This window comes from Georgenia deserti (assembly GCF_042680605.1).
Taxonomy (GTDB): domain Bacteria; phylum Actinomycetota; class Actinomycetes; order Actinomycetales; family Actinomycetaceae; genus Allobogoriella; species Allobogoriella deserti.
In genome coordinates, this window is the sequence record NZ_JBHUEE010000001.1 from 456,616 (window position 1) to 644,435 (window position 187,820).

172 protein-coding genes, 3 pseudogenes and 2 riboswitches (1 of these 177 running past the window's edge) are annotated in these 187,820 nt (G+C 71.9%); of the genes and pseudogenes, 103 read left to right on the forward strand and 72 right to left on the reverse strand.

Annotated features, from left to right (window positions below; genetic code table 11):
• Nucleotides 1-127, reverse strand: partial view of a PspC domain-containing protein gene (locus ACFSE6_RS02205; protein ID WP_388002061.1) — the 5' end (the start) only. It extends 1,427 nt beyond the left edge of the window; 127 of the gene's 1,554 nt are visible here — the first part of the coding sequence; the start codon lies at nucleotides 125-127; its stop codon lies beyond the left edge, outside the window.
• 130 nt (nucleotides 128-257) lie between these two features.
• Here ACFSE6_RS02205 and ACFSE6_RS02210 point away from each other — a divergent pair, with 130 nt between their 5' ends.
• The 10 genes from ACFSE6_RS02210 (at nucleotide 258) to sucD (ending at nucleotide 12,164) form a co-directional block, all read left to right on the forward strand.
• The gene (locus ACFSE6_RS02210) at nucleotides 258-1,481 is read left to right on the forward strand and encodes an ATP-binding protein (RefSeq protein WP_388002062.1); all 1,224 of its coding nucleotides are present in this window, start codon (nucleotides 258-260) and stop codon (nucleotides 1,479-1,481) included.
• Nucleotides 1,478-2,182, forward strand: coding sequence for a LuxR C-terminal-related transcriptional regulator (locus ACFSE6_RS02215; RefSeq protein ID WP_388002063.1), 705 nt, complete (start codon nucleotides 1,478-1,480; stop codon nucleotides 2,180-2,182). The genes ACFSE6_RS02210 and ACFSE6_RS02215 overlap by 4 nt, the downstream gene beginning before the upstream one ends.
• A gap of 89 nt (nucleotides 2,183-2,271) precedes the next feature.
• On the forward strand, nucleotides 2,272-2,613 hold the full coding sequence (locus ACFSE6_RS02220; RefSeq protein WP_388002064.1) for a hypothetical protein: 342 nt from the start codon (nucleotides 2,272-2,274) through the stop codon (nucleotides 2,611-2,613).
• A gap of 1 nt (nucleotide 2,614) precedes the next feature.
• Complete coding sequence (locus ACFSE6_RS02225; protein WP_388002065.1) at nucleotides 2,615-3,097, forward strand: DUF456 domain-containing protein; 483 nt, start codon at nucleotides 2,615-2,617, stop codon at nucleotides 3,095-3,097.
• A complete protein-coding gene (locus ACFSE6_RS02230; RefSeq protein ID WP_388002066.1) occupies nucleotides 3,094-3,930 on the forward strand; it encodes a putative RNA methyltransferase in 837 nt (278 codons plus the stop codon). The genes ACFSE6_RS02225 and ACFSE6_RS02230 overlap by 4 nt, the downstream gene beginning before the upstream one ends.
• Before the next feature lie 81 nt (nucleotides 3,931-4,011).
• The gene (locus ACFSE6_RS02235; protein WP_388002067.1) at nucleotides 4,012-4,830 is read left to right on the forward strand and encodes a hypothetical protein; all 819 of its coding nucleotides are present in this window, start codon (nucleotides 4,012-4,014) and stop codon (nucleotides 4,828-4,830) included.
• A gap of 104 nt (nucleotides 4,831-4,934) precedes the next feature.
• Entirely contained in the window at nucleotides 4,935-7,718 is a 2,784-nt protein-coding gene (locus tag ACFSE6_RS02240; RefSeq protein ID WP_388002068.1) for a UvrD-helicase domain-containing protein, read from the forward strand.
• A 139-nt stretch (nucleotides 7,719-7,857) separates the two neighbouring features.
• A complete protein-coding gene (locus ACFSE6_RS02245; RefSeq protein WP_388002069.1) occupies nucleotides 7,858-9,882 on the forward strand; it encodes an acyltransferase family protein in 2,025 nt (674 codons plus the stop codon).
• A gap of 167 nt (nucleotides 9,883-10,049) precedes the next feature.
• Nucleotides 10,050-11,216, forward strand: coding sequence for an ADP-forming succinate--CoA ligase subunit beta (sucC, locus tag ACFSE6_RS02250; RefSeq protein WP_388002070.1), 1,167 nt, complete (start codon nucleotides 10,050-10,052; stop codon nucleotides 11,214-11,216).
• A gap of 30 nt (nucleotides 11,217-11,246) precedes the next feature.
• Nucleotides 11,247-12,164: a succinate--CoA ligase subunit alpha gene (gene sucD / locus ACFSE6_RS02255; RefSeq protein ID WP_388002071.1), complete on the forward strand. Its 918-nt coding sequence runs from the start codon at nucleotides 11,247-11,249 to the stop codon at nucleotides 12,162-12,164.
• Between the two features lie 123 nt (nucleotides 12,165-12,287).
• Here sucD and ACFSE6_RS02260 read toward each other — a convergent pair whose 3' ends face one another.
• Together ACFSE6_RS02260 and ACFSE6_RS02265 are read right to left on the reverse strand one after the other, a co-directional pair.
• On the reverse strand, nucleotides 12,288-12,827 hold the full coding sequence (locus tag ACFSE6_RS02260) for a Clp protease N-terminal domain-containing protein (RefSeq protein WP_388002072.1): 540 nt from the start codon (nucleotides 12,825-12,827) through the stop codon (nucleotides 12,288-12,290).
• Nucleotides 12,828-12,919: 92 nt separating this feature from the next.
• Nucleotides 12,920-13,132 carry a helix-turn-helix domain-containing protein gene (locus tag ACFSE6_RS02265; RefSeq protein ID WP_388002073.1) on the reverse strand — a complete coding sequence of 71 codons (213 nt, stop codon included), beginning with the start codon at nucleotides 13,130-13,132 and terminating at the stop codon, nucleotides 12,920-12,922.
• A 184-nt stretch (nucleotides 13,133-13,316) separates the two neighbouring features.
• On the opposite strand from ACFSE6_RS02265, the gene ACFSE6_RS02270 reads away from it, so the two are divergent.
• On the forward strand, nucleotides 13,317-14,921 hold the full coding sequence (locus ACFSE6_RS02270; RefSeq protein ID WP_388002074.1) for a cell division protein PerM: 1,605 nt from the start codon (nucleotides 13,317-13,319) through the stop codon (nucleotides 14,919-14,921).
• Nucleotides 14,922-14,954: 33 nt separating this feature from the next.
• Here ACFSE6_RS02270 and ACFSE6_RS02275 read toward each other — a convergent pair whose 3' ends face one another.
• The gene (locus tag ACFSE6_RS02275; protein ID WP_388002075.1) at nucleotides 14,955-15,443 is read right to left on the reverse strand and encodes a hypothetical protein; all 489 of its coding nucleotides are present in this window, start codon (nucleotides 15,441-15,443) and stop codon (nucleotides 14,955-14,957) included.
• 38 nt (nucleotides 15,444-15,481) lie between these two features.
• On the opposite strand from ACFSE6_RS02275, the gene purN reads away from it, so the two are divergent.
• On the forward strand, nucleotides 15,482-16,132 hold the full coding sequence (gene purN, locus ACFSE6_RS02280) for a phosphoribosylglycinamide formyltransferase (protein WP_388002076.1): 651 nt from the start codon (nucleotides 15,482-15,484) through the stop codon (nucleotides 16,130-16,132).
• Nucleotides 16,133-16,143: 11 nt separating this feature from the next.
• Nucleotides 16,144-16,235: riboswitch (ZMP/ZTP riboswitch) on the forward strand.
• Between the two features lie 51 nt (nucleotides 16,236-16,286).
• A complete protein-coding gene (gene purH / locus ACFSE6_RS02285) occupies nucleotides 16,287-17,954 on the forward strand; it encodes a bifunctional phosphoribosylaminoimidazolecarboxamide formyltransferase/IMP cyclohydrolase (RefSeq protein ID WP_388002077.1) in 1,668 nt (555 codons plus the stop codon).
• A 63-nt stretch (nucleotides 17,955-18,017) separates the two neighbouring features.
• Here the strand turns inward: purH and ACFSE6_RS02290 are convergent, their stop codons facing one another.
• Nucleotides 18,018-19,280: an NAD(P)/FAD-dependent oxidoreductase gene (locus tag ACFSE6_RS02290; protein WP_388002078.1), complete on the reverse strand. Its 1,263-nt coding sequence runs from the start codon at nucleotides 19,278-19,280 to the stop codon at nucleotides 18,018-18,020.
• 23 nt (nucleotides 19,281-19,303) lie between these two features.
• Between ACFSE6_RS02290 and ACFSE6_RS02295 the strand changes: the two genes are divergently transcribed.
• The 8 genes from ACFSE6_RS02295 to ACFSE6_RS02330 all read left to right on the forward strand — a co-directional run bounded on the left by ACFSE6_RS02295 (nucleotide 19,304) and on the right by ACFSE6_RS02330 (nucleotide 27,806).
• Nucleotides 19,304-19,579: a DUF3017 domain-containing protein gene (locus ACFSE6_RS02295; protein ID WP_388002079.1), complete on the forward strand. Its 276-nt coding sequence runs from the start codon at nucleotides 19,304-19,306 to the stop codon at nucleotides 19,577-19,579.
• 88 nt (nucleotides 19,580-19,667) lie between these two features.
• Entirely contained in the window at nucleotides 19,668-21,887 is a 2,220-nt protein-coding gene (locus ACFSE6_RS02300) for an NADP-dependent isocitrate dehydrogenase (protein WP_388002080.1), read from the forward strand.
• A 75-nt stretch (nucleotides 21,888-21,962) separates the two neighbouring features.
• Entirely contained in the window at nucleotides 21,963-22,940 is a 978-nt protein-coding gene (locus ACFSE6_RS02305) for a malate dehydrogenase (protein ID WP_388002081.1), read from the forward strand.
• 120 nt (nucleotides 22,941-23,060) lie between these two features.
• Nucleotides 23,061-23,585 carry a GNAT family N-acetyltransferase gene (locus ACFSE6_RS02310; RefSeq protein WP_388002082.1) on the forward strand — a complete coding sequence of 175 codons (525 nt, stop codon included), beginning with the start codon at nucleotides 23,061-23,063 and terminating at the stop codon, nucleotides 23,583-23,585.
• Nucleotides 23,586-23,709: 124 nt separating this feature from the next.
• Nucleotides 23,710-23,797, forward strand: a riboswitch (ZMP/ZTP riboswitch).
• Nucleotides 23,798-23,845: 48 nt separating this feature from the next.
• Complete coding sequence (gene glyA, locus ACFSE6_RS02315) at nucleotides 23,846-25,135, forward strand: serine hydroxymethyltransferase (RefSeq protein WP_388002083.1); 1,290 nt, start codon at nucleotides 23,846-23,848, stop codon at nucleotides 25,133-25,135.
• Nucleotides 25,132-26,013: a bifunctional methylenetetrahydrofolate dehydrogenase/methenyltetrahydrofolate cyclohydrolase gene (locus ACFSE6_RS02320; protein ID WP_388002084.1), complete on the forward strand. Its 882-nt coding sequence runs from the start codon at nucleotides 25,132-25,134 to the stop codon at nucleotides 26,011-26,013. Before glyA ends, ACFSE6_RS02320 begins: the two co-directional genes overlap by 4 nt.
• A gap of 130 nt (nucleotides 26,014-26,143) precedes the next feature.
• Nucleotides 26,144-26,965, forward strand: coding sequence for an exodeoxyribonuclease III (locus tag ACFSE6_RS02325; RefSeq protein WP_388002085.1), 822 nt, complete (start codon nucleotides 26,144-26,146; stop codon nucleotides 26,963-26,965).
• Nucleotides 26,966-27,092: 127 nt separating this feature from the next.
• On the forward strand, nucleotides 27,093-27,806 hold the full coding sequence (locus tag ACFSE6_RS02330) for a PIG-L deacetylase family protein (protein ID WP_388002086.1): 714 nt from the start codon (nucleotides 27,093-27,095) through the stop codon (nucleotides 27,804-27,806).
• Nucleotides 27,807-27,840: 34 nt separating this feature from the next.
• On the opposite strand, the gene galK is transcribed toward ACFSE6_RS02330, so the two are convergent.
• Nucleotides 27,841-29,148: a galactokinase gene (gene galK, locus ACFSE6_RS02335; protein WP_388002087.1), complete on the reverse strand. Its 1,308-nt coding sequence runs from the start codon at nucleotides 29,146-29,148 to the stop codon at nucleotides 27,841-27,843.
• 199 nt (nucleotides 29,149-29,347) lie between these two features.
• On the opposite strand from galK, the gene ACFSE6_RS02340 reads away from it, so the two are divergent.
• The 12 genes from ACFSE6_RS02340 (at nucleotide 29,348) to ACFSE6_RS02395 (ending at nucleotide 42,263) form a co-directional block, all read left to right on the forward strand.
• Nucleotides 29,348-29,920 (forward strand): 2'-5' RNA ligase family protein, encoded by a 573-nt coding sequence (locus ACFSE6_RS02340; protein ID WP_388002088.1) that lies wholly within the window; start codon nucleotides 29,348-29,350, stop codon nucleotides 29,918-29,920.
• Nucleotides 29,921-30,012: 92 nt separating this feature from the next.
• Nucleotides 30,013-31,170, forward strand: a complete 1,158-nt coding sequence (locus tag ACFSE6_RS02345) for a YihY/virulence factor BrkB family protein (RefSeq protein ID WP_388002089.1) — start codon at nucleotides 30,013-30,015, stop codon at nucleotides 31,168-31,170.
• Nucleotides 31,171-31,246: 76 nt separating this feature from the next.
• A complete protein-coding gene (locus tag ACFSE6_RS02350) occupies nucleotides 31,247-32,356 on the forward strand; it encodes a mannose-1-phosphate guanylyltransferase (protein WP_388002090.1) in 1,110 nt (369 codons plus the stop codon).
• Between the two features lie 17 nt (nucleotides 32,357-32,373).
• Complete coding sequence (locus tag ACFSE6_RS02355) at nucleotides 32,374-33,603, forward strand: amidohydrolase (protein WP_388002091.1); 1,230 nt, start codon at nucleotides 32,374-32,376, stop codon at nucleotides 33,601-33,603.
• 187 nt (nucleotides 33,604-33,790) lie between these two features.
• Nucleotides 33,791-34,888: a BMP family lipoprotein gene (locus tag ACFSE6_RS02360; RefSeq protein WP_388002092.1), complete on the forward strand. Its 1,098-nt coding sequence runs from the start codon at nucleotides 33,791-33,793 to the stop codon at nucleotides 34,886-34,888.
• A 125-nt stretch (nucleotides 34,889-35,013) separates the two neighbouring features.
• Entirely contained in the window at nucleotides 35,014-36,606 is a 1,593-nt protein-coding gene (locus ACFSE6_RS02365) for an ABC transporter ATP-binding protein (protein ID WP_388002093.1), read from the forward strand.
• Between the two features lie 7 nt (nucleotides 36,607-36,613).
• Nucleotides 36,614-37,927, forward strand: coding sequence for an ABC transporter permease (locus ACFSE6_RS02370; protein WP_388002094.1), 1,314 nt, complete (start codon nucleotides 36,614-36,616; stop codon nucleotides 37,925-37,927).
• Nucleotides 37,924-39,198: an ABC transporter permease gene (locus ACFSE6_RS02375; RefSeq protein WP_388002095.1), complete on the forward strand. Its 1,275-nt coding sequence runs from the start codon at nucleotides 37,924-37,926 to the stop codon at nucleotides 39,196-39,198. Before ACFSE6_RS02370 ends, ACFSE6_RS02375 begins: the two co-directional genes overlap by 4 nt.
• Nucleotides 39,199-39,268: 70 nt before the next feature.
• Nucleotides 39,269-39,724 carry a cytidine deaminase gene (locus ACFSE6_RS02380; RefSeq protein WP_465254094.1) on the forward strand — a complete coding sequence of 152 codons (456 nt, stop codon included), beginning with the start codon at nucleotides 39,269-39,271 and terminating at the stop codon, nucleotides 39,722-39,724.
• Nucleotides 39,724-41,013, forward strand: a complete 1,290-nt coding sequence (locus tag ACFSE6_RS02385; RefSeq protein WP_388002096.1) for a thymidine phosphorylase — start codon at nucleotides 39,724-39,726, stop codon at nucleotides 41,011-41,013. The genes ACFSE6_RS02380 and ACFSE6_RS02385 overlap by 1 nt, the downstream gene beginning before the upstream one ends.
• 33 nt (nucleotides 41,014-41,046) lie before the next feature.
• Nucleotides 41,047-41,985: a hypothetical protein gene (locus tag ACFSE6_RS02390; protein ID WP_388002097.1), complete on the forward strand. Its 939-nt coding sequence runs from the start codon at nucleotides 41,047-41,049 to the stop codon at nucleotides 41,983-41,985.
• 14 nt (nucleotides 41,986-41,999) lie between these two features.
• On the forward strand, nucleotides 42,000-42,263 hold the full coding sequence (locus ACFSE6_RS02395) for a hypothetical protein (RefSeq protein WP_388002098.1): 264 nt from the start codon (nucleotides 42,000-42,002) through the stop codon (nucleotides 42,261-42,263).
• A gap of 10 nt (nucleotides 42,264-42,273) precedes the next feature.
• On the opposite strand, the gene ACFSE6_RS02400 is transcribed toward ACFSE6_RS02395, so the two are convergent.
• Together ACFSE6_RS02400 and ACFSE6_RS02405 are read right to left on the reverse strand one after the other, a co-directional pair.
• Nucleotides 42,274-44,001, reverse strand: a complete 1,728-nt coding sequence (locus ACFSE6_RS02400; RefSeq protein WP_388002099.1) for a phospho-sugar mutase — start codon at nucleotides 43,999-44,001, stop codon at nucleotides 42,274-42,276.
• A gap of 10 nt (nucleotides 44,002-44,011) precedes the next feature.
• A complete protein-coding gene (locus ACFSE6_RS02405; RefSeq protein WP_388002100.1) occupies nucleotides 44,012-44,878 on the reverse strand; it encodes a purine-nucleoside phosphorylase in 867 nt (288 codons plus the stop codon).
• A gap of 260 nt (nucleotides 44,879-45,138) precedes the next feature.
• On the opposite strand from ACFSE6_RS02405, the pseudogene ACFSE6_RS02410 reads away from it, so the two are divergent.
• The 9 genes and pseudogenes from ACFSE6_RS02410 (at nucleotide 45,139) to ACFSE6_RS02450 (ending at nucleotide 54,922) form a co-directional block, all read left to right on the forward strand.
• Nucleotides 45,139-46,085: pseudogene (locus ACFSE6_RS02410) on the forward strand (carbohydrate ABC transporter permease).
• Nucleotides 46,082-47,005 (forward strand): carbohydrate ABC transporter permease, encoded by a 924-nt coding sequence (locus ACFSE6_RS02415; RefSeq protein ID WP_388002101.1) that lies wholly within the window; start codon nucleotides 46,082-46,084, stop codon nucleotides 47,003-47,005. Before ACFSE6_RS02410 ends, ACFSE6_RS02415 begins: the two are co-directional and overlap by 4 nt.
• A 127-nt stretch (nucleotides 47,006-47,132) precedes the next feature.
• Nucleotides 47,133-48,524, forward strand: a complete 1,392-nt coding sequence (locus ACFSE6_RS02420; RefSeq protein ID WP_388002102.1) for an ABC transporter substrate-binding protein — start codon at nucleotides 47,133-47,135, stop codon at nucleotides 48,522-48,524.
• Nucleotides 48,521-49,321, forward strand: a complete 801-nt coding sequence (locus ACFSE6_RS02425) for a glycerophosphodiester phosphodiesterase (RefSeq protein ID WP_388002103.1) — start codon at nucleotides 48,521-48,523, stop codon at nucleotides 49,319-49,321. Before ACFSE6_RS02420 ends, ACFSE6_RS02425 begins: the two co-directional genes overlap by 4 nt.
• 50 nt (nucleotides 49,322-49,371) lie before the next feature.
• Complete coding sequence (locus ACFSE6_RS02430) at nucleotides 49,372-50,895, forward strand: NAD(P)H-quinone dehydrogenase (RefSeq protein WP_388002104.1); 1,524 nt, start codon at nucleotides 49,372-49,374, stop codon at nucleotides 50,893-50,895.
• Between the two features lie 111 nt (nucleotides 50,896-51,006).
• Nucleotides 51,007-52,098, forward strand: coding sequence for a succinyl-diaminopimelate desuccinylase (gene dapE / locus ACFSE6_RS02435; RefSeq protein WP_388002105.1), 1,092 nt, complete (start codon nucleotides 51,007-51,009; stop codon nucleotides 52,096-52,098).
• Nucleotides 52,099-52,194: 96 nt separating this feature from the next.
• Nucleotides 52,195-53,013 carry an LOG family protein gene (locus tag ACFSE6_RS02440; RefSeq protein WP_388002106.1) on the forward strand — a complete coding sequence of 273 codons (819 nt, stop codon included), beginning with the start codon at nucleotides 52,195-52,197 and terminating at the stop codon, nucleotides 53,011-53,013.
• Between the two features lie 93 nt (nucleotides 53,014-53,106).
• Complete coding sequence (locus tag ACFSE6_RS02445) at nucleotides 53,107-53,274, forward strand: DUF3117 domain-containing protein (protein WP_388002107.1); 168 nt, start codon at nucleotides 53,107-53,109, stop codon at nucleotides 53,272-53,274.
• Between the two features lie 70 nt (nucleotides 53,275-53,344).
• Nucleotides 53,345-54,922 (forward strand): leucyl aminopeptidase family protein, encoded by a 1,578-nt coding sequence (locus ACFSE6_RS02450; RefSeq protein WP_388002108.1) that lies wholly within the window; start codon nucleotides 53,345-53,347, stop codon nucleotides 54,920-54,922.
• A gap of 43 nt (nucleotides 54,923-54,965) precedes the next feature.
• Here the strand turns inward: ACFSE6_RS02450 and ACFSE6_RS02455 are convergent, their stop codons facing one another.
• Nucleotides 54,966-55,598, reverse strand: coding sequence for an O-methyltransferase (locus ACFSE6_RS02455; RefSeq protein ID WP_388002356.1), 633 nt, complete (start codon nucleotides 55,596-55,598; stop codon nucleotides 54,966-54,968).
• 172 nt (nucleotides 55,599-55,770) lie between these two features.
• On the opposite strand from ACFSE6_RS02455, the gene sigE reads away from it, so the two are divergent.
• The 4 genes from sigE to ACFSE6_RS02475 are packed head-to-tail and all read left to right on the forward strand — an operon-like array spanning nucleotide 55,771 to nucleotide 59,471.
• A complete protein-coding gene (gene sigE / locus ACFSE6_RS02460; protein WP_388002357.1) occupies nucleotides 55,771-56,370 on the forward strand; it encodes an RNA polymerase sigma factor SigE in 600 nt (199 codons plus the stop codon).
• Nucleotides 56,367-57,290 carry a hypothetical protein gene (locus ACFSE6_RS02465; RefSeq protein ID WP_388002109.1) on the forward strand — a complete coding sequence of 308 codons (924 nt, stop codon included), beginning with the start codon at nucleotides 56,367-56,369 and terminating at the stop codon, nucleotides 57,288-57,290. Before sigE ends, ACFSE6_RS02465 begins: the two co-directional genes overlap by 4 nt.
• A 24-nt stretch (nucleotides 57,291-57,314) precedes the next feature.
• Entirely contained in the window at nucleotides 57,315-58,814 is a 1,500-nt protein-coding gene (locus ACFSE6_RS02470) for a S1C family serine protease (protein ID WP_388002110.1), read from the forward strand.
• A gap of 42 nt (nucleotides 58,815-58,856) precedes the next feature.
• Complete coding sequence (locus ACFSE6_RS02475; RefSeq protein ID WP_388002111.1) at nucleotides 58,857-59,471, forward strand: twin-arginine translocase TatA/TatE family subunit; 615 nt, start codon at nucleotides 58,857-58,859, stop codon at nucleotides 59,469-59,471.
• Nucleotides 59,472-59,498: 27 nt separating this feature from the next.
• Here the strand turns inward: ACFSE6_RS02475 and ACFSE6_RS02480 are convergent, their stop codons facing one another.
• Nucleotides 59,499-60,359 (reverse strand): AraC family transcriptional regulator, encoded by an 861-nt coding sequence (locus ACFSE6_RS02480; protein ID WP_388002112.1) that lies wholly within the window; start codon nucleotides 60,357-60,359, stop codon nucleotides 59,499-59,501.
• Between the two features lie 27 nt (nucleotides 60,360-60,386).
• Here ACFSE6_RS02480 and ACFSE6_RS02485 point away from each other — a divergent pair, with 27 nt between their 5' ends.
• A complete protein-coding gene (locus ACFSE6_RS02485; RefSeq protein WP_388002113.1) occupies nucleotides 60,387-60,920 on the forward strand; it encodes a VOC family protein in 534 nt (177 codons plus the stop codon).
• 18 nt (nucleotides 60,921-60,938) lie between these two features.
• Here ACFSE6_RS02485 and ACFSE6_RS02490 read toward each other — a convergent pair whose 3' ends face one another.
• Complete coding sequence (locus tag ACFSE6_RS02490) at nucleotides 60,939-61,664, reverse strand: haloacid dehalogenase type II (RefSeq protein WP_388002114.1); 726 nt, start codon at nucleotides 61,662-61,664, stop codon at nucleotides 60,939-60,941.
• On the opposite strand from ACFSE6_RS02490, the gene ACFSE6_RS02495 reads away from it, so the two are divergent.
• On the forward strand, nucleotides 61,645-63,156 hold the full coding sequence (locus ACFSE6_RS02495) for a C45 family autoproteolytic acyltransferase/hydolase (RefSeq protein ID WP_388002115.1): 1,512 nt from the start codon (nucleotides 61,645-61,647) through the stop codon (nucleotides 63,154-63,156). The two genes, ACFSE6_RS02490 and ACFSE6_RS02495, sit on opposite strands and share 20 nt — an antisense overlap.
• Before the next feature lie 324 nt (nucleotides 63,157-63,480).
• Here the strand turns inward: ACFSE6_RS02495 and ACFSE6_RS02500 are convergent, their stop codons facing one another.
• The 3 genes from ACFSE6_RS02500 to ACFSE6_RS02510 are packed head-to-tail and all read right to left on the reverse strand — an operon-like array spanning nucleotide 63,481 to nucleotide 66,531.
• The gene (locus ACFSE6_RS02500; RefSeq protein WP_388002116.1) at nucleotides 63,481-64,611 is read right to left on the reverse strand and encodes an Mrp/NBP35 family ATP-binding protein; all 1,131 of its coding nucleotides are present in this window, start codon (nucleotides 64,609-64,611) and stop codon (nucleotides 63,481-63,483) included.
• Nucleotides 64,608-65,240, reverse strand: coding sequence for a DUF1003 domain-containing protein (locus ACFSE6_RS02505; protein ID WP_388002117.1), 633 nt, complete (start codon nucleotides 65,238-65,240; stop codon nucleotides 64,608-64,610). Before ACFSE6_RS02505 ends, ACFSE6_RS02500 begins: the two co-directional genes overlap by 4 nt.
• Nucleotides 65,233-66,531: a magnesium transporter MgtE N-terminal domain-containing protein gene (locus ACFSE6_RS02510; protein ID WP_465254110.1), complete on the reverse strand. Its 1,299-nt coding sequence runs from the start codon at nucleotides 66,529-66,531 to the stop codon at nucleotides 65,233-65,235. Before ACFSE6_RS02510 ends, ACFSE6_RS02505 begins: the two co-directional genes overlap by 8 nt.
• 117 nt (nucleotides 66,532-66,648) lie before the next feature.
• Here ACFSE6_RS02510 and ACFSE6_RS02515 point away from each other — a divergent pair, with 117 nt between their 5' ends.
• The 3 genes from ACFSE6_RS02515 to ACFSE6_RS02525 are packed head-to-tail and all read left to right on the forward strand — an operon-like array spanning nucleotide 66,649 to nucleotide 69,334.
• Nucleotides 66,649-67,512, forward strand: coding sequence for a general stress protein (locus ACFSE6_RS02515; protein ID WP_388002119.1), 864 nt, complete (start codon nucleotides 66,649-66,651; stop codon nucleotides 67,510-67,512).
• Nucleotides 67,509-68,360 (forward strand): sugar phosphate isomerase/epimerase family protein, encoded by an 852-nt coding sequence (locus tag ACFSE6_RS02520; RefSeq protein WP_388002120.1) that lies wholly within the window; start codon nucleotides 67,509-67,511, stop codon nucleotides 68,358-68,360. Before ACFSE6_RS02515 ends, ACFSE6_RS02520 begins: the two co-directional genes overlap by 4 nt.
• A 50-nt stretch (nucleotides 68,361-68,410) precedes the next feature.
• Complete coding sequence (locus ACFSE6_RS02525; RefSeq protein ID WP_388002121.1) at nucleotides 68,411-69,334, forward strand: NADP-dependent oxidoreductase; 924 nt, start codon at nucleotides 68,411-68,413, stop codon at nucleotides 69,332-69,334.
• Between the two features lie 10 nt (nucleotides 69,335-69,344).
• Here the strand turns inward: ACFSE6_RS02525 and ACFSE6_RS02530 are convergent, their stop codons facing one another.
• A complete protein-coding gene (locus ACFSE6_RS02530; RefSeq protein WP_465254095.1) occupies nucleotides 69,345-70,931 on the reverse strand; it encodes an aminopeptidase P family protein in 1,587 nt (528 codons plus the stop codon).
• A 71-nt stretch (nucleotides 70,932-71,002) separates the two neighbouring features.
• On the opposite strand from ACFSE6_RS02530, the gene ACFSE6_RS02535 reads away from it, so the two are divergent.
• The 3 genes from ACFSE6_RS02535 to ACFSE6_RS02545 all read left to right on the forward strand — a co-directional run bounded on the left by ACFSE6_RS02535 (nucleotide 71,003) and on the right by ACFSE6_RS02545 (nucleotide 73,790).
• A complete protein-coding gene (locus tag ACFSE6_RS02535; RefSeq protein ID WP_388002123.1) occupies nucleotides 71,003-71,860 on the forward strand; it encodes a PHP domain-containing protein in 858 nt (285 codons plus the stop codon).
• Entirely contained in the window at nucleotides 71,857-72,486 is a 630-nt protein-coding gene (locus ACFSE6_RS02540) for a MarC family protein (RefSeq protein WP_388002124.1), read from the forward strand. The genes ACFSE6_RS02535 and ACFSE6_RS02540 overlap by 4 nt, the downstream gene beginning before the upstream one ends.
• A gap of 71 nt (nucleotides 72,487-72,557) precedes the next feature.
• Nucleotides 72,558-73,790: an aminotransferase family protein gene (locus ACFSE6_RS02545; RefSeq protein WP_388002125.1), complete on the forward strand. Its 1,233-nt coding sequence runs from the start codon at nucleotides 72,558-72,560 to the stop codon at nucleotides 73,788-73,790.
• Between the two features lie 65 nt (nucleotides 73,791-73,855).
• On the opposite strand, the gene ACFSE6_RS02550 is transcribed toward ACFSE6_RS02545, so the two are convergent.
• Entirely contained in the window at nucleotides 73,856-75,460 is a 1,605-nt protein-coding gene (locus ACFSE6_RS02550) for a DEAD/DEAH box helicase (protein WP_388002126.1), read from the reverse strand.
• Nucleotides 75,461-75,756: 296 nt separating this feature from the next.
• On the reverse strand, nucleotides 75,757-75,975 hold the full coding sequence (locus ACFSE6_RS02555) for a DUF3107 domain-containing protein (RefSeq protein WP_388002127.1): 219 nt from the start codon (nucleotides 75,973-75,975) through the stop codon (nucleotides 75,757-75,759).
• Between the two features lie 239 nt (nucleotides 75,976-76,214).
• Here ACFSE6_RS02555 and ACFSE6_RS02560 point away from each other — a divergent pair, with 239 nt between their 5' ends.
• The 3 genes from ACFSE6_RS02560 to ACFSE6_RS02570 all read left to right on the forward strand — a co-directional run bounded on the left by ACFSE6_RS02560 (nucleotide 76,215) and on the right by ACFSE6_RS02570 (nucleotide 83,773).
• The gene (locus ACFSE6_RS02560; RefSeq protein ID WP_388002128.1) at nucleotides 76,215-77,054 is read left to right on the forward strand and encodes a DUF3152 domain-containing protein; all 840 of its coding nucleotides are present in this window, start codon (nucleotides 76,215-76,217) and stop codon (nucleotides 77,052-77,054) included.
• A 93-nt stretch (nucleotides 77,055-77,147) separates the two neighbouring features.
• A complete protein-coding gene (locus tag ACFSE6_RS02565; protein ID WP_388002129.1) occupies nucleotides 77,148-80,351 on the forward strand; it encodes an ATP-dependent helicase in 3,204 nt (1,067 codons plus the stop codon).
• Nucleotides 80,348-83,773: an ATP-dependent helicase gene (locus ACFSE6_RS02570; RefSeq protein ID WP_388002130.1), complete on the forward strand. Its 3,426-nt coding sequence runs from the start codon at nucleotides 80,348-80,350 to the stop codon at nucleotides 83,771-83,773. Before ACFSE6_RS02565 ends, ACFSE6_RS02570 begins: the two co-directional genes overlap by 4 nt.
• A gap of 97 nt (nucleotides 83,774-83,870) precedes the next feature.
• Here the strand turns inward: ACFSE6_RS02570 and ACFSE6_RS02575 are convergent, their stop codons facing one another.
• From ACFSE6_RS02575 to ACFSE6_RS02620, 10 genes are all read right to left on the reverse strand, one after another.
• The gene (locus tag ACFSE6_RS02575) at nucleotides 83,871-85,151 is read right to left on the reverse strand and encodes a phosphotransferase (protein WP_388002131.1); all 1,281 of its coding nucleotides are present in this window, start codon (nucleotides 85,149-85,151) and stop codon (nucleotides 83,871-83,873) included.
• 95 nt (nucleotides 85,152-85,246) lie between these two features.
• Nucleotides 85,247-85,987, reverse strand: a complete 741-nt coding sequence (locus ACFSE6_RS02580; RefSeq protein WP_388002132.1) for a FadR/GntR family transcriptional regulator — start codon at nucleotides 85,985-85,987, stop codon at nucleotides 85,247-85,249.
• 78 nt (nucleotides 85,988-86,065) lie between these two features.
• Nucleotides 86,066-87,244, reverse strand: coding sequence for a galactonate dehydratase (gene dgoD, locus ACFSE6_RS02585; protein ID WP_388002133.1), 1,179 nt, complete (start codon nucleotides 87,242-87,244; stop codon nucleotides 86,066-86,068).
• Nucleotides 87,237-88,031 carry an SDR family NAD(P)-dependent oxidoreductase gene (locus ACFSE6_RS02590; protein ID WP_388002134.1) on the reverse strand — a complete coding sequence of 265 codons (795 nt, stop codon included), beginning with the start codon at nucleotides 88,029-88,031 and terminating at the stop codon, nucleotides 87,237-87,239. The genes dgoD and ACFSE6_RS02590 overlap by 8 nt, the downstream gene beginning before the upstream one ends.
• Before the next feature lie 36 nt (nucleotides 88,032-88,067).
• The gene (locus ACFSE6_RS02595; RefSeq protein ID WP_388002135.1) at nucleotides 88,068-88,805 is read right to left on the reverse strand and encodes a TSUP family transporter; all 738 of its coding nucleotides are present in this window, start codon (nucleotides 88,803-88,805) and stop codon (nucleotides 88,068-88,070) included.
• Entirely contained in the window at nucleotides 88,802-90,247 is a 1,446-nt protein-coding gene (locus ACFSE6_RS02600) for an aldehyde dehydrogenase family protein (protein WP_388002136.1), read from the reverse strand. Before ACFSE6_RS02600 ends, ACFSE6_RS02595 begins: the two co-directional genes overlap by 4 nt.
• Nucleotides 90,234-92,306 (reverse strand): beta-galactosidase, encoded by a 2,073-nt coding sequence (locus tag ACFSE6_RS02605; RefSeq protein ID WP_388002137.1) that lies wholly within the window; start codon nucleotides 92,304-92,306, stop codon nucleotides 90,234-90,236. The genes ACFSE6_RS02600 and ACFSE6_RS02605 overlap by 14 nt, the downstream gene beginning before the upstream one ends.
• Before the next feature lie 62 nt (nucleotides 92,307-92,368).
• The gene (locus tag ACFSE6_RS02610) at nucleotides 92,369-93,277 is read right to left on the reverse strand and encodes a carbohydrate ABC transporter permease (protein ID WP_388002138.1); all 909 of its coding nucleotides are present in this window, start codon (nucleotides 93,275-93,277) and stop codon (nucleotides 92,369-92,371) included.
• A gap of 174 nt (nucleotides 93,278-93,451) precedes the next feature.
• Nucleotides 93,452-94,417, reverse strand: a complete 966-nt coding sequence (locus ACFSE6_RS02615) for a carbohydrate ABC transporter permease (RefSeq protein WP_388002139.1) — start codon at nucleotides 94,415-94,417, stop codon at nucleotides 93,452-93,454.
• Between the two features lie 9 nt (nucleotides 94,418-94,426).
• A complete protein-coding gene (locus tag ACFSE6_RS02620; protein ID WP_388002140.1) occupies nucleotides 94,427-95,764 on the reverse strand; it encodes an ABC transporter substrate-binding protein in 1,338 nt (445 codons plus the stop codon).
• A gap of 308 nt (nucleotides 95,765-96,072) precedes the next feature.
• Between ACFSE6_RS02620 and ACFSE6_RS02625 the strand changes: the two genes are divergently transcribed.
• Nucleotides 96,073-98,463, forward strand: coding sequence for a discoidin domain-containing protein (locus ACFSE6_RS02625; protein WP_388002141.1), 2,391 nt, complete (start codon nucleotides 96,073-96,075; stop codon nucleotides 98,461-98,463).
• Between the two features lie 76 nt (nucleotides 98,464-98,539).
• On the opposite strand, the gene ACFSE6_RS02630 is transcribed toward ACFSE6_RS02625, so the two are convergent.
• The gene (locus ACFSE6_RS02630) at nucleotides 98,540-100,066 is read right to left on the reverse strand and encodes an ABC transporter substrate-binding protein (RefSeq protein ID WP_388002142.1); all 1,527 of its coding nucleotides are present in this window, start codon (nucleotides 100,064-100,066) and stop codon (nucleotides 98,540-98,542) included.
• 245 nt (nucleotides 100,067-100,311) lie between these two features.
• Here ACFSE6_RS02630 and ACFSE6_RS02635 point away from each other — a divergent pair.
• Nucleotides 100,312-100,956, forward strand: a pseudogene (locus tag ACFSE6_RS02635) (ATPase, T2SS/T4P/T4SS family); the annotation flags it as partial.
• Nucleotides 100,957-101,142: 186 nt separating this feature from the next.
• Here the strand turns inward: ACFSE6_RS02635 and ACFSE6_RS02640 are convergent.
• From ACFSE6_RS02640 to ACFSE6_RS02705, 14 genes are all read right to left on the reverse strand, one after another.
• On the reverse strand, nucleotides 101,143-102,198 hold the full coding sequence (locus ACFSE6_RS02640) for a hypothetical protein (protein WP_388002143.1): 1,056 nt from the start codon (nucleotides 102,196-102,198) through the stop codon (nucleotides 101,143-101,145).
• On the reverse strand, nucleotides 102,195-102,698 hold the full coding sequence (locus ACFSE6_RS02645) for a hypothetical protein (protein ID WP_388002144.1): 504 nt from the start codon (nucleotides 102,696-102,698) through the stop codon (nucleotides 102,195-102,197). Before ACFSE6_RS02645 ends, ACFSE6_RS02640 begins: the two co-directional genes overlap by 4 nt.
• Entirely contained in the window at nucleotides 102,695-102,934 is a 240-nt protein-coding gene (locus ACFSE6_RS02650; RefSeq protein WP_388002145.1) for a hypothetical protein, read from the reverse strand. Before ACFSE6_RS02650 ends, ACFSE6_RS02645 begins: the two co-directional genes overlap by 4 nt.
• The gene (locus tag ACFSE6_RS02655) at nucleotides 102,931-103,287 is read right to left on the reverse strand and encodes a terminase (RefSeq protein ID WP_388002146.1); all 357 of its coding nucleotides are present in this window, start codon (nucleotides 103,285-103,287) and stop codon (nucleotides 102,931-102,933) included. The genes ACFSE6_RS02650 and ACFSE6_RS02655 overlap by 4 nt, the downstream gene beginning before the upstream one ends.
• 57 nt (nucleotides 103,288-103,344) lie before the next feature.
• On the reverse strand, nucleotides 103,345-104,412 hold the full coding sequence (locus ACFSE6_RS02660) for a hypothetical protein (protein WP_388002147.1): 1,068 nt from the start codon (nucleotides 104,410-104,412) through the stop codon (nucleotides 103,345-103,347).
• Nucleotides 104,413-104,752: 340 nt separating this feature from the next.
• A complete protein-coding gene (locus ACFSE6_RS02665; RefSeq protein WP_388002148.1) occupies nucleotides 104,753-104,968 on the reverse strand; it encodes a hypothetical protein in 216 nt (71 codons plus the stop codon).
• 152 nt (nucleotides 104,969-105,120) lie between these two features.
• A complete protein-coding gene (locus tag ACFSE6_RS02670; protein WP_388002149.1) occupies nucleotides 105,121-107,580 on the reverse strand; it encodes a phage/plasmid primase, P4 family in 2,460 nt (819 codons plus the stop codon).
• Nucleotides 107,577-107,726, reverse strand: coding sequence for a hypothetical protein (locus ACFSE6_RS02675; protein ID WP_388002150.1), 150 nt, complete (start codon nucleotides 107,724-107,726; stop codon nucleotides 107,577-107,579). The genes ACFSE6_RS02670 and ACFSE6_RS02675 overlap by 4 nt, the downstream gene beginning before the upstream one ends.
• The gene (locus ACFSE6_RS02680; RefSeq protein ID WP_388002151.1) at nucleotides 107,723-107,959 is read right to left on the reverse strand and encodes a hypothetical protein; all 237 of its coding nucleotides are present in this window, start codon (nucleotides 107,957-107,959) and stop codon (nucleotides 107,723-107,725) included. The genes ACFSE6_RS02675 and ACFSE6_RS02680 overlap by 4 nt, the downstream gene beginning before the upstream one ends.
• Before the next feature lie 647 nt (nucleotides 107,960-108,606).
• Nucleotides 108,607-108,864 (reverse strand): hypothetical protein, encoded by a 258-nt coding sequence (locus ACFSE6_RS02685; RefSeq protein ID WP_388002152.1) that lies wholly within the window; start codon nucleotides 108,862-108,864, stop codon nucleotides 108,607-108,609.
• A gap of 60 nt (nucleotides 108,865-108,924) precedes the next feature.
• Nucleotides 108,925-110,334 carry a recombinase family protein gene (locus ACFSE6_RS02690; protein ID WP_388002153.1) on the reverse strand — a complete coding sequence of 470 codons (1,410 nt, stop codon included), beginning with the start codon at nucleotides 110,332-110,334 and terminating at the stop codon, nucleotides 108,925-108,927.
• The gene (locus tag ACFSE6_RS02695; RefSeq protein ID WP_388002154.1) at nucleotides 110,331-111,782 is read right to left on the reverse strand and encodes a DNA translocase FtsK; all 1,452 of its coding nucleotides are present in this window, start codon (nucleotides 111,780-111,782) and stop codon (nucleotides 110,331-110,333) included. The genes ACFSE6_RS02690 and ACFSE6_RS02695 overlap by 4 nt, the downstream gene beginning before the upstream one ends.
• Nucleotides 111,779-112,060: a hypothetical protein gene (locus tag ACFSE6_RS02700; protein ID WP_388002155.1), complete on the reverse strand. Its 282-nt coding sequence runs from the start codon at nucleotides 112,058-112,060 to the stop codon at nucleotides 111,779-111,781. The genes ACFSE6_RS02695 and ACFSE6_RS02700 overlap by 4 nt, the downstream gene beginning before the upstream one ends.
• Before the next feature lie 2 nt (nucleotides 112,061-112,062).
• The gene (locus ACFSE6_RS02705) at nucleotides 112,063-112,263 is read right to left on the reverse strand and encodes a hypothetical protein (protein ID WP_388002156.1); all 201 of its coding nucleotides are present in this window, start codon (nucleotides 112,261-112,263) and stop codon (nucleotides 112,063-112,065) included.
• Between the two features lie 34 nt (nucleotides 112,264-112,297).
• Here ACFSE6_RS02705 and ACFSE6_RS02710 point away from each other — a divergent pair.
• The 7 genes and pseudogenes from ACFSE6_RS02710 to ACFSE6_RS02740 form a co-directional block, all read left to right on the forward strand.
• Nucleotides 112,298-112,927: pseudogene (locus ACFSE6_RS02710) on the forward strand (CpaF family protein); the annotation flags it as partial.
• Nucleotides 112,928-112,929: 2 nt separating this feature from the next.
• Nucleotides 112,930-113,790: a type II secretion system F family protein gene (locus tag ACFSE6_RS02715; protein ID WP_388002157.1), complete on the forward strand. Its 861-nt coding sequence runs from the start codon at nucleotides 112,930-112,932 to the stop codon at nucleotides 113,788-113,790.
• Nucleotides 113,787-114,719, forward strand: coding sequence for a type II secretion system F family protein (locus ACFSE6_RS02720; protein WP_388002158.1), 933 nt, complete (start codon nucleotides 113,787-113,789; stop codon nucleotides 114,717-114,719). The genes ACFSE6_RS02715 and ACFSE6_RS02720 overlap by 4 nt, the downstream gene beginning before the upstream one ends.
• A gap of 63 nt (nucleotides 114,720-114,782) precedes the next feature.
• Entirely contained in the window at nucleotides 114,783-114,980 is a 198-nt protein-coding gene (locus ACFSE6_RS02725; protein ID WP_388002159.1) for a hypothetical protein, read from the forward strand.
• A 59-nt stretch (nucleotides 114,981-115,039) separates the two neighbouring features.
• Nucleotides 115,040-115,417 (forward strand): TadE/TadG family type IV pilus assembly protein, encoded by a 378-nt coding sequence (locus ACFSE6_RS02730; protein ID WP_388002160.1) that lies wholly within the window; start codon nucleotides 115,040-115,042, stop codon nucleotides 115,415-115,417.
• Entirely contained in the window at nucleotides 115,414-115,875 is a 462-nt protein-coding gene (locus tag ACFSE6_RS02735; RefSeq protein ID WP_388002161.1) for a pilus assembly protein, read from the forward strand. The genes ACFSE6_RS02730 and ACFSE6_RS02735 overlap by 4 nt, the downstream gene beginning before the upstream one ends.
• Entirely contained in the window at nucleotides 115,872-116,339 is a 468-nt protein-coding gene (locus ACFSE6_RS02740) for a pilus assembly protein TadG-related protein (RefSeq protein WP_388002162.1), read from the forward strand. Before ACFSE6_RS02735 ends, ACFSE6_RS02740 begins: the two co-directional genes overlap by 4 nt.
• Before the next feature lie 45 nt (nucleotides 116,340-116,384).
• On the opposite strand, the gene ACFSE6_RS02745 is transcribed toward ACFSE6_RS02740, so the two are convergent.
• Complete coding sequence (locus tag ACFSE6_RS02745; RefSeq protein WP_388002163.1) at nucleotides 116,385-117,857, reverse strand: FAD-dependent monooxygenase; 1,473 nt, start codon at nucleotides 117,855-117,857, stop codon at nucleotides 116,385-116,387.
• Between the two features lie 149 nt (nucleotides 117,858-118,006).
• On the opposite strand from ACFSE6_RS02745, the gene ACFSE6_RS02750 reads away from it, so the two are divergent.
• Both ACFSE6_RS02750 and ACFSE6_RS02755 read left to right on the forward strand, forming a co-directional pair.
• Nucleotides 118,007-118,915 carry a hypothetical protein gene (locus ACFSE6_RS02750; RefSeq protein WP_388002164.1) on the forward strand — a complete coding sequence of 303 codons (909 nt, stop codon included), beginning with the start codon at nucleotides 118,007-118,009 and terminating at the stop codon, nucleotides 118,913-118,915.
• A complete protein-coding gene (locus tag ACFSE6_RS02755; RefSeq protein WP_388002165.1) occupies nucleotides 118,912-119,475 on the forward strand; it encodes a GNAT family N-acetyltransferase in 564 nt (187 codons plus the stop codon). Before ACFSE6_RS02750 ends, ACFSE6_RS02755 begins: the two co-directional genes overlap by 4 nt.
• Nucleotides 119,476-119,574: 99 nt before the next feature.
• Here the strand turns inward: ACFSE6_RS02755 and ACFSE6_RS02760 are convergent, their stop codons facing one another.
• Complete coding sequence (locus ACFSE6_RS02760; RefSeq protein ID WP_388002166.1) at nucleotides 119,575-120,114, reverse strand: CBU_0592 family membrane protein; 540 nt, start codon at nucleotides 120,112-120,114, stop codon at nucleotides 119,575-119,577.
• A 63-nt stretch (nucleotides 120,115-120,177) separates the two neighbouring features.
• Between ACFSE6_RS02760 and ACFSE6_RS02765 the strand changes: the two genes are divergently transcribed.
• From ACFSE6_RS02765 to ACFSE6_RS02790, 6 genes are all read left to right on the forward strand, one after another.
• Nucleotides 120,178-121,083, forward strand: a complete 906-nt coding sequence (locus tag ACFSE6_RS02765; RefSeq protein ID WP_388002167.1) for a LysR family transcriptional regulator — start codon at nucleotides 120,178-120,180, stop codon at nucleotides 121,081-121,083.
• A 55-nt stretch (nucleotides 121,084-121,138) separates the two neighbouring features.
• On the forward strand, nucleotides 121,139-122,356 hold the full coding sequence (locus ACFSE6_RS02770; protein WP_388002168.1) for a multidrug effflux MFS transporter: 1,218 nt from the start codon (nucleotides 121,139-121,141) through the stop codon (nucleotides 122,354-122,356).
• A gap of 211 nt (nucleotides 122,357-122,567) precedes the next feature.
• Nucleotides 122,568-123,689 (forward strand): peptide chain release factor 2, encoded by a 1,122-nt coding sequence (prfB, locus tag ACFSE6_RS02775; RefSeq protein ID WP_388002169.1) that lies wholly within the window; start codon nucleotides 122,568-122,570, stop codon nucleotides 123,687-123,689.
• Between the two features lie 105 nt (nucleotides 123,690-123,794).
• Nucleotides 123,795-124,484 carry a cell division ATP-binding protein FtsE gene (gene ftsE / locus ACFSE6_RS02780; protein ID WP_388002170.1) on the forward strand — a complete coding sequence of 230 codons (690 nt, stop codon included), beginning with the start codon at nucleotides 123,795-123,797 and terminating at the stop codon, nucleotides 124,482-124,484.
• A 12-nt stretch (nucleotides 124,485-124,496) separates the two neighbouring features.
• Nucleotides 124,497-125,411, forward strand: a complete 915-nt coding sequence (gene ftsX / locus ACFSE6_RS02785; RefSeq protein WP_388002171.1) for a permease-like cell division protein FtsX — start codon at nucleotides 124,497-124,499, stop codon at nucleotides 125,409-125,411.
• A gap of 11 nt (nucleotides 125,412-125,422) precedes the next feature.
• On the forward strand, nucleotides 125,423-126,814 hold the full coding sequence (locus ACFSE6_RS02790; protein WP_388002172.1) for a peptidoglycan DD-metalloendopeptidase family protein: 1,392 nt from the start codon (nucleotides 125,423-125,425) through the stop codon (nucleotides 126,812-126,814).
• A gap of 41 nt (nucleotides 126,815-126,855) precedes the next feature.
• On the opposite strand, the gene ACFSE6_RS02795 is transcribed toward ACFSE6_RS02790, so the two are convergent.
• Both ACFSE6_RS02795 and ACFSE6_RS02800 read right to left on the reverse strand, forming a co-directional pair.
• Nucleotides 126,856-127,245, reverse strand: coding sequence for an RNA-binding S4 domain-containing protein (locus ACFSE6_RS02795; protein ID WP_388002173.1), 390 nt, complete (start codon nucleotides 127,243-127,245; stop codon nucleotides 126,856-126,858).
• A gap of 60 nt (nucleotides 127,246-127,305) precedes the next feature.
• Nucleotides 127,306-130,926: an ATP-binding cassette domain-containing protein gene (locus tag ACFSE6_RS02800; RefSeq protein ID WP_388002358.1), complete on the reverse strand. Its 3,621-nt coding sequence runs from the start codon at nucleotides 130,924-130,926 to the stop codon at nucleotides 127,306-127,308.
• Between the two features lie 168 nt (nucleotides 130,927-131,094).
• Between ACFSE6_RS02800 and ACFSE6_RS02805 the strand changes: the two genes are divergently transcribed.
• Nucleotides 131,095-134,505, forward strand: a complete 3,411-nt coding sequence (locus ACFSE6_RS02805; RefSeq protein ID WP_388002174.1) for a phosphodiester glycosidase family protein — start codon at nucleotides 131,095-131,097, stop codon at nucleotides 134,503-134,505.
• Between the two features lie 65 nt (nucleotides 134,506-134,570).
• Here ACFSE6_RS02805 and ACFSE6_RS02810 read toward each other — a convergent pair whose 3' ends face one another.
• From ACFSE6_RS02810 to ACFSE6_RS02825, 4 genes are read right to left on the reverse strand one after another with little or no spacing between them, the layout of a single operon-like run.
• Nucleotides 134,571-135,905, reverse strand: a complete 1,335-nt coding sequence (locus ACFSE6_RS02810; protein WP_388002175.1) for an alpha-L-fucosidase — start codon at nucleotides 135,903-135,905, stop codon at nucleotides 134,571-134,573.
• Nucleotides 135,906-135,955: 50 nt separating this feature from the next.
• A complete protein-coding gene (locus tag ACFSE6_RS02815; protein WP_388002176.1) occupies nucleotides 135,956-136,804 on the reverse strand; it encodes a carbohydrate ABC transporter permease in 849 nt (282 codons plus the stop codon).
• On the reverse strand, nucleotides 136,794-137,720 hold the full coding sequence (locus ACFSE6_RS02820) for a carbohydrate ABC transporter permease (protein WP_388002177.1): 927 nt from the start codon (nucleotides 137,718-137,720) through the stop codon (nucleotides 136,794-136,796). The genes ACFSE6_RS02815 and ACFSE6_RS02820 overlap by 11 nt, the downstream gene beginning before the upstream one ends.
• Nucleotides 137,717-138,940 carry an ABC transporter substrate-binding protein gene (locus ACFSE6_RS02825; protein ID WP_388002178.1) on the reverse strand — a complete coding sequence of 408 codons (1,224 nt, stop codon included), beginning with the start codon at nucleotides 138,938-138,940 and terminating at the stop codon, nucleotides 137,717-137,719. The genes ACFSE6_RS02820 and ACFSE6_RS02825 overlap by 4 nt, the downstream gene beginning before the upstream one ends.
• Before the next feature lie 463 nt (nucleotides 138,941-139,403).
• Between ACFSE6_RS02825 and ACFSE6_RS02830 the strand changes: the two genes are divergently transcribed.
• Complete coding sequence (locus tag ACFSE6_RS02830) at nucleotides 139,404-140,111, forward strand: FadR/GntR family transcriptional regulator (RefSeq protein ID WP_388002179.1); 708 nt, start codon at nucleotides 139,404-139,406, stop codon at nucleotides 140,109-140,111.
• Here ACFSE6_RS02830 and ACFSE6_RS02835 read toward each other — a convergent pair.
• From ACFSE6_RS02835 to ACFSE6_RS02855, 5 genes are read right to left on the reverse strand one after another with little or no spacing between them, the layout of a single operon-like run.
• A complete protein-coding gene (locus ACFSE6_RS02835) occupies nucleotides 140,108-141,400 on the reverse strand; it encodes a DUF58 domain-containing protein (RefSeq protein ID WP_388002180.1) in 1,293 nt (430 codons plus the stop codon). The genes ACFSE6_RS02830 and ACFSE6_RS02835 overlap by 4 nt on opposite strands.
• Nucleotides 141,400-142,527 carry an AAA family ATPase gene (locus ACFSE6_RS02840; RefSeq protein WP_388002181.1) on the reverse strand — a complete coding sequence of 376 codons (1,128 nt, stop codon included), beginning with the start codon at nucleotides 142,525-142,527 and terminating at the stop codon, nucleotides 141,400-141,402. The genes ACFSE6_RS02835 and ACFSE6_RS02840 overlap by 1 nt, the downstream gene beginning before the upstream one ends.
• On the reverse strand, nucleotides 142,524-143,729 hold the full coding sequence (locus ACFSE6_RS02845) for a DUF4350 domain-containing protein (RefSeq protein ID WP_388002182.1): 1,206 nt from the start codon (nucleotides 143,727-143,729) through the stop codon (nucleotides 142,524-142,526). Before ACFSE6_RS02845 ends, ACFSE6_RS02840 begins: the two co-directional genes overlap by 4 nt.
• On the reverse strand, nucleotides 143,726-144,400 hold the full coding sequence (locus ACFSE6_RS02850; protein WP_388002183.1) for a DUF4129 domain-containing protein: 675 nt from the start codon (nucleotides 144,398-144,400) through the stop codon (nucleotides 143,726-143,728). The genes ACFSE6_RS02845 and ACFSE6_RS02850 overlap by 4 nt, the downstream gene beginning before the upstream one ends.
• Before the next feature lies 1 nt (nucleotide 144,401).
• Nucleotides 144,402-145,778 carry a DUF7847 domain-containing protein gene (locus tag ACFSE6_RS02855; RefSeq protein WP_388002184.1) on the reverse strand — a complete coding sequence of 459 codons (1,377 nt, stop codon included), beginning with the start codon at nucleotides 145,776-145,778 and terminating at the stop codon, nucleotides 144,402-144,404.
• A 112-nt stretch (nucleotides 145,779-145,890) separates the two neighbouring features.
• On the opposite strand from ACFSE6_RS02855, the gene mtrA reads away from it, so the two are divergent.
• The 11 genes from mtrA (at nucleotide 145,891) to ACFSE6_RS02910 (ending at nucleotide 159,986) form a co-directional block, all read left to right on the forward strand.
• On the forward strand, nucleotides 145,891-146,574 hold the full coding sequence (gene mtrA / locus ACFSE6_RS02860) for an MtrAB system response regulator MtrA (RefSeq protein WP_388002185.1): 684 nt from the start codon (nucleotides 145,891-145,893) through the stop codon (nucleotides 146,572-146,574).
• Complete coding sequence (gene mtrB / locus ACFSE6_RS02865) at nucleotides 146,571-148,334, forward strand: MtrAB system histidine kinase MtrB (RefSeq protein ID WP_388002186.1); 1,764 nt, start codon at nucleotides 146,571-146,573, stop codon at nucleotides 148,332-148,334. Before mtrA ends, mtrB begins: the two co-directional genes overlap by 4 nt.
• Nucleotides 148,331-150,037: an LpqB family beta-propeller domain-containing protein gene (locus tag ACFSE6_RS02870; protein WP_388002187.1), complete on the forward strand. Its 1,707-nt coding sequence runs from the start codon at nucleotides 148,331-148,333 to the stop codon at nucleotides 150,035-150,037. Before mtrB ends, ACFSE6_RS02870 begins: the two co-directional genes overlap by 4 nt.
• Before the next feature lie 90 nt (nucleotides 150,038-150,127).
• Complete coding sequence (locus ACFSE6_RS02875) at nucleotides 150,128-150,883, forward strand: ComF family protein (protein ID WP_388002188.1); 756 nt, start codon at nucleotides 150,128-150,130, stop codon at nucleotides 150,881-150,883.
• Between the two features lie 258 nt (nucleotides 150,884-151,141).
• Nucleotides 151,142-151,831 carry a ribosome hibernation-promoting factor, HPF/YfiA family gene (gene hpf / locus ACFSE6_RS02880; protein WP_388002189.1) on the forward strand — a complete coding sequence of 230 codons (690 nt, stop codon included), beginning with the start codon at nucleotides 151,142-151,144 and terminating at the stop codon, nucleotides 151,829-151,831.
• 106 nt (nucleotides 151,832-151,937) lie between these two features.
• Complete coding sequence (locus ACFSE6_RS02885) at nucleotides 151,938-152,771, forward strand: DUF72 domain-containing protein (RefSeq protein ID WP_388002190.1); 834 nt, start codon at nucleotides 151,938-151,940, stop codon at nucleotides 152,769-152,771.
• Nucleotides 152,771-153,400 carry a UdgX family uracil-DNA binding protein gene (locus ACFSE6_RS02890; RefSeq protein ID WP_388002191.1) on the forward strand — a complete coding sequence of 210 codons (630 nt, stop codon included), beginning with the start codon at nucleotides 152,771-152,773 and terminating at the stop codon, nucleotides 153,398-153,400. Before ACFSE6_RS02885 ends, ACFSE6_RS02890 begins: the two co-directional genes overlap by 1 nt.
• A gap of 81 nt (nucleotides 153,401-153,481) precedes the next feature.
• Complete coding sequence (locus ACFSE6_RS02895) at nucleotides 153,482-154,780, forward strand: winged helix-turn-helix domain-containing protein (protein WP_388002192.1); 1,299 nt, start codon at nucleotides 153,482-153,484, stop codon at nucleotides 154,778-154,780.
• A gap of 306 nt (nucleotides 154,781-155,086) precedes the next feature.
• A complete protein-coding gene (secA, locus tag ACFSE6_RS02900) occupies nucleotides 155,087-157,978 on the forward strand; it encodes a preprotein translocase subunit SecA (RefSeq protein WP_388002193.1) in 2,892 nt (963 codons plus the stop codon).
• Between the two features lie 183 nt (nucleotides 157,979-158,161).
• Nucleotides 158,162-159,340: an LLM class flavin-dependent oxidoreductase gene (locus tag ACFSE6_RS02905; RefSeq protein WP_388002194.1), complete on the forward strand. Its 1,179-nt coding sequence runs from the start codon at nucleotides 158,162-158,164 to the stop codon at nucleotides 159,338-159,340.
• Nucleotides 159,341-159,368: 28 nt separating this feature from the next.
• A complete protein-coding gene (locus tag ACFSE6_RS02910; protein ID WP_388002195.1) occupies nucleotides 159,369-159,986 on the forward strand; it encodes an FMN reductase in 618 nt (205 codons plus the stop codon).
• Here the strand turns inward: ACFSE6_RS02910 and ACFSE6_RS02915 are convergent, their stop codons facing one another.
• Nucleotides 159,987-160,490 (reverse strand): Rv3235 family protein, encoded by a 504-nt coding sequence (locus ACFSE6_RS02915; protein ID WP_388002196.1) that lies wholly within the window; start codon nucleotides 160,488-160,490, stop codon nucleotides 159,987-159,989.
• Nucleotides 160,487-161,380, reverse strand: a complete 894-nt coding sequence (locus ACFSE6_RS02920) for a LysM peptidoglycan-binding domain-containing protein (protein ID WP_388002197.1) — start codon at nucleotides 161,378-161,380, stop codon at nucleotides 160,487-160,489. Before ACFSE6_RS02920 ends, ACFSE6_RS02915 begins: the two co-directional genes overlap by 4 nt.
• Nucleotides 161,381-161,556: 176 nt before the next feature.
• Between ACFSE6_RS02920 and ACFSE6_RS02925 the strand changes: the two genes are divergently transcribed.
• Nucleotides 161,557-162,072 (forward strand): hypothetical protein, encoded by a 516-nt coding sequence (locus tag ACFSE6_RS02925; protein WP_388002198.1) that lies wholly within the window; start codon nucleotides 161,557-161,559, stop codon nucleotides 162,070-162,072.
• A 30-nt stretch (nucleotides 162,073-162,102) separates the two neighbouring features.
• Here the strand turns inward: ACFSE6_RS02925 and ACFSE6_RS02930 are convergent, their stop codons facing one another.
• The gene (locus ACFSE6_RS02930; protein ID WP_388002199.1) at nucleotides 162,103-162,318 is read right to left on the reverse strand and encodes a helix-turn-helix domain-containing protein; all 216 of its coding nucleotides are present in this window, start codon (nucleotides 162,316-162,318) and stop codon (nucleotides 162,103-162,105) included.
• Between the two features lie 117 nt (nucleotides 162,319-162,435).
• On the opposite strand from ACFSE6_RS02930, the gene ACFSE6_RS02935 reads away from it, so the two are divergent.
• The 3 genes from ACFSE6_RS02935 to ACFSE6_RS02945 are packed head-to-tail and all read left to right on the forward strand — an operon-like array spanning nucleotide 162,436 to nucleotide 165,050.
• Nucleotides 162,436-163,158 (forward strand): hypothetical protein, encoded by a 723-nt coding sequence (locus tag ACFSE6_RS02935; protein ID WP_388002200.1) that lies wholly within the window; start codon nucleotides 162,436-162,438, stop codon nucleotides 163,156-163,158.
• Nucleotides 163,155-164,552 carry an AAA family ATPase gene (locus ACFSE6_RS02940; RefSeq protein ID WP_388002201.1) on the forward strand — a complete coding sequence of 466 codons (1,398 nt, stop codon included), beginning with the start codon at nucleotides 163,155-163,157 and terminating at the stop codon, nucleotides 164,550-164,552. The genes ACFSE6_RS02935 and ACFSE6_RS02940 overlap by 4 nt, the downstream gene beginning before the upstream one ends.
• A gap of 36 nt (nucleotides 164,553-164,588) precedes the next feature.
• On the forward strand, nucleotides 164,589-165,050 hold the full coding sequence (locus ACFSE6_RS02945) for a DUF6912 family protein (protein ID WP_388002202.1): 462 nt from the start codon (nucleotides 164,589-164,591) through the stop codon (nucleotides 165,048-165,050).
• An 11-nt stretch (nucleotides 165,051-165,061) separates the two neighbouring features.
• On the opposite strand, the gene ACFSE6_RS02950 is transcribed toward ACFSE6_RS02945, so the two are convergent.
• The 4 genes from ACFSE6_RS02950 to hisN are packed head-to-tail and all read right to left on the reverse strand — an operon-like array spanning nucleotide 165,062 to nucleotide 170,634.
• Complete coding sequence (locus ACFSE6_RS02950) at nucleotides 165,062-168,130, reverse strand: AAA family ATPase (RefSeq protein WP_388002203.1); 3,069 nt, start codon at nucleotides 168,128-168,130, stop codon at nucleotides 165,062-165,064.
• Entirely contained in the window at nucleotides 168,130-169,332 is a 1,203-nt protein-coding gene (locus ACFSE6_RS02955) for an exonuclease SbcCD subunit D (protein ID WP_388002204.1), read from the reverse strand. The genes ACFSE6_RS02950 and ACFSE6_RS02955 overlap by 1 nt, the downstream gene beginning before the upstream one ends.
• 60 nt (nucleotides 169,333-169,392) lie before the next feature.
• Nucleotides 169,393-169,809, reverse strand: coding sequence for a DnaJ family domain-containing protein (locus ACFSE6_RS02960; protein WP_388002205.1), 417 nt, complete (start codon nucleotides 169,807-169,809; stop codon nucleotides 169,393-169,395).
• An 18-nt stretch (nucleotides 169,810-169,827) separates the two neighbouring features.
• Entirely contained in the window at nucleotides 169,828-170,634 is an 807-nt protein-coding gene (hisN, locus tag ACFSE6_RS02965) for a histidinol-phosphatase (RefSeq protein WP_388002206.1), read from the reverse strand.
• Between the two features lie 76 nt (nucleotides 170,635-170,710).
• Here hisN and ACFSE6_RS02970 point away from each other — a divergent pair, with 76 nt between their 5' ends.
• Nucleotides 170,711-171,631, forward strand: coding sequence for an alpha/beta fold hydrolase (locus ACFSE6_RS02970; RefSeq protein WP_388002207.1), 921 nt, complete (start codon nucleotides 170,711-170,713; stop codon nucleotides 171,629-171,631).
• On the opposite strand, the gene ACFSE6_RS02975 is transcribed toward ACFSE6_RS02970, so the two are convergent.
• On the reverse strand, nucleotides 171,565-172,854 hold the full coding sequence (locus ACFSE6_RS02975) for a glycosyltransferase family 4 protein (RefSeq protein ID WP_388002208.1): 1,290 nt from the start codon (nucleotides 172,852-172,854) through the stop codon (nucleotides 171,565-171,567). The two genes, ACFSE6_RS02970 and ACFSE6_RS02975, sit on opposite strands and share 67 nt — an antisense overlap.
• A gap of 414 nt (nucleotides 172,855-173,268) precedes the next feature.
• Between ACFSE6_RS02975 and ACFSE6_RS02980 the strand changes: the two genes are divergently transcribed.
• The 3 genes from ACFSE6_RS02980 to ACFSE6_RS02990 are packed head-to-tail and all read left to right on the forward strand — an operon-like array spanning nucleotide 173,269 to nucleotide 176,720.
• Nucleotides 173,269-174,261, forward strand: coding sequence for a hypothetical protein (locus ACFSE6_RS02980; RefSeq protein ID WP_388002209.1), 993 nt, complete (start codon nucleotides 173,269-173,271; stop codon nucleotides 174,259-174,261).
• Nucleotides 174,258-175,493 carry a glycosyltransferase gene (locus tag ACFSE6_RS02985; protein WP_388002210.1) on the forward strand — a complete coding sequence of 412 codons (1,236 nt, stop codon included), beginning with the start codon at nucleotides 174,258-174,260 and terminating at the stop codon, nucleotides 175,491-175,493. Before ACFSE6_RS02980 ends, ACFSE6_RS02985 begins: the two co-directional genes overlap by 4 nt.
• A 45-nt stretch (nucleotides 175,494-175,538) precedes the next feature.
• A complete protein-coding gene (locus tag ACFSE6_RS02990; RefSeq protein WP_388002211.1) occupies nucleotides 175,539-176,720 on the forward strand; it encodes an NAD(P)-dependent alcohol dehydrogenase in 1,182 nt (393 codons plus the stop codon).
• A 3-nt stretch (nucleotides 176,721-176,723) separates the two neighbouring features.
• Here the strand turns inward: ACFSE6_RS02990 and rsgA are convergent, their stop codons facing one another.
• The 3 genes from rsgA to ACFSE6_RS03005 are packed head-to-tail and all read right to left on the reverse strand — an operon-like array spanning nucleotide 176,724 to nucleotide 179,607.
• On the reverse strand, nucleotides 176,724-177,755 hold the full coding sequence (gene rsgA / locus ACFSE6_RS02995; protein WP_388002212.1) for a ribosome small subunit-dependent GTPase A: 1,032 nt from the start codon (nucleotides 177,753-177,755) through the stop codon (nucleotides 176,724-176,726).
• An 11-nt stretch (nucleotides 177,756-177,766) separates the two neighbouring features.
• Nucleotides 177,767-179,113 carry a 3-phosphoshikimate 1-carboxyvinyltransferase gene (gene aroA / locus ACFSE6_RS03000; RefSeq protein WP_388002213.1) on the reverse strand — a complete coding sequence of 449 codons (1,347 nt, stop codon included), beginning with the start codon at nucleotides 179,111-179,113 and terminating at the stop codon, nucleotides 177,767-177,769.
• Nucleotides 179,110-179,607, reverse strand: a complete 498-nt coding sequence (locus tag ACFSE6_RS03005; RefSeq protein ID WP_388002214.1) for a DoxX family membrane protein — start codon at nucleotides 179,605-179,607, stop codon at nucleotides 179,110-179,112. Before ACFSE6_RS03005 ends, aroA begins: the two co-directional genes overlap by 4 nt.
• 106 nt (nucleotides 179,608-179,713) lie before the next feature.
• Between ACFSE6_RS03005 and ACFSE6_RS03010 the strand changes: the two genes are divergently transcribed.
• On the forward strand, nucleotides 179,714-180,412 hold the full coding sequence (locus ACFSE6_RS03010) for a sigma-70 family RNA polymerase sigma factor (RefSeq protein ID WP_465254111.1): 699 nt from the start codon (nucleotides 179,714-179,716) through the stop codon (nucleotides 180,410-180,412).
• Nucleotides 180,409-180,747, forward strand: coding sequence for a mycothiol system anti-sigma-R factor (gene rsrA / locus ACFSE6_RS03015; protein WP_388002216.1), 339 nt, complete (start codon nucleotides 180,409-180,411; stop codon nucleotides 180,745-180,747). Before ACFSE6_RS03010 ends, rsrA begins: the two co-directional genes overlap by 4 nt.
• Here rsrA and ACFSE6_RS03020 read toward each other — a convergent pair.
• Nucleotides 180,682-181,545: a phosphatase PAP2 family protein gene (locus tag ACFSE6_RS03020; protein WP_388002217.1), complete on the reverse strand. Its 864-nt coding sequence runs from the start codon at nucleotides 181,543-181,545 to the stop codon at nucleotides 180,682-180,684. The two genes, rsrA and ACFSE6_RS03020, sit on opposite strands and share 66 nt — an antisense overlap.
• Before the next feature lie 196 nt (nucleotides 181,546-181,741).
• Here ACFSE6_RS03020 and ACFSE6_RS03025 point away from each other — a divergent pair, with 196 nt between their 5' ends.
• The 5 genes from ACFSE6_RS03025 (at nucleotide 181,742) to ACFSE6_RS03045 (ending at nucleotide 184,082) form a co-directional block, all read left to right on the forward strand.
• Entirely contained in the window at nucleotides 181,742-181,819 is a 78-nt protein-coding gene (locus ACFSE6_RS03025) for a 50S ribosomal protein bL37 (protein ID WP_388002359.1), read from the forward strand.
• A gap of 100 nt (nucleotides 181,820-181,919) precedes the next feature.
• Nucleotides 181,920-182,735, forward strand: coding sequence for a DUF4097 family beta strand repeat-containing protein (locus ACFSE6_RS03030; protein ID WP_388002218.1), 816 nt, complete (start codon nucleotides 181,920-181,922; stop codon nucleotides 182,733-182,735).
• The gene (locus ACFSE6_RS03035) at nucleotides 182,732-183,343 is read left to right on the forward strand and encodes a hypothetical protein (RefSeq protein ID WP_388002219.1); all 612 of its coding nucleotides are present in this window, start codon (nucleotides 182,732-182,734) and stop codon (nucleotides 183,341-183,343) included. The genes ACFSE6_RS03030 and ACFSE6_RS03035 overlap by 4 nt, the downstream gene beginning before the upstream one ends.
• Entirely contained in the window at nucleotides 183,340-183,639 is a 300-nt protein-coding gene (locus ACFSE6_RS03040; RefSeq protein WP_388002220.1) for a DUF6457 domain-containing protein, read from the forward strand. The genes ACFSE6_RS03035 and ACFSE6_RS03040 overlap by 4 nt, the downstream gene beginning before the upstream one ends.
• A complete protein-coding gene (locus ACFSE6_RS03045; protein WP_388002221.1) occupies nucleotides 183,636-184,082 on the forward strand; it encodes a molybdenum cofactor biosynthesis protein MoaE in 447 nt (148 codons plus the stop codon). Before ACFSE6_RS03040 ends, ACFSE6_RS03045 begins: the two co-directional genes overlap by 4 nt.
• A gap of 15 nt (nucleotides 184,083-184,097) precedes the next feature.
• Here the strand turns inward: ACFSE6_RS03045 and ACFSE6_RS03050 are convergent, their stop codons facing one another.
• From ACFSE6_RS03050 to ACFSE6_RS03065, 4 genes are all read right to left on the reverse strand, one after another.
• Nucleotides 184,098-184,742 carry a maleylpyruvate isomerase family mycothiol-dependent enzyme gene (locus tag ACFSE6_RS03050; RefSeq protein WP_388002222.1) on the reverse strand — a complete coding sequence of 215 codons (645 nt, stop codon included), beginning with the start codon at nucleotides 184,740-184,742 and terminating at the stop codon, nucleotides 184,098-184,100.
• Between the two features lies 1 nt (nucleotide 184,743).
• Nucleotides 184,744-185,220 (reverse strand): SRPBCC family protein, encoded by a 477-nt coding sequence (locus ACFSE6_RS03055; RefSeq protein ID WP_388002223.1) that lies wholly within the window; start codon nucleotides 185,218-185,220, stop codon nucleotides 184,744-184,746.
• 1 nt (nucleotide 185,221) lies between these two features.
• The gene (locus tag ACFSE6_RS03060; protein WP_388002224.1) at nucleotides 185,222-185,569 is read right to left on the reverse strand and encodes an ArsR/SmtB family transcription factor; all 348 of its coding nucleotides are present in this window, start codon (nucleotides 185,567-185,569) and stop codon (nucleotides 185,222-185,224) included.
• A 233-nt stretch (nucleotides 185,570-185,802) separates the two neighbouring features.
• The gene (locus tag ACFSE6_RS03065; protein WP_388002225.1) at nucleotides 185,803-186,507 is read right to left on the reverse strand and encodes a spermidine synthase; all 705 of its coding nucleotides are present in this window, start codon (nucleotides 186,505-186,507) and stop codon (nucleotides 185,803-185,805) included.
• A 39-nt stretch (nucleotides 186,508-186,546) separates the two neighbouring features.
• On the opposite strand from ACFSE6_RS03065, the gene ACFSE6_RS03070 reads away from it, so the two are divergent.
• A complete protein-coding gene (locus ACFSE6_RS03070) occupies nucleotides 186,547-187,320 on the forward strand; it encodes a hypothetical protein (protein WP_388002226.1) in 774 nt (257 codons plus the stop codon).
• A gap of 21 nt (nucleotides 187,321-187,341) precedes the next feature.
• Here the strand turns inward: ACFSE6_RS03070 and ACFSE6_RS03075 are convergent, their stop codons facing one another.
• On the reverse strand, nucleotides 187,342-187,656 hold the full coding sequence (locus ACFSE6_RS03075; RefSeq protein WP_388002227.1) for a MoaD/ThiS family protein: 315 nt from the start codon (nucleotides 187,654-187,656) through the stop codon (nucleotides 187,342-187,344).
• Nucleotides 187,657-187,820: the final 164 nt, after the last annotated feature.

Genomic DNA, 187,820 nt, shown 5'->3' on the forward strand with positions numbered 1-187,820 from the left:
CGAAGAACCCCGATGCCGGGGCCGACCGGTACGGCGCTGCGCCGTGCGGCGGCGCGGTACCGGGGGCGCCGCCGGCGCTCGGCGTCTGCCGGGGACCCTCGGGCCCCGTGCTGCCAGGTGTGCTCATGACATCCAGGGAACGCCACCGCGGCCGGCAGACACCATCGGGGAGCACCCTGGCCCGACCCTGAATCCGCCGCCCATGGCCCCTGGATTCCGGCTCCGGGCCCTCCGATGCCCGGGGTGCACGTGTGACGATGAGGCCCGTGAGCACCTCTGCCGCGCCGCCCACCGGGCGCCTGCCGTTGCGCCGCCCCCGCTCGGGCCGGCGCCTCGCCGGTGTGTGCGCGGGCGTGGCCGTGCACCTCGGCGTCGAGCGCAGATGGGTGCGTCTGGCCTGGTTCGTCAGCATCTTCGCGCTCGGGGCGGGCGCGCTGATGTACCTGTGGCTGTGGTTGACGGTCCCCGCCGGCGACCCGGCCGAGGCCGCCCGCCCCCCGGCACTCTCGCGCCTGACCCCGCGGTTGCGCGATACCCGCTCCGGCTCCGTCACCCGCGACGCCGTCCTCGCGGCGGTCCTTCTCCTGGCCGCTATCCAGCTCCTCATCTGGCGCAACAACGCAGACTCGGCCGTGCCGTGGCTCATGCCGGCGCTGCTCGTCGCCGCCGGTGCCGCGCTCGCCTGGGGGCAGCTCGCCTCCGCCAACCGGGGGGAGGCCACCCCCGGAAACGTCGTCGTCCGCGTCGGGGCCGGTGTCTTCCTCGCCGTTGTCGGAGCGCTGCTGGTGGTGGCCCCGGGTCGCACGGTGCCCGAGATGATCGAGGCCACGCTCGGTGGCCTGGCGATCCTGGCGGGGATCGCCGTCGTCCTCGCGCCGCTGCTGCTCAAACTCGTCCGCGATCTCGGGGCCGAGCGGGAGGCGCGGGCCCGTGAGTCCGAGCGTGCGGACATCGCCGCCCATCTGCACGATTCGGTCTTGCAGACGCTCGCGCTGATCCGGGCGCGCTCCCACGACGACGACGTCGCGCGCCTGGCTCGGTCTCAAGAGCGGGAACTGCGCGAGTGGCTCTACACCGACCGTCCCGCCCCGGGCACCTCGACGGCCGACGTCGTCCGCCGCGTCGCGGGCGAGGTGGAGGACATCCGCGGGGTGCCGATCGACGTCGTCACCGCCGGGGACGCCACGCCGGACGAGGAGACCGACGTCCTGGCCGCCGCGACCCGGGAGGCGCTGACGAACGCCGTGGCGCACGGCAGGCCGCCCGTCAGCCTGTACGTCGAGGTGACACCGGAGGCGACCGAGGTCTTCGTGCGGGACCGCGGCGAGGGCTTCGACCTCGACGCCGTCCCGGACGACCGGCACGGGGTGCGGCGCTCGATCATCGACCGCATGGAGCGGCACGGCGGCCGCGCGCGAGTACGGTCGACGTCGAACGGCACCGAGGTCCACCTGGTCATGCCACGAAAGGGACAACAGTGAGCGAGACGGACACCACGGCAGCCGGCCCGGCCGGCGGCGACGCGCCGATCCGGGTGCTCCTCGTCGACGACCACGCGATGGTCCGGTCCGGGGTGCGCACCGAACTGGCGCAGCATGCGCCCGATCTCGACATCGTCGGCGAGGCCGAGGACGTCGAGGGAGCGGTCGCGGCGGTGCAGGCACTGCGGCCCGACGTCGTCCTGCTCGACGTCCACCTGCCCGGGGGACAGGGCGGTGGGGGAGCCGAGGTCGTCTCGGCGTGTACCGCCCTGCTGCCCGTCACCCGCTTCCTCGCGTTGTCCGTCTCCGACGCGAGCGAGGACGTCGTCGCCGTCATTCGCGCCGGCGCGCGCGGCTACGTCACCAAAGCGATCAGCGCCCCGGATCTCGCCGGCGCGGTGCGCCGGGTGGCTGCCGGGGACGCGGCGTTCTCCCCACGCCTCGCCGGGTTCGTGCTCGACGCGTTCGGCACTGGTGTGGGTGACCTCGCCGTGCGCGACGACGAGCTGGACCGGCTCACCTCGCGCGAGCGGGAGGTGATGCGGCTCATCGCCCGCGGCTACACGTACAAGGAGGTCGCCGCGGAGCTGTTCATCTCGATCAAGACGGTCGAGACGCACGTCTCGGCGGTGCTGCGCAAGCTGCAGTTGTCCTCGCGGCACGAACTCACCCGCTGGGCCGCCGACCGCCGCCTGCTCTGACCGCGCGGGACACCCGGGCCTCGGGTGTCCGATGCGAGCTGTAGCCGGCTGTGGCCAGCGATCTACTACACGGCCCGTAGGCTGGTCGCATGGATATTCTCACCGGCCTCATCCTCGTCGTGCACATGATCGGCTGGGCCATCGTGCTCGGCGCGGCACTGACCAACATGCGCAACCCACGCCTGCCGGCGGGCGTGACCCACGGTGCGTTGACGGCGCTCATCGCGGGCATCCTCCTGGTCGGCCTCGCCGAGATGGGTGACGATCCGGTCAACCACGCCAAGATCGGCGTCAAGCTCGTCGTCGCGCTCCTCGTCACCGTCATGACGTTCTACGGGGCCAACAACGAGGAGAAGGTCACCCGCGGGTTCCTCGGTGGTCTCGCCGGCCTGGTCGTCGTGAACATCGCCGTCGCGGTGCTCTGGACCTGACATGTCCCCGCTCGCCGAACTCGTCGTCGGCGTCGTCGTGCTTGTGGGGCTGTTCGGCGCCGTCGTCCAGATCTACCCGGGCAGCCTCCTGGTGCTGGCCGCCGTCGTCACCTGGGCGGTGGTCACCGGCGGCACGGTCGGATGGACGGTGGCGATCGTCGCGGTCGTGGCCGTCGCGGCCGCCGGGATCGGCAAGTACCTCTACGCCGGGCGATACCTCAAGGCGGCCGGGGTGCCCAACCGCACCCTGCTCGTCGGCGGCGTGGTCGGCGTCGTCGGCTTCTTCGTCGTCCCGGTGATCGGCCTGCCGCTCGGCTTCGTCCTCGGCGTGTACCTGTCCGAGTGGCAGCGCCGCCGGCAGGCGAGCGAGGCGTGGCGGGCGACACTGGCTGCCCTGCGTGCCACGGGCTGGACCATCCTCATCGAGCTCGGCGGTGCGCTGCTCGCCACCGGGGCGTGGGTGATCGGGCTGCTGGTCACATGAGCACCGCGGCGTTGGCCGAGGTCGTCCCGGCCCTGGCCTGTCCGGTGTGCCGCGGCGAGGTGCGACTCGAGGGGGCGAGCCTGGTGTGCGAGCGCGGACACCGGTTCGACGTCGCCCGGCAGGGACACGTCACCCTGCTCGCGGGACGCCGTGTGTTCGGCGGTGACGACGCGGCACAGGTCGCCGCGCGCGAATCCTTCCTCGGCCGAGGCCACTACGACCGCCTCGCGGACGCTGTGGCCGATGCGGTCCGCGCCGCGCGTGGCGACGGACGCGGGCTGTGCGTCGACCTCGCGGGCGGTACCGGGTACTACCTCGCCGCGGTCGCCGAGCGCACGGGCCTGACCGGCCTCGTCATCGACGCCTCCACCGCCGCCCTCAAGCGCGCCGCGCGGGTGCACGAACGCGTCGCAGCGGTCGGGGCCGACGTGTGGCAGCGCCTGCCCCTGCGGGACGGCGCCGCGGACGTCGTGCTCTCGGTCTTCGGCCCCCGCAACGTCGGCGAGATCCGTCGCGTCCTAAGCCCGGGCGGAGTGTTCGTCGTCGCCTCCCCGACGCCGCGCCACCTGCACGAGCTGATCGAGCCATTGGGCATGATCCGCGTGGACCCCGACAAGGAGAACCGGCTCGCCGCCCAGCTCAGCGGGTTCGGCTCCGCGGGCACCCAGGACGTCGAGTACGCCGTGACGATGTCCCGTGCCGACGTCCGGGACGAGGTCCGCATGGGACCCAGCGCCCGCCACGTCGACGACGAGGCGCTGGACCGGCGGCTGGCCGAGCTGCCCGAAGCGCTCGACGTGACCGTCTCGGTGAGAGTCCGGACGCTGACATGACGCGGATGAGCACATGACCGATGTCACTTCCCCAGCACGCCCGGCTGCGGAACGGTAGCGCGCAGTCGACCTGGGGGAACGATGACACCGGACCGCGCCGAGGCGCCGACCGCACAGCCCACCCGTCCGACCCGCGCGATCTTGTTGCCGTTCGCGCTCGTCGCGGCCGCCGCGACGATGGTGCACATCCAGCTCCACGAGTACTCGCACGCCGCGGTCGCTCTCGCCCAGGTCGGGGAGGCGGAGGTTCGCGGTGCCGTCGTGTTCTCCCCGGACAAGCCCGATGCCCAGGAGGCGGTCGAGGCGATCACCGGGCCGGTGTTCTCGGTGGTCTCCGGTGTGGTGGCGCTCGCTCTCGCCCGCGGCCTGCACGGCGGCTACCTGCGGGCATTCCTGACGTGGTTCGGTCTCGTGGGGATCCAGAACCTGTGGGGGTACCTCATGATCGCGATGATCGCGCCGCTCGGTGACACCGCGGTCGCGTTCGGCATCTGGGGCGTGCCCACCGCGGTGCAGGTCGCCCTCGGGCTGGTCGGTGTGGCGGGCATGCTCGGTAACAGCTACCTGCTCGCCCGCGAGATCACCCGCTCGCTCTCGGCGCCGTCCGAGGTCCTGGCCGCGAGCGTGCTGACCTGGCTCCTCGCCACGGGCATCCTCGCCGTCGTCTACACGGCTGCCGCGTTCGGCGCCGGTGCCGACCCGGAGTACCTCGTCATCACCGTCGTCGGGCCGGCCACGGCCCTCGTGTTCGCACCGATGGCCATCTTCTTCTGGACGCGCACGCCGCACCGGCGGATGCCATGGGACGTCGGATCGGTGCGGACGGCGGCGATCCTCCTGGCCCTCGCGGTGGCGCTCGTGCTGGTGCATGCGCTTGCCGGCGTCCGCCTCGGGGGATGACCCGCCCGACCGGAACCACGGCCGGTCCGGTGCCCACGCCGCGGCGGTGAGGCTGTCCACACCACGCGCCTGACGTCGGTGGCGCCGCCTAGCATGGACGCACGATGCTCTCCCTGTTCGACAACCTCCCGCTCTCGGCCGGCTCCGGTGGCGGGGCACAGGCGCTGCCCGCCGTCGTCCCGCCGCGCGAGGAGGGCGGAGACGGACCCGGTCGCACGGACGCCGCCGAGTCCGCCACGGTCGAGCAGGACCCCGTCGCCCGGGCACGGCGCCGCGCCGCAGGCGCCTCGGGCGGCGGGGCGGACTCGGGCGCGGCGGACACGGACGCCGGCGAGGCGACGCGCGCACCGTCCGCCTACGGGATCGACCCGGACGCACTCCTCGAAGGGCTCAACCCGCAGCAGCGCGCCGCCGTCGAGCATCACGGCGGGCCGTTGCTCATCGTCGCCGGCGCGGGATCGGGTAAGACCCGGGTGCTCACCCACCGGATCGCACACCTGCTCGCCACCGGCCGGGCGCGGCCCGGGGAGATCCTCGCGATCACCTTCACGAACAAGGCGGCGGCCGAGATGCGTGAGCGTGTCACGGACCTCATCGGCCCGTCGGCTCAGCGGATGTGGGTGTCCACCTTCCACTCGGCGTGCGTGCGGATCCTGCGGCGCGAACACGACACCCTGGGCCTTCGCTCGAGCTTCTCGATCTACGACGCCGCCGATTCACAACGGCTGATGACCCTGGTGTGCCGTCAGCTCGACCTCGACCCCAAGCGGTACCCACCCAAGGCCTTCTCCCGGAAGGTCTCGGACCTGAAGAACGAGCTCATCGACCCCGACGCGTTCTCGGCCCAGGTCTCCGGGACGAACTCCTTCGACGCCAAGCTCGCCGAGGCCTACCGTCTCTACCAGGACCGCCTGCGCCAGGCCCACGCGCTGGACTTCGACGACCTCATCATGTCCACGGTCCACCTCCTGCAGGCGTTCCCGTCGGTGGCCGAGCACTACCGCCGCCGGTTCCGCCACGTCCTGGTCGACGAGTACCAGGACACCAACCACGCCCAGTACGTCCTGGTGCGTGAGCTGGCCGGTGGCGACAAGCGCGAGCGAGGAACGAGCGGAGTGCGAGGAGCCGCCGACGGACATGGAGTGGACCGGGACGAGGACGGCACGGTCGACGGTGCCGGTGCGGGCAGTGGCCTCGCGCCGGGCGAGCTGACGGTGGTCGGCGACGCCGACCAGTCCATCTACGCCTTCCGCGGCGCCACCATCCGCAACATCCTCGAGTTCGAGCAGGACTACCCGCAGGCCCGGACGATCCTGCTGGAGCAGAACTACCGCTCCACCCAGACGATCCTCGACGCCGCGAACGCCGTCATCTCCCGCAACCCGGGCCGCAAGGCCAAGAACCTGTGGACGGACGCCGGTGAGGGCCCCCGCATCGTCGGGTACGTGGCCGACTCCGAGCACGAGGAGGCGCGGTTCGTCGCGGAGGAGATCGACCGGCTGGGCGACGAGCGCGGCACCCGACCGGGTGACGTCGCCGTCTTCTACCGCACCAACGCCCAGTCGCGGTCGATGGAGGAGATGCTCGTCCGCGCAGGTCTGCCGTACCGCGTGGTGGGTGGCACCCGCTTCTACGAGCGCCGGGAGATCAAGGACGCGATCGCCTACCTGCGCGCGGTGACGAACCCGGACGATGCGGTCAACATCCGGCGCATCCTCAACGTGCCCAAACGAGGGCTGGGGGACAAGGCCGAATCGGTCCTGGTCGCGCACGCGGAGCGGCACCGCGTCTCGTTCGGGCAGGCGATCGCCGACGCGGCCGCCGAGGGGGCCGACCGCGACACCACGGCGGATGTGATCGGCCTGACCACCCGCGCGCGCACCCAGGTCAAGGCGTTCCACGGCCTGCTGACAGAGCTGCGGGACATGGAGACCTCGGGTGCCGCGCCCGCCGAGATCCTCGATGCCGCGCTCGACAGGTCCGGATACCTCGCCGAGCTGCGCGCCAGCGAGGACCCGCAGGACGCGACACGGGTGGAGAACCTGGCCGAGTTGCACGCGGTTGCCGATGAGTTCCGCGACGCCGACCCGGACGGTGGGCTCGCCGACTTCCTCGAGCGCGTCTCGCTGGTGGCCGACGCCGACCAGCTCCCGGACGACGACGGCGATACCGGTCAGATCACCCTGATGACCGTGCACACCGCCAAGGGGCTGGAGTTCCCGGTCGTCTTCGTCACCGGGATGGAGGACGGCACCTTCCCCCACCAGCGGTCGTTGACCGAGGAGGACGAGCTCTCCGAGGAGCGCCGGCTCGCCTACGTGGCGCTGACCCGTGCCCGGGAGCGCCTGTACATCTCCCGGGCCGCGGTCCGCACCGCGTTCGGTATGCCGCACGAGCTGCCCGCCTCCCGCTTCCTCGAGGACATCCCGGCAGACCTGGTCGAGTGGCGCCGTCGGGAATCGTCGATGGAGTCCCTGCGCGGATCGCGGCCCGGCATGGGTTCGCGCCCGGGCGGGTTCTCCCGTGGCAGCTACGCGAGCCGCCCCGGCGGCGGGTCCTTCGGTGGCTACGAGGATCCCGACGGCGGCCGGGTCATCGGTTCGGGGCGCCCCCCGGCACGCACCGGCAAGCTTGGCGCCCCCACCGACACCGCCGCGAGCCGCACCGCCGCCAGTCTCGGGAAGTCCGCGACGGCGCCGGCGGCGGCCGGCGGGAAGGCCGAGGGGTTCGGGCTGGACGTCGGGGACAAGGTCACCCACGACAGCTACGGGCTGGGCACCGTCGTCGCGCTGGAGGGCTCCGGGTCGTCCGCCGTGGCCAAGATCGACTTCGGCGGCGGCGGGGTCAAGCGACTGCTGCTGCGGTACTCGCCGGTCACCAAGCTCTGACCGGCAGCCGGCCGCCTGGCCCACCGGTCAGGTCACCGAGTGGCGCCGGTCTCGCCGCAGGTCAGCGCGCCTCCGCGGAAATGTCGGCGCCCCGGCCTAGCGTGTGCACAACGGTGGGGCGAGCCTGGAGGGCGCGGCTATGGTCACGCAGCAGCACGAGCGTCTCGACCGTGCTCGTGCCGGGGCGCCCACTCCGCCGATCCGTACCGCGAACACCGACGAGCGAGGCGGAGCCCGTGGCAGGAGGATCGAGGGGCTCGACGGCCTGCGAGCCCTCGCCGTCGCGGCGGTCCTGATCTTCCACCTGCGGCCCGAGACCCTGCCGGGCGGGTTTCTCGGCGTCGACGTCTTCTTCGTGGTCTCCGGCTTCCTCATCACCACGCTGCTGCTGCGCGAGCTCGCCACCGGGCGCGTGGATCTCGCCCGGTTCTGGCTCCGTCGCGCCCGCAGACTGCTCCCCGCAGTCGCTGCGGTGGTCCTCGTCTGCGTGCCGGCCGCCTGGCTGGTCAGCTCCGACCTGCTGGTAGGCATCGGCCGCCAGGTCGGCGGCGCCCTGACCTTCACCACCAACTGGCTCGAGATCGGTGCGGGCACGAGCTACTTCGACACCACGGCGCCACAAGTCTTCGCCCACTTCTGGTCGCTCGCCGTGGAGGAACAGTTCTACCTGCTCTGGCCGCTGCTCCTCGTGGCCCTCGTCGCCGCCACCGCGACGGCACGGACACGCGCTCGGATCGCCCTCGCCGCCGCCGTGGTCTCCGCCGCAGCCATGGCCGTGCTCCACACCCCGGGAGAGGACGCCACGCGCGTCTACTACGGTACCGACACCCACGCCTTCTCCCTGCTGGTCGGCGTCGCGCTGGCGTTCTGGTGGAGCCAGCCACGCGGCTTCCTCCGGTCGGCCTCGTGGCAGCGTTGGCGTGACCCCGCCGCCTTCGGTGCGCTCGCGGTCCTCGTGCTCCTCATGCTCGCACTGCACGAGTCGACGTCGCTCACCTTCCGGGGCGGGATCCTGCTCGCAGCTCTGCTCAGTGCCGTGCTCATCGCCGCGATCCTCGGCCGGCCCGGGATATTCCAGGGGCTGCTCCGTCTGCCCCCGATGGAGTGGGTCGGACAGCGCTCCTACGGGATCTACCTCTGGCACTGGCCGGTCATCGTCCTGCTGACGCTCGCGGTCCCGACCGGGCACGACTCCAGCGGCCACTGGATTCTGCGCGGGGTGGCCGTGGTCCTCACCCTGCTGGTCGCGGGCGCCTCGTACCGATGGCTGGAGACCCCGGTGCGCACGCACGGTTTCCGCGGGGCCCTCCGGCGGGTACGTCGGCATCTCGGCTCGCCGATCCCGGCCCGGCGGACGTCGACGCGCGTTCTCGCCGGCGGCGCGGCACTCCTCGTCGCCCTCACCGCCGTGGCCGTGGCGGTCGCTCCCGACCGCACGGCGACCCAGGCCCTCATCGAGGAGAACCAGGACCGGATCGACGCCGGTGAGGCCGTCCGCGACGAGCCCACCGAAGAGCCGCTCGACCAGGACTTCTCCATGCCGTCGGGTGAGGAGATCACCGCGTTCGGTGACTCGCTCGTCGTCACCAGTGCGGACGGGCTCGAGTACCACCTGCCCGGGATCATGATCGAGGCCGAGTCCAACCGGACCTGGGCCGACGCGCCCGGCGTGGTCCACCGCGCACTGGCGGCGGGAACGGTGCGTCGCGCCGTCGTCGTGCACTTCGGGACGAACGCCGGGATCACCGATCCCGCCCCCGTCCGCGACGTGCTCGACGCCCTGGGGCCGGACCGGATGGTGGTGTTGCTCAACGTCTACGGCGCCAGCCACTGGGTACCGGAGACCAACGCGGCCCTGGACCGGATCGCCGCCGACTACCCCAACGCGATCGTGGCCGACTGGCACGCCGCGGCGGACGAGCATCCCGACCTGCTCCAGGCGGACCGGATCCATCCCGGGATCGAGGGAGCCCACCTCTACGCCCAGGTCGTCCGGGACGCCTTCGCCGACCTCTCCGAGCGCATCACCGGCGAACCGGTCACCGCTGATGACGCGGACGGAGCGGGCGGCGAGCCGAGAACCGGCGGCCAGGGAGGGGCGGACGCTGCGGACACGACCGACGGCGCCGCGGAACGACCGGTCGAGCGACCCGGCGACGCCTGATCCCACCGGCCCGCACCCACCTCTCGCCGGTGCGGTGTCCGTATGCCGGAGCGGCGATCTCACCGCCTGGCCGACAGGAGGGCACGGGCCATGGCGCTGTAGGCTTTCCGGCGGATGTCTCGATGTCGAAACATCGTGAGTGAAAGCCAACGGAAGGACTTATCGGCGTGGACCTCTACGAGTACCAGGCTCGTGACGTCTTCGAGAAGCACGGCGTGCCCGTGCTCCGAGGTGCCGTCGCGACGACGCCGGCCGAGGCCAGGGCCGCGGCCGAGCAACTCGGCGGCGGGACCGTCGTCGTCAAGGCCCAGGTGAAGACCGGCGGCCGCGGCAAGGCCGGCGGCGTGAAGCTGGCGCACAACCCCGAGGAGGCCGAGGCGCACGCCGAGGCGATCCTCGGGATGGACATCAAGGGCCACACCGTCCACCGCGTCATGCTCGCGGAGGGCGCCGCCATCGCCGAGGAGTACTACTTCTCCGTCCTGCTCGACCGCGCCGAGCGTCGCTACCTCGCGATGGCCTCGGTCGAGGGCGGCATGGAGATCGAGCAGCTCGCCGTCGAACGCCCCGAGGCCCTGGCCCGGGTGAGCGTTGACCCGCTGGTCGGCATCGACTCCGCCAAGGCCGCCGAGATCGTCTCCACGGCCGGGTTCGCTCCGGAGGTCGCGGACGAGGTCGCCGCCGTCATCGAGAAGCTGTGGACCGTCTACCAGCAGGAGGACGCCACCCTCGTCGAGGTCAACCCGCTGGTCCGCACCGAGGACGGCGCGATCATCGCCCTCGACGCCAAGGTGACCCTGGACGACAACGCCGCCTTCCGGCACGAGGACCACGCCGCCCTGGAGGACAGGGCGGCCGCAGACCCGCTCGAGGCCAAGGCGAAGCAGCTCGACCTCAACTACGTCAAGCTCGACGGCCAGGTCGGCATCATCGGCAACGGCGCGGGTCTGGTCATGTCGACCCTCGACGTCGTCGCGTACGCGGGCGAGCAGTACGGCACCAAGCCGGCGAACTTCCTCGACATCGGCGGAGGCGCGAACGCCCAGGTCATGGCGAACGGCCTGGACGTCATCCTCGGCGACGACCAGGTCAGGTCGGTGTTCGTCAACGTCTTCGGTGGCATCACCGCCTGCGACGAGGTGGCCAGCGGCATCGTCAAGGCGCTGGAGATCCTCGGGGACGCCGCCACCAAGCCGCTCGTGGTCCGTCTCGACGGCAACAACGTCGAGGAAGGCCGGGCGATCCTCGCCGACGCGAACCACCCGCTGGTGACCGTCGTGCCCACGATGGACGAGGCCGCGGCCAAGGCCGCCGAGCTCGCCGCCGCGAACTGACGCACCAGCAGAGACGGAGCTTCTTCACTCATGTCCATCCTTCTCAACGCCTCCTCCAAGGTCATCGTCCAGGGCATGACCGGTTCGATGGGGCAGATCCACACCTCGCGGATGCTCAACTCGGGCACCCAGATCGTCGGCGGCGTCAATCCCCGTAAGGCCGGAACGTCCGTCGACTTCGACGTCACCCCGATCGGACCCGGCGCCGAGAGCCGGCAGGCCGGTACCGTCTCCGTCCCGGTCTTCGGGTCCGTCGCCGAGGCCCGTGAGGCCACCGGCGCGGACGTCTCAGTCATCTTCGTCCCGCCGGCCTTCACCAAGGCGGCCGTGATCGAGGCCGTCGACGCCGGCATCCCGCTCGTCGTCATCATCACCGAAGGTGTGCCGGTCGCCGACACCGCGGAGTTCTTCGCCTACGCGCAGCAGAAGGGCACGCGCCTCATCGGCCCGAACTGCCCCGGCATCATCACGCCCGGCCAGTCGAACGTGGGCATCACCCCGGCGGACATCACCGGCCCGGGCCGCATCGGTCTGGTCTCCAAGTCCGGCACGCTGACCTACCAGATGATGTACGAGCTGTCCGACATCGGGTTCTCCACCTGCATCGGCATCGGCGGCGACCCGGTCATCGGCACCACGCACATCGACGCGTTGCAGGCGTTCCAGGACGACCCGGAGACCGATCTGATCGTGATGATCGGCGAGATCGGCGGCGACGCCGAGGAGCGCGCGGCGGAGTTCATCAAGGCCAACGTCACCAAGCCCGTCGTCGGCTATGTCGCGGGCTTCACCGCGCCGGAGGGAAAGACGATGGGCCACGCCGGAGCCATCGTCTCCGGCTCCTCGGGGACCGCCGAGGCCAAGAAGGTGGCACTCGAGGCCGCCGGTGTCACCGTCGGCAAGACCCCGTCCGAGACCGCACGGCTCGCGCAGTCGTTGCTGTCCTGATCTGCCGGCGGTCGGCGCACGGCGTCGGCCAGCCGAGCCACCACATCGGCGGCCGTCCCGGACCGGGACGGCCGCCGACGTCGTTGGCGTCGGCGCGAAGGCCCGAGACAGGCGGTGGGGCGGTCATGCCGCCCCGGGCTCGGCCTCGAGCGCGCCGCGGACGTGGTCCTCGCCCACGTCGGCACGGAGCGCGTCGGAGGCCGGCCCCCCGGCGCGGAGCACGCCGAGCAGGACGTGCCGGTCGGTGATCGCCTTGTCCTTCGTGCGCAGCGCCTCGCGCAGGGACAGCTCGAGCGCCTTCTTCGCCTCGCCCGTGAACGGGATGTGACCGGTCCGCCGGCGCTGCCGGCGACGGCCGGCCCGCTCGAGCGCCCCGGCGCCGAACAGCGTGTCCGCACTACGGCTGACCTCCTCCAGGTCGATGCCGAGGGCCGCGAGTGCCTCCTTGTCGAGCCCGGACCCGGTGGCGACCTGGCGCAGCCGACCGGACAGGGCGGCCGGGTCGGCACCCGCGGCGCGCAGCGCCTGCACGGCGGGGCCGCCGGCACTGAGCACGCCGAGCGCGACGTGCTCGGGTCCGATCGACGAGCACATGAGCTCGCGGGCTTCCTCCTGCGCGTGGACGACGGCGGTGCGGGCGTCCTTCGTGAAGCGTTCGAACATCTCTCCTCCTCGCCGGCGCCGCGCGGGCGCCCGCTCTCGTTCCGGTGGATCGCCGTGACGGGCGACCTCGGATCGTCGGTCCGCCGCGGGCCTCAGGGGCGGCGGCGTCCGTACTTCTTGTGCACCGCCTGCCGGCTCACGCCGAGTTCGGCGGCGATCTCCTGCCACGACCAGCCGAGATCACGGGCACGTTCGACCTGGAGGAGCTCCAGGCGCTCGGCGAGTTCCCGCAGTGCCCGCACGGCCCGCAGCCCGGTCGTGGGGTCAGGGCTCTGTGCCGCTTCGGTGGTCTGTGCGATGCTCATACTGTCAATGTAGGTTGACGCAGGGACAGACGTCAACTCTCGTTGACGCGATTCCATGCTCGCCGACGAACCGGCAACCACCGATAGGGGCGGGCACGGCGGAACATGCCGGCCAGGCCTTTCCGGAGCGACACGCCGCGCCGGCAGGCACCGGTCCGGGCCGACCGGGCGGACGATGGGCACGATGACCACCACGGCCCCCACCCGTCCCGCCCCACGGAGCGCCCCGCCTGCCGAGGGCGCCGGAATGCTGCCCGACGGGTGGTTGCGCGGATTGGTGAGCGGCGTGGAGGCCGCCGTGCTCGGATGGCTGACGCTCGTCGTCCCGGCGTTGGCGGCCTATGTCGGGACAGCGGCCGCGCCGGCTCTCGGCGAGGCCTCATGGCAGAGCGCGGCCGGAGCCGGTACGGCGTTGTGGCTGCTCGGGCACGGTGGCGACATGACGGCCGGCAGCGGCGTCGTCTCCGTCGTGCCGCTCGGTATCACACTGCTCAGCCTCGGCATCGTGTACGCCACGGTCCGCCGCGGCGGCACGACCGGGTACGCGGCCGGCTCGTTCGCCGTCCTCGGCTATGTCCTGACGATGCTCCTCGTCTCCGTCCTCGCCCCCGGCGGCCGGTGGGGCGCGCTGCTCGGCGGCGTCCTGGTCTCCGGGATCGGAACGGTCCTGGCCGTGCGGCACCACGCGGACGGACTCCCGCGGTGGTGGGCCGACCGCGCTCCGGGCTGGGTCCGTGACGGCCTACGTGGGGCCGGCTGGGCACTGCTGGGACTCACAGGCATCGGGACCTGCCTCGTTGTGGCCGGACTGGTCACCGGCTGGGACCGGGTCCGCATGATTCAGGACTCCTACCTGCTGGACCCGTTCAACACCGTCCTCATGACGCTCGCCCAGATGCTGTTCCTGCCCGCCCTCGCCATGTGGGCGATCGCCTGGGCGGCCGGCCCCGGGTTCGCCGTCGGCTCGCACACCCATTTCGCGGCCGGGGACGCCGTGACGGCGCCGCTGCCGGCGATCCCGGCGCTCGGCGCGCTGCCCGAGCCCGAGGCGCCCGGGCCGCAGTGGGTCCTCGTGCTACCTGTGCTGGTCGGCGTGGTGGCCGGCGTGGTGATGCATCGCTACGGCCGCGAACGAGAGCTGCGTCTCGCGCTGGGCTCCGCGGGTGTCGCGGCCGCGGTGATCGCGATCGCCGTGGCGGTGCTGACCTACGCGTCCGCGGGATCCATCGGCCCAGGACGGATGGCCGTCGTGGGTGCCCAGCCTCCGGCGGTGGCCGGCATGGTCCTCGCCGAGACCGGTGGCGCGCTGGTGCTCGTGGTGCTCGCGCTGCACCGGCGGACCGCCGAACTGCTCGGCCTCGGCACCCGGGCCGCCCGCGCACGCGTCGTCGGGGCGGCCGGACAGCTCTCGGAACGCCGCGGTCGGCCGGAGGGCGACGACACCGCGGCCGCACCGAGCGCGGCGAGCCCAGCGGGCGACCCCGGCGCCGTGACCGGTCCGAGCGGCGCGAGCGCCGGCACGCCCGGGACCGGGGAGATCCCGCTCGCCTCCACGGACCTCGTCGGGACCGAGGAGAAGCCCGCGCAGCCGGTCGAGCATGCCGAGTCCGCTGGCGCTACCGAGACCACCGGCTCCACCGAGGAAGCTCCGGACCGGGACGAGGACTCCCCGGACGGGAAGAATGAAGCCACAGGCGGCGAGCACGAGGGCGCCGACCGGGCGTCACGCCGCTTCGGCGGATGGTCGGGGCTCTCACTGTCGGCATGGTCCCGCCGCTCGGACGGCTGAGTCACCTCCTCGTCCGGCCCCGGCATCGCGCCGTCAGGACACCATCTGCTGGACCTGGTCCATGCGTTCCTGGAGCATCCGGTCCAACTGCTGCTGGCAGGCGTCGCGCGCCTGCTGCGTGATGGCCGAATCCATGCATTCGGCGTAGGCGCTGTACTCGCGCCAGAGCCAGACCTGGCCTGTCGTCGTCATCGTCATGAACACGGCGAGGACGAGTCCCGCGATCACGGTGGCCGGCACCATGCCGCGAACGTGCGCCGCACGCACACGCACCAACGAGACCACCCCGAGGCCGACCGCGGCCGCGCTCGCGATCAGCGCCGCGACGGGCACCGGCCAGGGCGTGGAGAGCAGCGCGAGGCCCACCGCGAGCAGCAGCGCCAGCCAGAACCCGCGCACGGTGCGCATCGCGCGCGGCTGCAGCTCGGGGTCGGGCTCGTCCTGGTTCTGCCGGGGGCGCCGGCTCGGCGGCACGTACGGAGTGCCAGGTGGGGGCGGCGGACCGGACTGCGGATCGGGCATGACGTCATCATCTCCCACGGGCCGACTAACCTCGGCACGTGACCACGCCGAACGCCCCCGTCCGCTCCGTCACGCCCCGCCGCCCGGCCCGGGTGGTGGTCCTCGTCTCCGGCGGCGGCTCCAACCTCGCGGCCTTGCTCGAGGCCACGCGCGAGCCCGGGTACGGCGCCCAGGTGGTCGCCGTGGGGGCGGACCGCGACTCCGCCGGCGGACTCGCCCTCGGCACCGAGGCCGGCGCGGCGACGTTCGTCGAACGCCTCGGGGACCATGCGGACCGGGCCGCCTGGGACGCCGCCCTGACCGCCCGGGTCGCCGAGCACGACCCGGACCTCGTCGTCTCCGCCGGGTTCCTCAAGCTGTGCGGCCCACGGTTCCTCGAACGGTTCGAGGGTCGCTACATCAACACCCACAACACGCTGCTGCCCGCCTTCCCCGGTATGAACGGTCCGCGCGACGCTCTCGAGTACGGCGTCAAGATCACCGGGGCCACACTCTTCTTCGTCGACGCCGGCGTCGACACCGGGGCGATCCTCGCCCAGGTCGCCGTCCCGGTGCAGGAGGACGACGACGTCGAGACACTCACCGAGCGGATCAAGGTGGCCGAGCGTGCCCAGCTCGTCGAGGAGGTCGGCCGGCTGGCCCGCGAAGGATGGCGACTCGAGGGGCGTACGGTCCGGGTCGGCGCCTGAGCCGATAGAGTGGTCCCGGCCGTGACTGGCGAGCAGGTGGAGTCCACCACCGGGGAGCGGCCGGAGGAGTCCCTGCAGCGCACCGCACGCCTGGGTGCCGGGAAGAGGGTGCGCGCGTACCCGAGATCCCGCCGTCGACATCCCAGGAGCGTCAGTGACCAACCAGTCGAGCGCCGACCCCGCCGGTAGCCCCCACGGCCGTGTGCCCATCCGCCGGGCCCTGGTCTCCGTCTACGACAAGTCCGGACTCGAGGACCTGGTCCGCGGCCTGCACCGCGCCGGCGTCGAGCTCGTCTCCACCGGCGGCTCCGCCCGCCTCATCGCCGGCCTCGACCTACCCGTCACCAAGGTCGAGGACCTGACCGGCTTCCCCGAGTGCCTGGACGGCCGCGTGAAGACCCTGCACCCGCGGGTCCACGCCGGCATCCTCGCCGACCGGCGGCTCGAGACCCACGTGACTCAGCTCGGCGACCTCGGCATCGAGCCGTTCGACCTCGTGGTCTCCAACCTCTATCCGTTCACCCGGACGGTGGTGTCCGGTGCCGCAGCGGAGGAGTGCGTCGAGCAGATCGACATCGGTGGCCCCTCCATGGTCCGGGCCGCGGCCAAGAACCACCCGTCGGTCGCCATCGTCACCTCGCCGGATCGCTACGACGACGTGCTCGCGGCCGTGGAGGCCGGGGGTTTCACCTTGGACCAGCGCAAGCAGCTCGCCGCCGAGGCGTTCGCGCACACCGCGGCGTACGACGTCGCGGTGGCGAACTGGTTCGCCGGCACCTACGTCGGCGCCGAGGACGGCTGGCCCGCCTTCGCCGGCCAGACCTGGACCAAGGACGCCGCGCTGCGCTACGGCGAGAACCCCCACCAGGCCGCGGCCCTCTACCGCGACGAGACCGGGCCCGCGGGCCTCGCCGGAGCCGAGCAGCTGCACGGCAAGGCCATGTCGTACAACAACTACGTCGACACCGATGCCGCCCGGCGCGCGGCCGGTGACTTCGACGAGCCGGCCGTGGCGATCATCAAGCACGCCAACCCGTGCGGCATCGCCGTCGGGACCGACATCGCCGACGCCCATCGCAAGGCGCACGCGTGCGACCCCGTCTCCGCCTTCGGTGGCGTCATCGCCGCCAACCGCCCGGTGACGGCCGAGATGGCCCGTCAGGTGGTCGAGGTCTTCACCGAGGTGATCGTGGCCCCGGAGTACGAGGACGGCGCGCTGGAGATCCTGCGCGCCAAGAAGAACCTCCGGGTGCTGCGCTCCCCGCAGTCCGAGAACGAACGCCCGGCAGAGTTCCGCCAGATCAGCGGTGGCCTGCTGGTCCAGATGCGCGACCACGTCGACGCCGAGGGGGACGACCCTGCCTCGTGGACCCTCGCCGCCGGACAGGCCGCCTCTCCGCAGGTGCTCGCCGACCTCGCCTTCGCCTGGAAGGCCTGCCGCGCCGCCAAGTCCAACGCGATCCTGCTCGCCCGGGACGGGGGCAGCGTCGGCGTCGGGATGGGGCAGGTCAACCGGGTCGATTCCTGCCGTCTCGCGGTCGAACGCGCCAACACCCTCGGCGTCGAGGTCACCTCCGACGTCGACGGCGCCGGGGGAGCGGAGAACGCCGATGCCGCAGCCGCTCCGGAGCGCGCCCGTGGCGCCGTCGCCGCCTCGGACGCGTTCTTCCCGTTCCCGGACGGGCTGCAGGTGCTCATCGACGCCGGCGTGCACGCCGTGGTCCAGCCCGGTGGGTCGCTGCGCGACGACGCCGTCATCGAGGCGGCCGAGGCGGCGGGGATCACGATGTACTTCACCGGCACGCGGCACTTCTTCCACTGACGCGGCCCGGGTCCCGTCCGGACGGCTCGCGGCTCGTCGGTGCCCGTTCATGCCGGCCGGACCTCAGGGCAGGACCGCCTTCTTCAGCGGCACGGCCGGATCGGCGGCCGCGGCCAGGTCGAGCCGGGGGCTGCCGCCTCCGGCCAGCAGGCGCCGCAGCTGCCCGACGTCACGGGGCCGGTCCGCGGTGAATCCGGCCACCAGCCGCGCAGCCGCGTCGTCCTCGTGCTCGACGTACAGCGCCGTCCACGACTCGCCGTCCGAGCGGTCCACGACCGCGGCGGTGGGCGAGGGATGTCCCACCATGGCGACGTCGTGGCCGAGCTGGGTGGAGAACACGTATGGCGCCGGGATCGCCGGCAGGTCCTGGCCCAGCAGTCCGGCCGCCAGGGCGGCAGGATGCGTCAGCGCCGCGTCCCAGTGCCCGCCCGGGACGGTGCCGAGCTCCGCCGTCGTCATCTGAGCGCAGTCCCCGACCGCCCGGACCGACGGGGGCCCGCCGGGCACCCGCCCGGCGGCGTCCACCGGGACCGCGCCCGAGGCCGTGGTCGGCAGTGCCGCACCTAGCCATCCGGTCGCCGGGCGCACCCCCGTGGCCGCGAGGACGACGTCGGCCTTGAGGGGCTGCCGGCCGTCGAGGACCACGGTGCGCACGTCGCCCTCCTCCTGCACGGCGCGCACCGGCGCCGGGCACAGCAGCCGCACCCCGGCGGCCTCGTACCACGGCGCCACTCGCGCGCCGACCGTGGTCCCGGCCTGCCGGGCCAGCGGCGCGGCCGCCGCCTCGACCACCGTGACGTCGAGGCCGTGCGCGGCGGCCAGGCCGCTCACCTCGGCCCCGATCCAGCCCGCCCCGATCACCACGAGGCGCCGTCCCGGCTGCAGCCTTTCACGCAGGTGCGCCGCGTCGTCGGCGGTGTGCAGGGTGAGGACGCCTTCCCAGGGACGGGGCGCGACCGCGTGCGCTCCCGTGGCGAGGACGGCGACGTCGGCCGTCAGGGTGCGCATCCCGCCAGCTCCCGCGACGTCCAGCTCCGCACCGTCCTCGCCCGCCCGCAGCGCCGTCGCCGCGTGGGCCAGCAGCACCTCGTCCGCGAGGTCGCCGAGCGTGCCGAGCCCGTCCGCCGCCAGCCAAGCCGGATCGGTCCGGGTGAGGAGCTCCTTGGACAGCGGCGGGCGGTCATAGGGCTGGTGCCGCTCCGCCCCGACCACCACGAGCCGGCCGGCGAACCCGCGCTCGCGCAACTCGGCCGCGGTCCGCAGACCGGCCAGACCGGCGCCGACGATCAGGACGGTAGCGGGGACGCGAACGCCGGGATCAGTCACGTTCACACGGTAACCTCGCCGTCGTGACCGCCACGCGTGCCCTTCGTCTCGGGGCCCGCGTGGCTCTGCTCGGCACCATCGCCGCCGTCTGCCTGCTCGCCGTCCTCGTCTCCGCCCGTGCCGCGGTCGTGCTGCTTGCCGCCACCCTCGCCGCGGCCGGGGCGCTGCGCGCCGTCCTGCCGTCCTCGGTGTGCCCTGGTGCGCGCTCGCGCACCTTCGACGTGGCGTTCCTGCTGGTGCTGGCCGCCGCCTTCGCCTATCTCGGCGTCTGGGGGGACGCCCCTGTCGCGGGCAGCTGACGGCGGGGCTGGCGAGAGCGGCCCGGCAAGATATCTTGATGTCGAACAACTTGCGTCCGTCCCCGCCAGAAGTCTGAGGTACCGCTCCATGGCCACGATCATCTACACCCACACCGACGAGGCGCCGATGCTGGCGACGCACTCGTTCCTGCCGATCATTCAGGCCTACGCCTCGACCGCCGGGGTGGACGTGCAGACCCGGGACATCTCGCTCGCCGGCCGGATCATCGCCGTCTTCCCCGAGTACCTCACCGACGACCAGCGCATCCCGGACGACCTCGCCGAGCTCGGCGAGCTGGCCAAGACGCCAGAGGCCAATATCATCAAGCTGCCCAACATCTCCGCCTCGGTGCCGCAGCTCAAGGCCGCCGTCGCCGAACTGCAGGCCCAGGGCTACGCACTTCCCGACTACCCGGACGAGCCTGCCACGGACGAGGAGAAGGAGATCCGGGCGCGCTACGACAAGGTCAAGGGCAGCGCCGTCAACCCGGTCCTGCGAGAGGGCAACTCGGACCGTCGTGCCCCCGCCTCGGTCAAGGCCTATGCGCGCAAGTACCCGCACTCGATGGGCACCTGGTCCGCGGAGTCCAGGACCCGCGTGGCGACCATGGACGGTGACGACTTCCGGAGCAACGAGCAGTCCGTCGTCCTCGACGCCGACGACACCCTGACCATCCGCCACGTCGCCGCCGACGGCACCACCACGGTTCTCAAGGACGCCGTCCCGGTCCTCGCCGGCGAGGTCGTCGACGGGACGGTCATGCGTGCCGCGGCGCTGGACGCGTTCCTCGCCGAGCAGATTCAGCGTGCCAAGGCCGACGGCGTGCTGTTCTCGGTGCACCTCAAGGCGACGATGATGAAGGTCTCCGACCCGATCATCTTCGGCCACGTGGTCCGTGCCTTCTTCCCGCAGCTGTTCGAGACCTACGGCGAGCAGCTCCACGCCGCCGGCCTCGACCCGGACAACGGCCTCGCCGCCATCCTGTCCGGTCTCGACGACCTCGAGCCCGAGGTCCGCGACGGCGCCCGGGCCGCCGTCGAGCGCGGCCTCGCCGACGGGCCGCAGCTCGCTATGGTCGACTCCGACCGCGGCATCACCAACCTGCATGTGCCCTCCGACGTCATCATCGATGCGTCGATGCCGGCCATGATCCGCAGCGCCGGGATGATGTGGGGCCCCGACGGTGGACAGGCCGAGACGCTCGCGGTCATCCCGGACTCCTCCTACGCCGGCGTCTACCAGGCCGTCCTCGACGACTGCCGTGAGCACGGCGCCTTCGACCCGACCACCATGGGCTCGGTGCCGAACGTCGGGCTCATGGCGCAGAAGGCTGAGGAGTACGGCAGCCACGACAAGACGTTCGAGATCAGCGAGCCCGGGACCGTCCAGGTGGTCGACTCCAGCGGGTCGGTGCGGATCGAGCACGAGGTCCGGCCCGGGGACATCTGGCGCGCCTGCCAGACCAAGGACGAGCCGATCCGGGATTGGGTGGCTCTCGCCGTCTCGCGTGCCCGGGCCACCGGCTCGCCGGCAGTGTTCTGGCTCGACCCCGAGCGTGCTCACGACCGCAACCTCATCGAGAAGGTGGAGCGCTACCTCGGCGAGCACGACACCTCCGGCCTGCAGATCGAGATCATGTCCCCTGCTGAGGCCACCCGGTTCTCCCTCGAACGCATCCGCCGCGGCGAGGACACCATCTCCGTGACCGGGAACGTCCTGCGTGACTACCTCACCGATCTGTTCCCGATCCTCGAGCTCGGCACTTCGGCCAAGATGCTCTCGATCGTGCCGTTGCTGGCAGGCGGCGGGTTGTTCGAGACGGGGGCCGGCGGCTCGGCCCCGAAGCACGTCCAGCAGCTCATCGAGGAGAACCACCTGCGGTGGGACAGCCTCGGTGAGTTCCTCGCGCTCGCGGTCTCCTTCGAGCACCTCGCCGGCTCGATGGGCAACGCGCGCGCACAGGTCCTGGCAGACACCCTCGACCGGGCGACGGCGACGCTGCTGCTCGAGGACAAGTCCCCCAAGCGCAAGGTCGGCCAGATCGACAACCGGGGGAGCCACTACTACCTCGCCCGCTACTGGGCCCAGGAGCTCGCCGCGCAGAGCGACGACGCCGACCTCGCCGCGGCGTTCGCCCCGGTCGCCGAGGCGTTGGTCGAGCGCGAGGAGACCATCAACGCCGAATTGCTCGGCGTCCAGGGCTCAGGCGTCGACATCGGCGGCTACTACCGCCCGGACGCGGAGAAGGCGGCAGCGGTCATGCGGCCGTCGCCGACGCTGAACGCCGTCCTCGCGGAACTCGCCTGACCCCCGGCCCGTGAGCCCGACGCCAACCCGACCCTCGAGCACCGTCCGTCCCTCCACCCACGAAGGAGTGCGCAGATGACCGTCAACGTCACCGTCACCGGGGCCGCCGGCCAGATCGGCTACGCCCTGCTGTTCCGGATCGCCTCGGGGCAGCTGCTCGGCCCGGACACGCCGGTGCGGCTCCGGCTGCTGGAGATCCCTCAGGGGGTCAAGGCCGCCGAGGGCACCGCCATGGAGCTCGACGACTGCGCCTTCCCGCTGCTGGAGGGCATCGACATCTTCGACGACGCCACGCAGGCGTTCGCCGGTGCCAACGTGGCACTGCTGGTCGGTGCCCGGCCGCGGAGCAAGGGCATGGAGCGAGGCGACCTGCTCGAGGCGAACGGCGGGATCTTCGGGCCGCAGGGCGAGGCGATCAACGCCGGCGCCGCCGACGACGTGCGTGTCCTCGTGGTCGGCAACCCCGCCAACACCAACGCCCTCATCGCCCAGCGCCACGCCCCGGACGTGCCGGCCGACCGGTTCACCGCCATGACCCGGCTGGACCACAACCGGGCCCTGAGCCAGCTCGCGAAGAAGACCGGCACGTCCGTGTCCGAGATCACGAACCTCACGATCTGGGGCAACCACTCGGCTACCCAGTACCCGGATGTCTTCCACGCCACCGTCGCCGGCAAGCCGGCCGCGGACCTGGTGGAGACGTCCTGGCTCGAGGACGAGTTCATCCCGACCGTCGCCAAGCGTGGCGCCGCCATCATCGAGGCCCGTGGCGCCTCCTCGGCGGCGTCGGCGGCGAACGCCGCGATCGACCACGTCCGCGACTGGGTCGCCGGTACCGCCGCGGACTCCTGGACCTCGGCCGCGATCGTCTCCGACGGCTCCTACGGCGTGCCGGAGGGCCTGATCTCCTCCTTCCCGGTCCGCTCCGCGGGCGGCGCCTGGGAGATCGTCCAGGGCCTCGAGATCGACGAGTTCTCCCGCGGCAAGATCGACGCCTCGGTCAGCGAGCTCGTCGAGGAGCGCGAAGCCGTCCAGAAGCTCGGCCTGATCTGAGCGCGGTCGTGTCCCGCCGGCCGGAGGCTGCCTCGGACGGCGCCGCACGCAGCCTCCGGCCGAGGGACCTCGGTGGGATCCAGGTCACGGGAACTGCGCCGCGGATGCCAGACTGAGTCCATGGAGGACGTCAGGATCGACCTGGTCACCGCGGAATCGGCCGGTGAGCTGCTTACCGTCCGGCGCGCGGCTTTCGTCACCGAGGCCCAGCTCTACGGCGACCCGCACCTGCCCGCGCTCACGCAGACGCTCACCGAGCTCGTCGCGGACATCGAGCGGGCCGACGTCGTCACCCTCGGCGCCTGGCTCGGCCACCGGCTCGTCGGATCGATCCGGGTGGAGCTGGAGGCCGAGAAAGCCACGCTCGGCCGCCTCGCCGTCGTCCCGGATCTGCAGGGCCGCGGCATCGGCACCAAGCTGCTCATGGCGGTCCTGACCTACTTGCCGGACCAGACCAAGGAGGTCTGGGTCTTCACCGGTCAGGACTCCAAGCAGAACCTCGCCATGTACGCCAAGGCCGGCTACGAGCACCAGTACGACCAGCACACGGGCGACCTGACCTACGCCTACCTGCGGCGCATCCTCGGCGAGGACGGGCCGGACGCCGACGACGTCCTCGGCCAGCTCGACGACGCCACCACCTGACGCGCCCCGGCGGACCCGCTTCCGACGGACTCTCTGCGGCGGACACACTCCCGAAAGGACTGGCGTGGGATCGTCCACACCCCGCCCCCAGGGCTGGACGCCTCGCGGCCGGGCGCGTGTAGTCTGAGGCCGTCGCGACTGGCGCCAGGTGGGGCACCACCGGGGAGCGGCACGAAGCAGGACCCCTGAGGTCGTACGCCTGGGCCGAGGGTCACGGACGAGAGTGCACGTGTGACCTTCGAGAGGGAAGTATGAGCCAGATGACCGTGAGGCTCCCCGTGGCGGAGCAGTCGCTCGCCGAGCTGGACCCCGAGATCGCCGCCGTCCTCGGCGGTGAACTCGATCGCCAGCGCGGCACGCTCGAGATGATCGCCAGCGAAAACTTCGTGCCCCGAGCCGTGCTCGAGGCTCAGGGGTCCGTGCTGACGAACAAGTACGCGGAGGGCTACCCGGGCCGGCGCTACTACGGCGGCTGTGAGCAGGTCGATATCGCCGAGAACCTCGCGATCGACCGGGCCACCGCCCTCTTCGGCGCCGGATACGCCAACGTCCAGCCGCACTCCGGCGCGCAGGCCAACGCCGCCGTGCTGCACGCGCTCGCCGAGCCCGGCCAGACGATTCTCGGTCTGTCGCTGGCCCACGGCGGCCACCTCACGCACGGGATGAAGCTCAACTTCTCCGGCAAGCTGTACGACGTCGCCGCCTACGGCGTGGACCCGGACAGTCACCGCGTGGATATGGACATGGTCCGTCGTGCGGCGCTCGAGACGCGGCCCACGGTCATCATCGCCGGCTGGTCCGCGTACCCGCGCCAGCTCGATTTCGCCGCGTTCCGCGAGATCGCGGACGAGGTCGGGGCCTACCTGTGGACCGACATGGCGCACTTCGCCGGTCTCGTGGCAGCCGGTGTGCACCCGAACCCCGTCCCGCACTCCGACGTCGTCTCCTCCACCGTGCACAAGACGCTCGGTGGTCCGCGCTCCGGGCTCCTGCTCGCCCAGGACGGTCAGCGGTGGGGCAAGGCGCTCGACTCGGCCGTCTTCCCCGGCCAGCAGGGCGGACCGCTCATGCACGCCGTCGCCGCCAAGGCCGTGGCGTTCAAGGTCGCGGCGGGCGAGGAGTTCGCCGAGCGGCAGCGCCGCACACTCGAGGGCGCCCGGATCCTCGCCGAGCGGCTGACCGCCGCGGATGTGCGTGAGGCCGGTGTCTCCGTCCTCACCGGCGGCACGGACGTCCATCTCGTGCTCGTCGACCTGCGACACTCCGCGCTGGACGGCAAGCAGGCCGAGGACCTCCTGCACGAGGCCGGCATCACCGTCAACCGCAACGCCGTCCCGAACGACCCGCGGCCGCCCCGCGTCACCTCCGGCCTGCGCATCGGCACACCGGCCCTGGCCACCCGCGGATTCGGCGCCACCGAGTTCGCCGAGGTCGCCGACATCATCGCCACCACCTTGCGCGACGGCAGCGCGGCTGATGTCCTCGCCATGCGGGCACGCGTCGACGCGCTGACCGAGAACTTTCCCCTCTACCCAGGGCTGGAGCAGTGACGGCACAGATCCTCGACGGCAAGGCCACCGCGGCGACCATCAAGGCGGAACTGACCGACCGGGTCGCCGCCCTCAAGGACAAGGGCGTCACGCCCGGCCTGGGCACCGTCCTGGTCGGTGACGATCCCGGATCGAAGGCGTACGTCGGCGGCAAGCACCGCGACTGCGCCGAGGTCGGCATCTCCTCCATCCGCGAGGACCTGCCGGCGGACGCGAGCCAGGCCGATGTCGAGGCCGCGATCGGCCGACTCAACGAGGACCCGGCGTGCACGGGGTACATCGTCCAGCTGCCACTGCCGAAGGGCATCGACGCGAACGCCGTCCTGGAGCTCATCGACCCGGACAAGGACGCCGACGGGCTGCACCCGACGAACCTCGGCCGTCTCGTGCTGCGGGTCTCCGAGGACATCACCTCGCCGCTGCCGTGCACCCCGCGCGCGGTGCTGGAGCTGCTGGACCGCTACGGCATCGACCTCGCCGGGAAGGACGTGTGCGTCGTCGGGCGGGGTACGACGGTCGGCCGCTCCATCGGCCTGCTCCTGACCCGCCGGGCCATCAACGCGACCGCCACGCTGACCCACACCGGCACCCGCGACCTGGCCGCACACGTGCGCGGCGCGGACGTGGTCGTCGCCGCGGCCGGGAGTGCAGGCATGATCACCCCGGAGATGGTCAGGCCCGGCGCGATCGTGCTCGACGTCGGCGTCTCCCGCGAGGAAGACCCCGAGACCGGCAAGGCCAAGCTGCGCGGGGACGTCGCCGACGGCGTGCGCGACGTCGCCTCATGGGTCTCGCCCAACCCCGGCGGGGTGGGGCCGATGACGCGCGCCATGCTGCTGGCCAACGTCGTCGACGCGGCCGAGCGTCAGGCGGGTTGAGGCCGACGCCGCCGCCCGAGACCGCCGCACGGCCGCACCCGGGCCAGCCGACCCGGCAGGTGAGATATCCGACGTCGGGCAGCGGGGTGCGAGGCCTGGCCTCGGCCCGCTGATCAGCCAGGATGGTCGGATGCGTATCGCCTCCGTCAATGTCAACGGCATCCGCGCCGCCTATCGCCGCGGGATGGGGGAGTGGCTCGAGACACGCCGGCCCGACGTCCTCCTGCTCCAGGAGATCCGTGCCACCGACGAGATCCTCGAGGACCAGCTCGGTCACGAGTGGACGACGGCGCACGGTGCCTGCGAGATCAAAGGCCGCGCGGGCGTGGCCGTGGCCAGCCGCCGGCCGGCGACCGCGGTGCGCGTCGGTCTCTGCAACGGTATCCCCGAGCCACCGCACGACAGCGGCCGATGGGTCGAGATGGACCTCGACCAGCCGGACCGGGATCGGCCGCTGACCGCCGTCTCCGTCTACCTGCACTCCGGGACGGCGACCAAGCCGGAGTCCATGGAGCGCAAGTACGCCCACCTGGACAAGGTCACCGCCCGGCTGTCCGAGCTCGCCGAGCAGGCGGCCGCCGGAGAGCGGGACGTGGTCGTCGGCGGGGACATCAACGTGGTGCACCGGCCGCCGGACATCAAGAACTGGAAGGGCAACCACAACAAGAACTCGGGCGTCCTCGACGCTGAGATCGCCTACCTCGAGCGCTGGTTCGGTGAGCTCGGGTGGGTCGACCTGGGCCGCCGGCTCGCCGGGGACATCGACGGGCCTTACACGTGGTGGTCCTGGCGGGGCAAGGCGTTCGACAACGACTCCGGCTGGCGCATCGACTACCAGCTGGCCACGCCCGAACTGGCCGATCGGGCGACCTCGGCCGCCGTCGACCGGGCGCCGTCGTACGACCGGCGGTTCTCCGACCACGCCCCGGTGGTCGTCGACTTCGACCTGTAGCGAGCCGTCCTCGCCGGGCGAGGCGCCCCGACCGGCGAGTCGTCAGTTCCGCGCCCGGTCACTCCCGCGAGTAGTCAGTTCTGTGCGCCGGCTGACCGGGTGGCGCGGCCCTCGGTAGCGTCGCGGTATGGAGCACCTTCCGCGGGAGTTCGAGCGCGTCCTGGTCGTGGCCGCGCACCCCGACGACATCGAGTACGGGATCGCGGCGGCCGTCGCCATCTGGACCGACGAGGGCAAGGACGTGCGCTATGTCCTCGCCACCAGCGGGGAGGCCGGCATCGCCGGTCTCCCGCCCGCGGAGTCGGGTCCGCTGCGCGAGGACGAGGAACGGGCGTCCGCCGCGATCGTCGGCGTGCGCGAGGTCGAATTCCTCGGGCACCCGGACGGACGGCTCGACGAAGGCCTGGGCCTGCGGCGGGACATCGCCGCGGCGATCCGCCGGCACCGCCCGGACCTCGTCGTCACCGGCCACTTCGGCGAGACCTGGGCCACCGGCTACCTGAACAGCGCCGACCACCGCGCGCTCGGCCGTGCCACGCTCGACGCCGTCGCCGATGCCGGCAACGAGTGGATCTTCCCGGAGCTGGCCGACCTCGACCCCTGGACCGCCCGCTGGGCGGCCGTCGCGACCCCGACCCCGACCCACGCCGTCGACGTCACCGCGGCAGTAGACCGGGCGGTGGCGTCACTGGCGGCCCACCGGCGATACCTCGAGGTGCTCGATCCGTCGACGCCGGTCCACGAGCAGGCGGCCCGGCAGATCGGCTGGGCGACGGCGCCGCTCGAGGGCTTCGACGCCGAGCGCGCCGTCGGCTTCGAACTGTTCGTCTTCCGCGGCTGAGCGGGCCCGGTCGGGAGGCGGCGCAGCGCCGGTGTCATCCGACGCGGCCGGCGGGGGGCGAGGCGACGGCGCGGAGGAACCCGGGCGCCCGCAGGCCGGCGCCATCGAACGCGTCGTCGACGGCCCGGATCACCGTCTCGACGGCGTCGTCGTCGACGAGCGCGATGGCCGAGCCGCCGAATCCGCCCCCGGTCATCCGGGCGCCGTGCGCACCGGTCCGACGAGCGGTCTCGACCGCGAGATCGAGCTCGGGCGAGGAGACCTCGTAGTCCTCGCGCAGGGAGTCGTGCGAGGCGTTCAGCAACCGGCCGGCCTCGTCGAGCGATCGCCCGCGCAACCGGTCGTCCGACTCATCGCGCAGCAGGTGCACGAGCGCGCGGACCCGGTCGATCTCGGTCACCACGTGCCGCACGCGGCGGCGTTGCTCGTCGTCGGCGAGCCGAGGCAGGACGTCCTCGAGGCTTGTCTGCCCGGCCCTCGTCGCGTCGGCCACCGCCCGCAGGTCCGGCGCTGCGAGCAGGCGGACCGCCGCCTCGCAGGTGGCGCGTCGCTGCCCGTACTCGCCGCCGGCGTGGCTGTGCTCGGCCCGGGTATCGATGACCAGCAGCTCGAGGCCGGAGGCGGCGAGGTCGAACGGTACGTGCTCAGCGCCGCCGTCCCGGCAGTCCAGCAGCAACGCGTGCCCCGCGCGTGCCCGCAACGACGCCGCCTGATCCATCCCGCCCGTGGGCGCGCCGGCGATGTCGTTCTCCGCCCGCACACAGGCCTCGACCAGCCGCGAGCGGCCCGGGTCCGACGGAGCGGCCGCCCGGCCGGCGAGGCCCAGGCCGGCCAGCTCGTCCCACGCGACGGCCACGGAGCACTCCAGCGCGGCGGAGGAGCTCAGTCCGGATCCCGTGGGCACGCACGAGACGACGGCGACATCGAGTCCCGGCAGGGCGGAGGCCAGTCCCGCCTGCTCCAACGCCCAGCCGACCCCCGCGACGTAGGAAGGCCAACCGCGGACCTCCGCGGGCGTACCGGCCGGCCCGACGGCGTCGAGGTCGACCTCGACGACCCCGTCGGCCACCGAGCTGACCAGCCGCAGCACGCGGTCCGTCCGCGGGGAGACGGCGACAAACGTTCGGTGGGGTAGCGCGATGGGCAGTGCCAGGCCGCCGTTGTAGTCGGTGTGCTCACCGACGATGTTCACCCGTCCCGGGGCCGCCCAGACTCCCTCGGGCACACCCCCGAAGCTGGTGGTGAACAGCTCGCGTGCCCGGGCGGCACCGCCGGCGTCGTTCCAGGCGGTCCGGACGTTCAGGTCTCGCAGGTTCGCGGGCACGGGGACGTCGTTCGGCATGACGCCGATGATGTCAGAGTCCGCGGCGCCGCCCATTCGCCCCGCCCGGGGAGCGCCGCCGCGCGCCAGGCGCGTCTCGTCCGGCGGTGCGCGGCGGCGCCGGGTGCTGGAAGGATGTGGTGCGTGCGTCGGCGCGGAGCGACCCTGCCGGGGGAGCGGTGCCGTCTCGTCGCGGTTCGCCGCAGGGGGTGAGGAGCGAGTGCACCTGCCGGAACGCCGGCCGGGCCAGGTCCGTATCGGGGTGGCCCTGCAGATCCCGCCGCCCTACTCGACGGTGCTCAGCTCGGTGCGCGCCGAGGTCGGTGACCCGCTGGCGCGGGCGATCCCGCCGCACGTGACGTTGCTCGGCCCGACGGTCCTCGACAGGGACCGGATGCCCGAGGTGACCGACCATCTGGCCGAGGTGGCGGGTTCGTTCGCGCCGTTCGTCATGGGATTGAAGGGGGCGGGGACGTTCCGGCCGGTCAGCCCCGTGGTCTTCGTCAACCTGGTGCGCGGCTGGGACGAGTGCGCCGCACTGCAGGACGCGGTGCGGCGGGGGCCGCTCGCGCAGGAGCTGCGCTTCCCGTACCACCCGCACGTGACCGTGGCGCATGATCTCGACGACGCCGTCCTGGACCGCGCGGCCGAGCTCGTGCAGGACTTCGAGGCGACCTACGCCCAGGGCAGCATGCGTCTGTACGAACACGGAGACGACGGCGTCTGGCGCACCGTGGTGCGGTTGGTCCTGTCGGCCTCCTCCACGCTGCCCGCGGGCGGCGGAACCGCCTGAGGTGTTTGCGCCGTCGAGCCGGCAGGAACGGGCGGGCGCGCCGTCGTCGGGCCGTCGCTGGACCGCAGGCGGCTCACCACTACCCTCGGGGCATGCCGGCGAGCGAGGGGGGAACGCGGGAGAGCATGGTGGCGCGTCTGAAGAAGCTGATCGCATGGGCCGTGCAGACCCGGGTGGTCCGGGCGGTGCAGCGCTACTCGATCGCCCGCGGCGGGCTGCTCGCCGGTGGGATCGCCTATTCGGGGCTGTTCTCCATCTCGGCGGCGTTGACGATCGCGATCTCGGTGTTCATGGCGCTGCTCGGCGGCAATGACGCGGCACGCCAGACGGTCTTCGACGGGATCGACACCGCACTGCCGGGTCTGCTGGCCACCGACGGGTCCGACGGCATCGTCTCTCCCGACGCCCTGGTCCAGGACACCGCGTGGAACGCCCCGACGATCATCTCGATCCTGGTGCTCATCTGGACCGCGACGACGGTCATGGCCGCGCTGAAGAACTCGCTGCGCGCCATGTTCGGCATCGTGGCGCCCCCGGAGAACTTCCTCGTCAGCAAGGCGCGTGACCTGGTCGGCTACGTGGTCCTGGCCACCGGGATCCTGCTCTCCGCCGTCCTCGGGACGGTGGCGGGCACGCTCGCGGGAGAGGTGCTCGAGTGGCTCGGGATCGACGGTTCCGTGGGCAGCCTCGGGATCCGGCTCGCCGGGCTCGCCGCCGCGCTGGTGGTGGACTGGCTGGTCTACGTCATGGTGTTCCGGTTCGTCGCAGGCGCCCGTCCGCCGCGTCAGGACCTGTTCCTCGGCGCGCTCGTCGGCGCCGTGGGGGCCGGCGTGATGCGCTTCGCCGGCACCTCGTTGGTCGGTGCCGTCGACGATCCGGTCCTCGCCTCCTTCGCCGCCCTGGTCACCATCATCCTGTGGCTCAACCTCGCGGCCCGCCTGGCCCTGCTCGTCGCCGCGTTCACCGCGAACCCGCCGGCGCCGGAGAAGCCGGAGAGCCCGGAGGCGGTCCACCTGTACGAGAGCCCGAACTACGTCACCGAGTCCGACCCGCGAACGCAGGAGTGGGACTACCAACCGCTGACCGGTGCGATCGTGCCGGCCAACGGCGAGGAGGATGTGGACGAGCCCGAACCCGAGCCGTACCGCCACGGGCTGATCGGCTGGTGGCAGCGCCGCCGGATCGCCCGGCTCGAACGGCGCCTGGAGCGCACCAAGGAGGCCTACGCCGCCGGCGCCCGCCGGGAGTGAGCCGGCGCCGCACGATTCCACTCGGCCCCGTGGCGATGTCACCTGGGCGACACACGGACCCCCTAGGGTGCGGGCTATGCCGCACCCGGAGCCCCTGCACGCCATCGTCCCCGCCGGTGGTGCCGGCACCCGACTGTGGCCGCTGTCCCGCCGCGACGCCCCGAAGTTCCTGCACGATCTCACCGGCTCCGGCCGCACCCTCATCCAGCAGACCTACGACCGGCTCCGGCCCCTGACCGACGGCGGCAGCCTCGCCGTCGTCACCGGCCGGGCGCACGCCGCTGCCGTCCTCGACCAGCTACCCGAGCTCGGCGCGGAGAACCTGCTGGCCGAGCCCAGCCCGCGCGACTCGATGGCCGCGATCGCGCTCGCGGCCGCCGTGATCCGGCGCCGGCACGGCGACGTTGTGGTCGGCTCCTTCGCGGCCGATCACGCCATCACCGACCCGGCGGCGTTCGAGTCCGCCGTCCGCGAGGCCGTCGCCGTCGCCCGGAGCGGCTACGTGGTCACCATCGGCATCGAGGCCGACCACCCCTCGACGGCGTTCGGGTACATCCACGCCGGCACCCCCGTCGCGGACGCGCCCGCCACGGCACCGACCGCCCGGCACGTCCTCGCCTTCACCGAGAAGCCGGACGCCGCGACCGCGGCCGGCTACCTCGCCACCGGCGAGTACCGGTGGAACGCCGGCATGTTCGTGGTCCGCGCGGACATCCTGCTCGGCCACCTCGCCGAGCAGAAGCCCGACCTGGCGGCCGGGGTCGCTCGGATCGCCGACGCCTGGGACACCCACGCGCGCCAGGAGGCCCTCGAACGCGTCTGGCCGGACCTGGAGAAGATCGCCATCGACCACGCCATCGCCGAACCCGTCGCCGCCCAGGGCGGTGTCGCCGTCGTCCCCGCGGCGATGGGCTGGGACGACGTCGGCGACTTCGACGGGCTCGGCGCGCTGCTACCCGCGCGCGAGGACGGGCTGCACGTCCTCGGCGACGGGGACGTGCTGGCCCTTGACGCGTCCGGCACCGTCGTGGTCCCCGGCTCGGGCCGGACGGTCGCGGTGCTCGGCGCACCGGATCTCGTCGTCGTCGACACACCCGACGCTCTTCTGGTCACCACCCGTGAGCACGCCCAGCGCGTCAAGAGCGTCGTCGAGCACCTCGGCCCGGAGCGTGAGCACCTGCGCTGAGCGTTAAGGTCGGCACCGTGCCTGCCGTCCCCGTCGACTCGCCCACCGCGCAACGCGTCACCGCCCTCGTCGCCGCCCTCGAGCCCAGACTCATCGAGACCCGACGGCACATCCACGCCCATCCCGAGGTGGCCTGGCGCGAGCACGAGACGACGACCTACCTGCGGCGGATCCTCACCGAGGCCGGCCTGGAGCCCCGCCCGCTCGATCCCACCGGCCTCGTCGTCGACATCGGCGCGGACCGGCGCGCCCCCGGCCTGCGCCGCGTCGCGCTGCGTGCCGACCTCGACGCTCTACCCGTGCCGGAGACCAGCGGGTTGGCGTTCGCGTCCGAGCGGGAGGGATGCGCCCACGCTTGCGGACACGACATCCACACCACGGCCCTCCTAGGCGCGGCCCTGGCGTTGAAACAGCTCGACGACGCCGGCGAGCTGCCGGTCGGGGTGCGTTGCCTCTTCCAACCAGCCGAGGAGATCCAGCCCGGCGGGGCGCAGGCCGTCATCGACCAGGGCGGCCTGGACGGGGTGCACCAGATCTTCGCCCTGCACTGCGACCCGAAGGTCGAGGTGGGCCGGGTCGGTTCGCGGATCGGCCCGATCACCGCCGCCTCTGACACGGTCACGCTCATGGTGACCTCGGAGGGCGGACACACCTCGCGGCCGCACCTGACCGGCGACGTCGTCTACGCGTTGTCGCAGCTCGCGACGGGGCTGCCCGCCGTGCTCGGACGCCGCACCGATCCCCGCTCCGGGGTCAACCTCACCTGGGGCGCCGTCCATGCCGGCAAGGCGCCGAACGCCATCCCCGCCTCGGGCACCCTGACCGGCACGATCCGCTGCCTCGACTCACGCGAGTGGGAACGCCTCGGCCGCATCGTCGAGCAGGCCGCGCAGCAGATCGCCGCCCCGTACGCCGTGGAGACCGAGGTCTCCTACGTGCGAGGCATCCCACCGGTGGTCAACGACGAACGAGCGGTGCGCGTGGCGGACGCAGCCGTCAAGGACGTCCTGGGCGCCGACGCCGTCGAACTGACCGAGCAGTCCCTCGGTGGTGAGGACTTCGCCTGGTACCTCACCCACCTGCCCGGTGCGCTGGTTCGGCTCGGCACCCGCACCCCGGGCGGGCCCGCGTACGACCTGCACCGCGGCGACATCGTCTTCGACGAGCGTGCCATCGGGCTCGGAGCACGGGTGCTCGCCCGCACGGCCCTGCTCGCGGCCGACCACGAGGTGGCCGGACCGGCCTGAGCCGAGACGCCCGAGGCGCGCACGTTTCTGCCCGGGAACAGTTCGGTAACGCTTCTCGTCGCCGCCTGTTCAGCGGCTCTTCACTCCGGCCGCGGAGCGGCATACTGTCCCTCTGTCATCCGTCCGCGAGATCCGGACGGGTGCGTGCGAGCCCACGGCCCTCGGCCATCGACCAATGGAGACATCCGTGAAGAAGAGCATTGTCGCGTCGGCGGTGACCGCCACCGCCGCCCTCGCACTCGCCGCCTGCGGCGCCGCCCCCGAGGACGAGGAGAACGGCGGGGGTGGCGGCGGTGAGGCCGGCGGCGCCGCGGACTTCACGGCGTGCCTGGTCTCCGACGCCGGCGGCTGGGACGACCGCTCCTTCAACCAGTCCGCGCACGAGGGCCTGACGGCCGCCGTCGACGAGCTCGGGATCAACGAGGAGACCGCTGAGTCGCAGTCGGAGTCCGAGTTCGGGCCGAACGTCGACTCCATGGTCCAGCAGGGCTGCAACCTCACCTTCGGTGTCGGCTACCTGCTCGAGGACGCGATCCAGACGGCGGCCGAGGAGAACCCGGACCGGCACTTCGCGCTCATCGACTCGGGGTTCACCGACGCCGACTTCAACCCGGTCGAGCTCGACAACGCCAAGCCCATCCTGTTCAACACGGCCGAGGCCGCCTTCCTGGCGGGCTACGTCGCCGCCGCGACCACCGAGTCCGGCACTGTCGCCACGTTCGGTGGGCAGCAGATCCCTTCGGTGGCGATCTTCATGGACGGCTTCGCCGACGGCGTCACGTACTACAACGACGAGAACGACGGTGACGTCCAGCTCCTCGGCTGGGACAAGGAGGCCCAGCAGGGCGCCTTCACCGGTGACTTCGAGAATCAGGCGAACGGTCAACAGCAGGCCGAGCAGTTCATCGCCCAGGGCGCGGACACCATCATGCCGGTCGCCGGGCCGGTCGGCCTCGGCGCCGCCGCGGCCGCCGCGGAGGCCGACGGCGTGCGCATCATCGGCGTCGACTCCGACTGGTACGAGTCCAGCGACTACGGCGACATCGTGCTCACCTCGGTGATGAAGCGGATCGGCCCCGCGGTGCAGGACACCATCGGCCAGGCCGTGGAGGACGGCTTCACCGCCGAGCCGTACGTCGGCACGCTCGAGAACGACGGCGTCGGCCTCGCCCCGTTCCACGACTTCGAGGACGAGGTGCCGCAGGAGGTCAAGGACACCGTCGACGAGCTGCGGGAGCAGATCATCTCCGGTGAGCTCGAGGTCGAGACCCCGAACGCCCCCTGACCTCGCGCGCTGCGGGCCCGACCCGCAGCGACGGCCCGGTCCAGCCCGGGACCGGGCCGTGCCGCGCTCGGGTACGTTGGCGCCCGAGTGGAGTCGGAGTCGCGTCGGAGACCGGAGACGACCACATGAAGCTGGAACTGCGGGGAATCACGAAGACCTTCGGATCCCTGGTCGCGAACGACCACATCGACCTCGTCGTCCACCCGGGCGAGATCCACGCCCTGCTCGGCGAGAACGGGGCCGGCAAGAGCACGCTGATGAACGTCCTCTACGGCCTGTACCAACCGGACGACGGCGAGATCCTGCTCGACGACGAACCGGTCGCCTTCCAGGGGCCGGGCGACGCGGTCGCCGCCGGCATCGGCATGGTGCACCAGCACTTCATGCTCGTCCCCGTCTTCACCGTGGCCGAGTCCCTCGCCCTGGGCTACGAGCCCACCGGGCGCGCGGGCATGCTCGATCTGGAGGAGGCGCGCCGCCGGGTCACCGAGATCTCCGACCGGTTCGGCTTCGACATCGACCCCGACGCCGTCGTCGAGGACCTGCCGGTCGGCGCTCAGCAACGCGTCGAGATCATCAAGGCCCTCTCGCGGGAGGCCCGGGTGCTCATCCTCGACGAGCCGACAGCGGTGCTCACCCCGCAGGAGACCGACGAGCTCATCCAGATCATGCGCGAGCTCAAGTCGGCCGGCACCTCGATCGTCTTCATCACCCACAAGCTGCGCGAGGTGCGCGCGATCGCCGACCGCGTCACGGTCATCCGCCGCGGCGCCGTGGTCGGGGAGGCCGGGCCGGAGACCTCCGAGGGCGAGTTCGCCTCCCTCATGGTCGGCCGCGAGGTCCAGCTCTCCGTCGACAAGGGCGCCCTCACGGACACGACCGACGCCGGAGCCGACGCCTTCGTCGTCACCGACCTGACCGTGCTCGACCCGGCCGGCACGGTCGTGGTCGATCATGTCGACCTCAGCGTGCGCCGTGGCGAGATCATGGCCGTGGCCGGGGTCCAGGGCAACGGGCAGACCGAACTGACCGAGACCATCCTCGGCCTGACCGAACCGGTCACCGGCTCCATCCGGCTCGACGGGCAGGAACTGATCGGCCGCACGGTCAAACAGCGGTTGCGCGCGGGGCTCGGCTTCGTCCCCGAGGACCGCAGCACCGACGGCGTCATCTCCTCGTTCTCGGTCGCCGAGAACCTCGTGCTCGACCAGTACGATCGGCCGCCGTTCGCCTCCGGCGTGGCCATGAGCCCGGCGGCCGTGCGCCGCAACGCCGACGAGCTCGTCGCGGAGTTCGACATCCGGCTCGGCTCGCCGGCGGACCCGATCTCCACCCTCTCCGGCGGCAACCAGCAGAAGGTCGTCATCGCCCGGGAGATGTCCCGTCCGCTGCGCGCCCTGGTGGCCTCCCAGCCCACCCGCGGCGTCGACGTCGGCTCCATCGAGTTCATGCACAAGCGACTCGTCGCCGAACGGGACAACGGCACCCCCGTGCTCATCGTCTCCACCGAGCTGGACGAGGTCTACGCCCTCGCCGACAGGGTCGCAGTGATGTACCGCGGCCGCGTCGTCGGCGTCGTCCCTGCGGACACCGACCGCGACGTGCTCGGCCTGATGATGGCCGGCGTGCCACTCGACGAAGCCCGCACCCAGGCGGCGACCCACCGGACCACGCTGGGTGAGGCCGACGCCGTCGCCGACCACCACGACATCCCGTGAGGCCGCAGTGAGCGATGAGACCCCCCGCCCGGCGACCGAGCCCGGCGACCCCGCAGACCGGCCCGAGGGGGCCACCGCCCGGACCGGCGGCACGCCGGCCGCGGGCCCGCAGGACGGACCGATCGAGACCCGCACCCGCGAGCTGCTGCGCGAGATCCTGTCCGGCTCCTGGCTCGTCTCGCTGCTGGCGATCGTCCTCGCCCTGCTCGCCGGCGCCGTCCTCATCGCCGTCGCCGACTCCGACGTCCAGGAGGCGGCCGGCTACTTCTTCGCCCGTCCCGCCGACACCCTCGAGGCCGTCTGGAACGCGGTGTACGCCGCCTACGAGGCACTGTTCCGCGGCGCCGTCTACGACTTCCGCGCGGACAGCCCCACCCGGGCGATCCGGCCGGTCACCGAGACGCTGACCTTCGCGACCCCGTTGATCCTCGCCGGGCTCGGCCTCGCTGTCGCCTTCCGTGCCGGGCTGCTCAACATCGGTGGCCAAGGCCAGATCATCCTCGGTGCCGTCTTCGGCGCGTTCATCGGGTTCAGTGCCGACCTGCCGGTGGTGCTGCACGTGACACTCGCGGCGCTCGGGGCCGCCCTCGGCGGCGCCATCTGGGCGGGCATCGCCGGTGTCCTCAAGGCCAAGACCGGGGCCAACGAGGTCATCGTCACGATCATGCTCAACAACATCGGGCTCTACCTCGTCGCCTACCTGCTGACCACGCAGGCCTTCCGGGTACCGGGCTCACCCAACCCGATCTCGCCGCAGATCCCCACCGAGACCGCCGCGTACCCGCTCCTGCTCGAGGCGCCGTTCCGGCTGCACGCCGGGTTCCTGCTGGCCATCCTCGCCACCGGTGCGGTGTGGTGGCTGCTCGACCGGTCCACCACCGGGTTCGAGATCCGTGCCGCCGGTGCGAATCCGCACGCGGCCCGCACCGCCGGCATCTCGGTGGACCGCGTCGTCATCCTCACCATGGTGGTCTCCGGCGCTCTGTGCGGCCTCGCCGGTTCGGCCCAGGTTCTCGGCACCGAGCACGTGCTCACCGGCGGCGTCGCAGCGAGCTACGGCTTCGACGCCATCACCGTCGCCCTGCTCGGCCGGTCGAAGCCCGTCGGCACCTTCCTCGCCGGCGTCCTGTTCGGTGCCTTGCGCGCAGGAGGAGTGCTCATGCAGTCGGAGACCTCGATCGACATCATCCTCGTCGTTCAGTCGATCATCGTCCTGCTCATCGCCGCCCCGCCGCTCGTCCGGTCCGTCTTCCGTTTGCCCAGCCCGGACGCGCGCCCTCGCCGCCGAGCGGGCGCCGCGACCACGGAGGTGACGGCGTGAGCGCCGCCGTGGCCACCGGGCCCCGCGCCGAGGAGCGGGCCCTGGCGCCGGTCTCCTGGCGCTGGCCGATCATCTATGCCGTCTTCACCCTCGTCGCGCTCGCGTTCCTGCGCGTCGGCGACGGAGCGACGACGTTCCGCATCTCCCGCGCCGGAGACTTCTTCGAGATCCCCGACGTCTCGCTGCCCGCACTGGCGACCAACCTCGTACTGCTGGCCGTCATGGCTGCCGCCACGGCCGTCGCCGTGCGCCGCGCGCTGCGCCGGGCGCCGATCGGCTGGTGGGTCCCCGCCGCTTTCGGCATCGCGTTCGTCCTCGCGTTCCTGACCTGGGTGGGAGCCGGCCGCACCACACTCATCCCGTTGACCACCCTCCTGGCCGGCGCGCTCGCCCTGTCCGTGCCACTGGTGTTCGGGGCGATGTCCGGCGTCATCTGCGAGCGTTCGGGCGTCATCAACATCGCCATCGAGGGGCAGCTCTTGGCGGGGGCCTTCCTCGCCGCCGTCGTCGGATCCCTGACGGCGAGCGCCTACCTGGGGATGGCGGCGGCGCCGATCGCCGGGGCGCTCGTCGGCGGCCTGCTGGCGTTCTTCGCCGTGCGCTACTGGGTCGATCAGATCATCGTGGGCGTTGTCCTCAACGTGCTCGTGGTGGGTCTGACGAGCTTCCTCTTCTCCACCGTGCTCACGGAGAACTCGGCGGTCCTCAACGCGCGCCAGTCCATGCCGGACATCCCGATCCCCGGCCTGGCGTACATCCCCGTCATCGGCCCGGTCCTGTTCCGGCAGTCCCTGCTGGTCTACCTGATGTACGCGGCCGTCATCGCGGCCCACATCCTCCTCTTCCGCAGCCGCTGGGGCCTGCGTACCCGCGCCGTCGGGGAGCACCCGAAGGCCGCGGACACGGTCGGCATCAAGGTCGAGCGGACCCGGGTGGTCAACACCGTCATCGGTGGCGCCGTCGCAGGTCTCGGCGGAGCGTTCTTCACCGTGGGCTCGGGTCTGGCCTTCGGCCGCGAGATGTCGGCCGGACAGGGGTACATCGCGCTCGCGGCGATGATCCTGGGCCGGTGGAGCCCGAAGGGCGCGGTCGCCGCGGCGCTGATGTTCGGCTTCGCCCGCAGCCTGGTCAACATGCTCTCCGGTGCCGGGGCGGGCATCTCCTCGGACCTGCTGCTGATGCTGCCCTACGCCGTCACCATCCTCGCCGTCGCCGGTTTCGTGGGCCGGGTGCGCCCGCCGGCCGCCGAGAACGTGCCGTACGTCAAGTGATCGGGGTCCTGGCCGGTGCCCGGTCCGGGCGGTTGACGTCCACCACCGTGGGATGCGGCAAGGTGGGGGTATGTCCGCCGAACCGATGACCGACCCCGCTGTCTGGACGGATCTGCATGACCTCGCGGTCGAGGCGATGCGGACCGCGTACGCGCCCTACTCCGGCTACCAGGTCGGCGCGGCCGCCCTCGTCACCGACGGACGCACCGTCTCTGGCTGCAACGTCGAGAACGCCGCCTACGGCGTGACGCTCTGCGCGGAGTGCGGCCTCGTCTCCGAGCTGGTCCGCAGCGGTGGCGGCCGGCTCGTGGCCTTCCTGTGCGTGGACGGTGCGGGCGAGTTGACCAGCCCATGCGGGCGCTGCCGCCAGCTCCTGTTCGAACATGGCGGGCCCGACCTCGAGGTCAAGCTGCCCGGTGGTGTGCGGCGGATGTCGGACGTGCTGCCGGAGGCGTTCGGGCCGGACCGGCTGGACGGCCCGGAGCGAGCGGACGGACTGCAGGAGCCGGAGAAGGAGGTGCCGTGATGCGCGAGCCGCACGACGCGGTGGACGTGATCCGCGCGAAGCGGGACGGCCGGCGGCTGACGCCGGAGATGATCGCGTGGGTCGTCGACGCCTACACCCGCGGCGTCGTCGCCGAGGAGCAGATGAGTGCGCTGGCCATGGCGATCGTGCTGAACGGAATGGACCGCGAGGAGATCGCGCAGTGGACGACGGCGATGATCGACTCCGGCGAGCGCATGGACTTCTCGTCGCTGTCCCGGCCGACCGTGGACAAACACTCCACCGGCGGCGTCGGCGACAAGATCACCCTGCCCCTGGCGCCGCTGGTCGCGTCGTTCGACGTCGCGGTGCCTCAGCTGTCCGGCCGCGGCCTCGGCCACACCGGCGGCACCCTCGACAAGCTCGAGGCGATCCCCGGCTGGCGTGCGGCCCTGAGCAACGCCGAGATGCTCGCCCAGCTCGAGGACGTCGGCGCCGTCATCTGTGCGGCCGGTTCCGGCCTGGCGCCGGCCGATCGCAAGCTCTACGCACTGCGGGACACCACCGGCACCGTCGAATCCATCCCGCTGCTCGCCTCCTCGATCATGTCGAAGAAGATCGCGGAGGGGACCGGGGCGCTCGTCCTCGACGTCAAGGTGGGCTCCGGTGCCTTCATGAAAGAACTGGACGGAGCCCGCGAGCTTGCCTCCACCATGGTCGCTCTCGGCACGGACGCCGGCGTGCGGACGACGGCGCTGATCACGAACATGTCGGTGCCGCTCGGCCGCACGGTCGGCAACGCGCTCGAGGTCCGGGAGTCCCTCGAGGTCCTCGCCGGTGGCGGACCGGACGACGTCGTCGACCTCACCCTCGCGCTGGCCCGCGAGATGCTGTCCGCCGCCGGACGTGAGGACGTCGACCCGGCCGATGCGCTCGCCGACGGCCGCGCCATGGACAGCTGGCGCCGCATGATCGAGGCCCAGGGCGGCGACCCCGCCGCGCCACTGCCGGTCGCCGAGCACACCGAGGCCCTCACCGCCGAGATGGACGGCGTGATCACCGAGATGGACGCCTACGCCGTCGGGATCGCGGCCTGGCGGCTGGGCGCCGGGCGCGCCCGCAAGGAGGACCCGGTCCAGGCCGTCGCCGGCATCGAGATCCACGCCCGGCCCGGCGAGCGGGTCCGGGCCGGTGACCCCCTGCTCACCCTGCACACCGCCACCCCGGAGCGGTTCGACCGCGCCAGGCAGGCGCTGGACGGAGCTGTTCGCCTCGACTCGGACGGTGCCGCCGCGCCGGCGTCCGCCGTCGTCCTCGAGCGGGTCGGGTAGCACCACGACCCACCGCTCCGGCACCCTGTCGGAATGGATCTGCTGCGTCGCCTCTCCGTCGGGGCGCTCCTCGCGCCGCTCGCCCGCCCGGTGACCGGCGCCGGTCCGACGGCGGAGTCCTCCGCCGGAGGGTCCGGACCGGTTGCCGCAGCCATGGGCCGCCACCGGGGCAGGCTTCGCCGTCATCCGGCGACGACCGTGCCGCCGCAGCCCGTGGTGCTCGGCGGCGCACGGGTGGTGCAGGTCGACGGCGCGTCCTGCGGCTCGACGGTGCTGCTCATGCTCGCGGCCACCGGCGACCCGGTGCTCGCCCGATGGCTGGAGACCGGCGAGCTGCCTGCGGGCCTCCTGCCGCACCGGATGCCGCCGGAGATCCCCCGCGAGGACGGCACCGGCCTCGCCGTGGCGCCAGGCCTGCGGACCGCCGTGGACCGGCTCGCCGCCGCACAACGCCATGTGCACCGCCGCACCAGCGCCCGGGCCCTGTGCCTGCTGCCCTGGCCGGCCGCGCTGGGGACGCCGCCGTGGACCGCCGCGCGCGAGGCGCGGTTCCCGGGTGTGCGGTACCACCATCTACCGATCGACGACACCGCGCCCGCCGCCGCCTCCCTGCTGGCGGCCGTGCATACGGCCACGCTGGCCGGCACACCGGTGCCGCTGTACACCGGCGGCGACCTCGCCCACGGGCTCACCAGCGCGCCCCCACGGCACGTCGTCCTCGCCGTCCCGCCACCCGACGGGGCACCCCACCGTGGGCACGACACCTCCGGCAACCCGGTGCTGCACCTGTTCGAGCCCTCGGGCGGTCGGGTCCACCAGGTGCCGGTCGCCGACCTTCTGGGCCGCAGGGATCCCCATCCGGCGCTCGGTGGCTGGCCGCACGTGTGCTGGGTGCTGCTGCCCCGCACCGGCGCCGGGTCGCCGTCGGTTGCGCCTGCCACGGGCGGACGGCACGCTGGACAGGTGCCGTGAGGGAAGGAGGAGCCGTGAGCGAACCAGCCGCACAGCCGGAACCCACTGCCATCGAGCTCGATCCCGAGGTCGTGGGGGAGGAGCACCACGCAGACGGCGCCCCCGTCCCCGAGGAGTACGAGCCCGAGCCTGAGGTCATCTCGGCGACCCGTGAGGCCGATGCCGCGGACGTCGCCGAGCAGCTCGACGAGGTTCCCGACCTCGCCGACGACGATCTCGACGAGGACGAGGACGAGGACGAGGACGAGGACGAGGAGACGGACTACCCGGCCCCCTGACGGTCCGCCGTCAGGGCTGGGGCATGTCGAGCATGTCCTCTACCGCGGCGCGCAACGACGTCATGCGCACGGCGGCCCGGTGCCGGGCCACGTGGACGTCCGGTTCGGGCCGCTCGACGACCTCGAGGTAGCACTTGAGCTTCGGCTCGGTGCCCGACGGGCGCACCACGACGCGGTCGCCGGCCTCCGTGAGCAGGATCAGCGCATCGGTCGGCGGCAGGTCCCCCCCGCCGGACAGATCGGTCGTTGCGACCACCGCGGTCCCGGCCAGGGCGGCGGGGGGTTCCTGTCGCAGGCGGGTCATCGCCGCGGTGATCAGGCCGAGGTCCCGCACCCGCACGGAGACCTGGGACGTCGCGTGCACCCCGTGCCGCTCGGCGAGCTCGTCGAGCGCGCCGAGCAGATCCTGCCCGCGGTCACGCAGCTGCGCCGTCAGATAAGCCAGCCGCAGCGCCGCGGAGATGCCGTCCTTGTCCCGCACCGCCTCCGGGTCGACGCAGTAGCCGATCGCCTCCTCGTAGCCGAACGCCAGGTCCTCGACCCGGGCGATCCACTTGAACCCGGTGAGAGTGGTGCGGTGCCGCACACCGTGCGCATGGGCGATCCGTTCCAGCATCCGTGAGGAGACCACCGACGAGGCGAGCACCGTCCCGCTGCCGAACTGCTCCCCGTAGGCGGCCGTGGCAGCGGCCTGATCCCCGAGCAGGACGCCGATCTCATCGCCGGTGAGCTGACGCCACCCGCCGTCGGCCGTCGTGTCGGGCACGGCGACCGAGCAGCGGTCCGCATCCGGGTCGTTCGCCAGCACCAGGTCGGCCCGGACGGCGCGGGCGCGGGCCAGAGCGAGGTCGAGTGCGCCGTCTTCCTCGGGGTTGGGGAACGCCACGGTGGGGAAGTCCGGGTCCGGCTCGGCCTGCTCCGCCACCGCGTGGAGGTCGGTGAACCCGGCCCGGCTCAGCGCCTCGTGCAGCGTTGTCCCGCCGACGCCGTGCAGCGCGGTCGTCACAATCCGGATCGAGCGGGTGTGCCGCGTCGGGACGAGGGAGACCAACCGCTGCAGGTAGGCCTCGCGGACCTCCGGGCCGAGTATCTCCCACCCCTCGGCCGTCGGCACCTGCGTGGCCGGGGGAGCCGCGGCGATGCGCGCGGCGATCTCGCCGTCCTGCGGCGCGACGATCTGCACGCCCCGCGCCGGGCCGGTCGCGACGCGGCCGCCCAGGTAAACCTTGTACCCGTTGTCCTGCGGCGGGTTGTGCGAGGCCGTGACCATCACCCCGGCGTCGGCGTCGAGGTGCCGCAACGCGAACGCGAGCAGCGGCGTCGGGCCGTGCTCCGGCAGCAGCAGCGCCCGGCCGCCCGCGGCGGTGACGACCGCCGCCGTGTCCCGCGCGAAGTCGGCAGACCCGTGCCGGGCGTCGTACCCGATGACGACGGTGAACGGGCTGCCGCCCGGGTCAGCCCTGCCGACGATCTCGGCGAGATAGGCGGCGAGCCCGGCCGCGGCGCGGCGCACCACGGCCCGGTTCATCCGGTGCGGTCCCGCGCCCACGGCGCCGCGCAGCCCGGCCGTGCCGAACTCGAGCGGACCGGCGAACCGGTCCTCCAGCTCGGCGCGGGCGGCGGCCGCATTCTCATCGTCGCCCTCGCTGCGCTCGAGCAGCCGGCGCAGCTGAGCCCGGGTGGCCTCGTCCGGGTCGTTCTCGATCCAGGCGTTGACCTCGGCCTCGGTCACGGACATGGAGTCCTCCTCACAGGCGGCCGACGATGTCGGCGAGCAGGCGGGAGATCCGTGGTCCGGCCTCGGCTCCGGCCGCCAGGACCTCCTCGTGGGACAGGGGCACCGGGGAGATGCCGGCCGCCGGATTGGTGACCAGCGAGATGCCGAGCACCTCGAGACCGGCCTGGCGGGCTGCGATCGCCTCCAGCGCCGTCGACATGCCGACCAGGTGGCCGCCGATCCGCTTGGCCATCTGCACCTCGGCCGGCGTCTCGTAGTGCGGGCCGGTGAACTGGCAGTAGACGCCCTCGGCGAGGGTCGGATCCACCGTGCGGGCCAGAGCGCGCAGCCGCGTCGAGTACAGGTCGGTGAGGTCGACGAACGTCGCGCCCTCGAGCGGCGAGGCGCCGGTGAGGTTGATGTGATCGCTGATGAGCACGGGTGTGCCGGCGACCCACTCGGGCTCGAGGCCGCCGCAGCCGTTCGTCAGCACGAGCGTCGACGCGCCGGCCGCGGCCGCGACCCGTGCTCCGTGCGCCACCCGCCGCACGCCCTTGCCCTCGTAGTAGTGGGTGCGGGCGCCGAGCACCAGCGCGTGCCGTGCGGCGCCGTCGGAGCCGGTGTAACGCACGGAGCGGATCGTCCCGCCGTGACCGACCACGGCCGGCGCGCTGAACCCGGGCAACTCGGTGGCGGGGACCTCCGCCGCCTGCTCGCCCAGCAGGTCGGCCGCCCCGCCCCAGCCGGAGCCGAGCACGAGGGCGACGTCGTGCCGATCCACACCCGTCCGGGCGGCGAGGACGTCCGCCGCCGCCCGGGCGACGTCGAACGGGTCGGTCGTGGGGTCGTCGAGGTCGGGCACGTCCGGCTGGGGAACGCCCGTGGTGGCGCGGGTCATGGCCTCGACGTTATCGCGCCTCGGGCGCCGGCTTCGCGTCTCCGCGGGACTGGGCGGTCGCCCTCGGAGGGCCGCGCCGTTCATCCACCGGCCACCGCGCGGTCACGTCGGTGGCGGGATCGCGAACTTCTGGCGAAGGGCTTGTGACCTGCGCCGATTCTCGGCGGGTTCCGCTGTTTCGCACCCCTAATCTCGTCTCGGATCCCCCGGCCCGCACGTCGCGAGGCCCGCTCCACCAGATCGGAACCCACCTGACGTTCATGACGATTGCCACCCGCCCCGACGCGGCGCCCACCGGAGTCCCCGACCGCTCCCGCAGCGCTGCCCGGCGGCGCAAACAGCTCAGGAACCTCGGCGTCTTCCTGCTTCTGGCCGGCCCGAACGTCGCCCTGCTGCTGATCTTCGTCTACCGCCCGCTGCTGCTGAGCTTCTACTACTCGACGCTGCAGTGGAACCTCGGCTCCTCGGTCGCCCGTTTCGTCGGCCTCGGCAACTACGTCCAGTGGTTCTCCGACCCGCAGACCCCCATGGTCCTCGCCACCACGGCCGTCTTCGGGATCGCGTCGGTCGGCGGCTCGCTCGTTCTCGGGCTCGCGCTGGCACTGGCACTCAACCGCCGCCTCTTCGGCCGGGGACTGGTCCGGACCGTCTCCTTCGCGCCGTACGCCTCTCGGGCATCGCCGTCGGCATGCTGTGGCTGTACATCTTCGATCCCCGATACGGCCTGCTGGCTACCGTGCTGGGCTGGCTCGGGCTCGACTCGCCGCAGTGGTACACCGCCTCCCCGTGGGCGCTGGTGATGATCATCATCGTCTACCTGTGGAAGCACGTCGGCTACGTGGCGCTCATCTACCTCGCCGGACTGCAGTCGATCCCGCAGGACCTCAAGGACGCGGCCGCGCTCGACGGTGCGACGTGGTGGCGCACCTTCCGCTCGATCGTGCTGCCGCTGCTCGGTCCGGTGACGTTCTTCCTGCTCATCACCACGATGCTCAGCGCGCTGCAGTCCTTCGATCTCATCCGCGCCATGACCGACGGCGGACCGCTCGGGTCCACGACGACGTTGATGTACCAGATCTACCTCGAGGGCTTCCAGACCGGCCGCGCCGGGTACGCCTCGGCCAGCGCCACCATCCTCTTCCTCATCCTCCTGGCGATCACCGCCGTGCAACTGAAGTACATGGAGAAGCGGGTGCACTACTCGTGACCGTCACGACCAAGACCGTCCCGCCCGCGGGCGCCGACCCGGCACCTGCCGATCCGCCCGCCCCGGCCGCGTCACCGCGCCGGCGTCGCCGCCGCCCTGGCGCGATCGCGCTCGACGCCGGCCTCTACGTCGGGCTGCTGCTGGCCGTGCTGGTCATGTCCGTGCCGCTGATCTGGATGGTCCTCGCCGGTTTCAAGACCAACGCCGAACTCGTCAGCCTTCCCTTGCAATGGCTGCCCGAGCAGTTCATGCCGGACAACTACCAGCGGGTGGCCGAGGCGATCCCGATCGGGCGGATGTTCCTCAACAGCCTCGGCATCACGATCGTCGGCGCCGGCCTCAAGGTGTTCCTCGGGCTGTGCTGCGCCTATGCCGTCGTCTTCGTGGACGTGCCCTTCCGGAACGCGGTCTTCGTCCTCGTCATCTTCGCCCTGCTCATTCCGGGCCAGATCACGATCATCCCGAACTACACACTCATCGCCTCACTCGACTGGCTCAACAGTTATCAGGGCATCATCCTGCCCGGCCTGGCCAGCGCCTTCGGGACGTTCCTGTTCCGCCAGCACTTCCGCTCGCTGCCGATCTCGGTGCTCGAGGCCGCCGAGCTCGACGGCGCCGGGCACTGGCGCCGCCTGTGGCGGTTCGTCGTGCCGATGTCGGCGCCCACCATCGCCGCCGTCAGCCTCGTCTCCCTGGTGACCGACTGGAACGAGTACCTGTGGCCGATGCTCGTCACCGACAACGCACGGGTGATGACCCTGCCGGTCGGACTGACCCTGCTGCAGGACATCGACGGGATGCAGAACTGGGGCGTCCTCATGGCGGCCACCGTCGTCGTGACGGTGCCGATGCTCGTCTTCTTCCTGATCCTGCAGCGCCGGCTCGTCGCCGGGCTGACCGCCGGGGCGGTGACCGGGTGAGCGTACCGGCGCCGACCGGCGCGCCCGCCGTCCCCACCCTGACTCCCGTCCCGGGCCGCGACGATGGCGCGGCCCGCGCCGATCGAGAGAACCGTCCGTCCGACCCGACCTTTGAGGAGCCCTGCCGATGAGACCCTCCACCTCCCGACTCGTCCTGCCCCGCGGCGTGCGCCGACCCAGCCGCCGCGACGTCCTGGCCCTCGGCGGCCTGGGCCTCGGTGCCGGTCTGCTCGCCGCGTGCGGCGGCCCGTCCGTGGCCAGCGGCGAAGACTCCGACGACGGTGAGGCCGGCGGCACCGACTGGTCGGGTGTCGAGCCGGCCGAGGAGCTCGTGTTCTGGTCGAACCACCCGGGCAACACCAAGGAGCTCGAGGAGGAGTACATCGCGGCGTTCACCGAGGAGACCGGGATCGACGTGCGGCTGGTGACCGCCGGCGCGAACTACGACGAGGTGGCCCAGCGCTTCCAGGCGGCGGCCGGCACCTCCGATATCCCGGACCTGGTCATCGCCTCGGACGTGTGGTGGTTCCGCTACATGGTCAACGGCCAGATCATCCCGGTCGACGACCTCTTCGCCCACCTCGAGGTCGACACCGACGACTACGTCGAGACCCTGTACAGCGACTATGTGTACGAGGACCAGCACTTCGCCGCGCCGTACGCCCGCTCGACGCCGCTGTTCTACTACAACAAGGACCTCTGGTCGCAGGCCGGCCTGCCCGACCGCGGTCCGCAGACGTGGGAAGAGCTCCAGGATTGGGCCGGTGCGTTGCGCGAGGTGGTGCCCGGTGACGGCGCCCCGCTCGGCAACGGCATCGGACCGTCGTGGTCGGCGTGGTGGTTCTCCAACATCATCTGGGCCCACGGCGGTGCCATGAGCGAGGAGTGGGAGATCACCCTCGACACCCCCGAGGCGCTCGCGGCGGGCAACTTCGTGCGGGACATGTACAACGGTCCCGACGCCTTCGCCGGGTTCGGATCCGACACCAACCAGGACTTCGCCGGCGGGCTGTACGCCTCGCTCATCGCCTCGACCGGGTCGCTGACCGGACTGCTCGACGCGGCGGACTTCGAACTCGGTACCGCCTACCTGCCCGACGGGCCGGCCGCCGGGCCGAACGTGCCCACCGGCGGTACCGGCGTCGCCATCTCGGCCGACCGCGAGCCCGAGCAGCAGCTCGCGGCGGGCATGTTCCTCAAGTTCCTCACCGACACCGAGAACACCGCCCTGTTCTCCCAGACCACCGGGTACATGCCGGTGCGTACCTCGGCGATCGAGGGCGAGACCATGGGGGCCCTGTACGAGGAGACCCCGCAGTTCCGAACCTCGGTGGACCAGCTCCAGGAGAAGACCCGCGTGCAGGACTACGTCCGCGTCTTCACCCCGGGTGGCGACCAGATCATCACCGACGGGCTCGAGCAGATCGTGCTGAACGGCGCGGACGCCGAGGATGTGTTCCCGAACGTCACGAACGAGCTGCAGCGCGCGTACGAGGAGAACGTGGAGCCGTACCTGTGACCGGCGCCTGGCAAGACCCGGGCAGCCTCCCGCTCATCATTGCGCACCGGGGCGCGTCCGAGCTCGCGCCGGAGAACACCGTCCCCGCCTTCGTCGGCGCCGCTCGCGCCGGTGCGGACATGCTCGAGATCGACGTGCAGATGACCTCCGACGGCGCAGCTGTCGTCATCCACGACGACACCGTCGACCGCACCACCGACGGCGCAGGGCGGGTGGCGGACCTCGCCTCGGACGAGCTCCGCCACCTCGACGCCGGAGCGTGGTTCGACCCCGCCTACGCGGGGACGCCGCTGCCGCGGCTGGCGGACGTCCTCGCGCTGCTGACCCGCTACCGCGATCTCGAGCTCCTCCTCGAGGTCAAGGGCACCTGGCCGGCCGATCCGTTGCGGGCGATGCTCGGCGCGCTGACCGAAGCCGGCCTCGGCGAGCGGGTCCTCGTGCAGAGCTTCACCCCGCAGACCGTAGCCACCGCCCGCGAGGTGGCGCCGCACCTGCGCCGCGGTCTGCTCATCGGCCGCGAGGAACCCGGCCTGCTCGACCTGTGCGCCGAGCTCGACGTCGTCACCTGCAACCCGCGTGGCGACGTCCTCCTTGAGCAGCCGGATCTGCTGCCCACGCTGCACGGCCACGGGCTGCGGTCGATGGTCTGGACCCTCAACGAGCCGAACCACTGGGCGGCGGCCCTCGCCGCCGGAGCCGACGGGATCATCACCGACCGGCCGGACCGGCTGCGCGGCTGGCTGGAGGGGCAGTCGTCGACGGCGCCGCTCCGGGACGGTGCGGCGGCGCCGGCCTGAGCCGGGGCCGACCGCGATGCGGGCGGCGGCAGACGGGGATCTTCGGCACAATGCGTCCAGTGAGTAGCGAGCCGACCACGCCACCGCCGCCCGCGACCGACCCTCGGCCCGTGGCCTCCGACGAGGTGCGGGCGGAACACTCCGCGCACGCCTCGCCGGTGCGGGTCGGTTCTCGCGTCGTCATCATCGGCGGAGGGCCGGGGGGTTACGAGGCCGCGCTGGTCGCCCGCCAACTCGGCGCCGAGGTCCACGTGGTCGAACGGCAGGGGATGGGCGGCTCGGCCGTCCTGACCGACGTCGTCCCCTCCAAGACGCTCATCGCCACCGCCGAGTGGCTCACGGTGACCGAGCAGGCGCCCGAGCTCGGCATCGAGTCCGCCGGCGCGGACGGCGAAGCGGGCGCCCTGCACGCGGACATGGCGGTCGTCGACAAACGCGTCGTCGAGCTCGCCCGCTCCCAGTCCGCGGACATCCGCACCAGGCTCGAGCGCGAAGGCATCGCGATCACCGCGGGCACCGGTCGGCTCGACCCTGAGCTCTCGGCGGCCGGTACCCGTCTGGTGCACGTGACCACCGCCAGCGGCGGAGAGAGCGCGATCGAGGCGGACATCATCCTCATCGCCACCGGTGCCACCCCGAGGATCCTGCCGACGGCGCAGCCGGACGGCGAGCGGATCCTCACCTGGGCCCAGATGTACAACCTCACGGACATTCCCGAGCACCTGGTCGTGGTCGGCTCCGGCGTCACCGGTGCGGAGTTCGCCGGTGCGTACAACGCGCTCGGTGCGGAGGTCACCCTGGTCTCCTCCCGGGACCGGGTGCTGCCGGGGGAGGACGAGGACGCCGCCGAGCTCATCGAGGGGGTCTTCCGGCGTCGCGGCATGACGGTGCTCTCCCGTTCCCGGGCCGCGGCCGTGCGGCGTGCCGGGGACGGCGTCGAGGTCGAGCTGACCGACGGAAGGGTCGTCGAGGGATCGCACTGCCTGGTCGCCGTCGGCGGCGTTCCGTCGACCGCGGACATGGGCTTGGAGGAGGCCGGCGTCTCGCTGACCGATGCCGGCCACGTCGTCGTCGACCGGGTCTCGAGGACCTCGGGGTACCGGATCTACGCGGCCGGCGACTGCACCGGGGTCCTGCCGCTCGCGTCCGTGGCGGCGATGCAGGGCCGGATCGCCATGTGGCACGCACTCGGCGACGCCGTCGCCCCGCTCGACCTCTCAGTCGTGGCGGCGAACATCTTCACCGCTCCGGAGATCGCCACCATCGGGGTCAGTCAGCGCCAGATCGCCGCCGGTGAGGTCGACGGCGCCGTCACTCACCTACCGATCGCCCGAAACGCGCGCGCCAAGATGCTCGGCATCACCGAGGGGTTCGTCAAGCTCTTCTCCGACCGCGCCACCGGCGTGGTGATCGGCGGCGTCATCGTCGCCCCGCGGGCCAGCGAGCTCATCTACCCGATCACCATCGCCGTGGCGCAGCGACTCACGGTGGACCAGGTGGCCAACGTCTTCACGATCTACCCGTCGCTGACCGGTTCGATCTCCGAGGCGGCCCGGGTCCTGCACCACGCGTGACCACTCATCCGCCGAGATCGTCGTCTCGGTCGTGGGACGCACCCGAGATGACGATCTCGGCGTGAGGGGACACGCGTCCGTGAGCTGACCCGGCGAGTTAGAGTCGAGGCCGTGCCTCCCGCGCTGCCCGACCTGACCGGTGACGTCGTCGACCTCACCGCCGCGATCTGCGACATCCCTTCCGTCTCCGACGACGAACGCGCCCTGGCGGACGCCGTGGAGGCCTCTCTACGGCCGGTCGGCCACCTCGAGGTGCTGCGCGACGGCGACGCGCTCGTCGCCCGCACGGACCTCGGCCGGCCGCGGCGGGTGATCATCGCCGGCCACATCGACACCGTGCCGGTCGCCGGCAACCTGCCGACCTGGCGGGCGAGTGCCGAGGACGGCACGGACGAACTGTGGGGACGAGGGACCGTCGACATGAAGGGCGGGGTCGCCGTCGCGCTGCACCTGGCCGCCCGGCTTGCCGCACCCCGGTGGGACGTCACCTGGGTCTTCTACGACCATGAAGAGGTCGCCGCCGAGGCCAACGGGCTCGGCAGGTTGGCGCGCCACCACCCGGATTGGCTCGCCGGCGACCTCGCCCTGCTCGGCGAGCCCACCGGCGGCGGCATCGAGGGCGGGTGCAACGGAACGTTGCGCGCGGACGTCGTCGCGACCGGTCGCACCGCCCACTCGGCCCGGGCCTGGCGCGGCGTCAACGCGGTGCACGCGGCCGGGGAGATCCTCGACAGGCTGCGCAGCTACCGGCCACGCGAGGTCGAGGTGGACGGGCTGAGCTACCGGGAGGGCATGAACGCGGTCCGCATCACAGGCGGGATCGCCTCGAACATGATCCCGGACCGCTGCGTCGTCACCGTCAACTACCGTTTCGCGCCCTCGCTCAGCCCGTCCGACGCCGAGGCGCACGTGCGCGAGCTGTTCGACGGGTTCGAGGTCGAGGTCACCGACCTCGCCGGCGGGGCGCGCCCCGGCCTGGAGGACCCGCTCGCCGCGGAGTTCGTCGCGGCCGTGACCGCCGAGACCGGCGCCGAGCCCGTGGCGAAGCAGGGCTGGACCGACGTGGCCCGCTTCGCCGAGCTCGGCGTGCCGGCCGTCAACTTCGGCCCGGGCGACCCGTTGCTCGCCCACGCCGACGACGAGCGCTGCCCGGTGCGCCAGATCCGCAGTTGCGCCGCCGCGCTGGAGGCGTGGCTGACCTGAGTCGGTGGCAGGCCGCGCCGGTCGGCGGACCGCGCAGCGCCGCCTCGCCGGGCGCGCTCACCCGCGAAGGCAGCGTCCGCAGGCGAGAATGGCCCCATGACACGAGAGGTGCGCTCCGACCGCGACGGCGACGATCGCGGCTACCGCAAGGGCCCGGTGCTGCTGCGCCGCGGCAAGATCCCCCGGGAGACCACGGACGCCCGGCTGCTGGCTCCCGAGCAGGATTTCGAGTGGCTGCACCAGGACCCGTGGCGGGTGATGCGCATCCAGGCGGAGTTCGTCGAGGGCTTCGGCGCCCTGGCGGACCTCGGCCCGGCCATCGCCGTCTTCGGTTCCGCGCGCATCCAGCCCGACGACGCCGAGTACGCCCTCGCCGAGGACGTCGGCCGCCGACTCGTCGAGGCGGGCTACGCCGTGGTGACCGGCGGGGGCCCAGGGGTGATGGAGGCCGCCAACAAGGGAGCCGTCGAGGCCGACGGCGTCTCCGTCGGACTGGGGATCGAGCTCCCCTTCGAACAGGGCATGAACGAGTGGGTCGATCTCGGCGTCAACTTCCGCTACTTCTTCGCTCGCAAGACGATGTTCCTCAAGTACTCCCAGGGGTTCGTCGTGCTACCCGGCGGCTTCGGGACCATGGACGAGTTGTTCGAGGCGCTCACCCTGGTGCAGACCCAGAAGGTCTCCTCCTTCCCGATCGTGCTCCTCGGCAGCGACTACTGGGGCGGGCTTATCGAGTGGCTGCAGACGTCGATGCTCGACCGCGGCACGATCTCCGAGCACGACCTCGACCTGCTGCCTGTGGTGGACACCGCGGAGGAGGCCGTGGACGCCGTGTTGCAGGGGATGGCGCAGCTCGTCCGCGAGGCGGAGGCGCAGGCCGCGGCGGCGGAGGACGCGGGCGGCGCACCCGAGTGACCTAGAATGGGTCCGGCGATCACCCCGCCGAGGGGCGGGTTCCACCCCGGGGACGGGGTGGTCGAGGATCCATGGAGAAGAGGGGTACACCAGATGGCCGCGATGAAGCCGAGGACCGGAGACGGGCCGCTCGAGGTGACCAAGGAGGGACGCGGCATCGTCATGCGCGTCCCGCTCGAGGGTGGCGGCCGCCTGGTCGTCGAGCTGAACCCGACGGAGGCCGGTGAGCTGAGCGAGGCCCTCAGCGCCGTCGCGGGCTGACCCTGTTCTTCCCGATGGCCGGTCGGCGTTCGCGCGGACCGGCCATCGCCGTCGCCATGTGGAGCCGCCCGTGAGTGAGATCCTGCCGCGGATCGCGTTGCCCGAGGTCACCCTCACCGACGCACCCCTCGAGCCGGCAGCGTCCGGCGACGTCGGCGCGATCGCGATCCCGGTCCACCCCGCGCCGGACGCCGGCGCACCGAGGCTGGGCGGCGCCGGCGAGCGGATCGCCGACCGGTACGGCGTCGACCTGCTCGCCGAAGCGAGTGCTCGCGCGGACGCCGACGGAGTGGCCGGGACCAGCGGCTGGACCCGTACCGTCCGCCTGCCGCGGGCGCTGGCGGGGCACCCACCACTGCCGTACGAGGACCTGCCCGCGGTGGTGGTCCTCCTCGGCTGGGGCGACGGGAGTCCGTCCGCGGCCCGGCGGGCCGGACTCTGCCTCGGGCGGGCCGGCGCCGGCCTCGGGCGCCTGGCACTCACCCTCGGCGACGCGCTCGACGCCGAGATCCTGCGCGCGCTCGTCGAGGGATTCCTCCTCGCCGCATACCGCATGCCCCGGACCGGTCACAGCGCCGTCCCGGGCGCCGAACCGGCTCGCATGCTCAGCCTGCACGGCCACGTCGCCGGCGGCGCGGACGCGCTCGCAGCCGCCCGCACCGCGGCCCGTGCCACCTGGCTGACCCGGCTGCTGGCCGCCACGCCGTCGAGCACCAAGAACCCGGAGTGGATGGCGCGCCAGGCGACCGCTCTGGTCTCCGACGCCCCGATGACTGGAGGTCGTCTCGCCGTCGAGGTCCACGACGAGGACTGGCTCGACCGGCAGGGGATGGAGGCCATGCTCGCTGTGGGCGGCGGCTCGGCGACTCCGCCGCGGCTGGTGGTGGTCACCTGGACACCCGACCGACCGCTGCGGTCCGTGGCCCTGGTCGGCAAGGGCATCACGTACGACACCGGCGGGCTGTCCCTCAAGCCGCGCGAGGCGATGATCCCCATGAAGACGGACATGGCGGGCTCCGCCACCGTCCTGTCCGCCGTGCTCGCCGCCGCGGACGCAGGTCTGCCCGTCCGCGTCAGCGCCGTCCTGCCCCTCGCCGAGAACGCACTGAGCGGATCCGCCTACCGCCCGGGCGACGTGGTGCGCACCTTCGACGGCACCACCGTCGAGATCTCCAACACCGACGCCGAAGGCCGCATGGTCCTCGCCGACGCCATCGGTTGGGTGGTCGATACCCTGCAGGTGGACGACGTGGTCGACGTCGCCACCCTGACCGGCGCGGCCACGCTGGGTCTTGGCCGCCACCACGCCGCGTTGTACGCGGACTCCGACGACCTCGCCGCCGCCCTGATCCGGGCCGGCCAGGACGCGGGCGAACCGGCCTGGCGCATGCCGCTGGTCGAGGACTACCGCTCGGCGCTGGCCTCCGACGTCGCCGACATCGGCCACGCGGTCAAGGACCCGAAGGTCGGGGGAGGGTCGATCACCGCCGCCCTCTTCCTCCAACGGTTCACGCGGCAGGTCCGTTGGGCGCACCTGGACATCGCCGGGGTCGGCCGGGCCGGCAAGGCCGACGGTGAGCTGCCTGCGCAGGCCCCCACCGGATTCGGCGCCCGGCTTCTGGTGCGCTGGCTCGAGAGTCTGGCCTGAGCCGAGCCGAGGAGCGAGCCGCGTCTGCGGTTCTCGCGAGGCCTCAGCGGCGCACCGCGAGCAGCACACCCTCCCCGCTGGGGAGCAGCGCGCTCGTCAGCCGCTCGTCCTCACGGATCTGCTTGCCCAGCTCGCGCACGGCAACGGTGTCCTCGTCCCGGCGTGCCGGATCGGCGACCCGGTCGTGCCACAGGGCCGCATGCACCGCGAGCACACCGCCGGACCGCAGCAGCCGCACTGCCTGATCGACCTCCTCGGCCAGTTCGGCGGGATCGGAGTCGACGAGCACCAGGTCGTAGGCCCCGTCGGCCAGGCGGGGCAGCACGTCGACCGCGCGTCCGCCGATCAACCGCGTGCGGGCCGGCTTCAGCCCCGCCTCGGCGAACGACTCGCGCGCCGCCCGCTGATGCTCGGGCTCGATGTCGATGGAGGTCAGCACGCCGTCGGTGGCCATGCCTGCCAGCAGCCACAGGCTCGCGACGCCGGTCCCGGTCCCCACCTCGGCCACGGCACGCGCCCGGGTTGCGGCCGTGACGACCCGCAGGAGCGAGCCCACGCCCGCGCTGACCGGGGTGACGCCGAGCTCCTCCGCCCGGCCACGCGCAGCGGCGACGGCCTCGTCCTCGGCGACGAACTCTTCGGTATAGGCCCAGGACTGGGCCTTGTCGGCACTGATGGTGGACCTCCCGTGGGCGAAGGGCGCTAGTTCCGCGCCGCTGACCGGTGATGGTACCGGGGAGTTGTCCCCCAGGTTCTTCCCAGGTTGCTGCGTACCATGGTGGTGGATGACCCCGGCAGATTCGTCCGCGAGCAAGGACCGGCACATGAGCGACGCCGACGCAGGTGAGATGACCCCACGCCACGACGGCGTGCCGGCTGACGTGCCCGCGGCGGAGCAGCCTGTGTGGTCGCCGCCGACCTGGGAGGAGATCGTCCGCGACCACACCCCACGGGTGTACCGGCTCGCGTACCGGCTGACCGGCAACACCGCCGATGCCGAGGATCTCACCCAGGAGACGTTCGTCCGGGTCTTCCGGTCCCTGCACAGCTACCAGCCCGGGAACTTCGAGGGCTGGCTGCACCGCATCACCACCAATCTCTTCCTCGACCAGGCCCGGCGCCGGTCCCGGCTCCGGATGGACCCGCTCGGCGAGGCGGGTGAGCGTCTGCCGGCCGCCAGTGACTCGGGCGAGCCGGAGCGCGGGTTCGAACACGCCCACCTGGACCTCGACGTCCAGGCCGCTCTGGACTCCCTGCCGCCGAAGTACCGCGCGGCCGTCGTCCTGTGCGACATCGAGGGGTTGTCCTACGAGGAGATCGCGGCGACCCTAGGGGTGAAGATGGGGACGGTGCGCTCGCGGATCCACCGGGCCCGGGCGATGCTTCGCGATCAGCTCGGGCACCGCCGGCCGGCGCGGGCGCCCGACGCGACGGCGGAGGTTGGATGAGTCATCTGCGTCACGAGATCAGTGGACTCGTCGACGGCCGGCTCGCGCCCGAGGAGGCCGAGGCTGCGCTCGAGCACGTCGTCTCGTGCGAGGAGTGCGCCGCGCTGCTCGCCGCCGAGCGGGACTTCCGGCGCCGGATGGCCGAGGCCACGGACGTCCGGCCGAGTGACGATCTCACCGCTCGTCTCGTGGGGCTGGGGGAGACCGAGGTGCCTCCCGCACCGACCGGGGCCCGCGCCGTCGTGGAGCGTGCGTGGGAACCGCTGAGCTATCGACCCGGGCGTCGCCGGCTGGCCGCCCGGGCTTCGTATGTCCTGGCCGGCACGTGTGGGGTGCTGGCGGTGCTGCTCACCCTGGGTGCGGTCTACGAGCGCACCGGCGACCCCGTCGCCATGCTCGAGGAGGCGAACGGCGAGTCGGAGACACCGCTGACGGTCGCGGCCACGGCCGAGGCCGTCGGTGACGACGCCGACGCCGACGGCACCGAGGCGGCGTTGAGTTGGCTCGACCAGCAGGGCTGGGTGGTGCCGGACCGGATGCCGGAGGGCGCCGACATCAACCTCGTCGGTTCCGCCGGCTCCGAGGGGGAGGAGGTCGTGGTGATCGAGGTGGTCCGCGACGGGCACACCGCCACCGTGGTCCAGCAGCGCGGTGTCCTCGACCTCGAGGCACTCCGCGGCCTGGACGAGTTCGAGCTCGGCGGCCACGAGATGCACTCCTTGCCCGGGCAGGCCGGTACCGTCGTCCTGCAGTGTCACGACCGGGCAGTCCTGGTCACCAGTACCGACGACCCCGCTCTGGTCCGCTCGATCGCCGCGGCCATGCCGGCGACTGAGCCCGGGCCCGCGGTCGCCGACCGGATCGACCGAGGTTGGGACACCCTTGTGGAGTGGGCGGACGTTCTGATCGAATCCCGGTGACCTCCGGGGGGACGAGGAGTCCGCATGAGCAATGATCAGCAGGGGTGGCCGCAGCCCGGCCCCTCGCCGTCGGGGCCTGGTGCCCCCGGGCCGTACGGACCGGGTCCTGGAGCCTCGGGGCAGACACCTCCGGGAGTAGGCACCCCGGCCGGCCCGGCCGGCCCGTCCAGCTCGGCACCGACCCAGGGCACGCCCGGCTCGGCAGGGCCCGGCGCCGACCAGCGCACCGGATGGGCCCCCGCGGCACCGGGCGGTTACTCGAACCCCGCTGCGCAGCAGGCCAGGCCACAGCAGGGCCCGCCGCCGCCCCAGTACGGCTCCGGCCAACCGGGCGCCGGGCAGCTCGGCCCGCCGCCTCACGGCCACCCCGGCTACGGGATGCCACCGGCACCGGGTGCCGGGATGCCACCCGTGCCCGCCGGCCCGCCGGAGCGAGGCCACCGCCAGGTCCCGGTGCTCGTCACCGTCCTGCTCGTCGTGGTCGCTCTGCTCGCCGGGACGCTGCTCGGCGGTGTCGGAGCCCGCTACCTCTTCGCCGACGATGACACCGACGCCGACGGCCCGGGCGGCGGCACGGTCGCCTCGGGTTCCGTGGCCGACGTCGCCGAGGACGTGCTCTCCTCCACCGTCTACATCCAGGCCACCAGCGGCGAGGACCGCACCGGCGAAGGCGCCTCCGGCACCGGCCTGGTGCTGCGTGAGGACGGCTACGTGGTCACCAACAACCACGTCATCGACCTCGCCGTCGCGAACGGCACGATCATCGTCGGGTTCCCGGACGGCAGCGAGGAGGAGGCCCGGGTCATCGGCAGGACCTCGGACTATGACCTCGCGGTCCTCCACGTCGAACGGGAGGGGCTCGAACCGCTCCCGCTGGCCGACTCGAACGAGGTGGTGGTCGGCGACCCCGTTGTGGCCGTCGGCGCGCCGCTGGGGCTCGAGGGCACCGTCACCACCGGTATCGTCAGCGCCCTCAACCGGCCGGTGACCGCCGGATCGGGCAACGACACCACCTTCATCAACGCCATCCAGACCGACGCCGCGATCAACCCCGGCAACTCCGGCGGACCCTTGGTCAACGCCGACGGCGAGGTCATCGGCATCAATACCGCCATCGCACAGGCGGCCACCGCGGGCGGCGCCGGCGGCAGCATCGGACTCGGCTTCGCCACCCCGTCGAACCAGGTCCGCCGCACCACTGACCAGATCATCGAGGACGGTCGCGCCACCTACCCCGTCATCGGCATCGCCCTGGACACGGGGTACGCCGGCGAGGGCGTCCAGGTCCTCGAGGACGAATCGGGTGGGACGCCGCCCGTCACGCCAGGCGGCCCTGGGGACGAGGCCGGGATCGAGCCCGGCGAGGTGATCGTGAGCATCGACGGCGAGCCGGTTACCGAACCCGACGAGCTCATCGTCGCAGTCCGCGCCCGGGCGCCGGGGGACGAGGTCGTGCTCGGGGTGCGGCGCGGGAACGGCGTCGAGGAGGTCACTGTGGTCCTCGACGAGGAAGTGAGCAACTGACCCGGCACCGGTCGGGGCTCGCGTACCCGTATCCTGGAGCGCGTGTTCGGGATCAACGGTGGTGAGCTGGTCGTCCTCGCCATCCTTGCGTTCCTCCTCATCGGGCCGGAACGTCTCCCCGAGCTCGCCCAGCAGCTCGCTCGGGTGACCCGCGAGGTCAAGCGGATCGCCATGGGAGCGCGCGAGAAGGTGCGCGAAGAGCTCGGCCCGGAGTTCGACGACCTGGCCGCCCTTGATCCTCGTCAGTACGATCCGCGGCGCATCGTGCGTGAGGCCCTGGCCGAGGACGATCCGCCGCCCCGGCCGTCGCGGCCACGGGCGGCTCGCCGTCCCTCGGAACGCCCCGCGGCACGGCGCACCGGCAGCGGTGGCTCGACGGGCGCTGCAGCCGCCACCGCCGCGGGAGCCGCCGCCGTCGCGGCCGGGGCGAACCGCTCCTCGGCCCAGGGAGAGCACAGCGCCGACTCCGGCGACGGCGCGGGAGAGACGGCGCAGACGTCCGCCGCGTCCGGCGACGGGACCGCGGCCGGGTCCGCCGAGGCCGCCTCGGGCAACGGGACAGCCACCGGCGACCGATCCGGCAACGGTCGAGCCACACCGCCCTCGGAGGACGAGGCGGAGTCTTACCTCGTTCCGTTCGACGATGAAGCCACCTGAGCACCGTCACCGCTCCGGCTCGGCGACCTAACCGGCGCGATAGCGCGACGGCGGGACACCGACCATCGCGGTGAAGGCCCGGGTGAAGTGGGCCTGGTCCGCGAACCCCAGCGACGCGGCCAGCGCGGCCAGGTCCTCGCCGGCTCCCGCGTCGATCGCCGACGCCGCGTCCTGCAGCCGATACCGCCGCAGCACCGACAGCGGCGAGACGCCGACGTAGCGGGTGAACAGCCGCTGCAGCGTGCGCGGGGATGTCGCCACGGCCTCGGCCACCGGCCCGAGGGAGACCTGCTCGCGCTGCCGCATGAGCTCGACGGCGGTCCGCACCGTCGCATACCCGCCGTCCTCGCGTACGCGGTCCAGCCGCGGAGCCAGCAGCTGACCGACGGCGTCGGCGAAGAGGCGCAACCTGACTGATTCCTCGGGTTCGGCCAGCACCGCCGCGCGCAGGTGGTCGATCTCCATGCCGAACACGGTCGCCGCCGTCACGACCCGGCCGGTGAGTGCGCGGACGTCGGCATCCAGCAGCGCGGCGAGCCCGCCGGGACGGAACGCCACTCCGGCGACCCGTCCGGCGGTCGGCAGGTCGGCGGTGAACAGTCGGGTGACGACGCCGTGCACGAGAGCCTGCGGCATGTCGTGTCCGTGCATGGCGCCGTCGGCGTCCTCGACGGTCAGGTGGAGCACCGGATGGCCGAGGACCTGTGCGCGGAACGGCGTCACCCGGTCCCGGCGCCAGTGCACCCACCAGTAGTGACTGACCACCAGGTCGGCCGGATCCGGCACCGCCTCGCGTCCGGTCTCATACACCTCGGGCCCGGCCCGCGGCCACAGCACACCGGCCGGCCGCGTCCCCGGCCGAGGCTGTCGCGAATGTTCAAGCCGCACACCGCGAGCGTAGGCAACCGTGGGGACATGACCGAGAGCACAGCGCACCGCACGCCCACGACGCACGCCGCCACGCAGCCCACCGTCCCGGCGACGGACTTCCGGCCGGCCGGATTCACCGCCCTGACCCCGATGGTCGTGGTCTCGCCTGCCGCCGAGGCGATCGACTTCTACACCGAGATCTTCGGCGCACGGGTGACCACCCGGATGGACGGGCCGGACGGCTCCGTCTGGCATGCGGAGCTCGACCTCGGCGCCGGCCGGATGCAGGTCATGGACCCGAACGAGCAGTTCCACGCCGTCGCGGCCGACCCGACACGCGACGACGCACAGTTCAGTCTCGCCCTGTACGTTCCCGACGTCGACGCGGTGGTTGCGGCCGCGCGTGCCCGAGGTGCCCGCGTGCGCGAGGAGACGGCCGACTTCGACGTCACGGGCGACCGCTTCGCCTCCATCCAGGACCCGTATGGCGTGCGGTGGACGCTCATGTGCCGCGTGAGCCACAAGAGCGACGCGGAGATCCAGCAGGGGCTCGACGCCTGGGCCGCCTCGATGGGGTAGACGCCGAGGCGGGCGGGACTAGGACACTGGGCCGCCGAAACCGGACGCCTGGTCCAACCGTTGTAGCTGGTCGGCGAGATCGGCCAGATCCGCGGCGTGCAGGTCGAACCTCTCGCCCGGGCGCGGCGGGTCGCCGTCGGGACGTGGCACGTACGCGGTCCGCATGCCGGCGGTAGCAGCGGCGCGTAGGTCCCACGCGTGCGCGGCTACCATGATCGGCGTGCCGGAGTCTGCCGGTACCGCTGCCATGGCCGTCGCGTATACGGCGGGGTCCGGCTTGTAGGCCGCGGCGTCCTCGGCCGAGAGGACCTGGTGCCAGCGCAGGCCGGTGTGTGCGCTGAGCCCGGAGAGGGTGCGGCGGCCGGCGTTCGACAGTCCGAGGACGGGGCGCATCCGGGCCAGCCGGTCGATCCCGGCCACGCTGTCCGGCCAGGGATTCAGTCGCTCGGAGGTGTCCGCCAGTGCCTCTGCGGCCGAGGCTGGGATCGCATCCGTGCGGACCAGATGGTCCACCGCCTCGCGGTCGAGCACGTGGCTCGGGGCGAACGGCCGGGAACCGTTGTTGATCGCGCGTTCGTGGTCGGCGACGACGTCCAGCCACCGCGCGGCCGCTCGGGTCGCGGAGTTTGCGTCAAGACCGGTGGCCTCGCGGAGGCGGTCACGCAGGCTCCCGGCCTGGTCGATGAGAGTGCCCAGGATGTCGAAGACGAGCGCGGGACGGCGGATGAGCGGCGTGCTGGTCACGCGGCAACGCTATCCGGAGCCACTGACGTCGCGGCCGGCGCGCGTACCCGGGGCGGTCGGGGACAGCGGCCCCGCGCAGGCGGGTACCGTCGCCCAGGTGGGTGTGCACACCTGGACCAGCGACGCCGCCTCGCCGTCGGTACGCGGCACCGAGTACGGCCGCACGTTCGCGTCGGCATTGGCGAACGCGGTGCGCCAGTACCTCGCGCTCTTCGCGAGCTACGGCATGACCGGGGCTCAGGCCCGGTACCACGCCGAGACGTCTGCGTCGGCCGTGGCCGCGCACGCGCCCGAGCTCGTCGAGGAGGTCGGGACGCTCGCGCGGGCGGCCGGTCTCGAGGAATGGCAGGTCTGGGCGCTGAACGCCCGGACCGAGATCCTCGCCGCCGCCCGGTCCGCGGCCAGTGAGTGCTCGACGGCGGTTCACCTGCCACCCGACGGCGGCGCGCCACGGACGTTCCAGACCTGGGACTGGGTGCCGGGTGTCGGCGACGACCTGGTCGCGGCGAGGTATCCGACCGCGGCAGGGATCGGCGTCGTCACCGTGGCCGAGGCGGGCCAGGTGGCCAAGTTCGGCGTATCCACCCATGGCGTCGGCGTGCACCTGAACATCCTCAACCACGCCACGGACGGCGGCGGGGGAGGAGTACCCGTGCATGTCCTCGCCCGCATGCTCCTCGAGCGCGCCGAGACCCTCGAGGAGGCGATCGCGATCGCCCGGTCGGTGTCGGTCACCGCCTCGACCGTGCTGACCGTGGTCACCGCCGAACCGGCCGCCGCGTGCCTGGAGATCTCACCCGCCGGTGTCGGCGTCGTGCGGGCACGGTCCGGGACCACGTTGGTGCACGCGAATCACTTCCTCGATCCCGAGCTCGCGGCCGGCGAGGCGGTCCCGACGGACAGCACCACCTGGGCCCGCATGGACTGCCTCACCGCACACGCCGACCTGATCGCCCTATCGCCGCCGGTCGAACGAGCCCGCGCGCTCGGCAGTCTCCCGCGGGCACCCATCTCGGTCCGCCCGACCCCGGCGCTGCCGGCATACCGGCGCTCCGAGACCAAGCTGACCCTCGCGCTCGACGTCGCCGGCACGGCGGTCGAGTACCACCCGGGCGCGCCGGCCGACGTCACCGTCGAGGGATGGCGCCGAGCGGGTATATGGGCGCCGACCGCCACGCCCAGGCGTCATCGGCCCGGCCATGAGGACGGTAGCCGGACCGCACGCCCGGCAGCGGCACGGATCTCGCCGACGTCGAGCGTGGTGACCGACTCGGCCACCTCGCGTTCCGGCCAGGAGCACACGACGCGGAGCGGTCCGGCAGTCGGGAGCGGCGCGAGCCAGAAGGTCACCTCCGCCCAGGTGTCCGTGGCCTGGGACCGACGTGGTGAGAGGGTGTGCGCCTGGTCCCCGTCGTGCAGGTCACCCGCGGTGAGAACCGTGCCGTCCGCCAGGTGGAGCGCCAGCCGGAGGGCTCCCGGGACCGGGTGGTGACGCGGGTGGTCCCACCCGGTCACGAGGACTCCCAGGTCCCGCTCCGCGTCGGGGGACATCACGGTGAGCGTCAGGCTGACGCCAGTAGGGAAGCAACCGAGCGGGTGGAGCGCGACGACGGCGCCCGGCCCCTGGCCGAGCACGGCACCGGCCGGCGTGGCGCCCGGGACGACGTCGTGCGGTGGCCCCGACCATCGCGGCAGGCCAGCAGCGTCGGTGCCTCGGTAGTACATCCCGAGCACGCTATTCGGAAAGGATCGCTCGCGTCGGCGTTCCTCGGGCGCACCTCGGCCGGGCCCTCGAACGCGGCTCAGTCTGCCAGGCTCAGCCCACGGGGCTGATGCCGAGCGACCGGCCCGACAGGCCACGGGCACGGTGGCTCAATGAACGGGCGAGAGACTGCAGCGCCTGCTTCGCCGGCGTGTCCTCCTCGCGCAGCACGAGCGGCGTGCCGGTGTCGCTCGCCTCGCGCAGCACCTGCTCGATCGGCACCTGGGCGAGCAGTGGCACCTCGTAGCCGAGGCCCTTGGCGAGCTCGGCCGAGACCTGCTCACCGCCGCCGGAGCCGAACAGCTCCACCCGGGTGCCGTCCGGCTGGTCCAGCCAAGACATGTTCTCCACGACGCCGACCACGCGCTGATTGGTCTGCTCGGCGACGATGCCCGCCCGCTGGGCGACCTCGGCGGCAGCCACCTGCGGTGTAGTGACGACGAGGATCTCGGAGTTCGGCAGCATCTGGGCCACCGAGATCGCGATGTCACCGGTGCCGGGAGGAAGGTCGAGCAGCAGGACGTCCAGGTCACCCCAGAAGACGTCGGAGAGGAACTGCTGCAATGCCCGGTGCAACATCGGTCCGCGCCAGACCACCGGACGGCCGTCCTGGGTGAACATGCCGATCGAGATGACCTTCACGTCTTTGGCCACCGGCGGCATGATCATGTCATCGACCTTGGTGGGTGGCAGCTCCACGCCCAGCATCCGGGGGATGGAGAAACCGTAGATGTCGGCGTCGACCACGCCGACCTTGAGCCCGTCGGCTGCCATGGCCGCGGCGAGGTTCGCGGTGACCGAGGACTTGCCGACCCCGCCCTTGCCGGAGGTGACGGCGTAGATCCGGGTCAGCGAGTCCGGCTTGCTGAACGGGATCTCCGGCTCGCCCATGCCGCCGCGCAGCATTGACCGCAGCTCCTTGCGCTGCTCCTCGGTCATCACCCCCATGTCGACGCGCACGTCGGAGACGCCCTCCATAGCGCCGACGACGTCGGTCACGTCCTTGGTGATGGTGTCCTTGAGCGGACAGCCCGCGGTGGTCAGGTCCACCCCGACGACCACCTGCCCGTCCGGTTCGACCTCGACCGACCGGACCATCTTCAGCTCGGTGATGGGGCGACGGATCTCCGGGTCGATGACCTTGACCAGCTCCGCCTGCACGGCCTCGATGGTGGGTGCGCTCATGTCCCCATCGTAGGTGCCGAGCCAGGTTCTTCGCCGGGACGGTCATTGCGGTCCATGTCACCGGCGCGCTGTCCGCCCGGCGCGTCCTCGCCGTTGTCGTCGCCGTCGTCGGCCTGCGCCATCTGCGCCAGCTCGACCTCCAGTTCGCGGATGCGCGCCTCGCGCTCCTCCACGATGTCCTCCAGCAACCCGCGCAGCTCCGAGCGGACGAAGTCGCGGGTCGCCACCTCACCGAGGGCCATCCGCACCGCGGCCATCTCCCGTGCCAGGTACTCGGTGTCGGCGAGGTTCCGCTCGGCCCGCTGCCGGTCCTGCTCGTTGCTCACCCGGTCGCGGTCGTCCTGCCGGTTCTGGGCCAGCAGGATCAGCGGCGCCGCGTAGGACGCCTGCAGCGAGAGCATGAGCGTCAACGCCGTGAAACCGAACTCGGAGGAGTCGAACCGCAGCTGCTCCGGACCGAAGGTGTTCCACACCAGCCACAGCGCGCAGAACAAGGTCAGATAGATCAGGAACCGCGCGGTGCCCATGAAGCGGGCGATCGCCTCCGCGCCGTTGCCGAAGAACTCCGGATCGACACGGGGCCGGCGCCACCGGCGCCCCTCCGAGGGCGTGTCGAGTCGCTCAGCCATGGGCGGTCCTCGTCATCGCCTCGTCGGTGACCTCCTCGTCGGCGCCGCGCCAGTTGTCCGGGAGCAGGTTGTCCAGCACGTCGTCGACCGAGACCGCCCCGAGCAGCCGGCGGTCGGCGTCCACCACCGGCAACGCCGTGAGGTTGTACGTGGCGAGCAGGCGGGTCGCCTTGCCGATGTCGTCCTCGGGCAGCAGCTGCTCGACGTCCTTGTCCAGGATGCCGCCGATGAGCTCGTGCGGCGGTTCGCGCAGCGCCCGTTGCAGATGCACGACGCCGAGGAACCGCCCGGTCGGCGTCTCCAACGGCGGGCGGACCACGAACAGCATCGCCGACAAGGCCGGTGTCACGTCCTGGCGTCGGGCGTGCGCCAGCGCCGTGGCCACCGTGACCTCGGGGGAGAGGACCAATGGCTCGGTGGTCATCAGCCCACCGGCCGTGTACGGCTCGTAGACCAGCAGTCGGCGCACGTCCTTGGCTTCCTCGGGCTCCATCCGCGCCAGCAGCTCGGCGGCCTTCTCCGCCGGCAGCTCCCGGAACAGGTCGGCGGCGTCGTCGGGTTCCATGGCGTCGAGCACCGCACCGGCGCGCTCGAGGTCCAGCGAGGAGACGATCTCCACCCGGTCGTCCTCGCCGAGCTCCTCGAGCACGTCCGCGAGCCGCTCATCGGGCAGCCCGGAGGCCACCTCGAGCCGCCGTGCGGTGGGCAGCTCGTGCAGCACGTCGGCGAGGTCGGCGGCCTTGAGGTCCTCCAGCGTGGCCAGCAGCGACGTCACGCCCTGCTGCTCGGGCGTCCCGGCAAGACCGTTGATCTCGTCGATGTCGACGACCACGCCCTCGCCGCGCCGGCCCATGAGCCCGCCCCGGCCGGCTCGCCGGACGAAGACCTTGGTGATGTGCCAGTCCCGGTTGCGCTGCTGCTCCATCGCCACGTCCTGGACCGTGCCGCCCCCGGAACCATCCCGGAATGTGACCTGACGGTCGAGCAACTGGCCGACGACGAGCGTCTCCGTGGCTCGCTGCTCGAACCGCCGGATGTTGAGCAGGCCCGTGGTGATGACTGCACCGGCGTCGATGCTCGTCACCCTGGTCAGGGGGAGGAACACCCGGCGCTTGCCGCTCACCTCCACGACTAGGCCGACCGCCCGAGGCGCGCCACGTAGCCGCATGATGACGACGACGTCGTGCACCCGGCCGACCTGGTCCCCGAGTGGATCGAAGACGGCGGTGCCCTTCAGCCGGGCGAGATACACGCGGCTGACCGTCGGACGGGGCGTCGGCTGGGTCACCAGGCCAGGGTAGCCAGCGACGAAGCCGACGGCGCGGGTGTGAGCCGCGCACGGTGACCGAGCCGACAGCCAGGTGTGTTGGCACCCTGCGCCGCAACAGAGGAAGATCGTGGTATGTCCATGAGCGGCCGGCAGACACGCGCCAACGTCCCCACCATGCCCACGGGGGTCGAGGTCGCCTCCTACAAGACGTATCTCGAGGCCCAGAAGGCCGTCGACCACCTCTCGGACAAGGCTTTTCCCGTCCAGCACGTGACGATCGTCGGTACCGACCTGCGCATGGTCGAACGCATCACGGGCCGGTTGACCTATGCCCGGGTCGCCGGCGCCGGCGCGATGAGCGGTGCCTGGTTCGGTCTGCTCATCTCGCTCCTGCTGTGGATGTTCCTGCCCGACGGGCAGTTCCCGCTGCTCGCCGGCGTGCTCATGGGTGCGGCGTTCGGCATTCTCGCCGCCGTCGTCTCCTACGCACTGACCGGCGGCAAGCGCGACTTCACCTCTGCCAGCCAGGTCGTCGCGTCGCGGTACGCGGTGCTGTGCGAGTCCGAGCATGCCGCGGACGCCGGACGGATCCTCACCGAGGGCGGATACGCCGGACGCGTGCGCCAGGCCACCGGGCCCACCACGCCCACTGGTTCCGGCACGCCCGGATCGCCCGGACAGCCGCAGTACGGCGCCAACTCCCCGCAGTACGGCACCAACCCGCCGCAGTACGGCGCCACCGCGCACGGTGAACAGCCCGGCCCCGGCCAACCGGACCAGCCCACCGGACCGTACGGGACCAACCCGCCCCCCGGGCCCCAACCGGGCGGCTCGCCGGCCCGCCCGCAGGGCGGCAGCGGCACGACGCCCTCGTCGGCGCCGTCCTCGGACGACGGGCGCAGTGAGCGGCCGAAGTACGGGCTGCGGCTGGAGGATCTGGAAGGACAGGGCCCCGGCCACCAGCAGGACAACGCCTCGGGTGAGGCCGGAAGCCGGGGATGAGCCGGTCGATCCCTGTCGGGCTGTCCACCTCGTCCGTCTACCCGGGCAGCGTGGCGGCCACCTTCGCTCTCGCCGAGGACCTCGGGTACGACGGCGTCGAGGTCATGGTGTTGCGCGACCCGGACAGCCAGAGCGCGGAGCGGATCCGCCGGCTGTCCGAGGCTCACGGCATGCCGGTGCTGGCGATCCATGCCCCGACGCTGCTGCTCACCCAGGGCGTGTGGGGCAACGACCCGTGGGACAAGATCGACCGGGCCACCGAGCTGGCGCACGACGTCGGCGCCGACGTCGTCGTCATCCACCCGCCGTTCCGGTGGCAGCGCAACTATGCCGAGCACTTCGTCGGCGCCGTCGCCGAGCGTGAGCGACTCGACGGCATGCGCCTGGCGGTGGAGAACATGTTCCCCTGGCGGGCGCGCACCCGCCGCCGTGAGCGCACCATGCAGGCGTACCTGCCCGGCTGGGACCCGCTCGAGCACGACTACCGTTCCGTCACGCTCGACCTCTCCCACACCGCCACCGCCGGGCTGGACCACGACGCCGCCCTCGCCATGGCCGACGAGCTGGGGGACCGGCTGGCGCACCTGCACCTCGCCGACGGCACCTCGAGCTTCATGGACGAGCATCTCGTCCCCGGCACCGGGTCCCAACCGTGCGCCGAGGTGCTGCACATGCTCGGTGCCCAGGACTTCGGCGGCGCCGTCGTCGTCGAGGTCAACACCCGGAAGATGTCGACCGTCGCGCAACGTTCGGCGCTGGCGGACTCGCTGCACTTCGCCCGCACCCACCTCGAGGCCGGCGCCCGTACCCGCCGCCGCCGGCCCGTGGAGGTTCCCGAGGAGGGCTGAGTCCGCAGCCGGCAGGAATACCCGACGGCGGACCGCCCGTTGCCCCGGACATGCGAGCCATCACCTACTCCCGTTACGGCGAGGCCGACGTCCTCGAACTCGGCGACGTCCCCACACCGCACCCGGGGCCCGACAGCGTCGTGGTCCGCGTCAAGGCGGCGGGTGTGAACCCGGTCGACTGGAAGATCCGCCAGGGCCACCTCGACGGTCTGCTGGACATCCAGTTCCCGGTGATCCCGGGATGGGACGTGGCCGGCGTCGTCGAGGAGGTCGGCCTGGACACCCCGGAGTTCGAGGTCGGCGACGAGGTCTTCGGCTACGTGCGCAAGGACTGGGTCCATGCCGGCACGTTCGCCGAGTACGTCGCGGCGCCGGTGCGCACCCTCGCGCACAAGCCCGCGGCGCTCAGCTTCGAGGAGGCCGCCGGTGTGCCGCTGGCCGGACTGACTGCCTACCAGAGCATCCACCGCGCCGGCGTGCGCGAGGGCCAGGCGGTCGTGGTGCACGGCGCCGCGGGCGGCGTCGGCTCCTTCGCCGTCCAGATCGCCCGCACGCTCGGCGCCCGGGTGATCGGCACGGCGAGCGAGGCGAACCACGAGTACCTTCGCTCGCTCGGTGCCGAGCCGGTCACCTACGGCGACGGCCTGAGCGACCGGCTGCGCGAGCTCGCGCCCGACGGCGTCGACGTCGCCGTGGACTTCGCCGGAGCGGACGCCGTCGCGCAGTCGGTGCCGGTCCTCGCCCCGGGCGGCGTCGTCGCCTCGGTCGTCGATCCGGCCGCCCGTGACGAGCACGGCGGCCACTACGTGTGGGTCCGCCCGGACAGCGACGACCTCGAGGTGCTCGCCGAGCTCGCCGACACCGAGCGGCTCCGGGTCGAGATCGCCGAGGCCTTCGACCTTGCCGACGCCGCCGCGGCGCACCGGACCAACGAGTCCGGCCACACCCGCGGCAAGGTCGTCGTGCGGGTCTGAACCCGGAAGCTCAGCCGCGCAGCCGCGCCATCCACGCCTCGATCGCGTCGGGGGTACGCGGCAGCGCGGCCGAGAGGTTCTCCACCGAGCCGTCCTCGCGGACGAGCACGTCGTCCTCGATCCGGATGCCGATGCCGCGCAGCTCCTCGGGAACCTTGAGATCGTCGGCACGGAAGTACAGCCCGGGTTCGATCGTGAAGATCATGCCGGGCTCGAGCACGGCGTCGAGGTACATCTCGCGGCGCGCCTGGGCGCAGTCGTGCACGTCCAGCCCCAGGTGGTGGCTCGTGCCGTGGACCATCCACCGCCGGTGGAACTGTCCCTCCTCGGCCAGCGACTCCTCCGCCGTCCCGGGAACCATGCCCCACTCGGCCAGCCGGGTGGCGATGACCTCCATCGCGGCGGCGTGCAGGTCGCGGAACCGCACGCCCGGGGTCGCGGCGCGGGCGAACGCGGCGTCGGCCGCCTCGAGCACCACCTCGTACACCCGGCGCTGCGCCACGGTGAAGACGCCGTCGACGGGCAGGGTCCGGGTGACGTCGGCGGTGTAGAGGGAGTCGACCTCCACCCCGGCGTCGACCAGGACGAGCTCCCCGGGGCGGACCCGGCCGTCATTGCCGATCCAATGCAGCGTGTTGGCGTGGTTTCCGGCGGCCGCGATGGTGTCGTAGCCGATGCCGTTGCCCTCCTCGCGCGCTCGGGCGCCGAACGCGCCCTCGATCACCCGCTCGCCGCGGTGGTGCGCCACGGCGCGCGGCAACGCCCGCACGATGTCCTCGAAGCCGGCCGTTGTTGCGGCGACCGCCGCCCGCACCTGCTCGACCTCGTAGTCGTCCTTGCGTAGCCGCAGCTCGGAGAGTGCCTCGGCCAGGGCGGCGTCCGCCTCGGCGGCCTGCTCGGCCATGCCGGCCCGTCGGCGCAACTCGCCGACCTGCGCCTCGACGGCGGCGTCAGCCTGGGGCACCACCCGAAGGCTGACCTGGCCGGCGCCGACGTCCTTGGCGAGGGCGTCACCCAGGGAGTCGATGTGCTCGGCACGCAGGCCGGTGACGGCGCTGACCTCCTCCAGGGAAGGGCGTTCGCCGACCCAGAGCTCGCCGTACCGGGAGTCCGCGTAGAACTCCTCGGTGTCCTTGCCGGCGCGCGGCCGGAAGTACAGCACCGCCTCGTGGGTCCCGCCGTCCCCGGCCGCCTCCTCGAGCGGGTGCAGCACGAGCACCGCGTCGGGCTCCTCGTCCGTGCCGAGACCCGTCAGGTGGGCGAACGCCGAGTGCGGCCGGAACCGGTAGTCGGTGTCGTTGCTGCGGGTGAGAAGTTGACCGGCGGGGATGACCAGCCGCTCACCCGGGAAGAGCCGGCCGATCGCCTCGCGCCGCGCCGCGGCATGGTCGGCGGCGGGGGACCGCTCGGGCAGCCCGTCGGGCCGCGGTGCCCATCCGTCCGCGATGAACTCGCGGAACGCCTGGCTCGAGGGCCGCTGCGAGCGGTTGTTCACCCGCTCGGCGAGGGGCTGGGCGTCCTGCTGCGCGGCGTCCTGGTGGGCTGTGTCCTGCTGTGACTCGGGCGTGGTGTCGGAGGCGGCAGTCATGCTCGCCATGATCGCACCCGAGCGGGCCGCCGTCTCCGCCCGGCCGTCGGGCGACGCCGCTTCGCCGTACCCTGGTCGGCGTGTCAGCAGCTGAGCGGCGTATCGACCTGCACACCCACTCCGATGCGTCCGACGGCACCGACAGCCCGGCCGATCTCGTCCGGGCCGCCGCGGCAGCACGACTCGACGCCGTCGGGTTGACCGACCACGACACCGTCCGGGGCTGGGACGAGGCCAGCGCGGTCGTCCCGGAGACCGGCGTCGCCCTGGTCCGCGGCGCGGAGATCTCGTGCCGCGCCGACCGCGTCTCGGTCCATCTGCTCAGTTACCTCCACGACCCCGTGGAGCCGGCTCTGCTCGAGGAGCTGGAACGCTCCCGGCAGGCCCGGCTGGAGCGCGCCGAGACCATGGTGGCCCGGCTCGCCGAGGACTACCCGATCAGCTGGGAGGCCGTGCGCGCGCAGGCCACGGACGAGGCGACGATCGGCCGGCCGCACATCGCCGACGCCCTCGTCGCCGCCGGAGTGGTCGAGAACCGCTCGCTCGCGTTCGCCACTATCGTCAACGCCTCGACGAAGTACTACGTGCGCTACCAGGCCCCGGACGCCGTCGACATGGTGGCCCGGGTGCGTGCCGCCGGCGGCGTCCCCGTCATCGCCCACGCCCGCGCCGACGCCCGCGGGAAGGTGCTCTCCGACGCCACGATCGCGGACATGGCCGAGGCCGGCCTGTTCGGGCTGGAGATCGACCACCCCGACCACACGCCCGACGCCGTCCGTCACCTCGCCGCACTCGCCGACCGCCTGGGCCTGGCGCGCACCGGCGCTAGCGACTACCACGGCGCGGGCAAGCCCAACCGGTTAGGGGAGGGACTCACCGAAACCGCCGTGCTGGACCGGATCGAGGCCGAGGGGCGGCTGCCCGTGGTGCGCCCGTGAGCGGCGTCGTCGACCTGACCCTGCTGGCGACGACGTTCTTCACGCTGTTCGTCATCATGGACCCGCTCGGTACCGTGCCGGTCTTCCTGGGCCTGACCTCGCGGATGACGGCGGCGCAGCGACGCCGGGCTGCCCGGCAGGCCACCGCCGTCGCGTTCGGCGTCATCCTCGTCTTCTCGCTGTTCGGGCAGTACATCCTCAGCTTCCTGCAGATCTCCCTCCCGGCGTTGCAGCTCTCCGGCGGCCTGCTCCTGCTGCTGGTGGCCATGGAGCTGCTCATGGGCTGGGGGAGACAACCCGAGCCGGAGGACGGCGCCGCACCGGTCAACGTCGCGCTCGTCCCGCTCGGCACCCCGCTGCTGGCCGGGCCCGGCGCCATCGTCGCCGCGATGCTGGCGGTCCAGGACGCCGACGGCGAGGTTCCGGGTTGGGTGGCCATCGCCGTCGCGCTCGTCGCCGTCCACCTGTGCCTGTGGCTCGCGATGCGCTTCTCCGTGGTCATCCACCGCGTCCTGCGGGACTCCGGCACCACGCTGGTGACCCGGCTGGCCGGTCTCCTGCTGGCCGCGATCGCGGTCCAGCTCATGGCGGACGCCGTGTTCGCGCTCGTCGAGCAGGGGCCGTGAGACCTGGGCGCGTCACGCCCGGACGGATCGGTAGTCTTCGGATGACCCACCCGTGACGCGAAAGGTGACCCATGGGCGCCCTGTGGCATCCGTTCTCGGACATGGCAGCGGTCGAGCGGGACGGCGAGTTCGTCCTCTCCCGCGGTGAGGGCGCCCATGTCTGGGACGAGGACGGCCGCCGGTACCTCGACGCCACCGCCGGGCTCTGGTTCACCAACATCGGCCACGGGCGCGCAGAGCTCGGCGAGGTCGCGGCGCGCCAGATGTCCACGCTCGCGCACTACTCGACGTTCGGGGACAACGCCACCCGCCCGGCGCTGGACCTCGCCGAACGGCTCGCCGGTCTCGCGCCGGTGCCGGGCAGCCGGGTCTTCCTCACCTCGGGCGGCTCAGACTCGGTCGACACGGCCGCGAAGCTGGCCCGCCGCTACTGGGTCGAGGCCGGCCGTGAGGACAAGACGGTCATCGTGGGGCGGCAGAAGGCTTACCACGGCATGCACGTGGCCGGGACGGCCCTGGCCGGGATCCCCGGCAACCGGGAGGGCTACGGCGACCTCGGCCCGCGCACCGAGACCGTCGGCTGGGACACCGCCGAGTCGCTCCGCGAGACCCTCGAGCGCATCGGACCGGACAACGTCGCGGCGTTCTTCTGCGAGCCGGTCATCGGCGCCGGCGGCGTCTACCCGCCGCCCGAGGGGTATCTCGCCGAGGTCCGCAAGGTCTGCACCGAGTACGACGTGCTCTTCGTCGCCGACGAGGTGGTCACCGGCTACGGCCGGATCGGCGGCTCGTGGTTCGCCTCCACCCGGTTCGCGCTCGAGCCGGACATGATCACCACGGCGAAGGGCCTGACCTCCGGATACCTCCCGATGGGCGCGGTGTTCGTGGCGCCGAGGGTCGCCGAGCCGTTCTTCGGTGAACCGGGCACGTGGCTGCGGCACGGCTACACCTATTCCGGGCACGCCGTCGCCGCCGCGGTGGCCCTGGCCAACCTCGACATCGTCGAACGCGAAGGACTGCTCGACGAGGCGGCCCGCCTGGAGGTCAGCCTGACCCGCGAGCTCGCGCCGCTGGCCGAGCTGGACGCGGTCGCCGAGGTGCGCAGCGGCACCGGCGCGCTGGCCGCCGTCCAGCTCGAGGACGCGACGCTCGCACCACGGCTCGTCCTGGAGCTGCGGAAGGTGGGCGTGGCCACCCGCGCCGTCGGCGCCGGCGCCGTCCAGATCTCACCGGCGTTCGTCATGACCGATGCGCAGGTCCGCGAGCTGGCCGACGGACTACGTGCGGGGATCTCGCGGTTGTGACCGGCCGGTCCGGCCACGCCCGACCGGCCGGTACAGCCTGAGCCCGATTGCTCAAGCAGTGGCGCTCAGGCCTGCTCCGCGCCGGAGTTCTGGCCCCCGTCGGTCGGACGTCCGCCGCGAGTCCGGCGCCGCCGACGCCGCCGCGGACGGTCGCCGCCCTCACCGGACTGGCGAGCGCCGTCCCGCGACCCGTGGGAGCGGCCGCCGTCGCGCGAACCGCGGCCGCCACGCGTGCCGGAACCACCGTGCGTCCCGGACCCGCGCCGCCCGCCGGAGGTGTGCTTCTTCCCCGTCTCACCGAGGTCCTCGACCTCCTCGGCGTCCAGGCCCGCCCGGGTGCGCGCGGCGCGCGGGAGCCGCCCGCCGGTGCCCTCCGGGATGCGCAGGTCGGAGTACAGGTGCGGCGAGGTGTGGTACGTCTCCACCGGCTCCGGAACGCCGAGATCGAGCGCCTTGTTGATCAGCGTCCATCGGGGCACGTCGTCCCAGTCCACGAAGGTGATCGCGGTGCCCTTGTTGCCCGCACGACCCGTGCGGCCGATGCGGTGCAGGTAGATCTTCTCGTCCTCGGGGCACTGGTAGTTGATGACGTGCGTGACGTCGTCGACGTCGATGCCGCGGGCCGCGACGTCGGTGGCGACGAGCACGTCGACCTTGCCCGAGCGGAACGCGCGCAGCGCCTGCTCGCGCGCGCCCTGACCGAGGTCGCCATGGATGGCGGCCGCGGCGAACCCGCGCTCGGCGAGGTCGTCGGCCACGCGGGCGGCGGTGCGCTTGGTCCGGACGAAGACGATGGTCAGCCCGCGGCCCTCGGCCTGCAGGATCCGCGCGAGCACCTCGATCTTGTTCAATGCGTGCGCCCGGTAGACCACCTGACGGGTCTGCTTGACCGTCGCGCCGGTGTCGTCCGGGTCCTGGGCGCGGATGTGCGTCGGCCGGGTCATGTACCGGCGGGCCATCGCGATGACGGGCCCGGGCATGGTGGCCGAGAACAGCATCGTGTGCCGAGAGGCCGGAGTGGCGGCCAGCAGCGTCTCCACGTCCGGCAGGAAGCCGAGGTCGAGCATCTCGTCGGCCTCGTCCAGGACCACGGTGCGCACCCGCCGCAGGTCCAGGACGTGCTGCTTCATCAGGTCGATGAGGCGCCCCGGAGTGCCGACGACGACCTCGGCGCCGGCGGCCAGCGCCTCGATCTGCGGCTCGTAGGCGCGGCCGCCGTAGACCTGGACGATACGGACCTTGCGGCGCCGCGAGGCGGTGGCGAGGTCGTCCGCGACCTGCTTGGCCAGCTCACGCGTCGGGACCACGACCAGCCCTTGCGGGCGCCCGGCGTCGGGCAGATCGTCCCAGCCGTCCTCGCCGGGAGCGACGACGTTCTGCAGGAGCGGGATGCCGAAGCCGAGGGTCTTGCCGGTACCGGTCTTGGCCTGGCCGATGATGTCGTGCCGGCTCAGTGCCACCGGCAGAGTCAGGGCCTGGATGGGGAAGGGGTGGGTGATCCCGACGTCGCGCAGCGCGCCGACGATCGCCTCGTCGACGTCGAAGTCGGCGAACGTGTTCTGTTCGAGGTCCGCGGGGGTGAGGTCGTCGGTGATGTCCGCCGCGGCGTCGTCGGCGGCGGGTACGGTCGCGTTGCTGGTGTCGAGCACACCGGTGTTCTGCTCTGTCATGTGAACCTTCGGTCGTGGCACGCACCGGCGTCTCCGCCTCCTGGCGGAGCCGGCGTCGCGCGGCGGTCGGCAGCCGATCGTGAAGTTTCTGCGCCGCCTGGCGGCGGCTTCTCAAGCTGCTACGTGACGACCGGGCAACCGGGTACGCGGACGAGGATACCGCCCCGGGCGCCGACGGACCCGCAACGGTGACGAGCGACACGCTGGACAAAGCGGGCGCCGGCCCGGACGCGGGCGGCCCAGGGCACCGCGTGCCCTGGGCCGCTGCGTCTGATCGCTCGGAGACGGCCGAGCGATCAGACGATGCCGATGCGGCGCTGCTCGCCGGAGCCGATCTCGACGTAGGCGAGCGACGAGACCGGCACCACCACCTGACGGCCCTTCTCGTCCTCGAGGACAAGGGTGCCGCCGTCGTCGACGGCCTTGTTCACGGTTGCCTGGACGTCGTCCGCGCTCTTGTCGGTCTCCAGCGTCAACTCCCGGCTGACGTGCTGCACGCCGATGGTGATCTCCACCTGGTGGCCCTCCTGCGTCGATGTCGCGGACGGCGGCGCCGTCCGGGTACCGCGGCCATCGTATGTGCTGCACCGGCGCGCGGGCGGGGCTGCTCGCCGACGGCGGAATCGACCGGCCGCGGGGTGGTGCGGCCCCGTACGGGCGGCGTGCGGCGGCGTGCCGTTGTGGCGCCTGCGGATTGCCGCGACATCCACAGGCTCGTCGCACCGCCAGGCGTGCTGATGTCAGAATGAGGCACGTGCGCCTGACCCGTCCCGTCGTCGGAGCCCTTGCCCTGCTGGGCCTGCTGCTCCCGATCGCCGCCCCCACCGCCGCCCTGCCCGGCGGTGTCGTGGCTGCGCCCATCGACGGTGCCACGGAGGATCCCTCGTCCGAGGACTCCCGGCCGGCGCCCCCGGCGGACATCCTGCGGGACGAGGCGGCCGGGTCCGGCGCCACCGCCATGCGCTGGCTCGAACGCTCCCTTCTCGGGCGGTCTCTCGAGGACATCGCGCGCGCCATGCGTGCCCGCGCGGGTCTGCCCACCACCGAGGCCATGCCGCAGCATGCCTCGGGCGAGCTGCGGACGGTGCCGACCCGGCGCCAGCCCGCCGGTCAGCGGCCGGACGTGCGGACCGTCCGCGTCCAGGTCGAGCGGGGACTGCCGGTCAACGGCAGTGCGTTCGCCCGGTTCGTCATGGACACCCTCAATGACGAGCGGGGCTGGGGCCACGACGGTTCCGTGGAGTTCGTGCGCACCGACGCCGAGGACCCGGACATGTCGGTGGTGCTGGCCTCGCCGGACCTCACGGACGAGCTGTGCGTCCCGCTCGAAACCGGCGGTGAGTACTCCTGCGGCCGCAACGAGCGCGCCGTCCTCAACGCCGTGCGGTGGTCCGAAGGCGCCCGGCCGTTCCTCGACGGCGACGGGAACGTGACCGAGTACCGCCAGTACCTCGTCAACCACGAGGTCGGTCACCTTCTGGGACACCCCCACGTCGACTGCCCGGCCGAGGGGGAGCTCGCGCCGATCATGCTGCAGCAGTCGATCCGGCTCGACGGCTGCGAACCGAGCTCCTGGCCCGCCGAGGCGAGTTGATCGACGCGGAACCGTCGCCTGTGCGGGGCGGGATACGCTCCCCGGCAGCGCGGCGCCCGGCCGATGTCGGTGGCCTGTGATGGCATCGGGGTCGTGAGCGGATCGAACGTGGCGCGGGACGGCCTGCGCCTGGCTCTGCCCGAGCCCGCGTCTGCGCCGCCCGCCCTGGACCCGGACCAGGCTGCCGCCGTCGCCTGGGAGCCCGACGCCGGGAACCTGCTCGTCGTCGGCGCTCCGGGCACCGGGAAGACGACGACGGCGATCGCCTCGTTCCTCCACCGGGCCGGCCGGACGCCGGAACAGGCGGCGGACCAGGGCGTGCTGCTGCTCGTGCCCACGCGCCGGGCAGCCGCCCGCGTCCGGGACGTCGTGGCCACCCGGCTCGCCCGGACCACGCGGCAGGTCCTCGTCCGCACACCGGCCTCGTTCGCCTACTCGGTGCTGCGTATGCGGGCCACGCTGCTCGGCGAGCCGGCGCCGACCCTGATCACGGGCCCCGAGCAGGACCAGATCCTCGCCGAACTGCTGGAGGGCCACCGCGCCGGCCTCGGCGCGCACGTGCGGTGGCCGGACGCGATCGGGCCCGAGACGCTCGCCATGAGCGCCTTCCGCGGCGAACTGCGAGACCTGTTCATGCGAGCCGCGGAGCTCGGGCTCGGGCCCGAGGAACTTGCCGAGCGCGGTCACCGGCACGGCCGCCCCGAATGGGTCGCCGCCGCCGTCCTCCTCGAGGAGTACCAGGAGGTCACCGCACTCGGTGAGCTCACCCCGGACCGGGGCGCCCGGCTGGACGCCGCACGCATCGTCGACGAGGCCACCGCGGCCCTGCTCGCCTGGGAGGCAGAAGTCCCAGCCCATCCGCGCCCACGCTGGTCTGCCGTGGTGGTGGACGACCACCAGGACTCCACCCTCGCCACCGCCCGGCTGCTGCGTGCGCTCGCGGACGACGGTGCCCAGCTCCTACTGCACGGCGACCCGGACGCCGGCGTCCAAGGGTTCCGCGGCGGAACGCCGGCGCTCGTCGGTCTGGCCGAGACCCGCGAGGGCCTCGGCGGCTTCGCGGCCCACCGGATCGAGCTGCGGACCGCGCACCGCCACCCGCCGGACTTGCGCGCGGCCACCATGGCGATCACCGCCGCCATCGCCACCACCGGCGCTGCCGGCCAACGCCGCGCGGTAGCCGGCTGTCCCGCACCGACCGGTTCCTCAGGTGCCCAGCCACCCGCGTCCGGCGTCGCCCCGGCCGTCCTGCGCTCGCGGCCACAGGAGGGGGCGTGGATCGCCCGGAGGTTCCGAGAGGAGCACCTGCGGCACGGCACCCCCTGGTCCCAGATGGCGGTGATCGCCCGTTCCGCCCGTCACGTACGCGAACTGCAGCGAGCCATGCGTGCCTGGCGAGTGCCGGTCGGCGGCCAGCCCACCCCCGGCGTGCTCCAGGAGGAACCCGCCGTCCGGCCACTGCTCACCGCCCTGACCGCCGTCCTCACCGGACGGCCGACGCCGGAGCAGGCCGCAGAACTGGTGAGCTCGCCGATCGGTGGCGCCGACGCCGTCGCGATGCGCGGGCTACGGCGCACCCTTCGCGGCCTCGAGCGCGCTCGCGGCGGGGCACGGCCCGTGGACGAGGTTCTGGCCGCCGCCGTCACCGATCCGGACGCGTGCTCCGGGCTCCCGGGAGCCGCGCCCGCCGCCCGCGTCGCCGCCGTGCTCGAGGCCGGCCGCCGCGCACTCGACCAGACTACGGCGACGGCGGAGACGGTCCTGTGGGCCTTGTGGGAGGCGACCGGACTTGCCGAACCCTGGCGCGAACGCGCGCTGGCGGGCGGGCCCGGCGCCGAGCGCGCCGACGCCGACCTGGACGCCGTCATGGCACTCTTCCGGGCCGCCGAGCAGTACACCGACCGCACCGTGGGCGGCGGCCCCGCCGGGTTCCTTGAGCATCTCCGTGCCCAGGAGCTGCCCGCGGACACTCTCGCCGCGCACGGCATCCGCGGTGAGACCGTCCAGGTGCTCACCCCGGCGGGAGCCGCCGGGGAGGAGTGGCAGGTGGTCGCCGTCGCAGGCCTGCAGGAAGACCTCTGGCCGGACCTGCGGCTGCGCGACTCCACCTTGGGCGCCGGCGTGCTCGCGGACCTCGAGTCCGGTCGGATCGCGGACGCCTCCGCGGGCTCGCGCGCCTACGGTCCCGCGCGCCGCGCCGTCCTCGACGACGAGCTGCGCATGCTCGCCGTCGCCGTCTCCCGCGCCGGCCGCCGGCTGCTCGTCACCGCCGTCCTGGACGAGGAGACGCGCCCCTCGCCCTTTTTCGAGCTGCTGGCGCCCGATCACGACCCCAGCCGCGTCCAGGACGTCCCGACCGCCCTCGACCTGCGCGGCCTCGTGGCCGAACTGCGCGCCGTCCTCGAACAGGCGGCCACCGATCCCCGGGCACCGGTCCGGCGACAGGAGGCCGCACGCCTGCTCGCCCACCTGGCCGATCGCGGCGTGCCCGGCGCGGACCCTGCCGAGTGGGCCGCGCTGGAGCCGGAGAGCAGCACCGACCCGCTGCGACCGGCCGAGCAGGACGTCCCGGTCAGCCCGTCCGGCGTGGAGCAGGCCACCACCTGCTCGCTGCGCTGGGCGTTGGAACAAGCCGGCGGCCGCTCCGCCCCGTCGGCGGACCAGGCGGTCGGCAACCTCGTCCACGAGATCGCCGCCGAGCATCCGCACGGCACCCATGAGGAGCTCCGGCAGGCGTTGGACGCGCGATGGCCTGAGCTCGGCGCCGGTGAGGGATGGGTCGGCCGCCGGCGCCGCGAGCAGGCCGATGCCATGATCGAGCGGCTCGCCGACTACATCGCCTCCGTCCCGGGTGAGGTCGACGTCGAGCGGGCGTTCTCCGTGGCCGTGGGGCGGGCCCGGCTCATCGGCCGCATGGACCGGGTGGAGCATCTGGACGACGGCTCCGTCCGCGTCGTCGATCTCAAGACCTCGAAGAACCCCGTCTCCGCAGCCGACGGCAGACGCCACCCCCAGCTCGGGTCCTATCAGGTCGCCGTGGAATCCGGCGCCTGGGGCGACCTGCACGCCGACGGCGCCCGCCTGGTCTACCTCGGCACGGGAAAGAAGGCGGCGGTGCGAGACCAGCCGGCCCTGCAGGCCGATGACGACCCACGGTGGGCGCACGAGCTCGTGGGAGAGGCCGCCGAGACCATGGGCGGAGCGCGATTCGTGGCCACCATCAACGAGAAGTGCCGGACCTGCCCGGTTCGTACCTCGTGCCCGCTGCAGGAAGACGGCGGGAGGGCGACCGAATGACCACCCATCAGCTCGAGCTTTTTGGTCCCGACCTTGCTCCGCCGCAGCCGAGCGAAGCGCGGTACAGCGCTGCCGAGATCGCCCAACTCCTCGGTCAGCCACGCCCGACCGAGGAGCAGACGCAGGTCATCGAGGCGCCGCTCGAGCCGCTCCTCGTCGTCGCCGGTGCCGGATCCGGCAAGACCGAGACGATGTCGGCCCGCGTCGTCTACCTCGTCGCCAACGGCTTCGTCCGCGGTGAGCAGGTCCTCGGCCTGACGTTCACCCGCAAGGCCGCCGCCGAACTCGCTCATCGCGTCCGTGCCCGGTTGCGCGCCCTGCGCGCGGCCGGGATCGCTCCGCCCGAGGACCTCACCGACGGCAGCGCCGCGTCCACCGGCGCCCTGGAGACCGATCGCCCGCAGATCGCGACCTACAACTCCTTCGCCGGCACGATCGCGCGCGATCACGCCCTGCGGGTCGGCGCCGACCCGGACGCGCGCCTGCTCACCGACGCCGGCGCCTGGCAGCTCGCCGACGATCTCGTCCAGACGTGGCAACAGGACCTCGCCACTGACAAGGCCGTCAGCACCGTCACCCAGGCCGTCCTCGACCTCGCCTCCGGTCTGACGGAGAACGTCCTCGACCCGGACGAGGCCCGCACACTCCTCCACGACCTGCGTGCCGACCTGCTCGACAAGCAGCCCGACAGGCTCAAGAAGCCCAAGGGTGAGGTCGCCAGGATCGCCGCCGTCATCGACGAACGGCTCGCTCTCCTCGACCTCGTCGACGCCTTCGAACAACGCAAGCGGGACCGCGGCCTCGTCGGTTTCGCGGACCAGGTTGCCATCGCGGCCCGGATCGCCGAGGCCGACCCCGACGTGGGCGCACAACTGCGCGCCCAGCACCGGGTGGTCCTGCTCGACGAGTTCCAGGACACCTCCGTCGCGCAGCTCGAACTGCTCAGCCACCTCTTCGGCGCCGGACACCCGGTGACGGCCGTCGGTGACCCGCACCAGGCCATCTACGGCTGGCGCGGCGCTTCGGCCGCCTCCCTCGCCCAGTTCCCCGCCCGGTTCCCGCGGATCACCTCCGCCGACGGCGCCGACACCGCCGGCGGGTCCGCGGCTCGCCGCACCGGGGACGGCACGGATGCCGCGTGCGGCGACGGTGCGGCGCAGCCGGCCCGGACGCTGGCGCTGAGTACCTCCTGGCGCAACGATCAGGACATCCTGGCTGCCGCCAACGCGGTCTCGGCGCCGCTACGGGCCGGGTCCGGACCAGGCCCGACCGTCGACGTGCCGAGGCTGCAGGCCCGCCCGGGCGCCGAGAACGGCGAGGTCACCGGCCTGTACGTCACGGGCCAGCTCGAGGAGGCCGAGCGCGTCGCCGAGTTCCTCGCCACCCGCTGGGAGCCGGCGGGGGAGGCGACCGCGGCGGTGCTCTGCCGCAAACGCAGCCAGTTCGCCAGCGTCGTGCGAGCCCTGACCGAGAAGGGCCTGCCGCACCGCGTCATCGGCATGGGGGGGCTGCTCGCCACGCCGGAGATCGTCGACGTCCGCGCCGCGCTCCGCGTCTCGCAGGACGCCACGCGCGGCGACGCACTGGTGCGCCTGCTCACCAACCTGCGGCTCGGTGTCACCGACCTGCACGGCCTGCAGGACTGGGCCCGCCACCTCGCCGACCGCGCCGTCGAGCCGCTGTCCGACGACGCCGAGCACCGGCTCGACCCGCGCGAGGAAGCCAGCCTCGTCGAGGCCGTGGAGAACCCGCCGCCGGCAGGGTGGACCGGGCCACGTGGACAGACGATCAGCGAGACCGGCGCGGCCCGGCTCCGCCACCTCGGCGGGGTCCTGCGACAGATCCGGTCCCTCGGTCACCTGGCGCTGCCCGAGCTGGTCGTTGCCACCGAGCAGCTGCTCGGGTTGGACATCGAGGTGGCGGTGCGAGCCGGTGGATCGGGGTCCGGGCGCGCCGCCCTGGACGCGTTCGCCGACGTCGCCGCCTCCTTCGCGAGCGACACGGACCGTCCCGGCCTGGGGGCGTTCCTCGACTGGCTCGACGCCGCCGAGGAACGCGAACGTGGCCTGGACGCCGTCGAGACCGGCGAGGTCGAGCCCGATTCCGCCGTCGTCCAGGTCCTGACCGTGCACGCTGCCAAGGGGCTGGAATGGGACGTGGTGGCCGTGCCCGGACTGGTGGAGTCGCAGTTCCCCGGCTATGACACCCGCCCGCGGCCGGACCTCGGTGTGGAGGCGAACGCCTGGCTGACCGCCGTCGGCGAGCTGCCGTACCCGCTACGCCGCGACGCCGACGCCTTGCCCGCGCTGGACATCGCCGGGACCGCCACGCACGACGAGGTGGAGCGGGCCCGCCAGCAGTTCCGCGTCGACGCCGGTGCGCACCGGGTGGCCGAGGAGCGGCGGCTGGCCTATGTGGCGCTCACCCGGGCCAAGCACTGCCTGCTGCTGAGCGGCTCGTGGTTCCGGGACGGGAAGTCGGCACTGCCGCCGTCGCGGTTCCTCGCCGAACCGCGCCGAGCCGGCCTGGCCCGCGACCTCGACGACTGGGCTCCCGAACCGGACGAGGACGCCGAGAATCCGGGGGCCGAGGCGCCGCCGGCGCCGTGGCCGTACGACCCGCTGGGCGCCCGGCGCCCGGTCCGCGAGGCGGCCGCCTCCGCCGTCCGCAGCGCCCGCGCGAGCGAGCTCGACCTCACGGCACGCACCGGTGACGGCGTCATCGACGCCTGGCGCCGGGACGCCGAGCTGCTGCTGGCCGAGCGTGACGCCGACCGCGGACCGGGCGAGGTGACGCTGGCCGGTCACCTGTCCGCCTCCGCCGTCGTGGGACTCGTCCACGATCCGCAGGGCTTCGCCCGGGACCGACGCCGGCCGGTGCCGAGCGAACCCACGCTCGTCTCTCGCCGCGGCACCCGCTTCCACGAGTGGGTCGAGCACTTCTACGGCCGGGCCGCGCTCCTCGACGTCGACGACGTCACCGGCAGCGGGGAGGACGACGGCACCTACGCCCTGACCGACGCCGAGCTCGCCCGCCTGCAGCGCACCTTCGCGGCGTCGGAGTGGGCCACCCGGCGACCGGCCGAGGTGGAGGTCGACCTCGAGACCCCCGTGGCAGGCACGATCGTGCGCTGCCGGATCGACGCCGTCTTCATCGGCGCGGACGGCGAGGTCGAGGTCGTGGACTGGAAGACCGGTCGTCCCCCGCGCAGCGCCGACGAACTCGCCGAGAAAGAGATGCAGCTCGCGCTGTACCGGCTCGCCTGGTCACGTGCCGCCGGCGTGCCCCTTGAGCGCGTGCGCGGCGTCTTCTATTACGTCGCCCACGACGAGACCGTGCGGGCCGGAGACCTCGATGCCGACGAGATCGTCGCCCGCCTCACCCGAGCCATCGGATCGGACCGAGCCGCGGGCTCGCGCTGAGCGGCGCGTTCGGACGCGCGGCGGAGATGGCGTCCGGGCAGGTGGGGGAGCGGGCCGTGTCAGGGCGGCGCCGGGCCGGAGGTGGGCGGTCCAGCCCTCAGCGCGCCTGGTCTTCGTCCCGCTCGGTGAGGAAGTCGGGCAGCGACTCGCCCAGGTGCAGCGGTTCGGTCGTGCCGTCCGCGGCGCCGCCGCGGCCGGGCTGCTCGTCGGTGGCGGGCTCGGCAGCGGTGCTCGGCTTGGTGTCGGTGGTGGGCTCGGTAGCGGTGGCAGCCGCGTCATCGGCACCGGCCTCGATCGCCGCGTCGCCGCCCGCGCGGTCCCCGGCGTCGCCGTGCCCCTCCCGTGCAGGCCCGTCCTCGGCGAGAAACCCGGGCACGTCCTCCTCGTCCGGTGCGTCGACGACCGCGGGCGCCGGGGGAGCCGACGTGCGCGGCGGGTCGTCGTGCCGCGCGCCGATCTCGCCGGCGTCGGCCACGTCCTCGGCCAGCCCGCGCAGCATCTCGCGGGCGTCGTCGATGACCGACTGCTCGCCGGTGCGCACGCCGTGCAGCAGCCAGCGGGCGAGGGCGAGCTCGGAGACGAGCGTGGCACGGTCCAGGAGCATCTCGTCGGTGCCCTCGGTCCGGGCGAGCGCGTACGCCTCCTCGAGGGCGTCGAGCGAGTCCTCGGGGGCGGAGGCCTGCAGCCACGCCAGGTCCTCGGCCGGGTCACCGACGTGCGCGTCGGCGAAACCGAGCACGGCGCTGACCCGGCCCTCGTGGACCAGGACGTGCTCCGGCGCGAGATCACCGTGCACCGGCGTGGGCCGGAAGCGCCACAGCCGCACGTCCTCCAGCGCGTGCTCCCAGCGGTTGAGCAGCGCGGAGGGCACGTGACCGGTGCGGGCCGCCTCGTCGACCTCCGCCAGGCGACGTTTGCGATAGGAGTCCGGATCGTAGACCGGCAGTCCAGCCCGCTCGATCACCGAGTCGTCGAGCTCGTGGAACGCGGCGATCGCCCGGGCGAGGTTCGCGGTCAGCCCGGGACCGGGCGTGAGCTCGTCCAGCACCAGGGCACGGCCGACGAGGACCCGGTGCACCATGGCCCGCCCGCCCTCGGGAAGCTCGGCGAAGCCCACCGGCCGGGCGACGTCGAACGGCAGCCGCCCGGTGTCGACCTCGCGGGCGAGCTGCTCGAGCAGCGCTACCTCGCCCTCGAGAGCGGCCCCGGCGGCAGGCGTACGCGGGGCGCGGATGACCCAACCCCGGCCGCCTGCGTCGAGCAGGCCGGTGGTCTGGTACTCGCTCGTCGTCGCCTGCGGCGGCCTCGTCGCCACGACGTCCAGTCCGGGGACGGCCGTGGTGGCGAGGGCGGCGAGAGCGAGCGATGAACGAACCACGTGGCCAACCTAAGCGGCCGTCCCCGCTCGGACCAGGCGCACGCGCCGTAAGCACAGGACTCTGTGACTGCCGCCTCGACCGGACGCGCCGGTGGTCACGACCTCGGTGGCCCGTCGCCCGGCGTGCCGAGGACGTCGTGCGCCACCGCCCAGGCGGCGCGCACATGCGCCTGGGCCGCCTCGCGGGCACCGGCGACGTCCCCGGCCAGGATCGCCTCGAGGATGCGCCGGTGGTCCTCACGCGACTTCTCCACCCTGCCGGGCACCCGCAGGGTGGTCTGCATGCCGGCCGCGAGGATCTCGTGCAGGATGATCGTCGTCTGCCGCAGGAACCGGTTGCCCGAGGCGGCGACGATGCTCAGGTGGAAGGCGGCGTCGAGCTCCCGCAGCCGCTCGTAGTCGAGGTCCTCGGTGTAGGAGTAGGCGTCGAGCTCCGCGTGCGCCTCCTCGAGTGCGGCCAGTGCCTCGGTGTTCTGCCGCTCGGCCGCCCAGGCGGCGGCCGGCAGCTCGAGGACCTCACGCATCGCGAACAACTCGTCCACCCCGATGTCCTCACGGATCAGTGCGGCGCGCAGCGACGCCGCCGCCCGCGGCTCGGAGACGAAGACGCCGTGCCCGTGCCGGATCTCGAGCACGCCCTGAGCCTGCAGCAACTTCAGCGCCTCGCGCAGCGAGGGACGAGAGACGCCCAGCAGCGCCGCGAGTTCCCGCTCCGAGGGCAGCCGGTCACCCGGGCTGAGCTGGTTGGTGCGCACGAGCTCGCGGACCTGGGTCACGATGCGGCTGGAGACGTTCTCGTGCCCGAGGGACTTCCACCGGATCTCACCCGAGGTCATCGCGCACCCTTCCGTTCGTCGCGTCCGCCGATTCTCTCCCAGGACCGCGCCAGCCGGCGGGCACGGCGCCGATCGCCGTCACCATTCCGCGTTGCGCCCGTCCTCGAGGCGCCACTGGGGATCGTGCAGCGACCACGGCGGGGAAGCGGCGACGGCCTCGGCGTCCACCTCCACGCCGAGTCCGGCACCGCCGGGGACGGCGAACCGGCCGTCGTCGGTGCGTAGCGGCCCCGGGTCGCTCAGGTAGTCGAACAGCTCCCCGCGGGGAAGGCCCGCGTACCCCTCGTGGTAGTGCAGGCCGACGCTCTGCTCCAGCACCGGCACGTTCACCGACGCGCTCGCCACCTGCAGCGATGCGGCCAGCGAGACGGGCCCATTGGGGCAGTGCGGCGCGACGGCGACGTCGTAGGCCTCGGCCTGCCGTGCGATCGCCACCAACTCCGCGATCCCGGTGAGCGAGACGTCCGGCTGCAGCACGTCCACCACCCGCTCCTCGAGCACGCGGCGCACGTTCCATCGTGAAGTCAGGCGCTCGCCCGTGGCGATCGGGGTTGACCGGTCGTTCGAGAAGACCTGGCCGTAGGCGTCCTCGTGGCCCGGCGGGAGCGGTTCCTCGATCCACGCCAGCCGGTAACCGTCCAGTTCGCGCAGCAGTGTCCGCGCCATGGCGCGGTGCACGCGGCCGTGGAAGTCGAGCGCGACGTCGATCTCGGTGCCGACGGCGTCGCGGATGGCGGCGACGCGCTCGACCACCGCGTCGACGTGCGCCGGCCGGTCGATGAGGTCCAACTCCTCCGTGGCGTTCATCTTCACCATGTCGAACCCCTGCCCCTGCCGGGCCTGCACGTGGGCCACCACGTCCCGCGGGCGGTCTCCGCCCACCCAGGCGTAGGCCCGCACCGAGGTGCGGACCGGCCCACCGAAGAGGTCGTGCACAGGTGCTGCGAGCCGGTGCCCGGCCAGGTCCCACAGTGCCTGCTCGATCGCGGCCGCCGCCGTCGCGAGGATCGGGCCGCCGCGGAAGAACGCGCCGTTGCGCATCCGCCACGTCATGTCGCTGATGTGCCCGGCCGGGGTGCCGAGGAGGTTCTCGGCCATGTCCTCGACGGCCCCGACGACGGCGCGCACCCGCTTGGGCACGATCGCCTCCCCCCAGCCGTGGGCGCCGTCGTCGGTGGTGACCCGGACGAGGATCCACCGCGGCGCGACGAGGAACGTCTCGATGCGATCGACTCTTGCGGTCGTCCTCTCACGCATCGGCAGCCTCCTGCTCGAGAGGGTCGGGGCGCCGGCTGATGCTGCGCCCACCGTCGACGGTCAGCGAGGTGCCGGTGATGAAGCCCGCCGCCTCGCTCGCGAGGAACCACACGGCCTCGGCCACGTCCTGCGGCCGGCCGGACCGCCGCAGCAACGTCGGCGAGGTCTCCTCCTCCAGCGCCTCGCCCAGCCCGAGCTCGCGGCGGCTCATCGCCATCGACGGCGTCGCGATGACACCGGGCCGCACCGCGTTGACCCGCACGCCGCGCGGACCCAGCTCGACGGCGAGAGCCCGGGTGAGCGCGGAGATGCCGCCCTTGGTGGCCACATAGGCCGCGTGCGTGGCCAACGGCATGAGCTCCTGGATGCTGGCGATGTTGATCACGGCGCCGCCGCGGGGAAGGTGGACGGCGGCGTCCCGGCTCAGCGCCGTCGTCGCGACGAGGTTGGTCTCGATGACGCGGCGGATGTCGGCGTCAGCCAGCTCGATCAACGGGCGCCGCTCACCGAGGCTGGCGGCGTTGTTGACGACGACGTCGACCCGGCCGAAGGCGTCCACCGTCTCCGGGACGATCCGGGCGCGCTGGGCGTCGTCGGCGAGGTCCGCCGCCACCGCCCGCACCGCGGGGCCACTGGCCTCGGCCGCCTCGGCCGCCTCGGTCGCCGCGGCGTCGTCGACGTCGACCAGCACGACGCGATGACCGCCGGCGACGAACCGTTCGACGACGGCACGGCCGATGCCCCGGGCCCCGCCCGTCACGATCGCGACTGGTTCCACCTCACGCATCCTCTCTCACCTCTGGCCGCCACCGGGCGGCCGTACTCACCACAGTGCCGCCACGCCACGCACGAGCGTGGCCACGCCGCCGACGTAGGCGATGACGATGACCAGCGTGCGGGCCTGCCCCGCACTGACGCGCGGCGCCAACCGCGAGCCGACGACGACACCGAGCACCACCGTCGCCGCCACCCCGGCCCACAGCCACCACGGCTGCGTGGCGACGTCCGCGCCGCCGCCCCACCACTTCGCGGCGAGGGAGACCACGCCCATCGCGAGGAACAGCGGCTGCAGGGTGGCGGCGAAGGAGACCTGTGCCCACCGGGAGGCGACCCCGTACACGCTGAGCGCGGGGCCGCCGACACCGGCGGAGACGTTCATGAAGCCGGAGGCGAACCCCAGCCCGATCATCGGCCCGCGGCCGCGCATCTCGCCCACCCGGGCGGCGACGAACGAGGCGGAGATCCCACCGATCACCGCCACCCCGACGACGACGTCCAGCACCGGGGCGGGCACGGTCAGCGCCACCCACGCCCCGGGTGCGATTCCCGCCAGCGCGGCCGGCAGCAGGTAGGTCAGGCGGCGCCAGTCCACGGCGCCGCGCAACTTGACGAACAGCAGCAGCGCCGCCAGCGACGCACCGGCGTTCGTGACGAGCACCCCCTCGACCGGGTCGAGCAGGAGGACCAGCGCCGGGGCGGCGACCAGGGCGAACCCCATCCCGGTCAGCCGCTGTAACGTGGATCCGCCCGCGACGGCCAGCAGCGCGAGGGCCGCGCTCACGGCCCGTCACGCCAGGCCACGTGGCGCACGTCCTGGAACTCGTGCATGCCGATGTCGGCGCCTTCCCGGCCCAGGCCGGACTGGTTGATCCCGCCCATCGGGGCGAACGCGACCGAGGGGAGCGGGTCGTTGATGCCCACGACGCCGGCCTCCAGCCGCTCGCTCGCCCGCCAGGCACGCGTGGCGTCCCGGGTCCAGGCGTAGGCCGCCAACCCCTGCTCGGACGCGTTCGCCAGCGCGTACGCCTCGTCCTCGTCGTCGACGGTGACGATGCCCGCCGCCGGACCGAACACCTCGGTGGTCACCAACGGGTCCTGCGGGTCGGCCACCGCCACCAGGGCAGGTGCGAGGAAGCAGCCCTCCGCGGGGGCGTCGGTACGGCGGGTGAGCAGCTCGCCTCCACGCGAGACCGCGCCGGCGACGAGGTCGCGTACTCGCGCGGCGGCGGCCTCGTCGATCATCGGGCCCAGGTCGGCCTGGGGCTCGCCGTCGTCCGGGACGGCGGGCCCGAGGCGCAGGGCGTCGAACGCGGCGGCGAGCCGGTCGGCGAACTCGCCGGCGACGGCGCGGTGGACGTAGAACCGGTTCGCCGCCACGCACGACTGGCCCGTGTTGCGCAGCCGGCCGAGCACCGCACCTTCGACGGCGGCGTCGAGATCGGCGTCGTCCAGGACGACGAACGGGGCGTTCCCGCCCAGCTCCAACAGCGGGCGGACCAGTCTCGCTCCCGCCCGCTCGGCCACCGACCGGCCGACGGCGGTGGAGCCGGTGAAGCTCACCACCCGCACCGCCGGATGGTCCAGCAGGGCGGTGGTCTGTTCCCCGGCCGGGCCGTGCACGAGGTTGATCGCTCCGTCCGGCAGCCCGGCCTCGGTCAGGCACCGGACCAGCTCCGTGGCGGCCAGCGGCGCCTGCTGGGAGGTGCGCGCCACCACCGTGCAGCCGGCGGCCAGCATGGGTGCGAGCTTGCGCGCCTGGATGCTCACCGGGAAGTTCCACGGCGTCAGGCTGACGGCGACGCCGGTGGGACGCCGCACGGACAGGTGCCGGCGGCCCGGGGCCTCGGGCGCATGGATCTCGCCGGTCGGGCGGCGGGCGACCTCGGCGAACCAACGCAGGTACTCGGCCGAGAAGTCGATCTCCCCGAGCGCCTCGGGCAGCCGCTTGCCCGCCTCCCGCGCCAGGAGCGTGCCGAGTTCGCCGCGGCGCGAGCGCAGTGCGGCGGCCGCGGCGTGCAGCACGTCGGCTCGGCGGCGCGCCGTGGTGCCGGACCAGGCGGGCAGCGCCTCGGCCGCGCGGTCGGCGGCCTCGCGAGCCAGCTCGCGGCCGGCAGCCTGGATGGTGCCGACGACTTCGCCGGTGGACGGATCGCGGACCTCGACCTCGGTGGTGCCGCCCACCCACGCGCCGCCGACGAGATTGGTGGCCTCAGTTGCCGGCATCGACGATCCTCACGTCCCACGGACCGAGTGTCAGCGGCGTACCGGCGCCGATCTGCGCCCCGGTGTGCAGGTCCTGCCCGGTGGCCGGCGCGGGTATGTCGATCTCCTCGTGGCTGAAGTTGGTCACGAACGTCAGCTCGGCGCCGTCCGTCGCGGTGGCGCGGGTGACCCACACCTGTTCCGGAAGCCCCGCACCGGCCCGCTCGATGCCCGAGGTGTCCAGCACCCAGCGTGCGATCTCGCGCCCGAGCGTGGCGTCCGGCAGCGTGCCGACGTAGGTGACCCGCCCGGCGCCGAACTCGTGGGTGACGACGGCGGGGTAGCGGTGCCAGGTGTGATGCTCGTAGTACGCCAGCGGGGTGGCACCCTCGAGGACGAGCTCGTCCATCCACGCGGTGGCCGCGGCCCCATCCGGCAGGTCGAGCCCGGCGCCGTCCGCCGCGCGCACCGGCACCGGCCGTTCGAGGTTGGAGTACAGGTTGTACCCGGCGCCGACGGCCTCGCGCAGCCGGCCCGGTGCCCGCTCCCACCGCGCCCGGGCGAACTCGTCGGCGTAGCCGCTGCGGAAGGTCAGCACGAGGTGGCCACCGTCGCGGGCATAGTCGACCAACGTGTCCAGGGCGGCGTCGTCGGCGATGTAGTACGCGGGCGCGACGGCGACCGGATAGTCGGCCAGCTCGGCCGGGTCGTGGGTGACGGTGGCCTGGGCGCGCTCGTCGAGATAGTTGCGGTAGAAGGCGTTGAAGATCCGCTCGTAGGAGCGCCGGTCCGGCCGGGCGCTGCCCGCCTCGGACAGCGCCGGCTGGGCGGCCAGGCCGTAGCGCGAGTCGGGGGAGTAGAGGAAGGCGACGTCGGCGTGCGGGGTCAGGTCGGTGAGCCGGTCGCCGACCTGCTGCAGCTCGTGCCCGATGCGCGTGACCTCGTCGTAACACCGGTTGGGCTGCAGGTCGTGGTTGAGCACGCCGTGGGAGTAGGTCTCGGTGCCGAAGTGGTTGCTGTGCCAGTGCCAGTAGGCGACGGCGTTCGCGCCACGGGAGATGCAGGTGTAGGCGGCGAGGCGCCACTGGCCGTCGTAGGCGGTGTAGGTGTGGCCCGCTCCGCCGACGCTGATGGGGTTCATCTCGGTGACGAGGAAGTTGCGGTGCCCGCTCGCCCGCGCCATGTCACAGCGGAAGTAGATTTGGTAGGCGCCGTGCACGCCGTCGGGGTCGTGGTAGTTGGCGTGCCCGCCCACCGGCGGGTGGGCCAATGCGTCCTGAGTGTGGTGCGGGACGTTCTCGGCGGCGACGTCGACCACGTCCCCGATCTTCTTCCGATCCGCGTGCGGCAGGCCGTGCCCGCCGACCACGTCGTGCGTGATGAGCTGGTCCGGCCGCAGGTACTCGCGGACGATCCCGGCCTGCCAGCCGAGGAACTCGGCGACCAGTTCGGCCTGGTAGCGGCGCCACTCGAGGTCGTAGCCCGGGTTCGTGTTGCCCAGCGGCTGCCACAGCTGGTCCCACGCGGAGAGCCGGTGCGACCAGTAGTTCAGGCCCCAGGTGTCGTTGACGGCGTCGATGTCGCCGAACTTCCGCTCCAGGCGGCGGACGAACTCCTCGAACGCCCGCGGCGTGGCGATCGGCCGGCCGCCGGTCTCGTTGTCCACCTGGACCCCGACCACGCTCGGGTGCTGAGCGTGCTGCTCGAGCATCGTCCGGATGAGGCGCTCGAGGAGGCGGCGGTAGGTCGGGTCGGTGAAATCGACGTTCTGCCGGTCGCCGTAGGGCAGCGGTGTGCCGTCCAGGCGCCGGTTCATCGCCTCGGGGTAGCGCTGCGCGAACCAGGCCGGGATGGCGTAGCTCGGGGTGCAGAGGATGACCTTGATGCCGGCCTCGTGCAAAGCGTCGAGCACCGGCCCGAGCCAGGAGACGTCGAGCTCGCCCTCGGCCGGCTCGCTGAGCGTCCAGATGGAGTCGGCGAGCCGGGCGTAGTTGATCCCGGCGTCCTTCATCATCGCCACGTCGGTCTCGAGTCGGTCGAAAGGTTGGTACTCGGGGTAGTAGGACACGCCGTAGAGCAACGGTTCTCCTTGATCGGGGTCGGCCAGGGGTGGGCAGGAATCTGGGTAGTGGGCAGGGCGGCTCAGCCGCGGATGGCGCCGGCGATGCCTTCGACGAAGTACCGCTGCAGCAGCAGGAACGCGATGATGATCGGCAGCATGCTGATGGTCGAGGCGGCGGCCATGCCGGTCCAGTCCGTCGCGTTCTCGCCCTGGAAGGCGTAGACGCCGACGGCGAGGGTGCGCTGGTCGGGCCGGGTCAGGGTCAGCACCAATGGGATGAGGAAGCTGTTCCACACCCGCATGAGCGTCATGATGATCGCGGTCGCCAGCACCGGTTTGGCTAGCGGCAGCATCACGGTCCAGAAGGTGCGCAGGAACCCGGCGCCGTCGATCCGGGAGGCCTCGATGAGCTCGCGGGGCAGCTGCCGGAAGTAGCCGGCGAACAGCAGGATGATCATCACGTGGGCCCCGCCGGACTCCGCGAGGACGATGCCGGCGAGCGAGGTGCTCAGCCCGAGGGAGCGGATGAGGTCGAAGATCGGGATGATCGTGTACCCCTCGGGCAGGAACAACGTCGCGATCATCAGCACCATGACGATCCGGCGTCCGGGGAACGGGAAGGTCCCCAGGACGTAACCGATCATCGCCGTCGTGATGACGACGATCGCGATCGTCGCGGCCGTGATGAGCAGCGTGTTCCAGAAGTACGGGCCGATGTTGGCCGTCCACCAGGCGCGGGTGTAGTTCTCCCACTCCGGCGCCTCGGGGATCAGGCCCATGGAGGAGAAGATCGTGGTGTTGGTCTTCAGCGACGCGGAGACCATCCACAGCACGGGGTACAGCCACAGGGCGGCCGCGGGCACGAGCACGATCGTCAGCAGCACGTGGCGGGCGAAGCGGCGCCGGTTGGCGATGCGCCGGCGGCGCGGGGTGGTGGCCTCGGTGCTCGACCGCGCCGTGGGCGCGTGAGTCAGTGCGGTGGTGCTCATGCTGTGCTCCTCTCGCACGATCGCTGCGGTGCCTCGCTCCACCACACCTCGTTCCTCGGCGTGCCTCCGCGGCGGCTCCTCGCGCTCATGCTGTGCTCCTCTCGCACGATCGCTGCGGTGCCTCGCTCCACCACACCTCGTTCCTCGGCGTGCCTCCGCGGCGGCTCCTCGCGCTCATGCTCCGGACCTCATCTTCCGGATGCGCTGGACGCCCCACGCCTGCGCCAGCGTGAGGATCAGGATCGCCAGGCCGAAGATGACCGCGGCCGCCGAGGCGTACCCCAGGCGCGGCTCCTCTGCCGAGGCGAAGGCGAGCCGGTAGATGAACAGCTCCATCAGCTCGGTGGAGTAGGACGGCCCGCCGCGCGTCATCGCCTGCACCAGCGGGAACGTCTGGAACGCCCCGACGACGGCGATGAGGGTGATGATGACGCCGAACGGGAGCACCATCGGGACGGTGATGTGCCGGTGGCGCTGCCAGCCGCGGGCCCCGTCCACCGAGGCGGCCTCGAGCAGCTCCCGCGGCACGGTCTGCAGCGCGACGAGCCAGTAGATCATCGAGATGCCCATCCACTTCCAGATGAAGACGCCGGCCACGGACCACAGGGCGGTGTTCGGGTCGCCGAGGAAGTCGATCGGCCGGTCGATGAGTCCGAGGGTGAGCAGCGCCGAGTTCAACGGGCCGTCGAACGGGTTGAGGACCATGGTCGCGACCACACCGACGATCGCCGTCGTCGTGACCACCGGCAGGAAGAAGACCGTGCGGAAGAGGGGCCGGAGCCGGTAGGAGGTGTCGTTGAGCGCGATCGCGATCAGCAGCGCGATGACCAGCGAGATCGGCACCGTCATCAGCACGAACACGCCGGTGCGGCGGAACGCGGACCAGAAGTACGGGTCCTGCCAGATCTCGGCGAAGTTCGCGAAGCCGACCCACTGCTTGTCCGCGCTGATGCCGTTCCACTCCTGGAAGGCGATCACCCAGGAGTTGATCATCGGGTAGAAGGTGAACATCGCCGCCAGCACGGCGGTGGGGATCATGAACACGTAGCACCAGCGGTACTCCCACATGCGGGTGCGCAGTGTCTTGGTGTTCTCCGGTCGCGCCTCGTTCGGCAGCGAGACGTCGGTCGCGGCAACCATGGCGGATCCTCAGAGCTCGTCGTACATGTCTGGGGTGTAGGGCTCCCCGGGGACAAAGTTCGAGAAGACCCAGTCCTCACGTGAGACGTTCGCTCCCTTGTCGCGCGCTGCGGCGATCGCCTGGTCGAGTTGTTCGTCCGAGCGGTCCTCGAGGTCCTGCATCGCCGAGCGCACGTCCGTAATCGATCCGTCGATGATGCCGGCGATGGTTTCGCCCAGGCCGGGGGTCAACGCGGGCATCTCCTGATTGGCGATCGCCACTTCGGGGTTTCGGATCAGGGCGCTTGGCAAGCTGACCAAGGTCTCGGACAGCTCTAAGGCGCGGCGACCGGCGGGGCTGAGGGCGTCAGCCGCGTCCGCGTGTGCCTCCTCGAAAGGCGTGGGGTTGCCCGGACCAACGATGGACATCCACGCCGTGGCACCCTCGAGGCTGCCGTGGTATGCGAGAATGTCGCCGGCGATCTCGGGATTCTCGGTGCTGGAAGCCACCCACATGGCGTCCTGGTTGATGGCCGGGTTGTAACCGCGCGGCAGTGAGCCCGGTCCGGGGTGCGGATGCGCGCCCACACCGAAGTCGAAGTCAGGGTTCTCGTCCTCCCATTGCGGGATCATCCACGGCCCTGCGGTGACCATCCCCACCGAGCCGCCGACCACCCGGGACGTTGTCTGCTGCGCTTCCATCGAGGCCGACCCGGGAAAGAGGCTGCCGTCCGCCTGCAGCGCTAGGAGGAGGTCCAGTGCGTCCGTCCACGCGTCCGACGCATAGTCATACTCGCCCGTGGCCGGGTTGAGCCCGTATCCGCCTCCCATCTGTGCGAAGGCCTCGAGCCAAAGCACTAGTTTCGGAGGTTGTCCTCCTTCAAGAGTGACTCCGTAAACCTGGCCGTTTCCAGCCTCCGTAATGCTCTTGGCTGCGTCCCGATATTCGTCCCACGTTAACGGTGACTCTTCCGGGTCGTAGCCGGCGTCGTTCATGAGCTGCCGGCTGTAGAGCAGGCATTCGTTGTATCGGTTGGGTGCGGTCCCGGGGAACGAGTACGTCTTACCGTCGAAGATGTGTACGCCTTCGAAGAGGATGCCCTCGGGGTACTGCCTCTTCCAGTCCTCGAAGTTCGGGATCACGTCATCCAACGGCATAACCCAGCCTTCCTCGACGGCCTCGTCCATGAGGCCGCCTGGCAACTGGAAGAGATCGTGCAGGGTGCCGTTGCGAACGCCGAGGGGTACGACCTCTGTCATCGAGTTGGGCGTGAGGGGGTCGTAGCTGAGGTCGATGTTGGGATGCTTCTCCCGGTACGCCTCGACCAATTGCGTCCAGTAGGCGGCCTTGGTGTCCCCGCTATCCATGATGCGGAAGCTGCGCTCCCCTTCGGGGAGTGGTTGTGCGGGATCCGGAATTTGGATCAGCTGAGATTCCGTCTCTGTGTCCGGACGCGTGCAGGCACCGAGACCGAGCGCTAAACCGAGACTCGCCCCTCCGACGAGAGTGGCACGCCGAGAGATGTCTTTGCTGGGCGGTGTTCTAGGGGTTCTAGGCATCGTTGCCCTCCTTGAGGTCCTTGACAGACCAGTGGTCAGTGGTCAAGTCTCTTGGCCACCGGGCGCTACGTCAAGGGTGCAAGCGCCACGGAGTAATCGATTGCTCTGGAGGAGCCATGCCGTCATCGCTCGGGCCGGCGCACAGGATCGCTATGGACGGAGAGGCCGGCGGGCGCCGCTTCGACGGCGTGGGGGCGATCAGTTCTGGCGGCTCGTCCCGCCTTCTCGTCGACTATCCCGAGCCCGCGAGGAGTGAGATTCTCGACCTTCTCTTCAAGCCACGTTATGGAGCGTCGCTTCAAGCGCTCAAGGTCGAGATCGGTGGCGACATGGACGCGACCATCGGTGCCGAACCCAGCCACATGCGTCGACCCGGCGAGGTGGAGGAAGGGTTGGGTTATGAATGGTGGCTTATGCGGGAGGCGAAAGTCCGCAATCCGAACATTCTGCTGTACGGGTTGGCGTGGGGGGCGCCGGGGTGGTTCGACGGTGGCTTCTGGTCCGAGGACCATGTGGCCTATATCGTCTCGTGGCTCGGCTGTGCTTCACGAAACGGGTTCCAGATCGACTATATTGGGGGCGGAAACGAACGCGGATGGGATCGCGACTTCTATGTCCTCCTCAAGAGGCAACTTCACGCTCACGGCTACGGGCATGTCCAGGTCGTAGCGACCGACGACCATACGCCCCCCAACTACTGGAGTATCGCCTCCGCGATGCGGAAGGATCCCGAGCTCGCGGACGCGATCGACGTCGTCGGGGAGCACGACATCTGCGGGTGGCGCACTCTCCAGCGGCAGTGCAGCATTACCGACGACGCGTTGGCGCTGGATAAGCCGCTCTGGGACAGCGAGAACAGTACGACCGACTATCAGGTCGGTGCTGAGCCGCTCGCGCGAGCCATGAGTCGCCACTATATCGATGCCCAAGTGACCGCAAACTACAACTGGGCAATGATTGCCGCATGGTACGGGACGTTTCCCATCGGGGGCACGGGACTCATGCTGGCCGATCGTCCATGGTCGGGCTATTACGACGTCGGCAAAGAAATCTGGGTCGATGCCCACATGACGCAGTTCACCGAGCCCGGCTGGCGGTACGTGGATCCTGCCAATGGATATACGGCGGCCGGTACGAGCTACTCAGGATTGCGGTGTCATTCGACTGGCGACTACACGTTGTACGTGGAAACGATGGACCTCCAGCACCCCGAGACTCTTCAGGTCGACGTCACCGGCGGCCTCTCTCGAGAGCGGGTGTCTGTCTGGTCGACCGACCTACGGTCGAACATGCCGGAGACCGAGTTCTATGTGGACGAAGTGATCGAACCCTCCGACGGAAGCTTCGAGTTCACGGTCAAACCGGGGCACGTCTACACGGTTTCAACGACGACCGGGCAGCGGAAGGGCGACGTGAAGCCGGCTTCGTCCTCGTCGGAGCAGTTACAGCTGCCGTTCCGCCAGGACTTCGAAGGACTCAGCCCGGGCGAGCTGGCGCCCTACTTCTCAGATGTTCACGGTGGCTTCCAGGTGGCTCGATGCGGAGGTGGACGGGAAGGACACTGCTACCGGCAGATGGTCACCCAGGAACCCATCGCTTGGCACGGCTGGAGCATGCCGCCGACCACAATCGTGGGGGACCCTCGCTGGTGGGGCGACTACGAGGTCAGCGTGAGGGCCTTGTTGGAGGAGCCGGGCTACGTCGCTCTCCTGGGGCGCGTGGAAAGCCAGCAGCACGCCGTCGGCGGCTACCAGCTTCGGGTGCATGACAGCGGAGAGTGGCTGCTACTCAGCCAGGACGTCGCCGGGAACGAGAGCCTTCTGGATTCTGGCCACGGTGTCGCCGTCGGTTGCCATCAGTGGTTCTCGCTGTCATTGCGGTTTCTCCACGACCTCGTCACCGTGACGGTGAACGGCGATCCGATCGCGGAGGTGCGCGACGACCGGCACACGGTTGGTCAGGTCGGCCTACGAGCCAGCCCATGGGTCAATGCCCAGTTCGACGATCTCGAGGTTGTCCCGAGTGACCAGCACCCCCGATTCGTCCGACACGATGAGATGAGCGTGACGGGAGTCACGAGTGAGCACACGCGGAACGACCGGGGCGCCGTCTTTGGTGCACACCTTGCGATCGACGATCGGGTGGAAACGGCGTGGCGCTCGGAATACGAGCCGCTCTCGCCTCTGCCGCAGTCGATCACGCTGGACCTGGGGGCCGAGCGTGAGATCCACGGCCTGACATACCGTCCTCGCATCACCGGAGTGCCCGAGGAGGCCATCACGGGGTACCGCATCGAGACGAGCCGCGACGGCGAGCGTTTCCGCGAAGTCGCCAGCGGCACGTGGAAGGACTCGATCGCCACAAAAGTGGCGGCCTGGGACGCCCACCGCGCGCGATTCGTCCGGCTCGAAGCGACGGATCGTGGCGGTGAGGAGGACGGCTGCGTATCGGCGGCAGACATCAATATCGCCCTGACCCCGATGCGCGAGTTTGGGGCCCATCGATAGTGGTGCCGTCGAGCGTGTATCCGGACTCGGCTGAGCAGGGAGAAGCACAGACGATCGGGTCAGCTGTCAGCAGCCGTCAGAGCTCGTCGTACTTGTCCGGCGTGTAGCTCTCGCCGGGGACGAAGTTCGGGAACACCCAGTCCTCCTCGCTGACCTCGGCCCCCGCCTCGCGCGCGGCCGCGATGCCCTCCTCACGGGCGCGGCGGCTGCGGTCGGACAGGTCGGTCAGCGCGGCGCGGACGTCGGTCACCGAGCCGTCCAGGACACCGGCGATGATCTCGCCGAAGTTCGGCGTCACGGGCGGGGACTCCTGGTTGGCGCGTGCGACGTCCGGGTTGCGCACCACCGCGGAGGGGAACATCACCTGCTGGTCGGCGAGTTCGAAGGACCGTGCGCCGCCGGGGGAGACCTGGTCCTTCAGCGCCTCGACCACGTCCGGGTACGGCGGCGGGCTGCCCGGGCCGACCAGGCGGCCCCAGGCCTCGGCGCCGGCCCGGCTGCCGTGGAAGGCGATGAGGTCGCCGGCGTACTCGGGGATGTCCGTCTCGGCGTAGACGAACATCGCGTCGGCGCCCTTGCCGGGGGCGTAGCCGACCGGCAGTGCGTCGGGCCCCGGGCGGGGGTGGGCGCCGACGCCGAAGTCGAAGTCAGGGTTCTCCTCCTCCCACAGTGTGATGACCCAAGGGCCGGCGGTGACCATGCCGGCCGAGCCGGTGGCCACGCGCGGCCACGCCTGCGGCGCGTTCAGGGAGGTCGAGCCCGGGAAGATGCTCCCGTCGGACATGAGCGCCCGGAGCAGCTCGAACGCCTCGAGGTACTCGTCGGTGGCGTAATTGATCTCGCCGGTGCGCGGGTCGTGGGCGTGGCCGCCGAGCATGTTGGCGAAGCCGTGCATCCACAGCTCCAGCCGGTTGGCCTGGGCACCCTCGAGGACCACGCCGTAGACCTGCCCGTTGCCGGCCCGGGTGATCTTCTTCGCGGCGTCGCGGTACTCGTCCCAGGTGAGCGGGCTCTCCTCCGGGTCGTACCCGGCGTCGTTCATGAGCTGGCGCGAGTACATGAGGCAGATCTCGTACCGGTTGTCCGCCGTCGCGGGGAAGGAGTAGGTCTTGCCGTCGAAGACGTGGATCCCGTCGAGGAGGATCCCCTCGGGGTACTGGTCCTTCCACTCCTGGAAGTTCGGCATCACGTCGTCCAGCGGCTGGACCCAGCCCTCGCTGATCGCCTGGGCGTGCATGGCGCTGCCAGGTGCGAGCTGGACCAGATCGTGCAGGGTGCCGTTGCGCACCGAGAGCGGGACGAGCTCGTCGATCTGCTCCCAGGCCAGGCCGTCGTACTCCGTGGTGACGTTGGAGTGCTTCTCCTCGTAGGCGGGCAGCACCGCCTCCCAGTAGTTGGTCTTCGTGTCGCCGCTGTCGATCACGCGCAGGGTGATGTCGCCCTCGGGCAGGGGAGAGGCGGGATCGGGGATCTGGATGCCGCTGCCGCCGGCCTGCTGGTCCGGTGGCGGAGTGCAGGCGGACAGGGCGTACAGGGCTCCGGCGCCCAGCCCGGCGGCGAGGATGGACCGGCGCGAGGGGCCGGCCGGGTGCATCGGTGTCATCGTTGAGCTCCGTCGATCGTCGTTGAAGGACTCGGGTCGAGTGCAGAAGGCGCGCCTTGCGAAATCGATTACAGCAGGTGGTAAGACCTTAGACCTCCGCCGATTCGGCGTGCAAGGTCCTGGCATGGGTTCGGCCGGAGCCTGTGCTGCGGCGGCTTGACCGTTTTCCACAAGTGGGCTCCGCCGCGGACGGACCTTGGTATGTTCTCGGACCTACAGATGGGGAATCGGACGCAGGGGACCGAATGGACGACGGCGTCGCGTTGCTGGAGAGCGAGGTCCGTGAGCTCGTCCGGCGCCGGGGTATCGACCCGGCGCGGGACATGGACGGGGTGCGCAGCCTCGTGGCCGCGGCGCTGTCCGACTATGACGACCGGTCGGTGGCGGGGCTGGTCCCGCCGTTGCCCGATCCGGAGGCGGCGAGCAAGGAGGTCGTCGACGCCGTCGCCGGACTCGGGCCGCTGCAGCGTTACCTCGACGATCCGCAGATCGAGGAGATCTGGATCAACGAACCGGGGAAGGTATTCGTCGCGCGGCAGGGTCGGTCCGAGCTGACGACGACGATCCTGGACGAGGCGCAGGTCAAGGACCTGGTCGAACGCATGCTCCGGCTCTCCGGACGGCGCCTGGACCTCTCGACGCCGTTCGTCGACGCGACGCTCGCCGGTGGAGAGCGGGTCCACGTGGTCATCCCGGACGTGACGCAGTCGGCATGGGCCGTCAACATCCGCAAGTACGTCACGCGTGCCCGTCGCCTCGGGGACCTGGTTGCGCTCGGTTCGATGAACCAGCAGGCGGCGACGTTCCTGGACGCTGCCGTCGTCGCCGGCATGAACATCTTGGTCTCCGGCGCCACCCAGGCGGGCAAGACCACGATGGTCGGCGCCCTTGTCAAGTCGTGATGTGACTGTCTTTCGTTTGCGCCGCCTGCCTGCACCTCATGCCACGCGCGGACCCTCGTCACGCTGCCCGATCATCCGCGCCGCCCCCCTGGGGGATGACCCTTTCGCCTCCGGCGCTCGCCTACCGGTCCGCATAGCAGCTCAGATTGCGGGCGGTCTAAAACGCCCTAAGGATCAGATCTCGAGCCGTGGAATCGGACCAAGCGCCGTTGACGTTCCGGCCTCCACCGAGCCGGAGAACCCTACGGTCGTAACCATCTCTGGTGTCGTGGTGAGGAGTTGCGGTTGAGCGAAAACCGCTAGAACGTCGATGACGTCCTGGACCTTGAACTCCCGACGCTCTACATAGACCTTGGCAACCTCGCGATGAAGTGGGTTGGGCAGCTCAGCCGCGGTGGGCATGTGGAAGTCTCGCGAGAGCAGCATCTGGACGATGCGCACGCCTTCAAAGAAGGTCTGCATGAAGCTGAAGTCATGCGGGATCGGGCAGATGACAAGGTTCTTCTGTTCATCCTTACGGACGATGTCTGAACGTTGGGCCGAAGACGGGACGATGGCGACACGGAGACCCGGTGCACTTTCGAGTCTGCTGGGGTTGATCTTGATCGACGTCCCAACCCATCGGTCCTGGGATGACGAGCCGAGGAACAGGTCAGCCTTCCAGAGGCCTTGGATGCTGCGAGGGAGTGCGAGCCTCGCTGTTGGCCGATGGAAGGCTGCGGCCAACTGATTCATGTAGCCCTGGAGTTTGACGGGTTGGCCGCGCTTCCCTGAGAGCACGCGCGAATCGGGTGTGATGAGTTCCCGGTTGGTCTCTACAAGTTGCTTCGCGCCGGTCTTCTCGATGGCGAAGAGGATCGAGGCGATGCTGTTCCCCGAGACCTTGCACTGCTTGAGCGCCGTGACAATCCGGTCGATGACGACCTGCTCACGGTTCACAACTGCGTCATGGACGGCGTACTCGAATGCGACTCCGAGGTCGCCGTCGCTGCCCTTGCGAACCCTGCCTAGGTCCGCGAGGCGCATGTTTCCCCGGCCGCCGTGCGGCTCCAGGTACTCCTCGCCGATCGAGTGCAAGAGCCCGACAACGATTGGTCGTGTGACGGCGATCAGGGCGCTGACGTCGTCAGCAACCGGGTTGAGTTGGCGCTCCTCGCGAATTTCCATGAACGAAGCCTGCCGCCTCCCGCCCAGCCGCGCGTGCGGATTGGTGATTGGATCGACGATCACGATGCCTCACTCTCCGCAGCGATGAAGCCATCTACGAGGACGACGCCGCCATAGAGGCCCCAAGCGCGCGTCGCGCGTCCCTGCCATAGACACAGCTCTCGTACGGGGCAGAGCGCCATGCATCGGCCGCGCACGGGGTCCGCGTCGGTCTGGTACCGAAAGTCGGTGACGAGGTCCTCGTCGGACCGAGCGCATGCGGCGCCCTGTTCGACGGTGCGGAGCAGCTCAGCATCGACCGCCTTGTCCCCGACGTGCGACCAGCCCCGGTCGATGCCAAGCCCTCGGGTCAGCGCCCGCGTGGTCGGCGATGGATGGCGGTCAGCCTTCGCCAGCAGGACCGCGCGCTCGTCCGGGTCGTCGGGGAGCGTGGTCGGCAGCGCCGTCTTCAATGGGCGGAGGATCTGCCCCTTCACGAACTGCGCGCGGTGCCCGCTACATAGCCCGCGCGCCTCCTGCCTATTGGTGCAACCCTCGAACGTGCACGCTCCGCCCTTCCTCATCCGCGCACCTCCGCCCAGCGCCGCATGAGCGCGGCGACCTTCTCGATCGCCACCGCATCGGCGTAGTCGAACGCCTCGATCTCATCGAGCACGACCTCGGCGCAGATACGGACCTCGCTCCCGGCCTCATGGTCGGCCGACCACGTCCGGACCGCCTCGATCGCCTCCGGGCGGCTCAGGCCGCGCAGGCGCGGCAGCGGGGCCACGTACGGGCCGCGGGACCGCTTGCGCCTCACACCGCCCCCCGGATGCCATAAGCCCCCCGTGCGCCGCCACGGCGCTGCGGACGCTTCTCCTCGCCCTCATCGCCGGTCGGCAGGCGCAGGGATGCGATGAGTTTGGCGAGCACCTGCGACTGCAAGCGGCTCTCCACGAGGTAGGGCGATGCGACCGGATCCCCTTTGAAATTCACGACCGTAAGCGGCGCATCCTTCTGAGCTTCAGCGAGCGCATCCAGTCTGTCGGCGGTCCGGCACGCTTCCACCAGCAGAAGCGCCTCGTGTTCCTCGATCTCGTACTCGTCAGCGATGCTGTGCCAGAGCTTGCGACCGGCCTTGCTGAGCCCGGCTGGCGTCTTGCGTTCGGTCATTTTCTGTCCTTTCGGTCGAGCCGGGGCGAGGCTGAGCTGCCCCGCCCCGGCAGGTGTTCACTCGTTGAAGTACTTGCCGAGATCGGCGGGGTCGTCGCCGTAGTCGGGCGCGGCCTGCGCCGAAGGGATCGAGCGGAACGCCGAACCGCCGGAAGCGGGGGCGACCTGGACCAACGGCGGGGTATAACCCTTTGCGTACTGCGTAATAGCCCAGCCTTCGGCCAACTCGATGGAGTAGAGCCGCTCCAAGTCCCCGGCGGCGGCCATCTGCCGACGCATCTGGAGTGACGGCTCGACGCTCGCAGCGTTGATGAGGAAATCCTCGGCGAGCGCCCGAGCGTTCTCGCGTAGCCACTTCTCGGCGGTGTCGAGCCCGTCGCCCACAGGGCCATGCCAGGGGAGGTGGCGGATGATGACGTCCGGGTTGCCCGCCAGCTGCTCGATCGCGTCCTCGCGAGCCCGCAGGAGGGTCGAGAACGCCTCTCTGGCGGCCTCGATCGCGGCGAGGGTCTCTTGGTATAGCTCGGGCACGCGTTCGGCGTTGCGGGCCGATTCTGTGGCCGCATCGGCGGCCATCTGAGCATCGAGCGCCCTGCGCGCCTGCTTGGCCTTGGCGAGCAGCGCGTCCGCGTGCGCCTGCGCCTTCTGTCGTGCGTCTCCGAAGTCGGGACGCTTCACGCCCTTGGGGGCGCGGCCCTCCTCTACGGCAGCGACGGCCTCGGCACGAACCTTGCGCTCGTGGTCGGCCTCGGCGCGATCGATGTCCTTAAGAGCGCGCGTCGCGTCGTAATAAGCACCCACAGCGCTCTCCAACTCCCGGGCGGCCGCCGCGCACTCAGGCGTCTGCGGGATAGCTTTCGTGACCATCAATAGCTTCTGCGGCGCTGGAGCGATGCTGAAGCGCAGCTCGTCTTCGGTGGTGATCTGGATCTTTGCCATGGTGCTCTCCTTCGGTTCGGTGCTCGCCGGGACCGTCCCGGCGAGCGTGGTGAGGTCGTGCGAGCCGAGCGGGACCAGCGGAACTTCACTCGGCGGTATGGATGCGACGCGCCGGGCAAGCTCGCCCAGCTCGTCATCGCGACCGCGTTGGGCCGCGAGGTGCGCGAGGAACGCGTCAGTGCTCACGACGGCCCCTCGGCGATGTAGTAGCCACGTCGGCCGTCGCAGTCCGCGACCCTGTAGCCGTGGACCCGATCGCCTGCGAGGCCGCCGTGGACGTGCCTACGGCCGCAGAATGGGCACGCGACGGTCAGAGCCACGGCTCCGACATAGCTGCGCATCGGAGAGCGGCCGACCACGGGTGCGGCGGGTGCTCGATGGCGGACCCGCTCCGCGAGCGTCGAAACTGAGCACCCGTGGTGGATCAGGGCGATCCGCTCTGAGCTGGACATCGACGCCAGGCTGCGGGCGACCTCGCAAGTGTCGGTGAGGCTGACAAGCTCGTCCCACTGGTCGGCGACGGTGCTCATCGCGCTGTCTCGGCAAGCCAAGCTTCGGCGGCGGTGAGTGCCTTACGCCAGGCGGCCGTGCCGACCGTCGCCCGCACGAGGCCATCCACCACGTCGGCCAACCGGTCGGCCCGGCTCGCCGGAGCGCCGTCGATCCCGTCCTCAGCAGACATGTTCAAGTACGGCGGGACGACATATGTCGGTCGTGCCGACCACAGGTTTCCAGCAGTCATTTCGGATCTCCTCGGTGGTCTCGTAAAGGGGTGCTGTGTCAGGTGTGTCAGCAGGAATCGGAGGTTCCTCATGAAGGGACAGATATAGAAACGGCGATTGCTGCTGACACACCTGACACACTTGGAGGTGTTTCCGCAGGTCAGAGGGCAAATCACCATGTGGCGGGCTCCTCTCCGTCTCGAAGCCATCGGAGCCCTGTCCACGCCTGCCGAGCGTTGGTCGACACCGGCACACCGACGACGGGGTCGCGTGGCGACAGGCCCTCTGTTCCCCGCTTACGGACCTTGCCGATCCGGGCTGCCTTGACGGATTGGTGAGCTTCGAAGCGCCCGGCAAACTTCTTGTCGACCCACGCCCGATGGCCACGGTCGAGCAGGTAGTCGTTGAACGCGCCAAGCAGTTCTTGGGCGAGCACCGCCGATTCCCGGTCAGGCACCATTACGTCCGTCAGGAACGCGAGGATCAGGTCGGCCTGCCTGCGCCAGGCGAGCATGTCCGCCTCGATGCTCGGTGGCGGTGTGGGCAGCACCTCGCCAGCGGCGTACCACTGGCGGGCACCGTCGACGATCCACGCGAGCACAGCTCGGTGGACCTCGGGTGACCGGGCGATCGTCGGGCGCAGGTTCGGATCGCCACGGCGGTCGTCAGGTCCTTCGATGGGCTCACCGGGCTTGCGGAACCGATACGGGAACCTGGTGAGCAGCAACCGCCGCCAGGATCCGTGGTCGCCCTCGGTGACCGTGGGCAAGCTGTTCGTCGTGACGAACAGGGTGTGGCTGGCCACGAACTCGACAGTGTTCTGGCCCGTGTACCGGGCCGTGACCGTGGGCTTGCCGACGATCCGCTTGATCCGGTCCATCGGGAGCCGCTCGGTATCGGGCAGCTCTTCGATGATCGCCAGCCGGGTGCCCATCAGATCCATGAGTTCCGTGGGGTGCGCGTTCGGCGGCGCGGTCAGGACCCGCTCTGAGATCCCACGGGCGTAGTCCCCGAGCGCCCGCTGGGCAGCCTCCAGGATCGACGTCTTGCCGTTCTCGCCGCCGCCCTGGAGCAGCAGCAGGCGGTCGTCGCCGGGCGTGTGACCGGTCGCCGCCTGGCCCATGCGGACCTGCATCCATGGCCGGACGTCGTCCGGCATGGCCCGTAATGCTCTGTCCCACGCTTCATGACGGGCGCCTGGCGCATAGTCGGCCCCGGCCATCTTGCGGAGCAGCAATGTGGGGTCGTGGGGGAGTAGTTCACCGGTCCGCAGATTCACGATCCCGTTGGGCGCGTTGAGCAGGTCCGGGTGGGAGTCAAACTCGGTCGCGCTGGCCTTCAAGATCCCTCTCGTCAGCCCCACGATCGCGCGGATCCGGTTGGCCGCCAGCAGCCGGTTCAAAGCCTCCAGGCGCCGCATGTCCGCCCCGGCCTTCGCCTCTCGGGAGTGCCAGTCGACGAGATACCGGCGAACCTCCTCGGTCACCGCGACGTCTGACGAGTCGGCCCACCGCTTCCCGTCGAAGTGCAGCCACCCGAGTTCGGGCGTCCAGCGGAAGGTGGCCCGTAACAGGTCATCGCACACACGCGCGGCAAGGTCGGCGTCCGTCAGGCTCTCCCGGCGGTCAGGCCGCGCGGGCGGTGTCTTCGGCGACGCGGGCACGCCGTCGAAAATTGACCCGCGGCTGCCGAGATCCTCGGGCATCGCCGCAGGCGTCGCCCGCCTGACCTGGCTGGCCCACTTCGTCTCGACATCACGCGGCGTCCAGCCCGAGTCCGTCGGAGCCGCCTCGACGAACGCAGCATGCGCGTCCTCGATCGACAGCGGGGTCCACGCGGCGCTCGCCAGCTCTGCCAGTCGATACGCCGCGTCGGCCTGAGTTTTCTCCCAACCCCGGCCGTGCTCGTCTGTATGCTCCTCGGGCCAGCTCGCCGTCGCACGCAGCTCATCGACGATGCCATTGACCGCCGTGTCCACGTATGCCTGCGCGGCCTGCTGCATCTCCGGCGGCATCGAGGTGAACTCGGGCGCGTCGGTGTCGATCGGGGCGGTCGTGGTCGGCGTCATCTCCGCCGTCGCCAGCTCACGCAGCCACGCTGGCGCCTCGGCCGGGCGTAGGTTGCGCTCGATCGCATATCCGGGTGACGGCGGCACGATCACGTAGCCGCCTTCGCCCCGCACGTCGAGCCCGTCGCCGAGCTTCCCGGCCGACGACTTGGACCCGGGCCACGCGCGGAAGTAGAGATGCCGCCCGCCCGACATGGTCGAGACCGTGAACGTCTCGGGCATGTCGCCGTGCTCGACCTCCAGGCCGAGCAGCGAGCCCGGCCCGGCGGGTACGTCGACGTCGAGAATCGTCACGCCTGAGGCCTTGCCGGTGGGCATGCCGATCAGCGCCTGCGGGTGCCTCGCCCACCACGCCCGGACCTGATCCTCGTCCGTCGTCGCGTCGCGGAATCCGTGAGCGGTCAGGGGGCGTTTGCGCGCATCGCACGGGAACACCGGCCGCCCTCGCCGCGCCCACCGCAGGGCGCCGTCGATGTTCGTGGACGGCGCGGTGGTCGGTGCGATACTGGTGTCGACTTCGGCAGAGTCTTTCGGCGCCCCGGCCCCCGCTCGGGGCGCCGTCATTTCGCCACCTGATTGCCGGAGGTGGCCAGTAAGGCGGCGAGGCGCGCTCGCGTCGCAGGCGGCAGCGGCGGAGCGTCCGCCACGAGGCGCGCGACGTCCTCGGCGGCCCAGTCCATCCGAGCGCGCAGCTCGTCGAGCGCGTTCATCGCCGATCACCGCCGAGCGCGATCGAGGCGATCCGATGCCGCTGCGCGGCCGAGAGGTCTTGCTCGGCGAGTGCCTGCCGGATCGCGTGTTCCAGCGCCAGGGTCGCCATCTCGGCGCGGAGCGCGGCGATCTCGTCAGTGCGTTCCGGGTGCCAGTGCGTGAGCGCGGCGAGCTTCCCGCGCAGTGTTCGATATTGCTCGTCGGATCGACGAGGCAGGGTGACCGTGGTCACGGTTTGGCCTATGGCCGTAGTGCAACGCCTTCATCAGGCGCCCGGATCGCGGACCGAGTCGACGCGACCCCGACTGCAACCGCCCGAGCGGGCGGTCTGTCTAAGCAAGAATGCTACAGCAGCGAGATTAGCAAACCAAGCTACGTGTGCTTACGGTCGAACCGGCAGGAAATGCGCGCTCGCCGACCCGCAGAATGCTGCTGCGGACGTCAAGCTCGGCCATTGGCGTCTCGGTATGACGTCCGCACGTTGGGCAACGGGTAGTGAGAAGATCGTCGGCGATCGAGATGTGGTCATACGTCTGCCACCCGCGACGCTTCCGTACCTCATGCCGCTCCAGCGCGTACAGCCCACCACCGGGCGCCAGTGGCGGCGCAGGCACGTGGCGTGCCCCCAGGACGCGGGCCGCGAGCTTGTTGTGCTCGGCCTGCCTCCTCGGCCACGGGTCGTTCCATGCCGACCCCAGACCGCCCAGCGGTGTGGGAGCGTGAGCGTCGCAGATGAGCCACCACACCGGCCGGTCATCTAAATCATGTTGAATTTGCATGACTCAATACTCATCTCCCCACATTCGAAGTCCAAGTCGCGCCGGGCCGTAGTCGACGAACTTTCTCAACTCCCGTCAACTTTCCGAGACACGCCGAACGTCAGAGGTCCGTGCGCTCCGACGACGACGAGAAGCACCCCACGTCCCGCAGCGCCTCATTCGCCCGCTCGACGAGGTCGCTGTCTGGGTCCCATGCATTGCGGATCTCGAACAGCTCACCGCACGGCGCACCGTCATCGAGCGCGGCCTCGAACTCAGCCCACCCGGTCGCCGTATCGGACTCGCTGCCGCCGCCGTCGTCGGAGCAGCCAGCGAGCATCAATAGGGCCGCCGCAACGGCGGGGACCGTCCGCTTCATGGCGTCAAAGTAGCGGCGCTCCGGGCGCGATGTCCGAGGTTCGGTACTCGGGCATCTTGGTCAGACATCGCGGCGGAACTCGCGCCGCACGTACGCAGGATCGATGCGGGACTCATCGCCCGGCTGCCAGCCCGCAGGTCGGCCCCGCGGCGCTTTAAGGATCGTGACACGCATGAGGGCGTCCAGAGCCGCCCGTTGCGCGTCAAGGTCAGCGGTCAGAAACGCCTCCACGGGGTCGGGCGCAGCCTTCAGCCATCCGAGCTGTAGCTGTTCGGAAGCGGCAGCAATTTCCCGCTCGGCAGCCTCGCGTTCGCTGCGCAGCTTCGCGCTCAGCGTGGCGAGCTGGGCAGCCGTGATCGCGCCCGTCGCGAACATCTCGGCCGCCTCATCCTCCCGGATGGCCAGTGCCTGTGCGCGCTCGCGTGCCGCAGCCAGTGGCCCGGGGTCCGGCTCACTCGCGAGGAGGTCGGCGACGTCCTCACGGGCGAGCCGCTCGGCGATGGTGAGCCGGACGAGGTCATCAACGGGCTCCTGGAGTCGGGAGATGTGCGAGCGTGAAGAGGCGCAGGTGTACGCGCGGCGGTTCTTGGAGGACTTCACCACTCGGCAGATGTCACCGCATTCACCACAGATGTAGATACCGGACCCGAGCCACCGTGGCGCGCTACGCACCCGGTTGGTGAGCCGACTCGGGTCGCGCAATAGCGCCACGACAGCACGCCAGGTGTCCTCATCGACGATGGCTGGCCATGCAGCCGGTCCGACGATTTCCCGCTCGTGTTCGATGAGTCCGGCGTTCCGGGCTCGCGTAAGCACCCGGCGGACGTTGTCCATTCGCCATGTGCCGCCCGTCGACGTCCGGACGCCTCGCGTGTTCCAATCCCGGACGATCGAAGCGAGCGAGCGGCCGTTGAGCAGGGCTGAAGAGGCCTCACGTAGACACGCCGCCTCGTCCTCGCGCACTGTCATGCCGTCAGACTCGAAACCGAAGGGGCGCCCGCCACCTCGGTACTTGCCGGTTTCGAGCGCCTGCCGCTTCTGTCTACGGATGCGCTCCGCCTTCTGTTCGGACTCCTGCCGCGCCCATGCCCCCAACGTGCGGGCCATCGCCCGCCCGGTCGATGTCGATAGGTCGATGTCACCAGCTTTGACCGTGTGCGTGACGATGCCCCGAGGTTCACACACGTCGATGTACTCCTCTAGCTCCCGCGGACTGCGGTGCAAGCGGTCGGCGTGCCACGCGATGACGGCGTTGGCGCGCCCAGCTCGCAGGTCGTCAAGCAGATGTGAGTAACCGGGGCGAGGCTTGCCCGAGTAGGCGGAGATGTCGTTATCCGTGTGCACGGCGACGACGTCCCAACCAAGTCGTTCTGCGAGTTCGCGGCAGTCCTCTTCCTGACGTGCGACTCCAAGCCCGGCGCCGGTCCGGTCTTTGGAGATGCGCGCGTAGATCGCGGCACGTCGGCTCATGACCGCATCCTCTCCCGTGAGGCCCGGTACTTCGCCATCGACGTGCGGTGACGCGTCACCGCGTATGCGGCCCCGACGCCGACGACGATGGGTAGCAGGGGCAGCGCGACGACGGAGAATGTGCCGACCATGAGTGTCACGAGGACGGCCACCGACCAATCACTCGCGACCATCGCGCGGTGCTCGCGCATCGGAGGATGAGCCAGCAGGTTGCCGTGCGATCTCCCCTTGTCGTACGCGGCGCGGATCGCACCGTCGATGTCTGCCCAGCTCAGTGCGGCGGGCTCGTCATCACGGATCGACGCTGCGGGCGCGTCCATCGGCTCTGGCCTCTCCGGCATCACCGATTCGTCGACGGCCACCGGCTCGTCATAGGGCTGGTCGTCGGGGAGGTGGTCGGCCACGTCGGCCATCATGTTGGTGAGGTCGTCCGTTGAGAGGAACGGCGCTTGGACGCGCTCCGGCTCCCGTGCACCGCTTGGCCACCAGAGTGCGTCGCCCTGCCCGAGCAGCCGCTCCGCACCCGACTGCCCGAGCGCCACGTTCGAATCGACGTATGAGCGGACCGAGAACGCGAGGCGGGACGGCGTGTTCGCCCGGATCAGTCCGGTCAGGACGTCCGCGCTTGGCCGCTGGGTCGCCAGGATGAGGTGGATCCCGGCGGCGCGTCCGAGTTGGAGGAGTCGCACCAGCGTCGGTTCCACGCGCTTCTGTGCCTGCATGATCAGGTCGGCGAGCTCGTCGACGGCCACGACGACATATGGAGGAGCCTCGGCTCCCAGCTCGGAGATGTTCCGCACGCCTGCCTGTTCCAGCGCGCGGTATCGCTCATCCATCGTCGCTTCGACATCTGCCAGCACGCGCACCGCCGCGTCGACGTCGGTAGCGACCGGCCGCAGCAGGTGCGGCACCGGCCTGAACGCCGCCAGCTCGACCCGCTTGGGGTCGACGAGGACAAGACCGACCTGGCCTGGCGTCGCATGCGCGACGAGGTGCGCCAGCATGCTGGTCAGCGCCACGGACTTGCCGGATCCGGTCGTGCCGCTGACCACGAGGTGGGGCAGGTGGTCCAGCCGTGCGGCGACCGCCTCGCCCTCGACACTCACGCCGATCGGAACCTCTAACGGATGAGTCTGACGGATATGGTCCGCCACCTCGTCCAGCGTCACCGTCCGGCGCTGCGCCGCTGGAACTTCGACAGCGATGTGCTTGCCCACCGGGAGCACGCGCACGCTCGCCACCTCCAGCGCGATCGCCAGATCATCGGCGAGCGCCGCAATCTGCTTCACTTTCACGCCCGCGCCGGGCGCCAGGTGGTAGCGGTCCACGGTTGCGCCGCGCGTGACGTCTTCGACGGTGGCCGTGATGTCGAAGCTACGCAACGCCAATGTGAGCGCGCGCGCCTCGTCGGCGGTGTGGTCGGCTCCGGTGATGGTCTGTGCGCTCATCGGCCCGCCACCTCCAGCCTGCTGGCGATGTGCGCCGCCGGGAAGCGATCTGCTGCGTCCGTGCTGCCGCATCCGTCGCATCGGTTCGATGAGAAGTGCGGCTCGCCGGTGTCCAGCACCAGTCCCATAGCGCCATCGATCCCCTCGCCCCAGAGCGCGACCTGAGCCTCAGCGATCTCCTGGGAGATGTCATACCCGGTGATGCCGTCCGCGCACTCACCGTTGGCAATGAGCATTGCGCAGTCCGTGCAGACCTCCAGATCCCGCGTGATGTTCATGATCACGCCTCCGTGTACGTCGCGTGCGTCGCGGGATTGGTCGGCGTCACCGGGTCGACCATGATCTCGACCCGTGCGTACGGCTCGCCGCGCTGCTTCAGCTCGTTCACGATCGCGGCGCGTGCCCGCTCCCGCGCATCCGGCCCGACCGGCACTGTGGCGTACCACCTGCCGTACCCATCTGCCCATGTCTTGACGCTCATTGCCTCGCCCTTCCTGCTCTCCGCCCCGCCTATCGGAGCGCTACAGGTAAGACGGTCTCAGCATGACCCGGCACTGGCCGGGTCGATACCGGCCCACGAGCGCGTCATCACCGCCGAGGAGGTCTTCGAGCTACAGCTGGCCAACCGCGACGTCGTCGCGATGCAGACCCGACAGGCGAATCTGGAAGGAACCGGGGAGATCCCGCTGCGGCGCCTGGTCAAGGAGGCGCTGCGTATGCGACCGGACCGCATCATCATCGGCGAGGTGCGCGAGGCTGAGGCCTTCGACATGTTGGTCGCTCTGAACGCCGGCATCCCGGGCATGTGCACGTTGCACGCCAACTCGGCACGGGAGGCCGTGACCAAGCTCTGCACTCTTCCGCTGCTCGCCGGCGAGAACGTCACCGCGGCCTTCGTCGTCCCGACCGTGGCCTCGGCCATCGACCTTGTGGTCCACCTCGAGCTCGACCGCGACGGCCACCGGTGTGTGCGTGAGATCGCGGGCGTCACCGGACGTGTCGAGGACGGTGTGGTCGAGGTCAGTGAGTTGTTCGCCCGTCAGGACGGAGCGCTGCGGCGGCGGTCCGGATTCCCTGCCGGGGAGGAACGATTCCGCCGGGCTGGCTACGACCTGGCCGCCCTGCTCGCGGACGGTGCGGCCTGATCATGGGCGCTGTCGTCGGACTGTTGCTAGGGGCCGGGTTACTCAGTATCTGGTTCGCCTGCTTCGAACGTCCGGAGCCGACCCGGCGCGCCCGGGCAGGTTGGTCGGAACGGACCCAGGACATGCTGGTCCAGGCCGGGGCCCCACGCGTCACTCCGGCGGGCCTGGTCCTCACCTCGGCGGTGCTGGGCCTCGTGACGTTCGTGCTCGGAGCATTGCTGACTGCCTCGCCGCCGATCGCCGGGGCGTTCGGGGTGATCGTCACCGGCGCACCGACGCTGGTCATGCGCGCACGTGCGCGACGACGGCGCGTGCGTCTGCGCGCGGTCTGGCCCGAGGTGATCGACGATCTCGTCTCCGCCATCCGCGCTGGGCTGGCTCTCCCTGAGGCGCTCATCGCGCTCTCGGAACGTGGTCCGGAGGAGGTACGTGGTGAGTTCCGCCAGTTCGCGGAGGACTACCGGGCGACGGGCCGGTTCGGAGAATCACTCGATGCGCTGAAGGCTCGGCTGGCCGACCCGGTGGCGGACCGGATCGTCGAGGCACTGCGACTAACCCGCGAGGTCGGCGGCACCGATCTGGGCAGGCTGCTACGGACCCTCGCGCGCATGCTCCGCGAGGACCTGCGCACCAGGGGCGAGCTGGAGGCCCGGCAGTCCTGGACCGTCGGCGGAGCTCGGCTGGCGGTTGCTGCGCCGTGGGTCGTCCTGCTCCTGCTGTCCACCCGTGGTGAGGCGGCCGCCGCGTACAACTCCGCGGCCGGCGTGGTGGTCCTCCTGGCCGGTGCCGGGTGTTGCGTGCTCGCCTACGTCCTCATGGTCCGGATCGGCCGGCTTCCGGAGGAAGCGCGGGTCATGCGATGAGTCCGACGGCGGTGGGCGCCCTGGTCGGCCTGGTCGGTGGAGTGGGCCTGTGCCTGGTCCTCTGGCGAGTGGCCGCGCGGCGGATCACCCTGTCCGAACGGATCGCCCCGTACCTTCGCGAACGGCCACGAACCTCACGGCTGCTCGCGGAGGCGGCGCAGCACACCCCGTTCCCGACGGCCGAGCGTCTCCTCGCGCCGCTGGTCCACGACGCCGGCCGTGTCCTCGAGCGCCTGGGCTCGTCGTCGGTGAGCATCCGGCGGCGCCTGCAGCTGCTCGGCGGAAGCACGACACACGACCAGTTTCGCACCGAGCAGCTCATGTGGGGGGCCGTGGGCCTCGCCGTGGGCACACTGCTCGCGCTCACGGCGGGCGTCGTTCGTGGTGCGCCGTTCGTGCCGCTGCTGGTCGGGGTGATCCTCTGTGGTCTCGGCGGTGCGGTCGCTCGGGACCAGCTACTGACAAGCCAGGCTCGCCGCCGTCAGGAACGCATGGCGCAGGAGCTCCCAGACGTCGCCGAACTCCTCGCACTGGCCGTCTCGGCGGGAGAGGGACCGATCGGGGCGCTGGAGCGGGTGTCCCGGACTACGCACGGCGAGCTCACCGGAGAGGTCCGCCGGACCTTGGCGGAGGCGCGGTCGGGGACTCCACTGGCGGTCGCCCTCGAGAACATGGCCGCCCGCACCGACGAAGCCGCCATCGCCCGGTTCGCAGAAGGCGTCAGTGTGGCGCTGGAACGCGGCACGCCGCTTGCCGACGTGCTTCGTGCGCAGGCGCAGGACGCGCGTGAGAGCGCGCGACGGGAACTCATGGAGACCGGCGGGAAGAAGGAACTCGGCATGATGGTGCCGGTCGTCTTCCTGGTCCTGCCGGTGACCGTGGTGTTCGCGATCTTTCCCGGAGTGGCCGTGCTCGAGGTGGGCTTATGAACGACCCACCACGATCACCGCCGCCCGTGCTCGCCCACCCATCCGACCCCGAAGGAAGACCCGATGCTGACCACTCTCTTCACACTCCTTGCCACCAAGCTCGGCTGGTCGCCCCAGGACGACCCCGAGCGCGGCGACGTGCCCGGCTGGGTCCTCGTGACTTTGATGACGGCGGGTCTGGTCGTCGCCATCTGGGCGATCGCCGGGCCGCTTCTCCAGCAGGTCTTCGAGACCGCGATCCAGCGCGTGCTCGACACCTGAGTCGGGTGTTCCGCACTCCGGTGACGGCTCGTCGTGCCCGATGGGGCCGGGACGGTGGCGTGGATCGGGAGCGTGGCTCGGCGGTCGCGGAGTTTGCGATGGTCTCCGGCCTGGTCGTCGTACTGGTGGTGGCACTCGTCCAGGTGGTACTCGGCCTGCACGTCCGCAACACCCTCATCGACTCGGCCGCTGAGGGCGCCCGCCACGCGGCCCTTGCCGGTGCCGGTCACGCCGCGGGCGTCGAACGCACGCGCGAGCTGATCAGTGCCGGACTGTCCTCGAGCTACGCCGACCACGTCAGCGCCACCACGGTCCAGGTCTCGGGAGCCACATTGGTACGGGTCGACGTCAGTGCGCCGCTGCCGGTGATCGGCCTGCTCGGTCCGAGCGGAGTGCTCGAGGTCAGTGGCCATGCCATCCAGGAGGACGGGCCGTGAGACTGTCCGCTCTGCCGCGCTTCGGTACCGACGGTGAACGGGGGAGCTCGACGATCGAGTTCCTCGCCGTCACGGTGCTGATGCTCGTCCCGGCCGTGTACCTGGTGCTGACGCTGGCTCAGGTCCAGGCGGCGGCCTTCGCGGCCGAGGGCGCCGCGCGTGAGGCGGGCCGGCATCTGGCCCAGGCCGACTCGTTCCAGGACGGCATGGCCACGGCGACTCGTGCGGTGGAGCTCGCGTTCGACGACCAGGGCATCGAGGTCGACGGCGCTCGTGCCCTCGCGGTCGAGTGCTCGCAGGACCCGTGTCTGTCACCCGGCGCTCACGTCGCCGTCGAGGTCGCGACCCACGTCGACCTGCCGCTCGTGCCGGACATCGTGCGCGACGTCGTGCCGGCCGCTGTCCCGGTCAGCGCGGCGCACGTCGTCGCCGTGCCGCAGTTCCGGGAAACCGCATGACGCGCGCCGCTCTCGCGTTTCCAGCCCGCGACAGCGGGCAGATCATGGTGCTCACGGCCGCGTTGACCGCCTTCGTCCTGGCGCTTGTGTTCGCCGTGGCGAGCGCGACCTCCGTGTACATCGACCGGAAGCGACTGCTCTCGCTCGCCGACGGAGCGGCGGTCGACGCCGCCGACGCGCTGGATGAGGAGCTGTACTTCACCGACCCGCCCGCCGGCGACCGGATCCCGATCTCCGACGCCTCCGTCGACGACGCGGTCTCGGAATACCTCGACCAGACCCCGGCGGCGTTGCTCGCCGAGTTCGACCAGCTTGCCGTCGTCGAGCCCACCGGTACCCCGGACGGGACGACGGCGCAGGTCACCCTGGCGGCCGTGGCACGCCCGCCGTTGGTTCCCTGGGTGCTCGTGCCCTGGAGCGACGGCATCGCGCTCCGCGTGACCTCGACCGCACGGGCCGGGTGATTTCGGGGACGCTCGACGAACGACTGCCCAGCGTGCGGCCGGCCGTCACGAGCTCTCGCCCACAGGCGCTGACCGAGCTCGGTCGCGAGTCTCCGGTTCGCCGAACCAGCGGCGGAGCCGCTCCTCGAGACCGCCCTGATCCTCAACATCCTCGCCCACCCAGACGACGTGCCCGTCGGGCCGGAGCAGGACCGCCGGAACGTCGAGCTCCTCGCTGCCGTCCGTCAGGTGATCGACGCGGCCGGCCCACCCGTCGACGCTGAGCGTTCCCGTCCGGTCGAGCAGTAGCCCCCGCCCGGCGTGCAGGTGAGCGTACAGGTCGCCGTCGGTGAGCCGGACGTTGCGCAGCCGCCGGCCGAGAAGGGCGTGGCCGGTGCCGACGTCGTATCGGATCCCGGTTGCGGTGACCTTCTCGACCAGATGGCGCGTCACGCCCTCGAGGTCCATGAGCTCGGAGAGCAGGCGGCGTACCGCTTGCGGACCCGGCTCGGGCCGCAGCAGTTCCGACTGGGCGCGGGTGTTGTCGAGTACGTCGGCGGCGACGGGCCGGCGCTCGCTCTCATAGGTGTCGAGCAGGCCGGGCGGCGCCCAGCCGGAGATTTCGCCAGCCAGCTTCCAGCCCAGGTTGAACGCGTCCTGCACGCCGAGGTTGAGTCCCTGGCCGCCCATCGGCGGATGGACGTGCGCCGCGTCGCCGGCGAGCAGCACCCGGCCTGCCCGATAGTGCTCCGCCAACCGGGTCGCGTCGTCGAACCGGCTCAGCCAACGCGGGGAGTGCACACCGAAGTCGGTTCCTGCGACGGCGCGGAGCCGTTCCCGGACCTCTTCCAGGGTCGGTGGCCCCGCTCCGCGCGCGGAGACACTCTCGGCCGGCACGACGACGTTGTAGGCGCCGTCACTGGACGGACCCACACCGAACCCCCGCGTCGTCCTCCGGACCTCGTCGACGACCGCCGCGACCGCCTCGGCCGGCACGCTCACCTCCATCTCGCCCCGCAGCCACTCGTTGGTGGCGGCCTCGCCCGGGAAGTCGATGCCGGCAAGCCTGCGGACCGTACTGCGTCCACCGTCGCACCCGACGAGGTGCCGCGCGCGGATCTGCCGCCCGTCGGCGAGCTCGGCGCTCACCCCGTGCGCGTCCTGGACCAGTCCCACGAGCTCGCAGCCGCGGCGCAGCTCGACACCGAGCTCGTCCGCTCGTTCGCGCAGCACCCGCTCCGTGACGGGTTGTGGGATGCCGAGGACGTACGGATGAGTGGTGTCCAGGTCCGGCGGGTCCTTGGCGATCCCGGCGAAGTGCGCACCGAGCGGATAGGTCTGGCCCAGGGCGAGGACCCGATCCGCCATTCCCCGCTGCTGAAGGATCTCGATCGTCCGGGCGTGTAGGCCCAGCGCACGCACCGCCTGGGTCGGCTCGAGATCCTTCTCCAGCACCACGACGTCGACGCCTTGGAGCCGCAGTTCGATGGCCAGCATGGTCCCGGTCGGACCCCCGCCGACGACGGTCACATCGTGCATCTCAACCTGCTCTCTGCTCGGAGGCTGAGCAGTCTCGTGCACCGATGGGGCCTTGCCGCAAGACCCCGCCTGCGCTATAGCTTGGAGGTGGCAAGGGCGATGGGGCTTATCGCAGAGACCCACCGCTGGGGATCCGATTGAATGGGCGCATGCCCGAGCAGCCCTCCGACCTCGTCGCCGTCGCGAACGAGCTCTACGGCCTGCCGCTCGGCGAGTTCGTCCCCACCCGCAACACGCGCGCCAAGCAGGCCCGCAAGGACGGTGACACCGATCTGGCGTGGGCGATCCAAGGTCTGGCGAAGCCCTCACTCGCGGCCTGGCTGGCCAACATCATGGTCCGTCACATGGCCGACGAGATCGGCCAGGTGCTGGACCTGGGCGAGACCCTGCGACAGGCGCAGAACGACCTCGACGCTTCGCAACTACGGGAGCTGGGCCAGCAACGACGCCGCCTGCTGAGCGCAGTGGTCGAGAAGGGCCGCGACCTCGCCGACGATCTGGGACAGCAGATCAGTTCCGGCGTCGCGGATCAGACGGCCGAGTCGTTGCAGGCGGCTATGGCGGACGAGCAGGCAGCGGCCGCGCTGCGCACGGGACTGCTCGTCCAACCCATGGCCAGCAGCGGCCTCGAGTCCGTCGACCTGGATGGCGTCGTGGCGGTGCCGGAAGCGGTGGGCGACCGGTCCCCGGCCCGGCCCAAGAAGGGCGGTCGGAAGAAGTCCGCCGAGAAGGACAAGGAGGCCGAGCGCCGCGCCGCCGTCGAGCGGGCCGAAGCCGCGCTCGCCGACGCCGAGCGACAGGCCCGTAGAGCCGAGCGCGAACGTGGCAAGCACGAGGAGAAAGTCGCCAAGCTCGAGGCTCGCGCGCTACAGCTTCGATCGGAGATCGATGAGCTGCGGCGCCGGCTCGTCGACCAGGAGCACGCGCTCATGTCCACCGAGGACCGTCTCGAGGCCGCCGAGGACGCCCGGGACTCGGCGGTCGCCGCGGCCGAGGAGGCCGACGACGCCGTCGCCGACGTGCGCCGTGAACTCGACCGGCTCACCAGCGGGCCATGACGACGGTCCTGCGTTCCTGGCGCGTCGACGACGCCGACGCCCTCCGTGCGGCCGTCGCGGAGAGCCCGGATCTCGAGGCCCAGCTTCCGGATCTCCCACTGCACGACCGCGACGGGTGCGCGACAGCGATCCGTACGGTGCTCGCCGGGCAAGACGCCCCGTACCTCAATCTTGCGATCGTCGACGATGGCCTCGCTGTCGGCAACGTCGGCATCAGTTCTATCGATCGACGTCATGAGACTGCCTGGATCTCGTACTGGATGACGTGCAGACTTCGCGGCCGCGGCACGACGGCGAAAGCCGTCGCCAGCGCCGCTGAATGGGTATACCTGGAGCTCGACCTGTTCCGGCTCGAGTTGGGACATCGCGTGAACAACCCGGCCTCATGTGCTGTCGCCATCCGCGCGGGCTTCGTGGTCGAAGGCCTCGAGCGCGCCAAGCTGCGTTACGGGAGCCAGCGATACGACGTCGAAACCCACGCGCGATTGCGTACCGATCGGGCCCCCGAGACGCCGCTCTTGCAGCTCGAGGACATCGTTCTGCCTCGTGAACAAGGATGACGCCGCATCGCTGTGCAGAGCCCCTCTGTGTACAGCGGTGACAGCTCGGCACAAGAGTGACGAGTCGGCACAAGAGTGACGACTCGCGAGGGGGTGGGGTCAGGCGGCGAGGGTGGACCGCCGGCGACGCCGCTGGCCGGGGCGGCCGGCCGGGCGGGTCGACGCATTGCCGGCGGCGGGCGTCGAACGTTCGGGGGACGGCTGAGCCGACGCCGGGCCCTCGCCGTCGCCGAGGTCAGCCACCTGCTCTGCGGCCTCCGCCGTCGAGCCGGCGGGGGAGACCACGGACCGGCGGGTACCGCGGCGGCGGCGCACCTCCATGAGTTCGGCCGCGCGGCGGCGCGCCATCCGGCGTGCCGCGGCCATCCGGCGCTCGATGATCTGGCGCCGCAACGCGAGGATCGCGACCACCCCGATCCCGACCCAGATGATGTTCGCGACGGTGGAGGGCCACGCACCGGAAGCGGCCGAGCTCGCGCCGACGGCCAGGGCCCCCATGACGTTGAGGCCCTGATAGCTCACCGACGAGGCACGCAACCGACCGCTGGACAGGCGCGCGTAAGCGATCAGCTGGATGGCGACGCCGATCCAGCCGATCACTGCGAGAACGGTGAGAATCTGCTGCTGCACGTCATCCATGGTGCGCCTTCGTCGCGTGAAGGGCAATCGAATCTTTGCGCATCCGGTGTAAAGTTGCTCTTCATGGACATCGACCCACGCCGCCTTGGTTTTCTCTTGGCCGTCAGCAGGTCCGGAGGAGTCCTCGCGGCCGCCGACATGCTCCATGTCAGCCCGTCCGCCGTGTCCCAGCAAATCGCGCGTTTGGAGGCCGAGGCGGGGGTGAAGGTCCTCGACCGGCAGCCGGCGGGCGCCACCCTCACCCCGGCGGGCAAACTCCTCTCCGAGACGGCCGAACGCATCGAGTCCGAGCTGGGGGAAACTCGCCGGGCGCTGGCAGAGTTGGAAGGCGACGTGTCCGGTGTGGTAACGGTCGGCGCGTTCCAGACCGTCATCCGGGCCGTACTCGTCCCGCTGCTCAGTGAGCTCGAGCAGGCACTGCCGGGCGTCGACCTGGTGGTGCACGAGGTCGCCGAGGAACAGGGACAGCGCGCCCTGCGCCGCGGAGAGCTCGACCTGCTCGCCACCGAGCACGACGTGGCGGAACCGGCACCCGCTCCGCCGGGCACGCGTGACGTCCCGTTCCTCGACGAACCGTGGGTGGTGGCGCTGCCGGCCACCGACCCGGAACCGTCCGGGCTGCTGGACCTCGCCGACCGGACGTGGCTCGCCCCCGAGCACAGCAACGCCACGGCGCGGGCGCTCGACCGGCTCGCCAAGGAACTGTCGCTGGACAAGCGGGCCGCCCACACCTACCGCGACTTCGATGTCGCCCTGTCCATGGTGGCGGCCGGGCTCGGCATCGCCCTGCTGCCGGAACTGGCCATCCGGCGCCATCTGCCCGAGAACGTCCAGTGGGCAGCCCTGCCGGGCCTCGGCTACCGCCGGCTGTTCGTGCGCCATCGGGTCACCCGCACGGAGCCACGCGCCGCCACCCAGGCCGTGCTGGAGCAGATGATCCAGGTCGCCGCCGCGCTCGAACCGCTCTGACACCCCGGCCCCGCCCACCGGCCACCGGTCGTTGGTCCGGCCGTGACATGCGACGATGAAGGCCGTGAGCTTTCCCGCCACGGCCCGGCCGCCCATCTCCCTGGTGCTGATCCTCGGGTCGATGGCGGCTCTGCCCGCCGTGACGACGGACCTGTACCTGCCGTCCCTGCCGGTGGTGGCCGAGGAGCTGGAGTCCTCCCACACCCTCGTGCAGGCCACCATCACCGGCGTCCTCGTCGGCGGCGCCGTCGGCCAGCTCCTCACCGGCCCGCTCTCCGACCGGTTCGGGCGGCGCCGACCGGTCCTCATCGGGTTCGCCGTCCACGTCCTCATGTCCGTGCTGTGCGCGCTCACGCCCGGCATCTGGCCGCTGGTGGTGCTGCGCGTCCTGCAGGGGATCGGGAACGCCACGGCCACCGTCACCGCCATGGCGGTCATCCGGGACCGCTACACCGGCGCAGGTGCCTCCGTCCTGATGTCCCGGCTCATGCTGGTCATCGGCGTCGCGCCGCTGTTCGCGCCCACCGCCGGCGGGCTGATCGCCGGCTGGTGGGGCTGGAGGTCCACCTTCATGGTTCTCGCCGTGCTCGGCGCGATCCTCATCCTCGTGCTGTCCAAGGCGCTGCCGGAGACACTCCCGCCGGACCGCCGCCGCAGCGAAGGCCTGCGCGGTGCCGCGCGCGGGTACCGCGTCCTCCTGCGCGACCGGCACTTCATGGCCCTCGCCGTGCTGCCCGGGCTCGGCATGGGGGCGCTGATGAGCTACGTGGCCGGCTCGCCGTTCGTCTTCCAGGAGGAGTACGGCCTCGGCGAGACCCAGTTCGCGCTCATCTTCGCCGTCAACGGCGCCGGCCTCGTCGCGGGGGCGCAGGTCAACGCCGCCCTCATGCGCCGCGTCACCCCGCTCGGGGTGATCCGCGTCATCGCCCCGACGACGGCGGTGCTCGGCGTCTGGCTGCTGCTCGTCGCCCTCGGCGGCGACCACAGCACCGGCGGGCTCGTGGCGCTGCTGGTGCCGCTGTTCCTCATGCTCACCATCAACTCGCTGCTCATGCCGAACGCCTCCGCGCTCGCGCTGTCCCAGCACGGTGAGCGGGCAGGCTCGGCGGCCGCGCTCGTCGGCGCCCTCCAGGCCGGCGTGGCCGGCACCATCTCTCCAGTGGTCGGCGCCCTGGGTGGCGACGGCATCGCGATGGCCGCGGTGATGCTCACGACCGTCGTCGTCGCGCTCGTGGTCATCGCCCTGGCCACCCCGGCCTACCGGCGCCCGTGACCCCTCCGTCCAGGCAGTGCCCGATGCCTCGCTTCCTCGCACTCCGCTCGTTCCTCGCTCGTGCTCGTCAGCTCGGCTGATTCCTCGCTTCCTCGCACTCCGCTCGTTCCTCGCTCGTGCTCGTCAGCTCGGCTGATGCCTCGCTTCCTCGCACTCCGCTCGTTCCTCGCTCGTGCTCGTCAGCTCGGCTGATCGCGTAACCTTGCGGCCCGTGGCCACCGACTTCAGCAGCGAGATCGCTCAGCTCCGCACCGTCTACGAGTCCATCAGCGCCGTGGTGGACCCGGAGGCGCTGCGCGCGCGGGTGGCGGAGCTGTCCGACCAGGCCGCCGCCCCCGACCTGTGGGACGACCCCGAGGCCGCGCAGGCGGTCACCTCGCGCCTCTCGCACGCGCAGACCGATCTGGCACGCGTGGAGAAGATGGCGGAGCGCATCGACGACCTCGAGGCGCTCGTGCAGCTCGGTCAGGAGGAGCAGGGCGACGACGCCGCCGCCTTCCTCGAGGAAGCCGAGAAGGAGCTGAGGTCGTTGCGCAAGGATCTCAGCGAACTCGAGATCCGGACGTTGCTCTCCGGCGAGTACGACCAGCGTGAGGCCGTCGTGACCATCCGCGCCGGAGCTGGCGGCGTCGACGCCGCCGACTTCGCCGAGATGCTGCTGCGGATGTACCTGCGTTGGGCCGAACGGCACGGTTACCCCACCCAGGTTCTCGACACCTCCTACGCCGAGGAGGCGGGTCTGAAGTCCGCCACCTTCGAGGTCAAGGCGCCGTACGCGTTCGGCACCCTCTCCGTCGAGGGCGGTACGCACCGGCTGGTGCGGATCTCGCCGTTCGACAACCAGGGCCGGCGGCAGACCTCCTTCGCCGCCGTCGAGGTCGTCCCGCTCATCGAGCAGACGGACCACATCGACATCCCCGAGAACGAGATCAAGGTCGACGTCTTCCGGTCCTCGGGGCCCGGCGGCCAGTCGGTCAACACCACCGACTCGGCGGTGCGCATGACCCACATCCCCACCGGCATCGTCGTCTCGATGCAGAACGAGAAGTCCCAGATCCAGAACCGTGCCGCCGCGCTGCGCGTGCTGCAGTCCCGCCTGCTGCTGCTGCGCCGCCAGGAGGAGCAGGCCGCCCAGAAGGAGATGGCCGGGGACGTCAAGGCGAGCTGGGGTGACCAGATGCGCTCCTACGTTCTGCAGCCGTACCAGATGGTCAAGGACCTGCGCACCGAGCATGAGTCCGGGAACCCCTCCGCGGTCTTCGACGGCGAGATCGACGACTTCATCGACGCCGGCATCCGCTGGCGCAAGCAGCAGGAGCTCGAAGCCGCCTGACGCGTCCTGCGGCGTGTCTGCGGCTGATGACACGCTGCACATGCCTAGTCTGCGCCCAGGCCAGCAGTTGTACCTCCCCACTGTCGAGACTGGCCCGAGCTAGCCGTGATCAGATTCGAGAACGTCTCCAAGGTCTACGCCCGAGGCGCGCGCCCCGCTCTCGACCAGGTCAGCCTGGAGGTCGAGCGCGGTGAGTTCGTGTTCCTCGTGGGGGCGTCCGGATCCGGGAAGTCGACCTTCATCCGCCTCGTGCTGCGCGAGGAGCGTCCGACTTCCGGCCGGATCCACGCGCTCGGCAAGGACCTCGGCCAGGTCTCCCGGTGGAAGGTGCCCAAGCTGCGCCGGCAGATCGGCACCGTCTTCCAGGACTTCCGGCTGCTGAACAACAAGACCGTATTCGAGAACGTCGCCATCGCCCTCCAGGTGATCGGCAAACCCCGCCACCACATCCTCACCACCGTCCCCGAGATGATCGAGATGGTCGGTCTCGAGGGCAAGGAGAAGCGGCTGCCGCACGAGCTCTCCGGGGGTGAGCAGCAGCGCGTGGCCATCGCCCGTGCCATGGTCAACCGCCCGGCGGTGCTGCTGGCCGATGAGCCGACCGGCAACCTCGACCCGACGACGTCGATCGGCATCATGCGGTTGCTCGACCGCATCAACCGGACCGGCACCACGATCGTCATGGCCACCCACGACGACGAGATCGTCGACCAGATGCGCAAGCGCGTCGTCGAACTCGACGACGGCGTGATGGTCCGGGACCAGTCCCGCGGCGTCTACGGCGCGGCGCGTTAGGAGACAGACGCGATGCGACTGCGGTTCATCCTCTCCCAGACCTTCCAGGGCCTCTCCCGCAACCTGGCGATGTCGATCTCCGTCGCCCTGGTGACGTTCGTCTCGCTGACCTTCGTCGGCGCTGCGGCGTTGCTGCAGATCCAGATCGAGAACCTCAAGACCGACTGGTACGACCGCGTCGAGGTCTCGGCGTTCATGTGCCCGGAGAACTCCTCCACCCCCAACTGCGCCGCGGGCGAGGCCACCCAGGAGCAGATCGACGAGATCGGGGCGCTGCTCGAGTCCGAGGCGATGGCCCCCTACGTCGAGGAGGTCTACCTCGAGACCAAGGAGGACGCCTACGAGGCGTTCCAGGAGCAGATGGAGGACACCGTCTGGGCGCAGACCGTGACGGTGGACCAGATGCAGGTGTCCTACCGGGTCAAGCTCGTCGATCCGGAGCAGTACCAGATCGTGGCGGACGAGCTCACCGGCAGGCCGGGCGTGGAAGTCGTGGTCGACCAGCGCGAACAGCTCGAACCGCTCTTCCTCATCCTCAACCGCGCGACCCTGCTCTCGGTCGGCCTCGCCGGCGTCATGATCGTCACCGCCGTCCTGCTCATCACCACCACCATCCGGCTCTCGGCCATGTCGCGCCGGCGCGAGACCGGGATCATGCGGCTCGTCGGCGCCTCCAATCTCTTCATCCAGCTGCCGTTCATGCTCGAGGGTGCGGTCGCGGCCCTCGCAGGTGCCGCCCTTGCCGCCGGCGGTCTGTACCTGGGCGTGCAGTACCTCGTGGAGGACTGGCTCGCCACCTCCACGCCCTGGGTGCAGTTCGTCAACACCGGTGACGTCCTCACCATCGCCCCGTTCCTCGTCCTCGCGGCGATCCTGCTGGCCGGCATCAGCTCGATCGTCACACTCGGCCGATATACGAAAGTCTGAGGTAGGTCACCGTGCGCCGTTCTTCCCCCCGCCGCACCTCCGCCGCCCACCGAGCGACCGCCGCCGTGGCGGCCGTCCTGGCACTCACGCTGCTGACGCCGGTCGTCGCCCAGGCCGACGACCGGGACGACCTCGTCGAGCAGCAGCGCCAGGCCGAGCGTCGCCAGGCGGAGTTGGAGTCCTCACTCGAGGGTGTCGACGCCGAGCTCGCCGAGACCTACCTCCGGCTGGAGAACGCCCGCGAGCGGTTGCCGCAGGCGGAGGCCGAGCTGGCCGAGGCCGAGGAGCAGCTCGCCGCCGCGCAGCGCCGCCAGGAGCAGGTGGCCGGCCGGCTCGAGCTCGCCGAGGCCGAGGCCGCCTCGCTCGAGGAGGAGATCGCCACCGCGAACCGGGAGATCTCCCGGACCGAGACGGCGATGGGGGAGCTGGCCCGCAGCACCTACCGTGGCGACAACGCCGCCTCGACGCTCGACGTGGTCCTCGACGCTTCCTCCACCGAGGACTTCCTGGAGTCCTACTCCGTCACCACCTCGGCTGTACGGTCCCAGACGCGCGTGCTCGACGAGCTCGAGGAGGCGACGGCGGTCACCCGCAACCAGCAGCAGCGTCAGGCCGCCGTGCAGGACCGCATCAACGAATTGAAGGCCGAGGCCGACGCCGCCGTCGTGCAGGCCAACAACGCCCGCGACGCCGCCGCCGAACGCAAGGCCGAGATCGAACAGATCCAGGCGGACATGGAACAGCTGTCCACCGAGCTCGAGGAGCGGCAGTCCGAGTACCAGGACCAGCTGGCCGAGGTCGAGCAGGACCAGGAGCAGATCGCCTCGGAGATCGCGCGGATCGACGAGGAGAACCGGCGCCGTGAGGAGGCGCGCCGACGCGCCGAGGAGCGCCGCCAGCAGCAGCTGCAGCAGCAACAACAGCAACAGCAGTCCGCTCCCTCCGGTGGGGGCGGCTCCTCGAGCGGTGGTTCCTCCGGTGGGGGCGGCGGCTCGTCGTCGTCCATCGCCCCGCCCGTCAGCCCGCTGTACGTGACCTCGCCGTACGGCTACCGCGTGTACCCGATCACCGGTGGCTGGTTCATGCACAACGGCGTGGATCTGCGCTCGAGCTGCGGCGAGGCCCAGGGCGCGGCCGCATCCGGCACCGTCTCAGCGGTACGCGGGGCGTACGGCAACGGCACCCACGGCAACCAGGTGATGATCAACCACGGCATGATCAACGGGTCCTCCTGGGTGACGGTGTACAACCACCTCTCGGGCTTCGCCGTCTCGGAGGGGCAGACCGTCACCCAGGGCCAGACCATCGGCTACACCGGTGCGACCGGCGCCGTCACCGGGTGTCACGTGCACTTCGAGGTGTGGAAGAACGGGTCCACCATCGACCCGATGACGCTCTGGTGATGCGGTGTAGGTGGTCGGGCGCACGCAATGCCGCGCGCTGGTCAGTAGCCGCGCAGACGCTCGATCTCCCGTCGTTCCTTCTTGGTCGGGCGGCCCGCCCCGCGCTCCCGCCGGGGCACGGCATAGGCCTCGCGGGGGACCGGTGGCGGGCTGCGGTCGATGACGGCACGCGCCGCCGCCGGAGCGCCGACACGCTTCTCGAGCACCTCGCGCACCTCGAGGATCCGCTCGGGACGGGGCAGTCCGAGGCCACGCACCACGACCTCGTCGCCCACTGAGACCGTCGTCGCCGGCTTGGCCCGCTCACCGCTGACCCGCACGTGGCCGGCGCGGCAGGCCGACGTCGCCTGCGAACGCGTCTTGAACACCCGTACCGCCCACAACCAGCGGTCCACGCGGGTCGACGCCGGACGGGCGGACTCAGCAGCCATCCCGTCAGGGTAGGCCGACGCCGGCGGCGACGTCCGCCGGCCGGGCCGTGGCGGAACGGCTCAGCCGGCGAGCCGGCCCCACCGAGCAGCGAGCTCCTGCCACGGTCCGACGTCGGCGACCGCACCGTCGTCCAGGACCACCACCCGGTCCGCACGTGCCAGGGCCGCGCGCTTGGAGGAGGCACCGATCACCGTCGTGCCCCGCTCGCGCAGGGACTCCCACAACTCGATCTCCGTGGTGGCGTCCAACGCGCTCGAGACGTCGTCCGCGAGCAGCAGCTCCGCCTCGGTGGCCAACGCACGCGCCAGCGCCAGCCGCTGCACCTGGCCGCCGGAGAGCCGCACCCCACGGTGACCCACCAGCGCCTCGGGACCACCGGCGTCGGTGACGTCCTGCCCCAGGCGGGCCGCGCCGATCGGCTCGGCCACATCCCGGGCGTGGTCGAGGCGGAGGTTGTCCGCGAACGTCCCGGACAGCACCCGCGGGACCTGCGCGACATGCGCCACCTGGCCGGGCCGGAGGAACGCCTGGGCGTCGGTGACCTCGGTGCCGTTCCACCGCACCGAGCCGGTGTGCTCGACCAGGCCCGCCAGCGCCGAGAGCAGACTGGACTTGCCGGACCCCACCTGCCCCAGCAGGAGCACGAGCTCGCCGCGCCGTACGCACAGGTCCACCGAGGCGACCCCGATGGTGCCGTCGTCGTGGACGGCGGTGAGGTCCGCCAACTCCAGCTCCTGCAGCGGCTCGCGTGGCGCGGGCTCCGCCGCCGGCGCCCGGCCGGCGACGAGGTCCACGCCCGGCAGCGGTTGGACCAGGTCGACCCCACCGGCGAACCGGGCGGTGGCCACCTGCCACGCCCGGGTCCCCGGCGCCTCGGTCACCACCGCGCCGGCGACGATGCCGAACCAGCCGAAGCCCGTGACGGCGTTGGCCACCAGCAGCGTGGTCGCGAGCGTCCACGTGCCGTTCAGCAGCAGCGCCCAGGCGGCGACGACGCCCAGATGCAGCACGACGATCGGGACCGAGTCCAGCACCGCCTGCACCCGGTGCTCGAAGATCGCGGCCCGCACCCGGCCCGAGTCCACCTCGCGCAGGTGGCGGTGCACGTCGCGCGTGCGCGCCGCGAGCTTGACCGTCCGAGCTGCGTCCAACGCCGAGACCAGGGCACGCCCGAACCTCGCCCGCGCGGCCGAGGAGGCCGTGGCCGAGCGGCCGGCCACCGGACGCCCGAGCGCCGAGGCCGCGGTGGAGACCACCATGACGGCGAGCAGCACCGCTCCGGCCAGCCATGAGCGGGCGATGAGGGCGGTGACCGCTGCGATGACCAGGCCGTTGCCGAAGTCCACCCAGCGGTCCGCGTAACGGACGAACCGGTCGGCGTCCATCGCCCGGGCGACGACCTCGCCCGGCGGGGTCGGCGGCAGCCGGTAGCGCCGGGTCTGCCCGTGCATCACCCGCATCCGCACGCGCAGCAGGATCTCGATCCACCACCGCGGGTAGGCGTAGATCGCCCACGCCAGGCTCAGCGGCGAGAGCATGAGCAGCGCGGCCAGCAGATAGAGCAGCAGCGTCGGCGCGTCCTCGCCCGCCTGCAGCGGCTCGACCACCTGGCCCCACAGGAACCCGGTCAGCGCTCCCTGGCCGGCGACGAGACTGGAGACGAGGAACAGGACCCCGCCCCACAGGCCCCAACCGGGGCGGACCAGCAGGGCGTGCAGCACGCTGCGCGCCAGGCTGGGACCGTCGCCGGGGTCGGGCAGATCCGGTGGTGTGCCCCGGCGCCGCCGGCCGCCGACCGTCTCGGCGGGGCCCGTGGCGGGGTGCTCGGTCGGGGCACGATGCCCCGGCCGAGCATCCGCGTCCGCGTCCGCGTGCGGGTCTACGGCCTCGGCGGACGCCGGGCGTGCGGGGCCGTCGACCAGTCCGGCGGTCGACGCGCCGGCCTCGAGCAGGGTGCGGAACGGCCCCTCCTGCTGCGCCAGCCGAGTGCGCGGCCCGTACTGGGTCACCCGGCCACGATCGAGCACCGCGACCAGGTCGGCACGCTCGATCGTCGAGAGCCTGTGCGCGACGAGGACGCCGGTCCGGCCCCGCAGCAGTCGGTCGGCGGCTGCGACCACCCGCGACTCGGTCAGCGGATCCATCCGCGCCGTCGCCTCGTCGAGGACCACCACCTGGACGTCCCGCACGAGCAGCCGCGCGAACGCCACGAGCTGCTCCTCGCCGGCCGACAGGGAGACGCCCCCGGGGCCGAGCTGGGTGTCCAGTCCGTCCGGCAGGCCGGCCACCCAGCGGTCCAGGCCCAGCTCGGAGACCGCCGCCTGCACGTCCGAGCGGTCCACCGGCGCGAACAGCGCGATGTTCTCCGCGAGCGTGCCCGCGAGGATCTCGGTGCGCTGGGTGACCACGCCGACGGCGGCGCGCAGCTTGTCCAGGTCGAGATCGCACACGTCCGCCGAGCCCAGGAAGATCGACCCCGGTGACGGCTCCACCGCTCGGGAGATCAGCGCCGCGAGCGTGGATTTGCCGGACCCGGTGCGCCCCACGAGCGCGACCGTCCGGCCGGGCGGTACCTCGAGCGAGACATCGTGCAGGGCGAAGGTGCCCTCGTCGTAGGCGAACGTCAGGTTCTGCACCGTGAGCCCGACGGGTCCGGACGGGACCTCCTGGCCGCCCGCGGGCTCCGGCGGCACGGCCAGCAGCTGCCGGAGGCGGGTGATCGCGCCGAGTCCCTCCTGGATGTCCGGGAGGTGGTGGACCATGTTCGCCACCGACCCGACCATCATCGCGGTGACGAGGAAGAGCGTGACCAGCCGGGCGACGGAGAGGTCGCCGGCGGTCGCCAGCGCCACGCCGGCCACGGCGACCCCGGCCAGCAGTGCGCTGAGCACCACCTCGGCACGGACGATGAGCGAGGCCTCCAGCCGGGTCACGTCGCGCAGCTTGCGGTGCACGACGGCGGAGAGCTGCGCGAGCCGGCGTATCGCGAATGCCTGCCCGAGCGCGGTGCGCAGGTCGTTGCGGGCGGCCACGGCCTCCTCGAATGCCGCGGCATGGTCGGTCCAGGCCACCTCCTCGATGACCTTGCGGCGGGCGATCTCGCCGAGCAACCGGCGCACGAGCCACCACACGAGGACGCCGACGACGGGGAACGCCAGCCACGCCGGCCACCACGTCAGGCCGGCGACCACCCACATCGGCAGCACCCCGGCGACGGTGCGGCCGGCCGACCACAGCTGTCGCCGGACGAGGGTGCCCACGGCGTGCGAGTCGTCGTCGACCCGGTCCAGCAGTTCGCCCACGGCCTGCTCGGTCAGGGTCGAGACCGGCTGACTGAGCGCCGCGGTGAGCAGGTCGGTGCGCAGCCGGCCCTCCGCGCGGTCGACGACCGCTGCCCAGACCACCTGGCCGACGCCGTCGATCAGGGCCCCGCCGACCACGCAGGCGGCGAGGACGAGGAGCCCGGCGACGGTGGCCTGCTCGGCCAGCCGGCCGGCGGCGACCGTGCCGACAGCCTGGCCGGTCGCGCCGATCACCAACGCGACGAGGGCGAACGCCGCTCCGGCGCCACCGAGCCGCCGCCAGTCGAGCCGACGGCGCGGGTCCGGCGGCGGGCCTTCGGCCGTGGGAGGACCGGCCGGCTTCACGGCAGGCGGGTCCTCGGTCGGTGGGGACTGGATCGGCACCGGCACACGGTATGGCGAGCCACCGACGTCGGGCACGGCCTTTTCGGGCATGTGCGGGCCGGTACGCGACCGGAGGCATCCGGAGTTCACCGGCACCTCACCGCCGCGTCACCAGGGCAGGCCAAGGTGAGGGCGTCCCCGACCCTTTGGAGCTGCAGCATCGTGTTCCCCTCCCGGTCCGAACGGGCCTGTCGTCCGTCCGCCCGCCTGCTCACCGCCCTGACTCCCGCCCTGCTGGCGCTGCCACTCCTGGCGCCCGCGGCAGCGGCGGACGCCACGGACCCGCGCGGTACCTCACCGACCGCCGGTATGGACCTCGTCGGCGACGGTGTCTTCGCCACCGCGGAGACCGATCGTGTTGCGCCGGGGCTGGACGTCACCCGCTTCACACGCCTGGAGGAGGAGGGCTGGACCGCCGGGTCCGTGCTCACCGCGGACCTCACGGTCGACACCCTCGAGCTCGACGTCGTGAACTCCGGCACGGTGACCGACCCGGTGCCCGTATCCGAGCACCTCGCGCGCTCGGGTGCGGTGGCCGGCGTCAACGGTGACTTCTTCGACATCAACTATTCGAACGCGGCGCGTGGCACGGCCGTCGGCCATGACGGCCTGCTGAACGGCACCGCGACGCCGTACCCGGCGCTCGCGGTCTCCGAGGGGATCGCCACCGTGGGCGAGCTGAGCACCGAGGCGAGCGTCAGCGTCGACGGCGTCGACCACGACCTCGCCGGCGTCAACACCCCGCACCTTCCGGCCGGCGGCATCGGCGTCTACACCGCTGGATGGGGTGATCACTCGCTCACCCGGCCGGTCGGTGGCCCGGACGCGATCGCGCAGGACCTCGCCGCCGTCCGGCTCTCCGGCGACGACACGGTCACCGAGGTGCTCGGCGACCTCACCGGCCCTCAGCTCGAGGAAATCGACCTGACCGACGACGACCGGCTGCTGCTCGGCCGCGGCGGCGGTGCCGAGGTCCTCGAGCAGGTCACGGCCGGCGCGGAGGTCACCCTCGACATCGTCCCGTCCCTGCCCGCCGACGCCGCCGTCACCGGCAGCGACGTGCTCCTCGCGGACGGCGTCGTGGTCGCGGACGACCCGGCGGTCCACCCCCGCACCGCCGTCGGCGTCGGACCGGACGGGTCGGAGTTGTTCGTCCTCGCTCTCGACGGCCGGGCGCACGTCGGCCGCGGGATGTCCCTGCCCGAGGTCGCCCAGCTTCTCCTCGACATGGGCGCTACCGACGCCGTCAACCTCGACGGCGGGGGCTCAACCACCATGGTCGCCCGCACCGCCGGGGCCGCGGCCCCGCAGGTGATGAACACCCCGTCCGACGGCGAGGAACGGCCCGTGCCCAACGCGCTCGTGTTCCGCTCCACCGCGGAGTCGGGAACCGTCGCCGACGCGATGGTCGACACGGTGAGCGAGCAGCCCCACGCCGAGCGTGTCCTCCCCGGTCTGCGCCGCACGCTCGAGGGCACGGCGCTGGACGCGAATCTCGCACCCGTCGAGGCTGAGGGCACCTTCTCCACCGATTCCTCCGCGGTCAGCCTTTCACCGGACGGCAGCGGCCGCGCAGCCGTGACCGGGACGCAGCGTGGCACGGCCGAGGTCAGCTTCACCGCAGGCGAGGAGAGCGCCGCGACCGAGCTGGAGGTCATCGGCGAGCTCGATCACGTGCGTGCCTCCCGGGACATCCTCGCCCTGGCCGAGGCCGGCGACTCCGGCGAGATCACCGTCACCGGTGCGGACGCCGACGGCACCCGCGCCCCGATCGAGGTCACGGACATCCAGGTCGAGGCACCGGACGGCTTCACCGTCGAGCGCAGCGGCATCGAGACCCTGACCGTCACGGCCCACAGCGACGACGCCGCCGGCACCCTGCGCCTGAGCGTCGCCGGCCACACCGCCGAGGTGGCGCTCACCGCCGGCATGCGCGCCGAGGAGGTCGTCGACTTCTCCGACGCGGCCGACTGGACGTTCGACAGCGCGCGGGCCAGCGGCGAGGTCGCCCCGGCGACCGGTCCGGAACCCGGCACCAGCGGGCTGGATGTCAGCTACGACTTCACGCAGTCCACCGCCACCCGGGGCGGTTACGCCGTCGCTCCCGAGCCGGTGGAACTGCCCGGTCAGCCGCGCGCGGTGACCATGTGGATGCGCGGCTCCGGCGACGGCGAGTGGCCGCGGCTCCAGGTCCGCACCGGCGAGGGCACGGTCACCAACCTCGACGGCCCCATGGTCACCTGGGAGGGCTGGCAGCAGATCAGCTTCGAGGTGCCGTCCGGGACGTCCTACCCGCTCACGCTGGAGCGGGTGCGGATGATGGAGACCCGGCCGGACGCCCAGTACCAGGGCGAGGTGACGCTCGGACCGATCTCCGCCGTCGTCTCGGCCGAGGTGGACCCGCCGCAGAACGAGCCGGTCCACGACCCGGTGATCGTCACCGACGGCACCGTCGACGACCGGCCGTTGCACATCGCGGTCATGTCGGACGCCCAGTTCGTCGCCCGCAACCCCGACAGCGACCTCGTCCAGGCCGCAAGGCGCACGCTGCAGGAGATCGTGGCAGCCGATCCCGACCTGCTGGTCATCAACGGCGACCTCGTCGACGAAGCCACCCCGGCGGACTTCGATCTGGCCCGTCGCGTGCTGACCGAAGAGGTCGGCGATGCGGTCCCTTGGGTCTATGTCCCGGGCAACCACGAGATCATGGGTGGCGAGATCGAGAACTTCATCGACGAGTTCGGTGACCCGCAGCAGGCGTTGACCGTGCAGGGCACCCGCATCGTCACGCTGGACTCCTCGACCGGCACGCTGAACGGCGGTGGCACGGACCAGCTGCGGATGCTGGAGGACCAGCTCGCCTCCGCCGCGCAGGACCCGGCCGTGACCGGTGTCCTGGTGTTCGCCCACCACCCCACACGGGACCCGCTGCCCGACGCCGCCAGCCAGCTCACCGACCGCGAGGAGGCCGCGGCGCTCGAGCGCACCCTGGCCGACTTCCGGCGCGAGACCGGCAAGTCCGCCGCCTCGATCGCCGGCCACGTCGGCGTGTTCCACGGCTCCTCCGTGGACGGCGTCAGCTACCTCGTCAACGGCAACTCGGGCAAGGGACCGTCCGGTACCCCCGCCGAGGGCGGCTTCACCGGGTGGACGATGCTCGGCGTCGACCCGGCCGCCGGCGAGGTGGGCCGGCTGCCGGACGTGCCGGGTGACCGGCTGGGTTGGCTGCGTGCCCAGGTCAACCCGCGGGTGGACGAGGTCACCCTGACGGGGCCGTCGCGGATGCGCGTCGGCGATCAGGCCGACGTCGCCGCCACCGTCGTCCAGGACGACGGACGCGAGGTCCCGGTCGGCTGGCCGGTCTCGGCGGACTGGGACGGGCACCGCGTCACCATCGACGACGGCGGCAGCGGCGACGGCGTGAGCGTCATGGAGGCCCGTGGCGGGTCACTGCGGTACAACCCGGCCACCGGCGTCCTCACGGCCGTCCACCCGGGCCGCGGCGTGCTCACCGTCGAGGTGAACGGCGAGGTCGCGGAGCTGCCCGTCGTGGTGCGCGGGCCCGCGCGGTAGCCGGCGTCGGCCCCGGGCCGCAGGAGGTGCAGCTCGTCCTCCTCGACCCGGGGCCCGCCGCCACGTCACCGGCGGCGGCGCAGGCGAAGGAGCGCAGGCCCGGGGCGCCCGGGCTGCAGATCGACGACGACGGTCCCGGCCTCTCGCGGACGGACCGATCCCCAGGAGGCCTCGGCCACGTCCGTCCCGAGCTGCCCGAGTCCGGTGAGCACGGCCGGGCGCTGCTCGCCCTCCGGGCGGTCCACGAAGAGGATCGTCTCGTCGTCGTTGTCCACGGCGCGCACCCATGCGTCGTCGGCGTGGACCTCGGCCGCCGAGGGCTCGGCACCGACCAGCGCCGGCTTGGCGACCGCCATCCAGCGGCCCATCTCGCTCAAGGCCCGGCGCTGGTTGTCCGGGAGCGTTCCGTCGGCCTTGGGCCCGACGTTGAGCAGGAAATGGCCGCCCCGCGAGACCACGTCGGTCAGGTGCCGCGCGATCGCCGGCCCGTCCAGACAGTGCTCGGGCCCCTCCACCTGGTTGTAGCCGAAGGACAGCCCGATGCCTCGGTTGTTCTCCCACTGCTCCTCGGACTCGGCCTCACGGCCGGCCTGGTACTCGCTGGTCGCGTAGTCGTGGTGGGTGTCGCGGCCGAACCTGTCGTTGACCAGGCCATCGGGGTTGCGCCGGTAGAAGTCCTCGAACAGGGCGCCCAGCCCGTGCTCGCCGAAGTGCTTCCCGGCGTCGGGCCACTCGATGTCGTTCCACAGGATGTCCGGGTCGAACCGCTCGATGAGGTCGCGCAGGTGCAGGTAGGCGTAGCGGGCGTAATCGGCATCCTTGGGACGTCCGGTGTCATGGACGCTCTCGTTGCTCAGGTGCGGCGGCATCGGCCGGTAGTGCCAGTCCAGCCCGCCGGAGTAATACAGGCCCAGATGCAGGCCGTGCTTGCCGGCCGCGGTGGCGATCTCCGCGATGAGGTCCCGCCGCGGGCCACGGTGAACGGTGTTGCGGGTGCCGGTCTCCGGGGCGTCCCACAGCGCGATGCCGTCGTGATGCTTCGTCGTCGGCACGACGTAGTCCGCGCCGGCCTCGCCGATCAGCCCGATCAGCTCGTCGGCGTCGAAGTGCTCCGCCCGCCACAGGTCGAGGAAGTCGTCGTAGTCGGCATCGCCGTATACCTCCCGGTGGTGCTGCTGCGCGGGGCTGCCGTCGATGCGGATCGTGTTGTAGTACCACTCGGCGTAGGCGTTGTGGGTGAACCAGACGCGGGCGTCGTCGACGGTCCCGAGCTCGCCGGTCGGCTCTGCCCAGGCGGGGACCGAGTAGGCGCCCCAGTGGATGAAGATGCCGAACGGTGACCTGCGATACCACTCGGGTGTGGGGCGTCGGAGGTCGTCCCAGCGCGCGGTCTCGGTCATGTGTGCTCCCTTTCGTGGTCCGTGGTGGTCGGTGCGCGGTCCGGCAGAGGTCAGCGTCCCCCGAAGCCGCCGAGGTTGACGCCGTGCGCGAGTTGCTTCTGCATGGCGACGACGATGAGCAGGCTCGGGATCACCGCGAGCGTGGCGGCGGCCATCAGCGGGCCCCAGTCCGTGCCCCGTTCACCGGAGAACATCTGCAGGCCCAGGGGCAACGTGGCCATCTCCTGGTCGTAGATGATGATGAGCGGCCAGAGGAAGCTGTTCCAGTACTCGATGAAGAGGAACGCACCGACGATGGCGAGCGGTGCCCGCAGCAGTGGCGCGATGACGTGGAGGAGGATGCGCAACTGCCCGGCGCCGTCGATCCGGGCCGCCTCCTCGTAGTCACGTGGCAGGGTCAGGAGGAACTGGCGCAGCATGAAGGCGCCGAAGGCACCGAACGCGAACGGCAGGATCAGCGCGGCGTAGGTGTTCACCATCTCGGCGCGGCTGGCCATGATGTACAGCGGGATCACGAGGATCTCCTGCGGCAGGACCAGCGTGCCGAGGAAGACCAGGAAAAGCCGGTCCCGGTAGCGGAAGCGCAGCCGCGCGAAGGCGTACGCCGACAGCAGCGAGACGGTCACGGCGAGCAGGGCGCCACCTGCCGCGACGAGAAAGCTGTTCAGCAGGATCCGCGCGAACGGCGTCGCGGTCCACACGGCGGAGTAGTTCGACCACTCGACGCGTGATCCGAGGAGGCTGCCGCCGCTGGAGAGCACCTCGAGGCTCGGCTTGAGAGATGTGGCGAACATCCACAGGAACGGGAAGACGAAGCCGATTCCCACGACGACGATGCCCACCCGGCTGACAAGCCCTGGACCGGTTCGTCGGCGGGCCGGTGCGGACTCAGCTGTCATAGCTCACCCACCTTTTCTGGCCCGCGAACTGCAGGGCCGTCACGAGCATGACGAAGACGAACAGCACCCAGGCGAGCGCCGAGGCGTAGCCGAGATCGTGGAAGGAGAAGCCCTGGTTGTACAGGTAGAGCACCAAAGTGTTGGTCGCGTCGCCCGGGCCACCGCCGGTGAGCATGTACGGCTGGGTGAACACCTTGAATGCACCGATGACCGTCATGATCGTGCAGAAGAAGATCGCCGGGGACAGCAGAGGGAAGACGATGCGCGCGAACCGCGTCCAGCCGATCGCGCCGTCGACCGTGGCCGCCTCGAGGACGATCGGGCTGATGTTGTTCAGGCCGGCGCTCAGCACCACGATGTTGTAGCCGATGCCCTGCCAGATCGACATGGCCACGAGCGAGACCATCGCGAGCGCCGGCTCGCCCAACCACGACGGGCCGTCGATCCCGACGAGCCCGAGGGCCGAGTTGACAACGCCGCCGTCGTCGAGCATGAGACGCCAGACCAGGGCGTTGGCGACCATCGGGACGACGACGGGCACGAAGAAGAGGATCCGGAAGAACGGCGCCCAGGAGCCGAGCCGCTGGAGCCAGACCGCCAGGGCTGTGGCGAGCACGAGATTGAGCGCGGTGAAGGCCACGGTGAAGAGCACGGTGTTACCGAGGACGCGCCAGAACACCGGGTCATCGGTGAGCATCTCCCGGTAGTTCTCGAGGCCGAGGAAGTCTCCGACGCCGAACAGGGGCCAGTCGAAGAAGCTGATGGTCAGGGAGGCCAGCAGCGGCACCACGATGAACACGACGAAGCCGGTCATGCCCGGGGCGAGGTAGCGCAGGGCGAGGCCTCCCTCGCTGCGCGGCCTCCGCCGGGAGGTCGTGGCCCTGCGGTCGGCCGGTGCGGTGGTCGCGGCGCTCATCGCACGGACTCCTGCAGCATGGTGAGAATCTCCTCCGCACTGCGGTGCCCCCGGTAGCCCTCGCTGGAGTAACGGGTGAACGTGGTCTCCAGCTCGTTCCACGTGGGTGTGGTCTCGAGCGGGATACCGGATTCGAGCAGCGCCTCGACGACGGCGACGTCCTGGGCGGGTTTGCCTTCCGCCCACGCGTCGACGGACCGGGCCACCGAGGGCACGGTCCCTCGGGTGCGACCGACCTCGCCGACCACTTCGGGGGTGGTGATCTTCATGATGTTCGCGAAGGCGGTGTCGGGATCGTCGCAGGACCGGGAGATGCCGAAACCGGAGCCCTGGATGTTGCCCCGCGGCTCCCCGGACCTGGACGGGACGACGGCGATGCCGACCTCACCGTCCGTTTCGGACGTGAGCGTCTCGTAGAACCACGGACCGTCGATGATCATGGCTGCGTTGCCTGAGGTGAACTCCTGCAGGTGGACATCGGTGGGATCGCCGGACTGTGGCGCGGCGGCGACACCGTGCTCGGCCACGAGGTCGAACGCCCACTGCATGTCCTCGACGAAGCCGGGCTCGGTCAGCTGGAGCTCGCCGTCCGCCACCGGCACGTTTCCGTTCGCCGATGAGAGCGGGATCCCCGGCCCACCGGTGAAGACCGGCGGCACCGCGAACCCGTACCTTCCCTCGCCGGTCAGCGCGCGCGCGTCGGCGAGGAACTGCTCGCGTGTGTAGTTCAGGCCCGGCTCGTCCAGCCCGGCCTCGGCGAAGCGGTCCTTGTTGTAATAGAGGACCACCGGCTCGGCGTCGTAGGGGATGGCCCGCACCGTCCCGTCCACGGTGAGCGCCTCGATCATCGCGTCGTTGTACATGCTGATGTCGAGCCCGTGCTCGGCCGCGAGGTCGTCCAGCGGCATGAGGATGTCGTCGAGCTCCTGGGCCCTGGCCGCCTGAGTGGTGAGGATGCAGGGAGCGTCGGCGGCCCCCATGCGGGTGTGAACCGTGGTCCAGTAGTCCTCGAAGCTCGGCCCTTCGAGCCGGAGGTCGAATTCAGGATCCTCCTGCTGCGCCGCCGTGACGAACGCCTCCCACTGTGCGCGGTCGCTGGCGTTGCTGATCCACGTGTACATCGACGACGCCGAATTCCCGCCGTCGCCACCGCCGCAGGCCGCGAGCATGGCCACGACGAGTCCGGTGGCGCCGGCCGCCACGAGCCGTCGAGACTTCATGGGGCGCCCCCGGCAGGGGCGGCGTGAGAGGGCCGGGCGCTGTCCGCACGGTGCGTGCGGAGAGGTCCGGCGCGGGTACTGGTGAGCGTGCCCGTCATTGCCATGCTCGTACGTCGACCTCCGCAGGACGTCGCTGGAAGCGACTTCGCCCACCAACAGACATCCCATGTCTAGGACGATCGATGTATAGCACGCTGCCGCACGGGATGTCACACCGGGAGGGTGCGACCTCGCATGGCGTGGGACAGGTGACCGGGAGGAAACATCCCTTTGCTCACGCATCAATGCAGGTGAGCGCGCTTCGCGCCCCACGGTAGCCGCATGCCAGGAGGAAGGAGGCCACGATTGAACCGGAATGACGGTGTACCCGTCCGGTCGTGATGGGCCTCGAGGGCGACAAGTGCCGTGATATAAACATCGGACGTATAGCGGGTTGTTACCGAGTCTCGCCCCGGGAGCTGCTGTGGCCGTCACGGACGATGCCATCACCAAGATCAAGGCGATGATCACCTCGGGCGAGGTCCGTCCCGGTGACAGGCTGCCGCGCGAGGCCGATCTCGCCGCAGCCCTCGGCGTCTCCCGGAACTCGTTGCGCGAGGCGGTTCGCGCGTTGAGCGTCGTCCGGATCCTCGACGTCCGACAGGGGGACGGCACCTATGTCTCCCGGATGAGCGCCGACGAACTGCTCGAGGCCCTGAACTTCCTTCTGGAGTTCCGCCAGGACAACCGAGTCGTCGAGTTCCTGGAAGTGCGCAAGATCCTGGAACCGGCGGCTGCGGCCATCGCGGCACGCGAGATGTCCGAGGCGGAGATCGATGCCCTCGGTGACCTTCTCCGGCAGGCGAGGACGGCGACTGATGTCACCGACCACATCCGCCATGACCTCGCCTTCCACTCCGCCATCGCGGCCGGCGCCGGGAATTCCGTGCTCACCACGCTGCTCGACTCGGTCTCCATGCCCACCGAGAGGGCCCGCATCTGGCGCGGCCTGACCGAGGACGACGCGGTGACCCGCACGCTCGCCGAGCACGAAGAGATCGTCGACGCCATCCGGGCACGGGACCCGGACCTCGCGGCGGCCCGGAGCCTGGTGCACATCGCCGGCGTGCTTCGCTGGCTGCGTCGGGTGGACGAGGCCACCTCGGACGCCGGCCGGCTCGAGGGCGGCTAGAGCCGGCCGGCGGCCTTGAGCTCGAGGTACATGTCCGCAAGTGCCGGGGCGAGGTCGTCCGGGTCGGCCTGGACGACGTCGACGCCGCGGCGGCGTAGCCGCACCGCGATGGCGTCGCGTTCGAGAGCACCGCGCTCGGCAGCGGCGGCGTCGTACACGGCGTCGGCGGTGGAGCGGTCCTGGCGCAGTTCCTCGACCTCCGGGTCGGACGCGGAGGCGAGGACCACCGTGTGGTCCTGCGCGATGGTCGCGGCGGACTGCAGCAGCCCGGAGCTGACCGCGGAGGGTTCCAGCGCCGAGGCGAGCACGACGAGCGCACGCTGGGAGAGTGTGTCCCGCACGACCTGGGTCACCTTCGTGGTGTTCAGCTCGACCAGCGACGGCTCGAGCGGGGCCAAAGCCCGTGCGAGTGCGCTCATCAGGCGCGGTCCGGACTCTCCGGTGACACGTGCGCGCACCTCGCTGTCCACCGCCACCAGGTCCACTCGGTCACCGGCGCGGGTGGCGAGCGCCGCCAGGAGCAAGGCGGCCTCGATCTGCGCGTCGAGCCGCGGGGCGTCCCCGAGGCGGGCGGCGGAGAGCCGGGCCACGTCGAGGACCACGAGGACGCGGCGGTCGCGCTCCGGCCGCCACGTACGGACCACCACGTCCGCCCGCCGCGCCGAGGCCCGCCAGTCGATGGCACGCACGTCGTCGCCGATGACGTACTCGCGCAGGGAGTCGAACTCGGTGCCCTGCCCACGGATGAGGACGGCGGCCCGCCCGTCGATCTCGCGCAGCCGCGCCAACCGGGACGGCAGGTGCCGCCGGGACCGGAACGGCGGCAGCACGCGCAGGATGGCCGGTGCGGGGAGCGAGCGTTGCCGTGCGGCCATGCCCAGCGGTCCGACGGAACGGATGGTCACCAGGTCCGCGGGACGGTCGCCCCGGCGCGTCGGCCGCAGCGGGGTCCGCATGCGCCGCCGCTCGCCAGGCGGGATCCGGACCCGGTGCCGGTTGTGCTCCGCCCCCGCCGAGGGAGGCCATGCGTCCCGGACCACGGCACGCAGTCGCCGCGCGCCGGTGTTCGTCAGCGTCAGCGTCGACGACGTCGGCTCGCCGAGTCGGACCGATCCCCGCACCGAGCGCTCCGGCCGGACTTGCTTCGGCGACGCCGCCAGCACGGTGTCCACTACGCATGCCAGCACGACCAGACCGATCCACAGCCACAGCGTGGAGGCGCGCGGCCACAGTGCTGCAGGGACGGCACCGACGGCCATGACGACCGCCGCACGGGTGGTCGGCACCATCAGCGGGGGACCGGCACGGACCCGAGGACGCCGTCGAGCACGGTCTCCGCGGTCACGCCTTCCAGTTCGGCCTCGGCGCGGAGCTGGACCCGGTGCCGCAGCGTCGGATGGGCCAGCGCCTTGACGTCGTCCGGGGTGACATAGCCGCGGCCGGACAGCCACGCCCACGCCCGCGCCGTGGCCAGCACCGCCGTCGCCCCGCGCGGCGAGACCCCGAGTGAGAGCGAGGGCGAGGTGCGTGTGGCGCGCACGATGTCGACCACGTAGCCGAGCACCTCGGGGCCCACCTGCACGCGCCTGACCTCCTCTCGGGCGGCCGCCAGATCCGTGGGGCCGGCCACCGGCGAGACGCCGGCGCCGCCGAGGTCGCGCGGGTCGAAGCCCAGCGAGTGCCGCTGGAGCACCTCGATCTCCTGCGACCGTTCCGGCAGCGGCAGCAGCAGCTTGAGCAGGAACCGGTCGAGCTGGGCTTCCGGCAGCGGGTAGGTGCCTTCGTACTCGACCGGGTTCTGGGTGGCGATCACCATGAACGGTTCCGGCAGCATGCGCGGCTGCCCGTCCACCGAGACCTGCCGCTCTTCCATCGCCTCCAGCAGCGCGGCCTGGGTCTTCGGCGGGGTGCGGTTGATCTCGTCGGCGAGCATGAGGTTGGTGAACACCGGGCCCTCCTTGAAGGAGAACTCGGCGGTACGGGCGTCGTAGATCAGCGATCCGGTGACGTCGCCCGGCATGAGGTCAGGCGTGAACTGCACCCGCTTGGTTCCCATGTCGAGCGCGGTCGCGAGGGTGCGCACCAGGAGCGTCTTGGCCACGCCCGGCACGCCCTCGAGGAGGACGTGGCCACCGCTGAGGAGTCCGATGACCAGACCCGTGACCGCCGCGTCCTGGCCGACCACGGCCTTGCCGACCTCGGAGCGGAGGGCGCCGAGACGGGCGCGGGCGGGGGAGTCGGCGGCCGGTGCCGACGTGGGGCCGGGGGGCTGTGCCCCGGCCGGACCCTCCGGGGCCGGCTGCTGAGGGTCTGGCTGTGGAGGACCGGGCTGTTGGGCACCTGGCTGTGAGGGGCCGGGCTGTTGCGGGCCGGACGGCGGTGGCCCGGACGGCTGCGGATGCGGGGGCTGGCTCACGTTCGGTGGACCTCTCTCTCCAGGTCGTCGAGCATGGTGGACAGGGTGAGCAGACCGGCGTCGTCGGACGGTGCGGTGCCGTAGAGCAGCGCGTCCACCTCCTCCCGCGCACGGCCGGTGGCGCGGGTGATGGCGTCGACGAGTGCCTCGCGGGTGGCGGACCGGGGGAGCCCGAGGCTGCGGGCCGTGCGACTCGCCACGCCGGCACGCAGTGCCGCCGCCGCATGGTCGCGTGCGCGGCTGCGGCGGTACAGGCGGCCACGACCGCGGGTGGTCTCCGCGGACCGGACGACGACCGGCATGAGTTCGGTGACCACCGGCCCCAGGCCGCGGGCCCGGCTCACGCCCAGCACGACGGCGGCGGCCAGCAGGGCCCACAACACCCACGTGGCCGCGGGCGGAAGCAGCGGGACGTCCTCGTCCGCCGCGCCCTGGGTGTCCTCGATCGAGGTGGGCAGGTACCACAGCAGTTCGTCGTGATGACCGAGGCTGCGCAGGGTCAGTGCGGCGTGCCCGTGGTCGGCCAGGGAGGCGTTCTCGACCAGATGCCGCGACGCCAGGTACCGCACCGTTGCCCCACCGTCTCGCCACACCGCGTAGCCGCCGGTGCGGTCCGTCTCCGGGGCAGGGAAGCACACGGTCACGCCGCTGCCGGTGGCGGTGACCGCGGTACTGCCGAGCTCGATGCGGGACGCTGCCGCGGCGTCCCCGTCCGAGCAGGCGGCCGGCACCGCCTGACCGGAGGTGACGGGCGCCGGCTCGACCGGGAGCTCGTCCGTGACGTTCGGGTCGGCGAAGAGTTGGCCGACCATCGTCAGGTCCGCGCCCGTCGAGACGAGCTCCTGGTACTGCCCGGGCCGGACACGGTCGAAGTCGGGCAGGAAGATCGTGGTGCCGGGTCCGGCGCGGTGGAGGAGTTCGGTGTACGTGTTCACCTCGTGGATCTCGACACCCTGGTCGCGCAGGATCTCGGCCGTGGCCATCGCTCCCGCGGGCTCGGGGTTGTCCGGCGCCAGCGGGCGGCTCGAGGTGCGCTGACCCAGCAGGGTCGCGGCCGTGCCGAGCGCCAGGAACGCGACGATGACGAGGACGGTGATGATCCGGCGGCGACGACGGCGGGAGCGCGGTTCACCGGCAGCGGCCGGTCCCGGGGTGTCCTCCGTCGTCGTCCGGGGGGTCTCGGTCTGCGGACCGGCGGTCATCGCACCCCCACCCAACCCTCGTCCCGCACCCGCCGCGGACCGGTCACCGGGCGCGCACGGGAGGTTGCCGCGGCCAGCTCCCGCAGCCGGGCGTCGTCCTCCCGGGTGGGCGTGAGGTGGCCGTAGCACACGTCGTCGAAGAGTCGACCGGCCCATCGGATGCCCCTGGCTTGGTCCGGCAGTGCCGCAGCCGCCATCCCGGCCGCCTCGTGGGCGGTCATGCCGGGCCGGTCGTCCAGGACGGAGCGCTCGTCGAGGGAGCGCACCAGGGCACGGAACCGTTCCAGCACGGCGGCGGCCCAATCCCCGCGGGCGGCGGCGGCGTCGGCGGTGGCCGTGAGGTCTGCACTGTCCCGGGCGTCCTCGAACAGCTGGTGCGAGGCCGGCATCTCAGCTCTTCGGCGCGCGCGCACGCGACCCCCGAGGAGCAACGACACGACGACGACCGCGACGAACGCCGCGACGATCAGCACGGGCACGAGGCTGGACGGGGCGTTGACGTTCAGCGCCTGGATCCCGTCCAGCAGGTCGCCGAGGAACCGGAGGATCCGCTCGAGCAGACCGGGGTCGTTCTGGTAGATCGGCTCGGCGAGTTCTTCCTCGGCCCATCGCTGAGCCTCGGCGGCGTCCGGATCGACGGGAACCCCCGTGAGAACGGTCAGACCCGGCACGTCACCCCGTCCTCTCGCTGCTCGCCGCCCGGGCCAGGGCAACGTCCAGCCCTTCCTTGCGCATGCGGACGTCGATGTAGGTCAGGGCCACGACCGCGGCCATGAACGGCGTCGTCAGCGCGGAGACGAGGACCTGGAGCACGTTCATCACGATCGAGATGACGACGAGCGTGTCCGGACCGACGGGGACCAACGAGGTGAGGGCCGAGACCGGCACGAGCATCGCCACGGAGAGGATGACCACGATGAGCGTGGCGAGGATCATGATGCCGAAGATGCGCCAGAAGTGGCCGCGGCTCAGTCGCCAGGACCGCCCGATCGCCGCCGCGGGGCCAATCCGCTCGAGCATGAGCGCGGGTGAGGCCAGCATGAAGCGGACCACGAAGTAGGCGATGGCCACCAGGAAGCCGAGATACGCCACGAAGATCACCGGCACCAGGGCGAACGGGCTGGCGTCGAACACCTGGATGAGCAGTGCGGTCAGGATCGCGACGGCGGCGGCGAGCACCATGAGACCGACGAAGGACAGCAGGGCGAGCAGCACCGTCAGTCCGACCAGTCGCCAGAGCTGGCCCTTCGCGGCGCGCCAGATCTGCCCGATCGTCGCCACCCGGCCGACCACCGACTCGCTCACCGAGACGATGAGCAACGCCGTGAGCACGATGGAGGCCACGAAGACGCCCAGGACGGCGAAGAGCGCCCCCACCGTCGAGGCGAGCAGGCCCGTGCCGAGGGCCTGCATGCCGATGTCGGCAGCGCCCTGGCCGAGAAGGGGAAGCAGAGTCGCGTTCATGATCAGGGCGATGACGGCGGCCTCGATCACCGCCGTCACGCCCATGATCAGCAGGGACAATCCGAACGTCGCCTTCGGGTTCGCCCGGATGGCCCGGAATGCGCCGTCGAGGATCTCCCCGACACTCATCGGCCGCAACGGGATGATGCCCGGCCGGTCACCGGGATGGAAGCCCGGCGGTAGCGATTGGCTCGACGGCGTGCCGTACTGGCCGTAGCGGTACTGATCGGCTCCGGTCGGCGCGGGCGTGCCGGTCCAGGAGTCGGCGCCCCACGACGGCACGGCCCCGGACGGCTGCCCGTAGGCCCCGTACCGGTTCTGGTCTCCATCCCCGCTCTGGCCGTCCTGGGCCGGCCAGCCGTACTGGCTGGGTTGGCCGGGTTGTTCAGGTTGACCGTACTGCCCGTACTGCCCGTACTGCCCGTACTGCCCGTACTGCCCGTACTGCCCGTACTGCCCAGGCTGCCCGTACTGGTTCGGCTGGCCGGACTGACCGTGGGTGCCTTGCTGCGGCGGTTGATCCTGCGGGCCGAAGCGTCCGGCGTCGTCGGGCGGCTCGCCGCCCTCCGGCCTCCAGCCGCTCATCCGATCGTCCTCCCTGCTGTGCCCCCGAGGCAGGCCCTATCGTCGCACGTCCCGGTGCCGCGGTCAGGCTGGTCCGCGCCCGTGCGCCCACGAGGGATGGGAACATGTCCCCATGAGTGTCAATCTGCTCGTGATCGACGACGACACCGCGCTCGCGGAGATGATCGGCATCGTGATGGAGGCCGAGGGGTACAGCGTGGCGTACTGTGCCGACGGCGCCCAGGCGCCTGAGGTGTTCCGCGCCGAGCAGCCTGATCTGGTGCTGCTCGACCTCATGCTGCCGGGCCTGGACGGGATCGAGATCTGCAAGATCATCCGGGCCGAGTCCGACGTCCCGGTGGTCATGCTGACCGCCAAGTCGGACACCCTCGACGTGGTCGCCGGCCTGGAGGCCGGAGCGGACGACTACATCTCCAAGCCGTTCAAGCCCAAGGAGCTCGCCGCCCGCGTCAAGGCACGGCTGCGGCGCCAGGAGAACCCCGAGCCGGAACGGCTGCGGATCGGCGATCTCGAGATCGACGTCGCCGGGCACGAGGTGACCCGTGACGGGCACGCCATTGCCCTGACACCGCTCGAGTTCGATCTCATCGTGGCCCTAGCACGCAAACCGTGGCAGGTCTTCAGCCGCGAGGTCCTGCTCGAGCAGGTCTGGGGGTACCGGCACGCGGCCGACACCCGGCTGGTCAACGTCCACGTGCAGCGGTTGCGCGCCAAGGTGGAGAAGGACCCCGAGCACCCCGAGGTCGTCGTGACCGTCCGCGGGGTCGGCTATCGGGCGGGGGCGCCCCACGAGTGACCGAGGACCTCGGCGGACCGCCCCCCGCCGGACCACGCGTCGGATCGGTGCCGCATCCCGCCGGCCCGGCCACCACCTACCGCCCGCCGGCGCGCCGCTCGGCGCTACGCCGGCGGCTGCGGCGCAAGTTGCTGCGGCTCATGCAGAGCTGGCGCTCCTCGCTGACCGTCCGGGTCGTCTCCACCACAGTCCTGGGCGGCCTTCTCGCCCTCGGGATCGTCGGCGGTGTGCTGTCCGCGCAGATCCGCGAGGGGCTCTACGAGGAGCGGGTCGACCAGATGCTGCAGGACGCCGCGCTCCAGCGCCAGGAAGCGCAAGAGATGTTCGACTCCTCCACCGCGACGACGAGTCAGGACGTCCAGGGCGTGGCCAACGACTGGCTGGAGAGCCTCAGTCTGTCCGGTACCGACGCGGACTACGCGTACCTGCGCAGCTCGCCGAGGTCCGATTCACCCGTGGACTTCCAGGACCTGGTCAACGTCGGCGGCTACGACCTGCCGAGCCTGGTCAGCGAGGACCTGAGCACCGCCGTCGAGGAGGAGGGCGGGCAGCACTGGCAGCCGATCTCGCTGCCCACGCCGGACGGCGAGGTGCCCGGCATCGTGGTCGGTGCGCCGGTGACCCTGCCGGCCGCCGGCGACGCCCAGGAGCTTTACCTCTTCTACAGCCTGCAGACCGAGGAGGAGACCCTCGGGCTCGTCCTGCAGGTGCTCGCCGTCGGCGCGCTCGCGATCGCCGTCCTGCTCGGCGCCATGACGTGGGGCATCACCCGGTGGGTGCTGCAGCCGGTCACCGACGCCGTACTCGCCGCCGAGCGGCTCGCCGACGGTGAGCTCGACGAGCGGATGGACGTACGCGGACGGGACGAGCTCGCCCTGCTCGGCCAGTCCTTCAACGAGATGGCCGCCTCGCTCCAGCGCCAGATCGAACGGATGGAGGAGCTCTCCCGCCTGCAACAACGCTTCGTCTCCGACGTCTCGCACGAGTTGCGCACGCCGCTGACGACCATCCGCATGGCAGGCGAGCTCATCCACGAGAGCCGGGAGAGTTTCGACCCGGCGGTGCGGCGCTCGGCGGAACTGCTGCACGCGCAGCTGGACCGGTTCGAGTCGATGCTCGCGGACCTGCTGGAGATCTCCCGCTTCGATGCCGGCGCCGCGATCCTGGAGGTCGAGGAACGCGATGTGCGCGACCTCGTCGGACACGTCGTCGACCTGACCGCGATCCTGGCCGACGCGAAGGGGTCACCGCTACGCGTCGACGCGCCGGACGAGCCGTGCACCGCCGCCGTCGACTCCCGCAGGATCGAGCGCGTCCTGCGCAACTTGCTCTCCAACGCCATCGAGCACGGTGAGGGCCAGCCGATCGAGATCACTGTCGCCGCCAGCAACTCCGCCGTCGCCGTGCGGGTCCGGGACCACGGCGTGGGCATGGACGCCGACGCCGCGTCCCACGTCTTCGACCGGTTCTGGCGCGCCGACCCGGCCCGGGCACGCACCACCGGGGGCACCGGCCTCGGGCTGGCGATCTCGCTGGAGGACGCCCGTTTGCACGGCGGCAGCCTCGAGGCGTGGTCCCGCCCGGGCGAGGGGGCCTCGTTCCTACTCACCCTGCCGCGGCGGGCCGGCGCCGACATCGGCGTGCGGCCGTTGCGGCTGGAGCCGGACGAAGACGCGCAGGACCGCCCGGAGCAGAACCCGAGCGTCATCGTGTCCTCGGACGGGCCGTCCCTGACCAGGACCTCGGAGGAGAACGGATGAGTCGCCAGCGAATCTCCCCCGCGCGGCGGCGCGGCGCCGTCGCCGTCCTGCTCGCCGTCGTCCTCCTCGTCGCCGGCTGCGCCAGCCTGCCCCGGTCCGGTCCGGTCACCGCCTCCGACCCGGACCTCCCGGCGCCGCAACCTGTCGGCTTCCTCGCCCGCGGCCCTCAGCCGGGCGCCTCCCCGGAAGAGATCGTCGAGGGCTTCCTCGCCGCCTCCGCCGCCGGCTACAGCGACGACTTCGTCGTGGCCCGCACGTTCCTCACCGGCGCGGCCGCCGACACCTGGCAGCCACTGGCGCAGGTGCGCGTCTACGACGAGGAGCCCGAACTCACCCGCGGCGACGACGGCGGCGTGCACCTGTCGGTGGGGGCGGCTGCCTCCGTCGACGGCGCCGGCCGCTATACGGAGGCGAGCGAGGACGCGACCATCGACGCCGACTTCACCCTGGCGCGCAACGCCCAGGGGGAGTGGCGCATCGCCGGGCTGGACGACGGCGTGCTGCTGTCCGCGGCCAACTTCAGTTCCATCTACACCGAGTCCGCCCTGTACTTCCTCACGCCGGACCGGCAGGCGCTCGTGCCGGAGACGCGCTGGTTCCCCCAGGAGAACCTCGCGACCTCGCTCGTCAGCGCCCTGCTCGAGGGGCCGTCGCCCTGGCTCGAACCGGGTGTCGCCACCGCCGTGCCGGTCGGGACCCGGATGGTCGTCGAGTCCGTCACCGTGACCGACGGCGTCGCGCGGGTCGATCTGTCCGCGGACTCTCTCTCCGCGGACGGCCGTGAGCGCGCGCTGCTGTACGCGCAGGTCCAGACCACGTTGGGAGCCGTCGCGGAGATCCAGGACGTCGAGATCACCGCGGCCGGCGCTCCGTTCGAGGTGAGTCAGACCGCACCGGACCTCTCCAGCTATCCCTATACCTCCGGCGCCACCCTCGCCGTGAGCGAGGGCACCCTTGTCGACGTCTCTGGTGGCGAGGCCACGCCGCGCCCGGGTTCGGACCTGCTCAGCGGCATGGACCTGCACGATCCCGCCGTCGGCTACGAAGGACAGACCGCAACCACAGCGGTGCTGGACGGGAACGATCGCCTCATCAGCGCGCCACCCAACGGTGACCAGCCGATCATGCTCGCCGAGGGCACGAACCTCGTCGCACCGTCGGTCGACCGGTTCGGGTGGGTGTGGACGACACCTACCCAGAACGAGGGCAGCCTCCTCGCGGTGCTCGCCAACGGTGACCTGGTCGACGTCGCCGCCTCCTGGCTCGAGGGCGGCCAGGTGCGCGCGGTCCGGGTCTCCCGTGACGGCGCCCGCATGGCGGTGGCCTGGGTCGAGAACAACGGAGACCTCGTCCTCGACCTCGCGTCCGTGGTCCGGACCCCCAACGGTGTCCCGCAGCACCTCGGGGAGCCGGTGCGCGTGGGGGAGAACCTCAGCGACGTCACGGACCTGGCATGGACGGAGGAGAACACCCTCGCAGCCCTCGGCACCTCGTCCCTCTCACCGGAGCCGGCCGTCCACCTCGTCCATCTCGGCGGCCCCACCGAGGTGATCCCCGCCGTCGAGGGCGTCGCGTCCCTGACCGCGGGACGCGGTGAACGCTCGCTCGTGCTCGCCACCGCCGGCGGTCAGCTCTATGAACGCAACGGTCCCGCGTGGCGCCTGGTGCACAGCGGCGCCACCGATCCGGCCCTGCCGGGCTGAGCGTCCACACCGGCGGTCGGGCCGTCCTGTCATCCACAGCCCGGCGGACGTGTCCGGCGGACGGCACGGCGCGGCTGCCAGGCTGCGCCCATGAGCGTTCGCACGGCCGCGACCGAGGCCGTCTCCCTGCTGCTTCCGGTGGAATGCGTCGGGTGCGGCCGCTGGGACGTCTCGCTGTGCGAGGAGTGCGAGGCCGTGCTGCGCCGTCGCCCGGTGCGGTGCGAACAGCAGACCGTGCTCCTCTCGGGAGCGGGGACGAGGCCGGTCCTGCCCACGTGGTCGGTCGGCCCGTACCGAGGCGTGCTGCGCGCCACGGTGCTCGGCTGGAAGACCCATCGCCGCAGCGACATCGCGCCCAGAGTGCTGCGAGCCGCTGCCGACGTCGCCGCGCAGTGGTCCGCCGACCCAGATCTGCGGGAGCTGCTCGGCGACGAGCCCTGTGTGGTCGTCGTGCCGGCACCCTCCGGCTGGCGGCGCCGACTCGCCCGCAGGCTCGTGGTCGGTGACTTGGCCGACGCCGTCGCCCGCGGCCTGGCGAGCGGCGCACCGGGACCGCGGGAGCTGCTGGTCGCCGACGTGCTGCGACGTCGGGGCGGGCCGGCTCATCAGGCCGGGACCGGCGCACGCGGGCGCGTGGTCAATCGAGACGGGACGGTCCGGTGCCGGGCCGGACTCCCGGCCGAGATGGCCGTGCTGCTGGTGGACGACGTCGTCACCACCGGCGCGACACTGTCCGCCTGTGCCGAGGCGGTCCGGGCCGCTGGCGGACGTCCGGTGGCCGCCTTCACCCTCGCCTCCACCGAGTCCCCGACCGGTTCGGGCCGCGCACTGCGAGGAGCACGGTGAGACTCCGCCCGGGCCCCCAGACGGTGTTGCGAAGCGATTTCGCGCTGCGGGTCCCGTTCGGCCGCGATCGGTACTAGCGTGACCCTATGGAGGGCACTGTCGGACCCCGAGGACGCCGCGAAGGAGCGCGAACCGGGTCCGGCCGGGGGGAGGTGGTCGCCGCGTCGCAGGTCCGCGCGTGACCGCCCGCGGATCGTCTCAGCAGGTCAATCAGGGCAGGAGTCCCTCCTGCTCTCGCGCCCCCTCGAGGAGGACACCATGGAGATCGTCGTCAAGGGCCGTAACACCGAGATCGCGGACCGCTTCCGCACCCACGTGGAGGGCAAGCTGACCAAGGTCGCGCAGCTCGCCCCGCGGGCGCAGCGGGTCGAGGTAGAGCTCACGCACGAGCGCAATCCGCGCCTGGCGGAGGTCTGCGAGCGGGTGGAGATCACCGTGCGCGACCGCGGTCCGGTCATCCGCGCGGAGGCGAAGGCCTCCGACCGTTACGGAGCCCTCGACCTCGCCTCGGGCAAACTGCTCGAGCGTCTCCGCCGATCCCGTGACCGTCGCAAGAACCACCACCGTCGCCGTCCCTCACGCGCTCAGGGAGGGGCGCCGCTCCCGGAGCCCGCCGAGGCCGCACAGGAGGCCACGGAGATGCCGGACCACCCGGTGGCGCCGACCGCGCCCGGGGAGAGCGTCGAGGCACAACTGGGCGACTCGCCCGTCATCGTGCGCCAGAAGCTGCACGACGCCGAGCCGATGACCGTGGACCAGGCCCTGTACGAGATGGAGCTGGTGGGCCACCCCTTCTACCTCTTCATCGACGCCGAGACGGGACAGCCCTGCGTCGTCTACCACCGGCACGGCTGGACCTACGGCGTCATCCGGCTCAACACCGTCACCGGCGCTGCGGACGGCGAGGCTACCAACCACGTACGCAGGCCAGCGGCGCGCGCGAGCTGACGCGCGGCGCCTGCCGGTCCAGCGGGAGAGGTCCGGGCCGGTCCATCCGGGCCGGCCCGGCTCTGTGCCCGTGCGGGTCCGGGAGGGGGTTCGTAGACTCCGGCAGATGACCGTCCACGTCGGTATTTCCGGTTGGCGGTACGCGCCGTGGCGCGGCACGTTCTACCCCCGAGGCCTGCCTCAACGCGGTGAGCTCGGCTACGCAGCCGACCGGCTCTCCTCGGTGGAGATCAACGGGTCGTTCTACTCGTTGCAACGGCCGGCGAGCTTCCGTTCCTGGTACGAGGAGACACCCCCCGGATTCCTCTTCGCTGTCAAGGGGGGCCGGTTCATCACGCACATGAAGAAGCTCGCCGGGGTGGACGGTGCGCTGGCGAACTTCTTCGCCTCCGGCGTCCTGGCGCTGCGCGAGAAGCTCGGCCCGGTCCTGTGGCAGCTGCCGCCGACCCTCGGGTTCGACGCCGAACGGATCGGCGACTTCCTCGCGCGGCTGCCGCGTACCACGACCGATGCTGCTGCACTGGCGGCCGGCCACGACCACCGGGTCCCGGACCCGTGGACGCAGACGGACCAGGAGCGCCCGCTGCGCCACGCGCTCGAGGTGCGGCACGCCAGCTTTCACGACCCGGCCTTCGTGCGACTGGCGAGCGCCCACGGCGTGGCCGTTGTCGCGGCCGATACCGCCGGCAGGTGGCCGTTTCTCGAGGAGTTGACCGCCGATTTCGCCTACGCCCGCCTGCACGGCGACGAGGAGCTGTACGTCAGCGGTTATGACCCGCCGGCGCTGGACATGTGGGCGGCTCGCGTCCGGCGATGGCACGAGACCGGCCGGGACGTCTATGTCTATTTCGACAACGACACCAAGGTCCGGGCCCCGGTGGACGCCATCGCCCTGACCGAACGACTGGCGGACCTCGTCCCGGCCCGGGTGGTGGCGTGATGGCCCCCGGCGCGGAGGAACGGCCCGGCGCCCAGCGGTGGGTCCCGGCCGAGGGTGACGTCGACGCGCTACGCGCCGCGGCACCCGGATGCCGGGGTTGCGAGCTGTGGGCCGACGCCACCCAGGTGGTCTTCTCCGCGGGCCCTTCCGACGCGCGCGTCGTGCTGGTGGGGGAACAGCCCGGAGACAGGGAGGACCGCGAGGGCGAACCGTTCGTCGGTCCCGCCGGCCGCGTGCTCGCCGATGCCCTCGCCGCCGCCGGCATCGACCCCGAGAGCGTCTACACGACCAACGCGGTCAAACACTTCCGGTTCGTCGACCGTGGAAAGCGGCGCATCCACAAGAAGCCCGGCGTCGCCCACCTCCAGGCCTGCGGGCCCTGGCTCGCCGCCGAGCTCGCGGCCGTCCGACCCGAGGTCGTCCTCTGCCTGGGCGCGACGGCCGCGCGCGGGGTGCTGGGCCGCGCGGTCCGGATCGGCGACGTTCGCGGCGAGGTGCTCGAGGGCGAGGAGGCCGCCCCTCGGGTGGTGGTCACCACCCATCCGTCGGCCGTCGTGCGCCTGCGCGGCAAACCGGAGTTCGATGCGGCGTTCGAGGAGTTCGTCGCGGACCTGCGCGCCGCCACCTGAGGGGCGGCGAGCGGTGGCTGCGCTCCACGACGTCCTCGCCGCCACCGGCACATGTCAGTGGCACCCGGCAGGATTCGCACGGTGACCACGACGACCGCTCGCCCCGGCGCCACCGCACCGGCGCCGCCCGCCGCGCGCACGCTGACCGCCGGACAGGCCCGCCGCATCGCGATCGCGGCTCAAGGCCTCGACCTGGCCCGTCCCCGCGCGGTGACGATGGGGCACGTGCAGCGCCTGCTCGACCGCATCGGCTTGCTGCAGATCGACTCCGTCAACGTGCTGGCCCGTGCCCACCTGCTCCCGGTGTTCTCCCGGCTCGGCCCGTACGACGTCGCGCTGCTCGACCGCGCCTCCGGCGTGGCGCCGCGCCGGATGGTCGAGTCGTGGGCGCACGTGGCCTCGTACATTCCGGTCACCACCCACCCCCTCCTGCACTGGCGCCGCGAGGCGTACCGCCGGGACGGTCGCGAGTTCGACGAGCGGTATCCCGGCCTCCTGGCCGCCGTGCAGGAACTCGTGGCCGAGCACGGACCGGTCACGGCCGGACGCCTGCACGAGGCCCTCGGCCACGATCGCGGCCCGAAAGAGCACTGGGGCTGGAACTGGACCCCGGCCAAGCGGGCCATCGAGCACCTGTGGCGCGTCGGTGACGTCGTCGTCGCCCACCGGACCAGCCAGTTCGAGCGCGCCTACGACCTGGCCGAACGGACGCTGCCGGAGGTCGCGCTGGCACCACCCCCGCCGAAGGACGAGGCGACGCGCGAGCTCGTGCGCATCGCTGCCCGCGCCCACGGCGTCGGCACCGTCGGATGTCTCGCCGACTACTTCCGGTTGCGCATCGACGCTACGACCCGGGCGGTGGACGAACTCGTCGACGAGGGCGCGCTCGAACCCGTCCGCATCGCCGGGTGGGAGCGGCCGGCCTACCTGCACGCCGAGGCGCGCGTCCCGCGGCGGACCCGGGCCCGGGCCCTCCTCGCCCCGTTCGACCCGCTGGTGTTCGAACGACGGCGCCTCCTCGCGATGTGGGGCATGCACTACCGCATCGGTATCTACACGCCGCCCGCCGAGCGGGTGCACGGCTACTACGTGCTGCCGTTCCTGCTGGGCGAGCATCTCGTCGCCCGTGTCGACCTCAAGGCCGACCGGCAGGCAGGACTGCTCCGGGTGCGCTCCGTGCACGCCGAGACCGGCGACGACGCGCCCGGCCTGCCGCGGACCGGGGCCGGGGCGTGGCCCGGCCGGGCCGACGTCGTCGGTGAGCTGGCCGCCGAGCTCGGGCAGACGGCCCGCTGGCTGGGGTTGTCCGGCGTCGTCGTCGATCCCGACGCCGGGGGTGACCTGCCTACCGAGCTCGCGCGAGCGACCGAGTCGACCTGACGGGCACGCCCAGCCACGCGGTCGGGAGGTCGCGACGAGGGGCGGCGGACGGCGGTGGGTCGGAGCGGCGCGGGGCTGGATGGGTCTGGCCGTCGCGACGAGGAACGAGGAGCGAGTGGTCGCCTCGCGCCGCCCGGCCCGGCGCCGGCGACAGCTGGTACGAGGGCAGTTCCCGGTGTCCGCTGAGCGCGATACGTCCGCGAGGTGCACGTCCGGCCAGGCCCAGCGCCTACCATGGAGCGGTGCGCCCGGCCAGAGGGCGCCAGGGCGGTCGGCCCGCCCACGAACGACGAGCAGGAGTTCTGCGTGCCTTCGATCCTCGACAAGATCCTTCGGATGGGCGAGGGGCGAGTCCTGAAGAAGCTCACCGCTCTGGCCGCCGAGGTGGACGCGCTGGAGGACTCGGTCTCCGGCCTGACCGACGCGGAGCTGCGTGAGGAGACCGACCGGTTCAAGGCCCGGTACGCCGACGGTGAGTCCCTCGACGACCTCCTCCCCGAGGCGTTCGCGACGGTGCGCGAGGCCGCGACCAGGACGCTCGGCCAGCGGCACTTCACGGTGCAGATCATGGGCGGCGCGGCCCTGCACCTGGGCAACATCGCCGAGATGAAGACCGGTGAGGGCAAGACGCTGGTCGCGACGCTGCCGGCCTACCTCAACGCGCTGACCGGCAAGGGCGTGCACGTCGTCACGGTCAACGACTACCTCGCCGGCTACCAGGCCGAGCTCATGGGACGGGTCTATCGCTTCCTCGGTATGAGTACGGGTGTCGTCGTCTCCGGGCAGAAGCCGGACGAGCGGCGCAAGCAGTACGCCGCGGACATCACCTACGGCACCAACAACGAGTTCGGCTTCGACTATCTGCGCGACAACATGGCGTGGTCGGAGGAGGAGCTCGTCCAGCGCGAGCACCACTTCGCGATCGTCGACGAGGTCGACTCCATCCTCATCGACGAGGCGCGCACCCCGCTCATCATCTCCGGTCCCGCCCAGGGCGACGTCAACAAGTGGTACCTCGAGTTCGCCAAGCTGGCGACCCGGATGACCAAGGACGAGGACTACGAGGTCGACGAGAAGAAGCGCACCGTCGGCGTCCTCGAGCCGGGCATCGAGAAGGTCGAGGACCACCTCGGCATCGACAACCTCTACGAGTCGCTCAACACCCCGCTCATCGGCTTCCTCAACAACGCCGTCAAGGTCAAGGAGCTGTTCAAGCGCGACAAGGACTACATCGTCAAGAACGGCGAAGTCCTCATCGTCGACGAGCACACCGGCCGTGTGCTCTCCGGGCGGCGATACAGCGAGGGTCTGCACCAGGCGATCGAGGCCAAGGAAGGCGTGCCGATCAAGGCAGAGAACCAGACCCTCGCCACGATCACCCTGCAGAACTATTTCCGCCTCTACGACAAGCTCGCCGGCATGACCGGTACCGCCGAGACGGAGGCGGCCGAGTTCTCCGGCACGTACAAGATCGGCGTCGTGCCGATCCCGACGAACAAGCCGATGATCCGCAAGGACCAGCCGGACCTGGTCTACAAGGGCGCGAAGCAGAAGTTCAACGCCATCGTCGAGGACATCGCGGAACGTCACGAGAAGGGCCAGCCGGTCCTCGTCGGGACCACGAGCGTGGAGAAGTCCGAGCTGCTCTCCCGAATGCTCAAGAAGAAGAACGTCCCGCACGAGGTCCTCAACGCCAAGCAGCACGAGCGCGAGGCCAACATCGTCGCGATGGCCGGCCGCAAGGGTGCTGTCACGGTCGCCACCAACATGGCCGGCCGCGGCACCGACATCATGCTGGGCGGCAACCCCGAGCACATCGCCGTCGCGGCGTTGAAGGAACGTGGCCTCGACCCCACCGACACGCCGGAGGAGTACGAGGCGGCCTGGGACGAGGCGCTCGAGGAGGCCCAGCAGTCGGTGGCCAAGGAGCACGACGAGGTCGTCGAGCTCGGCGGGCTGTACGTGCTCGGGACGGAGCGGCACGAGTCCCGCCGCATCGACAACCAGCTCCGCGGTCGGTCCGGCCGCCAGGGTGACCCCGGCGAGTCGCGGTTCTACCTCAGCCTCGAGGACGACCTCATGCGGTTGTTCAACTCCGGGCTGGCCATGCGGGTCATGGACTCCGACGCCTACGACGACGACCAGCCTCTCGGGCACAAGTTCGTCTCCAAGGGGATCGAGAGCGCACAGGGGCAGATCGAGGCCCGGAACTTCGAGACCCGCAAGAACGTCCTCAAGTACGACGACGTCCTCAACAAGCAGCGCGGCATCGTCTACGAGGAACGGCGCCGCATCCTCAGCGGCGAGGACCTCGCCGACCAGGTCCAGCGGTTCCTCGACGACGTCGTCACCAGCCTGATCACCGAGTACACCGCCGAAGGGGCGCCGGAAACCTGGGACCTGGACGCGCTGTGGAACGAGCTGCAGGCGACCTACCCGGTCTCCATCACGGTCGAAGATCTCGTGGAGGAAGCGGGCAACCGCACCCGGGTCACTCAGGAGATGCTGCTCGAGGAGCTCAAGTCCGACATCCACGTCGCATACCGGACGCGCGAGGAGGAGCTCGGCGAGGACGTGATGCGTCAGCTCGAGCGTCGCGTGGTGCTGTCCGTGCTCGACCGGAAGTGGCGCGAGCACCTCTACGAGATGGACTACCTCAAGAATGGCATCGGGCTGCGCGCCATGGCGCAGCGGGATCCGCTCGTGGAGTACCAGCGCGAGGGTTACGACCTGTTCATGGCCATGAACGAGGCCATCAAGGAGGAGTCGGTCCAGTACCTCTTCAAGCTCGAGGTCAAGAAGCCCGCCGACGGCGAGACCGACGGCCCGAGCGTCACCACCGCGTCGGCCGCCGCCACCGCGGCCGCCGCCCCGGACGCCGGGACAGTCTCGGACGCGCAGAGCGAGGACTCGACCGGGGGCGACCGGGCCGACGGCGCACCGAAGAAGGGCGGCGCCAGGACGATTACCGACGACGATCTCGGCCTCGAGGCCCCCTCCCGCCCGAGCGCGTTGAGCTACTCCGCATCCGCCATGGACGGCAACCCCACGTCCGGTCCTGCTGCCGGGGCGCCCTCCTCCGGGACGGCGTCCTCCGGAACGGGAGCCGGTGCGGCCGGTGGCTCCGGCGCGCCGGCGAGCGGCGGCAACCGGGAGCAGCGCCGCGCCGCGGCGAAGGCGGCCAAGAAGAAGCGCTGAGCACCGGCTCGCGGCGAACGCGATAGCGGTGCCTGAGCGGGCGTTCTCCCGCGCGCTCAGGCACCAGAACCCGTCCGTTCAGGCACCAGACACCCGCGCGGAATACTCCGTGAGGGCTTGGCGTTGACGGCGACGTATCCATGCAAATGCATCAAACAGGCCACCGAGGCGGGAGCGGGCATCATGCAGTTCGGCATCTTCAGCGTCAGCGACGTGACGACGGATCCCACCACCGGGCGCACACCCGACGACACCGAGCGGGTGCGCTCGATGATGGCGATCGCCCAGCACGCCGACGAGGCGGGCCTGGACGTCTTCGCCACCGGCGAGCACCACAACCCCCCGTTCGTGGCCTCGTCACCGACGACCATGCTCGGCTATCTGGCCGGCACCACGAAGAACATCGTGCTGTCCACCGCCACCACACTGATCACCACGAACGACCCGGTGAAGATCGCCGAGGACTACGCGATGTTGCAGATCATCGCGGACGGGCGGATGGATCTGATGATGGGCCGCGGCAACACCGGACCCGTCTACCCCTGGTTCGGCAAGGACATCCGCCAGGGCATCAACCTCGCCCTGGAGAACTACGCCCTGCTGCGACGCCTCTGGGAGGAAGACGTCGTGGACTGGCAGGGGAAGTTCCGCACCCCGCTGCAGGGCTTCACCGCCACCCCCCGTCCGCTGGACGGCGTCCCCCCATTCGTCTGGCACGGATCCATCCGTAGCCCGGAGATCGCCGAGCAGGCGGCCTACTACGGCGACGGCTTCTTCCACAACAACATCTTCTGGCCGACGAGTCACACGCAGCGGATGGTCCAGTACTACCGCCAGCGTTTCGAGCATTACGGCCACGGGAGCGCCGACCAGGCGATCGTCGGGCTGGGTGGCCAGTTCTTCGCCCGCAAGAACAGCCAGGACGCGTGGAACGAGTTCCGCCCGTACTTCGACAACGCCCCCGTCTACGGGCACGGGCCCTCGATGGAGGAGTTCACCACAGAGACCCCCCTGACGGTCGGCAGCCCGCAGCAGATCATCGACCGGTACGCCGCGATGCGCGAGCACGTCGGCGACTATCAGCGCCAGCTCTTCCTCATCGATCACGCCGGCCTGCCGCTCAAGACCGTGCTCGAGCAGATCGACATCCTCGCCGAGGAGATCGTCCCGGCGCTGCGGGCGGAGATGGAGCCGAAGCGTCCGGCGCACGTGCCGGCGGACCCACCCAGCCACGCCGAGCGCGCCGCGGCCGCACGGGCGGACGGCGCCGCGCACCAGGCCCACGTCGCCGGTGACGACCGCTGGACCGGGAAGAGTGCCGAGGACGGCGTGGTTGCCCCGAGTGCGGCCTCCGGCCGATGAACGCGGCCGCCCGAGGAGAAGGAGAAGGATGAGCGAGCGCACCATCGTCACGATCTCTGCCGGTCTGGGGCAACCGTCGTCCACCCGGTTACTGGCCGACCGGCTCACCGAGGCCACCACGGAGGAGCTTGCGGCGCACGGCCTGGACGCAGTCGTGCACACCTACGAGCTGCGTGATGTGGCCCACGAGGTCGTCAACGCCATGCTCACCGGGTTCCCCGCCGGCGAGCTGCGGGAGATGCTCGAGGCGATGACCAACGCGGACGGGCTCGTCCTGACCAGCCCACTGTTCACCACCACCTACTCCGGGCTGTTCAAGTCCTTCATCGACGTCATCGACAAGGACTCCCTCACCGGCATGCCGGTTCTGCTCGGCGCCACCGGTGGGACCGCGCGGCACTCCCTCGCGCTCGAGTACTCCATGCGCCCCCTGCTCACCTATCTCCGCGCCGACGTCGTCACGACGTCGGTCTTCGCCGCCACCGACGACTGGTCCGGGGAGGCGGACGCGGTCAACCCGCTGCCGGCGCGCATCCGGCGGGCGGGCCGGGAGCTCGCCGAGAAGGTCGCCGGGCGTGAGCCCGGAGACGCGGCGGATGTCTACGACGACGCGCCCTCGTTCGAGGAGATGTTCAAGCGCCTGTAGTCACCCGATCTGCAGTGCGGTGGCACGCCACCGCCCGCGGTGAGCTTCGAGCCGGACTGCTGCGGCACGCATATGGGCCCCGTCGTGCAGGACGACCGACGCCTCGACCACGTCGGCCGAGATGCGACACGTGTGCACCCGGCGCACGTGCGGACGGCGAACCGCCGTCGACCGGCGCTGGAGCCGGTGCGCGAGCCCCGCGCGCCGTGAGACTGTCTCGAACAGTTCCGGACTGAGCCACCGCGTCAGCTGCGCCACCGGCCGGGCGCCGCTGAGCACCTCGACCGTCGAATGCACCAGGGTGCCTGCCCATCGGCCGGGGTCAGGAAGCGTGTGCGCCTGGTCCTCGGTGTCCGGCGTCGACCCTGGTGACTCCGAGCCGGCGGCTCGCACACGGTCGCCGGGCTCTGTGCTCGAGATGCGTGGCGTCGCGCCCGGTCCGGTGCGGCGCACGCCGGTGTGGACGTTGCCGGGGTGGACGGGACGGGTCAGGGTCGCAGTCATGCTGACTCCTCGGTCGGGGCCCGGAGAACCAGGCCGGGGTGGATGGTGTCCGGGTCCGCTCCGACGGTGGAACGGTTCGTCTCGTACCAATCGGGCCAGGCCGCGGCAACCCGTGCCGGTGTCGCGGGCTGCTCCAGGTGAGCGGCCGCGATGGACCACAGCGAGTCGCCCTCCTCGACCCGGTAGGCCTCGCGACCGGGGTCGTCGTGCTCGGGGGGTTCCGGACCTGTGGGCCGGCGATCCTCCCGCTGCGTGGGTCCGGCTGTGTCGGCGCCGGATTCCGGCGCTGCTGGACCGGGCTCGCCGGGCGTGCCGTCCTCCCCTCCGCCGCCCTGGCCCGTGGCCTCGTCCGCGGCGGCCCTGCCGGTTGTCTCGCCCGCGTTGGGTCCGTTGCGGGGCGCCGGTGACTCGGTCGGTGGCACGGCATCGGTCGCGCCCCACCCGAGATCGGCGGGAACCGGCGCCTGAGGACCTGTGCTCGTCTCGTCCTGCGTGGTCGCGGTCGCAGGGGCCAGGGCGAGCGAGGCGCCGGCACCGGCCGCCGCCGTCGTCATGACCGCCTTGCGCAGCACCGGGAACCCCCAGCGCCTCACCCAGCGCTCCACGTCAGCCAGGTGCCTGCCCCCGACGCGCGCCCATCGCACCGCGATCACGCCGAGGCAGGTGGCGGCGTACCAGGCGGCGGTCAGGGCGCCGGCTGCGAGGCACAGGATCGTGACGACCTCGTCGAGCCGGGAGGCCGCCGGCGCGGACCCGGTCAGCGCACGGCCGGTGAGCCAGCCAGCGCGGCACAGGCAGATGGCAAGTGCCGTTGCCACCAGCAGGCCGGCGGCAGGGGGCAGGAACTGTCGGTGCTCGAGCTGTGCCGAGGTGGTCTCGGGTTGCGCCATCGCATGGCCTCCGCGTCGGACTGTCAGTGCTGTTTGATGTCGTTTGATGAGCTAGGACGATGTTTTATCGCACATGGTGTTCTACGGCAAGGGGGCGGTGATCGGCTGTGGAATGCGCCTGTGCGCGGAGGCTGTGCAAGTCCCGAAGCGCGCATCAGGGCCGATACCGTGCCGTCATGAGGTGGGAGGCCCTGTTCGAGGACCTGGCCGGTCAACTCGACGCCGCCGAGCGCGCCGAGGACGAGGCTCTCGTCGCCGAGCTGACGGCGGCCGAGGCGGGGCGGACGGCCTTCGCCGACCGGTTGCGCGGCAGGCAGGGCGCACAGGTGCGACTGCGGCTGCGCAACGGGGACGATGTCGAGGGCGTGGTGCTCGATGCCGCGCCCCACTGGGTGCTGGTGGGAGACGGCGAGCGGCGCACGCTCGCTCCCCTCGAAGCGATCCAGGCCGCGTGGCCGCTCGCGCACGTGGCGCCCGAGGCCGGGAGAGTCGAACGCGGCCTCCGGATCACGCATGTGTTGCGCGCCCTGGCCCGCGAGGGAGCGCGCGTGCGCCTCACCTGCGACGGCGGGTCCTACGCCGGGTGGCTCACCCGCGTCGGCGCCGACCACGTGGACTTGCGCCCGGCTGCCGGGGAGCCCGGACCGCTGACGATCGCACTCGGCGCCGTCGTCTCCGTCTCGACCGTCTGAGGTCTCCCTCGCCGATCCGGCGGGCGGCGGCTACTGCTGCTCCGCCTCGATCCGTGCCCGCGTGCGCTCGTACTGCTGGGCGATGTACTCCTCGAGCGCGGAGTCCTCCACGCGCCACTGGTTCCGGCCGCCGACCTGGATGGCTCGCAGCTCGCCGGAACGTACCAGCGTACGCACCTGGGTGACCGAGACCGCCAGGGCCTCGGCCACGTCGGCCAGAGTGAGGAATCGCTGCGGCATGGCCACATCATCGCATCGGCGACGCGGCGTCCGCGCACAGGGCGTGCCGGGCCTGTGGACAACGATTTGGGCCGACGGCGTCCGCGCGGCACCATGGTGCGCCCGAGGACGGAGGGGGCAACGATGACCAGCGACGATCTCCCGCAGGCGCGCCGGATGCGCCGCCCGACCTGGCGCGATCCGCGCCTCGGCGTCGGCGTGCTGCTCGTGGCCGGATCGGTGGCCCTGGGGACCTGGGCCGTGCGCGACGCGGCCGCCACCGTCGAGGTGTACGCGGCGGCGGACGCTCTCACTCCCGGCGAGGCCGTCGTCACGGAGAACCTCGAGGTGCGCGAGGTCCGCCTCGGCGCCGGTGAGGACCTCTACCACCGGGTTGCGGACGGCCTGCCTGAGGACGCCGTCGCCATGCGCACTGTCGGTGCCGGCGAGCTGCTGCCGCGAGCCGCGGTGGGCACCGGGGAGTCGGTGGACCTCCGCCCCGTCGTCGTCGACCTCGGCCTGGCCGTGCCGGCCGACCTGCGGGCCGGCACCACCGTCGACCTGTGGCTTGCCGCCCAGCCGCCCGCGGCGGGAACCGCCGCACGCGACGACGTGCCCGAGCCGGAGCTGCTGGCACCGGACCTGATCGTCGCCGAGGTCATCGAGGACGATTCCGTCATCGCCGGCCAGGACGCCACGTCCGTGGAGGTGCTCGTACCGCGTGATGACGTCGCGACCGTGCTGGCGGCGCTCTCCAGCGACGGCAACCTCGTGGCCGTCCCCACGATGAGCGTCGGCGCGGCCGGACCGGACAGTGTCCCAGCGGAGCACACCGGCGCCACCGGCGGCCCGGACGACGCCTCGTGAGCACCGGCGTTCTGCTCGCGCTGACCGGCCCCGTCGAGAGCGAGCTCGTCCGGCTGCTGCACGCGCCCGGATCTGACCTGCGGGTGGTACGGCGGTGCGCCGACGTGCCCGAGGTCCTGGCCGCCGCCGGCGCCGGCCTCGGCACGGTCGCCGTCCTGGGTGCCGAGTTCCCCGGACTGGACCGCTCGGTCGTCGCCCGGCTGCGCTCCGCCGGCACCCGCACCCTCCTGGTGGCCGCGCCGGAGGATGCGGCACGTGCCTCCGCCCTCGGACCCGACGCTGTCGAACCGACCGGGAGCGCGGCCGCGCTCGCCGAGGCGGTCCGTGCCGTGGTGCGCACACCCGAGCCGGGCGAGGCCCCTCCGCCACCTCCGCCGTCGCCCGAGCCGGCGCCGGGGACGGTCGGACCGCCCGAGAACCGGGAGGAGCCCGGAGCCGGCGTGACCGGCAGCGGCGCGAGCGGCGTTGACCCGGGTGGGAGGCAGGCAGCGGCGAGTACGGAAGACGCCGAGACTCCGGGGACTCCGGCCGGAACCACGGCGGCGACGGGCTCCGGTGCCCGGCGTGGCTCGCTGGTGGTCGTGTGGGGACCACCGGGTGCGCCCGGCCGGACGACGACGGCGGTCACCTTGGCCACCGAGCTCGCCACACTGTCGGGCCGGTCGTTGCTCGTCGACGCCGACACCGAGGCGCCCTCGGTCACCCAGATGCTCGGCATCCTCGACGACGCCTCGGCGATCGCCGCCGTCTCCCGGCAGGCACTCGCGGGCAGGCTCGACGCCGGGGCGCTGCTGCGCTCCTGCCCGGCGCTCGACTCCTCGGTCCACGTGATGACCGGCCTGACGCGCGCGGACCGGTGGCGTGAGGTGCCGGCGGCGGCGCTCGAGGTTGTCTGGGACGTGGCGCGCGAGGCGGTGCCGTGGACCGTCGTCGACGTCGGTCCCACACTCGAGGGCGACGACGCCGGGTTCGGGCCAGGGCGGCACGAGGCCACCATGTCCGCGCTGAACGCCGCGGACGTCCTGGTCGTCGTCGGGGCGGGCGACCCGATCGGGATGCGCCGGCTGGTCATGGCGCTCGCGGACCTCGCCGACGGTGACGTGGCCCCGTCCGCGCGTCGGGTCGTCGTTGTCGGCCGCGTCCGATCCTCGGCGGCGGGCCCGTCACCCGGGCAGGCCGTGCACGAGGCGCTGGCCCGGTTCGCCGGCGTGACGGACCCCGTCGTCGTCCCGGACGACCGGCCGGCTTTCGACAAGGCCGTCATGCAGGGCACCACCCTCGACCAGGTGGCGCCGAACTCACCCGCCCGGGACGCGCTCGTGCACCTCGCGCACCGGCTCACGGGCGAACGACACCGGCCGCGGCGCCGACGCCTGTGGTCGGCGCGGCGGTGAGGTGTCCAGGCGTGCGTCCGCTGAGAGACTGACCGCATGCGCGTCTACCTGCCTGCCACCGTTGCCGACCTGACCGCCGAGGACGGCATCGCCGCGCGGTGGGCCCACGCCGTGACGCCGGCCCTCCGCGCCGCGATGCCCGACGAGGACGACGAGGGGCTGGAGATGACGGCGACCATGGCCGCCGCCGACGACTCGGTCCGCCGACTGGCCGCCGAGCCCGCAGCACCACGACGCGTGGTGCTGGCCGCCGACGTCGCGGACTCGCTCACCGAGGTCCCGCAGGAGCCGGGCGTCGACCGCCTGCCCACGGCGATCCGCATCACCGATGACGTCCCGTGGCACGACGTCGTCGCCCTGCTCGTGGACGAGCCCGGCGCCGAGGACGACGTCCGCGCGGCCGCGGCCGGGGACGACGAGGCGTTCGAGCGCAGCGCCGATCGCGATCTGCTCTGGTACGACACCGGCGAGCGCGGGGATCTGCTCAGCCAACTCTGAGCCGGGGCGGCTTAGCAGCGCACTGTCAGCGTGGACGAGCCGGACGGGGTGCGCCGCACCGAGATCCGCTCGGGAATCCGGTCCTTCATCTCCGTGACGTGGGAGACCACGCCCACGGCACGGCCGCCTTCGCGCAACCGGCCCAACTCGGTCATCACTGTGTCCAGCGTCTGCGGGTCGAGCGAGCCGAATCCCTCGTCGATGATGAGCGTGCCGAGCTCGATCCCGCCGGCCTCCGAACGCACGACATCGGCGAGCCCGAGCGCGAGGCACAGCGAGACGTAGAACGTCTCACCACCGGAGAGCGTGTGCGGGTCGCGCGGCCGCTCGGTCACGTGATCGCGCACGCGCAGCCCCAGGCCTGCCTTGCGGGAGCGCTGGCCGCCTTCGCGTTCGTCGATGCGTTCGAGGGCGTACCGACCGTCCGACATCGCCGCCAGGCGGCCGTTCGCCGCGGCAACGACGTCCTCGAACCGCCGGAGCAAGACGTAGGTGGCCAGCGTGGTCTCGAGGGTGTTGCCGTCTCCGGCGCCGGCGAGTGCGGCGATCCGCACGACGGGGCCCGCCCGGTCGCCGGCCGCCATGTACGCGTCGCAGGCCGCGCCGAGTCGGTCGGTGAGCTCGCGGACCTGCCGGCAGCGCAGCCGCGCCTCGCTCGCCCGGCCAGCGAACCTTGTCACCCTGGCACGGGCGTCGTGGTACTCGGCCTGGCGGTGCTCGACCGCCGGCTCCTCGGCTCCGGTGAGCTCGACGATGCCCGGTTCGGCCAGACCCGCGGCCACCCGGGCCACCTCCGCGCGATGGTGGTCGACCGTGCTCGCGAGCGCATCGACCTCGTCCTGGGGGAGCAGCGCGTCGCGTACCGCCGCGGCGTCGGCCAGTCGGGCACGGTCGAGCGCCTCGGCCAGGTCCACCTCGGCCTGCTGCAGCGCCTCGGCCGCTTCCTGGTCCTCCAGCGCCGCCTCGAGGAGGGACCGCGCCGCTCGCATACGGCTGCGCAGCCGCGCGGCCCGATCGGCGACGGACGCGTGGGGGCCGCGCCCTTCGGCGGCACGACGTTCGTCCTCCCTGAGTCGACGCGCCCGTTCATCGAGCCGTTCCGCGCACATCGCGTCCGCCGTGCGGGCCTGCGCCAGTTGTTCGGTCAGCCGCGCGGTCTCGGCGTCGTGATCGGTGAGCTCCTGGGCGAGCTCGGCGTGCCGGACCACCGCGGCCGCTGCCGCCTCCACCGCGCGTTCGGCCTCGGCCACCCGTTCCGTGGCCTCGGCAACGGTCAGCCCGTCGCAGGCCTCCTCCAGACCGGCGGACCGCTCCTGCAGGCCGGTCAGGCGAGCCTGCAGCTCGGCGAGCGCTCCGGCGGTCCGCTCCCGGGCCTCGGCCGCGGCAGTGACGTCCTCGTCCGTGGCATGGTCCTCGCCGGACCGTGCAGGCGAAGGATGCTCGGTGGCGCCGCACACCGCACACGGCCGGCCGGGCTCCAGACTCTCGGCCAGTGCCCCCGCCATGCCCTGGACCCAACGCCGGCGCGTCCGGTGCTCGGCGTCGACCGCGTCTCGCGCGGCCTGCGCGGCCGCGGCGAGCTCGGTCTCCACCGTTGCGATCTGCGCCCTGGTCCGCTCCGCCTCCCGTGCCTCACCGAGGCGGTCCAGGGCGAGGTCACGTTCGACGCGCGCGCGTTCTCGTCGCGAGCCGACGTCGCGGTAGTCCTCGAGTCGGCGTTCCAGCTCCGCACGCTCCGCCGGACGTCGGTCCACCTGCGCGGCCAGCGACGCGGTGCGCTCCTGCGCGTGCGCGGCCTCCGCCCGGTCGCGCTCGAGCGCCGCTGCCCGCTCCGGCAGCGACTCCTCGACTGTCACGAGTGGCTCGAGCCGACCCAACGTCGTGCTCGCCTCGTCCCGGAGCCGCTGCAGGGACTCGAGGTCCTCGTCCGCCTCGATCCCGTACGGGCCGGCGGCGACGGCGGCCTGTTCTCGCGCCGCCGCGGCGCGAGTACGACGCTCGGCGGCCCGCTCGCGTGCCTGTAGTACCGGAACGACCACGGCGGCGCGGCGGGCCCGGTCGAGCCGGCCGGCCGCGCGATCGACCTCGTCCGCGGCCTCACGCAACGCCCGGTCCGCCTCGACCAGTGCGGCCCGTCGCGCCGACCGGGCGGCGAGGTCCCGGGCGGCGTCCAGCGCCGCACGCGCGGCCTGCTCCTCCCGCTCAGCAGCCGCACACGCGGATTCCGCCGCCTCCTGACGTTCCTCCCAGGCGGCGCACGCAGCCTCCGCGAGTTCGCGCACGCGTGCCACGTCCGTCTCGGCGGCCGCCGCTCGCAGGTTCTCGGTGATCGCGGGGGCGCCGTCGCTCGCCGTATCGCCACCGGTGCCGTCCTCCTCCGTCCCGTCCTCGCCACCTGCTGCCGCACGGGCCAGCTCGTCAACCGTGGCGGTCACCTGCGCGGCGGCGCCGTCGACCTCGCCGCGGGCCGCACGTGCCAGCTCGGCGAGGCGCTGCTGGAGGCGTTCGTAGATCTCGGTACCGAAGATCTCCTGCAGGACACCTCGGCGGTCCTCGGGCCGGGCGTGCAGGAAGGAGGCGAACTGCCCCTGCGGCAGCACCACCGTCTGGGTGAATTGCCCGCGGTCGAGGACCACGATCCGGGCGAGCTCGTCACCGACCTCCTGCACGTGCGCAGAGATCGGCACGCCGTGCTCGTCACCGGGGCGTTCGCTCCCGGCCGGTAGCCGCCACAGCTTGGCCCGAGCGTTCTGGAGGGTCTCGCCGTCTCCGCGTCGCTTCGGGCGGCGGTGCTTCGGTGAGCGCCACACCCGGAATGTGCCCGCGCCGGTGGAGAAGACGAGCTCGACGAACGGCTCCACGCCGGGGGCGGCGTGGTCGGAGTGCAACCGGTCTTCGGACACCCCACCGGCGAGCGTGCCGTACAGCGCGAAGACCACCGCGTCGATCAGCGTCGACTTGCCTGAACCGGTGGGCCCGTCGAGCAGGAACAGCCCGGAGACGGACAACTCGTCCAGGTCGACCTCGTGCCGCTCGGCGAACGGGCCGATGGCCTGCAGGGTGAGACGGTGCAGCCGCATCAGGCGCTCCGTTCCGCCGCCAGCACCGACTCGTAGGCCTCCCGCAGCACTGCGACCTCGTCCTGTGTGGCCGGCCGGCCGCCGGCTGCTGCGAGGAAGGAGACCGCGATCTCGAGCGGATCCTGCCCCGGGACGGCCGGTGCACTCTCGTGGCCACCCGTGACCTGGGCGGCCGCGTGGCGTAGCACGAGGGCATGCGGGAAGCGGTCCGAGACCCGTGCCCAGAGTCGGTCCGGCCGGACCGGGTCCGTCACGGTGACACGGACCCAGTGGTCGGTGTAGTGGTCGAACCGCCGGCCGAGGAGCTCGTCCAGCGTGCCCGACAGGTCGGCCAACCGACGCGGGACCGGTGCCTCGACGAGCTCGACGCCGGTGACGCCCTCCGGACCCAGCTCCACCAAGGCCGTCGACTTGCGGTGACGAGATTCGGAGAAGGAGAACGCCAGCGGGCTGCCGGCGTATCGCATCACCGGGTCACGGCCGACGCGGCCCACCTGCTGCGGACCGTGCAGGTGCCCGAGAGCCACGTAGTCCACCCCCGCGCCCGAGAACACCCCCGACGGCACCTGGTCGACGCCCCCGACCCGGATGTCGCGCTCGGACTCGCACCCGTCCCCGCCGGTGACGAACGTGTGGGCGGCGACGAGCGCGGGCACGCGGCCGGCGTCCCGCTCCCGGCGGGCCGCCAGGTCCGCGCGCACCCTGCGGACCGCGGCCGCGGTCACGGCGTGGTGCGACCGTGCCGGCGCTGTGGGCTCGCCGTCGTCGCCTGGTTCGGTGAGCTGCTCACGCGCCAGGTCCGGATCGAGGTACGGAAGTGCGTACAGGCGGGCGCCGAGTCCGCCGTCGGCGTCGGGCAGATCCACCGGCGTACCGACGCCCCCGACGGCGGTCCGTACCGCCAGCCTTTCTCGGAACAGTCCGGCACCGAACCCGAGGCGGGTGGCCGAGTCGTGGTTGCCCGGGGTGAGCACCACGTGCGCGTGCGCGGTGAGCCGGTCGAGCGCGTCCGAGAGCAGTGCCACCGAGTCCACCGGCGGAATGGCCCGGTCGTAGATGTCTCCGGCGACGACGACGGCGTCGACCCGCTCCCGCCGGACGACCTCGACGAGGTGGTCGAGAAAGGCGGCGTGGTGCTCGCTCAGGTCCACACCGTGCAGGGTCCGGCCCAGATGCCAGTCCGAGGTGTGGAGGATCCGCATGTCCCGGACGGTAGACGCCGCCGCCGACATGGCCACGGTGCCCCGCCGGGCGAGGCCGGATCAGCGTCCGGGCCGGTCCCGGCGAGCACGGCGCCACGCAGCGACGACCTCGTCGACGTCTGCTGGTGCGACCGGGATGGCCGGACCGCTCGGAAGGCGGATGTATTCGGCCACGCGCCGGTTGACCTCGCGCACGGCGTCGCGCACCGCATCCTCGCTTTGCAGGTCGGCCACCGTCTCGGGCAGCTTGGCGACCTCCTTGCGCAGCTGCAGCGCCGGCGGCAGCAGCACGTCCGGGTCGACATCCTCGTCACGGATCTTCTGGCGCAGCCACCAGTCCTCGTCCGGGGGCCGCTCGTCGCGCAGCGGCTTCCCGGCGCCAGGAAGGTTGTCGAACTCCCCGCGCTCGGTCGCGGCCCGGATGATCTCGTCGACCCAGTTGCCGACCGGGACGCCGGGCGGTTTCCGCTCCGTCACACCGCCAAGTGTGCCAGGTCAGTCCTGCTGCGCGTCCAGACCGGCCAGCACCGCGGTGTGCAGGTGGCCGTTGGTCGCCACGGCGCTGCCGCTCCACGGGCCGTCCGCACCGTCGAGCCCGGTGAAGCGCCCGCCCGCCTCCTCGACGATCGGCACCAGCGCCGCCATGTCGTACAGCTCGAGCTCCGGCTCGCAGGCGATGTCCACCGCCCCCTCGGCAACCAGCATGTACGACCAGAAGTCCCCGTACGCGCGGGTGCGCCATGCCTGCTGGGCGAGGGAGAGGAACGAGCGCAACGACCCGCGCTCGGCCCAACCGCCCAGGCTCGAGTAGCTCAGCGAGGCGTCACCGAGCGTACGCACCCCGGAGACGCTCAGCTGCCGGGCCGCGGAGAGCGAGCGCCCGGTCCAGGCGCCCGACCCGCGCGCCGCCCACCACCGCCGGTTGAGCGCGGGCGCGGAGACCACGCCCAGCACCACCTCGCCGTCCTCGATGAGCCCGATCAGGGTCGCCCACACGGGAACACCACGGACGAAGTTCTTCGTTCCGTCGATCGGGTCGATGACCCACTGCCGGGGGGAGTGCCCGGTGGTGCCGAACTCCTCGCCGAGGACCGAGTCCCGCGGCCGGGTCCGCGAGAGCTGGGCGCGCACGATCTCCTCGGCGCTGCGGTCGGCGTCGGAGACCGGCGTCAGATCCGGCTTGGCCTCGACCTGCAGATCCTGAGCGCCGAACCGGCTCATCGTCTGCCCGTCCACCTGGTCGGCAATCACGTGGGCCAGGCGGAGGTCGTCGGTGTACCGGTTCGCGGCGTGCGCAGTCATATCGGGCAACCTACCGCCCGGCGCTCACCGCGCCGCCGACCCCGCCACCGCGCCGGGCGCGTCTAAGCTCGGCTCGATGGCCACGCCCGCTCCCCGTCTCCCGGCCGGACCCGGCCCGGAACCGCAGCTCGTCGAGGAGCGCTCCGTCGTCGTCGCCGGCGCCCGAACCCGCTACCACGTGTGGGGCGATCCCACCGCCGAGACCACGATCCTGGCCGTGCACGGATTCCGCGGTGACCACCACGGGCTCCTGCCGATCGCGGCCCACCTCCCGGACCACCGCGTCGTCACCCCGGACCTGCCCGGTTTCGGCGCGTCCGCACCGTTTCCCACCGACGGGCCCGACGCCGGCCCGCACGATGTCACGCGGTATGCGCGCTGGCTGGCCGAGCTGTGGGACGTGGCCGGTACCGGGCGGCGGCGGGTGCTGCTCGGGCACTCGTTCGGGTCCGTCGTCGCCGCAGCAGCCCTGGCCCACGAGGTGTTCCCGGACAACCTTGTCCTCGTCAACCCGATCGCCGCGCCCGCGCTGCACGGCCCGCGGGCGATGCTGTCCGCGGCCGCCGTCGGCTACTACCGGCTCGGTGCCGCGTTGCCGGAACGGATCGGTGGCGCGCTGCTGGCCAGCCGGGGTGTGGTCCGCGTCATCAGCGAACTCATGACCACCACCGAGGACCGCGAGCTACGCCGCTGGATCCACGACCAGCACCGGCGCTACTTCTCCGGGTATCACGACCGGCGCGTCGTGGTGGAGGCGTTCACCGCGTCGGTCTCCCACCACGTCGGCGACTACGCCGCGCACCTGACCGCACCGACCCTCCTGATCGCGGGCGACAAGGACGACATCGCGGCTCCGGCCGCCCAGTACCGGCTCGCCGAGCAGGTGGGTGCCCAGCTGGAGATGCTGACCGGCGTCGGGCACCTCATCCACTACGAGCGGCCTGCCGCCGCGGCGGCGGCTATCCGCCGGTTCCTCGACCAGCTGGCGGCGGCATAGATCTCCTGCAGCCCCGCCACGTGCCGCTCGGCGGTGAACACCTCGCCGGCGGCCTGCGCCCCGCGGGACGCCTCGATCACCCGCTCCGGGTGGCGCACCAGATCAGTCAGCGTGGCGGCCAGCTCAGCGGGCTCGGGCCCGGAGAGGATCCCGGAGCCGGACAGACCTTCGGACAGGGCCGGATCGCAGTAGAGCACCCCGCGCCGGGCGGTCACGGCTTCGGCGATCGTCATCGGTTGGTTGTCGAATCCCGACGAACTCAGGGCCAGCAGATGCGACTGTGCGAGCAGGTGAGCCACCTCGGCGTGCGGGCGGCGGCCCAGGAAGGTCAGGGCGTCGCACCCCGCCGCCATGTCCTGCGCCTGCGCGAGTTGGGCGCCTTCGCCGACCACGGTGACGGCGAGCCGCCCTTGACCGGCGCGCGCGACCGCGTCGAGCACCGCCCGCACGAACGGCAGGATGCGCTTCTCCGGCACACAGCGACCGACCCACAGCACCCGAAGCGGCCCGGAGACGTGCGTCAGCGGTTCGGCAGCTGCGGCGCCGGTCACGACGTTCGCGAGGACCGAGACCGCCGGCAGCCCGGCCGCCCGCAGGTGCCGAGCCTGGTGGGCCGACGGCGAGATCACCACGTCCGCGAGGCGCGCCGTCGCCAGGGTCATGTGCCGTAGCGCCGAGTCGGCCGGCCGTTCGGCCAACGGTCCTCGTCCCGGACGTAGCCCGGTGGCCGCCCGGAACGCTGCCCGCAGCGCTGGCGCGAGCAGATGCCCGCCGCGGTCCGGCCCTCGCCAGAAGAACGTGTGCACCGTGTGCACGACCGGGACGCCGCAGGCCTCCGCGGCGCGGGCCGCTGCGGCCGCGAGCCCGAACTCGGAGTGCAGGTGGACCACATCGACCCCCCGCCGCCGCAGGAAACCGGCCAGATCCCGGCGCAACCGCCGTCCCTCGGTGACCACCGGCAGGTCCAGTCCGGGCACGTGCGCCATCGGTGGTACCCGAAGGTGCCGCACCGCGGGATGCGGCCGCACCCGGCTCCACACATGTGGTGACGACGGCGTGACCACCGTGACGCGGACGCCGGCCGCGGCCAACGCGGCAGCCTCCTGCAGCAGCGCGGTTTGTGCCCCGCCGAGATAGGCCAGCGAGTAGTCGCACACGAGCGCGACGTGGGCCCGCTCTCGCCGCGACAGGCGCGGCCGAGGGCGGTCTCCCGGGATCGGCACGATGAGGCGAGGTCCCTTCCTGGTCCTACTGCGGCGGGTCGGCGACAGCATCCCAGATGGCCACGGGTGATGCCGCGCACGATGCGCCTGCGCGGAGCCGGCCTGGTCGGACGAGCGCCGACGTCACCCTCCGGGTGGAGTCGGCTTTACGTCTTCCGGCTGATGGCACGGTCCCTGTCCGCGCCCTAGCGTCGTCGACGTGCAGATCGGACGGAGACGAGGGAGCCGGTCCCTGAGCCGCCTCGGGGCCGGAATCAGTGGTCCCACCGATGGCGGTGGGCGTCCGGACTGCGGCACCGTGGACACCGATGACCTCCTTCCACGGCGCCGTCGCGAGACGTTCACCCGATCATCGCCGGACACTCACCTCGGCGCCACGCGATGTTGGCCGTCGCTCCTACCATCGGTGCTGACATGGTGACCGTCCTCGCGATCGCCCTGGCCGTCATCGATTCGGCGTGCTTCGCCGCGGCGGCCGTCGTCCAGCAGCGCGCCGTGCGGCACACCGTGCGGCGTCAGGTCCCCGTGCGCGAGGAGCCCCACCCCAGGGACCACCGGCTCAGCCTCCGCGGGCTCGGCTCCCTGGTCCGCCAGCGCGGATGGCTGGCGGGCGTCGCGCTCATGGGGCTCGGCATGGCGCTCCACGTCCTCGCGCTGGCGCTCGCGCCTGTCTCGGTGGTTCAGCCCATCGGTGTGCTGGGCGTGCCGTTCGCGGTCTACCTGGCGGCTCGGCTCGACCGGCATCGACCGGACCGTGGCGCGCGCGTCCCGGTGACGGTCTGCGTGATCGGCGTCGCGGCGTTCGTTTGGCTCGCCGCGTCGCACACGAGCGGCGATCATCCGGTGCCGGTCCGGGGCCTGCTCGCCGGCGAGGTGGTGCTCCTCGCCGTGCTGGTCGGGTGCGCGGCGGCCGCCCACCGGGTTCACGGGTGGCGCCGCTGTCTGCTCAACGCGCTGGCCGGAGCTGCAGCGATCGGGACCGTCGCGGCGTTGATGCGGGCCGTCTTCCAGCACATCCAGGCGGGCAACGACCCCCTGGCGCCGTCGACGCTGGCCATGGCCGGCATCCTCGTGGTCAACGGTGTCCTCGGGGCCTGGCTCGTCCAGCAGGCCTACGCCTCGGGACGTGCCGAGGTGGTGCTGGCCTGCCTGACCGTCGTCGACCCCGTCATCGCCGTGCTCGCCGGTTTGCTGCTGCTCGGCGAGGGCGCCCTGCTGCCCGGACCGATCCTCGTCGGGATGTCGCTGTGCGGGCTGGCGGCGGCGGGCGGGGTCGTGGCCCTGGCCCGTGCTCGTCCCGGCATCGGTGGCTCGCCCGCGCAGGCCACACCTGCGGCCGTCCCCGCAACGTCCCAGCAGCCGGCACACCGTGCGGCGCACCAGCAGAATCTGGAGGAGACCCGGTGAAGATCCTGATCGGCGCGGAAACCTACGCCCCGGACATCAACGGCGCCGCACGGTTCGCCCAGCGTCTCGCCGCGGGCCTGGCCGGACGCGGGCACGAGGTGCACGTCGCGTGCGCCTCGACCGACGGCACGCCACGCCGTGAGCGGGCCGACGGCTGCACCGTCCACCGGCTGGCCTCGACGCGCTACCCCTGGCACGCCTCGCTGCGGTTCTGCACCCCCGGCCGCACCGGCGCCGCCGCCGACGCGCTGGTCGAGGAGATCGGACCGGACGTCGTCCACGTCCAGGCGCACCTCGTCCTCGGCCGTGCCCTGGTCGGCGCCGCCCGCCGCCGCGAGCTGCCCCTCGTGGCGACCAACCACTTCATGCCGGAGAACGTCCTCGGCTACCTCCCCATCCTGCCCCGCCGGTGGCACGACGCCGCCAGCCGGCTCACCTGGCGCGACCTCTCGGCCGTGTACTCCCGGGCCGACGTCATCACCGCGCCGACCCCGCGGGCGGTCGAGCTGCTGAGGGACGCCACGGGCCTGGCCGGCGAAGCTGTCTCGTGCGGGGTCGACGCCGACCGGTTCCGGGCCGCCGCTGCGGCCGCGCCCGAGCCGCGCCTGCTGTTCGTCGGCCGGCTGGATCCCGAGAAGCGGATCGATGAGCTCCTGGCGGCGCTCGCCCGCGTCGAGACCCGTCCGCGGCCGGTGCTGGAGATCGTGGGGGACGGCGACCACCGTGCCCGACTGGAGCGCATGGCCGCGGACCTCAGGCTCTCCGAGCGGGTGACCTTCCACGGCCACGTCAACGAGCCGGAGCTGCTCGCCGCCTACGCCCGGGCCCATATCTTCTGCATGCCCGGGATCGCCGAGCTCCAGAGCATCGCCACGCTCGAGGCGATGGCGGCCGGGAAACCGGTCGTCGCCGCCGACGCCATGGCGCTGCCGCACCTCGTCCGACCCGGCGAGAACGGGTATCTCTACACCCCGGGCGACGTCGATGAGCTGGCCGCTCGCCTCACCGAACTCGTCGGCGACGCAACGCTGCGGGAGCAGATGGGCGCGCGCAGTCGCGCCCTGGTGGCCCCGCACACCCACCGGGCCACGCTCGACCGGTTCGAGGAGATCTACCGGGCGCTGGGCACCGTTCCGCGCCTCGCGGCACTGCCGCGCACCGAGCCGGGCTCGCCCGAGCGGTCCGGCGCGCGGACCGAGGCCGCGTTGGCCGGGCCCGCCCGCCTCCGCTAGCGTCGGCGTCAGTTCCCGACCTTCTCGACGCGGAGGAGCCAGGAGATGACCGTCGCCGCCCGAGGCGCCGTGGCCGCAGCGGTCGGCGCGCCCCTGACCTATCAGGACATCGAGATCGACGAACCGGGCGCGGGCGAGATCCTTGTCCGGATCGTCGCGACCGGTGTGTGCCACACCGACGAGATCACCCGCCACGGTGACCTGCCGATGCCGTTCCCGGCGGTGCTGGGGCACGAGGGCGCCGGCATCGTGGACGCCGTCGGCGAGGGGGTGACCACCCCTGCGGTCGGCGACCGCGTGGTCCTCGGATGGCCGTGGTGCGGACAGTGCCGGAACTGCCTGGCCGGTGAGCACCGGTACTGCCTGCGGATGGGGGAGGCCGTCGCCGGCGGCGCGCGGCTGCTCGGGCCGGCCGCCGGGCGGAGCGCCTACCACTTCCCGGACGGTGCGCAGCTGTACGGGCACTTCTTCGGCCAGTCCTCCTTCGCCACCCATTCCCTCGTCCTGGCGAGCTCCGCCGTCGTCGTGCCCGAGGATGTCCCGCTGGACATCGCGGGGCCGCTGGCCTGCGGCATCTCCACGGGCGCCGGTGCCGTTCTCAACACTGCACGACCCGAGCCCGGTGCGAGCCTCGTGATCTACGGTGTCGGCGCGGTCGGTCTCTCGGCCGTGATGGCCGCCGTGAACACACCGGCGACGACGATCATCGCCGTGGACCGCCACGTCGATCGCCTGCACCTGGCTCGGGAGCTGGGCGCGACCCACACGGTGGACGCCGGCACCGAGGACGACGTCCCGGAAGCCGTACGGCGGATCTGCGGTGGGCCGGCCGACCACGCCCTGGAGTGCACAGGCGTGATCGCGGTCGTCGAGCAGGCAGTGGCCAGTGTCGGGATGCTGGGGACGTGCATCCTCGTCGGCGGGGCGCCGGCGGGCGCCACCTTCGCTGTCGACCACGTCTCGACGCTGTGGGGCAAGCGCATCGTCGGCACTCTCGGGGGCGGCGGGCGCAGCGACACTCTCATGCCGGCGCTGCTGGACCTCTACGGCCAGGGCCGGTTCCCCTACGACCGGCTGATCGGCTACTTCGACGCCGAGGACGTCGAAAGAGCGATCGCGGCGAGCAAGCGCGGCGAGGTCGTCAAGCCCGTGGTGCGCCGGGACGGCGGCGGGCGCACACCCGCCGGTGCGGACGAGCCGGAGGCCGGGGTGGTCGGCCTCGCGTGAGACCTATCCGCCGGGCTGGGCGGCCTGACGGGAGGCGAGCAATCGCCGGAAGGAGAGCAGTCGGGCGGCGCCGGCGTCTCCGGCGGCTCCGGACTGCACCCACTGGTCCAGGGCACAGTCCGGCGCGTCCTGCGCATGCGTGCAGCCGCGGGGACAGTCCGTGGCGATCTCGGCGAGGTCGTCGAACGCGGCGAGCAGATCCTCCGGATCGACGTGCTGCAGCCCGAATGAGCGCACCCCGGGTGTGTCGATCGCCCAGCCACCCTCCGGTAGCGCCAGCGCGACGGCGGAGGACGACGTGTGCCGGCCACGTCCGGTCACGGCGTTGACCTGACCCGTGGCACGGTCGGCGTCCGGGACGAGTGCGTTGACCAGCGTCGACTTCCCGACGCCGGAGTGCCCCACGAGCACCGACGTGCGGTCGGCCAGGCGGTCGCGGAGCTCGTGCAGGCCCTCGATGCGTTCCACGCGGGCCGCGGTGACGACCGCCGGCACCGCGAGCGCGTCGTAGCGGGCGAGGAATTCGCGGGGATCGGCCAGGTCCGCCTTGGTTACGCAGATCAGCGGATCCATGCCGGCGTCGTAGGCGGCCACCAGGCAGCGATCCACGAGGCGTGGCCGTGGCTCCGGCTCCGCGGCCGCCACCACGACCACGAGCTGATCGGCGTTCGCCACGATGACCCGTTCCGCTCCGGCGGCGTCACCGTCCTCGGACGAGCGACGCAGCACTGAGCTGCGCTCGTCCACGCGGACGATCCGTGCGAGCGTGTCCTTGCGTCCTGAGACGTCTCCGACGACGCCGACGTGGTCGCCGACCACGACCGCCCCGCGTTCGCCGCGGCCGAGCTCGCGAGCCTTGACCGCGACGAGACCCGTGCCGTCGTCGGTGAGCAGGTGGTAACGCCCGCGGTCGACGCCGAGGACCATGGCGCCGAGGGCGTCGGGGTACTCGGGTCGGACCTTGGTCCGCGGGCGGCTGCCTCGCCGGTTCGGGCGGACGCGGACCCGGGCGTCGTCGGTGCCGGTGTCACGCACAGCGGCGCCGCCTAACGTGCCCCGCGACGCTGGGCGAGCATGGCGGACCACATGCCCGGGAAGTCAGGCAGCGTCTTCGCCGTCGTGCCGACATCACGGACGGCGACGCCGGGCACCCGCAGCCCGAGCACGGCACCGAATGTGGCCATCCGGTGGTCGGCGTAGCTGTCGACGGTACCGCCGTGCAGGGCCGCCGGGTGGATCTCCAGGCCGTCCTCGGTCTCCCGGGCCTGCCCGCCGAGCCGGGTCAGCTCGGTGGTGATCGCCGCGAGCCGGTCCGTCTCGTGCCCGCGCAGGTGAGCGATCCCGCGCAGCCGCGAGGGGGAGTGTGCCAGGGCGCACAGCGCGGCGATCGTCGGGGTGAGCTCCCCGGCCTCGTGCAGGTCGGCGTCGATGCCGTGGATGGCGCCGTCGGCGGGACCGGTCACGGTCAGCGTGTCACCGGAGAGGTCGACGGCGGCTCCCATCCGGGCGAGTAGTTGCCGCAGCTGCGCACCCGCCTGGGTGGTGGTGGCCGGCCAGCGCGGCACCCGCACCCGGCCGCCGGCGGCGAGGGCGGCGGCGAGGAAGGGGCCGGCGTTGGACAGATCGGGCTCGACGACGATCCGGCCACCGGAGACGGGGCCCGGGCGCACCCGCCAGCGGCTCGGTGCCCCGTCGGCCGGTTCACCGTCACCGGTGAGTTCCTCGACGAAGACGCCACGGTCACGGAGCACGGCGGCCGTCATGGCGATGTGCGGGAGTGAGGGCAGGGCCGAGCCCACGTGGCGCACGTCGATCCCTTGCTCGAAGCGGGGCGCGGCGAGCAGCAGCGCGGAGACGAACTGGCTGGACGCCGACGCGTCCACGTTCACCCGGCCACCGGCCAACCGGCCGGTTCCGTGCACGATCAGTGGCAGCGCGGCCGCGCCGTCGCTCATCGTGGCGGCCTTGATGTCGGCGCCGAGGGTGCGCAGCGCGTCCACGACCGGACCCATGGGGCGCTCGCGGGCGCGCTCGTCACCGTCGATGCGGACCTCGCCGTCGGCGAGCGCGGCGACGGGCGGGACGAATCGCATGACCGTCCCGGCCAGGCCGGCGTCGATATGTCCGCCGCCCCGCAGCGGCCGGGGCGTCACGAGCAGGTCGCCCGGGTCGGCGGCGTCGATCACGGCGCCGAGCTCGCGCAACGCGGCGATCATGAGGGCGGAGTCACGCGAGTGCAGCGGCCGGATCAGTTCCGTGGGGGAGTCCGCGAGCGCGGCCAGCAGCAGGTGCCGGTTGGTCAGCGATTTCGAGCCGGGAACCTCGACGACGGCGTCGAGGGGGCCGGAGGCGGTCGGAGCAGGCCAGGGATCGGCGGCGAGCGTCGTGGTCACTTCGCGTGGCGGTTCTTGACCTTCGCCTTGGCGCGGCGGATGTCGGCGCGGTGCTCGCGGGCGTTCTGCACCCGCCACGCCCACGACGGCCGGCCCTTGCGGTCCGCGGCGGCGAGCAGCAGGCCACCGGTCAGTCCTGCCCCTTTCAGCACTCCGGTGAGGTGGCGGGTGCGCTCGGCACGGTCGCCGGCCTCCCACACGGGGTGCTTGGCCAGCGTCGTGGGCAGTGCCACGGCCGCGAGCGTCAGGGCGGCGGCAGACTGGCTGCGGCCGGTGGCGAGCATGAGGCCGGAGAGCGCGGCCACCGCCCCGGAGGCGCGGATGATCGGCGTGGGGTCGTCGAGCAACGAGGGCGGCACGCCGAGGTCTTCCAGCATCGGGCGGACCTGCTGGACCGCTTCCACGTGGTCCTTCGGCCGGGCAAGGGCGCCGACACCCTCGACCACAAATGGGGCGGCGAGCAACGGGCGCGCGATCAGGCGGACGAACGTCATGGCTCATTGCTACCGCAGATCGGTCAGGTCTGCGACCCCGTGCCGGAATGTTCGCCGCCGCGCCGTCGTTGTCGCGGTCGTGACACTGACGACGGAACTCCCCACACTGCCGGGTCCCACGGACCAGGCGCCGCAGCCCTGCGCACGCGCGCAGGGCGCCGCGGCACTAGGCTCGTGGGCGATGACCGAGACCCACGAGGGCGACGCCGACCGCCGCGCCCCGGACGGCGAGAGCGACGACGTCCGGGCGGAGCGGTTCGAGCGCGAGGCCCTGCCGTACCTGGACCAGCTCTACGGTGCGGCCATGCGGATGACCCGCAACCCCGCCGACGCCGAGGACCTGGTCCAGGAGACGTTCGCCAAGGCGTTCGCGTCCTTCCACCAGTACAAGCCCGGCACGAACCTCAAGGCGTGGCTGTACCGAATCCTCACCAACACCTTCATCAACAGCTACCGCAAGAAGCAGCGCGAGCCCCAGCAGTCGGACGCCGAGCAGGTCGAGGACTGGCAGATCCACCGGGCGGCCTCGCACACCTCGACCGGGCTGCGTTCCGCCGAGGCGGAGGCCATGGACCTGCTGCCCGACTCGGACATCCGCGACGCCCTGAGCGAGCTGCCGGAGGACTTCCGTATCGCCGTCTACCTCGCGGACGTGGAGGGCTTCGCGTACAAGGAGATCGCGGAGATCATGGGGACCCCGATCGGGACGGTGATGTCCCGTCTGCACCGTGGACGCCGCCAGCTGCGCGAGCGCCTCGTCGACCACGCGCGGGAGCTCGGTATCCGGACGGAGGCCAAAGCATGAGGCACGCGAGGAGCGGCGGGACGCCGGAAGAGCACCTCGTGAGCCGGGCGGAGGAGGCCGTGCGCGCCCGCGCCGGTGAATCGGGCCCGTGCAGCTGCGAAGAGCTGATGGATCACCTCTTCGAGTTCCTCGACGCCGAGTTGGACGAGAGCGAGGAAGCGCGGCTGCGCCGTCACGCGGCCGAGTGCCCGCACTGCACGGAGGCGGCCGACGCCGAGGTGCACATCCGCGAGCTCGTCAAGCGGTCCTGCGCAGAGGTGGCGCCCAGTTCACTGCGGATGCGGGTCCGCTCGCAGCTCACCGTGCTCAAGGTCTCCCGGGTCCGGGCCGACTGAGTCCGGGCTCGTCCCGACGGGTCGTCCCTCCGGCGCGGCACCGGTGTTGGGCGCGCCGAACGTGCCCGTGGTCCCCGCCGGCGGGCCGTTGGTCTCGGGCGGTGGGTCGGTCGTTGTCGCGTCCGTCTCGGTGCCGGGAGCGGGCACCAGGCGCGCGATGAGATGCCGGTCGACCCAGATCACCACGTGCAGCAGTACACCGCCGGTCAGCAGACCGGCGGGTAGGTCGGTGGCCCAGTGCCAGCCCAACAGGTAGGCCGTGGCCACCGAGTTGACCGCGATGATGCCGACGGCGATGACGAGGCGGCGGCGGACGGTCGCCGAGGGGCGGCAGTACCGGAAGATGAGATAGACGGCGGCACCGTAGATGAGGATCGCCTCGGAGGTGTGTCCCGACGGGTAGGAGATCCCGTGCCAGCCGTCCTCGAACAGGCCGCCGGCGAAGAATCGGGCGTCCTGCATCACCGGCGCCGGGCGCGCCAGCACCAGTTTCATGAGCCCGACGCCCCCGAAGAACGCCGCCTCCGCCGCCGCGACGACAAACAGTGGGCGCCAGGTGCGCCGGCGCCGCGCGATGACGACGGCGACCGCGAGCAGCACCGGGAGGCACACGGCCTGGCCGGTGATCCGGTCCAGCACCTGCTGCAGGACCCACGGCACCGGGTCGGGGAAGCCGCGCGCCCAGTAGCGGTGCCAGGTGGCCTCGTAGGGGCGCAGCGGACCGGCGACCAGGAGGGTGAACCCGATCAGGGCGGTCAAGAGCGCCGGCAGGGACACCAGCGACTTCAGGGCGCGCACGTGACCACACATTAGCCGCCCACCTCACCCATCGCCCCAGGTGGCCGGGTGTTTCGGGGCGGCGTGTGACCGGAATCGCGCGCCGGATGAACACGGCCCCAAGACGGGGCAAGCAGCGGGTAACCGTGCCGTACACCGTCGTCTCCCGCTGATGTGGGACCATATCCCGGTCGCCGCATCCAGAAGGAGTGACGAGATGAGCAAGCGCGGTCGCAAGCGCCGTGCCCGCAAGGGCAACGCCGCGAACCACGGCAAGCGCCCCAACGGGGGCTGAAGCCGAGCGAGGGCCGGGTCTCCGTCATGGAGCCCGGCCCTCGCCGTCGGCTCCGACCGAAGCCCGGTCCGCACCGTCCGGGGCGCGTAAGGTCGGATTCATGGCCACCCGATCCTGGATCGTCCCCGGCGTAGCCCAGCACCAGATCGACGACGTCACCCGATTGCGGGTCCAACTTGTGGCGGGCAGTGTCGAGGTGCGCAGCCACGAGGCACCGCACGTGTGGGCCGAGGTCACCGAGCTCGTCGGCAATCCGCTCGAGATGACGGTCGAAGGCGGACGTCTGACCATCGGGTATCCGTCCATCGGCTGGGAGGGCTGGGTCAAGCGGCTCCGGTCGTACAACTCCTCCGACTCGGCCGCGCTGACCATCTACGTCCCGCACGGAACCGGCACCAGCGTGGCGACCGCCTCGGCCGACGTCACGGTGCGCCACCTCGTCGAGGACGTCACCGTCAACACCGCCGCGGGCTCCATCCTGCTCGACGGTTGCCGGGGCGCCGCGACGTTGAGATCCGCCTCGAGCGGAATCGTCGTCTCCGGTCACGACGGTCCGCTGCGGGTCAACGCCGCGGCCGGGCGTACGAGTCTCGCGGGTCGGCTCCCACGGGTGGAGGTCGCGTCGATGGCCGGCGACATCGCTGTCCGCACCGACTCGGACACCTCGAAGGTCGACGTCTCGACCGTCTCCGGCGACATGCGCGTGGCCCTGCCCATCGGAACCGGCGTCTCGCTCAGCGCACGCAGTGTCTCCGGCGCCGTGCGCCTCGACGGGACCGATCACCGGACCTCCGGATTCGGGGCGACCACAGTCGAGGATCGCACGGAGGGCGGCATCTGCTTCCTCACCGCACGCTCCGTCTCCGGGGACCTCGACGTCGTCCGCGAACCCGCTTCCCTGCCGAGGGCGTCATGAACGACGGCGGACGGTTGGCCCCGGTCGCGGGGGCCGGGGACGACACCGTCTCGGGATTCCAGGCGCAACTCGTCCAGGCCGCGCGGGACCGTGCCGGGAGCTGGGACGCGGCCGCCGAGGTGCTCGCCGCTCCGGCGGAACGCACCGTCGAACGACTCCGGTCGGGGGAGATCGCGACCGCGTGGCGGTTGGCTGCACGGTGGCTCGAGGCGGACGCGGACCTGTTCACCGCGGACCTGATGAGCCTGGACGTCTACGCCCGCGCGGCGCGCCGCCGCGACCCGGCCGACGACCTGTCCGCCCTGCGCGAGGATCACACCGCCCACCTCGCGCCCGCAGGGGACCTGGCGGACGCGGCACGGCAGGTCGCCGAGCTGTGCCGTCGCGAGGCCGACGCCTGGGCGACCGGCGACGCCCCGGCGGCGCGTGGTCTCCGGGCGGACGAGCGCACGCACCTCGACGAGCATCTGGTCCCCGCCCTGCCGGATGCGGCCGCCTCGCTCGCGGCCCACGCCGAGACCAGGGTGGGACGCACGCTCGGACGACTGCTGTTGGCCATCCTGTCGGTCGAGACCGGCACCGACTACACCCGGGAGGGCGATCAGTGAGCACCGGCGAGAACCTGCGACGCGGCGACGAGACCCGCAAGATGGCGCAGATGAACGCCTGGCTCGACGAGGTCTGTGCCGAGCTCGGCGTCGACCGCACCGTGGTCGGCGAGGTGACGCCGGACCTGTTGCGCTTGGTCAGCGCGGTCGCACACGGCCCTTCGCGGCCCGGTGCCCCGCTGACCGCCTTCGTCGTCGGCCTCGCGGCCGGGGCGGGCGGCGCGTCCGCCGAGGCGGTTCGCGGCCGCGCGGACGCGGTGGCCAGCCTCGTGGCCGCCCGGGAGGAGCAGCCGTGACGGATCGGCTCGCCCCGCCCGGTCAGCGCGTCGTGCTCGCCGCCGTCCGAGACGCGGAGATCACCGTCGCGGAGTGCGAACGAGCGGTCGCGGACTCGGCGGCCGGCGCCGTGGTCGCCTTCACCGGGGTGGTGCGCGATCACGACGGCGGGCGTGCCGTCAGCGGGATCGAGTACGTCGCCCACCCCGGGGCCGGATCGGTCGTGACGCAGGTGGCCCACGATCTCGCGGTGCGGTTCCCCGTGGATGCCGTCGCGGTTCTGCACCGGGTCGGCACCCTCGCCGTCGGCGACGTCGCGTTGGCCGCCGCGGTGTCCGCCGCCCATCGCGCCGAGGCCTTCGCGGCTGCCGCCGAACTCGTCGAGGAGATCAAACGGCGCCTGCCGGTCTGGAAGCGGCAGGTCTTCCCGGACGGCTCGCACGAATGGACGGGCAGCGCCTGAGGGACGCGCCTGCCGTCAGTGGCCCTGCGAGACGCGGGTCGTCAGCGTCGCCAGCCCTGGTCCGTCGAGATCCGTCAGTGCCGCCTCGCGGCCTGCGACGGCGAGGAGCAAAGCCTCGCCTGGGCCGCGAACCTCGGGTCCGTCGCCGTGAACGAGATCGAGGTCGGTGACCACCAGGCGCAGGCCCGCCGCATTCTGCTTCGCCGGGAGCACCGGCGCGGCCAGCGCGCGGGGGAGGGCTGCCGCCAGCCGTTCCGGGGGCACCGTCCGGGGGAGGCCGAGCGGCCGGCGGATGTCCTGATGGTGGATGAGGGCGTCGGTGAGGCCGATCATGCCGCCGAAGGCTGCCGGCAGTCCGCGTGGGGTCAGGTGTGTCCGGAGCAGGGCGAGCAGGTCCTCCGGGGAGTGCTGAGCATAGTCACGCAGACTGACGGCGTTCGCGTCGCCGCCGCCGAGCCGGCCGCGCAGGAGCCGCCACGGAAGGCCGCGCCAGCCGATCTCGTCGTAGCTGATCACGTGGGCGACGACGTCCCGGACACTCCAGCCGGCGCACAAGCTGGGCGCACGCCACTGTTCGGGAGTGAGTCCGGCCAGGAAGTCGGCCAGGTCCTCTCGCTCCGCGGCTGCGAGCGCCATGCCCGTCGGTTCCTTGGTCGCCATCTCAGGTATCCGCCAACCCGGCGAATCGTTCGAGATACACAGGCCAGCCGCCGGGCCCGTCGACGGAGTCGCGCTCGCGCTCCCAGCCGTCACCGTGCCGGTCCAGATGACGGTGCTCCAGCGCCACGAGCGTCCGCTCCGGGCCGTCGGGGATGAACTGCACCTCGACCTCACTGCTGCGGCCCGGGTCGGTCTCGACCGTCCACGCCGGCGTGATGTCCCACGAGATGACGACGCGGTGCGGTGGTTCGAAGACGAGGACCCGTGCCCACCGGCACTGTGAGCCGTCCTCGGCGCGGTCGTAGACGGCACCGCCGACGCGTGGCTCGAAGACCGTCTCGACGATGGGGGAGTCGAGCAGGTTGTGCTCGCGGGGTTTGATGGCGTCGAACTGCTCGGTGAACACCACGAACGCGCGTTCGGCGGGCACCTCCACGACGACCTCGTGGCGCACGGTGGTGGGGTCGGCGACGGGCATATCAGGTCTCCTCGGTCTGGGTCCGGGTGCGGGTCTGGGGCGCCGCTGAACTCTCGGCGACGGACTTGAGGTTCGTCAGCGTCTGCGCCCAGAAGGCGTCGAGCTCGGCTCGCAGGGCACTCAGGCCCGTGGTGTCCACGGTGTAGATGCGCCTGGTGCCGGCGGTGTGGACGCGCACCAGCTCCGCCGCACGCAGCACCTTCAGGTGCTGGGAGACGGCAGGACGTGAGATCGGCAGGTCGGCGGCGAGCTCACCGACGGACTGCGGCCGGGAGGTCACCGCGTGAAAGATCCGCCGCCGGCTCGGATCCCCGAGGGCGGTCCACGCGTCGACTTCGTTAGTGAGCACTTACGGTAAGTTACCGCTTACCGAGCCGCATGCCAAGCCCCACTGCAGAAAGCACCCGTGGGCACCAGAGCGTGGGGCAGTTGCCAGGGGGCCTGGACGCCGTCGACCCCCGTCTCGTGGGTACGCGGCCAGGGCGCCTCGGGACGACGAGGCGCGCAGGATGACAAGGTCGCCGCTCACCTGGGGACCGTCCTGTCCCCAACCGGCGACCGGGACTGTCGCGTCCGCGCTTGTCAGGTCCTGGCGCTGTAGAGGACGTACTCCTCGTCCCGGTCCTGGAGGCGGACCGGCAGGGCGCTCACCTGGACAGCGGCGAATGTCGCGGACAGTGCCTCGTGCAGCTCCGGCGCCGGTGCGGAGGACCACACCGCCAGAACGCCGCCCGGCCGCAGCGCCCGGCAAAGGCGAGTCAGGGCCGGTTGCTCGTAGAGCTCGCGATTCCGCTCGTGGACCAGGTATCCGGGCCCGTTGTCGACATCGAGCAGCACAAGATCGAACTCGGCCGAGGCCGCCATGAGGACGTCGGCGACGTCGGCCACGAGGACTTCGACCCTGGCGTCAGCCAAGAGCTCCGGGCCGTGCGCCACGGTGCCGTCCCGCATCCACGTGACCACATCCGGTTCGATCTCGACGACGACGCAGCGTTCCACTCGCGGATCCGCGAGGACCTCGGCGAGGGTGAATCCCAGGCCGAGGCCGCCGACCAGAACGGCGGCCGGGTCGGCGCACGTGCGCAGCGCCGCAGCGGCCAGCATCCGCTCAGTGGTGACGTCGGCCGTGTCCATGACGAAGACGCCGTTCACCCGCAGCTCCAGATCCCCGGACGGCCGGCGCGACAGCGCGAGTTCTCCGCGCTCGGACCGAGTTCGGGCCAGGTGTTCCATCGCGGTGTCGTCTCCGTCGGGTGTGCCCTGGACGCGGAAGCGCCACAGGCTCACGGCGTCCGGACGACAATACGAGACGAGCATAATGCTGGTGTGACCTATCCAGGTGGGCCGCCCCGCGGGCCGTACTCGTCGCCACGTGGACGGCAGCACCCGGCGACGAAGCCCGTGCCCACCTGGGGAGCGGATCTGCGCAGGATGCTCATCGTGGCCGGCTTCGTCGCCGTCTTGTGGACGATCTTCATGCTGGTCTCCGCCACCGGGCTGCTCAGGACGAACAACCTCGATCAGGTCGAACCGGACGGCGTCTGGGCGGGCATCCTCGCCGGGCTCGGTCCCGCGCTCTGGACCTACTCGCTCGTGAGCTTCAAGCGGGAGGACAACGGCTTCCGGCGGACGGGCCTCCCCGGTCTGGTGATCCTGGGTGCCCCCCTCGCCGCTGCCATCCAGCTTGCCTCGATGCTGGTGTGGCCGCTCGTGGTCGACAAGCTCATGCACGGCCAGACCGTCATCGCGACCTACTCCTCGGATCCACTGGCTTTCGGTCTCGCGGCCGCCTTTGTCATCGCGATGTACGCCTGGTGTCTGCTCTGCCTGCTCGGCATGGCCCTGGACAGCATGGGTGCAGGGCTGATCGGAGCAATCCTGATGATCGCAGTCGCAGGCGTGGGGATCTGGCGGGGCATCCGCATCTTCGACAACCCGCCGACCGAGACGAGCCTCCTCGTGTGGGCGGTCATCGCCGCCCTCGGACTGGTCCTCCTGCCGGTGATTGCCGCGGTGGTCACGCGGCGTACGCCGGACACGGGGCAGGAGTACCCGTACCGTGCCGCGTCAGAGGGGCGCAAGAGGCCGAGAGGCTGGTGAGACCCACGCTCTGACGAGCGGTCAGCCCCCCGCGAACGGGGGCAGGACGTCGACGCCGACCTCGGCGGCGCCGGAGAGGCGGGCGGCACCGTCGTCCGCGACCACCCGAGTCTGCCCGTCGACCAGGAGACTGGAGATGGCCAGCACCCGGCCCAACTGCGGCCCGTGGGCGACCGTGAGCGTCTCGACCAGCTCGCCGACCGTGCAGTCCGCCCGGACGGCGAGGTCCTCCGAGGACGTCCCGGCCGCCTCAGCGGCGGCGGCGAAGTACCGCAGACGAACCCGTGTCGCCTGATCGGTGGGGGCAGCAGGCTGCTGCGCCATCGCCTCGGTCATCACACCCTCCGTTCGTCCCTCACTCGTGCTCGTCACCCTCGGTGCTGGCTGGTCGGGTTCCTCGCACTCCGTTCGTCCCTCACTCGTGCTCGTCACCCTCGGTGCTGGCTGGTCGGGTTCCTCGCACTCCGTTCGTCCCTCACTCGTGCTCGTCACCCTCGGTG

What these genes read in the sequence shown, in the direction of transcription:
- ACFSE6_RS02820 (WP_388002177.1), bottom strand. Translation starts at nt 137,720, where the DNA reads ATGAGCGCCGCGACCACCGCACCGGCCGACCGCAGGGCCACGACCTCC.
- ACFSE6_RS02760 (WP_388002166.1), bottom strand. Translation starts at nt 120,114, where the DNA reads ATGGATGACGTGCAGCAGCAGATTCTCACCGTTCTCGCAGTGATCGGC.
- ACFSE6_RS02990 (WP_388002211.1), top strand. Translation starts at nt 175,539, where the DNA reads ATGACCGTCGCCGCCCGAGGCGCCGTGGCCGCAGCGGTCGGCGCGCCC.
- ACFSE6_RS02515 (WP_388002119.1), top strand. Translation starts at nt 66,649, where the DNA reads ATGAGCGGCCGGCAGACACGCGCCAACGTCCCCACCATGCCCACGGGG.
- ACFSE6_RS02705 (WP_388002156.1), bottom strand. Translation starts at nt 112,263, where the DNA reads ATGAGCGTCAAGACATGGGCAGATGGGTACGGCAGGTGGTACGCCACA.
- ACFSE6_RS02310 (WP_388002082.1), top strand. Translation starts at nt 23,061, where the DNA reads ATGGAGGACGTCAGGATCGACCTGGTCACCGCGGAATCGGCCGGTGAG.
- ACFSE6_RS02945 (WP_388002202.1), top strand. Translation starts at nt 164,589, where the DNA reads ATGCGCGTCTACCTGCCTGCCACCGTTGCCGACCTGACCGCCGAGGAC.
- ACFSE6_RS02465 (WP_388002109.1), top strand. Translation starts at nt 56,367, where the DNA reads ATGAGTCATCTGCGTCACGAGATCAGTGGACTCGTCGACGGCCGGCTC.
- ACFSE6_RS02240 (WP_388002068.1), top strand. Translation starts at nt 4,935, where the DNA reads ATGCTCTCCCTGTTCGACAACCTCCCGCTCTCGGCCGGCTCCGGTGGC.
- ACFSE6_RS02380 (WP_465254094.1), top strand. Translation starts at nt 39,269, where the DNA reads ATGTCCGCCGAACCGATGACCGACCCCGCTGTCTGGACGGATCTGCAT.
- hisN (WP_388002206.1), bottom strand. Translation starts at nt 170,634, where the DNA reads ATGACTGCGCACGCCGCGAACCGGTACACCGACGACCTCCGCCTGGCC.
- ACFSE6_RS02695 (WP_388002154.1), bottom strand. Translation starts at nt 111,782, where the DNA reads ATGAGCGCACAGACCATCACCGGAGCCGACCACACCGCCGACGAGGCG.
- ACFSE6_RS02855 (WP_388002184.1), bottom strand. Translation starts at nt 145,778, where the DNA reads ATGAGCGGCTGGAGGCCGGAGGGCGGCGAGCCGCCCGACGACGCCGGA.
- ACFSE6_RS02950 (WP_388002203.1), bottom strand. Translation starts at nt 168,130, where the DNA reads ATGCGGCTGCACCGTCTCACCCTGCAGGCCATCGGCCCGTTCGCCGAG.
- ACFSE6_RS02430 (WP_388002104.1), top strand. Translation starts at nt 49,372, where the DNA reads ATGCGTCCAGTGAGTAGCGAGCCGACCACGCCACCGCCGCCCGCGACC.
- ACFSE6_RS02590 (WP_388002134.1), bottom strand. Translation starts at nt 88,031, where the DNA reads ATGCGTGAGGTGGAACCAGTCGCGATCGTGACGGGCGGGGCCCGGGGC.
- rsrA (WP_388002216.1), top strand. Translation starts at nt 180,409, where the DNA reads ATGAGGCACGCGAGGAGCGGCGGGACGCCGGAAGAGCACCTCGTGAGC.
- ACFSE6_RS02875 (WP_388002188.1), top strand. Translation starts at nt 150,128, where the DNA reads ATGAGCGTTCGCACGGCCGCGACCGAGGCCGTCTCCCTGCTGCTTCCG.
- ACFSE6_RS02835 (WP_388002180.1), bottom strand. Translation starts at nt 141,400, where the DNA reads ATGGTGCCGACCACCCGTGCGGCGGTCGTCATGGCCGTCGGTGCCGTC.
- ACFSE6_RS02520 (WP_388002120.1), top strand. Translation starts at nt 67,509, where the DNA reads ATGAGCCGGTCGATCCCTGTCGGGCTGTCCACCTCGTCCGTCTACCCG.
- ACFSE6_RS02810 (WP_388002175.1), bottom strand. Translation starts at nt 135,905, where the DNA reads ATGACCGAGACCGCGCGCTGGGACGACCTCCGACGCCCCACACCCGAG.
- ACFSE6_RS02500 (WP_388002116.1), bottom strand. Translation starts at nt 64,611, where the DNA reads ATGAGCGCACCCACCATCGAGGCCGTGCAGGCGGAGCTGGTCAAGGTC.
- ACFSE6_RS02625 (WP_388002141.1), top strand. Translation starts at nt 96,073, where the DNA reads ATGCCGTCATCGCTCGGGCCGGCGCACAGGATCGCTATGGACGGAGAG.
- ACFSE6_RS02740 (WP_388002162.1), top strand. Translation starts at nt 115,872, where the DNA reads ATGACGCGCGCCGCTCTCGCGTTTCCAGCCCGCGACAGCGGGCAGATC.
- ACFSE6_RS02440 (WP_388002106.1), top strand. Translation starts at nt 52,195, where the DNA reads ATGACACGAGAGGTGCGCTCCGACCGCGACGGCGACGATCGCGGCTAC.
- ACFSE6_RS02210 (WP_388002062.1), top strand. Translation starts at nt 258, where the DNA reads ATGAGGCCCGTGAGCACCTCTGCCGCGCCGCCCACCGGGCGCCTGCCG.
- ACFSE6_RS02910 (WP_388002195.1), top strand. Translation starts at nt 159,369, where the DNA reads ATGAGCGAGCGCACCATCGTCACGATCTCTGCCGGTCTGGGGCAACCG.
- ACFSE6_RS02885 (WP_388002190.1), top strand. Translation starts at nt 151,938, where the DNA reads ATGACCGTCCACGTCGGTATTTCCGGTTGGCGGTACGCGCCGTGGCGC.
- galK (WP_388002087.1), bottom strand. Translation starts at nt 29,148, where the DNA reads ATGCCGAACGACGTCCCCGTGCCCGCGAACCTGCGAGACCTGAACGTC.
- ACFSE6_RS02420 (WP_388002102.1), top strand. Translation starts at nt 47,133, where the DNA reads ATGAGACCCTCCACCTCCCGACTCGTCCTGCCCCGCGGCGTGCGCCGA.
- ACFSE6_RS02645 (WP_388002144.1), bottom strand. Translation starts at nt 102,698, where the DNA reads ATGAGGAAGGGCGGAGCGTGCACGTTCGAGGGTTGCACCAATAGGCAG.
- ACFSE6_RS02330 (WP_388002086.1), top strand. Translation starts at nt 27,093, where the DNA reads ATGGAGCACCTTCCGCGGGAGTTCGAGCGCGTCCTGGTCGTGGCCGCG.
- ACFSE6_RS02920 (WP_388002197.1), bottom strand. Translation starts at nt 161,380, where the DNA reads ATGGCGCAACCCGAGACCACCTCGGCACAGCTCGAGCACCGACAGTTC.
- ACFSE6_RS02325 (WP_388002085.1), top strand. Translation starts at nt 26,144, where the DNA reads ATGCGTATCGCCTCCGTCAATGTCAACGGCATCCGCGCCGCCTATCGC.
- ACFSE6_RS02505 (WP_388002117.1), bottom strand. Translation starts at nt 65,240, where the DNA reads ATGGCTGAGCGACTCGACACGCCCTCGGAGGGGCGCCGGTGGCGCCGG.
- ACFSE6_RS02225 (WP_388002065.1), top strand. Translation starts at nt 2,615, where the DNA reads ATGTCCCCGCTCGCCGAACTCGTCGTCGGCGTCGTCGTGCTTGTGGGG.
- ACFSE6_RS02770 (WP_388002168.1), top strand. Translation starts at nt 121,139, where the DNA reads ATGAAGGCCGTGAGCTTTCCCGCCACGGCCCGGCCGCCCATCTCCCTG.
- ACFSE6_RS02220 (WP_388002064.1), top strand. Translation starts at nt 2,272, where the DNA reads ATGGATATTCTCACCGGCCTCATCCTCGTCGTGCACATGATCGGCTGG.
- ACFSE6_RS02385 (WP_388002096.1), top strand. Translation starts at nt 39,724, where the DNA reads ATGCGCGAGCCGCACGACGCGGTGGACGTGATCCGCGCGAAGCGGGAC.
- ACFSE6_RS03050 (WP_388002222.1), bottom strand. Translation starts at nt 184,742, where the DNA reads ATGGCGACCAAGGAACCGACGGGCATGGCGCTCGCAGCCGCGGAGCGA.
- ACFSE6_RS02675 (WP_388002150.1), bottom strand. Translation starts at nt 107,726, where the DNA reads ATGAACGCGCTCGACGAGCTGCGCGCTCGGATGGACTGGGCCGCCGAG.
- ACFSE6_RS02600 (WP_388002136.1), bottom strand. Translation starts at nt 90,247, where the DNA reads ATGCCGGCAACTGAGGCCACCAATCTCGTCGGCGGCGCGTGGGTGGGC.
- ACFSE6_RS02525 (WP_388002121.1), top strand. Translation starts at nt 68,411, where the DNA reads ATGCGAGCCATCACCTACTCCCGTTACGGCGAGGCCGACGTCCTCGAA.
- ACFSE6_RS02345 (WP_388002089.1), top strand. Translation starts at nt 30,013, where the DNA reads ATGCCGGCGAGCGAGGGGGGAACGCGGGAGAGCATGGTGGCGCGTCTG.
- ACFSE6_RS02765 (WP_388002167.1), top strand. Translation starts at nt 120,178, where the DNA reads ATGGACATCGACCCACGCCGCCTTGGTTTTCTCTTGGCCGTCAGCAGG.
- ACFSE6_RS02545 (WP_388002125.1), top strand. Translation starts at nt 72,558, where the DNA reads ATGGGCGCCCTGTGGCATCCGTTCTCGGACATGGCAGCGGTCGAGCGG.
- ACFSE6_RS02630 (WP_388002142.1), bottom strand. Translation starts at nt 100,066, where the DNA reads ATGACACCGATGCACCCGGCCGGCCCCTCGCGCCGGTCCATCCTCGCC.
- ACFSE6_RS02715 (WP_388002157.1), top strand. Translation starts at nt 112,930, where the DNA reads ATGGGCGCTGTCGTCGGACTGTTGCTAGGGGCCGGGTTACTCAGTATC.
- ACFSE6_RS02935 (WP_388002200.1), top strand. Translation starts at nt 162,436, where the DNA reads ATGACCAGCGACGATCTCCCGCAGGCGCGCCGGATGCGCCGCCCGACC.
- ACFSE6_RS02495 (WP_388002115.1), top strand. Translation starts at nt 61,645, where the DNA reads ATGAGCGGCGTGCTGGTCACGCGGCAACGCTATCCGGAGCCACTGACG.
- ACFSE6_RS02980 (WP_388002209.1), top strand. Translation starts at nt 173,269, where the DNA reads ATGGTGACCGTCCTCGCGATCGCCCTGGCCGTCATCGATTCGGCGTGC.
- ACFSE6_RS02970 (WP_388002207.1), top strand. Translation starts at nt 170,711, where the DNA reads ATGGCCACGCCCGCTCCCCGTCTCCCGGCCGGACCCGGCCCGGAACCG.
- ACFSE6_RS02690 (WP_388002153.1), bottom strand. Translation starts at nt 110,334, where the DNA reads ATGAGCCGACGTGCCGCGATCTACGCGCGCATCTCCAAAGACCGGACC.
- ACFSE6_RS02570 (WP_388002130.1), top strand. Translation starts at nt 80,348, where the DNA reads ATGACCACCCATCAGCTCGAGCTTTTTGGTCCCGACCTTGCTCCGCCG.
- ACFSE6_RS02845 (WP_388002182.1), bottom strand. Translation starts at nt 143,729, where the DNA reads ATGACCGCCGGTCCGCAGACCGAGACCCCCCGGACGACGACGGAGGAC.
- ACFSE6_RS02615 (WP_388002139.1), bottom strand. Translation starts at nt 94,417, where the DNA reads ATGGTTGCCGCGACCGACGTCTCGCTGCCGAACGAGGCGCGACCGGAG.
- ACFSE6_RS02305 (WP_388002081.1), top strand. Translation starts at nt 21,963, where the DNA reads ATGACCGTCAACGTCACCGTCACCGGGGCCGCCGGCCAGATCGGCTAC.
- ACFSE6_RS02275 (WP_388002075.1), bottom strand. Translation starts at nt 15,443, where the DNA reads ATGCCCGATCCGCAGTCCGGTCCGCCGCCCCCACCTGGCACTCCGTAC.
- ACFSE6_RS02485 (WP_388002113.1), top strand. Translation starts at nt 60,387, where the DNA reads ATGACCGAGAGCACAGCGCACCGCACGCCCACGACGCACGCCGCCACG.
- ACFSE6_RS03030 (WP_388002218.1), top strand. Translation starts at nt 181,920, where the DNA reads ATGGCCACCCGATCCTGGATCGTCCCCGGCGTAGCCCAGCACCAGATC.
- ACFSE6_RS02270 (WP_388002074.1), top strand. Translation starts at nt 13,317, where the DNA reads ATGACCACCACGGCCCCCACCCGTCCCGCCCCACGGAGCGCCCCGCCT.
- ACFSE6_RS02665 (WP_388002148.1), bottom strand. Translation starts at nt 104,968, where the DNA reads ATGACTGCTGGAAACCTGTGGTCGGCACGACCGACATATGTCGTCCCG.
- ACFSE6_RS02870 (WP_388002187.1), top strand. Translation starts at nt 148,331, where the DNA reads ATGAGTCGCCAGCGAATCTCCCCCGCGCGGCGGCGCGGCGCCGTCGCC.
- sucD (WP_388002071.1), top strand. Translation starts at nt 11,247, where the DNA reads ATGTCCATCCTTCTCAACGCCTCCTCCAAGGTCATCGTCCAGGGCATG.
- ACFSE6_RS02890 (WP_388002191.1), top strand. Translation starts at nt 152,771, where the DNA reads ATGGCCCCCGGCGCGGAGGAACGGCCCGGCGCCCAGCGGTGGGTCCCG.
- ACFSE6_RS02230 (WP_388002066.1), top strand. Translation starts at nt 3,094, where the DNA reads ATGAGCACCGCGGCGTTGGCCGAGGTCGTCCCGGCCCTGGCCTGTCCG.
- ACFSE6_RS02470 (WP_388002110.1), top strand. Translation starts at nt 57,315, where the DNA reads ATGAGCAATGATCAGCAGGGGTGGCCGCAGCCCGGCCCCTCGCCGTCG.
- ACFSE6_RS02445 (WP_388002107.1), top strand. Translation starts at nt 53,107, where the DNA reads ATGGCCGCGATGAAGCCGAGGACCGGAGACGGGCCGCTCGAGGTGACC.
- ACFSE6_RS03035 (WP_388002219.1), top strand. Translation starts at nt 182,732, where the DNA reads ATGAACGACGGCGGACGGTTGGCCCCGGTCGCGGGGGCCGGGGACGAC.
- ACFSE6_RS02245 (WP_388002069.1), top strand. Translation starts at nt 7,858, where the DNA reads ATGGTCACGCAGCAGCACGAGCGTCTCGACCGTGCTCGTGCCGGGGCG.
- ACFSE6_RS02300 (WP_388002080.1), top strand. Translation starts at nt 19,668, where the DNA reads ATGGCCACGATCATCTACACCCACACCGACGAGGCGCCGATGCTGGCG.
- ACFSE6_RS03055 (WP_388002223.1), bottom strand. Translation starts at nt 185,220, where the DNA reads ATGCCCGTCGCCGACCCCACCACCGTGCGCCACGAGGTCGTCGTGGAG.
- ACFSE6_RS02795 (WP_388002173.1), bottom strand. Translation starts at nt 127,245, where the DNA reads ATGGCTGCTGAGTCCGCCCGTCCGGCGTCGACCCGCGTGGACCGCTGG.
- ACFSE6_RS02720 (WP_388002158.1), top strand. Translation starts at nt 113,787, where the DNA reads ATGAGTCCGACGGCGGTGGGCGCCCTGGTCGGCCTGGTCGGTGGAGTG.
- ACFSE6_RS02365 (WP_388002093.1), top strand. Translation starts at nt 35,014, where the DNA reads ATGAAGCTGGAACTGCGGGGAATCACGAAGACCTTCGGATCCCTGGTC.
- ACFSE6_RS02755 (WP_388002165.1), top strand. Translation starts at nt 118,912, where the DNA reads ATGACGACGGTCCTGCGTTCCTGGCGCGTCGACGACGCCGACGCCCTC.
- hpf (WP_388002189.1), top strand. Translation starts at nt 151,142, where the DNA reads ATGGAGATCGTCGTCAAGGGCCGTAACACCGAGATCGCGGACCGCTTC.
- ACFSE6_RS02235 (WP_388002067.1), top strand. Translation starts at nt 4,012, where the DNA reads ATGACACCGGACCGCGCCGAGGCGCCGACCGCACAGCCCACCCGTCCG.
- ACFSE6_RS02580 (WP_388002132.1), bottom strand. Translation starts at nt 85,987, where the DNA reads ATGACCTCGGGTGAGATCCGGTGGAAGTCCCTCGGGCACGAGAACGTC.
- ACFSE6_RS02745 (WP_388002163.1), bottom strand. Translation starts at nt 117,857, where the DNA reads ATGCACGATGTGACCGTCGTCGGCGGGGGTCCGACCGGGACCATGCTG.
- ACFSE6_RS02550 (WP_388002126.1), bottom strand. Translation starts at nt 75,460, where the DNA reads ATGACAGAGCAGAACACCGGTGTGCTCGACACCAGCAACGCGACCGTA.
- ACFSE6_RS02955 (WP_388002204.1), bottom strand. Translation starts at nt 169,332, where the DNA reads ATGCGGATCCTCCACACCTCGGACTGGCATCTGGGCCGGACCCTGCAC.
- ACFSE6_RS02685 (WP_388002152.1), bottom strand. Translation starts at nt 108,864, where the DNA reads ATGAAGCGGACGGTCCCCGCCGTTGCGGCGGCCCTATTGATGCTCGCT.
- ACFSE6_RS02700 (WP_388002155.1), bottom strand. Translation starts at nt 112,060, where the DNA reads ATGAACATCACGCGGGATCTGGAGGTCTGCACGGACTGCGCAATGCTC.
- ACFSE6_RS02400 (WP_388002099.1), bottom strand. Translation starts at nt 44,001, where the DNA reads ATGTCCGTGACCGAGGCCGAGGTCAACGCCTGGATCGAGAACGACCCG.
- ACFSE6_RS02350 (WP_388002090.1), top strand. Translation starts at nt 31,247, where the DNA reads ATGCCGCACCCGGAGCCCCTGCACGCCATCGTCCCCGCCGGTGGTGCC.
- ACFSE6_RS02925 (WP_388002198.1), top strand. Translation starts at nt 161,557, where the DNA reads ATGAGGTGGGAGGCCCTGTTCGAGGACCTGGCCGGTCAACTCGACGCC.
- ACFSE6_RS02915 (WP_388002196.1), bottom strand. Translation starts at nt 160,490, where the DNA reads ATGACTGCGACCCTGACCCGTCCCGTCCACCCCGGCAACGTCCACACC.
- ACFSE6_RS02670 (WP_388002149.1), bottom strand. Translation starts at nt 107,580, where the DNA reads ATGACGGCGCCCCGAGCGGGGGCCGGGGCGCCGAAAGACTCTGCCGAA.
- ACFSE6_RS03075 (WP_388002227.1), bottom strand. Translation starts at nt 187,656, where the DNA reads ATGACCGAGGCGATGGCGCAGCAGCCTGCTGCCCCCACCGATCAGGCG.
- ACFSE6_RS02610 (WP_388002138.1), bottom strand. Translation starts at nt 93,277, where the DNA reads ATGAGCACCACCGCACTGACTCACGCGCCCACGGCGCGGTCGAGCACC.
- dgoD (WP_388002133.1), bottom strand. Translation starts at nt 87,244, where the DNA reads ATGCGTGAGAGGACGACCGCAAGAGTCGATCGCATCGAGACGTTCCTC.
- ACFSE6_RS02725 (WP_388002159.1), top strand. Translation starts at nt 114,783, where the DNA reads ATGCTGACCACTCTCTTCACACTCCTTGCCACCAAGCTCGGCTGGTCG.
- sigE (WP_388002357.1), top strand. Translation starts at nt 55,771, where the DNA reads ATGACCCCACGCCACGACGGCGTGCCGGCTGACGTGCCCGCGGCGGAG.
- ACFSE6_RS02620 (WP_388002140.1), bottom strand. Translation starts at nt 95,764, where the DNA reads ATGGATAGCGGGGACACCAAGGCCGCCTACTGGACGCAATTGGTCGAG.
- ACFSE6_RS03005 (WP_388002214.1), bottom strand. Translation starts at nt 179,607, where the DNA reads ATGACGTTCGTCCGCCTGATCGCGCGCCCGTTGCTCGCCGCCCCATTT.
- ACFSE6_RS02825 (WP_388002178.1), bottom strand. Translation starts at nt 138,940, where the DNA reads ATGAAGTCTCGACGGCTCGTGGCGGCCGGCGCCACCGGACTCGTCGTG.
- ACFSE6_RS02905 (WP_388002194.1), top strand. Translation starts at nt 158,162, where the DNA reads ATGCAGTTCGGCATCTTCAGCGTCAGCGACGTGACGACGGATCCCACC.
- glyA (WP_388002083.1), top strand. Translation starts at nt 23,846, where the DNA reads ATGACCGTGAGGCTCCCCGTGGCGGAGCAGTCGCTCGCCGAGCTGGAC.
- ACFSE6_RS02815 (WP_388002176.1), bottom strand. Translation starts at nt 136,804, where the DNA reads ATGACAGCTGAGTCCGCACCGGCCCGCCGACGAACCGGTCCAGGGCTT.
- ACFSE6_RS02390 (WP_388002097.1), top strand. Translation starts at nt 41,047, where the DNA reads ATGGATCTGCTGCGTCGCCTCTCCGTCGGGGCGCTCCTCGCGCCGCTC.
- ACFSE6_RS02750 (WP_388002164.1), top strand. Translation starts at nt 118,007, where the DNA reads ATGCCCGAGCAGCCCTCCGACCTCGTCGCCGTCGCGAACGAGCTCTAC.
- ACFSE6_RS02265 (WP_388002073.1), bottom strand. Translation starts at nt 13,132, where the DNA reads ATGAGCATCGCACAGACCACCGAAGCGGCACAGAGCCCTGACCCCACG.
- ftsX (WP_388002171.1), top strand. Translation starts at nt 124,497, where the DNA reads ATGCGACTGCGGTTCATCCTCTCCCAGACCTTCCAGGGCCTCTCCCGC.
- ACFSE6_RS02655 (WP_388002146.1), bottom strand. Translation starts at nt 103,287, where the DNA reads ATGACCGAACGCAAGACGCCAGCCGGGCTCAGCAAGGCCGGTCGCAAG.
- mtrA (WP_388002185.1), top strand. Translation starts at nt 145,891, where the DNA reads ATGAGTGTCAATCTGCTCGTGATCGACGACGACACCGCGCTCGCGGAG.
- ACFSE6_RS02405 (WP_388002100.1), bottom strand. Translation starts at nt 44,878, where the DNA reads ATGACCCGCGCCACCACGGGCGTTCCCCAGCCGGACGTGCCCGACCTC.
- ACFSE6_RS02260 (WP_388002072.1), bottom strand. Translation starts at nt 12,827, where the DNA reads ATGTTCGAACGCTTCACGAAGGACGCCCGCACCGCCGTCGTCCACGCG.
- ACFSE6_RS02530 (WP_465254095.1), bottom strand. Translation starts at nt 70,931, where the DNA reads ATGGCGAGCATGACTGCCGCCTCCGACACCACGCCCGAGTCACAGCAG.
- ACFSE6_RS03025 (WP_388002359.1), top strand. Translation starts at nt 181,742, where the DNA reads ATGAGCAAGCGCGGTCGCAAGCGCCGTGCCCGCAAGGGCAACGCCGCG.